The organism is Burkholderia sp. Bp8994 (assembly GCF_003853805.1).
In the GTDB taxonomy this organism is placed as follows: Bacteria; Pseudomonadota; Gammaproteobacteria; order Burkholderiales; family Burkholderiaceae; genus Burkholderia.
In genome coordinates this window covers 1-164,015 of sequence record NZ_QTQH01000017.1, presented here as the reverse complement: position 1 = coordinate 164,015, position 164,015 = coordinate 1, and the positions used below count along the sequence as shown (strand labels likewise).

Sequence of the window (164,015 nt, the reverse complement as noted above, 5' to 3'; positions counted from 1 at the left end):
GAGAAGATCGAAGCCGCGGCGGACGCAGGCAAGTCGCAGTTCGTGAGCCGTGAAGTGACGAAGCTGGACCGTCCGGAACTGACGTCGGCGAGCATCATCGTGTCGGGCGGCCGCGGCCTGGGCAGCGGCGAGAACTACACGAAGGTTCTCGAGCCGCTGGCCGACAAGCTGAGCGCCGCACTCGGCGCATCGCGCGCGGCAGTCGACGCCGGTTACGTGCCGAACGACTATCAAGTCGGCCAGACCGGCAAGATCGTCGCGCCGCAGCTGTACATCGCGGTCGGCATCTCGGGTGCGATCCAGCATCTGGCCGGCATGAAGGATTCGAAGGTGATCGTCGCGATCAACAAGGATCCGGAAGCGCCGATCTTCAGCGTGGCCGACTACGGCCTCGTCGGCGATCTGTTCGCGCTCGTGCCGGAGCTCGTGAACGAGCTGGGCTGACGCTGCGTGACTTGATGCTTCGGCAGCAAGTCGTACGACAAGGGGCGCGATGAGCGCCCCTTTTTTTGTGCAATGGCAGAAGGGGCGGGGACGCATCTGTCTTCGATGCAGCGCATCGCCATCGCACCATGCCGTACGGAACAGTTTTTGTGCGAGCAGATGGGACCGAAGCATCGATCGCCGGAGCGAAGGGGTAACGCGCGTGCGCGTTGACGCAAGCCCCTTTCCGAGCAGGTATCGCATGCGCTGAAACGAAAAAGGCGCCCTGACGGGCGCCTTCTCCACTGATACCGACCGGCCTGCGTCGCCGCGGGCCGTCCCGACTTATGCGTATGCCGGGCGCGTCTGGCCGGCCACGTCCTTCAGGTAGCGATGCACCGACAGGTCGTCGGCCTGGATCGCCGGCTTCTTGCCCGAGATCAGGTCGGCGAGCAACTGGCCCGATCCGCACGACATCGTCCAGCCGAGCGTGCCGTGGCCGGTGTTCAGGAACAGGTTCGAGACCGGCGTGCGGCCGACGATCGGCGTGCCGTCCGGCGTCATCGGGCGCAGGCCCGTCCAGAAGGTTGCCTTCGACGTGTCGCCGCCGCCCGGGAACAGGTCGTTCACGCACATTTCCAGCGTGTCGCGGCGCGCTGCGCGCAGGTTCTTGTCGAAACCGACGATCTCCGCCATGCCGCCGACACGGATGCGCTGGTCGAAACGCGTGATCGCGATCTTGTAGGTTTCGTCGAGCACCGTCGACACGGGTGCGGCCGCCTCATCGACGATCGGCGCGGTGATCGAATAGCCCTTCAGCGGATAGACCGGAATCTTCATCAGGTTCGAGACGAAGCGGGTCGAGTACGAGCCGAGCGCGACGACGTACGCATCCGCGCGCACCGTCTCGCTGCCGCACTGCACGCCGGCGATCTTGCCGCCCGCGATCGCGAGCGCGTCGATCGGCGTGTTGTAGCGGAACTTCACGCCGAGCGATTCCGCGAGCGCCGCGAGGCGCGTCGTGAACAGCTGGCAGTCGCCCGTTTCGTCGCCGGGCAGGCGCAGGCCGCCGGTCAGCTTGTGCGACACGGCGGCGAGCGCCGGTTCGGCATTTTTCAGTTCGGCCGGCGACAGCAGTTCGAACGGCACGTTCGCTTCCTGCAGCACCGCGATGTCCTTCGCCGCGCCGTCGAGTTGCTGTTGCGTGCGGAACAGTTGCAGCGTGCCGCCCGTGCGCCCTTCGTACTCGATGCCCGTGTCGGCGCGCAGCGCCTGCAGGCAATCGCGGCTGTATTCGGCGAGGCGGACCATGCGGCCCTTGTTGACCGCATAGCGCTCGGCCGTGCAGTTGCGCAGCATCTGCCACATCCACTGGAGCTGGAAGCGCGTGCCGTCGAGGCGGATCGCGAGCGGCGCGTGCTTCTCGAACATCCACTTGACGGCCTTCAGCGGCACGCCGGGCGCGGCCCACGGCGCCGCATAGCCGGGCGAGATCTGACCTGCGTTTGCGAAGCTCGTCTCGAGCGCCGGGCCGGCTTCCCGGTCGATCACCGTGACTTCATGACCGGCGCGCGCGAGGTAATACGCGCTTGCCACGCCCACCACACCGCTGCCCAGAATGACGACTCGCATAGCTGCTCCAGATGGAAGGGATCAGGTCGAGGCCGGGCGCACCTGCGTCTCCGTGTAACCTCTAGCTGATCTAGTTTTTTGCGCTATGGTATTGTCGAATGTGTAGGTTTTGTTATCGTATTTTTCAGGTTTTCAGCATAAACAAATGAGAACGCAACGCCAGCCAGTACGCTCGCTCGACAAGCTCGACCGGCGCATCCTGAAACTGCTCCAGGACGACGGCCGGATGGCGATGAAGGACCTCGCGGAACAGGTCGGACTGACCGTCACGCCGTGCATCGAGCGCGTGCGGCGCATGGAGCGCGACGGCGTGATCACCGGCTACCACGCACGCGTCGATCCTCACCAGCTGGATGCCGCGCTGCTGGTGTTCGTCGAGATCACACTCGGCCACAAGGGCGGCAACATGTTCGAGCAGTTCCGCCGCGAAGTGATGAAGATCGACGAGGTGCTCGAATGTCATCTCGTGTCCGGCGACTTCGACTACCTGATCAAGGCGCGGATCGGCGAAATGGCCGACTATCGCAAGCTGCTCGGCGACATCCTGCTGCAACTTCCCGGCGCGGTGCAGTCGAAGAGCTATGTCGTGATGGAGGAAATCAAGGAGACGCTGACGATTTCGGTCGGCGAATGAGCGCGGCGGGGGCCCGCTGCCGGCTCCGCTATCTCACCCTTGGCATGCTGCACCCAATACTGTATAAATATACAGTATTGGGTGCAGGCGAATGGGTGAGCACATGGACGGTCGGTCCGACAACGAATTTCCGATAGCGCCGCCGGCGCCCCGCAAGGGGCGCGGTGCGGTCGACAATCTCCAGGGGCGGTACGAAACGGCGCTGCGCGAAGCGGTCGACGACGGCTGGACGCACGAATCGGGCGACGCCGATCTGCCTGCTCCGCTGCGCACCCAGGTGTTCGAGGAGCGCGCAAAGAGCATCCTGACGCACAACCAGTCGCCGGACATTCCGTTCAGCGTGTCGCTCAATCCGTATCGCGGCTGCGAGCATGGCTGCATCTACTGCTTCGCACGGCCGACCCATAGCTATCTCGGCCTGTCGCCGGGGCTCGATTTCGAGAGTCGCATCTACGCGAAGGTCAACGCGGCCGAACTGCTCGAGCGCGAGATTTCGCGCAAGCGCTACGTGCCGGAGCCGATCGCGCTCGGCGTCAACACCGATGCATACCAGCCCGTCGAGCGCGATCTGCGCATCACGCGTAGCGTGATCCAGGTGATGCACGATTACGGGCTGCCGTTCGCCGCGATCACGAAATCGTCGCTGATCGAGCGCGATCTGGATCTGTTGGCCCCGATGGCCGAGCGCGGGCAGGTGATGGCCGCAGTCACGATCACGACGCTCGACGCCGATCTCGCGCGCACGCTCGAGCCGCGTGCGGCGACTCCGGCGCGCCGGCTGCGTACGATCCGCGCACTGCGCGACGCGGGCGTGCCCGTGGGTGTGAGCATTGCACCGATGATCCCGTTCGTCACCGAGCCGGACATGGAGCGTGTGCTGGAAGCCTGTGCGGAAGCCGGCGCGACGCACGCGAGCTACATCATCCTGCGGCTGCCGTGGGAGGTCGCGCCACTGTTCAAGAACTGGCTCTCCGCGCATTTCCCCGATCGAGCGGAGCGCGTGATGAATCGCGTGCGCGACATGCGCGGCGGGAAGGACTACGACTCGGATTTCTCGAAACGGATGAAGGGCGAGGGGATCTGGGCCGACCTGTTGCGGCAGCGTTTCCGTCAGGCCGTGAAGCGGCTTGGGTTGAACGAGCGCAGGAACGGCGTTCTGGATCTGTCGCAGTTTCGCGGTGCGCCGGCGGCCGGGGCGGCCGCGCAGCGCGCGTTGGCGGGCGCAACTGGCGCGAACTCGCGCGACGACGTGCAGTTGAGCCTGTTCTGACCGACCCGCGTCGGCAGCTTACTGCGAGATTTGCTTCGCCGCTTCGACTTGCGACTCGAAATACGTCTGGAACGACAGCGCGAGCGCGGTCATCAGCAGGAACGCGCCAATCAGCAGCGAGAAGATCACGATGAAGATCACCGTCCAGCCTGACCGGCTGTGCTTGCCCGTGTCGGCATTGAATTGCGCGTCCCATTTCTCGTCGGGGCGCAGGCCGTAGACGAGCGCGGCGAGGAACGCGGCCAGCAGCGAGATCGCACCCGGCACGGCGAGCCACCAGCCGAGGCCGGCACTGCGCTGGGTCGCGGCGAGCAGCAGGAAACCCGGGATCCCGACGATCGTCGCGAGCAGGTGCGCCCAGCCGTACACGTCGCGCAAGCCGTACAGGTAGAAGCGGTGCGCGCCGAGCGAACCGAACAGGAACGCGAGGGCGGCGGTGAGCGTCTTGGAGCGGAAGCGGCGGGGCGATGCGGTGCTGCTGGACATGGGTGGCGGCGGATTATCGGTGGCATGGGCGGCCGGCAGGCCGGCGCAGGGCGCTCGGGCCCGGCACGCATTCTACGATGCCCGGTCGGGCCCGGTCACCCCTCGGCTGCGTCAAGGTGCCGCATAGGTGACACGGTAGATGGCGCCCGCGTAGTCGTCGCTGACGAGCAGCGAGCCGTCCGGTAGCGGCAGTACGTCGGCCGGGCGTCCCCACACGCTGCCGTCCGCGCGCAGCCAGCCCGTGATGAACGGCGTCTGGCGCGTATGACTGCCGTCGGCCGACACGACAGCGCGCATCACGCGGTAGCCGACCTTCGTGCTGCGATTCCACGAACCGTGCTCGGCAATGAAGATGTTGTTGCGATACGACGCCGGAAACATCGGCCCCGTATAGAAGCGCATGCCGAGCGCCGCGACGTGCGCGCCGAGTTTCAGCGCGGGCGGCGCGTAGCGCCGGCACACGTCGGGACTCCCGAATTCGGGGTCGGGCGTGTCGCCGCCATGGCAGTACGGGAAGCCGAAATCGAGGCCCGCGCGCGGCGCACGGTTCAGCTTGTCGTCGGGCACGTCGTCGCCCATCATGTCGCGCCCGTTGTCGGTGAACCATAGCTCGCCCGAATCGGGGTGCCACGCGAAGCCGACGGTATTGCGCACGCCGCGGGCAAATACTTCGCGGTTGCTGCCGTCGGCGTGCATGCGTGCGATGATCGCGTATCGGCTGCGATCGGCGAGGCAGACGTTGCACGGTGCGCCGACCGGCACGTAGAGCTTGCCGTCGGGGCCGAACGCGATGAATTTCCAGCCGTGATGATGATCGGTCGGCAGCGCGTCCGTCACGACCGCCGGCGCGGGCGGCCCGGCGAGCCGGTCGTCGATGTGGTCGAGGCGCAGGATGCGCGACACGGCGGAGATATAGAGTGCGCCATCGCGATACGCGACGCCGACGGGCGTGTCGAGCCCCGACGCGATCACATGGCGGGCAGTGATCCGGCCCTCTTGCATCACGAAGGCATGCACGCGGCCTTCCCGCGAGCCGACATACAGGATGCCGCGCGGCGACCACGCCATTTCGCGGGCGGTCGGCACGGCATTGGTCAGCACGTCGACATGGAAGCCGGGCGGCACGACGAGTTCGTCCACCGGTGGCGCGGCGCAAGCCGCGGCGGATGCGAAACAGGTGACGAGGCCGGTCAGCAAGCCTGCGAGGCGGTGCTGCGCGCGGCGCGTCGGGGTGACGCGAAATAGCGGCATGGCGGCGGGAAGCGTCGTGGACGCGACGATTGTATGCCCGGCGAACAGGGCGTCTGCGGAATTTTTGCGCGTAAGTGTTTGTTGTGGCTTTGGTTTCCGGCTATAATCGCACGTTTCAGTAGTTTCGAACCCGGTTTTCCCGAAGGATTTCATATGGTTATCATCCGTCTGGCTCGCGGCGGCTCGAAGAAGCGCCCGTTCTACAACATCGTTGCTACCGATTCGCGCAACCGTCGTGACGGCCGCTTCATCGAGCGCGTCGGCTTCTACAACCCGGTCGCCACGAAGGGCGAATCGCTGCGTATCGCTCAGGACCGCCTGACGTACTGGCAAGGCGTTGGCGCGCAACTGTCGCCGACCGTCCAGCGTCTCGTGAAGGAAGCGCAAAAGGCGCAACCGGCTGCCTAACATGGCGCGGTGTGCCGGTCGTGCCGGCTGCAAGGAGCATTGATGTCCGGTCACGATTCCGGTAACGCAAGGCGCGGGCGAGCGTCGTTTGGCGCATTCGTCCGCAAGCCGGTCGAGCGCGACACTGTCGCGAGCGCCGGTACGGCTGCCGAGCAGGGCAGTCTCGAAGCGGTGCAAGCCTGGCCCGACGATGCTGTCGAGGTCGGGGCAGTGGTCGACGCCTACGGCCTGAAAGGCTGGGTCAAGGTGGCGACGCATGCCGACGCCGGTCGCGGCGGCGATGCGCTGCTCACGGCGCGCCGCTGGTGGCTGGAACGGGGTGGGGAGCGGTTGTCCGCCCGCATCCTGCAGTCGAAGACGCACGGCGACACGGTCGTCGCGCATACCGCGGGTGTCAGCGACCGCGATGCCGCACTGGCTTTGCGCGGCTTTCGCGTGTTCGTGCGCCGGGAAGATTTCCCGGCATTGGCCGCGGACGAATTCTATTGGGTCGACCTGATCGGCCTCGAGGTCGTCAACGAGCAATCGGTGGCGCTCGGGACGGTGAGCGGGATGATCGACAACGGCGTGCATTCGATCATGCGCGTCGAGTATCCGGCAGTCGGCAAGGATGGTCGGCCGACCACCGACGAGCGGCTGATTCCGTTCGTCGGCGTCTACGTCAAGACGGTGGATCAGGCGGCACGTCGCATCGTCGTCGACTGGGAAGCCGATTACTAATGAACCAGGTTACGGAGAGCGCGGTGCAGTTCGACGTCGTCACGCTCTTTCCCGAAATGTTCCGCGCGCTGACCGACTGGGGAATCACCAGCCGGGCCGTGAAGCAGGAGCGCTTCGGGCTGCGCACCTGGAATCCGCGTGATTTCACGACGGACAACTACCGCACGGTCGACGATCGTCCGTACGGCGGCGGTCCGGGCATGGTGATGCTGGCCAGGCCGCTCGAGGCCGCGATCGGTGCTGCGAAAGCCGCGCAGGCGGAGCAGGGCGTCGCGAGCACGCGGGTGGTGATGATGTCGCCACAAGGTGCGCCGTTCACGCATGAACGTGCGGTGCGGATGGCGCAGGAGCCTGGTGTCATCGTGCTGTGCGGTCGCTACGAGGCGATCGATCAGCGTCTGCTCGACCGTTGTGTCGACGAGGAAATCAGCCTCGGCGATTTCGTTCTGTCCGGCGGCGAACTGCCGGCGATGGCGATGATGGATGCCGTCGTGCGCCTGTTGCCCGGCGTGCTGAACGATGCGCAGTCGGCCGTGCAGGACAGCTTCGCCGACGGGCTGCTCGATTGCCCGCATTACACGCGCCCCGAGGAATACGAGGGAATGCGCGTGCCGGACGTGCTGCTCGGCGGGCATCATGCCGAGATCGAGAAGTGGCGGCGGCAGGAAGCATTGAAGAATACGTTGCGGAAGCGGCCGGACCTGATCGTCCGGGCGCGCCGCGAGAAGTTGCTGAGTCGTGCCGACGAGGCGTGGCTTGCGAACCTCGCACGCGAAGCGAAGAACGCCTCTTGAGGCGGCGTCGCGGACGGGAAATGGCGGTGCCGTGCATGTGTGTGCGGTGCCTGATGTGAATCCATCCTCTATCGGGGCCAGGCCTGGAAACGGGCGGGTGCAAACGCCGACAAGATGGCATAAGGAGTCAGTAATGAATCTGATCGCAAAACTTGAGCAGGAAGAGATCGAGCGCGCGCTCGCCGGCAAGACGATCCCCGATTTCGCCCCGGGCGACACGGTGATCGTGAACGTGAACGTGGTTGAAGGTAACCGCAAGCGCGTTCAGGCTTACGAAGGCGTCGTGATCGCGATTCGCAACCGCGGCCTGAACTCGAACTTCATCGTCCGCAAGATCTCGTCGGGCGAAGGCGTCGAGCGTACGTTCCAGACGTACTCGCCGCTGCTGGCGAGCATCGTCGTGAAGCGTCGCGGTGATGTGCGTCGTGCGAAGCTGTACTACCTGCGCGAGCGTTCGGGCAAGTCGGCTCGTATCAAGGAAAAGCTGGTGTCGAAGGATCGCGCCGCAGCAGCTTCCCAAGAGTAAGAGCTGTAAGGAAAAAGCACCCACCCGGGTGCTTTTTTCATTCTGGCGCGACAATATGCTCGTTATGTCACGAACACGAGAGCCCCATTGAATCGCCGCCCCATCATTGATCCCGAAGTGCTGCCGGTTGAAGGCACCGGCGCGGGCCTGCCGTCCATCGAGTCCCGCCTGATGACGCCGCCCGGGCTGCGCGCGCGTTTTGCGCGCACGCTCGAATGGAGCGTCGAGCCCGGCGAGGCGCGGCTGCAGGAGGGCGTCGACCCGCGCAGCGCCGCCGTCCTCATCCCGCTCGTCGTTCGCGAGAGCGGCCTCACCGTGCTGCTGACCCAGCGCGCCGATCACCTGAACGACCATGCCGGGCAGATCAGCTTCCCCGGCGGCCGTCGCGAGCCGTTCGATCGCGATGCGACGGCAACCGCGTTGCGCGAGGCGAAGGAAGAAATCGGACTGGCCGCCGAGCCGGTGGAGATTCTCGGTGCGCTGCCCGACTACCTGACGGGGACCGGTTTCTGCGTGACGCCCGTCGTGGCGCTCGTGCATCCGCCGTTCACCGTGCAGGCCGACACGTTCGAAGTCGCCGAGATTTTCGAGGTGCCGCTCGCGTTCCTGATGAGCCCCGCGAACCACCAGGTGCGCGTGTTCCGCTGGGAAGGCGGCGAGCGTCGTTTTTTTGCGATGCCCTATCCCAGTGGCGAATCAGCCGGGCATTACTTCATCTGGGGCGCAACTGCCGGCATGTTGCGCAATCTCTACCGCTTTTTGGCAGCCGGCTGACTTCCCGCGCTGTGCGGCGCGCGCGGCCGGCCGCCGGGCGATCGCATCGTCAGCCATGCGTCGCTTACGCTGTGCTATCGTTATGCAAAAAATGACATAACTCCGAAGACGGCGCACGCATGACTTTCTTTTCGGTTCTCCTCGCTCTCATCATCGAACAGGTCCGCGCGTTGTCGCCGAGCAATCCGGTGTTCGCGCTGTTCCAGTTTCACGCGGAAACCGTCGCGCATGGCCTCGACGCCGGCAAGCAAAAGCATGGCGTGCTCGCATGGCTCGCGGTCGTGCTGCCGTGGGTGTTGATCGTCGCGCTGATCTACTTCCTGCTGTACAAGGTGAGCTTCGTGCTGGCGTTCATCTGGAACGTCGCCGTCGTGTATTTCACGCTCGGTTTTCGCCAGTTCAGCCACTACTTCACCGATATCCATCTCGCGCTCAACAACGACGACGTGCCGCGCGCGCGTGAAATCCTGCACGAGTGGACGGGCCTCGACACGGTCGACATGCCGGTCGGCGAAATCGTCCGTCATACGCTGATTCATGCGGTCGTTGCGTCGCATCGTCACGTGTTCGGCGTGTTCTTCTGGTACGTGCTGCCGATCGGTCCGGCCGGCGCCGTGCTGTACCGCATCTCCGAATATCTCGCGCGCAGCTGGTCGACGCCGGGCGACGATCGCACGGCCGCGTTCTCGACGTTCGCGCAGCGCGCGTTCTTCGTGATCGACTGGATTCCGTCGCGGCTGACCGCGCTCGGTTTCGCGATCGTCGGCAACTTCGAGGACGCGATCTACGCGTGGCGCAATCACACGCGCCAGTGGCCCGACCCGAACGACGGCGTGCTGCTCGCGGCCGGTAGCGGCGCGCTCGGCGCGCGCCTCGCGGGGCCGCTCGCGGAACCATCGAGCCTCGACGCGCTGGCGGTTGGCGACAGCGGTCCGTTGACGGTCGGTGACGATTGCACGCCGCGCACGCTGCAGTCCGCAGTCGGCCTGGTGTGGCGCGCCGTGATCCTGTGGATGATCCTGCTGTTGATGCTGACGCTGGCCGTCTGGGTATCGTGACGCGGCAGCGCAGTGCGCGACGAAACGAAAAGGCCGGCTTCATGCCGGCCTTTTTGCTGTGTGTGACCCATTCGCTCAGTCGTCGAGCGGATCGCGTATGGCGCCACATTGCCAGCAGGCGGTGAACTGGGCCTCGAGCGCCTCGCCGCACTGACGGCAGCGCCACGGCGCGGCGCCGGCCGACGGGCCGTGCGACGCGGCATCGAGAAGCCGCCGCGCGAGCGCATCGTCGCGCTCGTCGTCGAGCCACAGCTCGGGCGTGCACGCGTCGGCGGGCAGGCCGCCGAGCGCACCGGTCGCGTAGCAGTTGTGCAACTCGCAGCCGATGCCGGCCACCTGCAGCACGTTCGCCCAATGCTGCGCGGTGGCGAGATCGGGGGCCTTGAAACGCATCGCGGCTCCTGTCGGTGAAGGCCGGGCGGGGCACCGGCCGTCTTCTGCCCGCCGCGGTCAGCGGACGATCTGGCTTGCCTCGTGCACGAGCTGTGCGTAAAGCGCATGCCGCGACGGTGCAATTCGGCCGTCGGCGACGGCCTCGAGAATCGCGCAGCCCGGCTCGTGCAGATGATGGCAATTATAGAAACGGCAGTCCGCGAGCAGCGGGCGGAATTCCGGGAACGCGCGCTCGAGGCGGCCTTCCGTCAGGTGGTAGAGGCCGAATTCCTGGAAACCCGGCGAATCGATCAGCGCGCCGCCGCCGTCGAGCGGGTAGAGGCGCGTGAACGTCGTCGTGTGGCGGCCGCTGTTGAGCGCGGCCGAGATTTCGCGGGTCGCGGCCTCGGCATCGGGCACGAGCAGGTTCACGAGCGTCGACTTGCCCATTCCGGACTGGCCGAGCAGGATGGTCGAATGGCCGGCCAGATGCGGCATCAGCTGCGCACGCGCATCGTCGGGCGCGCCCTTCACCGACAGCTCGAGCACGTCGTAGCCGAGCGCGCGGTAGGGCGCGAGGCGCTCGCGGGCGACCGGCAGCGCGGCCTCGACGTCGATCTTGTTCAGCACGACGAGCGGCTTCAGTTCGTTCGCTTCGGCTGCGATCAGTGCGCGACCGAGCAGGTCCTCGCTGAAATAGGGCTCGGTCGCGAGCACGATCAGCAGCTGGTCGAGGTTGGCCGCGAACAGCTTCGACTTGAACTGGTCGGAGCGGTACAGCAGGTTGCGCCGCTCGCCGATCTCGACGATCACGCCCTGGTCGGCCGACGCCTGCTCGTATACGACGCGGTCGCCGACCGCGATCTCGCTTTTCTTGCCGCGCGGGAAGCACTGCAGCATCGGGCCGCCGTCGTCGGGCGCGACGATGTAGTGGCGGCCGTGCGCCGCGATCACGCGGCCTTCGACACGCGGCGCGCCCGACGCGCGCGGGGCCGGCTTGCGGGAGGTCGGCCGGCTCATGCGTGCTGCATCAGGCGGTCGATCCGCTGCGACGCGGGCGGATGCGAGTAGTAGAAGGCCGTGTAGACGGGGTCCGGCGTGAGCGTCGACGCGTTGTCCTCATAAAGCTTCACGAGCGCGCTGACGAGATCGTGCGCGTCGGTCTGGCTGGCCGCGAACGCGTCGGCCTCGAATTCGTGCTTGCGCGACGTCAGGCTGCTGAACGGAGTTGCAAAGAACAGGAACACGGGGATCGCGAGGAAGAACAGCACGAGCGCGGCGCCCGCGTTGCTCGTGTCGAGCGACGGCGTGACGCCGAGCCCCGTATAGAACCAGGTGCGCTGCGCGAGCCAGCCGAGCAGCGCGAGCAGCACGAGGCTCAGCACGAACGACACGAGCATCCGCTTCATCACGTGGCGGCGCTTGAAGTGGCCGAGCTCGTGCGCGAGCACGGCCTCGATTTCCTGGCCCGTCAGCCGCGCGAGCAGCGTGTCGAAGAACACGATCCGCTTCGATGCGCCGAAGCCCGTGAAGTACGCGTTGCCGTGCGCGGAACGGCGGCTGCCGTCCATCACGAACAGGCCCTTCGCCGCGAAGCCGCACCGTTTCATCAGCAACTCGATGCGCGTGCGCAGCGCTTCGTCCTTCAGCGGTTCGAACTTGTTGAAGATCGGCGCGATGAAGGTCGGATAGATCAGCAGCACGAGCATCTGGAACGCGACCCAGACGATCCAGGTCCACAGCCACCACAGGCTGCCGGCCTGGTTCATCAGCCACAGCACGACGAACAGCAGCGGCAGGCCGAGCACGGCGCCGAGCAGCGTGTTCTTCAGCATGTCGGTGAAGAACAGGCGCTTGGTCATCCGGTTGAAGCCGAACCGCTGCTCGATCCCGAACTGGCGGTAATACTCGAACGGCACGTCGATCACGCTCGTGATCGCGAGCACGGCGGCGACGAGCGCGACCTGCTGCCCGTAGCCGCGGCCGAACCAGCCCGTCAGCAGCGTGTCGAGGGCGCCGACGCCACCCAGCAGCGTGAGGCCGACCAGCACGGCCGCGCTGACGACGATCTCGAACATCGCCAGCCGGGTGCGCTCGACCGTGTAGTCGGCCGCACGCTGATGGGCAGTCAATGGAATGGTGGCGCTGAACTGCGCGGGCACGCTGTTGCGATGTGCGGCGACGAAGCGGATCTGCCGCGACGCGAGCCACAGCTTGGTGACGACCATCGCGAGCACGGCGATCGCGAACAGCAGGGTGAACGAAAAGGGTGACATCGAAGGCGCCAAAGGGTTCTATGCGAGAATTATATGTTCTTGCGGACCGGGCCCGCTCACGCGATGCCGGCCGCCCGGGCGGCGCCATGCGCCGTCCGCCATTTTCCAGGATGACTCATGACCGATACCGCCGCTTCCGCCAGCCAGTCCGCGCTCGTGCGCAACGAGTTGAACCTCGTCTGGCTCGACATGGAGATGACCGGCCTCGACCCGGATAACGACCGCATCATCGAAATCGCGGTCGTCGTGACCAACTCGACGCTCGACATCGCGGTGGAAGGCCCCGTGTTCGCGATCCACCAGAGCGACGAAACGCTCGCGAAGATGGACGACTGGAACAAGTCGACGCACGGCCGTTCGGGGCTGATCGACCGCGTGCGCGCGTCGACCGTGACCGAGGCGGACGCCGCCGCGCAGTTGCAGGCGTTCCTCTCGCAGTACGTGTCGCCCGGCAAGTCGCCGATGTGCGGCAACTCGATCTGCCAGGATCGCCGCTTCATGGCGCGCTGGATGCCGGAATTCGAACGATTCTTCCACTACCGCAACCTGGACGTCAGCACGCTCAAGGAGCTGTGCCGCCGCTGGCAGCCGGCGATCTACAAGGGCTTCCAGAAGCGTGCGATGCACACGGCGCTCGCGGACATCCACGAGTCGATCGACGAACTGAAGTACTACCGCGAGCATTTCCTGATTCCGGCCGCGTCGGCGCCGGCAGGCGAGTCCGCGCCGGCCGCCTGAGCGGGCCGGCACGCGCTCAGCGTGGCGCGCGCTGCGCGCTCTTCGGCCGGAACGCCGCGACCACCGCGGCGTCGGTCTCGATGTACGGGCCGCCGATCAGGTCGATGCAGTAGGGCACCGCCGCGAAGATGCCGGGCACGGTCGACTTGCCGTCGGCGTCGCGCAGCCCTTCGAGCGTTTCCCGGATCGACTTCGGCTGGCCGGGCAGGTTGATGATCAGCGCCGCGTGGTCGGCCGTCTCGCGAATCACCGCGACCTGCCGCGACAGGATCGCGGTCGGCACGAAATTCAGGCTGATCTGCCGCATCTGTTCGCCGAATCCAGGCATTTCCTTCGTCGCCACGGCCAGCGTGGCTTCCGGCGTCACGTCGCGCCGCGCCGGGCCGGTGCCGCCCGTCGTCAGCACCAGATCGCAGCCGGCGACGTCGACGAGTTCGGCCAGCGTGGCGGAGATCGTCGGCGCGTCGTCCTGGATCAGCCGGGTTTCGGCGCGCCATGGCGAGCGCAGCGCGCCGGCGAGCCATTCCTGGAGTGCCGGGATGCCCTTGTCCTCGTAGATGCCCGTGCTGGCGCGGTCGCTGATTGACACGAGGCCGACCACGAGTTCGTCCGGGTGGTTACGCTTCGTCGTCATGGTCGTCTCCGGCGTCGTCCGGCGCTTCGTCTGCCTCCGCCTCGTCGGTGCCGCTCGCGGTCTTGATCCACTGGAACAGCTCGCGGAAATAGCGCGGCGGCTTGCCTTGCTGCGCTTCCTTGCGCGCGTTGCGGATCAGCGTGCGGCCTTCCTGGATGTCGGCTTCGGGGTGCTGGCGGAGGAACTCGGTCAGCGCGTCGTCGTTCGCGAGCAGCTGTTCGCGCGTGCGCTCGATCCAGTGCAGGCGGGCGGTCGCGGCCTTGTTCACGCCTCGCTGGGCGTCGAGCGCGGTGCGCAGCGCAGCCGTTTCGTCGTCGGTCAGCGAGCGCATCACGCGGCCGACGTACTGGAGCTGGCGGCGCTTGCCTTCGTGGTCGGTGATCCGGCGTGCCTCGCGCACGGCGTCCGCGAGGTCCTCGGGCATCGGCATGCGCTTGAGCGCGTCCTTCGGCAGGTCGACCAGGGCCTGGCCGAGCTCCTGCAGCGCGTGCATCTCGCGTTTCAACTGGGATTTGCTGGGGCGATCGTAGCCATTGCCGGCGTCGTCGTCGGCGTGCTCGATCGGCTGGATTCGGGTTTTGCGTGTCATGGGCGGCATTGTATCGCGGCGCGGACGCCCCAAGCTTGTCGGTATATGGCCCCGGACCTTGCTATGATCGCGGGATACGCAACATTTTGACCATGCGGGCGGATCGCCCGCCACCGGATATCACGACGATGGCAGCCAATCTCGACGTACAAGCGCGCTATTTCCCGCACACGCAGGACCAGCTCAAAGAAATTGCCTCGGACATCCTTCGCCATGCGAAGGCGCTCGGCGCGACGGACGCCGCGACCGAAATCTCCGAAGGCGACGGCCTGTCGGTGTCGGTACGCCGCGGCGAGGTCGAGACGATCGAACACAACCGCGACAAGATGGTCGGCGTGACGGTGTTCATCGGCAAGAAGCGCGGCAACGCGAGCACGTCGGATTTCTCGCCGGCCGCGATCAAGGATACCGTCGCCGCCGCGTACAACATCGCGCGCTTCACGGCCGAGGACGACGCGGCCGGCCTCGCCGAGGCCGAACTGCTCGAAACCGACCCGCGCGACCTCGACCTCTATCACCCGTGGGCGCTGACGGCCGACGAGGCCGTCGAGCTCGCCCGCCGCGCGGAGGACGCCGCGTTCGCGGTCAGCCCGCAGATCCGCAACTCGGAAGGCGCGAGCGTGTCGGCGCAGCATTCGCAGTTCGTGCTCGCGACGTCGCGCGGTTTCCTCGCCGGCTACCCGTACTCGCGCCACTACATCGCGTGCGCGCCGATCGCGGGCACCGGCCGCCACATGCAGCGCGACGACTGGTATTCGTCGAAGCGCAGCGCGGTCGATCTCGCGGCGCCGGAAGCCGTCGGGCGCTATGCAGCCGAGCGTGCGCTGGCGCGGATGGGCGCGCGCCGTCTCGACACCCGCAAGGTGCCCGTGCTGTTCGAGGCACCGCTCGCGGCCGGCCTGCTCGGCGCATTCGTGCAGGCCGTCAGCGGCGGCGCGCTGTACCGCAAGACGTCGTTCCTCGTCGACAGCCTCGGCAAGCCGGTGTTCGCACCGCACGTGCAGGTCGTCGAGGATCCGCACGTGCCGCGCGCGATGGGCAGCGCGCCGTTCGACGAGGAAGGCGTGCGCACGCGTGCGCGCAGCGTCGTCAACGACGGTGTCGTCGAAGGTTACTTCCTGTCGACCTATTCGGCGCGCAAGCTCGGCACGCAGACCACCGGCAACGCGGGCGGCTCGCACAACCTCGCGCTGCGCAGCTCGAACACGCAGCCGGGCGACGATTTCGACGCGATGCTGAAGAAGCTCGGCACGGGCCTGCTGCTGACCGAGCTGATGGGACAGGGCGTGAACTACGTGACCGGCGACTATTCACGCGGCGCGGCCGGCTTCTGGGTCGAGAACGGCGTGATCCAGTATCCGGTCGAGGAAATCACCGTCGCGAGCACGCTGCAGGAGATGTTCCGGCATATCGTCGCGATCGGCGCGGATTCGATCGTGCGCGGTACGAAGGAAACGGGCTCGGTGCTGATCGAGCAGATGACGATCGCCGGGCAGTAAGCGGCGCGGCATCGGCCGCCAGGAAACGAAAAGCCCGACCGGCGTTCATGAGCCGGTCGGGCTTTTTTGTCGCGTGCCGCGTGCCGAGTGTCAGCCGCGCTTGCGCTCGTACACGACGAACGCATAGCCGAACGTATTGGGCGTGGCGGCCTGGTGCGGGTCGCGCGAGACTTCGCGCCAGTGCGCGGGATCGGGCGCCGGGAACGACGCATCGCCGTCGAAGTCGGCATCGATCTCGGTGACGACCAGCTTGTCGGCGAGCGCGAGGCCTTCCGCATAGAGTTGTGCGCCGCCGATCAGGAATGCTTCGGGCGCGCCGTCGCGCGCGGCGAGCGCGAGCGCGTCGGCGAGCGACGTGACCGTGTCGCAGCCGTCGAAGCGGCGCGCTGCGTCGCGCGTGACGACGATATTGCGGCGGCCCGGCAACGGCCGGCCGATCGACTCGTGGGTCTTGCGGCCCATCACGATCGGCGCGCCCATCGTCGTGCGCTTGAAGAACGCGAGGTCCTCGGGAAGTTTCCAGGGCAACTGGTTGTCGCGGCCGATGATGCCGTTGCGGGCGCGCGCGACGATCAGGGTCAACGTCGTCATGAAGATCGGGGGAAGAGGAGAACCGGAATGGCGCCGATTCTACCGGAATGGCGGCGCGAGACCGCGCCGGGGCGGATGCGCGGGCGTAGGTGCGGCGTTTGCTCCGTGATGTCCTGAATAAAAAGAGTGCCCGCCGGGGGACGGACACAAAAAACGGTTCGCGTCGCGAAGTCGACGCTGCAGGAAACGACCTGCGCCGTTCATTTTATTCTGCAATCCTCATCGATTAGGCAGCATGATGGAGTCATGTGCGGATTATTGATGCATGCGGTTCCCTGCGGTTCCTTCCATCGCATGCTGCGCGTTGCCGGGGAGCGCCACAGGAATCGGTATCGGCAGCCGGGCCGGCGGGACGAGCTCGTCCCACAGCGTCACCGACGACTTGTCTGACGAACGCGCTCGCGGCGCGGCGACGGGCATGATGCGGAAGCGGTGGTCCTGTTGCATGCGCGGCGCGTTATCGGCAAGCGGCATCGCGCGTTCGGGCCTCGTGCTTTCTTCCGAGCGTGCCGGCATGAAGTGGCAGGCGAGTGCGAATGCAATCGTCATCTGCACACAAGACTGCAAAAAAACTGTTCGCATGGCCGCCTTCTCCCGATCCGTTACGCGTTCAGCGAAATGCATGCCATCGGGCGAAGCGCATTGCCGCGTCTGCGATTTGCGGGGAAGCGTCGTGACTTGCGATCGAAAACGCCGGGAAATGTTTCAGGCGTGAAACGAGGGGGCTCGGGAATACTGCGGATTCAATCGATACGCGTCAAGGATGAAAATTTGCGCGTGTGTCGATGCAGGTACGCGTCGCTGCGCGTTTCTATGTGCAGACGATTGATCAACGTCGACCACTGAGCGATTCGACCGTTCGCTCATCCGCGCTGCAATCGGTTTGTCGTATTCGGCGCCTATAACTAAGCTGTCTTGATCAAAAAAATAACTGGACGCGAGATGAGCGCCATCATGCGAGGCCTGTCGTCGCCGCGCATCGGCATGGCGAATCGAGCCGCTTCGGCTGACCCGGTTCGATCCTTTTGCACGCGACTTGGCGTGTACGGCAATCGTTAGACGGTTGATGAACGGGGTGAGCATATGGGAGCCGAGCAGCGGCATGTGATCTACTTCTCGCGCGAGCCGAACGACGCGTTGCGCGGGCATTTCGACGAATGCGGGTGGCGCGTCGATCTTGCGGAAAGCGCACGCGACGTGCGGCGTGTCGTGCAGCACGGCGTGGCAACGGCCGGCCTGCTCGATTTCTCGCCGGGTTTTCGGCCCGCGGATTTGCGCGAACTCGAAGCGTGTCTGAGCATCCAGCACATCGGCTGGATCGCGGCGACCCGGCGCGGCCAATTGCAGGACGCGACGCTGCGGCATCTCATTCGTGACTATTGCTTCGACTACGTCACGATGCCGTACGAGGCGGCGCGCATCGTCGAGACCATCGGCCACGCGCACGGCATGATCGCGCTGACCGAGCCGGTAGCCGCACCCGTCGGTGCCGGACGCGCCGAAGGCGAGATGGTCGGCACCTGCGACGCGATACTCGGGCTGTTCAGGACGATCCGGCGCGTGGCGACGACCGATGCGCCGGTGTTCATCTCCGGCGAATCGGGTACCGGCAAGGAACTGACGGCCGTGGCGATCCACGAGCGCTCGGCGCGCGCGCAAGCGCCGTTCGTCGCGATCAATTGCGGTGCGATTCCGTCGACGCTGCTCCAGGCCGAACTGTTCGGCTATGAGCGCGGCGCGTTTACGGGCGCGAACCAGCGCAAGATCGGCAGGGTCGAGGCCGCGAACGGCGGCACGCTGTTTCTCGACGAGATCGGCGACCTGCCGCTCGAGAGCCAGGCGAGCCTGCTGCGGTTCCTGCAGGAAGGCAAGATCGAACGGCTCGGCGCGCATGTATCGGTGCCGGTCGACGTGCGCGTGATCTGTGCGACGCACGTGGACATGGAAGCGGCGCTGCGCGAAGGGCGGTTCCGCGAGGACCTGTTTCATCGGCTGTGCGTGTTGAAGATCGAGGAGCCGCCGCTGCGCGCACGCGGCAAGGATATCGAACTGCTGGCGCGCCACATGCTCGAGCGTTTCAAGGGGGATGCGCATCGCCGCCTGCGCGGCTTCTCGCCGGACGCGATCGCCGCGCTGTACGGCTATTCGTGGCCGGGCAACGTGCGCGAGCTGATCAATCGCGTGCGCCGCGCGATCGTGATGTCGGAGGGCCGGATGATTACCGCGGCCGATCTCGAACTCAACGAATTCGCGGTACTGGCGCCCGTCTCGCTCACCGAGGCGCGCGAAGCGGCCGAACGGCAGGTGATCGAGCAGGCGCTGCTGCGTCACCGCGGCCGGTTTGCCGACGCGGCGCGCGAACTGGGCGTGTCGCGCGTCACGCTGTACCGGCTGATGTGCGCGCATGGCATGCGCGATCGCGGCGACCCGCTGGGCGGGTTTTCGGCACCGTTGCCGGAGGTTCAGCATCACGCTTGCTAGAATTGGCGGGTAACGGTCGCCCTCGCGGCCGAAGGAACCCGCATGAAACAGTACCTCGACCTCGTTCGCACCATCCTCGACACCGGCACCTGGCAGGAGAACCGCACGGGCATCCGCACCATCAGCATGCCCGGTGCGATGCTGCGGTTCGACCTGCAGCAAGGTTTCCCGGCGGTCACGACCAAGAAGCTCGCGTTCAAGTCCGCGATCGGCGAACTGGTCGGTTTCCTGCGCGCATCGCGCAGCGCGGCCGATTTCCGCGCGCTCGGCTGCAAGGTGTGGGACGCGAACGCGAACGACAACGCACAGTGGCTCGCGAACCCGTACCGCCAGGGCGTCGACGATCTGGGTGACGTGTACGGCGTGCAATGGCGCCAGTGGCCCGGCTACAAGGTGCTCGACGCGGGCGCCGAGGCGCAGATCGCCGACGCGACGCGCCGCGGTTTCCGGATCGTCACGCGCTTCGACGAGGACGGGGTGCCGAAGGTGCTGCTGTACAAGGCAATCGACCAGCTGCGCCAGTGTCTCGACACGATCATGGAGAACCCGGCCGACCGCCGCATCCTGTTTCACGCATGGAATCCGGCCGTACTCGACCAGATCGCGCTGCCCGCATGCCATCTGCTGTACCAGTTCCTGCCGAACGTCACGAAGCGCGAGATTTCGCTGTGCCTGTACATCCGCAGCAACGATGTCGGGCTCGGCACGCCGTTCAACCTGACGGAAGGGGCCGCGCTGCTGTCGCTCGTCGGCCGGCTGACGGGCTACACGCCGCGCTGGTTCACGTACTTCATCGGTGACGCGCACATCTACGAGAACCAGCTCGACATGCTGCAGCAGCAGCTCACGCGCGAGCCGTACGACAGCCCGCGGCTCGAAATTGCCGAGCGCGTGCCGGACTATGCGAAGACCGGTGTTTATGCGCCCGAATGGCTCGAGCAGATCGAGCCGTCGGATTTCTCGCTTGTCGGCTACCGTCACCATGAGCCGCTGACCGCGCCGATGGCGGTCTGAGCCCGGCCTGCGACGGCGGCGGGTGAGGCGACCCGCGCCAGGCAGCATGAAGAAGGCCCGACCGGCACTCGCCGGGTCGGGCCTTGCCGTTTCAGCGGTCGGGTTACTGGTGGCGCCGCTCGTCGTGGCCGCCGGGCGGCGGATTGCCCGGGTGCGGCGCCTCGACGTGCGGCGCCGGTTGCGGCCGCGGTTCCATGCGCGGCGCGGGCATGGACGGCCGCGGTTCCATGTGCGGCGCGGGCATCGACGGCCGCGGCTCCATGCGCGGGGCCTGCGGCTGCGGTCGCGGCATGTCATGCACGGCGGGCGCGGGCGGACGGTACTCGTTCACGTGCGCCGGCGCGACTTCGCGGCGCGGTGCCGGTTGCGCGAATTCGGGGCGCGGTTGCGGTGCCGGAGCGGTCCGCTCGGGCCGCGGCTGCGCATGCTGGGCCGGTGCCGCGAAATCGGGGCGCGGACTCTGCTGCGGAATCTGCGCGGTCATGTCGAGTCGCGGTTGCGGCAACGCGCGCGGCGTTTCCTGCCGACGGCCGGGCTGCGTACCGGGCGTGGCTTCCGGATGCGGGACCGGCGCCGCGCTGCGCACGGGCGGCAGCGCGTTCTGTCCGGCTGCGTGGAGTGCCGTCGGCGGCGTCGGGCGCTGACGCTCCATCGGCGTGTGCGGCTGCATCCACGCGGGCGCGGGCGCCGCGGCCGCATGCGTGTTGTCGCGCCCGGCCGGCTCGTTGGCGGCCGCCGGCGGATGCGGGACGCCATTTCCGGGACTCAACGCCTGATGCGGCGCCGGATGGCCCGGCGCCTGCGGCATCGCACCGTTGGCGAAGCGCGGCGCATTGGGGGCTTCGCCGTTCATCGGTCGTGCGCCGTTCGCCACGACCGGCATCGGCGCACCAGGCCGCGCGACCTGGGCCGGTGCCGGCTGGCCGTCGCGTGGTGCGTGCGCCGGTTGCACGACGGGACCGTGCGGATTCACGAGCTGCACGTTGCGCATCGCCCACGCACCGGCTTTCGGGTTGCCCGGAACGCGGACGGGGCGCGCCTGGTAGTCGGCCGGCACGCTCGTCCTCGCGACCGGTGCGCCTGCACCCGGCACGTGCTGGCCCTGCCGGGCGAGATGCGCGGCCGCCTGGTCACGATAGGCGGCCGGCACGGCCGGATTGCGCGTCGCGACGAACGTGTGCTGTCCGAGCGCCGCCGGCGGACGGTAGCTGGCCGTGCGCAGTCCGCCGGTCAAGCTCTGGCGTACCGGCGCAATGCCGGGCGTGCCCGGCATCACGTGCGCGTTGCGCCACTGCTGCGGATCGACGCGTTGCGCGAAGTGCGCGACCGGCTGGCCGTGCACGAACGCGGACGCCGGCACGGCCGTGATCGCATGCGGCGCGCGGAAATTCACGTACGTCTTGTTGATGTTCGTGATGTTCGTGATGTTGGTGATGTTCGTCACGTTCACGGTCTTGTTGACCGTCACGTTGTTGACCACGATGTTCCGGTTTACGCGATCGTAGTAATGCGGGCTCCAGCCGCCCCAGCCGGGATGCCAGGGTTCGCCCGGACCGAGTGCGAACCATGCGCAGCCGGCCGCCGCGACGCCGCCGACCGTCAGCGCGACGCTCCAGTCTGGACCGCCGCCGCCGCCCACGAAGGCGACGAGCGCCGGCGCGTAGACGGGCGGCTGGCTGACGACCATCGGGCCGGGCACCCACGCCCAGCTGTCGTCGACATAGGCCCAGCGGCCGTAGTGATACGGCGCGAAGCCCCACGGCGCATCGTCGACCCAGGTCCAGCCCCACGGCGCCTGCCAGATCCAGTGACCGTCGTGATACGGCGCCCAGTCGGCGGGCGTGTCGTTCGGCACCCAGACCTCGCCGTAATTCGGGGTTTCGCGCCACGTGCCGTTCGCGTCGAGATCCTGATAGCCGGGCACGTCGCGCGATACGTAGCGGGCCGACACCGAGCGCTGCTCGGCCGCATCGCGGCCGGCGGCCCACTGGTCGAGCGCATCGAGAGCCGGCGCGGCCGATTGCTGCGCGACCTGCAGGTCGGTGCCGGTGAACACGACCTGCTGTCCGGGCGACAGCGGATACTGCCCGTTGCTGCCGTAGACGGTCGCGCTGCCGCTGCGCACGGTGACCGTCGTGCTTGCGCCATTCGGCGCGACGTCGACGCGAAAGTCGCCCGGGCCCGAGATGCCGAGCGCGAGATTGGGCGTGTCGATTTCGTACGACCCGCCGGACGGCAGATCGCGCACGTGCGTCGATACGGTGCCGAGCCCGACCTTCAGCTGCGTCGTGGTGTCGTCGAGGTTGAGCACCGACAGGCTCGTCGATTCGCCGAGTCGCACCGCGGTCGAGCCGATGTGCAGTTCCGAGCGCGCGCCGGCATCGTTCCACAACTGGTCGCCGGTCGTCAGCGGCCGGTTCACGGCGGCGTACGACCACGTATCGGTGCCGGCGGGCTCCGTCGTCACGGCACCCGACTTGTAGTTGAGCCGCGCGACGCGGCTCGGCGGATCGCCGCCCGACTGCCGGGCGGCGGCCGCATACGCGGCGGCCTCGGTCGTTTGCGCGAATGCGGTGGGCACGGTCGCCAGCGCGGCGAACGCGAGCAGCGTGCAGCGGGCGGTTCGCTTGAGCGTGAACAGGGAAGCCATGATGAGCGTCTTCGTCGTTATCGCGGCGCGTCGATTCGTGCCGTTGAATTCACGATATCCGCTCGGCCTGTTTCAGTGCTCGGTGTTTTGTAAGTCGGATGGCACGCGATGTAACAAAACCTGTCCATCGCGCGCCGTTGTCGTCCCGTCGCAATGTACGCGTCAAGCGGACGTAAGCCAGTCGTCGAAAACCTGCTGTCCGGGCACGGTGACGCGCAGCACGCGCGGCCGTGCGGTGCGCTCGATCCAGCCGTGGGCGCAGAAGCTGTCGAGCAGTGCCGCGCCGAGCGCGCCGCCGAGATGGGGGCGGCGCTCGCTCCAGTCGAGGCAGCCGCATGCGAAGCGGCGGCGGCGCATGCGCTGCTGCGCGACGTCGATGCCCCAGTGCGCGAGCGCCCGGGTGCCGAGCTCGGTGGCTTCGATCGCGTCGCCGTCCGCCTGCAGCCAGCCGCGTGCGGTGAGCCCGTCGAAGATGCGGACCGCGAGTTCGCCGGCCATGTGGTCGTAGCAGGTGCGCGCGTAGCGCAGTTCGGCCGGCACCGCGCGCGACGGCGGCGGCACCGGACGGTTCGGCGCGGCCGCGCGGGCCACGTTCGCGAGCGCCTCGAGCGACGCCGCGATGTCGGCCGACGCGAGCCGGTAGTAGTGGTGCCGGCCGCGCACGTCGAGCGCGAGCAGGCCGCCTTCGGTCAGGCGCGCGAGGTGCGCGCTCGCCGCGGACGGCGACAGCCCCGCGATCATCGTCAGTTCGCCGGCCGGCCGCGCGCTGCCGTCCATCAGCACCCACAGCATCGCGGCGCGCCCCGGATCGGCGATCAGGGCTCCGATTCGGCTCAGGCCCGGAAAGTGGTGGTCGTCTTGATCGGTCATCGTCGTGTCTCGTCAGGCGGAATGACTGCAGTGTAGGTGCTGCGCACATTCGATGTTTCGTGTTCGGGTGAAATGTCGGATGCGGCGGGGCGGTGCGCGACCCGCGGTCGCCGGCCGCGCACGCGTAGAATGGCCGGACGCGGCGGCAGTGGGCCGCCGGATGCGACACGATGCAACGATGAAGACGATTTTCTGCCTGTTGGCCGCCGCGTTCCTTTGCGCGGCCTGTGCGCAGGGCGGTGCAGGCGCCGCCGGCGAGCGGGGCGGCAGCCTCGAGATGTACGGGACGATCGATCAGGGCATCACGGTGCGCCGCTGACGGACGTCGATCGCCAGTGCCGATGCCGGTTCGGCGCACGGCCGCGGCCGGCCGTGCGGCGGGCGCTGCGACGTGTTGCCGCAGTGCAACGTATAATGCGCCGAGTGCCGTACCCCCGCCGCCTGGAGCTACCACGATGTCCCAACCATCCCCCGTACCGGCCGCCCTCGACCGCACCGAAACCGTATTCCGCTTCCTCGCCGAGCCGTCGTCCGTGAACTTCGGCGGCAAGGTGCATGGCGGCGCGCTGATGAAGTGGATCGACGAGGTCGCGTACGCGTGCGCGGCGGTCTGGTCGAGCCGCTATTGCGTGACGGTCAGCGTCGGCAATATCCGCTTCCAGCGTCCGATCCTCGTCGGCAACCTGGTCGAGCTGAAGGCGCGCGTCGTCGCGACGGGCCGCACCAGCATGCACATCCATGTGTCCGTGCACGCCGGCGATCCGAAGGGCGGCGTGCTGCGCCAGACGACCGACTGCCTCGTCGTGTTCGTCGCGGTCGACGAGAACGGCAACCCGGTGCCGGTGCCGCCGTTCGTGCCCGAGACCGACGAGCAGAAGGTGCTCGCGAAGTATGCGGCCGACGTGCGCGCCGCGCTCGACAAGATCGTCGAGATGAAGCCCGAGGAAGTGGCGAAGGGCACCGTCTGACGACAACGGGCGCGGCGTTCGCGCCGCGCCCGTCGCATCATCGCGTCGCCCCCGCGATTACCGCGATCCGATCATTTCCTCGGGGCGCACCCACGCGTCGAATTCCGCCTCGGTCAGGTAGCCGAGCGCAAGCGCGGCGGCCTTCAGCGTCGTGCCTTCCTTGTGCGCCTTCTTCGCGATCTGCGCGGCCTTGTCGTAGCCGATATGCGGGTTGAGCGCCGTCACGAGCATCAGCGATTCGTTCAGCAGCAGATCGATGCGCGCGCGGTTCGGCTCGATGCCCGCCGCGCAGTGGTCGTTGAAGCTCTGCGCGCCGTCGGCGAGCAGCCGCACCGACTGCAGCACGTTGTGCGCGATCATCGGCCGGAACACGTTCAGCTCGAAGTTGCCGCTCGCGCCGCCGACGTTTACCGCGACGTCGTTGCCGAACACCTGGCAGCACAGCATCGTCACGGCTTCCGACTGCGTCGGGTTCACCTTGCCCGGCATGATCGAGCTGCCCGGCTCGTTTTCCGGAATCGACAGTTCGCCGAGCCCGCAGCGCGGCCCGCTCGCGAGCCAGCGGACGTCGTTGGCGATCTTCATCAGGCCGGCCGCGACCGTCTTCAGCGCGCCGTGCGCGAACACCAGCGCGTCGGCGGCCGCCATCACCTCGAACTTGCTCGGCGCGGTCACGAACGGCAGCGTCGTCAGCCGGCCGATCTCGTCGGCGACGCGCACCGCGAACTCCGGATGCGCGTTCAGCCCGGTGCCGACGGCAGTGCCGCCGAGCGCGAGTTCGTACAGGTGCGGCAGCGCCGATTCGACGTGCCGAATGCCCTGGTCGAGCTGCGCGACGTAACCGGAAAATTCCTGCCCGAGCGTGAGCGGCGTCGCGTCCTGCAGGTGCGTGCGGCCGATCTTCACGATATCGGCGAAGGCCTTCGACTTCGCGTCGAGCGTCGCGCGCAGCGTGCGCAGCGCGGGCAGCAGATGGTTGACGATCGCGTACGCGGCCGCGACGTGCATCGCGGTCGGGAACACGTCGTTCGACGACTGGCCGCGGTTCACGTCGTCGTTCGGGTGGACCTTGCGTGCTTCGCCGCGCTCGCCGCCGAGCAGTTCGCTCGCCCGGTTCGCGATCACCTCGTTGAGGTTCATGTTGGTCTGCGTGCCGGAGCCCGTCTGCCACACGGCGAGCGGGAATTCGCGCGGATGCTTGCCCGCGATGATCTCGTCGGCCGCGTCGATGATCGCGCGCGCCTTGTCGTCGGCCAGCACGCCGAGCGACTGGTTCACGGCGGCCGCGGCGCGCTTGACGATCGCGAGCGCGTGGATCAGCTCGGGCGACTGCTTCTCGGTCGAGATCCGGAAATTCTGCAGCGAGCGTTCCGTCTGCGCGCCCCAGAGCCGGTTGGCCGGCACGGCGATCTCGCCGAACGTGTCGCGTTCCATCCGAACTGCTTCGTTCATGATGCACTCCTCTTGGGAAGGGGAAAGGCCGCGCGTCGCGCGGCGTCTGGCGTATCGTGAGGCAGTCGCGCCGCTGGCGCGACGCGTTGGGTCTTCAACCGACAAGCATAGCGCCGGCCGCGATTTTGCGTCGTGTCGTCGCGCTCAGCGCGTCGATGCGACGAGCGATGCGCTCTTCAAATGGAAGCGCCAGGCCATCAGCGCGGCGACGCTCGCGAGGCCGGCCGCGAGCCCCCACCACAGGCCGCGTGCGCCAAGGCCTGCATGGAACGCCAGCCAGTAACCGGTCGGGAAGCCGATGCCCCAGTAGCCGAGGGTCGCCGCGAGCATCGGGATGCGCGTATCGCGCAGTCCGCGCAGCGCGCCCGAGCCGACGGTCTGCATGCCGTCGACGATCTGGAACACCGCGGCAATGCCGAGGAGCGACGCGGCCAGCGACACGGTCGCCGCGTTGGCCGGATCGTCGAGCTGGAGGTACAGGCCGACGATCGCATGCGGCACGACGATCAGCACGAGCCCCGACAGCGACATGAACGCGACGCCGAGGCCGAGCGCGACGAAGCCCGCATGCCGCGCGGCGACCGGCTGGCCGGCGCCGACCCAGTAGCCGACCCGCACGTTGGCGGCCTGGCCGATCGCGAGCGGCACCATGAACGCCACCGACGCGACGTTCAGTGCGATCTGGTGCGCGGCAAGCGACGTCGCGCCGAGCACGCCGATGGTCAGGCCCGTGGCGAGAAACAGCGTCGATTCGACCCCGTACGTGATCGCCACCGGCCAGCCGATGCCGATCAGCTCGCCCATCATCGGCAGTTTCGGGCGGGCGGCGGTCACGAAATGGCGGAACCGCTGGCGGCCGTGCAGCAGCCAGATCAGCGCGAGCGCGGTGAGCCAGATGGTGATGGTCGTCGCGACCGCCGAGCCGAGGAAGCCGAGCCGCGGCAAGCCGAAGGCGCCGTGGATCAGCCCGTAGTTCAGCACGCCGTTCACGCCGACGCCGCCGATCGACACCCACAGCAGCCGCCGTGCGGCGCCGATCGCCGGCAGGAAGGCGCGCATCAGCCCGACGCCGATCAGGCTGCCGAGCGCCGCGAACCGCAGGATGCCGGTGTACTCGCCGACGTGACGCGCGAGCGTGGGCGGCTCGTGGAACATCAGCAGGATCGGCTCGGACAGCGACAGCGCGACGATCGCCGGAATCGCGAGCAGCACGGACAGCACGAAGCCGGTCCAGTAGATGTGCGGCACGCGGTGTTCCGCCTGCGCGCCGCGCGCATGCGCGACGCTCACGCTGACCGACGACAGCACACCCTGCAGCACGGTCACGATGACGAAGAAGAAGTTCGCGCCGAGGCCGCCCGCCGCGAGCGAATCGGGGCCGAGCGAGCCGAGCAGCACCGTGTCGGTGACGCTCATCGCCATTTGCGAGAGTTGTGCGATCGCGAGCGGTGCGGCGAGGCGCGCGGTATCGGCGGCATGACTGGACAGCGACGGCGGCGCGGCGGCCGTCCGCGTAAGACCGGAATGCGACATGGAATGGGCGCTCGCGCGGGTGCGGGCCCGCGCTGTCTGTATTTATTTTGAGAGACGGCTAGCTTACGGCTTTATTCGAACGGTGTCGAACGCGCGCGCCGATGGCCATGTCACGGTGAGGGGGAACCGCTATGCGTCGTGAACCGCGATCCGCGTATCGCCGAACAGCACGACCTGGCCCGCGCGGATCTTGCAGGTCTTGCGCAGTTCGACCACGCCGTCGACTTTCACCGCGCCGGACGCGACGAACATCTTCGCGGTGCCGCCGCTGTCGGCGAGGCCGGTGATCTTGAGAAGGTTGTGCAGCTCGACGTACTCGCCGGTCAGCGTGAAATCCAGGTTGGGCATGACGAAGGAGGCGCGCGACGCGCGGGAGGAATCGCCCCGCATCATACGGCACTGCGGGCCCGCGCGCGAGTGCGGCCGCGCGCGCATGTTTGCGCCCCGTAGCTGTTAAGGACTGTGAGCGATTCGTCAGCAAATGAAACGGTGGGTAACAGTCTGAGAGATTCGAGAACCGGCCGTGCCGCCCGCGGGTCTTTCATCGTACCTGCTGCGTGTCGCGGCAGGGGACGCGACGGAGCGTATCGATGCGCTCCGCGCCCACAACTTCTTGAGGAGGATTGTCATGTCCAAGATTCGTACGATGCTGATTGGTGCCGCGCTGACGGCGTTCGCCACTTCGGCCGCATTCGCGCAGACCGGCGTCGCGGCGCAGGGCACCGCAGGCGCCGGCGTGCAGACGCAGGCGCCGGCAGCGGGGGCAGGCGCAGACGCGGGTATGCAGGGTGGTGCCGGCGCGAATGCGTCGGGCAACGCGGTCGGCGGCGCAACCGATGCGGTTGGCGCGGCAGCCGACGGCGCGAAGGATACGGCGGCGTCGTCGGTCCACTCGACCAAGAAGCACGCGAAGCATGCGGCGAAGTCGGCCAAGCATCACGCCGGCTCGGCGAAGTCGAAGGTGGGCGACGAAGCGGTCGAAGGCAGTGCGTCGGCCGGCGTGCAGGGCGGTGCATCGGCCTCGGGCGCCGCGCAGTAAGCGGCACCCCGACGTCGCACGACGCTCGCCCCGGACGGCGCGTCGTGACGGCGATCGACCGGCGGCCCGGTTCGCTTCGCGCGAACCGGGCCGTTCTTCATGCGTGGACGCGGGCCGTCACGGCCGGCGCTGCTCCGGCCCCGGTCCGTGTGCCGGTCTTGCCGCGGACGGGGTAAATACGCTGCGCAGCCACGCGGCGAGCCGCGTGAATACGTCGTATGGCTCGTCGACGAAGATCTCGGGCTTCAGCAGCCGCAGATATTCCATGATCTGCTGCGCTTCCTGTTTCTGGAACGAGCCGTGCGCGAGCCCGAGCCGCAGCAGGCCGCGCAGTTCGCCGAGCTTGTCGCGCGCGGCGCTGCCGACGCTCATCTCGCACGCGAGCTTCGCCTCGTAGATGCGCTGGCGCAGCGATTCCGCGAGCCGCCACGCGGGCGTCTGCATCGATTCCTCGAGCGCCTGGATGTCGTGGACCGCGCTCTTGATCTGCGCCGCGAGCGGATCGACCAGCGACGCATCGCCCTGCGCTTCGGCGACGATCGCCTTGGCCCAGTCGCGGCACGCCTTCGCTAGCTCGTCGGGCGTCCATTCGGAGCGCGACGCGAAGCCGAAGCCGAATTCGCCGGCCTGCCGCATCAGGATCGCGACGACGTCCGGGAATTCCTTGTCGAGCGTGCGCTTCGCCCACGCGTACTGGCCGCCCTCGAGCATCCGCTGCACGGCGTGCTCGGTCAGCGGCACCATGTTGTCGAGCAGCTTGGCGCGCAGGAAATCCTCGAACGACGGCGTCGCGAACTGCGGGTCGAGTTTCAGCGACACGCGCACGAACGCGTCGTAGTCCTTGCGCAGGGACGCAAGCGTGTCGTCCTTGAGGGAAAGGGTGATCTGGCCCATGAATCGTCTCGATGGCGGCCCGCGCGGGCCGGCGGCCGACATCGCGCACCGGTGCGGGCGCGGCGTCGACGGACCGGTTCGCGCCGAGGCCGATGGCGGGTCTTCACTTCCTATATCGGCGCGCCGGACGGAAACTTGAGCGCGGCCGGCGAGGTCCGCTCAGGCCGGCAGCCAGTGCGGCATCACGACCCCTTGCCAGAAGAAGAACACCGCGAGCCCGACCGCGATCGTCACGAGCGGCCGGCGTGTCGTCGCCGACACGAGCACGGCGGCGAGCGCGCCGACCAGCTGCGGATTGCGCCAGGTCAGCTCGGCCGTGCCGCCGTGCGGCGAGACGGTCATCGGCACGATGATCGCAGTCAGCACGGTGACGGGCACGAAGCCGAGCGCGGTCCGCACGAGCGGCGGGAAGGTCAGCCGCTCGCCGAACAGGAACAGCGTCGTCCGGATCGCATAGGTGATCACGGCCATCCCGAGGATCAGCAGCGCGTAGCTCACGATGCGGCCTCCGTGCGTGAAGCGGTGCGCGAACGCTCGTGCAGCAGCGTGAGCGCGACGCCGACCACGACGCCGGCGGCGACCGCGCCCAGCAGCCCGAGCTTGTACGGCCAGCCCTGCCAGAAGTACGCGAGCGTGCCGGCCGTCGCGGCGGCCGCCAGATAGCGCAGCGTGCCGAGCTGCGGGACGACGATCGCGATGAAGGTGGCCGCCATCGCGAAATCGAGGCCGAGCGACTGGAGGCCCGGGAAGGCCGCGCCGAAGCCGATGCCCGCGAGCGTCCAGACCTGCCAGTTCAGGTACATCGCGAGGCCCGAGCCGAAGAAGTAGTGCGGGCCGATCGCGCCGGGCGGGAAGTGGCGGTAGTGCGCGTAGGCGACCGCGAACACCTCGTCGGTCATCAGCGCGCCGAGCGTCGCGCGCCAGCGCAGTGGCAGGTGCGCGACGTACGGCGCGAGCGTCGCGCTGTACAGCAGGTGACGCAGGTTCACGATCAGCGTCGTCGCGAGCACGACGACGAAGCTCGCGCTGCCCGCGATCAGGCCGAGCGCGATGAATTGCGCGGAGCCCGCGAACACCGCGAGCGACATCAGCGCGCCGTGCCATGCGGCGAGCGGGCCGCCGCCGACGAGCGTGCCGAAGATCACGCCGAACGGTGCCGCGCCGATCATCATCGGGATCGTGTCGCGTGCGCCGTCGAGCCACTCGTTGAGCGGGGGGCGAGGCGGGGGCGTAGGTGTGGGTGTGGGGTTCAAGGGGCGCGTCTCCATGAAATGGAGGATAGCGGGGTGATGCAGCGGCGGCTTGTATGTTCTTGCGCCCGCGCGGGTGCCGATGGCGCTGCGTGCGTGCGGGTTGCCGTCCGTCGTCGAATGCAGGGAAGGGCGTCAGCGCGCCTGCCAGCGTCCGGGCGGTACGCCGAACATTCGTTTGAAATGCCGCGTGAAGTGACTCTGGTCGACGAAGCCGCTGGCCGCGGCGACATCGGCGATCGGCACGCCCGCGCGCAACGGCGCAAGCGCGCGCTGCAGCCGCAGCTGGTTGCGCCACGCATGTGGCGGCATCCCGGTCGTGCGCGTGAACAGGCGCGCCGCGTGAAACGGCGACAGGCCGGCGGCCTGCGCGACGTCGTCGAGCGTGACCGTGCCCGTGAGATCGGCGGCGAGCCGTTCGCGCATCGCGTCGACGCGCGGTTCGTCGGCCGCGAGCGCCGCCGGTTGCAGCCGCGCGTCGGCATGGCGCGCGATCAGTGTCGACAGCGCATCGAGCATCGCCGTTTCGGCGGCGAGCGGATCGTAGACGCGCGGTGCCGCGGCGGCCGGATCATTGGCGGCCGGCTGCTCGTGGGGGTGGAACGGCGGCATGCGTTCGCTGCCGGCCTCCATCATCCGGTGGGCCAGCGCGAGCCGTGCCGCGAGATCGGTGTCGCGGATCACGTCGGACGGGAACCATGGCGCATCCTGCGGCCGCCCCGCGATCGCGCTCGCGAGTGAGCGAATGTAGTCGACCGGCACGTAGCTCACGCGATAGCACCAGCCTTCGTCGGTCGCGCGCGAGCCGGTGTGCACTTCGCCGGGATTGATCACGGGCACGGTGCCCGTTTCGGCGACATGGCCGCTGCCGCGACAGGTGTAGCGCTCCGCCCCCTCGAGGATCACGGGGATCGTGTACGCGTCGTGCCAGTGCGGCGCGAACGTGTGGTCGCGATAGGTGGCGGTGAGCAGATCCGCGTCCGGCAGCAGCGGCGTGCGCCAGTAACGTGCGGAGTCCGGAAGAAGGCGGGGGGCGGACATGGTCGGGCGCGAGGGCGGTCGAATCGACAGTGTAGCGCTCGCGCGCCCGGCCGGCGCGGGCTTACTTGACCGGAATCGTCGTGCCGGCCGGCATCGGCACGGCGGTCACGGCGTTCTTCGGGCTGCCGCTGACGATGCGGTCGCTGTAGGTCAGGTAGACGAGCGTGTTGCGCTTCTTGTCGACCACGCGCACGACGTGCAGCGTCTTGAAGATGAACGACATCCGTTCGCTGAACACGTCGGTCTGCTGCTTGAGCGGCTCCTTGAAGCTGAGCGGGCCGACTTGCCGGCACGCGATCGACGCTTCGCTCGGATCCTCGGCGACGCCGAGCGTGCCCTTGATCCCGCCGGTGCGCGCCCGCGACACGTAGCAGGTGACGCCCGTCACGAGCGGATCGTCGTACGCTTCGACGACCACGCGGTCGGAGCCCGTCACGCGGAAATGGGTGTTGACGCTGCCGACTTCCTCCGCGTGCGCGAGCGGCGCGGTGGCAAAGGCGGAGAGCAGAAGGGCGAGCGACGCGGCGGAAAGGAGGCGGTGCTTCATCGACGGAACCGGATGCGAATGCGGGACAGAAACTCTAGCATGCGCGGCGGTGACCGGCGGGCGCCGGAAAAACAAAAGGCCCGTCGAATGACGGGCCTTTCGCTGTCTGGCTCCCCGACCTGGGCTCGAACCAGGGACCTACGGATTAACAGTCCGGCGCTCTACCGACTGAGCTATCGGGGAATAAATCGGTACATCTGCTTGCGTGTTCGGTAACCAACAAAAAACCCGTCCACTTTCAACGGGCCTTTGTTTTTTGGCTCCCCGACCTGGGCTCGAACCAGGGACCTACGGATTAACAGTCCGGCGCTCTACCGACTGAGCTATCGGGGAACAAACAACAACAGCAGAGAAACGAGATTGTATGGAGTGTTCGCTAACCTGTCAACACTTTTGAGCGGCGGCGCACCAAAAAATTTTTGCAGCGCCGCTGCGCGATCAACGCTCGAGCAGGTGCAGCTTGTCCTGCACGTCCTTCCACTCGTCCGCGTCGGCCGGTGCCGGCTTGGTCTTCGTGATCGACGGCCAGTCCTTCGCCAGCTCGGCGTTCAGCGCGGTGAACTGCTGCTGGTCGCCCGGAACGTCTTCTTCGGCATAGATCGCATTGGTCGGGCACTCGGCGACGCACACGGCGCAGTCGATGCACTCGTCCGGATCGATGGCGAGAAAGTTGGGACCTTCACGGAAGCAATCCACCGGGCACACATCCACGCAATCCGTGTATTTGCACTTGATGCAGCCTTCGGTCACAACGTGAGTCATTAAAACGCTCCTGCTTGGCGGTATATATGGGGTGGCGTGTGCGCCAAAAGCGGCATTGTAACTGAAGCGCAAAACCCGCATGGCGTGGTCGGCTTTCCGGCTTATATCGTTTCGTGATTAGTTTATGGGGCTGGCGGCGGGCGCGGCGCGTGCGGCCGCGCGCCCGGCGCGTCGGGCAGGGCGGTTTCACGATGGTCGGGCCCGCATTCGGGTAACATGGCCGACAGACCGGGCGGCGCGCGGTGCGCCGGGGCCCTGTCACGATATTGGCGGTGCCGTAAACATGATCATCACTTCGCTGCTCGACACGGATCTCTACAAGTTCACGATGATGCAGGTCGTCCTGCATCACTTTCCTGCCGCAAACGTCGAGTACCGGTTCCGGTGTCGCACGCCCGGCGTCGATCTCGTGCCGTACATCGACGAGATCCGCGACGAGGTGCGCGGCCTGTGTGCGCTGCGCTTCACCGACGACGAACTCGACTACCTGCGGCGCATGCGCTTCATCAAGAGCGACTTCGTCGACTTCCTCGCGCTGTTCCACCTGAACGAGAAGTACATCTCGATCACGCCTTCGCCGAAGGGCAACGGCGAGATCGACATCGTGATCGAAGGGCCGTGGCTGCACACGATCCTGTTCGAGATCCCGGTGCTCGCGATCGTCAACGAGGTCTATTTCCGCAACACGCAGCGCGAGCCCGACTATCGCGAAGGCCGCGAGCGGCTGGGCGAGAAGATCAAGCTGCTCGGCGCGAAGCCCGAGTTCGCCGACTGCAAGATCGCCGACTACGGCACGCGCCGGCGCTTCTCGAAGGTCTGGCACGAAGAGGTCGCGCTGACGCTGCGCGACGGGCTCGGACCGCAGTTCGCGGGCACGAGCAACGTGTTCTACGCGATGAAGCACGGCCTGACGCCGCTCGGCACGATGGCGCACGAATACCTGCAGGCCTGCCAGGCGCTCGGCCCGCGGCTGCGCGATTCGCAGACCTACGGTTTCGAGATGTGGGCGAAGGAGTATCGCGGCGACCTCGGGATCGCGCTGTCGGACGTCTACGGGATGGACGCGTTCCTGAACGACTTCGACATGTACTTCTGCAAGCTGTTCGACGGCGCGCGCCACGATTCAGGCGATCCGTTCGAGTGGGGCGAGCGCATGCTGCGCCACTACGAGGCGAACCGCTGCGATCCGCGCACCAAGGTGCTCGTGTTCTCCGACGCGCTCGACATTCCGAAGGTCATGCAGCTGTACGAACGGTTCCGCGGCCGCTGCAAGCTCGCGTTCGGCGTCGGCACCAACCTCACGAACGATCTCGGTTACGTGCCGCTGCAGATCGTGATCAAGATGGTCCGCTGCAATGGGCAGCCGGTCGCGAAGCTGTCGGATACGCCGGGCAAGAGCATGTGCGACGACAAGGCGTATCTCGCGTACCTGCGCCAGGTGTTCGGCATCGCGCAGCCGGCCGACGACGCCGCATCGTAGCAAGCGTCGGCCGTCCGGCGAGGTGCGTCGCGGCGGGGGCGGCCGGTATAATCCGACGGTATCGCACGCCAACGTCACGAGGACCGTTCATGGACACTTCCGCTGCCCGTCGCCAGATCCTCGCACGCATTCGCGCGGCGCAAGGACGCGCGCCCGAACCCGATGCAGCGGAGCGCGACGGCGTCGCCGACTATCTCGCCCGCCATCCCGAGGGGCCGCGGCCGCCGATGCCGGCCGACCTCGTCGCCGCATTCGTCGATGAAGCGGCGCGCCTGTCGACGACGGTCGACGAAGTCGCGACGCTGGCCGACGCGCCCGCCGCCGCTGCCCGCTATCTTTCCGCTCACGGCTTGCCGATGCAGGCCGTCGCATGGCGCACGCTGGCCGAGCTCGACTGGGCCGGCGCCGGCCTGTCGGTCGAATGCCGCAAGCCGCGCGACGGCGATCTCGTCGGCCTCACCGGCTGCTTTTGCGCCACCGCCGAAACGGGCTCGCTGGTGCTGCTGTCCGGCCCCGACACCTATGCATCGGCCGGGCTGCTGCCGGAAACCCACATCGCGATCGTGCCGGCGTCGCGGATCGTCGCGGGCCATGAAGACGCATTCGCGCTGATTCGCGCGGAGCGCGGCGAATTGCCGCGCGCGGTCAATTTCGTATCGGGCCCGTCGCGCACCGGCGATATCGAGCAGACCATCGTGCTGGGCGCACACGGCCCGTACCGCGTTCACGCGATCGTCGTGCGCGGTGCATGACGATCGCGTCCGCTCGATCCTCACTCGACTCACTCGCACAAGGAAGTTCTGCATGAAACGACATGCCGCCTGGGCGGGCATGGCGTCGGGAGCCGCGCTTGGCGCCGTTCCCGCGCTCGCATCGGCCGCCACGCTCGACGGTGCCGCGCTGTCCGCACTCTGGGGCATCCCGTTCGCCGGGATCCTGCTGTCCATCGCGGTGTTCCCGCTCGTCGCGCCGGTGTTCTGGCATCACCACTTCGGCAAGATCGCCGCGGCATGGGCGATCGCGTTTCTGGTCCCGTTCGCGGTCGCGTTCGGCGCGGGCACGGCGTTCGGAACGCTGGTGCACGCGCTGCTCGAGGAGTACATCCCGTTCATCGTGCTGCTGACCGCACTGTATACGGTCGCCGGCGGCATTTGCGTCAACGGCAATCTGCACGGCACGCCGAAGCTGAACACCGCGATCCTCGCGCTCGGCACGCTGCTCGCGAGCGTGATGGGCACGACGGGCGCCGCGATGCTGCTGATCCGGCCGCTGCTGCGCGCGAACGACAATCGCAAGCACGTCGTGCACGTCGTGATCTTCTTCATCTTCCTCGTCGCGAACGCGGGCGGCTCGCTGTCGCCGCTCGGCGATCCGCCGCTGTTCCTCGGCTTCCTGAACGGCGTGAGCTTCTTCTGGACGACCACGCATCTCGCGCTGCCGATGCTGTTCATCTGCGCGGTGCTGCTGACGCTGTTCTTCGTGCTCGATACGTACTTCTACCGGAAGGGCGGCGAGGAGCGGCCGGTCGTGCTCGACCCGACACCTGACGATGGCGCGCTGTCGATCGACGGCAAGGTCAACTTCGTGCTGCTCGCGGCCGTGATCGGCCTCGTGCTGATGAGCGGCATCTGGAAGCCGGGCATCACGTTCGACGTGTGGGGCACGCACGTCGCGCTGCAGAATCTCGTGCGCGACGTCGCGCTGGTTGTCGTGGCACTCGCGTCGCTTGCGCTGACGCCGCGCTCCGCGCGCGAAGGCAACGCGTTCAACTGGGCGCCGATCGAGGAGGTCGCGAAGCTGTTCGCGGGAATCTTCGTGACGATCGCGCCGGTGATCGTGATCCTGCGCGCGGGGGCGGACGGTGCGTTCGCGCAGATCGTCCATCTCGTGACGGGGTCGGACGGCAAGCCGATCGATGCGATGTACTTCTGGGCCACCGGCCTGTTGTCGTCGTTCCTCGACAACGCGCCGACCTACCTCGTGTTCTTCAACCTCGCGGGCGGCGACGCGCAAGCGCTGATGACGGCGGGCGCGACGACGCTCGCCGCGATCTCCGCGGGAGCGGTGTTCATGGGCGCGAACAGCTACATCGGCAACGCGCCGAACTTCATGGTGAAGGCGATCGCGGAATCGCGCGGCGTGAAGATGCCGAGCTTCTTCGCGTATCTCGGCTGGGCGTTCGCCATACTGGTACCTGTATTCCTGCTGACGTCGTGGATCTTCTTCACGGCGTAGGCTGACGATTTTCAACCAAGCGCGGACGGTTCGGGCGGCGCGCGATGCGCCGCGTTCCGGCCGCGGCATGCGGAGATGGCGATGCAGAAGATCCTGGTCGCACGTCCGATCTTTCCGGACGTGATCGAACGGCTCGAGCAGTATTTCGAAGTCGACTGGAACAACGGCGACGCGCTCGCCCCCGATGCGCTCGCCGCGCGTCTCGCGGACAAGGACGGTGCGCTGACGGCGGGCGACCCGGTCGGGGCGGCTGCGCTCGCGGCGGCGCCGCGCCTGCGCGTCGTGTCGAACATGGCGGTCGGCTACAACAACTTCGACATGACCGCATTCAACGCGGCGAACGTGCTCGGCACCAACACGCCCGACGTGCTGAACGAGTCGACCGCGGATTTCGGCTGGGCGCTGATGATGGCCGCCGCGCGCCGGATCGCCGAATCCGAGCACTGGCTGCGCGCCGGGCACTGGCAGAAGTGGGCGTACGACGGTTTCCTCGGCGGCGACATTTACGGCTCGACGCTGGGCGTCATCGGCATGGGGCGCATCGGCCAGGCGCTCGCACGCCGCGCGCGCGGCTTCGGGATGCAGGTGATCTATCACAACCGGTCGCGGGTCGCGCCCGAGATCGAGGCCGAGCTGAACGCCGAATACGTGTCGAAGGATGCGCTGCTCACGCGCGCCGATCACGTCGTGCTGGTGCTGCCGTACACGAAGGAGAACCATCATACGATCGGCGCGGCCGAACTCGCGAAGATGAAGCCCACCGCGACGCTGACCAACATCGCGCGCGGCGGCATCGTCGATGACGCGGCGCTGGCCGCCGCGCTGCGCGACGGGACGATCGCCGCGGCCGGCCTCGACGTGTTTGAAGGCGAGCCGAGCGTGCACCCGGCGCTGCTCGAGGTGCCGAACGTCGTGCTGACGCCGCATATCGCGAGCGCGACCGAAAAGACGCGCCGCGCGATGGCGAACCTCGCGGCCGACAACCTGATCGCCGCGCTGGGCGAAGGGCCGCGCGCGGGGCAGCCGCCGAATCCGATCAACCCTGACGTGATCGGGAAGCCGCGCGCATGACGACGATGTTGTTGCTGGCGGCGGTCGTCGTGCTGGCCGTCGCGCTGGCGGTGGCGATCGTCGCGATCGTGCGCGGCGGCGGCCGCCACGACGACGCGGCCGTGCTCGGCGACCAGATCGAGGACGCCGCGCACGCGCAGGCGCTTGCGGTCGAGCGGCTCGAACGCGAGCTGCGCGGCGAGATCGTCGAGAACGCGCGTGGTTCGCGCACCGAATTGGCCGGCAGTTTCTCGCAGCTTCAGCAGACGCTCGCGACGCAGCTGACGAGCATCGCGACCGTGCAGAACAACCAGATCGACGGTTTCGCGCAACAGCTCGGCAAGCTGGTCGCGGGCAACGCGCAGCAGTTCGACGCGATGCGCGAGAGCGTGCAGCGCCAGGCGCAGCAGGCGCGCGAAGAGCAGACGGTCGCGCTGCGTCTGTTCGGCGACACGCTGAACCGGCAGCTCACACAGCTGACCGAGGCCAACGATCGCCGGATCGGCGAAGTGCGTGCGACGCTCGAACAGCGATTGAAGGAAATCGAGACGAACAACGCGGCGAAGCTCGAGGAGATGCGCCGCACCGTCGACGAGAAGCTGCATGCGACGCTGGAGCAGCGGCTCGGCGAATCGTTCAAGCTCGTTTCGGACCGGCTCGAGCAGGTGCACCGCGGGCTCGGCGAGATGCAGACGCTCGCGGCCGGCGTCGGCGACCTGAAGAAGGTGCTGACCAACGTGAAGACGCGCGGCACCTGGGGCGAGGTGCAGCTCGAGGCGTTGCTCGAGCAGATGCTCACGCCCGACCAGTATGCGAAGAACGTCGCGACGGTGCCGAAGAGCAGCGAACGCGTCGAGTTCGCGATCCGGCTGCCGGGACGCGACGCGGGCACGCGCGACGCGCCGCCGGTGTGGCTGCCGATCGACGCGAAGTTTCCGCGTGAGGACTACGAGCGCCTGATCGATGCGCAGGAGCGTGCCGATTCGGTGGCGGTCGAGGAGGCGGCCCGTGCGCTCGAGGCGCGCGTGCGGATGGAGGCGCGCACGATCGCCGAGAAGTACGTCGCGCCCCCGCATACGACCGATTTCGCGCTGCTGTTCCTGCCGACCGAGGGGCTTTATGCGGAGATCCTGCGCCGCCCGGGGCTGACCGACCTGCTGCAGCGCGACTATCGCGTGACGGTGGCCGGGCCGACCACACTGACCGCGTTGCTGAACAGCCTGCAGATGGGCTTCCGCACGCTCGCGATCGAGCAGCGCTCGAGCGAGGTATGGCAGGTGCTCGGTGCGGTGAAGACCGAATTCGGCAAGTTTGGCGACGTGCTCGCACGCACGAAGGCGCAGCTCGAGACGGTCACGCGTTCGATCGAGGCCGCCGAGCAGCGCACCCGTGTGATGAACCGCAAGCTGAAACAGGTCGAGGCGTTGCCGGGCGAGACGGCGGCCGGGCTGCTCGGCGCGGAAGCCGCCGACGGCGCCGATGCGGACGACGCATGACGCATCCCGCATGATGCACGCAGCCGAAACCGGCTGGAACGAAGACGGGCGCCGCGGCGCCCGTTTTCCTTTGACACGGCGACCGGCGTAGCCGGCGCGCGTTCAGCGTGCGGCGAGCGCGTCCAGTGCGTCGCCGGTGACGCGCACGATGCGCCACTCCGGCAGCACGGTCGCGCCCATCTTCTCGTAGAAGTCGATCGCCGGCTGGTTCCAGTCGAGCACCGACCATTCGAAGCGAGCGCAGCGGCGCTCGACGGCGAGTGCCGCGAGGTGCTGCAGCATCGCGGTGCCGAGGCCGGTGCCTCGCTGCGACGGCTGCACGTACAGATCCTCGAGATACAGCCCGCGCCGGCCGAGGAACGTCGAATAGTTGTGGAAGAACAGCGCATACGCGACGATCGCGCCGTCGCGCTCGGCCACCAGCGCTTCGGCGGCGGGGCGTTCGCCGAACAGCGCGTCGGCCAGGTCGGCGTCGCTCGCGACGAACAGGTGCGTGAGCTTTTCGAACTCGGCCAGCTCGCGCATCAGCGCGAGGATCGCGCCAACGTCGCGCGTTTCGGCCGCGCGGATCAGCGGTGTGCCGCTCACGCTTCCTCCGGCGGATCGGACAGCACGATCTCGATGCCGCCGAAGCGCGACGCGACCCAGTTGTACGCGTGGCAGGCGATCCACAGCAGCACGAAACCGAGGATCGCGTTCAGCAGCAGCGCGCTCAGGATCGTGCTCAGTTCGACCATCCCGTAACGGATGTACGCGACCAGGATGCCGAGCAGCACGATCGGCACGCTGAACGTCAGGTAGACGAGGATCAGTGCCTTCGCGGTCTGCCCCGCGGCGATCGACGAGATTTGTTTCTTCATGTGCGGATTGCCCCCGTAGAAATATACCGATTGGAATTCAGATCAGGCCGTCGAGCGGCAGGATGTCGACCGGGGCGCCCGCGTCGACTGCCGCGGAATCGTGGCCCAGGACGATGAAACAGTTGGCGGCCGCAAGGCCGCTCAGCGATGCGGAACTCTGCGAACCGGCCGGCGCGACGTGCCACTGGCCGTCGGCGGCGCGCGTCGCGATCGCACGCAGGTATTCGGTACGGCCCGGACGCTTTTTCAGCGCCTGCGTGCTGCGTGCCGTGTACATCGTCGGCGGCGGCGTGTGCGCGCCGGCCAGCGTCAGCAGTGCGGGGCGCACGATCGCGTAGAACGTCACGGCGGAGGCGACCGGATTGCCGGGCAGCCCGAAGAACAGCACGCGGCCGTCGCCCGCACGCGCGAGCGTGCCGCACGCGAGCGGCCGGCCGGGCCTCAGCGCGAGGCTCGCGAAGGTCACGTCGCCGAGCCGCGCCATCACGTCGCGCGTGAAATCGGCTTCGCCGACCGATACGCCGCCGGACGTGATCACCGCGTCGGCCTGTGCGGCGATCGCATCGTGCAATGCGCGTTCGAGCGCGGCCGGATCGTCGCGGACGATCCCGAGATCGAGTGCGTCGATGTGCAGCCTTTCGAGCATCGCGACCAGCATCCCGCGATTGCTGTCGTACAGCGTGCCGCGGCCGAGCGGCTCGCCGGGTTCGCGCAGTTCGTCGCCGGTCGAGAACACGGCGACGCGCACGCGGCGGCGCACCGTGACTTCGCGCAATCCGAACGATGCGAGCAGGCCGAGATCGGACGGGCGCAGGATGCGGCCGGCGGCAAGCGCGCAGGCGCCGCGCGCGAGATCCTCCCCGGCCCGGCGGCAGTTCGCGCCGCGCGCGACCTCGTGTGCGGCGAAGCGGATGACGTCGCCGTCGACGCGCACGCGTTCCTGCAGAATGACCGTGTCGCATCCGGCCGGCATCGCCGCGCCGGTCATGATGCGGATGCACGTGCCGGGCACCACGGCCCCATCGAACGGATGGCCGGCGAGTGCCGTGCCGGCGACCGTCAGCGCGATGTCGGCGGCCGCTGCCAGCGCGACTGCGCTGCCGTCGAATGCGTAGCCGTCCATCGCCGAGTTGTCGTATGCGGGAATGTCGAACGGCGCATTCACGTCGGCCGCGAGCACGCGGTCGAGGGCGTCATGCAGCGGTACCGTTTCGCACGCGTCGACCGGCACCGCGAACCGACACGCGAGCGCCTGCGCATCGGCGAGCGACAGCGGGGCCGCGGAATCGGGTGCGGTTCGGGAGGCGGGCGAGGATTGCGTGATCATCAGTCGGACTGCGCCGCGAGGCGTATCGGGTTCGTGGCCGGTGGCGCGCGGAGGGCGCCGAAGCGCGAAGGCGCATGCGGCGGGCGGGAAGGGATGCCGGTGCCGTCAGCGGCGGGCAAGCGCGGCAAGTTCCTGCCAGGAATTGGCATTGTAAAACGCACGCTCGTCGCGAAACTCGACTTCGACCGTCTTGTGGCGTGCGTACCACGCACGCACCTTGCGCTCGCCGGCCGCGAGCCTGGCCGCGAGATCGTCGGCGAGCGACGCGCGCAGCAGCGCGAAGGTCGGCTGCGGCGAACGCGCGTGGTGCGCGTCGACGGTCACCGCCATCGCGATGTCGGCCTGCTGCGCGTCGAGCGCCGCGTGCAGCCGCGCGACGAGGTCGGCCGGCAAATAGGGCGTATCGCACGGCGAGCACACGACGAGCGGTGCGCGCGCCGCGCGCATGCCGGCGAGCAGGCCCGCGAGCGGGCCGGGGAAATCGGGGGTTTCGTCCGGTACGATGCGCGCATCGAACGGCGCACCGAGTTCGGCGTAGCGCGCGGCGTTGCGATTCGCGCTGATCAGCGTCTCGTCGACCTGCGGCGCGAGCCGGCGCAGCACGTGCAGCGCGAGCGGCGTACCGTCGAGCAGCTGCAGGCCCTTGTCTGCGCCGTCCATGCGCGTCGCGCGCCCGCCCGCGAGCAGCAGGCCGGTGATGGAAGGCGAGGCGGAAGCGGACATCGCGGGAAAGCGGGGCGGGCGGCGCGGGTCAGCCGCCGATGTACGACATTTCGACGCGCTTGCCGGCGCCGTCGGGCGCGGCGTCGGCGGCCGCGCTGCCGCGCAGCTGCGAGTAGCGGTCGGTGCGGGCCTGCCAGATCCGGGCGATCGCGGTCGCGATCTCGGCGTCTCTCGCGCCGCCGCGCACCAGTGCGCGCAGATCATGGCCGGTCGACGCGAACAGGCACAGGTACAGCTTGCCTTCGGTCGACAGCCGCGCGCGCGTGCAGTCGCCGCAGAATGCCTGCGTGACGCTCGAGATCACGCCGATTTCGCCGCTGCCGTCCGCATAGCCCCAGCGCTGCGCGGTTTCCGCCGCCGTGTGCGGCTCGAGCGGAACGAGCGGGAACTGCTCGGCGATCCGCGCGACGACGTCCGCGGACGGCAGCACTTCGGTCATGTTCCAGCCGTTCGACGTGCCGACGTCCATGTATTCGATGAAGCGCAGGATCACGCCGGTGCCGCGGAAGCGCTCGGCCATCGGCAGGATCTCGCCGTCGTTGGTGCCGCGCTTCACGACCATGTTGACCTTGACCGGCGCGAGGCCCGCGGCCTGCGCGGCGAAGATGCCGTCGAGCACGTCGGCGCTCGCGAAGTCGGCATCGTTCATGCGCTTGAACAGCGTGTCGTCGAGCGCGTCGAGGCTGACCGTCACGCGTGTGAGGCCGGCATCCTTCAGCGTGCGCGCCTTGCGCGCGAGCAGTGAGCCGTTGGTGGTCAGCGTCAGGTCGAGCGGGCGGCCGTCGTGGGTCGTCAGGCGCGCGAGGCGCTCGATCAGGAACTCGAGGTTCTTGCGCAGCAGCGGCTCGCCGCCGGTGATCCGGATCTTTTCGACGCCGTGTGCGACGAACAGCCGTGCCACGCGCTCGATCTCTTCGTGCGTGAGCAGGGCGCTGTGCGGCAGGAACGGGTAGTCCTTGTCGAACACGTCCCGCGGCATGCAGTACACGCAACGGAAGTTGCAGCGATCCGTCACCGAGATGCGCAGGTCGCGGAGCGGCCTGGCGAACGTGTCGGCCAGGGCGCCGTCAGGGGTATGCGCGACGCCGGAGATATCCGGCATCCCGCTGACGTCGGCGAGGGGAATGATGCGTCGGGACATGTTGAAAGAAGTGCGAGCCAGTCTTCTATTTTAGCCGCAAGCGGCCGGCCGGGCCGGTGGGCGGAAACCCGCAGCGCGGACATGAAAAAGCCCGCCGGAGGCGGGCTTTTCCTGGTCGGGCGATGCGCCGCTTAATGGTGCGACGTCTCGACCTGCTGCATCGGGGTCGTATCGACCGGCGGCAGCGCCTTGCGCTCGCGCGGCACGCGGGCCGGACGCGGCAGGCGCGACGCGGCTTCCTGGGCAGCGCGGAACTTGTCGGCATCCGTGTTCACCCACACGAGGCCGGCTTGTTCCAGCACGACGTCGAGGCTCGCCGAAGCGGGCGCAGCGGCCGGTTGAACCGGCGCCGGCGCGGGCGCGGCAACGGCTTCGACCGGAGCCGGTTGGACCTGAGCCGGTTCGACGGCTGCCGGCGCGACCGGTGCTGGGGCGACCGGTGCCGGAGCGACTTCAACCGCGGCGACCGGTGCCGGTGCGGCTTGCTCGACGGGCGCGAACTGCGGCGCTTCGACGGCAGCCGGCACTTCGAACGCATCGGTCGGCGACACCGCGACCGGTGCCGGGCCGGCTTCCGGAGCAGCGGCCGGCGCGACCGGTACCGATTCGGCGACCGGTGCGACCGGGGCGGGCTCGATCGGCGCGACCGGCGTCGCTTCGACGCGAACCGGTGCCGGTTGCGGCTCGACCACGGCCGGCTCGACCGCTTCGGCACGCTGTTCGGCTGCGGCCTCGGCTGCGGCCTCGGCTACCACGGCGCCCGCTGCGGCGACCGCTGCCACGGCGACCGGTGCGGCCGTATGGGCCGGCTCGAACGCGCTCGGGGCTTCCGTCGTCACAGCTTGCACGGCTTCGCCGTCCGCGCCTTGCTCGGCGTGGTCGACGACTGCGCCTTCGTCCTCGCGCTCGCGACGACCGCCGCGGCGACCGCGGCGGCGGCGACGACGTTCCTCGCCGTCACGTGCGCCGGCTTCCGCGTCGGCTGCGACATCGGCGCCCGGCAGGGCGACGGCTGCGGCCTGGTCGGCTTCCGCTTCCGGATGGTTCTCGCCACGGGTGACGGTTTCGAGCGTAGCAGCGTGTTGCGTCGGCTTGCGGCGCTCACCGCGCTCGCGACGTTCGCCGCGTTCCTGGCGCTCGCCGCGGCCGGCTGCCTCGACGGCTTCCGGCTGCTCGGTGCGCTCGCGCGGTTCGCGGTTCTCGCGCGGTTCGCGCGGCTCACGGCTTTCACGCGGCTCGCGCGGTTCGCGGCCTTCGCGCGGGCCACGGCCCTCGCGACCTTCGCGGCCCTCACGACCTTCACGGCTTTCGCGCGGCTCGCGGCCTTCACGCGGTTCGCGACCCTCGCGCGGTTCACGCGACTCGCGCGCTTCCTTGCCTTCGCGTTCCTGGCGTTGCGACTGGCCACGGCCTGCCGCTGCCTGGTCGCGACCACCCTGAGCCTGCTGGGCGCCGCCACGACGATTGCGGTTGCGATCGCCGCCGCGCTGCTCGGTCTTCTCGGTCCGCTCGCGGGCCGGACGGGCAGCCTGTTCCTTTGCCGGTGCCGGTGCAACCGGCGCGGGCGCCGGGGCCGGCGACATGCCGAACAGACCCTTCAGCCAGCCGATGAAGCCGCCGCTCGCCGCGGCGACCGGTGCGGGTGCCGCAACCGGCTCGACCGGGCGCTGCGGTGCCGGGCTCGGCGCCGGACGCTCGGGCGTGATGCCCTTGACCGCCGCTTCCTGCTTCGGCTTCACGTCGGCCGCGCGCTTGCTGTAGCCGGTTTCCGACTCCAGTTCGCGGGCGGCTTCCTCGGCCATCTTCCAGGACGCGCGCGGATCGTCGAGGCGCGCGTCGTCATGGCGCAGGCGCTCGAGCTTGTAATGCGGCGTATCGAGGTGCTTGTTCGGGATCAGCACGATGCCGACCTTGAAGCGCGACTCGATCTTGTTGATTTCCTGACGCTTTTCGTTGAGCAGGAAGGCGGTCACCTCGACCGGCACCTGGCAATGGATCGCCGCGGTGTTTTCCTTCATCGCTTCTTCCTGAATGATCCGCAGGACCTGCAGCGCGGACGATTCGGTATCGCGGATGTGGCCCGTGCCGTTACAGCGCGGGCACGTCACGTGGCTGCCTTCCGACAGGGCCGGGCGCAGGCGCTGGCGCGACAGTTCCATCAGGCCGAAGCGGGAGATCTTGCCCATCTGCACGCGCGCACGGTCGTGCTTGAGCGCGTCCTTCAGGCGTTGCTCGACCTCGCGCTGGCTCTTCGCCGACTCCATGTCGATGAAGTCGATGACGATCAGGCCGCCGAGGTCGCGCAGGCGCAGCTGGCGGGCCACTTCGTCGGCCGCCTCGAGGTTCGTGCGGGTCGCCGTTTCCTCGATGTCCGCGCCCTTGGTCGCACGCGCCGAGTTCACGTCGATCGCGACGAGCGCCTCGGTGTGGTCGATCACGATCGCGCCGCCCGACGGCAGCGGCACCGTGCGCGAGTACGCGGTCTCGATCTGGTGCTCGATCTGGAAGCGGGAGAAGAGCGGCACGTCGTCGTGGTAGCGCTTCACCTTCGACACGTTGTCCGGCATCACGATGTCCATGAACGCACGGGCCTGATCGTAGATCTCGGTCGTGTCGATCAGGATTTCGCCGATGTCGGGCTGGAAATAGTCCCGGATCGCGCGGATCACGAGGCTCGATTCCAGATAGATCAGCATCGGCTGGCCGGCATTGCCGCTTTGCGACGCCGCTTCGATCGCGCGCCACAGCTGCAGCAGGTAGTTCAGGTCCCACTGCAGTTCCTCGGCGCTGCGGCCGATGCCCGCGGTGCGGGCGATCATGCTCATGCCGTCCGGAATCTGCAGCTGCGCCATGGTTTCGCGCAGTTCCTGACGCTCGTCGCCTTCGATCCGGCGCGACACGCCGCCGCCGCGCGGATTGTTCGGCATCAGCACGAGGTAGCGGCCGGCGAGCGAGATGAAGGTCGTGAGGGCGGCGCCCTTGTTGCCGCGCTCTTCCTTCTCGACCTGGACGATCAACTCCTGGCCTTCGCGCAGGGCATCCTGGATGCGCGCGGAGCGCATGTCGATGCCTTCCTTGAAGTACTGGCGGGCGACTTCCTTGAACGGCAGGAAGCCGTGGCGGTCTTCGCCGTAGTTGACGAAGCACGCTTCGAGCGACGGCTCGATGCGCGTGATGACACCTTTGTAGATATTGCCTTTGCGCTGTTCGCGCCCGGCTGTCTCGATGTCGATGTCGATGAGCTTTTGCCCATCGACGATGGCGACGCGCAGCTCCTCCTGCTGCGTCGCATTGAACAGCATGCGTTTCATGAACGACTCCAGGCGGCTCTGCTGCCGGCGCCTCGCGGTTGTCAGTCGCGAGGGCGGGAACGACGGCAGGCCGCACCTTGTTGTGTTGTCACAAGCACGCTGGAGCGGGAAGGATGGCGGGGAGAATTGCCTGAAGAGGCGCTTGGGCCCGAAAGACGGGGCCGGCGGCCATAGGGCACCTGCGAACACGGCTTCAAAGCACGGCGTCCACACACCGCACGCTGCGAAAGCGCGCTAAGCCTGAGACCGGGGCACTGCCACGGGGCGCGCGCAATGCGTCGCGCGCGCCGACGGGCGGCAGATGCTGCGGCTTGGGCCGCAGCGGGGAGTATCGAATCCAGCCCGACTTTCCCGCCTGGGGTGTACTTCCCTGGTTTGACGTCGCCAAGCCCCGCACGCTTCGCGGGGCCAAATCGGGCGCAACGCCGTAATTTTCGCAACCGGCAGCCTGCGGACGCACCTCGCGCCGTCGGGCTGCCGATCAAATTCTTTTCAACCAACTTTCCGTTACCGCGGCGCCTGGTCGACCGAATCCGCCTGTGGGCGCGATCCTTGCCGACGGCCGGCGCCGTGCGTGCAACTTGCTGCATCTCTTTGATTAGGGGCGAGCAGCAGACCCCCGGCGCAAGTAAAATAACGGTTTGCGCTTGCGCCTTGCCCGATTCCGTCGGGACCGGCCTGTCAGGCCACCCTCAACGTCAGGCTGGGCAAAATTATATTCAGTATGAATGAGTTAGGCAAAATATCCCAGAATTCAGTCGCAAGCGGCCAGGTATCGATGATCCAGATCGACGAAAACTCGGCCGGTCAGCGGATCGACAACTTCCTGTTGCGCGTCTGTAAAGGCGTGCCCAAAAGCCATATTTACCGGATCCTGCGCAGCGGCGAAGTCCGCGTGAACAAGGGGCGGGTCGACGCCCAGTACCGTCTCGCGTTCGGCGACCTCGTCCGCGTGCCGCCCGTGCGGGTGGCGGCGGCCGACCTCGCGCGCGCCGACACGCCGATCGTGCCGCCCGCGCAGTTCGAGGTGCTGTACGAAGACGACGCGCTGCTCGTCATCAACAAGCCGGCCGGCGTCGCCGTGCACGGCGGCAGCGGCGTCGCGTTCGGCGTGATCGAGCAGATGCGCCAGGCCCGCCCGCGCGCGAAATTCCTCGAACTCGTGCACCGGCTCGACCGCGAGACCTCCGGGATCCTGATGCTCGCGAAGAAGCGCACGGCGCTCGTCGGCCTGCACGAGCAGATCCGCGAGAACCGGATGGACAAGCGCTACTTCGCGTGCGGATACGGCGAATGGCAGCCCGACTGGGGCCACCGTCGCGTGGTGAAGGCTCCGCTGTTCAAGTATTCGACCCCGGAAGGGGAGCGGCGCGTGCGCGTACAGGACGATGGCCTGCCGTCGCACACGGTGTTCAACCTGATCGAGCGCTGGCCGGACTACGCGCTGGTCGAGGCGGAACTCAAGACGGGTCGGACCCATCAGATCCGGGTGCACCTCGCGCATCTCGGCCTGCCGATCGCCGGCGACGCCAAGTATGGCGATTTCGCACTGAACAAGGCGCTGGCGCGCGCGAACGCGCAACCGTCGCTCAAGCGGATGTTCCTGCATGCGCACCGGCTCAAGCTCGCGCATCCGCTGACCGGCGAGGCGCTGCAGTTCGATGCGCCGCTGCCGGACGAATGCCGGCGCTTCCTCGATCAACTCCGCGCTCTGCGCGATACCGCCTGACTCGCATGGCCCGACAGCAATTTGATCTGATCGTCTTCGACTGGGACGGCACGCTGATGGATTCGACTGCGCACATCGCGCACAGCATCCAGGCCGCCTGCCGCGATCTCGGCCTGCCCACGCCGTCGGACGAGGCGTCCCGCTACGTCATCGGCCTCGGCCTGCGCGATGCACTGCAGATTACTGCTCCGACCCTCGATCCGTCCGACTATCCGCGGCTGGCCGAACGCTACCGCTATCACTACCTGCTGGACGATCAGCGCATCGAGCTGTTCGCCGGCGTGCGCGAACTGCTCGCGGAATTGCGCGATACCGGCTACCTGCTCGCGGTCGCGACCGGCAAGGGCAGGGTCGGGCTGAACCGCGTGCTCGACCAATCGAAGCTCACGAGCCTGTTCGATGCGACGCGCTGCGCCGACGAAACGTTCTCGAAGCCGCATCCGGCAATGCTGCACGAATTGACCCGTGAATTGGGGCAGGATCTCGCGCGTACCGTGATGATCGGCGACACCACGCACGACCTGCAGATGGCCGCGAGTGCGGGGGCGGCCGGCATCGGCGTCGCGTACGGCGCGCACACGGCCGATGCGCTGGCCGCGCTGACACCGCGCTTCGTCGCGCCGGACGTCGGCGCGCTGGCCGCGTGGCTGCGGGAGCACGCGTGAGCGCGGCGCCGGATGCCGTGCGCGTGTGCGCATCGGACGCGCTGGCCGACGGCGGTGCCGGCGTGCGCGTCGATGCGACGCTGCGCGGCGAGCAGGCGGTCGTGTTCTTCGTGCGCTACGAAGGCCGTGCATACGGCTACCTGAACCGCTGCGCGCACGTGCCGATGGAGCTCGACTGGGCCGAAGGGCAGTTCTTCGAGTCGTCGGGCCTGTACCTGATGTGCGCGACGCACGGCGCGATCTACGCGCCGGATACCGGCAAGTGCGTCGGCGGCCCGTGCCGCGGCGGCCGCCTGCGGCCGGTCGAGGTCGACGAGCGCGACACGCCGGACGGGCGTGCGGTATTCTGGCTACCGGATGCCGACCTGGGTCCCGCCGCTTCGCCCCCTCCCGCCACGACCGACTGACGACACCACTGCATGGCCGACCAACCGAACCTTCCTGATTCCTCGTCCCGTTCCGACAGCCGCGAACCGAACTGGGAGCGCGCGGCGCTCGAGCGGATCGCGCTCGCGGCCGTCAAGGAACAGCGCGCCGCGCGGCGGTGGAAGATCTTCTTCCGTTTCGCGTTCCTCGGCGTGTTCGTGCTGCTCGCGTTCGCGCTGATCGATTTCTCGAGCGACTCGAAATTCTCGGCGAGCGGGCGCCACACGGCGCTCGTGACGATCGACGGCGAGATCGCGGCGGGCACCAACGCGAACGCCGACGACATCAACACGGCGCTGGATACTGCTTTCGACGACAGCGGCACGGCCGGCGTCGTGCTGCGGATCAACAGCCCGGGCGGCAGCCCGGTGCAGGCCGGGATGGTCTACGACGAGATCCGCCGCCTGCGCAAGAAGTATCCGGACAAGCCGTTGTACGTCGTCGTGACCGACATGTGCGCATCGGGCGGTTATTACATTGCGTCCGCCGCCGACAAGATCTTCGTCGACAAGGCGAGCATCGTCGGCTCGATCGGCGTGCTGATGGACGGGTTCGGCTTCACGGGCCTGATGGGCAAGCTCGGCGTCGATCGCCGCCTGCATACGTCGGGCGAAAACAAGGGCTTCTACGACCCGTTCTCGCCCGAGACGCCGAAGATGGATGCCCACGCGCAGGCGCTGCTCGACCAGGTCCATGCGCAGTTCATCAAGGCCGTGAAGGACGGCCGCGGCAAGCGGCTGCACGAAACGCCCGACATGTTCTCGGGGCTGTTCTGGACCGGCGAAAAGAGCGTCGAGCTCGGGCTCGCCGACGGCTACGGCACGACCGACACGGTCGCGCGCGACGTGCTGAAGGCGCCGGATCTCGTCGACTATACGGTGAAGGAAAGCCTGACGAACCGCGTCGCGCGCAAGTTCGGCGCGGCGGTCGGCGGTGCCGCGATGAAGGCGCTCACCGCGGGCGGCACGTCGTTCAGCCTGCGCTGAGCGGCGGCCGGCCGGCGCCGCGGCGAACGGGGCAGGGCGCCCCGTGTCGCGCGGCCGCCGGCTTCAGTTCGCGAGCAGCAGGAAGATGGCGGGGCGCTTCTGCAGATTCGGCGCAGGCGTCTTTTTCCAGTCTGCCACGGAGCGGCTGGCGATCGTCTCGGTCTCGAGGGTCAGGTCGGCCGCGACGCAGATTTGCGTCGACGGCGCGCAGGTCGCGACCAGCGTATCCAGCATCGCCTGGTTCCGGTACGGCGTCTCGATGAAGATCTGCGTCTGGCGCGCCTTGCGTGACAGTTGCTCAAGTTCGCGCAAGCGCTTCGCACGTGCGGCCGCATCGACCGGCAGGTAGCCGTTGAACGCGAAACTCTGGCCGTTCAGGCCCGACGCCATCAACGCGAGCAGGATCGAACTCGGCCCGACGAGCGGCACGACCTTCACGCCGCGCTCGTGCGCGCGGCGCACCAGCAGCGCGCCCGGATCGGCGACGGCCGGGCAGCCGGCCTCCGACACGAGGCCGGCGTCCGCGCCGGCCAGTATGGGCGCGAGCAGCCGGTCGATGGCGCCGGCCGGCGTATTGACGTTCAGTTCGCTGATCTCGATTTCCTGGATCGGCCGCGTCGTGCCGATCTTCTTCAGGAACGCGCGGGTCGTTTTCGCGTTTTCGCCGATGTAATAGCCGAGTGTGCCGGCGCGCGCCTGCACGGCGGCCGGCAGTACGGCGGCGAGCATCGATGCGTCGCCCTCGCCGAGCGTGTTCGGGACGAGATAGAGCGTGCCGGCGGTCATGCGCGGTCTCCTTGGGGGGCGGCGAACAGTGGATAACCGACGGCGCGCAGCATCCGCGTGAGCGCGATCAGCGGCAGGCCGACGAGCGCCGTCGGGTCGTCGGAGTCGATGGCATCCAGCAGCGCGATGCCGAGCCCTTCGGACTTCGCGCTGCCGGCGACGTCGTACGGCGTTTCCGCGCGCAGGTACGCATCGAGTTCGGCTTCGGGCAGCGAGCGAAAGCGCACGTGCGTGACGACGTCCTCGCTCTGCGTTTCGCCGGTGCGGCTGTCGTAAAGGCTGAGCGCGCTGTGGAATTCGACGTCGCGGCCCTGCATCGACAGCAGCTGCGCGAGCGCGCGCTCGTGCGTGCCGGGCTTGCCGATCTGGTGGCCGTCGAACGTCGCGACCTGGTCCGACCCGATCACCAGCACGCCGTCCGGCGCGTCGATCGTCGCGGCGACCGCGCGCGCCTTCGCACCGGCGAGGCGCAGCGCGGTCGCGGCCGGCGCTTCGCCCGCGAGCGGGGTTTCGTCGAGGTCGGGCGACACGACGTCGAACGGCAGGCCGAGGCGCTCGAGGAGCGCGCGGCGGTAGCGGGAACTGGAGGCGAGAATCAGCCGCGGCGGGCGGCAAACGGTATCCGGCATGGTCGGTTGGGTCGGTGAGTCGTCGGGTGTGGCGCGGTGTTGCAAGGGCGCAAGCATAAGTGATTGACCGCAAAAGGTAAAACAGGTATGCTTTCCCGCTTTTCGTCGGCAGGCTTTCCGCAGTGGTGGCGCCTGCCGGGTCTTCGGAAGTAAAGTACGTAATCGTGCGAGGCGTACGCGGCGTGGATCGCGTACGTGCGCGGCGTCAAATGAGTGGCGCCAGCAAGCCGGATCCCGCAAGTCAGCCTGTAGGCAGGAGCGCAACATGAACACTTCTTCTGGCAAGCCTGCGGCAGCGCTTGATCCGCACGCGGTCGATCTGTTCGAATTCGCCCGCAGCGGGCGGCAGGCAGCGGGTGCCGTGCGCCTGTCGCAACTGCCGCGCATGCTGAACGAAGTGCCGGCGGACGCGCCCGATCGCGACACGGTCTTCACGTGGCAGGCCGAAGGGTTCACCCAGAAGGAGTTGCAGGACGACGGCGCCGATGGGCAGCAGCCGTATCTGCGCCTCGCGGTGCATGGCCATGCGTGGCTCACGTGTCAGCGCTGCATGACCCCGTACGACCAGACGTTCGACGTCGACATGACGTACCGGGTCGTTGCGACCGAAGAAGAAGCTGAAGAATTTCCGCTCGACGACGATGAAGCCGATGTGATCGTGGGCTCACGCCAGTTCGATCTCGTCGACTTGATCGAAGAGGAGTTGCTGCTTTCGTTGCCGCTCGTGCCCAAGCACGAGGTTTGCCCGGCAGTTCACGAAAGCCTCGTGTCGGGTGCGAGCGGTCCTTCGGAAGACGCGGACGACGAGTCCGCCGAAGACGAGGACGAAGGCAAACGGCCGAATCCGTTCGCAGCGCTGGAAGCGCTGAAGAAGGACGGGGACGGCAGCAAGAAACACTAAGCAGTTGTGGCGCGGGAAGGCGTAAGGGCTTTGGGCCAGGGTAGTTAAGCGCCGGATCGGGCTGTGTTAGAATCCGGAAAATTATTTAGGAGTTAGTCATGGCAGTCCAGCAAAACAAGAAGTCGCCGTCGAAGCGCGGCATGCATCGTTCGCACGATTTCCTGACGGCAGCGCCGCTGGCAGTCGAGCCGAGCACGGGTGAAGTGCACCTGCGTCACCACGTCAGCCCGAACGGCTACTATCGCGGCAAGAAAGTCGTCAAGACGAAGAACGACTAAGCGTCAAGTCACGCGTTGCGCGCTACGATCGCCGTTCGCGTGACAACTGGTTCGCTTGACACTTTCCTGGCTCAACAAAAAGGCGGCATTCAACTGCCGCTTTTTTGTGCCTGAAATTCGTCGCATTCCATGACCGTAAAGCTCACAATCGATTGCATGGGAGGCGACCACGGCCCGTCCGTGACCGTTCCCGCGGCAGTCAAGTTCGTCCGCGCGCATCCCGATGCGCACCTGATGCTCGTCGGCATCGAAAGCGCGATCCGCGCTCAGCTGAAAAAGCTGAAAGCCCTCGACGATCCCGCGCTGACCATCGTGCCCGCCACCGAAGTCGTGGCGATGGACGACCCTGTTGAAGTGGCGCTGCGCAAGAAGAAGGATTCTTCGATGCGTGTCGCGCTCAACCACGTCAAGGAAGGCGCGGCCCAGGCCTGTATTTCCGCCGGCAACACCGGCGCGCTGATGGCCGTTTCCCGTTATGTGCTCAAGACGCTGCCCGGCATCGAGCGGCCTGCGATCGCGTTCGCGCTGCCGAACCCGACCGGCTACACGATGATGCTGGACCTCGGCGCGAACGTCGACTGCGAGCCGCAGCACCTGCTGCAGTTCGCGGAGATGGGGCACGCGCTCGTCGCCGCGCTCGAAGGCAAGGAGCGTCCGACGATCGGCCTGCTGAACATCGGCGAAGAGGTCATCAAGGGCAACGAGACCATCAAGCGCGCCGGCGAACTGCTGCGCGCCAGCACGCTGAATTTCCGTGGCAACGTCGAAGGCAACGACATCTACAAAGGCACGGTCGACGTGATCGTCTGCGACGGCTTCGTCGGCAACGTCGCGCTGAAGACGTCCGAAGGGCTCGCGCAGATGCTGTCCGACATCATCCGCGAGGAGTTCGGCCGGTCGCTGATGTCGAAGCTGATGGCGCTGCTCGCGCTGCCGGTGCTGATGCGTTTCAAGAAGCGCGTCGATCACCGCCAGTACAACGGCGCGGCGCTGCTGGGGCTGAAGAGCCTCGTGATCAAAAGCCACGGTTCGGCCGACGCCTACGCGTTTGAGTGGGCGATCAAACGGGGTTATGATGCCGTCAAAAACGGCGTGCTGGAGCGCCTCACGCGTGCGATGGCGGACAATTCGGTGTCGCTCGGCGACGGCGAACACGACGCGGGCGGCGCAGGCCCGACGAGCCCGGCCGCAGGCCACCACGCCGAACCTTCCGCTGCGCAATCCTCTAAAGCATAAATGGCCCAATCGACTCTCTATTCCCGCGTGCTCGGCACGGGCAGCTACCTGCCGCCCGACCGGGTCACGAACCAGCAGCTCGCCGACCGTCTCGCGAAGGAAGGCATCGAGACGAGCGATGAGTGGATCGTTGCGCGCACGGGCATCCATGCGCGCCATTTCGCCGCACCGGACGTCACGACGAGCGATCTCGCGCTCGAAGCGGCGCGCCGTGCGATCGAGGCGGCCGATATCGATCCGCAGTCGATCGACCTGATCATCGTCGCGACTTCGACCCCCGATTTCGTGTTCCCCAGCACGGCTTGCCTGCTGCAGAACAAGCTCGGCATCAAGAACGGCGGCGCGGCATTCGACGTGCAGGCCGTGTGCTCGGGCTTCGCCTATGCGATGGCGACGGCCGACAGCTTCATCCGCAGCGGCCAGCACCGCACGGCGCTCATCGTCGGCGCGGAGACGTTCTCGCGCATTCTCGATTTCAAGGACCGCACGACCTGCGTGCTGTTCGGCGACGGCGCGGGCGCGGTGATCCTGTCCGCCTCGGAAGAGCCGGGCGTGCTCGGCAGCGCGCTGCACGCGGACGGCAGCTATTCGAACATCCTCTGCACGCCGGGCAACGTCAATCGCGGTGTGATCGACGGCAGCGCGTTCCTGTACATGGATGGGCAGGCCGTGTTCAAGCTCGCGGTCAACGTGCTCGAAAAGGTCGCGATCGAGGCGCTCGCCAAGGCGAATCTCGCGCCCGAGCAGGTCGACTGGCTGATTCCGCACCAGGCCAACATCCGCATCATGACCAGCACCTGCCGCAAGCTCGGCCTGCCGCAGGAGCGCATGGTCGTGACGGTCGACCAGCACGGCAACACGTCGGCTGCGTCGATCCCGCTGGCGCTCGACGCCGCGGTGCGTGACGGCCGCATCCAGCGCGGTCAGCACGTGCTGATCGAAGGCGTCGGCGGCGGCTTCACGTGGGGCGCGTCCGTCTTCCGCTACTGATCCGCGGCGCGCAATTGCTGCGCGCGGATCCCGAACCGGCGCGCCGTTCGTGCGCGCCGTCCGAATCGATTCAATTGGGGACGATATGAAATTCGCATTCGTTTTTCCGGGGCAGGGCTCGCAGTCGGTCGGCATGCTCAACGCATTCGCCGATCTCGCCGTCGTGCGCGAGACGCTCCAGGAAGCATCCGATGCACTCAATCAGGATCTCGGCAAGCTGATCGCCGCAGGTCCGGCCGAAGAGCTGAATCTGACCACCAACACGCAGCCCGTGATGCTGACGGCCGCCTACGCGTGCTATCGCGCATGGCAGCAGGCCGGCGGTCCGGCACCGTCGATCGTCGCGGGCCACAGCCTCGGCGAATACACGGCGCTCGTCGCCGCGGGCGCGATCGCGTTCAAGGACGCGGTGCCGCTCGTGCGCTTCCGCGCGCAGGCGATGCAGACGGCCGTGCCGGTCGGCCAGGGCGGCATGGCGGCGATCCTGGGTCTCGATGACGACACGGTGCGCGCCGTGTGCGCCGAAGCCGCGGAAGCGGGCATCGTCGAAGCGGTGAACTTCAACGCGCCGGCGCAGGTCGTGATCGCGGGCGCGAAGGCGGCCGTCGAGAAGGCCTGCGAGATCGCGAAGGCGAAGGGCGCGAAACGCGCGCTGCCGCTGCCGGTATCGGCGCCGTTCCATTCGTCGCTGCTCAAGCCGGCGTCGGACCAGTTGCGCGACTATCTGGCGAGCGTCGACGTGAAGGCGCCGCAGATTCCGGTCGTCAACAACATCGACGTCGCGGTGGTCAGCGATCCGGCCGCGATCAAGGACGCGCTGGTGCGCCAGGCCGCGGGCCCGGTGCGCTGGGTCGAATGCGTGCGGCACATCGCGGGCACGGGCGTCACGCACGTGATCGAATGCGGTCCGGGCAAGGTGCTGGCAGGCCTGACGAAGCGCATCGACGGCAACCTGGTCGGCGCATCGGTGTTCGATCCGGCTTCGCTCGACGAAGCACTGAAGCTGGCGACCGCCTGACGCGGCGCCTTTCCTCAAGAGACGGATATTCGATTCATGGAAAAGACTCTCGATAAACAGGTCGCGATCGTGACCGGCGCATCGCGCGGCATCGGCCGGGCGATCGCGCTCGAACTCGCGCGCCTGGGCGCGACGGTGATCGGCACGGCGACGAGCGAATCGGGCGCCGCCGCGATTACCGCCGGGTTCGCGGAAGCGGGCGTGACGGGCCGCGGCGCGGTGCTGAACGTCAACGACGCGGCGGCAGCCGAAGCGCTGATCGACGCGACCGTGAAGGAATTCGGCGCGCTCCACGTGCTCGTCAACAACGCGGGGATCACGCAGGACCAGCTCGCGATGCGGATGAAGGACGAGGACTGGGATGCGGTGATCGACACCAACCTGAAGTCGGTGTTCCGCCTGTCGCGCGCGGTGCTGCGCCCGATGATGAAGGCCCGCGGCGGCCGCATCATCAACATCACGTCGGTGGTCGGCTCGGCCGGCAACCCGGGCCAGGTCAACTACGCGGCCGCGAAGGCCGGCGTCGCGGGCATGACGCGTGCGCTTGCACGTGAAATCGGCAGCCGTGGCATCACGGTGAACTGCGTCGCGCCGGGCTTCATCGACACCGACATGACGAAGACGCTGCCGGAAGAACAGCAGGCCGCGCTCAAGACCCAGATTCCGCTCGGCCGCCTCGGCAGCCCGGCAGACATCGCCCATGCCGTCGCGTTCCTCGCATCGCCGCAGGCCGGTTATATCACCGGCACGACGCTGCACGTGAACGGCGGCATGTACATGTCGTAACGGTTTTCGTTTACCATCCGCGCCGTATCCCGTTTTTCAGGCGGATCGGTGCTTGATCGACCATCAAGCCAACGCGCGTTTTGCCGTCAGCAAACCTGATAAAATGCGCGCACTTGTAAATCTGAACTTTCCCTCGGAGGGGTAATGGATAACATCGAACAACGTGTCAAGAAGATCGTCGCTGAGCAACTGGGCGTCGCGGAAGCCGAGATCAAGAACGAAGCATCGTTCGTGAACGATCTGGGCGCGGATTCGCTCGACACGGTCGAACTGGTGATGGCTCTGGAAGACGAGTTCGGCATGGAAATCCCGGACGAAGAAGCAGAGAAGATCACGACCGTTCAGCAAGCGATCGACTACGCTCGCGCAAACGTCAAGGCGTAAGCGCCTTTCGCGCTTGTCCGCCACGTCGCCGCGATCTTCGCGATTGACGCGCCATCCTGCCGGCTTCGTGCCGGACGGACTAACAGCCACAGGGCTCGCAGGGCTGGTTCCTGTGGCCACTGTGGCTTTTGTTTTTGTCATCCAATAATGGAAAAGAGGTTACCGTGAGCCGCCGTCGTGTTGTTGTTACAGGCCTGGGGCTGATTTCGCCTGTTGGCAATAATGTTGCCGACGGCTGGGCCAATCTCGTCGCCGGCAAGTCCGGTATCGCCACCGTCACGAAGTTCGATGCGTCGAACCTCGCCTGCCATTTCGCGGGCGAAGTGAAGGGTTTCAGCGCCGAGGAGTACATCCCGGCGAAGGAAGCCCGCAACATGGATACGTTCATCCATTACGGCATCGCAGCCGGCGTCCAGGCGATCCGGGACAGCGGCCTCGAAGTGAACGAAGCCAATGCGGAACGCATCGGCGTGCTGGTCGGCTCCGGTATCGGCGGCCTGCCGATGATCGAAGACACGCACCAGACCTACGTCGATCGCGGCCCGCGCCGGATTTCGCCGTTCTTCGTGCCGGGTTCGATCATCAACATGATCTCGGGTCACCTGAGCATCATGTTCGGCCTGAAGGGCCCGAACCTCGCGGCCGTGACGGCCTGCACGACCGGTCTGCACAGCATCGGCCTCGCGGCGCGCCTGATTCAGGCCGGCGACGCCGACGTGATGGTCGCGGGCGGCGCCGAATCGACGGTGTCGCCGCTGGGCATCGGCGGTTTCGCGGCCGCGCGCGCGCTGTCGACCCGCAACGACGATCCGGCCACCGCGTCCCGTCCGTGGGACAAGGACCGTGACGGCTTCGTGCTGGGCGAGGGTGCAGGCGTGATGGTGCTCGAGGAATACGAGGCGGCGAAGGCACGCGGCGCGAAGATCTATGCGGAGGTCTCGGGCTTCGGCATGACGGGCGATGCGTACCACATGACCGCGCCGAACATGGACGGTCCTCGCCGCTGCATGGTCGCGGCACTGCGCGACGCCGGCGTGAACGCGGACGAGGTCCAGTACCTGAACGCGCACGGCACGTCGACGCAGCTCGGCGACAAGAACGAGTCCGATGCGGTGAAGGCGGCATTCGGCGAGCACGCGTACAAGCTCGTGGTGAACTCGACGAAGTCGATGACGGGTCACCTGCTGGGTGGCGCGGGCGGCCTCGAGTCGGTGTTCACGGTGCTGGCGCTGCACAACAACGTGTCGCCGCCGACCATCAACATCTTCAATCAGGACCCCGAGTGCGATCTCGACTACTGCGCGAACACCGCGCGTGACATGAAGATCGACGTGGCCGTGAAGAACAACTTCGGCTTCGGCGGTACCAACGGCACGCTGGTGTTCAAGCGCGTCTGACGCTGAAATCGCTTGACGAGTCCATTCGATGCTCCGGCCGGGCGTCCGCAATGCTTTGCATTGCGGGCCTCGGCCGTGTCGTATGTGGTGCTGGCCGCGTTCGTCGCGGCGGCGGCCGTCTCCGCGTACCTGTTCTGGGCGCCGCGGGCCGGTGCCGCTGCCGGCGCGTGCGTGTCGGCGGCGACGGCCGCGCTGCTTGCCGTGTGCGCCGCGCGAGCCTGTGCCCGCCGGCTGCCGGCCGAGTTGCGGATCGATGCATTCGGGGAGATTGCGGCGTTTGGCCGCACCGGGCGCTTGCTGGCCCGGGGCCGCGTGACGGGTCATGCACACTGGAGCAGCCTGCTGCTCGTGCTGTCGGTCGGGCAGGGCGCCCGGCGCGCGCGGCCGTTGCTGATTCCGGCCGATGCGCTCGACACCGCGTCGTTCAGCGCGCTGTCCGTGCTGGCGCGTACCGCGGGCACGGCGGGGCGGGCATGACGGCGGCGCGGTTACCAGCCGTAACCAGCGGCCGGCGCCGGAACGCTACAATAACGCTCCGCGTTGCATCCCTAGTTAACGGATTTGTCAGGTGAGTGAAAAAGAAATCGATCAGGCTCTGGTCGAGCGCGTACAGAAAGGCGACAAGGCAGCGTTCGAACTCCTGGTCTCCAAATACCACCGCAAGATCATTCGGCTGATCTCGCGCCTCGTGCGGGATCCCGCCGAGGTCGAGGATGTGGCCCAGGACGCGTTCATCAAGGCGTATCGTGCGCTGCCGCAATTTCGCGGCGAGTCGGCGTTCTACACGTGGTTGTACCGGATTGCCGTCAATACGGCGAAGAACTACCTTGCGACGCAGGGCCGGCGGGCACCGACCTCCACCGAGGCCGATGCCGAGGAAGCGGAAACTTTCTCCGACGCAGACCAACTAAGGGATATCAACACGCCTGAGTCGATGTTGATGAGCAAGCAGATTGCCGAGACGGTCAACGCTGCAATGGCCGTCCTGCCCGAAGAGCTGCGCCAGGCGATTACGCTGCGCGAGATCGAAGGCTTGAGCTACGAAGAGATCGCGGAAATGATGGATTGTCCGATCGGGACGGTCCGGTCGCGGATCTTCCGGGCGCGCGAGGCAATCGCTGCGAAATTGCGTCCGCTGCTCGATACGCCCGAAGGCAAGCGCTGGTAAGCGCGACGGGCGCAACGACGCGGGTCGGGGTCTATTACGGATAGAGTCGTGAAATCACGACGGGGTGTGTGCAAGATGGGGAGCATCATGGGGTCGGTCAATACGCAGTCGCAAGCGTGCTCGCGCGGCGAGCGCCTTTCCGCTCTGGTCGACGGTGAACTGTTCGACGGCCCGGATCACGGGCAGTTTCTGGCTGAGCTCGACCGCGCGGATCGCGCTGCGTGGGCCCATTACCACCTGATCGGCGATGCGCTGCGCTCGGACGAGCTCGCGCTGTCGCCTGCGCTGAGCGTCGCGTTCACCGCGCGCATGTCCGCCGCGCTCGAAAGCGAGCCGCACCTGCTCGCGCCGGCCGCCGCGCCGGTCGCGCGCAAGCTGCTGTCGCTGCGCCGGCGTGTCGTGCCCGCGTTCGCGGTGGCCGCCGCGGCAGCCACGCTGACGTGGATCGTCGTCCCGCAGATGCAGACGGCGGGTGTGCCGGGCGCCGTCCAGGTCGCATCGGCAGGCGCGCCGCAGAGCGGCAACCTGCAGCGCGTGACGGTTGCACAGGCATCCGCGCAGCCGGGCCTGCAGGACGTCAACATCATCCGCGACGCAAGTCTCGACCAATACCTTGAAGCGCATCAGCAATTCGCGCAGCAGCCCGTCGTCACGGGCTCGATGCCGCTGATCCGCGCTGCCGTGACCACCACGCCAGGCCAATAAACCCGATGCGGACATTGCAGTTGAATCACGCCATCTCCGGATGGAAGCGGCTGCCGGCTCTCCTGCTTTGCGCAGCCGCCCTGTTGTCCGTTCAATCCCTGCCTGCCAGCGCCCAGCAACCGGACGATCCCGTCGCGACCCGCAAGGGTGCGGCGGACTGGCTCGACCGCATCCAGCAGGCGGCGCAGCAGCAGAGCTACGAGGGTACGTTCGTCTACCAGCGCGGCGGGTATGTCCAGTCGTCGCGCATCGCGCATGTGGCGTCCCGCGACGGCGAGTTCGAGCGGATCGAGTCGCTCGACGGCAAGCCGCGCAAGGTGCTGCGGCATAACGACGAGCTGTACACGTTCGTGCCCGAGCGCAAGCTGTGCGTGGTCGAGCGCCGCCAGACGCGCGATTCGTTCCCCGCGCTGCTCGGTGCCGGCGGCGAGCACGTGATGTCCGTCTACGACGCGAAGCTGCTCGGCAAGGACCGTGTGGCCGGGATCGACGCGCAGGTGGTCGAGCTCGTGCCGAAGGACGCGTACCGCTTCACCTACAAGCTGTGGGCCGACACCCGCACCGGGCTGCTGCTGCGTTCACAGACGCTCGATGCGAGCGATCACGTGCTCGAGCAGGTCGCGTTTTCGCAGCTGCAGACGGGCGGCGCGACCGGTGACAAATCCGCGATCGCGGCCGGCATGCGCAACCTGAGCGGCTGGACGGTGGTCCGCCCGCCGGTCGCGGCGGTCGACATGGAGGCGCAGGGCTGGCAGATCGCGCCGACCATCGCCGGCTTCCGGAAGATTCGCGAGGTGCGCCGGCCGATGGCCGCGCGTGACGCCGGTGATCCGCCGATTCCGGTCGACCAGGCCGTCTTCACGGACGGCCTCGCGACGATCTCCGTCTTCATCGAGCCGGCCGAAAAGAATACGCGCAAGGAAGGCGCGGGCAGCACCGGCGCGACCCACGTGCTCGTGAAGCGTCGCGGCGACTACTGGATCACCGTGCTCGGCGAAGTGCCGCCGGCCACGTTGCAGCAGTTCGCGTCTGCCATAGAATACAAGGCTTCCAAGTAACGCTACGGCTTCCGACATGACGAAACTCACGCTGCGCAAAGTGTTCGCGGCGGCGGTGCTGTGTGCCTGCCTGCCGCTCGCCCCGCATACCGCGGCCGCGGTCACGCCTCCCGCTGCCAGCCTTCCCGATTTCGCCGATCTGGTCGAAAAGGTCGGGCCGGCTGTCGTGAACATCCGGACCACCGCGAACGTGCCGACGCCCGGCCCGCGCGGCGTGCTCCCGCCAGGCTTCGATAATGGCGACATGTCGGAATTCTTCCGGCGCTTCTTCGGCATTCCGCTGCCGCAGGCGCCCGGCAACGGTGGTGGCGGCGGTAATGGCAATCCGAAGAACGCGCCGGCGCCGGACAATCCGCCCGACACCGAACAGAACCGCGGTGTCGGTTCGGGCTTCATCGTGTCGGCAGACGGCTACGTGATGACCAACGCGCACGTCGTCGACGACGCGGACACCATCTACGTGACGCTGACCGACAAGCGCGAATTCAAGGCGAAGCTGATCGGCGTCGACGACCGCACGGACGTCGCGGTCGTCAAGATCCAGGCGTCGAACCTGCCGGTCGTCGCGATCGGCGATTCGAACAAGGTGCGCGTCGGCGAGTGGGTCGTCGCGATCGGTTCGCCGTTCGGCCTCGACAACACCGTGACGGCCGGCATCGTGAGTTCGAAGAGCCGCAACACGGGCGATTACCTGCCGTTCATCCAGACCGACGTCGCGGTGAACCCCGGCAACTCGGGCGGCCCGCTGATCAACATGCAGGGCGAGGTGATCGGCATCAACTCGCAGATCTACAGCCGCACCGGCGGTTTCATGGGCATTTCGTTCGCGATCCCGATCGACGAGGCGATGCGCGTGGCCGACCAGCTGAAGGCGACCGGCAAGGTCACGCGCGGCCGCATCGCGGTGGCGATCGGCGAGGTGACGAAGGACGTGGCCGACTCGATCGGGCTGCCGAAGGCGGAAGGCGCGCTCGTCAGCAGCGTCGAACCGGGCGGTCCGGCCGACAAGGCCGGTATCCAGCCGGGCGACATCATCCTGAAGTTCAACGGCCGGCCGGTCGATGCGGCGTCGGATCTGCCGCGCATGGTCGGCGACACGAAGCCGGGCACCAAGGCGACCGTCAGCGTATGGCGCAAGGGTCAGGCGCGCGATCTGCCGATCACGATCGCCGAGACGCCGGCCGAGACGACGGCGAAGGCCGAGCAGCGCAAGAGCGCGCCGCAGAAGCCGCGCCAGGCGAATTCGCTCGGCTTGACGGTCAGCGACCTTTCCGCGGATCAGCTGAAGTCGCTGAAGCTGAAGAACGGCGTGCAGATCGACGGCGTCGACGGCCCGGCGGCCCGAGCGGGGCTGCAGCGCGGCGACATCGTGCTGCGCGTCGGCGACACCGACATCACGAGCGCGAAGCAGTTCGCCGACGTGACCGCGCAGCTCGATCCGCAGAAGGCGGTCGCGGTGCTGGTGCGGCGCGGCGACAACACGCAGTTCGTGCCGGTGCGCCCGCGCGCGGTTCAGAAGTAACGCGCCGATGTTCACGCTCTACGGCCGCGGCTGGTGCCATCTGTGCGACGACCTGCGCGATGCGCTGGCGCCGCTGGCGGCCGAATTCGGCGTCGCGGTCGACTACGTCGACATCGATGCGGATCCGGCACTCGTTGCGCGTTACGACGAGGACGTGCCGGTGCTGTTGCTGGATGGCACGGAAGTGTGCCGCCACCGGTTCGACGAGGCGAGGGTGCGCGGCGCGCTCGCGGCTCGGCGCTGAACCCGGCTCTGCTGCCGGCCGGCCGCGCGTTGCGCGGGGCTTCCGGCGGCGGACGCGCCGGCCAGGGCCTCCGGCGGGGCGTCCCTGGCCGGGCGTCCCTGACCGGGCGTCCCTGACCGGGCGTCCCAAATTACCGCCCGGCAAAGGCCTTTTCGGCTAAAATAAGCCGTTTTTTCACCGACTTACAAGGCGTGCTCCGCAGTCGTCGAGCGCGCCTTTTTCGCTTGATCGGCACTGAATGGATCATATTCGCAATTTCTCGATCATCGCGCACATCGACCATGGCAAGTCGACGCTCGCGGATCGCATCATCCAGGTATGCGGCGGCCTCGCCGACCGTGAAATGGAAGCGCAGGTGCTCGACTCGATGGATATCGAGCGCGAGCGCGGCATCACGATCAAGGCGCAGACGGCTGCACTGTCCTATCGCGCTCGCGACGGGAAGGTCTACAACCTCAACCTGATCGATACGCCGGGGCACGTCGACTTCTCGTACGAAGTCAGCCGTTCGCTGTCCGCGTGCGAAGGGGCGCTGCTCGTGGTCGACGCGAGCCAGGGCGTCGAGGCGCAGACGGTCGCGAACTGCTACACGGCGATCGAGCTCGGCGTCGAGGTCGTGCCGGTGCTGAACAAGATCGACCTGCCGGCCGCGAACCCCGAGAATGCGATCGAGGAGATCGAGGACGTGATCGGCATCGACGCGACCGACGCGACGCGCTGCAGCGCGAAGACGGGTCTCGGCGTCGAGGACGTGCTCGAAGCGCTGATCGCGAAGGTGCCGCCGCCGAAGGGCGATCCGGCCGCGCCGCTGCAGGCGCTGATCATCGACTCGTGGTTCGACAACTACGTCGGCGTCGTGATGCTCGTGCGGATCGTCAACGGCACGCTGCGTCCGAAGGACAAGATCAAGATGATGGCGACCGGCGCGCAGTATCCGGTCGAGCACGTCGGCGTGTTCACGCCGAAGTCGCGCAATCTCGACTCGCTGTCGGCGGGGCAGGTGGGTTTCATCATCGCCGGCATCAAGGAACTGACGGCCGCGAAGGTCGGCGACACCGTCACGCACGCGACCAAGGCGGCCGCCGAACCGCTGCCGGGCTTCAAGGAAGTGAAGCCGCAGGTGTTCGCGGGCCTCTATCCGGTCGAGGCGAACCAGTACGACGCGCTGCGCGAATCGCTCGAGAAGCTGAAGCTCAACGATGCATCGCTGCAGTACGAGCCGGAAGTGTCGCAGGCACTCGGCTTCGGTTTCCGCTGCGGCTTCCTTGGGCTGCTGCACATGGAAATCGTGCAGGAGCGACTCGAGCGCGAGTTCGACATGGACCTCATCACGACCGCACCGACGGTCGTCTACGAGGTCGTGCAGAGCGACGGCTCGACGATCATGGTCGAGAACCCGGCGAAGATGCCGGAGCCCGGCCGCATCGCCGAAGTGCGCGAGCCGATCGTCACCGTGAACCTGTACATGCCGCAGGACTACGTCGGTTCCGTGATCACGCTGTGCGAGCAGAAGCGCGGCTCGCAGATCAACATGCAGTATCACGGCCGCCAGGTGCAGCTCACGTACGAAATCCCGATGGCCGAGATCGTGCTCGACTTCTTCGATCGCCTGAAGTCGGTGTCGCGCGGCTATGCGTCGATGGACTACGAGTTCAAGGAATACCGTTCGTCGGACGTCGTGAAGGTCGACATGCTGATCAACGGCGACAAGGTCGACGCGCTGTCGATCATCGTGCACCGGTCGCAGTCGCAATACCGCGGTCGCGAGGTTGCCGCGAAGATGCGCGAGATCATTCCGCGCCAGATGTACGACGTGGCGATCCAGGCCGCGATCGGCGCGCACATCGTCGCACGCGAGAACATCAAGGCACTGCGCAAGAACGTGCTCGCGAAGTGCTACGGCGGCGACATCACGCGAAAGAAGAAACTGCTCGAGAAGCAGAAAGAAGGTAAGAAACGCATGAAGCAGGTGGGTTCGGTCGAGATCCCGCAGGAGGCGTTCCTCGCGATCTTGCGCGTCGAAGACAAATAACAGGACTGATCCTTTTATGAATTTTGCGTTGATTCTTTTTGTGCTCGTCGTCGTGACGGGCGTAGCGTGGGTGTTGGACAAACTGGTGTTCCTGCCGCAGCGGCGCAAGGCGGCCGACGCGGCGATCGAGGAGTTCGATCGTCAGCAGTCGCGTATCGACAAGCGTTTCGCGGACGAAAACGCGGGGCAGACGCGTTCGAAGCTGCGCGACGAAAAACTGCGCCAGCCGTGGTGGCTCGAGTACACCGCGAGCTTCTTCCCGGTGATCCTGGCCGTGTTCGTCGTGCGTTCGTTCATCGTCGAGCCGTTCAAGATCCCGTCGGGCTCGATGGTGCCGACGCTGCTGGTCGGCGACTTCATCCTCGTCAACAAGTTCGAATACGGCCTGCGCATGCCGATCACGAACACGAAGATCACGCAGGGCAGCCCGCTGTCGCGCGGCGACGTCGTCGTGTTCCGTTATCCGAAGGACGAGTCGGTCGACTACATCAAGCGCGTGATCGGCCTGCCGGGCGACACGGTCGCTTACCAGGACAAGCAACTGACGATCAACGGCCAGCCGGTGCCCGAAACGCCGCTGCCGGATTTCTTCGACGACGAGCGCCAGAACTACGCGAAGCAGTTCGAGGAAACGATCGGCACGAAGAAGAACGCGATCCTCAACAATCCCGCCGTGCCGCCGTTCGTGATGGGCGCCTACGACTATCCGTATCGCGACAATTGCACGTACAACAGCCGCGGCGTGATCTGCAAGGTGCCGCCCGGTCACTACTTCATGATGGGCGACAACCGCGACAACAGCGCGGACAGCCGCTACTGGGGTTTCGTGCCGGACAACAACATCGTCGGCCGTGCGTTCTTCATCTGGATGAACTTCGGCGACCTGAAGCGCATCGGTTCCTTCAACTGACCGTATTCGATTCACACGCAATACGCGACGCACGGGCCGCGTCGCGTATTGCCGAACTACTTTAAGAACCGGCGGCAACACCGCCTCGTCACGCCTTTTCGCGTCCGGCCGTGCCGTTTCGGCCCGACCGGCGCCCGCGTTATACTCCTGCACATGCCCCTATCCCAGTTGGAAAGCCGGCTGCGCTACGAATTTCGCAATGCGGAATTGTTGCGCCAGGCTTTGACCCATCGCAGTCACAGTGCCACGCACAACGAACGGCTCGAGTTTCTCGGCGATTCCGTTCTGAATTGCGCGGTGGCCGCCCTTTTGTTCCAGCGTTTCAGCAAGCTGGACGAAGGCGACCTGTCGCGCGTGCGCGCCAATCTCGTCAAGCAGCAGTCGCTGTATGAAATCGCTCAGGCCCTGAATATTTCCGAAGGGTTGCGGCTGGGCGAGGGCGAGTTGCGCAGCGGCGGCTTCCGTCGCCCGTCGATCCTCGCGGACGCGTTCGAAGCCATCATCGGGGCGGTATTCCTCGATGGCGGCTTCGAAGCCGCCCAAGGGGTCATCAAGCGCCTCTATATCCCGATTCTCGACCACATCGATCCGCGCACGCTCGGCAAGGACGCGAAGACGCTGCTGCAGGAATACCTGCAGGGGCACAAGATCGCGCTGCCGACCTACACGGTCGTCGCGACCCATGGTGCGGCGCACAATCAGCAGTTCGAGGTCGAATGCACGGTGCCGAAGCTCGACGTGAAGGTGTCGGGCTCCGGCGCGAGCCGGCGGGCGGCCGAGCAGGCCGCCGCGAAGAAGGCGCTCGACGAGGTGCTGGCAGCCGCGCCGATGCTGGCCGCGAAGCCGAAGCGTTCGAAGAACGCACGCGGGTCGAAGCATGTCGAGCCTGAAATCGTGCCCGGCGTGAAGGGGGTGCAGGAAGCGCTCGACCTGCGTTCTCCGGAGCGCAAGGAGCGTGCGGCGGCGCGCGACGCGAAGGCGGCCGCCGCCGCGTCCGCAGCGGCCGATGCCGGCGCACAGCCGGGCGATCGGCCGGCGCAGGCGCCGATGGCCGCGATTCGCGCGGCGCATGTCGATACAGCCGCGGACAAGGCCGACCGGCCCGCGAAACCGACGGCCGACAAGCCTGGCGAGAAACCTGCCGACAAGGCGACCGACAAACCGTCAGACAAGCCGGCGGATCGCAGCGAACCCGGCGCGCGCGCGGCGGACAAGCCAGCCGAACGCACTGACAAGCCAGCCGAAGGCGCGCCCCGTGCAGCCGACAAGCCGGCGGGCCAGGCGACCGATCCGGCCGTGTCGTCCGCCGACAAGCCTGCTGCCGGTTCCGACGCCGCTTCGCGTGCGACGCCGCGCGCCCGCGACGCCGCGGCGCCCGGCCCCGAGGCGCCGCAGGGCGGCGCAAGCCTCGCTGCCGCGCAGGCGCGCGTGGCCGATGCCGATCACTGAATTGCCCATCGATCGTGCCGCGCGTCGCGCGGCCGTTTCCGAACCTGTCTCCCAAACGATATGAACACTCCCGCTCCTACCGGTTTCCGTTGCGGCATGATCGCGATCGTGGGCCGCCCGAACGTCGGCAAGTCGACGTTGATGAACGCACTCGTCGGCCAGAAGATCAGCATCACGTCGCGCAAGGCGCAAACCACGCGCCATCGCATCACCGGCATTAACACGTTCGACGACGCGCAATTCGTGTTCGTCGACACGCCGGGCTTCCAGACCCGTCACAGCACCGCGCTGAACCGCTCGCTGAACCGCGCGGTCACGTCGACGCTCACGTCGGTCGACGTGATCCTGTTCGTGATCGAGGCCGGCCGCTTCGGGCCCGACGACCAGAAGGTGCTCGACCTGATCCCGCCCGGCATGCCGACGCTGCTGATCGCGAACAAGATCGACCGCGTGAACGACAAGGCTACGCTGTTCCCGTTCATGCAGAAGGTGAGCGAGCTGCGCGAATTCACCGAGCTCGTGCCGCTGTCGGCGCAGAAGCCGGAAGACATCAAGCGCCTGCTGGACACGATCAAGCCGTACTTGCCGGAAGGCGAGCCGATCTACGGCGAGGACGAGCTGACCGACCGCAGCTCGCGCTTTCTCGCGGCCGAAATCCTGCGCGAGAAGGTGTTCCGCTGGACCGGCGACGAACTGCCGTACACGAGCACCGTCCTGATCGACAAATTCGAGGAGGAAGGGCGCCTGAAGCGCATCTTCGCGACGATCCTCGTCGAACGCGATTCGCACAAGGCGATGGTGATCGGCAAGAAGGGCGAGAAGCTCAAGCAGATCAGCACCGAGGCGCGGATGGACATGGAGAAGCTGTTCGACGGCCCCGTGTACCTCGAGACCTTCGTGAAGGTGAAGAGCGGCTGGGCCGACAACGAGGCGGGGCTGCGCGCCTATGGGTACGAATGACGCGCTGACGTCGACCGAAGATGCGGTGACCGCCGGCGCGAACGACGCGCCATTGCCGGCACCGCCCGAACCGCCGCGTCGCAAGGCGCGGCGCGCGACCTCTCGCACGTCCGATTTCCGCGTCGCCGAGCAGCCGGCGTTCGTGCTGCACAGCTATCCGTACCGGGAAACGAGCCTGATCATCGACGTGCTGACGCGCGATCACGGCCGGCTCGCGCTCGTCGCGAAGGGCGCGAAGCGCCCGCACTCCGCGCTGCGCGGCGTGCTGCAGACGTTCCAGCCGCTGCTGCTGTCCTGGTCGGGCAAATCCGAAGTGCGCACGCTGACGGGCGCCGAGTGGGTCGGCGGGATGCTGCCGCTCGGCGGCGACGGGCTGCTGTGCGGCTTCTACGCGAACGAGCTGCTCGTGAAATTCTGCGCGCGCGAGGATCCGCAGCCGCCGCTCTTCAATCATTACGTGCTGACCTTGACGCGTCTCGCGCACGGCGAGCCCGCGGTGCAGGTGCTGCGCTCGTTCGAGCGCGTGCTGCTGCGCGAGACCGGCTATGCGATGGCGCTGAACCGCACGGTCGCGCGCCGGGCGGTCGAGCCCGATCGCCGCTACGTGTTCGATCCCGAGCGCGGCGTGCGCAATGCGGACGACGACGTGCCGTCGCACTGGCCGGTGATTACCGGACAGACGTTGCTCGACATGGAGCAGGACGATTACCATCGAGCCCAGACGGTCGCGCAAAGCAAGACGCTGATGCGCTTCCTGCTGAACACCTATCTCGGCGGTACGCCGCTTGCCACGCGTCAGATCCTGATCGACCTGCAAAACCTATGAGCTTCTTCCTGACAACGCCCACCGTCATCGACCTCGGCGTGAACATCGACCACGTCGCGACGCTGCGCAACGCGCGCGGCACGGCCTATCCCGATCCGATCCGCGCGGCGCTCGCGGCCGAAGAGGCCGGTGCTGACGCGATCACGCTGCACCTGCGCGAGGACCGCCGCCACATCGTCGACGCCGACGTGCGCACGCTGCGCCCGCAGCTGAAGACGCGGATGAACCTCGAATGCGCGGTGACGGCCGAGATGCTCGACATCGCATGCGAAGTGCGTCCGCACGACGCGTGCCTCGTGCCCGAGAAGCGCGAGGAACTGACGACCGAAGGCGGTCTCGACGTCGCCGGCCGCTTCGAGGCCGTGCGTGCGGCATGCCGGCAGCTCGCCGACGCCGGCGTGCGCGTGTCGCTGTTCATCGATCCGGACGAAACGCAGATCCGCGCCGCGCACGAAGCCGGCGCGCCGGTGGTCGAGCTGCATACCGGCCGCTACGCCGATGCGCACGACGAAGCCGAGCAGCAGCGCGAATACGAACGCATCGTCGCGGGCGTGCAGGCCGGCGCGCAACTGGGCCTGAAGGTCAACGCCGGTCACGGACTGCATTACACGAACGTGCAGCAGATCGCCGCGATCGACGGCATCGTCGAGCTGAACATCGGCCACGCGATCGTCGCGCACGCGATCTTCGCGGGCTGGGACAACGCGGTGCGCGAGATGAAGGCGATCATGGTCGCCGCGCGTGTGGCCGCGCTGCACGGCGGCGCGCGCTGACGATGCATTGCGTGCGCGCGCGCTTCGCTCGTCACCCGGCGTCGTCCGTGCGTCACGGCGGGCGCTGACATGGCGATCTACGGCATCGGTACCGACATCGTCCAGGTGAGCCGCATCGCGGCCGTGCTCGAGCGCACGGGCGGCCGGTTTGCCGAGAAGGTGCTGGGCCCCGACGAACTGCGCGTGTTCCATGCGCGCCGCGCGCGCTCCGAGGCGCGCGGCATCGCGTTTCTCGCGACGCGCTTTTCCGCGAAGGAAGCGTTCTCGAAGGCGATCGGGCTCGGCATGCACTGGCCGATGACGTGGCGCGCGCTGCAGACCCTCAACCAGCGCAGCGGCGAGCCGTACGTCGTCGCGTCGGGTGAGCTGGCCGACTGGCTCGCCGCGCGCGGCATCACGGCGCGCGTGACGGTCAGCGACGAACGCGACTACGCGGTGTCGTTCGTGGTCGCCGAGACCGACGCAGCGCCGCCTGCACCCGCACCTGTTTCCCGAACCACTCCCTGACGGACTTTCCGATTCGATGAAAACGACTCCCGGCCCGGTCATGCTCGACGTCGTCGGCACGGCCCTGTCGCGCGACGATGCGCGGCGCCTTGCGCATCCGAACACCGGCGGCGTGATCCTGTTCGCGCGGCATTTCCAGAACCGTGCGCAGCTCACCGCGCTGACCGACTCGATCCGCGCGGTGCGCGAGGACATCCTGATCGCCGTCGATCACGAAGGCGGCCGCGTGCAGCGGTTCCGCACCGACGGCTTCACGGTGTTGCCGGCGATGCGCCGCCTCGGCGAACTGTGGGACCGCGACGTGCTGCTCGCGACGAAGGTCGCGACCGCGGTCGGCTACATCCTGGCGGCCGAGCTGCGCGCATGCGGCATCGACATGAGCTTCACGCCGGTGCTCGATCTCGACTACGGGCACTCGAAGGTGATCGGCGATCGTGCGTTCCATCGCGACCCGCGCGTCGTCACGCTGCTCGCGAAGAGCCTCAACCACGGGCTGTCGCTCGCGGGCATGGCGAACTGCGGCAAGCATTTCCCGGGGCACGGCTTCGCGGAAGCCGATTCGCACGTCGCGCTGCCGACCGACGACCGGCCGCTCGACGCGATCCTCAAGCAGGACGTTGCGCCGTACGACTGGCTCGGCCTGGCGCTGACCGCGGTGATTCCCGCACACGTGATCTACACGCAGGTCGACAAGCGGCCGGCCGGCTTCTCGCGCGTGTGGCTGCAGGACATCCTGCGCGGGCAGCTCGGCTTCACGGGCGCGATCTTCAGCGACGACCTGTCGATGGAGGCGGCACGCGAGGGCGGCACGCTCACGCAGGCGGCCGACGCGGCGCTCGCCGCTGGTTGCGACATGGTGCTCGTCTGCAACCAGCCGGATGCGGCCGAAGTCGTGCTGAACGGCCTGAAGGCGCAGGCGTCGGCCGAGTCGGTGCGGCGCATCAAGCGGATGCGGGCGCGCGGCAAGCCGCTCAAGTGGGACAAGCTGATCGCGCAGCCTGAGTATCTGCAGGCGCAGGCGCTGCTGAGCAGCGCACTGGCGTAAGCGGGAAGGGCGGTGCGAGGCCGCCTGTTCCGTTGCCGAAAGCAAAAAAGCCGCGCTTTTGCGCGGCTTTTTTGCTTTGACGGCGAAGCATGGGGCCACACGCCTTTGCGCAACTAACCGTCAGCTCCGGCCGGCGCCCCGAACAACGGCCGCCCGGTCAGTTGACCTTCATCCGCTGCAACTTGTTGTACAGCGTCTTGGGGCTGATGCCGAGCAGCGTCGCTGCGCGATGGCGCGTGCCGCCGACCGCGTCGAGCGTCGCGCGGATCAGCAGATCCTCGACGTCGGACAGCGGGGTGCCGACCTTGATCTGAACGCTGCTGCCGTTCAGCGCGGCGCCGGCCGCGAAGCTTGCTTCGCCCGCGCGCAGCGTTTCGATGAAATCGCCGGATGCGTCATAGGCGAAGCGCACGCGCTCCTGCAGTTCGCGCACGTTGCCGGGCCATTCGTAGGACACGCATTCGCGCACGAAGCCCGGCGCTGCGCGCTTATCGGTCGTGCTGCGGCCGGTGCCGCGCGCTTCGCGGTTGAGGTCGTCGATCAGCGCGTCCGCGATGGCGAGGACATCGCCGTCGCGTTCGCGCAGCGGCGGCATCGTGATCGACGCCGCATCGAGACGCAGCCACAGATCCTCGCGCAGCATGCCGTTCGCGACCGCCTCGCGGGCCGGGCGGCGCGTGGTCGCGATCAGCCGGAAGTCGCTCGCGATCGAGCTCGTGCCGCCGATCCGCATGAAGTTCTGCGAGTCGAGCGCATGCAGCAGCGCCTCCTGCAGCACGAGCGGCAGTGCGGTGATCTCGTCGAGGAACAGCGTGCCGCCGCCGGCCTGTTCGAACAGGCCCGACTCGCGCCGCTCGGCACCGTCGAACGCGCCGCGTTCATGGCCGAACAGCACGCTGTCGAGCGACGCGCCGTGGCGTCCGGCCTGGGCGATCGTGCGGCAGTCGAACGACACGAACGGCCCTTTGCGGCGCCGGCTCAGGTCGTGCAGCGTGCGCGCGGCCAGCTTCTTGCCGGTGCCGGCTTCGCCGGTGAACAGCACGGCCGTTTCGGTGCCCGCGTTGTGCTCGATCATGTCGTACACGTGCTGCATCGCCTCGCTGCGGCCGACCAGCGCGCCGAAGCGGCCGAGGTGGCGCAGCGACGCGCGCAGCGTCCGCACTTCGTCGATCAGTTCGTAGGGGCGCGGAATCCGGGCCAGCAGGCTGCGCAGGCGCGGAATGTTGATCGGTTTCAGCAGGTAGTCCCAGATGCCGTGACGCAGGCCTTCGATCGCGCTCTCGACCGTCGCGTTGCCCGTCAGCACGATCACCGGCAGCGAGCCGTTCGGTTGCTGCTGCGGCAGGTGCTGGAGCAGATCGAACCCGCTGCCGTCCGGCAGGTTCAGGTCGACCAGGACGACATCGGGAATCGAGCGGCCGAGCGCCGTGCGTGCCTCGGCGAGCGACGTGGCCGTGTCGACCGAGAAGCCGTCTGCGGCGAGCAGCGCGGTCAGGCCGGACAGACTGTTGGGATCGTCTTCGACAATCAGGGCGTGTGGCATGGTGGACGCGAGTCGAGTCAAGAGAGGCGGGCTGTCGGCCATCGAGCCGGCCGCAGCCGCATGTCAGATTAAAAACTGATTTTATGCCCCGCTGAACGCCTGACGTGCATTATTTCTTTCACGCTATAAAACAGTTACCGATGATACAAATTGAATACCTTTAATGCTGGATTTCGTGCTGTCCATGGTGCCCACGCCCGCTGCTGTTGACGCCAGACAAACAAAAAGCGCCCCGCAGGGCGCTTTGTTCGATCCGGAAATCGCAGGCGATTACGCGCGGCTGCGATATTCGTTCGTACGCGTATCGATTTCGATCTTGTCGCCGGTATTGCAGAACAGCGGCACTTGCAGTTCGAAGCCCGTTGCGAGCTTGGCGTTCTTCAGCACCTTGCCCGACGACGTGTCGCCCTTGACGGCCGGTTCCGTGTAGGTGATCTCGCGAACCAGGATCGTCGGCAGTTCGACCGAGATCGCCTTCTCGTTGTAGAACACGACTTCGCACGCCATGCCGTCTTCGAGGTAGTTCAGCGCTTCGCCCATCATTTCCGCTTCGACTTCGTACTGGTTGTAGTCGGCGTCCATGAACACGTACATCGGATCGGCGAAGTACGAGTACGTCACTTCCTTGCGGTCGAGCACGACGACGTCGAACTTGTCGTCAGCCTTGTAGACCGATTCCTGGCCTGCGTTCGTCAGCAGGTTCTTCATCTTCATCTTGACGACGGCGGAGTTGCGGCCCGACTTGTTGTATTCCGCCTTTGCGATGACCCATGCTTCGCTGCCGATCTGCACGACGTTGCCTACGCGGAGTTCCTGTGCGGTCTTCATAAAAACTGTCCTGATCCAATCAAATAAATAGGTGCCTGAGCGTTGCGCAACGGCTGACGGCGCAAGCGGCGGTGCGTTCCGGTAGGTGCCAAGAGCCCCAAACGCGAGCGCTTGCGTGGTCAGCCGTCGGATAACCGCTTATTTTAACTGAGATTTTACGTATTCCGCCAGCTTTCCGGCGAGATCGCCGACGCTCGCCAGCGCGTCGGCCCAGCACGCCGCGTTGGCATCCAGTGCGGCACGGTGTTGCAGCAAATCGGCCCAGTCGGGCGTGCCGGCGCCGTTCCATGCATGCCAGAAGCGCCCGAGTGCCGCGCGCGGTGCGTCGGCGAGGCCGGCCGACAGGTGCGCGAGCGCGGCGTCGAGCTTCGGCAGGTGCGCATCGTCGGCCTGCGGGTAGATGTGCCATACGAACGGCTTGCGCGCCCACTGCGCGCGGACGAACGAGTCCTCGCCGCGCACGAAGTTGACGTCGGCCACCCACAGGAGCGGGTCGTAGTCGGCCTGCGGGACGAACGCGAGCCCGTACGCGGTCAGATTGCCGCGGCTTGCGCGCGCGCCGGCGCCGAACGATTCGACCCCGAAGAAGCGGGCGACGGCCGGCGACACGCGGCCGGCGGGCACGAGCGCGACGACGGGCGACGCGCCGTCGCGCCACTGCGCGAGCAGTGCGTCGACGCCCGGATTCTCATACGCGAACAGGCTGACGACGGTCGTGCCCGGCGCCGGTGGCGCGTCGCCCGTCGCATGCCGCCACCAGGCGGTGCGCGCCGCCGCGTCGGCTTCGAAGGCGGTCCGGCGCGCGTCGAGGTCGCGTTCCTTCAGCACGCCGCCCGTGCCGGCCGACAGTCCCGGGAAGAAGAACGTCTTCAGCAGCGGATAGCGCGGATGCGGCGACGGCCGCAAATGGAAATCGGCGACCCAGTCCTCGGCGCTCAGGTATTCGAGATTGATCCACACCGGGCGGCGCGCGCGGCGCGCCATCGCGGCGAGATAGGCGCCGGGCAGCTCGCACGCGAAGGCCTCGATCACGACGTCGGCGATCTCCAGTGCGTCGCCGACTTCCGCATGCCAGTGCTCGATCACGATGCCGTCGAGCGTCTGCCGCCCGGCATCGGGATCGACCCCCGGCAGCAGCCGCGCGAACGTGCGCAGGTCGTCGATGAACAGGCGCACCTGCCAGCCGTGCTCGTGCGCGAGCTGGCGGGCGAGGCGCCAGCACACGCCGATGTCGCCGAAGTTGTCGATCACGGTGCAGAAGAGGTCGCACGCGATCGGTTCGTCGGGCGCGAGCGGCGCAGCGGAGGCAGGGGAGGCGGGGGCGGTGCGGGGCATCGAAGCGGACCGGTGAATGCTCTAAACTGGCGATTCTAATGGACCCGTTCCGCGCCACAAGGCACCCGAATCGCGCATGACATCCCCAGAAGCCGCCGACACCCCGTTCGAACCGAAGAAGATCCTCGTGCAACTGCCGCACATGCCGGGCGTCTACCGCTACTACGATGCGGCGGGCGCCGTGCTTTACGTCGGCAAGGCGCGCGACCTGAAGAAGCGCGTCTCGAGCTATTTCACGAAGACGCAGCTGTCGCCGCGCATCGCGATGATGGTCACGCGCATCGCGCGCATCGAGACGACCGTCACGCGCTCGGAGGCGGAAGCGCTGCTGCTCGAGAACAACCTGATCAAGGCGCTCGCGCCGCGCTACAACATCCTGTTTCGCGACGACAAGTCGTATCCGTACCTGAAGCTCACCGCGCACCGCTTTCCGCGCATGGCGTACTACCGCGGCTCGGTCGACAAGCAGAACCAGTATTTCGGGCCGTTCCCGAGCGCGTGGGCCGTGCGCGAGAGCATCCAGATCCTGCAGCGCGTATTCCAGTTGCGCACCTGCGAGGATTCGGTCTTCAACAATCGCACGCGGCCGTGCCTGCTGCATCAGATCGGGCGCTGCACGGCGCCGTGCGTCGGCGCGATTTCCGAGGACGACTACGCGATCGACGTGTCGAACGCCGCGCGCTTCCTGCTCGGCCGGCAATCGGAAGTGATGAAGGAACTCGAGCAAAAGATGCACGCGTTCGCGGCCGAGCTGAAGTTCGAGCAGGCAGCCGCCGTGCGCAACCAGATGAGCTCGCTCGCGACGGTGCTGCACCAGCAGGCGATCGAGGTCGGCAGCGACAGCGACGTCGACATCCTCGCGGTGGTCGCGCAGGGCGGACGCGTGTGCGTGAACCTGGCGATGGTGCGCGGCGGCCGGCATCTCGGCGACAAGGCCTATTTCCCGGCGCACGTCGAAAGTGCGCTGACGCTGGCCGAAGGCGGGCTCGGCGACGAGGCCGAGGGCGAGGGCGAGGGCGAGGCAGCGGAGGCTGCCGACGACACCGCTGCGGCGTTGCCCGAGCGGCCCGCGGAAGATGCTGCCGCCGCGCGTGACGCGGGCGCGTCGGTGGAGGCCGAGGTGCTCGATGCGTTCATCGCGCAGCACTATCTCGGCAATCGCGTGCCGCCCGTGCTGGTCGTGAGCCATGCGCCCGCGAGCCGCGACCTGCTCGAGCTGCTGTCCGAGCAGGCCGGTCACAAGGTCTCGCTGGTGCGGCAGCCGCAGGGGCAGCGGCGCGCGTGGCTGTCGATGGCCGAGCAGAACGCGCAGATCGCGCTCGCGCGGCTGCTGTCCGAGCAGGGTTCGCAGCAGGCGCGCACGCGCGCGCTCGCGGAAACGCTCGGCTTCGAAAGCGACGATCTCGCGACGCTGCGGATCGAATGTTTCGACATCAGCCATACGATGGGCGAGGCGACGCAGGCGTCGTGCGTCGTCTATCACCATCACAAGATGCAGTCGGGCGAGTACCGTCGCTACAACATCACCGGCATCACGCCGGGCGACGATTACGCGGCCATGCGGCAGGTGCTGACGCGCCGCTACGAGAAGATGGTCGAGCAGGCCGCGCAGGCGGCGGCCGCCGACGATGCGGCCGGCATCGACGGCGAATCGACGCGCCAGGCCGAGGCATCGAGCCTGCTGCCGAACATCGTGCTGATCGACGGCGGCAAGGGGCAGGTCGAGATCGCGCGCCAGGTGTTCACCGAGCTCGGGCTCGATACGTCGATGCTGGTCGGCGTCGCGAAGGGCGAGGGGCGCAAGGTCGGCCTCGAGACGCTCGTGTTCGCGGACGGCCGCACGCCGCTCGAACTCGGCAAGGAGAGCGCCGCGCTGATGCTCGTCGCGCAGATCCGCGACGAGGCGCACCGCTTCGCGATCACCGGGATGCGCGCGAAACGGGCGAAGGCGCGCCAGACCTCGCGGCTCGAGGAGCTCGAAGGGGTCGGTGCGAAACGCCGGCAGCGGCTGCTTGCGCGGTTCGGCGGGCTGCGCGGTGTCGTCGCGGCGAGCGTCGAGGAGCTGGCGAGCGTCGACGGCATCTCGCACGCGCTCGCCGAGCAGATCTACAAGCAGCTTCACTGATCCGGCCGTGCGACCGGCCGCGCCTGAGCGCGATCTCGCGTTCTTGTGGCAGGCCGGTCGACACGGCACAATTGCGAATCCTTTACTGACCCGCATGCCATGCCGTTCAATTTCCCGATTTTCCTGACGTGGGTACGGATCGTGCTGATCCCGCTCGTCGTCGGCGTGTTCTATCTGCCGGACACGGTGATGGGCGGCGCGCACCGCAACCTCGCGGCGGCGGCGATCTTCATCCTCGCCGCGCTGACCGACTGGTTCGACGGGTTTCTCGCCCGCAAGTGGAACCAGACGTCGTCGTTCGGCGCGTTCCTCGATCCGGTCGCGGACAAGCTGATGGTGACGGCCGCGCTGCTGATCCTCGTGCAGATTTCGCGGGTCGATGCGGCGATCGCGCTCGTGATCGTCGGCCGCGAGATCGCGATTTCGGCGCTGCGCGAATGGATGGCACAGATCGGTGCGTCGAAGAGCGTCGCGGTGAACCAGCTCGGCAAGTTCAAGACCGCGTGCCAGATGGTCGCGATTCCGATGCTGCTGTACTACGGCCCGCTGCCGCTCGGCATCGCGACGATCGACACGCGCGCGTGGGGCGAGTGGCTGATGTACCTCGCCGCGGTGCTGACGATCTGGTCGATGCTGTACTACATGAAGCTCGCATGGCCGCAGATTCGCGAGCGCGGCGGCGCGTGACCGGCCCCTGCACGGTCGTTTCCCAGTTTTTTGGAAAAAGGGCTGGAAAAGCCCTTGACACACGAATGTGCCTTCGACATAATCTCGCTTCTCCGCTGCACGACGAAGTAAGTGTGTGACGGGGAAGCAGTAGCGCAGCAATACGCGGGAGTAGCTCAGTTGGTAGAGCGCAACCTTGCCAAGGTTGAGGTCGCGAGTTCGAGACTCGTCTCCCGCTCCAGATTTTTTCTGGCAGCGTGTTGTACGGCAAAGCGCTGCAGATGCAGGACACATGCGGGAGTAGCTCAGTTGGTAGAGCGCAACCTTGCCAAGGTTGAGGTCGCGAGTTCGAGACTCGTCTCCCGCTCCAGATTTTTCTGGCAGCGTGTTGTAAGGCAAAGCGCTGCAGGTGCAGGACAATGCGGGAGTAGCTCAGTTGGTAGAGCGCAACCTTGCCAAGGTTGAGGTCGCGAGTTCGAGACTCGTCTCCCGCTCCAAGTCATGGGGAAGCCACGCTTCCCTTTTTATTTGATGGACTGTTGGTCCTCGAATAAAAAATCTGTCGCTTGCCTCAACGGCATCCGGACAGTCCGCTTTTGGCGCGATAGCAAAGCGGTTATGCAGCGGCCTGCAAAGCCGTTTAGGCCGGTTCGACTCCGGCTCGCGCCTCCAGCAAGAAAAGAAAAGCCCCGCTTCGGCGGGGCTTTTCTTTTTTCTGCGCTCGATCCGCCCGGCTACTCCGCCGGATACGTCAGCGTCACCCGCTCGCACTTCGACGTGCTCTTGCCGCCATAGTCGTAAATCGCGAGCAGATGCCGGCCCTTGCTGTTCAGGATCGGCAGCATGATCGTCCTGCGATTCGGATTGTTGCCGTCGGCCGGTTCGTCTAAAACCTGTTTGCGAATTTCCGATTCGAGATCCGACGGGGTGTCGATGCCGTTTTCCGGACCGCGGCAGCGGCCGCCCGCGTCATCATGAGCGTGCCAAACATTCGGCGATGCCGATCAGCCATCGACCGGCCGAGCCGGCGTGTCGAGCCTCAGCTGATAGAACGCCGCATCGAGCCAGCGGCCGAACTTGAAGCCCGCTTCGGTGATCGTGCCCGAGTGCACGAAGCCGAGGCGCGTGTGCAGCGCGACGCTGCCGCCGTTGGTCGCATCGATGCAGCCGACCAGCACATGCACTTCGGCTTCGCGCGCCCGCCGGATCAACTCGCGCAGCAGCAGCTCGCCGAGCCCGCGGCCGCGATGGTCGCGGTGGACGTACACGCTGTGTTCGACCGTGTACTTGAACGCGGGGAATGCGCGGAACGTGCCCCAGCTCGCGAAGCCGACCAGCGTGCCCGATTCATCCACCGCGCCGACGACCGGAAAACCGCCGGCGCGCTTCGTCGCGAACCACGTGACCATCGCTTCCGGCGGGCGCGGCCGGTAGTCGTACAGCGCGGTCGAATTCACGATCGCGTCGTTCAGGATGTCGAGGATGGCCGCGGCATGCTCGGCCTCGCTGCAATCGATCAGGCGCACGTCTTCGCGCGGTTTCGGGGAATTCATGCGGGCTCCTGCGCCTGTCGGCCTTGAACGGATGAAACACTCCGCGCGCCGGCGGCGGCGGGGACATCGCAGATCGCGACGACATAGCGCGCGACGTGCGACGACGGGTTGCTGAAAATCAGCGGCTGATCGACGCGCATGGCCAGACAGTCGCCTTCGTGAAGTTCGTGAAGCTGGTCGCCGTACGTGACGTCGACGCGCCCGTGGATGACCCATATTTGTTGATGCAGCGCGCTTTCGCGCCCGCCGGAGTCGTACGCGACGCGCGCGCCGGGCGGGAAATCGACTTCGACGAGCTGGATCGGCGACGGCCAGCCGGGTGGCGACAGGTTGCGCCGCACGTAACCGGACGCCGGATCGCGCCATTCCGCCTGCTGCGCGCGCCGCACCAGCGGTTGCGCGGGCGCGTCGTCGCGATCGCCGCCGAACAGCCCGGCCAGCGACACGCCGAGACCGGCCGCGAGCTTGTCGAGCACGACGGCCGTCGGGCTCGCCGACGCGCGCTCGATGAGCGAGATCATCGAACGGCTGACGCCGGAACGCGCGGCGAGCGCATCGAGCGTGTAGCCTCGTAGCGTGCGCAGCTCGCGCACGCGCCGGGCGATGCGTTCGTTGATGCCGGTGTCGTCGCCAGGGGCGTCGGTTGATTCTTTCATGATGGATTTATTTTCCAGCAAGTTGGAATTCGATGTCAACGGGATCCCGGATCGGCGATTCGCCGGCAGCCGGGCGCTTGCCGGGCGACCGGGGTGAGCGTAATATACGAAACGACTATATTTCGTTTAATTAGAGACATATGGGAATCATCAAGATATCCGAGCACATGCACGAACGGCTGCGCTCGACCAGTACCGCGCTGAGCCGTTCGATCAATGCACAGGCGGAGCACTGGCTGCGCGTCGGGATGCTGGCGGAACTCAACCCGTCGCTGTCCTACGGCGATATCTGCCGGCTGCTGATCGAGACCGAAGCGCGCGGCGGCGATGCCGGCCGCACGGAATCGGTCGTCGCCCACGGCATCGAGCAGGTGGCGTAATGGCGAGGCGCGAAATCCCGATCCGCGGTGCCGCGGAAATCGCCAAGTCGCGCGAGGCCGCGAAGCTCGCGTCCCAGGTGCTGACGATGATCACCGAACACGTGAAACCGGGCGTCACCACCGACGAGCTCGACGTGCGCTGCCGCGAATATATCGTCAACGTGCTCGGCGCGATCCCGGCGAACATCGGCTATCACGGTTATCCGAAAACCCTGTGCACGTCGGTCAATCACGTGGTCTGTCACGGCATTCCGTCGTCGCGGCCGATGCGCGACGGCGACATCGTGAATCTCGACATCGCGGTGATCAAGGACGGCTGGTTCGGCGACACGAGCCGCATGTACTTCGTCGGCGAGCCGGGCGAACTCGCGCGGCGCCTCGTCGCGACGACCTATGAGGCGATGCATGCGGGCATCCGCGCGGTGCGTCCCGGCGCGACGCTCGGCGACGTCGGCTATGCGATCCAGCAGGTCGCGCATCGTGAGGGATTCAGCGTGGTCCGCGAGTACTGCGGGCACGGGATCGGCGACGTGTACCACGACGAGCCGCAGGTGCTGCACTATGGTCGCCCGGGCACCGGCGTGCCGCTGCGGCCGGGGATGATCTTCACGATCGAGCCGATGCTGAATGCGGGCAAGCGCGATACGCGCGTGCTGGCGGACGGCTGGACGGTCGTCACGAAGGATCATTCGCTGTCCGCGCAGTGGGAGCACATGGTCGTCGTGACGGAGCAGGGCTTCGAGATCCTGTCGGACGACGTGAAGCCGCCGGCGTTCGCGGCGCTTTCCGGCACGCACGCGGCCTGACACGCGGCGCGCTGCGCGCCGCGACGCAACGAAAACGGGCCCCGCGTGAATGAGCGGGGCCCGTTTTCGTTGGCGGCCAAGCGGCGCGATCAGCAGGCTGCGGCCTCCGCAGCCGCCGCTGGCAGCGTCACGCGGCTCGACCGCGCGCCTTCTGCCACGCGTGTTCGACGAACACGCGGCACAGCGCTTCCATTCCGTTGCGGTCCTCGTCGTCGAAACGCGCGGCGACGGGGCTGTCGACGTCCCACACACCGATCAGCGTGCCGTCGGCAGCGACCAGCGGCACGACGATTTCCGATTCCGACGCGGCATCGCAGGCGATATGGCCGGGGAATGCATGCACGTCGCGCACGACCTGCGTCTCGCGGGTCTGCGCAGCCGTGCCGCACACGCCCTTGCCGAGCGCGATCCGCACGCACGCGGGCTTGCCCTGGAACGGCCCGACCACGAGTTCCGAACCGTCGAAGAAATAGAAGCCGGCCCAGTTCAGGCGGTCGAGCGAGTGATAGACGAGCGCGGAGAAGTTCGCGGCGTTCGCGGTCAGGTCGCGTTCCGATTCGACGAGCGCGCGTGCCTGCTCGACGAGCGTCGCATAGAGTTCGGCCTTGGAGGCGTGAGGGTCGGTGGACAGCGTGAACATGGCTGAAAGGCGAAAAGAGGTTGTGAACAGCGGGGTTGTGAAAACGGCGTGAAAAGCGCGATGCGCGTCCCGCAGTCTACGGCACGCGCGGCCGGTCTGCAGCGTCCGGTTCGCGACGCACACGCCGAACGCCGAACGCGGGGTGACCGCCGTGGCGATGCCGCTCAATCGGGCTCGAGTTCGGCGAACCGCTCGGCCAGGAAATCGAGCAGCGCGCGCACCGCGGGCAGCAGCCCGCGCCGCGACGCGAACACCGCATGCACGATCTCGCGGCGCGGCGCCCAGTCCGGCAGCACGGTCGCCAGTTCGCCGCGCGCGACTTCGTCGCGCACCATCATCGTCGGCAGCTGCACGACGCCGACCCCCGCGACGGCGGCCGCGCGCAGCGCGAGCATGCCGCCCGTGACGAGCCGCGGCTGATGGTGGATTTCCGCATGCGCGCCGTCGGGGCCGCGCAGCCGCCACACGTGCGTGGCCTGCGGCACGCCGTGATCGAGGCTTGGCAGGCGGGTCAGGTCGGCGGGGACGGCCGGCACGCCGCGCTCGCGCAGCAACGCGGGGCTCGCGACGAGGCACTGGCCGCGTTCGGCCAGCACGCGCAGCGCGAGGTCGCTGTCCTCGAGCGGCGGCGGGCGCACGCGGATCGCGACGTCGATCCCTTCGCCGACCACGTCGACGCGCCGGTTGGTCGCTTCCAGGTGAATCTCGACGCGCGGGCACGCGACCATGAACGCGGCGATCATCGTGCCGACCAGCGAATCGAGCAGCACGACCGGGCAACTGAGCCGCACGATGCCGCGCGGCTCCTCGTGCAGCAGCGCGATCGCCTCGTCGGCGGCGTCCGCCTCGACGAGCATCGCGCGACAATGCGCGTAGTAGGTCTGGCCGACGTCGGTGACGGTGAAACGGCGCGTCGAACGCTGGATCAGCCGCATCCCGAGCCGCGCCTCGAGCAGCGCGATGCGGCGGCTCAGCTTCGACTTCGGCATGTTCAGCGCGCGCCCGGCCGGCGCGAAGCCGCCGTGCTCGACCACCTGCACGAAGTAATAGAGATCGTTCAGATCCCGTTCGTTATCGTTCATGAAATAGAACGCTGAGTGCGATTTTGGCAGTCTACCGGATCGATCGTTCCACCTCTATATTCCTACTCAGGTTGCGAAACACGTGTTTCGCCGCAATTCGGAGAAGGCAAATGAAGAAGATCCAGGGTGTGTACAGTGCGCCGCGCGGTCATTGGGTCGGCGACGGTTTCCCGGTGCGTTCGATGTTCAGCTACCAGTCTCACGGGACGCACCTGAGCCCGTTCCTGCTGCTCGACTACGCGGGTCCCGCGAACTTCGAGCCGGCTTCGGCACCGCGCGGGGTGGGCCAGCACCCGCACCGCGGGTTCGAAACGGTGACGATCGTCTATGACGGCGAAGTCGCGCACCGCGACTCGACCGGTGCGGGCGGCGTGATCGGCCCGGGCGACGTGCAGTGGATGACGGCCGCGAGCGGGATCCTGCACGAGGAATTCCACTCGGAAGCGTTCACGAAGCGGGGCGGCCCGCTCGAGATGGTGCAGCTGTGGGTGAACCTGCCCGCCGCCGACAAGATGGGTGCGCCCGGCTATCAGACGATTCTGGACGCGGACATCCCGGTGGTCGAACTGCCGGACGGCGCAGGTCGCGCGCGGATCATCGCGGGCGAATTCGACGGCCGGCGCGGCCCGGCCCGCACGCACACGCCGATCGACGTGTGGGACGTGCGGCTCGCAGCCGGCGGCCGTGCGCGGTTCCCGATCGCCGAAGGGCGCACGCTCGCGGTGGTCGTGCTGAGCGGTACGCTGCTGGTGAACGGCGAGACGGTCGCCCGTGAAGCGCAGTTCGTGCAGTTGAGCCGCGACGGCCGCGACGTCGAGATCGAAGCGAACGGCGACGCCAAGCTGCTGATCCTGAGCGGCGAGCCGATCGATGAGCCGGTCGTCGGTTACGGCCCGTTCGTGATGAACTCGCAAGAGGAAATCCGGACCGCGATCGAGGATTTCAACAACGGCCGCTTCGGCCAGATGCCGGCATGACGGACAGGCCCCGCGCAATGCGGGGCCTTTTTTTCGCGCGCGGAAGGGCGGCACGCGTGCCGCGTGCGCTTCGAGGCATAATCGACGGTTGCCGCGCGCCGGCCGGCGCGCCCGAATCAGGACCGACCATGAATGCTTCCGCACCCGCCGCATCCCTGCATGCCGACGATCTCGACTGGCACTGGAAATTCTTCGACGCGCTGACGGCGCGCGAAGTCTATTCGATCCTCGACGCGCGCAGCGCCGTGTTCGTCGTCGAGCAGAACTGCGTCTATCGCGACATCGACGGTGCGGACCAGGCTGCGTGGCACCTGGCCGCATACGATCCCGCGGGCCGTCTCGCCGGTTACCTGCGCGTGCTGCTGCCGGATGCGCAGCACCCTGACGTGCGCATCGGCCGCGTGCTGACGACCGCCGCGTTTCGCGGCGCCGGCCTCGGTAACGCGCTGCTCTCTCGCGCGATCGGGCACATCCGCGCGCAGTGGCCGGATGCGCAGGTGAGCCTGCATGCGCAGGCGCACCTGCAGCGCTTCTACGGGGCATTCGGCTTCACGCCGAGTTCGGACGTGCACGACGAGGACGGCATCCCGCACGTGTGGATGACCAGCGCGCGCGGCTGACGCGCGGCGCGCCGTCAGTGGGCGGCGCGCGTCACCGGCGGGCGTGCCGCGTGCAGGGCGGCAGCCCGCTCTTCGATCAAGCGGCCGCGCGCGGACAACCGCAACCAGTGCCGCAGCGCGATCAGCGCGCCGATCACGCTCATCATCGAACCCGGAATCCACAGCAGCAGGCCGCCGATCTGCTGGTCGCGCAGCGGGCTGAGCCACGTGAACGCGCGTCCGCAGATCGAGTAGATCGGATACAGCTCGTGCGGCGTGAAGAAGATCAGCGCGCCGAGCGCGATCTGCGGCGGAATCGCCGCGACGACGATCAGGATCCGGCGGCCCGGCGACAGCCGCGCGGGCGGCGCGGGACGCGGATCGACGACGAGCCACCAGAACAGCAGCCCGTCGATCACCATGCTCCAGTTCATCACGCGATACAGGCGCCAGTCGAGCATCGCGACGAAGTGGATCGGCGACAGCAGCCAGAAATAGATCAGCCCGACGAACAGCACGACCGCGACGACCGGATGGAACACCACGTCGAGCGTCGCGCGCACGGGTGCCCACGCGAGCGCGGGGCGCACGAAGCGCTGCCGCCAGCGAAACGGAATGCCCGCGCGGATCGCGGCGCCCGGGTAGGCCAGTGCGATGAAGAACGGCCCGAGGTGATGCAGCACCAGGTGCTGTGCGCGGTGCAGGAAGAATTCGTGCTCGAAGAAGTAGTCGAGCCGCGTATGCAGCGCGATGTAGAGCGCCGTCAGCCCGAGCCAGAACGAGAACTGCCGCAGCGGCGACACCTTCGCCTTCTTCACGCCGCGCGCGAACAGCACGGCGGCCGTCAGCACCGCGATGACCACGGTCGGCGACGGTTCCCACGGATCGAGCCAGTACAGGACGTTCATCGCGCGCGCATCACTTCGCCTGGGCCGGCGACTTCACGGCGAACGGCGTGTCGACCGTTTCGCCGTCGGAGAAATTCAGGCGCAGGCGCACGGTGTCGCCGGGCTTGATCGCGTGCTTCGGTTCCTCGAGCATGAAGTGATAGCTGCCCGGCGCGATGTCGACCTTGCCGCGCGCGGGGATCGTCAGCTTGTCGACCATTTCCATCTTCTGCGTCGAGCCGTTCGACACGGTCTGGTGCAGCATCGCCATCCCGTAGTCGGGGCTGTCGACGTCGACCAGATCGACCGGCTTGTCGCCCGTGTTGACGAGCGTCACGTAGCCGCCCGCGGGCAGCCGGTTCGGCAGCCAGCGCACCCATGCATTCTGCGCGGTGATCGCGCCCGCGGCACAGGCTTGCGCAGCGGTGCACAGCGCGGCGAGGAGGGCGAGCGTCTTGAGGGTCGTCTTCATGTCGGAGATGTCGGAGTTCGGAATTCAGGAGGAGGTGGAGGCAGTGTCGATGATCCGGCGTACATCGGCGGCGATCGCGTCGGGCGAATCGCGGTCGGTCGCGAGCAGGCGCGCGCGGCCGTTCGCGTCGAAGATGTACACGGCCGAGCTGTGCGTGACTTCGTAGCCGCCGGACGGGTCGCGTTTTTCCATCTGGTACGCCACCCGATAGCGTTTCGCGAGCGATTCGATCTGGCCGTCGGTGCCGGTCAGGCCGCGCGCGTGCGCGGCATCGAACGCGGCGACGTACGACTGCATCGCCTGCGGCGTGTCGCGCGCGGGATCGACCGAGACGAACAGGATGCGCACGCCGTTCGCCTGCGGGCCGAGCTTCGCGAGCACTTCCATCAGCCGCGCCATCGTTTCGGGGCAGACGTCGGGACAGTGCGTGTAGCCGAAGTAGACGAGCGCGATGCGGCCGCGAAACGCGTTCGCGTCGACCGTGCGGCCGTCGCCGCCGGTGAGCGTGAACGACAGGTCGGGCAGGTGGCCCGTGACGTTGGTCAGGCGCCAGCCCGGCTCGTCGTGCGTGCAGGCCGCGAGCGCGACGGCGGCGGTCAGCGCCGCGGCCGCGCGGACGAGGCGGGTCAGGCTGAGGAAGCGCCAGTGCGGCGCGGGACGGGCAGACGACATCCTGGGGCTCGATCGGACGGAACGGTCGTCGGCCGGCGCGGCGCCATGCGTCGCGCGGCCGGCGGTTGCCGACTGTAGCGCAATTCCCGCGCCCGCGTCCTTTCGAAACCCGTACGGCACGGGCGAGCGGGGCAATATGTCGCAGTTGACGCGGACGGCGGCGCGAGGCAAGCCCCGCACCGGTTTCGCCCATCTCGGTACGCAGGCGCGGTAAGATGCGCACAATTCCATTCTCGCAGCGGCGGCCCCCGCGTTGGCAGGCCGCTCTCAGACCATCGAATCGATGCAATCCGTTCCGGCTTCCCTGTCCCTGACCGATACCGCGTTCTTTTTCGACTTCGACGGCACGCTCGTCGAGCTGGCGCCGACGCCCGACAGCATTCACGTGCCGGCGTCGCTGCTGACGCTGCTCGATGAACTGCGGCGCCGTTCGCACGGTGCAGTCGCCATCGTGTCGGGTCGCGGCATCGACAACCTCGACACGTTCCTGAACATGCCGGACCTGCCGATCGCCGGCCTGCACGGCGCCGAGCGGCGCGACGCGAACGGCGACACGCAGCGCATCGGCTTCAACGACGAACGGCTGCTGCGCATCGAGCGCGAGCTCGCGGCCGTCGTCGACCGTCATCCGGGCATGCTGCTCGAAATCAAGGGGGCGGCCGTCGCGCTGCACTACCGCAACGCGCCCGAGCGTGAGCCGGCCGCGCGCGCGGCGGCCGAGCGCCTCGTCGCCGAATATGCGGATGCGTACGTGCTGCAGCCCGGCAAGATGGTGTTCGAGATCAAGCCGAAGGGTGTCGACAAGGGGCGCGCGCTGGCCGCGTTCCTCGACGAGCCGCCGTTCGCAGGCCGCGTGCCGCTGTTCGCGGGCGACGACCTGACCGACGAGAAGGGATTCGCGGTGGTCAACGCGCGCGGCGGCCTGTCGATCAAGGTCGGCGCGGGCGAGACGTCGGCCCGCACGCGGCTCGACTCGGTCGACGCGCTGCACGCGCAGATCGCCCGCTGGCTTGGCGCGGAGCTGCAGGGCGCATGAGTCGACTCATCATCGTTTCGAACCGCGTCGCCCCGATTTCGGAAGGCGAGCCGGCGGCGGGCGGTCTCGCGATCGGCGTCTACGATGCGCTGAAGGAGACGGGCGGCATGTGGTTCGGCTGGAGCGGCGAGGTGGTCGCGTCCGGTGCGCCGCAGATCCGCATCGAGGAGCGCGGCCCCGTGACGTTCGCGACCGTCGGGCTGTCGCGCCGCGATTACGACCAGTATTACCGCGGTTTCTCGAACGCGACGCTGTGGCCCGCGTTCCATTACCGCGCGGACCTGATCCAGTACGACCGCCACGAGTTCGACGGCTACGGCCGAGTGAACGTCTGGCTCGCGCAGCAGCTCGTGCCGCTGCTGCGGGACGACGACGTGATCTGGGTGCACGACTATCACTTGATCCCGTTCGCGCGTGCGCTGCGTGCGGCCGGCGTGAAGAACCGCATCGGCTTTTTCCTGCACATTCCGTTTCCGGCCGCGCAGGTGCTCGTCAACGTGCCGCCGCATCGCGAGCTCGTCGAGTCGCTGTGCGCGTTCGATCTGCTCGGCTTCCAGACCGAGCCGGACCTGCGCGCGTTCTGCGACTACATCGAGTTCGAGGCCGGCGGCGAAGTGGCGCGCGAAGGGCACACGGTGCGCGTGAGCGCGTTCGGCAACACGCTGCGCGCGGCCGCCTATCCGATCGGCGTGTATCCGGACGAGATCGCGTCGCTCGCGCAGGCGGGCGAGCACGGCAAGGCCGCGCGCATGGCCACGTCGCTGCGCGGGCGCCAACTGATCATGAGCGTCGACCGGCTCGATTATTCGAAGGGGCTCGTCGAGCGGTTCCGCGCGTTCGAGAAGCTGCTGGAGCACCAGACCTCGATCCGCAACCGCGTGTCGTTCCTGCAGATCGCACCGTCGACGCGCGCCGATCTGCGCGCGTACCAGGACATCCGCCTGCAGCTCGAAGCGGAGTCGGGGCGCATCAACGGCCGCTATGCGGAGCTCGACTGGGCGCCGATCCTCTACATTCACCGCCAGTACGATCGGCAGGTGCTGGCCGCACTGTATCGCCTCGCCCGCGTGGGCTTCGTGACGCCGCTGCGCGACGGGATGAACCTGGTCGCGAAGGAGTACGTGTCCGCGCAGAATCCGGACGATCCGGGCGTGCTGGTGTTGTCGCGCTTCGCGGGCGCCGCGCGCGAGCTGACGGGCGCGTTGATCGTCAATCCGATCGACATCGACGGGATGGCCGATGCGCTGTCGCAGGCGCTGACGATGCCGCTCGCGGAGCGGCGCGCGCGTTATGCGGACATGATCGCGCAGCTGCGCGAAAACAACGTGTCGGTGTGGCGCGACAACTTCCTGCGCGACCTGCAGCGCGCGTAATCCGCGTGCAGCGCGGCGACGGTCGCGCTGCGCCATGAAAAAACCGCCGTGCTTCGCGCACGGCGGTTTTTTTATCGGCTGCCAGGACGGGATGCTGCCTGGGCGGCGTCAGGCCACGCGTTCGCCGGTCGGCGCGGTGCCGTCGGGGGCGTGATGGCGGCCGTGCTGCTTTGCGAGCAGGTCGCGGTACAGGCCCGGACGATTGCGCAGCACGTCGGGGCTGCCGTCGTCGATCACCTTGCCGTTGCTCATCACGATGATCCGGTCGAAGTTGCGCAGCGTCGACAGCCGGTGCGCGATCGCGATCACCGTGCGGCCGACCATCAGGCGGTCGAGCGCACTCTGGATCGCTTCCTCGGATGCGCTGTCGAGTGCGGACGTCGCTTCGTCGAGCAGCAGGATCGGCGCGTCCTTCAGGATCGCGCGCGCGATCGCGATGCGCTGGCGCTGGCCGCCCGACAGTTTCACGCCGCGGTCGCCGACGATCGTGTCATAGCCTTCCGGCATCGCCTCGATGAACTCCGAGCAGCGGGCGTCGCGCGCGGCGGCGAGCACTTCCTCGCGGGTCGCCTCGGGGCGGCCGTACGCGATGTTGTCGTAGATGGTCCGGTGCAGCAGCGAGATGTCCTGCGGCACGAGCGCGATCGCATGGCGCAGGCTGTCCTGCGTGATCGCCTTCACGTCCTGGCCGTCGACCATCACGGCGCCGTCCTGCGTGTCGTAGAAGCGCTGCAGCAGCGCGAGCACGGTCGACTTGCCGGCGCCCGACTTGCCGATCAGGCCGACGCGCTGGCCCGGTTCGATATGGAGATCGAAGTGGTCGAGGATTGCGCGGCGATGCGGATACGCGAACGTCACGCGTTCGAAATCGACGCGGCCGCCCTTGGCCGACAGCGGCTGCGCGTCGGAGCGGTCCGGCATCCCGTGCGGCTCGAGCAGCGTCTTCACGGCTTCGGACAGGCGTGCAACGTGCTGCGTGACGTCGACGAGCGCGACGGCGAGGTCGCGGGTGCCGTGCAGGATCGTGAAGCCGAGCGAGCTGACGAGCACGATGTCGCCCGAGGTCGCGCGGCCCTGGTCCCACAGCCACAGCGCCCAGCCGAGCAGGCCGGCGGACAGCATCGCGGTGATCACCGCGTGCAGCAGGCGCAGCTTCTCGAGGTAGAACAGGCTTTGCTGGCGCGCGTCCATCTCGGCCTTCACCGTCGCGCCGAAGCGCTTCTGTTCGCGCAGCGTCATCCCGAATGCGCGCACGAGGCCCATGTTGCCGATCACGTCGACGAGCTCGCCGTCGACCGCGGCGGCCTTCGACGCGAACGCGTGATGGCGCGCGGAGCCGCGCCCGGCGAGCTTGAACAGCACGACGGAGAGCACGGCCGAACAGCCGAGCAGGCCGGCGGCCATCAGCGGGTTCACGACGATGATCATCAGGATCGCGCCCATCACCGCGATGCACGGCGGCAGCACGTTCCACGCCATCGTGTTCTCCGACGTATAGACGGCGTTCGACGTGGCGGTGATGCGGCTCGCGAGCGTGCCCGGCTGCTTTTCCGAGTAGTAGGTCGGCGAATGGCCGATCAGGTACTGGAACAGGTCGCGCCGCAGGTCGCCGGTGACCGCGACGAACGTGTGCGCGGCGGCCCAGCCGCCGACGCGCCACAGCAGGTTGTCGGCCGCGATCAGGCCGACGAGCAGCGCGAACGCGCTCCACAGCGGGCCCGGATGATGGCGCCCGGTCGCGAGCACGTCGATCAGGTGCTTGATCGCGTATTGCGAGCCGAGCGCGCAGCCGACGGCGGCCAGCACGCTGCAGAGCACGACCAGGTGCGCGACCGGATGCAGGCGGATGTAGCGGAACAGGAACGCGATCGGCCGATGCGCGTAGCTCGACAGCTTCGCGTTGTGGGCGTTGCGCTGGGCAGGGGTGAGAGATTCCAAAATATGCGTGCGGTGATTCGGTGGTTGAGCGGATCGTCAGGATCGCAGCCCACGGCCGCCCGGACTGAATAATCCGGCATTGTAAACAAGGCCGTGCATTGCGCAGCGCGAATCTTGCCTTGGTCAGGGGCGCGCGATCAATTTTGAGATAAAATCCGGCATCCGTCCTGCCGCGTGCACCGGAATCACGATGCCGGCCGTGGCGGATGACTCGGAACGCCAAAAAGAGCCTTCCACTCTAGAACGGACACCCAAGTCCGCGGGTTGCAAAGTGTTGCGCCTTTGTAACAAAGCAAAGAGTTTGAAATGTTGTGCGCCGTATCGGGATTAACCCTAGATAATCGGCTCCGGGTTCGATTCCAGGTTTTTACGAACCCCTGTCAACGGGTCTTCGTTTCAAACGTTCTATGCCTGTCGCGTCGCCGACGCTCCTTGAGCAGCGCGGGTTCGACGCCCCCGGCAGGCTGATTCGTCCGATTTTTCGGATGAAATGCATCCAGCCCGGACCGCCGGCAGGTTGCCGACCCATACCTGGTTTTTAGCCGATTTTTTAGGAGTTACGCATGCGAATCGCCCAAATCGCTCCGTTGCACGAAGCGGTGCCCCCGAAACTGTACGGTGGTACCGAGCGAGTGGTGTCCTACCTCACCGAAGCACTTGTCGAGATGGGGCATGACGTCACGCTCTTCGCGAGCGGCGATTCGCAAACGTCGGCGAAGCTCGAAGCGTGCTGGCCGCAGGCACTGCGCCTCGACCCGACGATCCGCGACGTGATGGCTCCGCATATGCTGCTCCTCGAGCAGGTGCGCCGCCGCGCGGAAGAGTTCGACGTCCTGCACTGCCACATCGACTACTACCCGTTCTCGCTGTTCTCGCGCCAGCCGGTCCCGCATCTGACGACGATGCACGGCCGTCTCGACCTGCCGGAACTGCAGCCGATCTTCAATGCGTTCAGCGACGTGCCGGTCGTGTCGATCTCCGATAACCAGCGTATCCCGCTGCCGCAGGCGAACTGGCTGTCGACCGTGTACCACGGCCTGCCGGAAAACCTGCTGACGCCGATCCCGAACGTGAAGCCGAGCTACCTCGCGTTCCTCGGCCGCATCTCGCCGGAAAAGCGCGTCGACACCGCGATCCGCATCGCCGAGCAGGCCGGCCTGCCGATCAAGATCGCCGCGAAGCTCGACAAGGCTGACCGCGCGTACTACGAAGAGAAGATCAAGCCGCTGTTCGCGCTGCCGCACGTCGAGTACATCGGCGAAATCAGCGAGTCGGAAAAGACCGAATTCCTGGGCAATGCGCACGCGCTGCTGTTCCCGATCGACTGGCCGGAGCCCTTCGGCCTGGTGATGATCGAGGCGATGGCGTGCGGCACGCCGGTGATCGCGTTCAAGCGCGGCTCGGTGCCGGAAGTGATCGAGAACGGCGTGTCGGGCTTCGTCGTCGAAGACGAACTGTCGGCCGTCGCGGCGCTCAAGCGCCTCGATACGCTGCCGCGCGAGAAGGTGCGCGCCGCGTTCGAAGCCCGTTTCTCGTCGAAGGTGATGGCGCAGAACTATGTGAAGGGCTACGAGGAACTGCTGCGCCAGAAGCGCCGCACCGTCCTGCGCGAAGTCAACGCAGGCTGATGCCGGGCCGCCGGCCGCACCGCGGCTGAGGCCCCGTCATCGACGCCCCGTCCGGGTCTCCGGCGGGGCGTTGTCACATCTGCGGCGCGGATCTGTTGTATTCTCGCCGCGCCCGGCGCCACGAACGGCCGCGGAAGCGGTCCGGCACGCCATCCGGCCGTCTGTCCAGACGGTAATGTCCCTATAATGGCCGTGCCGTGAAATCCGGCCCCGCACGAACATCGAGAGGAGAGCAGTCTTGGCGAGAACGAAAACCACGCGCGCAGCACCGGCCCCCGGCGCCGGCGTGATCTTCGCGTTGCGCGCGATCGGTCTCGTGCTGCTCGCGCGCTGGCTGTTCTCGATGTCCCAGATGGGCTATCGCGCGTCGCTGTCGGCGATGGTGTCGTCGCCCTGGGCGTTCGTCTATCTCGTCCTGATCTTCCTGCTGCTCGCGCTGCCGGGCGCCGTCGCGCGCGCCGAGCGGCCGTTCCATCCGCTGCCGCAGTGGCTGCGCCAGGCGCTGCGGGTCTTCGCGCTGATCGGTTTCCTGTTCGCCGTGTGGTCGATCGGCGCATTCGCGTGGGCGGCCGGCTGGCGCCGCGCGCTGCACGCGGTGACGGCGACCAACGGCTGGCTCGTCGCCGCGCCGGCGCTGTATGCGGCGATCGTCTGGATGTGCCGCCCGCGGCCGCTGTGGCGCACCAACGTGGCCGCGCGCCGCTTCGCGGTCGGCCGCTACGCGATCTCGCTCGACACGCTCACGCGTACCGCGATCGTCTGGATGGAGAGCCGCAAGGTCGGTCAGTACGACGCGCGCGAACTGTCGGTGCGCTGGCCCGGCCGGGTCGCGCCCGCCGCGGGCGAGCAGGGTGCGCAGCCGGCCGCCGTGCCGCCGCGTCGCGGCAGCCTGTTCCGGCGGCCGAAGGTGGAGCTGCTGTGGGATTCGCCGGCGGCCGTCGGCCATAACCGGCAGATCGTGATGCGCGCGCCGCTCGCGACCGAGGGCGACCGCGTCGCGGTGCTCGCGCTCGACGCGGCGCTCAAACAGATCGTCTGACAAGGCCTGCGCGGCGCGCGGGCGACAAGGAGGCGCAATGATCGTCCGCTGGTTGCTGGCAGCCGTTCACCTGATGGCATTCGGCGTCGCGTTCGCCGCGATCGCGGGACGCAACCGTGCGCTGCGCCGGGTCATCGCGTCGGCGCAGGCCGCCGACCTGCCCGGCGTGTTCAAGGCCGACGCGGCTTGGGGATTGTCCGCGCTGGTACTGATCGCGACCGGGCTCACGCGCGCATTCGGCGGCTTCGAGAAGGGCTCGGCGTACTACCTTCATGAGCCGCTCTTTCACCTCAAGATGACCGCGCTCGTGCTGATCCTCCTGCTCGAGATCGTGCCGATGCTCGGGCTGATCCGCTGGCGCATCGCCGCGCGGCAGCAGCAGATGCCCGATCTGGGCCGCGCACGGACCTATGTGCGGATCGGCCACTGGCAGGCCGTGCTCGTGATGGTGATCGTGCTCGCCGCGTCGGGGATGGCGCGGGGGATTGGGGCGGCCGGCTAGGTCTGGCCGACTAGGCCCGGCCGGCCGCGCATGCCGACCGGGCGGACCCGCCGCCCGTTTCGTCCCGCGCTCAGCGCACGAGGCAGGGGCGCTTGTTGTTGAACGTCCACCCCGGAATCAGATACTGCATCGCGGCCGCGTCGTCGCGCGCGCCGAGCCCGTGCTGCTTGTACAGTTCGTGCGCGACCGCGACCGCCTCCATGTCGATGTCGATGCCGAGGCCCGGACGCTTCGGCACTTCCACGAGCCCGTTCTCGATCTTCAGCGGCTCGCGCGTCAGCCGTTCGCCGTCCTGCCAGATCCAGTGCGTGTCGATCGCGGTGACATGGCCGGGCGCGGCGGCCGCGACGTGCGTGAACATCGCGAGCGATACGTCGAAGTGGTTGTTCGAATGCGAGCCCCACGTGAGGCCCCAGTCGCGGCACATCTGCGCGACGCGCACCGAGCCCTGCATCGTCCAGAAGTGCGGATCGGCGAGCGGGATGTCGACCGCCTGCAACTGCACCGCGTGGCCCATCTGGCGCCAGTCGGTCGCGATCATGTTGGTGGCCGTCGGCAGCCCGGTCGAGCGGCGGAATTCGGCCATCACCTCGCGGCCCGAATAACCGTTCTCCGCGCCGCACGGATCTTCCGCATACGCGAGCACGTGATGCAGGTCGCGGCACAGCCGCACGGCCTCGTCGAGCGACCATGCGCCGTTCGGATCGAGCGTCACGCGCGCTTCGGGGAAGCGCTCGGCAAGCGCCGTCACGGCGTCGACCTCGCGCGCGCCTTCGAACACGCCGCCCTTCAGCTTGAAGTCGTTGAACCCGTAGCGCGCATGCGCGGCTTCGGCGAGGCGCACGACCGCCTCGGGCGTCAGCGCGGCTTCGTCGCGCACGCGGGTCCAGTCGTCCGTCGCGCAGCGGCCGTCGCGATAGGGCAGCGCAGTTTGCGTGCGATCGCCGATGTAGAACAGATAGCCGAGCATCTCGACGCGCTCGCGCTGCTGCCCTTCGCCGAGGAGGGCAGCCACGGGCACGCCGAGATGCTGGCCGAGCAGGTCGAGCAGCGCGGCTTCGAGCGCGGTGACCGCGTGGATCGTGGTGCGCAGGTCGAAGGTCTGCAGGCCGCGGCCGCTCGCATCGCGGTCGGCGAAGGTGCACCGCACGTCGTTGAGCACCGCATGGTAGTTGCCGACCGGCTGACCGACGACGAGCGCGCGCGCGTCCTCCAGCGTGCGGCGGATGCTTTCGCCGCCCGGCACCTCGCCGACGCCGGTCCGGCCCGCGCTGTCCTTCAGGATCACGAGGTTGCGGGTGAAGAACGGGCCGTGCGCGCCGCTCAGGTTGAGCAGCATGCTGTCGTGGCCGGCGACCGGAATGGCTTGCAGGTCGACGATGCGCGGCGTGTCATGGGAAGGCGAGGCAGTGACGGCGTTCATGGCGGCGGTGGCAAAAGAGTGGGCAATGCCGTGCGGCAAAATCTTTGCTGCGCGCGGCGGGAGGTGCGATCATTCGACAACCGACGTGCGCGGTGCGCAAGCCCCGCATGTCGACAGCAACCCGAAAGGATGGGGGCGACCCGCTCGATGCCGGTGTCGCGACAGGCCGGAGCACGCGCGCAAGCGCGCTTCGATCGGTCCCGAAACCGGGCGCCGGCAGCCGCGCAGAAGCGCGAATGCCGGCCGATCGCGAACCACGGGACCGGGCAGTGCTGGAGCGCCAGCCTCGGTCGACAGGAGATCCGTGTCGCGATCATCAGTCGTCGGATGACTTGTGACGCAGTATAATGAATCATCGGCGTTCGCTCAAACCCCGCGTAAACCCTCGGCTCACATTACGATCATTCAAAAAGGAACCGGCCTCATGTCCGTGCCCACGCTTCCCGCAGCGCCGCGCCGTCGCGCACGCAGCCTCGCACAAGATGTCGTCGACGCGCTGACCGCGCAGATCGAAAACGGCACGCTGCGTCCCGGCGACAAGCTGCCGACCGAAACCGAAGTCATGGCGGCGCAGGGCGTCAGCCGCACGGTCGTGCGCGAAGCGATCTCGCGGATGCAGGCGAGCGGCCTCGTCGAGACGCGCCACGGCATCGGCAGCTTCGTGCTCGAGCCGGCGCGCCGGCAGACGCTCGGCATCGATCCCGCGACCATCACGACGCTGCGCGACGTGCTGGCGGTGCTCGAGCTGCGCATCAGCCTCGAAAGCGAATGCGCGAGCCTCGCCGCGCAGCGCGCGAACGATACCGACCTCGCCGCGTTGCGGCGCGCGCTCGACGCGATTGCGTCGGGGGCGGGCGGCGGCCGTGACACGGCACCACTCGATTTCCAGTTCCACCTGCAGATCGCGCAGTCCACCGGCAACCGCTATTTCGTCGACATCATGACGCAGCTCGGCGCGTCGATCATTCCGCGCACGCGCGTGAATTCGGCGCGCTTCGCCGGCGACGACCTCGAGCGCTATGTCGGCCGGCTCAATCACGAGCATGAAGACATTTACGAGGCGATCGCGCGTCACGACCCGGAAGCCGCGCGCGCCGCGATGCGCACGCACCTGACCAACAGCCGCGAGCGGCTGCGCCGTGCGCACGAAGCGGCCGAGGCGGAACGCGACACGCAGGCCAGCTGACGCGTGGCCGCTGACACGGCCTGCGCGGTGGCGCAGGTCATGACGAATATCGCCATAACATCAGTCATCGTATGAGATCGGTGCGATTGCGCCGATCGTTTTAGTGCCGGCGGCAGATCGTCCGGTCACCTGCATCGTGCGAGGGGCGGCGGGGCAGCGTTCCCGCCGCCGCCCGCGCCCCGGGGCGGCCCGGCTACCCGGACCGCCGGTCCTGCCCGATCAGCCCCCCTTCGTCACGATGGTCTTCCACGCGCCGCTCTTCACCTGGTACAGCGTCGACATCCCGCTCTTCAGCGAGCCGTCGTTCGCGAACGAGATGCGGCCGGTGACGCCTTCGAAGTCGACCTTCTTCAGCGCCGGGCGATAGACCTTCGGGTCGGTCGAGTTGGCCGCCTGCATCGCCTTGATCGCCGCCCACGCCGCGTCGTAGCCGAACTGCGCGTACGACAGCACGTCGACGCCGAAGCGCTTCTTGAAGCGCTGCTCGAAATCCTTGCCCTGCGGCAGCTCGTCGAGCGGCCGCCCGTATTCCCACGCCATCGCGCCTTCCGCGGCCGGGCCGGCGATCTTGATGAACTCGTTGTCCTTCACACCGCCGCCGCCGACGAACTGCGCGTTCAGCCCGAGCTGGCGCATCTGCTTGATGAAGTTCGCGGCGAGCGAGTCGAGACCGCCGAAGAAGATCAGGTCGGGGTTCTTGCCCTTCAGGCTCGTGATCTGCGCGCGGAAGTCGACCGCCTGGTTGCTGGTGAACTCGCGGCCGATGATGTTGCCGCCGGCCGCCTTCACGGCCTTCTCGAACTCGTCGGCCTCACCCTGGCCGAACGCGGTGCGGTCGTCGATGATCGCGATGCGCTTCGCCTTGGTCACGTCGACCGCGTACTTGCCCGCGTTGCCGGCGTTCTGGCCGTCGGTCGCGATCACCATGAACATGTTCGCGAGCCCGCGCGACGTGAGCGTCGGGTTGGTCGCGGCCGGGTCGATCACCGGAATGCCGGCCTTGTCGTAGACCACCGACGCCGGAATCGTCGTGCCCGAGTTGAAGTGGCCGACCACCACCGACACGTTCTGGTCGACGAGCGCCTGCGCGGCCTGCACGCCGATGCGCGGGTCGGCCTGGTCGTCCTGCACGACCAGGTCGAAATGCACGGGCTTGCCGGCGATCTGCACCTTCTGCGCGGCGGCGTCGTCGAGCGCGAGCTGCACGCCGTTCTGGAGATCCTTGCCGTAGCCGGCGTTCACGCCGGTGAGCGGCGCGGCAAAGCCGACCTTCACGTCGGACGCGTCGGCGGCCTGGGCGGCGTGTTGCGAGAGAAGGGCTACCGCGGATACGACCGATACCGACAACAGGGAATGACGGAATGTCATGTTCGTTCCTCTTGTTCTAACACCAGCGGGTGGGTACCGCACGCAGCCGGCGGGCCGGGCGCGTGCGACGGGCGGGCGGTTCGACCGCTTCTCGGAATCGGACGTGGAGGTCGGCTTGCTGATGCTTCCCGGAAAGGACCTCCCGTCAGGCTCTGCGAGGAGCCCCGATCGTCTCGATATATAGGTCGCCGATATGCGCGGGTCTTGGCAATTTGCCGCGCATTCGATGCGGATTTGCGCACAGCTTCCGCGCGAGCGCGGGCGGCTGGTATCGGGAGTTTCCCGTCACGAATGAACGGGAGGCGGGTGCGGGCGGGCGGCGCAACCCCCAGAGGGGGCCGCGCCGCGTTCGCCGTCGTCAGTCGGACAGGGCGTCCGACGCGGCTTCGGCGTCGTCATGCGACGCGTTCGTGCGGATCGCCGGGTCGCTCGTGCTCGGGCGGCCGGTCTCCACGTGGCCCGCGAAACGGCGCAGGAAGCCGAGCGGGCGGCCGTCGCTGACGGTCAGGTCGTACCAGCCGTGGCTGCCGCGCAGATCCCAGTAGTCGTCGACGTGCATACCCGGCTTGAGGTCGAACTCGCGCGCATGGCCGTGGCCGTAGGCGCTCGTCACCCTGAGCCGCACGGCCTGGTGGCCGCGGTTCATCAGGCGCAGCGTGATGTTGCCGTTCGCGACGTCGTAGCCGTAGATCACCTCGGGGTTGATGCTCGCGGGGCCGACCGCCATCGCCGCGGGACTGCGGAAGTGGCAGTAGAAGCCGTTCGGGCCGTACACGTCGAGGTCGTACAGGCCGAGCGACGGCGCCGGGCTCCACAGGTCGGAGAGCCGCTTGCCGGCGTCGACCGTGTAGGTCCACGGGCCGTCGACACGATTGCGCGCCTGGACCTGGAACGCCGCGCCCGCGGTGCCGGTGTTCGCGAAGGTCAGCCGGAACTGGCCGCTCGCATTGTCGATCCGGCCGTGCACGAACAGTTCGTACGGCAGCGCGCGCGCCGGACGCAGGCCTGCCTCCTGCTTCGGCAGATGCTGGACGACCGGCGGCACCGGGATGTAGTCGGGGTGACGGTTGCGGTCGGGCGGCGCGTAGCCGCTCGTGTCCGGGAGCTGCGGCCAGCTTGCGTCGGGCGTCGCGAAGTCGAACGCGGACGTCAGGTTGCCGCACACCGTGCGGCGCCACGGCGACACGTTCGCCGCGGTGACCGCGTACTGCGCGCCGAAGCGTGCTTCGATGAATTGCAGCAGCGACGTGTGATCGAAGGTCTGCGAGCAGACCCAGCCGCCCTTGGTCCACGGCGACACCACCAGCATCGGCACGCGCGGCCCGAGCCCGTACGGGCCGGCCATGTGCGACGCGTCGCCGGCGAATGCCTCGTTGGTCGTCGCGACCGTCGACAGCCCGTTCTCGCGCGACTGCGGTGCGAACGGCGGCGGCACGTGGTCGAAGAAGCCGTCGTTCTCGTCGTAGGTGATGAAGAGCGCGGTCTTGCTCCACACGTCCGGATTCGATACGAGCACCTTCAGCACCTGCTCGATGTACCACGCGCCGTAGTTCGCCGGCCAGTTCGGGTGCTCCGAGTACGCTTCCGGCGCGCAGATCCACGACACCTGCGGCAGCGTGCCGTTCTTCACATCCTGCTGCAGCACGTCGAACAGCGTGCCGCCGGCGCTGATGTTGGTGCCGGTGCGCGCCTTGTCGTACAGCGGCGTGCCGGGCAGCGCGCTGCGGTACTGGTTGAAGTAGAGCAGCGCGTTGTCGCCGTAGTTGCCGATGTACGGGTTCTGCGTCCAGCCCCACGAGCCGTTCGCGTCGAGCCCCGTGCCGACGTCCTGGTAGATCTTCCACGACACGCCGGCCTGCTCGAGCACTTCCGGATAGGTCGTCCAGCCGTAGCCCTTTTCCTCGTTGCCGAGCACCGGGCCGCCGCCCGTGCCGTCATTGCCGACGTAGCCGGTCCACATGTAGTAGCGGTTCGGGTCGGTCGAGCTCGGGATCGCGCAGTGGTACGCGTCGCAGATCGTGAACGCGTCGGCGAGCTGGTAGTGGAACGGGATGTCGTCGCGCTTCAGGTACGCCATCGTCGTGGTGCCCTTGTTCGGCACCCACTGGTCGTAGCGGCCCTTGTTCCATGCGGCGTGCATGTCCTGCCAGCCGTGCGGCAAGTCCTGCAGGAACTGCAGGCCGAGCTTGTCGGCGCCCGGGTGGAACGGCAGCAGCTCGGCCGGGCCGACCGGCTGATGGAACACCGACTTGCCGCTCGCGAGGCGCAGCGGGCGCGGGTCGCCGAATCCGCGGACACCACGCATCGTGCCGAAGTAATGGTCGAACGAACGGTTCTCCTGCATCAGGATCACGATGTGTTCGATATCGCGGATCGTGCCGGTACGGCGGTTCGCGGGGATGGCGAGCGCATCGCGGATCACGGGCGGGAACAGGTTCAGTGCGGCTGCGCCGGCGGTGCCGGCGGCGACGCGCAGGAAGTCACGACGGTTCGATCGGGTCATGGTCGTTATCGTGCGTTAAAGGGGGGAGCCGGTTGGCGGGACATGCGGAAAATGGACGCGCCCCGTGGCGCAGGATGCGGCTGCGCCGGGTCGTGCCGCCGCGAGCATAGCGAGAAATCGGTGTCATTCATGTGAAGTCCGGAAACGTTTGCAGGCGCGGCGTTGAACGGACAACGGCCGACGGTCGCGGTGCAACGGGCAGCGGGGACGCGGATAGCGGGAAAGCGGGAAAGCGGGAAAGCGGGAAAGCGGGAAAGCGGGAAAGCGGGACAGCGGGACAGCGGACAGCAGGACAGCAGGACAGCAGGACAGCAGGACAGCAGGCAGCAGATGGCGCTTGACGCGCGCCGGCGATGCGGATGCAGCGGCGTCAGGCGTCCGTCACCCACGCGCCGAACCATTCGCTCGGGCGCGCGATTTCGTCCTGCGCGGCGACGAGTTCGAGCTCGTAGCGGCGTGCGTCGTAGGTTGCCTTCACGACCGCGTGCACCGCCGCGAGCGTGTGCTCGAACGCGGCGCGCACCGAGTCGCCGCGCAACCGGCGCGCGACGAAAATGGCGCTGGTGAGGTCGCCGACACCGACCGGATGGCGCGGAAACGCATACAGCGGGCGCTGGCCGATCCACGCTTCGGTCTCGGTGACGGCGAGCATGTTGAAGCGGTCGGCCGGGCTGCTGCGGTCGTGCAGGTGCTTGACGAGGATGATTTTCGGCCCGCGGCGGATCAGCGCGCGGCACGCGTCGACGGCTTCGGCGACGGTCTCGATGCGCCGCCCGGCGAGCTTCTGGAGCTCGGTGTGGTTCGGCGACATGCCGTCCGCGAGCGCCGGCATCTCCGCGACGATGAATTCCTCGACGCCGGGTTCGGGGCGGATGCCGCCCGTCTGGCCCATCGCCGGATCGCAGAAGTACCACGCGTTCGGGTTCATCGCCTTCACCGAGCGCACGATCTCGACCGTCGCGCGCGCCTGCGCCGGCGAGCCGAGGAAGCCGGACAGTACCGCGTCGCAGCGCTTGAGCGCGCCGATCGCGGCGACGCCGTCGACCAGCTGCTCCATCTTCGCGGCGTCGATCGCGCTACCGGCCCAGTGGCCGTACTGCATGTGATTCGACAGCTGGACGGTGTTGAGCGGCCAGACGTTGACGCCGAGGCGCTGCATCGGGAACACGGCCGCGCTGTTGCCGGCGTGTCCGTAGATGACGTGCGACTGAATGCTGAGGACGTTTTTCATGAGCGTTCGCCTGCAGGCGTTTCAGGGTCTCGTCACACGATACCCGAGTTCGTCGCGTGCGCGGAAGTCGCTCGGCCGACGAGTGTTGCGCGCCGTCGTCAGCCCGACCGCGTAGAATCGCGGGGCGTGAAGCCGCCCGGCTGACCGCGTGCATTTCCCATTACCGTGAGCGCCATGCCTTCGAATTGCAAGATGTTCTCCCTCGCGCGCGCGGCCGTGCTCGGCGCGGGCGTCGCCGCCGCATGCGCGACGTCGGTCGCGGTCGCCGTCCCGGCACCGGCCGGCAACGACGGGCCCGCGTACGGCCCTCGCCTGGAAGGCTTCGCCTATCCGGAGCCGGTGCATCGCTACGCGTTCGTGTCGCAGCGCGACACCCTCGAGATGATGTACATGGACGTGCAGCCGGCGCACCCGAACGGCCGCACCGTCGTGCTGCTGCACGGGAAGAACTTTTGCGCGGCGACCTGGGAAGACACGATCGGCGTGCTGAGCCGCGCCGGCTATCGCGTGATCGCGCCGGACCAGATCGGCTTCTGCAAGTCGTCGAAGCCCGAGCGCTACCAGTACAGCTTCCAGCAGCTCGCGCGCAACACGCATGCGCTGCTCGAGTCGGTCGGCGTGAAATCGGCGACGATCGTCGGCCATTCGACGGGCGGGATGCTCGCGATGCGTTACGCGCTGATGTACCCGAAGGCGACCGAGCAGCTCGTGCTGGTGAACCCGATCGGCCTCGAGGACTGGAAGGCGCTCGGCGTGCCGCCGCTGTCGGTCGACTACTGGTACGCACGCGAGCAGAAGACGACGGCGGACGGCATCCGCCGTTACGAGCAGGCGACCTACTACGCGGGCAAGTGGGCGCCGTCCTACGAGCGCTGGGTGCAGATGCTCGCCGGCATGTATCGCGGCCCGGGCCGCGACGCGGTCGCGTGGAACTCGGCGCTGATCTACGACATGATCCTCACGCAGCCGGTGGTCTACGAACTCGGCGCGATACGCGTGCCGACGCTGCTGCTGATCGGCGACAAGGACACGACCGCGATCGGCAAGGACGTGGCGCCGCCGGACGTGCACGCGAAGCTCGGCCGTTACCCGGAACTCGCGAAACGCACGCAGGCGGCGATTCCCGGCGCGCAGCTCGTCGAATTCCCGGCGCTCGGGCACGCGCCGCAGATCCAGGATCCGGACGCGTTCCACAAGGCGCTGCTCGACGGGATGGGGGCGGTGCACCCGCAGTGACGCGCAGGCGGGCGCACCCGCCTGGGTGGGCCGCCCGCCGGGTCAGCGGGTTTCGTTCGCGAGTTCGTCGCGGATCTGCGCGGCCAGCTCGAACGAGCGCACGCGCGCGGCGTGATCGTAGATCTGCGCGGTGATGATCACCTCGTTAGCGCCGGTTTGCGCGATCCGGTCGCGCAGCTTGTCGCGCACCGTGTCGCGCGAGCCGACGGCCGCGAACGACAGCGCATGCGCGACGTTCGCGAGTTCGAACTCGCTCGCCTCGAGCGCGTCGACGGGCGGCGGCAGCTTGCCGGGCGTGCCGCGGCGCAGGTTGATGAACTGCTGCTGCAGCGACGTGAAGAGGCGCCGCGCCTCGTCGTCGGTATCGGCCGCGAACACGTTGACGCCGACCATCGCATGCGGCTTCGGCCACGCGGCCGACGGCCGGTACTGCGCGCGATAGACTTCGAGCGCGCGCATCAGGTAGTCCGGCGCGAAGTGCGACGCGAACGCGAACGGCAGCCCGAGCATCGCGGCGAGTTGCGCGCTGAAGAGGCTCGAACCGAGCAGCCACACGGGCACGTCCAGCCCCGCGCCGGGCACCGCGCGCACGCGCTGGCCGGGCACCGGTTCCGCGAAGTAGCGCTGCAGCTCGGCGACGTCGTCCGGAAACGAGTCGGCGCTGCCGATCAGGTCGCGGCGCAGCGCGCGCGACGTGGTCTGGTCGGTGCCGGGCGCGCGACCGAGCCCGAGGTCGATGCGCCCCGGATACAGCGACGCGAGCGTGCCGAACTGCTCGGCGATCACGAGCGGCGCATGGTTCGGCAGCATGATCCCGCCCGAGCCGACGCGGATCGTCTTCGTCGCTCCCGCCACGTGGCCGATCACGACGGCCGTCGCCGCGCTCGCGATGCCGGGCATGTTGTGATGTTCGGCGAGCCAGTAGCGGCGATAACCGAGGCGCTCCGCGTGCTGCGCGAGATCGACGGTGTTGCGGAACGCCTGCGCGGCGTCTGCGCCGGCGGGAATGGGGGCGAGATCGAGTACGGAAAACGGAATCATCGGGTGGCCTTCGGAAGGGAGGGGCGCGGTGATGCGGATGCGCAACAGTTGGCGATGATTTTGCCAAAGGGTTCCGGAACGCGCTGGCGACGCGCGGATACCCATGCGCCTTTCAGGGGCGCAAGGTGGCGCGGGCAACTGTTGCAAAAATCAATCTAATCACCGAATAATTACCGATCTTTACGGCGATTGGGCATGTCTTCGCATCGACATACAAATTTCCACGAAACGTTTGATTTTCAAGACTGCAATCCGCCTGCAAAGTGCTTACGCTAACGTGAACGAGGTGGCACCGGAATGGTTCCCCGGCCGCACAGCTTTGCCGAAATCGCAGTAGTCCGTTTCGCGTGGTGCCAAGCGCGGGGTGGCGCGGGCTGCTAAAATCCGGCGCCTGTCCATGTTGTGCCGACGGTAGCCATTAGAATCTTCCCGCATCCCGTCCGGGCATCGCGCGAGGATGTGCCACGCGATGCCGGGCATGGCCGCTTTCGGGGAAATGGGCCGTGCCTCCCCATTACACAGACGCTGCTGGAACAAGGAGTCGGGTCGTGCCCGCGTTCGTTGCTGTCGGAATACCCAATCACGTTCAACCCGGTTCGATCGGTCGGCAGGGCGCCCGCGTCGCCGGAGGGCGTCGCGCATGACGCCGACCGTCACGCTGCTCGACTGGCTCCTGACCGTGTTCACGCTGGCTGCGGCCGGCTATGCGTTCGTCGCGGCGTTCGCGCCGCGCCCGCGCACGCCGCGCACCGCCGCACGCGACGGTTTCGAGCCCGTCAGCGTGCTCAAGCCGCTGTGCGGCGCCGAGCCGCACCTGTACGAGAACCTCGCGACGTTCTGCGAACAGCGCCACCCGCGCCATGAAGTGCTGTTCGGGGTCGCGTCGGCCTCCGATCCGGCGGTCGCCGTGGTCGAGCGGCTGCGCGCCGATTATCCGGAATGCGACATCACGCTCGTGATCGACGCGCGCGTGCACGGCAAGAACCTGAAGGTCAGCAACCTGATCAATCTCGCCGAACGCGCGAAGTACGGCCGCATCGTGATCGCGGACAGCGACATCGCGGTGAAGCCGGACTATCTGGAGCGCGTGACGGCGCCGCTCGCCGACGCGTCGGTCGGGGTCGTCACGTGCCTGTATCATGCGCGCAGCGTCGGCGGGTTCTGGACGCGGATCGGCGCGCAGTTCGTCGATGCGTGGTTCGCGCCGTCGGTACGGATCACGCACCTCGGCCGCTCGAGCCGCTTCGGTTTCGGCGCGACGCTCGCGCTCACGCGCGACACGCTCGAGCGGATCGGCGGTTTTCTCGCGTTGAAGGACGAGCTGGCCGACGACTTCTGGCTGGCCGAGCTGCCGCGCCGCCTCGGGCGGCGCACCGTGCTGTCCGAGGTCGAGGTCGCGACCGACGTGATCGAGCCGTCGTTCGGGCCGCTCTGGCACCGCGAGACGCGCTGGCTGCGCACGATCCGTTCGCTGAACCCGGCCGGCTTCGCGTTCCTGTTCATCACGTTTACCGCGCCGTGGCTCGCGATCGGCGCGGCGCTCGCGCTGCGTCTCGACGGCACCATCGCCGGCACGCTGGCGGGTGGCGCGGCCGTGGTGGGCGCGTTCGGGCGGCTGGTGCTGCACGCGCGCGGCGAGGACGGCTGGCGCGCGTTCTGGCGCGACCTGCCGCTCGTCGCGGTGCGCGACACGCTGCTCGCGCTCGAATGGCTCGCGGCCGTGTTCGGCACGCACGTCGTGTGGCGCGGCGCGCGGATGACGGTCGTCGGCGGCGAACGCGCGACGGTGATCGTGGAGGGCGGGGACGGCCGCTGACGTACGTTCCCCGAAGGGAACCGGCGATGCGCCCGGTCCCGATCGAATCCGGCCCGAAGGCCGAGACGCGTTGCGCGGCCACGTCGCGCGACGCGACATGACAGAGAGGCGGGCGCCGGCAGGGCGGCCCGCGGTTGATTGACTGAATCGTTGAAACGAATCGAACTATGCAGGCTACCGGAGCATTCATGAAAACGCTGTTCTTGCAGGCCCCTTCGTATGACGGCTTCGACGGCGGAGCCGGCTCGCGCTATCAGGCGAAGCGCGAAATCCGTTCCTTCTGGTACCCGACGTGGCTCGCGCAGCCGGCCGCGCTCGTGCCGGGCAGCCGCGTCGTCGACGCGCCGGCCGACGGCCTGTCGGTCGAGGAAACGCTGAAGATCGCCAACGACTACGATCTCGTGATCATCCACACGAGCACGCCGTCGTTCCCGACCGACGCGATGTTCGCGCAGGATCTGAAGAAGATGAAGCCGTCGATGCTGGTCGGCATGGTGGGCGCGAAGGTGATGGTCGATCCGCACAACTCGCTCACGGCGAGCGACGCGATCGACTTCGTGTGCCGCGAGGAATTCGACTACACCTGCAAGGAAATCGCCGAAGGCAAGCCGTTCCCCGAGATCAAGGGCTTGAGCTGGCGCGCGAAGGACGGCTCGATCGAGCACAACGAAGCGCGTCCGATCCTCGAGAACATGGACGAACTGCCGTTCGTCGCGCCCGTCTACAAGCGCGACCTGAAGATCGACAACTACTTCATCGGCTACCTGAACTACCCGTACGTGTCGATCTACACGGGCCGCGGCTGCAAGTCGCGCTGCACGTTCTGCCTGTGGCCGCAGACGGTCAGCGGCCACCGCTACCGCACGCGCTCGGTCGAGAACGTGCTCGCGGAAGCGAAGTGGATCCGCGACAACATGCCGGAAGTGAAGGAGCTGATGTTCGACGACGACACCTTCACCGACGACCTGCCGCGCGCCGAAGCGATCGCCATCGGCCTGGGCAAGCTCGGCATGACGTGGTCGTGCAACGCGAAGGCGAACGTGCCGTACAAGTCGCTGAAGATCATGAAGGAAAACGGCCTGCGCCTGCTGCTGGTCGGCTTCGAATCCGGCGACGACCAGATCCTCGTGAACATCAAGAAGGGCGTGCGCACCGATTTCGCGCGCCGCTTCAGCGCGGACTGCAAGAAGCTCGGGATCAAGATCCACGGCACCTTCATCCTCGGCCTGCCGGGCGAGACGCAGGACACCATCAAGAAGACGATCGAGTACGCGAAGGAAATCAATCCGCACACGATCCAGGTGTCGCTCGCCGCGCCGTATCCGGGCACGACGCTTTACAAGCAGGCCGTCGAGAACGGCTGGATGGAAGAGAACAAGACCATCAACCTGGTCAGCAAGGAAGGCGTGCAGCTCGCGGCGATCGGCTATCCGCACCTGTCGCGCGACGAGATCTATCACCATCTCGAGCAGTTCTATCGCCAGTTCTACTTCCGCCCGTCGAAGATCTGGGAGATCGTCCGCGAGATGCTGACGAGCTGGGACATGATGAAGCGTCGCTTGCGCGAAGGCGTCGAGTTCTTCCGCTTCCTGCGCGCGCACGAGGCCTGATTCGTGGCGACGCAGCGGGCGGCGCGGGCGCTGATCTTCACCGCGGACGACTTCGGGCTGCATCCGCGCGTCAACGCGGCGGTCGAGCGCGCGCATCGCGACGGCGTGCTGAACGCCGCGAGCCTGATGGTCGGTGCGCCCGCGGCGCAGGACGCGATCGAACGCGCGCGGCGCCTGCCGTCGCTCGCGGTCGGCCTGCATCTCGTCCTCGCGGACGGGCCGGCCACGCTGCCCGCGCATGACATTCCCGCGCTCGTCGGCCGCGACGGGCGCTTCGGCGATGCGATGGCGAAGGACGGCTGCCGCTTCTTCTTCCTGCCGCACGTGCGTGCGCAGCTGCGCCGCGAGATCCGCGCGCAGTTCGACGCGTTCGCGGCGAGCGGCCTGCCGCTCGACCACGTGAACGCGCACAAGCATTTCCACCTGCATCCGACCGTGCTGTCGATGATCATCGAGATCGGCCGCGACTACGGGCTGCGTGCGGTGCGGCTGCCGTACGAAACGCGCGCGCCCGCGCTGCTCAAGCCGTGGATCGCGCTGGTGCGCGCGCGGCTCGACCGTGCGGGGCTCGCGCACAACGACTACGTGGTCGGCATCGAGCATACGGGCGCGATGGACGAGCGCGTGCTGCTCGACGCGCTCGCGGCGCTGCCGCCCGGGGTCGGCGAGATCTACTGTCATCCGGCGGAAGCCGGGGACGGCCCGATCACGCCGACGATGGCCGCTTACCGGCCGGTCGACGAACTGGATGCGCTGCTGTCGCCGCGCGTCGCGGCCGCGCTGAAGGCCGCGGGCGTCGCGACCGGCGGTTTTGCCGACGTGTTCGGCCAGCCGGCGGCGCGGCGCGGCACGCACGCGTCGCGCGAAGCGGGGGCGCAGCCGTCATGACCAAGTGGATCAAATGGCTCGGCTGGCCGATCGGCATCGGGATCCTGCTCGCGCTCGGGCTGCACGAAGGCATCGGCGACGTGACGCGGATGCTCGAGCGCGCCGGCTTCGCGCTGCTGTGGCTCGTGCCGTTCCATGCGCTGCCGCTGCTGCTCGACGCGTATGCGTGGCACCAGCTGCTCGACCGGCGCGCGTCGCTGTCGTTCCTGTGGTGGGTCGCGACCGTGCGTGAAGCGGTGAACCGGCTGCTGCCGGTCGTCGGGATCGGCGGCGAGCTGGTCGGGATCCGGATGGCGCGCTGGCAGGTGCCCGACGCGAGCCGCGTGACCGCGTCGGTGATCGTCGAGGTGCTGGTGACGATCGTCGTCCAGTATGCGTTCGCGGCGCTCGGCCTCGTGCTGCTGCTCGCGACGACGCACGACATGGGCGGCGGCACGATCGGCCTCGCGCTGCTGCTGACCCTGCCGCTGCCGGTGCTCGGCGTCGTGCTGATGCGGCGCGGCGGGATCTTCCATGCGATCGAGCGGTTCGCGGGGCGTCTGCTCGGCGATTCGCACCGGTTGCTGCAGGGCGTCGACGGCCGCCGCCTCGACGGCGACATCGACGCGCTGATGTCGCGCACGCCGCTGCTGTTCAGTGCGTTCTTCTGGCAGCTGTCCGGCTACGTGCTCGGCGCGCTCGAAATCTACTGGGCGCTCGCGCTGCTCGGTCATCCGGTCTCGATCGGCGGCGCGATCGCGATCGAGGCGATGACGCAGGCCGTGCGGCATGCGGCGTTCATGGTGCCGGGCGGTCTCGGCGTGCAGGAGGCGACCGTCGTGCTGCTCGCGCAGATGTTCGGCGTCGATCGCGAGACGGCGCTGTCGCTCGCGCTGGTCAAGCGCGGCCGCGAGGTGCTGTTCGGCTGTCTCGCGCTCGGGTCGTGGCAACTGGCCGAGCTGGTGCGCACGCGCCACCGGATCAAGGCGGTGCCGGCCGGGCCGCGCACCCCGCAAGCGGGCCGCGAGGCCCAGGTGCAAACCGAAACGACGCATTGATCACGAGACGGGCCGCGCGGTCCGTCTCGCGCTTTTGGCGTTGCGCGGGTATCCTTGCCGCGTGTTTTCTCGACGCGCATTTCTTCCGATGATCTTCCGTTTCCGGCTGCTTCCCGTCACGATGCTGGCCGCCGCGCTGGCGCTGACCGGCTGCGACGACAAGCAAGGCAATCTCGACGTGCAACGTATCAGGGACTTCTTCAACGCGATCAAGCCGGCGCCGCTGCTGCTCAAGGGGCTGAAGGCCGGCGTCTCGACCGAAGCCGACGTGCGCGCCACGATGGGCAAGCCCGAGACCGAGCGCGCGTTCACCGACGGCTCGAAGCGCCTCGAATACCCGCGCGGCCCGATGGGCAACCAGACCTGGTTCGTCGACCTCGACCCGGGCGGGTATTACACGGGCGCGACGCAGGTGCTGACCGCCGAGAACTTCGCGAAGGTGCGCCCGGGGATGACCGAGGACGAGGTGCGCCGCCTGCTCGGCAAGCCGGGCGACGTCGCGCAGTATCCGCTGAAGCCCGAGACCGTATGGAGCTGGCGCTGGCTCGAGGACGGCGTCAACACCGACGCGTTCTTCAACGTCCATTTCGGCCCGGACGGGCTTGTCTATACGACTTCGCGCTCCGACATCCTGAAAGGGCGCTGAACCCGCGTCCGGCGCTATATCGAAAAAGCGACCGGAAAATTGCAAAAAGTCCGCTTCCCTGCGTGTCATCCGACTGTCAGGAAGCGGCTTTTTTCCTTTTGAAACAGCGCGATAGGCCGTGCCTGCAAATGGTAGGGTGAATTGCTGCGACGCAGCAATCGCGCGCACGGTGATTTGAGGCAAACAATTTCGCTTGCGACTATCCGCGTCAGCCCGGCGCCGGACAGTGAGCGCGCCGGTGTTCACATCAACACTGGAGACGCGCGTGTTCCTTTACGGCTTTGGTCCTGTCCTCTGGGCCGGCACCGTGCAGACCATCGAGCTGTCGGTGCTGTCGCTCGCCGCTGCGGTGGCGCTGGGGCTGATCGGCGCGGTGGCGAAGCTGTCGCACAACCGGGTGCTGCGAGCGGTCGCGACCGGTTATACGACGCTGATCCGCTCGGTGCCCGATCTCGTCCTGATGCTGCTGTTGTTCTACAGCATCCAGATCTGGCTGAACCAGTTCACCGACCTCGTCGGCTGGGACCAGATCGACATCGACCCGTTCGTCGCCGGCGTGCTGACGCTCGGCTTCATCTACGGCGCGTACTTCACCGAGACGTTCCGCGGTGCGTTCCTGTCGGTGCCGCGCGGCCAGCTCGAGGCCGGCTCGGCGTACGGGATGAGCGGGCTGCGCGTGTTCGTGCGGATCATGTTTCCGCAGATGATGCGCTTCGCGCTGCCTGGCATCGGCAACAACTGGCAGGTGCTCGTGAAGGCGACCGCGCTGGTGTCGATCATCGGTCTCGCGGACGTCGTGAAGGCGGCGCAGGACGCCGGCAAGAGCACGTTCAACATGTTCTTCTTCATCCTCGTTGCGGCGCTGATCTACCTCGCGATCACGACCGTTTCCAACCTCGTGCTGATCCAGCTCGAGAAACGTTATTCCACGGGCGTGCGCCACGCAGAACTATGATCGAGATCCTCCAGGAATTCGGCCAGGCGTTCCTTTACTGGGACGGCCAGCGCCTCTCCGGCCTTGCGGTGACGCTGTGGCTGCTCGTCGCGTCGATTTCGCTCGGCTTCGTGTGCGCGGTGCCGCTCGCGGTCGCACGCGTGTCGAAGAAGAAGTGGCTGTCGATGCCGGTGCGGTTCTACACGTACGTGTTCCGCGGCACGCCGCTCTACGTGCAGCTGCTGTTGCTGTACACGGGCATGTACAGCCTCGAGTTCGTGCGCTCGCACTCGCTGCTCGACGCGTTCTTCCGCAGCGGCTTCAACTGCGCGATCCTCGCGTTCGCGCTGAACACCTGCGCGTACACGACCGAGATCTTCGCGGGTGCGATTCGTGCGATTCCGCACGGCGAGGTCGAGGCGGCGCGTGCGTACGGGATGTCGCCGTTCACGATGTACCGCCGGGTGATCCTGCCGTCGGCGCTGCGCCGTGCGCTGCCGCTGTACAGCAACGAGGTGATCCTGATGCTGCACGCGACCACCGTTGCGTTCACGGCGACCGTGCCCGACATCCTGAAGGTCGCGCGTGACGCCAATTCCGCGACCTACATGGCGTTCCAGTCGTTCGGGATCGCCGCACTGATCTATCTTGCGGTATCGTTCGCACTCGTCGCGGCATTTCGCCGGGCGGAGCGCCACTGGCTCGCGTATCTCGCGGCCGGCCGTCATTGATTTCATTCGAGGAGAGCCAGATGGCCGAGATCACTCAAACGAGCGCGTCCGCTTCCACCAAGCTTGCCGCGGTCGACATTCACAAGCGCTATGGCGACAACGAGGTGCTCAAGGGCGTGTCGCTGAACGCGAAGGCCGGCGACGTCATCAGCATCATCGGCGCCAGCGGTTCCGGCAAGAGCACGTTCCTGCGCTGCATCAATTTTCTCGAGCGGCCGAATGCGGGGCAGATCGTCGTCGACGGCGAGGCCGTGCGCACCAGGACCGACCGCGCCGGTGCGCTCGAGGTGGCCGATCACAAGCAGCTGCAGCGCATCCGCACCAAGCTCGCGATGGTGTTCCAGCACTTCAATCTGTGGGCGCACATGAACGTGCTCGAGAACGTGATGGAAGCGCCGGTGCACGTGCTCGGCATTGCGAAGAAGGAAGCCGAGGAGCGTGCGCGCGAGTACCTGGAGAAGGTCGGTTTGCCGCCGCGCGTCGAGAAGCAGTATCCGTCGCATTTGTCGGGTGGCCAGCAGCAGCGTGTCGCGATCGCGCGGGCGCTGGCGATGCATCCGGACGTGATGCTGTTCGACGAGCCGACGTCGGCGCTCGACCCGGAACTGGTCGGCGAAGTGCTGAAGGTGATGCAGAAGCTGGCCGAGGAAGGCCGCACGATGATCGTCGTCACGCACGAGATGGGTTTCGCGCGCAACGTGTCGAATCACGTGATGTTCCTGCATCAGGGGCGGACCGAGGAAGAGGGTGATCCGAAGGAGGTGCTGGTGCGTCCGCAGAGCGAGCGTCTGAAGCAGTTCCTGTCGGGTAGCCTCAAGTAACGCGAAGGGCGTTTCATACGTGGTACCGGTGTCTCGTCCCGCAGGCGCCACCCGCACGACGCAGGTGGCGATCGTTGCATTGCCGCCCGTGTCGATGTCGGGTGTGGGTCCGATCGTCGATGCGTTGCATCTCGCGAACGAGATCGACGGGCGCTTGCTGTATCGCTGGCAGGTGTGTTCGTGGGACGGGCGGCCGGTGCCGCTCGCCGGCGGCGCGCAGTGGCATGCCGATGCGGCGTTCAACGATGCGATCGCGTGCGACTGGCTGATCGTCGTGTCGGAGCGGTTTCAGCAGTTTGCCGACTATCGGTTGTTTCTTGCGAGTCTCGCGCGGGTGGGGCAGCGCACGCCGGTCGTCACGGGGATTCACCACGGCGTGTGGTGGCTCGCGATGGCCGGGCAGCTTTCCGGATATCGCGTGAGCGTGAACTGGGAGACGTATCAGCAGTTTGCCGAACAGTTCGAGCGCTCGATCGTCACGCAGCAGATCTTCGAGATCGATCGCGATCGGGCGACCTGTGCGGGCGGGCAGGCGACCGTCGATTTCATGCTGGCCATGATCGGCCGGGAACACGGGGCGGACCTGGGTGAGCGCATTGCCGACGCGCTCGGGGCCGGCACGCTGCGCAGCGGCGAGGAGCGGCAGCGGATTCCTTTTGTGACCGCGCCCGGTGAGCGGCATCCTCGGCTGAACGATGCGTTGCTTTTGATGGAAGCCAATGTCGAGGATCCTTTGACGACCGATGAGATCGCCGGGCTCGTCGGCGTGTCGCGGCGGCAGCTGGAGCGGCTCTTCCGGCAGTATCTCGGGGCGATGCCCTCCAAGTATTACCTCAATCTCCGGTTGCTCAAGGCTCGCACGCAGTTGCAGCGGACCAGCAAGTCGGTCGTTCAGGTGAGCCTCGCCTGTGGGTTTTCTTCTGCTGCGCACTTTTCTAATGCGTACCGCGAAAGGTTTGGGGTCACGCCTCGGGAGGATCGGAGAGCCTGGCTCGAGAAGCAGACCGGCGGTGGGGGGGAGCCTCGCGGGGGCGCGCTTGTTGAGCGGGGGGCTAAGGATTGATTCTGTTTTTTTGATGGTGCGCTTGCGTTTGACGTGAAGCACCTGCGATCGTGTCGGTCTATTAGCGTCGCCCCTGCGCGGGGCGGCGGTTACTTTTCTTTGTCTTGCCAAAGAAAAGTAACCAAAAGAAAGGCGCCCGGATAACGCATGACTTCCCGGTGCCGTAGTCCACCAAGTGGCCCTCGCCTAAGTGTCCGCGCCAGTCGGGAACCCGGAGTGGTTCGAGCAATGGTTCCGACACCACTCACCACCCCGCGGAGTGGTATACCGCCCGCTAGCTCCGCCCTCGCTTCGCTCGGTCGACAGGTCCACACGTCCCGCTTCGCAAAGCTGTCGGTCGATTGATTTGCACAATTGCGGCAAGCGACGCATGAATTGAATAAATTGAAATCGTCGTTGTGGTACAGCGGCCCCTCACTGATTTGGGGAACTGATCAGTGGGTGTCCATGCGTGGCGCGGGCGCATGAATGCGGCCGAAGAACCTTGCAGCCGAGCATAGCGAGGATGGAGCTAGCGGGCGGTATACCGCTCCGTTGCGTAGGGAGTGGTGTCAGAACCATTGCTCGAACCACTCCGGGTTCCCGACTGGCGCGGACACTTAGGCGAGGGCCACTTGGTGGACTACGGCACCGGGAAGTCATGCGTTATCCGGGCGCCTTTCTTTTGGTTACTTTTCTTTGGCAAGACAAAGAAAAGTAACCGCCGCCCCGCGCAGGGGCGACGCTAATAGACCGACACGATCGCAGGTGCTTCACGCCAAACGGCGAGCGCACCGCCAAAAAACCGCGAAACAGCAACCAAGCACAAAACGCCACGCCCCCCGCCGGGGAGAGGCAAAATAAAGCGCCCTATCCGCTTCCGATAGAACCCGTCGCAATTCCGCAAGACGCTTGCGTCACCCTTACCTAAACTTGATCCTGTTGAACCCTCTTACGAAACCGAAAGGAACGACCATGACGACCTCGACCGTGACCCGCCAGACATTCGACGAAGTGATGGTGCCGGTATTCTCCCCCGCGCCGTTCGTGCCGGACCGTGCAGAGGGCTCGCGCGTGTGGGACACGGCCGGCCGCGAATACGTGGATTTCGCCTGCGGCATCGCCGTCACGTCGCTCGGCCACGGCCACCCGGAACTGCTGAAGGTCCTGGACGAACAAGGCCGCAAGCTCTGGCACATCGGCAACGGCTACACGAACGAGCCGGTGCTGCGCCTCGCGAAGCGCCTCGAAGCGCTGACCTTCGCCGACCGCGCATTCTTCGCGAACTCGGGCGCGGAAGCGAACGAAGCCGCGCTGAAACTCGCGCGCCGCGTCGCATTCGACCGCCACGGCGCCGACAAGTACGAAATCGTGTCGTTCGTCCAGTCGTTCCACGGCCGCACGTTCTTCACGGTCAGCGTCGGCGGCCAGCCGAAATACTCGGAAGGCTTCGGCCCGGTGCCGGAAGGCATCAAGCACCTGCCGTTCAACGACATCGAAGCGGCCAAGGCCGCGATCGGCCCGCAAACCTGCGCGGTGATCGTCGAGCCGGTGCAGGGCGAAGGCGGCGTGATCCCGGCCGATCCGGCCTTCCTGAAGGCACTGCGCGAAGCGTGCGACGCCAACGACGCAGTGCTGATCTTCGACGAAGTGCAGACGGGCGTTGGCCGCACGGGCCAGTTCTACGCATACATGGACACGGGCGTCACGCCGGACATCCTCACGACCGCGAAGGCACTCGGCAACGGTTTCCCGATCGGCGCGATGCTGACGACGAACGAACTGGCCGCCCACTTCAAGGTCGGCGTGCACGGCACGACGTACGGCGGCAACCCGCTCGCGTCGGCGATCGCGGACAAGGTCGTCGAGCTGATCGGCGACCCGGCGCTGCTCGAAGGCGTGCGCGAACGCAGCGTGCGCCTGAAGGGCGCGCTGGAACGCATCAACGCACGCTTCGGCATCTTCAAGGACATCCGCGGCAAGGGCCTCCTGGTCGGCGCGGAACTCACCGCCGCATTCGACGGCCGCGCGAAGGACTTCGTCACCGCCGCCGCCGAGAACGGCCTGATCATGCTGATCGCGGGCCCGAACGTGCTGCGCTTCGTGCCGTCGCTCGTGATCCCGTTCGACCTGCTCGACGAAGGCGTGAAGCGCTTCGAGAAGGCAGTCGAGCAGGTGCTCGCGGCCCAGGAAGCCACCGCGCGCTGAGCGGCGCGCCCATCGCAGACAGGAACGACGATGCTATTTGTTCGCCCCGGCAAACTCACGGATCTCGATGCGCTCGCGCACATGGCGCGCACCGCGCAGCCGGTCCTGCACTCGCTGCCGCACGATCGCGCGGCGCTCGAAGCGCGCGTGGCGCTCTCCGAGGATTCGTTTCGCGCGGACGTCGACTTCGCCGGCGAGGAGTTCTATCTCTTCGTGCTCGAGGATTCGTCGACGGGCAAGCTGCTCGGCACGGCGAGCATCGTGGCCGCGGCCGGCTACTCGGAACCGTTCTACGCATTCCGCAACGATGCACTGATCCACGCGTCGCGCGAGCTGCACGTGAACCGCAAGATCCACGCGCTCACGATGTCGCACGAGCTGACCGGCAAGAGCCGGCTGGCGGGCTTCTACGTCGATCCGTCGCTGCGCGGCGACGCGGCCGCGCACCTGATCTCGCGTGCGCGGATGATGTACATCGCCGCGAACCGCCGCCGCTTCACGCCGGAAGTGTTCACGCTGCTGCTCGGCGTGAGCGACAGCACGGGCGCATCGCCGTTCTGGGAAGCGGTGGGCCGCAAGTTCTTCGGCCGCAACTTCACCGACGTCGACATCGCGTCGGGCGGCCGCAGCCGCACGTTCATCGCGGAAGTGATGCCGGCGTATCCGCTCTACGTGCCGCTGCTGCCGGAAGCCGCGCAGCGCGTGCTCGGCGAGCCGAACGAAACGGCGCTGCTCGCGTACGACATCCATCTCGAGGAAGGCTTCGAGCCGGACCGCTTCGTCGACATCTTCGACGCGGGCCCCGTGCTGACCGCGCAGGTCGACCGCACCGCATGCGTGAAGCACGGCGCGGAGCGCACGGTGCGCGAAGCCGCGCATCAGCAGGGCGACGTCGCGTACATAGTGTCGACCGGCAGCGGCGAATCGTTCCGCTGCGTGCTGGCCGACCTGCCGGGCGATACGGCCGACGCGCCGCTCGCCGGCGACGTGCGCGCGGCGCTCGATGTGAAGGATGGTGATGTCGTGCGCTGCGTGCCGCTGCACCGCCGCGACGATGAAGACATGAAGGGAGACGCAGCATGATCGTCGTTCGGGTCGTACAAACGGGCGACGTCGACGCGCTCGTGTCGCTCGCTAAGGAAACCGGGCCGGGCCTGACCACGTTCAAGCCCGATCGCGACGCGCTCGCCGCGCGCATCGAACGCACGCGCCGCACGCTCGACGGCGAGGCCGCGCCGGGCGAGGCCGGCTACTTCTTCGTGATGGAAGAATCGAAGACGGGCGACATCGCGGGCGTGTGCGGGATCGAGACGCAGGTCGGCCTCGAACAGCCGTTCTACAACTATCGCGTGAGCACGGTCGTGCACGCGAGCCAGGAGCTCGGTGTGTGGACGCGGATGTCCGCGCTCAACATCTCGCACGACCTGACGGGCTACGCGGAAGTGTGCTCGCTGTTCCTGAGCCCGCGTTACCGCACGGGCGGCGTCGGCGGCCTGCTGTCGCGCTCGCGCTTCATGTTCATCGCGCAGTTCCGCGAACGCTTCCCGGAACGCATCTGCGCGGAACTGCGCGGCCACTTCGACGAGGACGGAACGTCGCCGTTCTGGCGCGCGGTCGGTTCGCACTTCTACCAGATCGATTTCAACGCGGCCGACTACCTCAGCTCGCACGGCCGCAAGTCGTTCCTCGCGGAACTGATGCCGCGCTATCCGGTGTACGTCGACCTGCTGCCGCAGGACGCGCAGGACGCGGTCGGCCTCACGCACCGCGACACGCTGCCGGCCCGCAAGATGCTCGAGGCCGAAGGGCTGCGCTACCAGAACCACGTCGACATCTTCGACGCGGGCCCGGTGCTCGAATGCCACATCAACGACCTGCGCACGGTGCGCGAGAGCGTCGTCGTGCCGGTCGCGATCGGCGTGCCCGACGTGCGGGAAGATATGCCGAAGTCGCTCGTATCGAACACGTCGCTCGGCGATTTCCGCGTCGGCGTCGCGCCGGGCGTGGTCGTGAACGGGTCATTCGTGCTGTCGGCCGACGATGCCGCCGCGCTCGACGTGAAGGCCGGCGATCCGGTCCGCGTGCTGCCGCTCAAAGTCAAACAGGGATAAACGAATCATGACGGAACTCTTCATCGACGGCGCCTGGGTCGCAGGCTCGGGCCCCGTCTTCGCTTCGCGCAACCCGGGCACGGACGCGATCGCATGGCAGGGCGAAAGCGCGTCGGCGGCCGACGTCGACCGCGCGGTCGCGAGCGCGCGCCGCGCGTTCGCCGGCTGGTCGGCGCTCGACTTCGAAGCGCGCTGCGAAATCGTCAAGCGCTTCGCCGCGCTGCTCACCGAACGCAAGGAAGCGATCGCGACCGCGATCGGTCGCGAGACCGGCAAGCCGCTGTGGGAAGCCCGCACCGAAGTCGCGGCGATGGCCGCGAAGGTCGGCATCTCGATCCAGGCCTACCAGGAACGCACCGGCGAGAAGCGCCAGGACATGGCCGACGGCGTCGCGGTGCTGCGCCATCGCCCGCACGGCGTCGTCGCGGTGTTCGGTCCGTACAACTTTCCCGGCCATTTGCCGAACGGTCATATCGTGCCGGCGCTGATCGCGGGCAACGCGGTCGTGTTCAAGCCGTCGGAGCTCGCCCCGGGCGTCGCGCGCGCGACGGTCGAGGTGTGGCAGGAAGCCGGTCTGCCGGCCGGCGTGCTGAACCTCGTGCAGGGCGAGAAGGACACGGGCATCGCGCTCGCGAATCACCGGCAGATCGACGGGCTGTTCTTCACCGGCAGCTCTGATACCGGCACGCTGCTGCACAAGCAGTTCGGCGGCCGTCCGGAAATCGTGCTCGCGCTCGAGATGGGCGGCAACAACCCGCTCGTGATCGGCGAAGTCGAGGACGTCGACGCGGCCGTGCATCACACGATCCAGTCGGCGTTCCTGTCTGCCGGCCAGCGCTGCACGTGCGCACGCCGCATCTTCGTGCCGCACGGCGCGTTCGGCGACCGCTTCCTCGCACGCTTCGCCGACGTCACGTCGAAGATCACGGCCGACGTGTTCGACGCCGATCCGCAGCCGTTCATGGGCGCGGTGATCTCGGCACGCGCGGCCGCCAAGCTCGTCGACGCGCAGTCGCGCCTGATCGAGCAGGGTGCGCAGCCGATCATCGCGATGACGCAGCGCGATCCGCGCTTGGGCTTCGTGAACGCGTCGATCATCGACGTGACCGGCGTGGCGAACCTGCCCGACGAAGAGCACTTCGGCCCGCTCGCGCAGATCGTCCGCTACGCGACGTTCGACGAAGCGATCGAGCGCGCGAACGACACGGCGTTCGGCCTGTCGGCCGGCCTGCTCGCCGACGACGCCAACGCATGGGACCACTTCCGCCGCACGATTCGTGCGGGGATCGTCAACTGGAACCGCCCGACCAACGGCGCATCGTCGGCCGCGCCGTTCGGCGGCACGGGCCGCTCGGGCAACCATCGGCCGAGCGCGTACTACGCGGCCGACTATTGCGCGTATCCGATGGCGTCGGTGGAAAGCACCCAACTGACCTTGCCCGCGAGCCTGTCGCCGGGCCTGCATTTCTGATCGAGGGAACGACGATGAACGCACAAGAAGCCAATTTCGACGGACTCGTCGGCCCGACCCACAACTACGCCGGGCTGTCGTTCGGCAACGTGGCGTCGCTCAACAACGAGAAGTCGGCCGCGAATCCGAAGGCCGCCGCGAAGCAGGGGCTGCGCAAGATGAAGCAGCTCGCGGACCTCGGCTTCGCGCAAGGCGTGCTGCCGCCGCAGGAGCGTCCGTCGCTGCGCCTGCTGCGCGAGCTCGGCTTCTCCGGCAAGGATGCGGACGTGATCGCGAAGGCCGCGAAGCAGGCACCGGAGCTGCTCGCCGCGGCGAGCTCGGCGTCGGCGATGTGGACCGCGAATGCGGCGACCGTCAGCCCGTCGGCCGACACGAGCGACGGCCGCGTGCACTTCACGCCGGCCAACCTGTGCAGCAAGCTGCATCGCGCGATCGAGCACGAAGCGACGCGCCGCACGCTGTCGACGCTGTTCGCCGATCCCGCGCACTTCGCGGTGCACGAGGCGCTGACGGGCACGCCGGCACTCGGCGACGAGGGCGCGGCCAACCACACGCGCTTTTGCGCCGAATACGGCCTGCCGGGCGTCGAGTTCTTCGTGTACGGCCGCGCGGAATACCGCCGCGGCGTGGAGCCGAAGCGCTTCCCGGCGCGCCAGACCTTCGAGGCGAGCCGCGCGGTTGCGCATCGCCACGGTCTCGCCGAAACGGCGACGGTCTATGCGCAGCAGGATCCGGACGTGATCGATGCAGGCGTGTTCCACAACGACGTGATCTCGGTCGGCAACCGCGACACGCTGTTCACGCACGAGCGCGCGTTCGTCAACAAGCAGGCGATCTACGACACGCTGACGGCCGCGCTCGACGCGCGCGGCGCGCGGCTGAACGTGATCGAGGTGCCCGATGCGGCCGTGAGCGTGAACGATGCGGTCACGTCGTACCTGTTCAACAGCCAGCTGCTGTCGCGCGCGGACGGCTCGCAGGTGCTCGTCGTGCCGCAGGAATGCCGCGAGAACGCGAACGTTGCCGCCTATCTCGACCAGCTCGCGGCCGGCAACGGCCCGATCCGCGACGTGCTCGTGTTCGACCTGCGCGAAAGCATGAAGAACGGCGGCGGCCCGGCTTGCCTGCGCCTGCGCGTCGTGCTGAACGACGCCGAGCGTGCGGCCGTCACGTCGAACGTGTGGATCAACGACACGCTGTTCGCGTCGCTCGACGCGTGGATCGAAAAGCACTACCGCGACCGTCTCGCACCGGAAGACCTCGCCGATCCGACGCTGCTCGACGAATCGCGCACGGCGCTCGACGAGCTCACGCAGATCCTGCGCGTCGGGTCGCTGTATGACTTCCAGCGCTGAGTCCCGCGTGCCGGCCGCCGTGCTGCTCGACGACTTCCTCGCGTTCACGCTCGCGGGCGACGCGCCGGCCGTGAAGGTCGGCGCGTGCGCGAACGGCGCGGTGCGCTGGCATTGGCTCGGCGACGGGCTGCTCGCGCTCGAGCCGGCAGCGAATGAAGCGGGCGCTGCGGCGCGTGCGAGCGTGCTGGTGTCGGCCGGCGTGCATGGCGACGAGACCGCGCCGATCGAGCTGCTGTCGATGCTCGTGCGCGATCTCGCGGCGGGCACGTTGCCGCTCGCGTGCCGCCTGCTCGTCGTGCTCGGCAACGTGCCGGCGATGCGCGCGGGCGCACGCTATCTCGACGACGACCTGAACCGCCTGTTCAGCGGCCGTCACGCACAAGTGCCCGCGAGCCGCGAAGCGCCGCGCGCGGTGCAGCTCGAAGCGGCGGCCGCCGCGTTCTTCGCGGACGCGCCGGCCGGCAGCGCGCGCTGGCACGTCGACATGCACACGGCGATCCGCGCATCGGTGTTCGAACAGTTCGCGCTGCTGCCCCACACGGGCACGCCGCCGGCCCGCAAGATGGTCGAATGGCTCGGCGATGCGCGCATCGCGGCCGTGCTGCTGCATACCGCGAAGGGCAACACGTATTCGCATTACACGGCCGAGCACTGCGGCGCGCTCGCGTGCACGCTCGAACTCGGCAAGGTGCGGCCGTTCGGCCAGAACGACCTGTCGCGCTTCGCGCCGGCGGACCGTGCGGTGCGCAAGCTCGTGTCCGGTGCGCCGCGCGACGTCGACGCCGCGTTGCCGCGCGTGTTCACCGTGATCGACCAGATCACGAAGCAGAGCGATGCGCTCGAGCTGTTCGTCGCGGCCGACGTCGCGAATTTCACCGCGTTCGCGCGCGGCACGGTACTCGCGCAGGACGGCGACTACCGCTACACGGTGCAGCACGACGAGGAGCGCATCGTGTTTCCGAATCCGGCCGTGAAGCCGGGCCTGCGCGCGGGGCTGCTGGTGGTCGATACGACGCGCGAGACGCTGGCCGCACTCGTCTGATCCAAGGCCGGTGGCGCGTGGCTGCGGGGGCCGCGGCACGCGCATCGTCCGGCCGCATTTCCTTTTTTGCGATCGACGCCCGCATGCCGCGCGGATGGCCCGTGCGTCGCGCTTGCGTATTTGCGACATCGTCTTGCAAGTTCGACGGCGCATCCTGCCGTCATCGTGCACGCAGCGCAGCATCGCGGGCCGGCGGCCGCTTTGCCGTGCCGGGCCCCGCGGATTGGTACAATCGCGGCCTTGCGGCTGTTGCGCCGCATCAAGGCGCGGCATCGGCATTGGCGTCGTCATCCGACCCTGCGATGATGCATGCGCCCGTAGTTCCGGAACATTCGAGTATCGAGGAGAACACCTGATGAAGTTGGATTGGCGTAAAGTGGCCGCGCACGCGGTAGTGGCGGCATCGGCCGTGGCGGCAGGCAGCGCGATGGCAGCGGATCTGAAGGAGATCCGGTTCGGCGTCGAGGCCTCGTACGCGCCGTTCGAATACAAGACGCCCGACGGCAAGCTGACCGGCTTCGACATCGACATCGGCAACGCGGTGTGCGCGAAGCTGAAGACGAAGTGCGTGTGGGTCGAGAACGACTTCGACGGCCTGATCCCCGCGCTGCAGGCGCGCAAGTTCGACGCGATCAACTCGGACATGACGATCACCGACCAGCGCAAGCACGCGATCGCGTTCACCGATTCGATCTACACGATCCCGAACCAGCTGATCGCGAAGCAGGGCAGCGGCCTGCAGCCGACCCCGCAAGCACTGAAGGGCAAGCGCGTCGGCGTGCTGCAGGGCACGATCCAGGAAGCGTACGCGAAGAAGAAGTGGGCGCCGGCCGGCGTCGAAGTCGTGCCGTACCAGACGCAGGACCTCGCCTACGCCGACCTGAAGTCGGGCCGTCTCGACGCGGCGTTCCAGGATTCGGAGGCGGGCTCGAAGGGCTTCCTGTCGAAGCCGCAAGGCCAGGGCTTCGGCTTCGCCGGCGGCACGGTCAGCGATGCCGAGATCCTCGGTTCGGGCGTCGGCTTCGGTCTGCGCAAGAACGACGCGGCGCTGAAGACCGCGCTCGATCAGGCGCTGAAGGAACTGAAGGCCGACGGCACGATCGACAACCTCGCGAAGAAGTACTTCAGCGTGCCGGTCACGCTCAAGTAAGCATTTCGATCCGTCGTACCTGCAGCCGGCCGCTTTTGCGGCCGGTTTGCTTTTGGGGCGCCGCCCGCATCACGCCGATTACGCGGGAAAGAACCGCCCCAGTTCGCGCGCGAGTTCGTTGAGCACGCTCATCTCCTGCTGCGTGATCTTGCGCGCCGGCTGCGCGCCGGCCCAGTCGCCGTACAGCAGGCCGACCGTTTTCGCGCCGACGCGCACCGGCAGAAGCACGAACGCGCGCGTGTCCGGAAGCGCGTCGAGATACCACGCGGGCAGGCGCTTCACCATCTTCGGGTCCTGCGCCTGCTCGATGAAGATGCCGACCGAGTTCGTGATCGCGAGATGGAATACGTCCGGCTCGAAGCGCTCGTCGAAGCACAGCCGGTCGAGCGCCGCATCGACGCCCGGGCCGAAGCCGAGACGCGCGGCGAACGCGCCGTCTTCCCGGCGCACGAACATCACGGTGCGCGTGAACGCGAGGCCCGCGAGCAGGCTTTCCGACGCGAGCGCGAGCACCGGCGTCAGCACGTGCTCGGACGGCAGCGCGCGCAGGTCCGCGAGACCGGCCTCGAGGCATGCCTCGGGATCGGGCTGCGCCCGCGCGATCGCGTCGGCGTTCGCGCGCAACTCGACGATCTCGCGCATCACGGTGTCGCTCGCTTCCTCGGATGCGAGCCGGTCGGCGATCGCCACCAGCGCGTCGGCGTCGATGTCCAGCTCCTGGCTGTAGTGCTGCGCGAGCACCGCGATGTGCGCGTCGCGCTGCGGCCCCGCGGGCATCGCGAGCGCACCGGCGACATCGGTCGAGCAGCGGCTCACCGCGCGCAGCCAGCGTACGCGGCCGGGGCTGTCGTCGGCGCACGCGTCGCGGGAGCGCTGGCGATCGGCGTCGTCATCGTCCTCGTCGAGGCTCGCGGCATGCGCGGTACTGCCGTCGCCGTCGGCCATCCCGGCGCGGATCACGTCGGGCAGCCGCCAGTTCGCGGCGGCCTCGATACCGATCTCGTCGAAGCCGACGCCGAGCACGTCGATGCACGCGGCCGCATCGTCGCCGTCCAGCTCGGCGGCGCGACGGCGGATCCGGTCCCATTCGCTGTCGAGGTAGCAGACCACCAGCAGCTTGCCGACCTGGCGCATCAGCGTGCAGACGACGGCTTCCTCGCCGCCGCGCAGCTCCGCATGCTCGGTGAGCTTGCGCGCGACGCAGCCGGACAGCAGCGCGCGGTTCAGCTCGAGCTTCGCGTCGATGCGGCGCGGCGTGCTGTGGTGGAAGTGGTCCACGAGCTTCAGCCCGACGACCAGATGGCCGACCGTGTCCATGCCGAGCACCATCAGCGCCCGCGTGACGGTCGTGATGTTGCCGCCGAACGCCATGTACATCGCGGAATTGGCGAGCCGCAGGACTTTCTGCGTGAGCGCGAAATCCGACAGCACGACGCGCACGAGCGCGGTGAAGTCGAGGTCGTCGTTCTTCATCGCGGCCATCGTCGCGCGCAGCGACTCCGACAGCAGCGGGAAGTCGCCCCGTTCGTTCATCCGGGCCCACAGCTTGTCGAGCAGCGCCGTGCGGGGCAGGTGTGCGGTGATTGACATACGGATCTATCCGGTTCGCCGCGCGCGTCAGGCGGCGTGCAGGCGCAGCTGCTGCGCCTCGAAGCGCCGTGCGAGTTCCTCGGACGGCAGCGCCTGGCACACGAGCCAGCCCTGGATGTGGTTGCAGCCCATCTCGGTCAGCAGTTCGCGCTGTGCCTCGGTCTCGACGCCTTCCGCGACGAGTTCGAGATCGAGCGTCTGCGCGAGGCCGACCACCGCCGACACGATCGCGCGGTCGTTGCGCGACGTCAGCAGGTTCTCGACGAAGCTGCGGTCGATCTTCAGCTTCGCGAGCGGGAAGCGCTGCAGGTAGGCGAGGCTCGAATAGCCGGTGCCGAAATCGTCGATCGCGAAGCGGATGCCGAGCTCGGTCAGCTCCTCGAGCAGCCCCTTTGCCTGCACGGGGTCGTGCATCAGCAGGCTTTCGGTGATTTCCAGCACGATGCGGCGCGGATCGATGCCCGTCAGCGCGATCGCCTCGCGCACGCTCTGCGTGAAGCGCGGGTCGCGGAACTGCTGCGGCGACACGTTGACCGCCACGTACTGCAGCGCGAGCCCCTGGCGATCCCAGGCGACGAGCTGCATGCACGCGGCCTTGAGCACCCAGTTGCCGAGATAGTTGATCAGGCCGATCGATTCGGCGAGCGGAATGAAGGTCGCCGGCGGCACGAGGCCGTGCACCGGATGACGCCAGCGGATCAGCGCCTCGACGCCGTCCACCGCCCCCGACTGGCTGCGCGTGATCGGCTGGAAGTGGAGCGAGAACTCGCCGTTGCGCACGCCGTCGTACAGGTCGGCTTCGAGCTTGAGCCGCTCGGCGTCGGCCGGATCGTCGACCGGCGCGTGAAACGCGAGCGCGTTGCCGCCCGAGGCCTTCGCCTGCGCGAGGGCGTGGTCGGCGCGGCGCAGCAGCGGGCTGTGGTGCTGCGCGCGATGGGGCGCAGCCCGTTCGTCCGGGTACACGGCGATGCCGATGCTCGCGGACAGGTGGACGGTCTGCCCCTGGTACGCGTAAGGTTCGCGCACCGCGGCCTGCAGGCGGCGCGCGAGCGCGTCCGCGGCATTGCTCGCGTGTGCGCGGTCCGGTGCGGTGAGCACGACCGCGAACTTGTCGCTCGCGACACGCGCGAGCTGCTCGCCGGGCGCGACGAGCGCCTGCAGCCGCTGCGCGGTGTCGCGCAACAGCGTGTCGCCGGCGTCGTAGCCGAGCGCACGGTTGATGCGCTGGTAGTCGTCGAGGTCGAGCAGCAGCAGGGCGGCACAGGTGCCGCTTTCGTCGGCGGCCTGCTGGGCGCGCATCAGCGCCGGCACGAGTGCGGACAGGTTGCCGAGCCCCGTCATCGGGTCGTGGTGCATCTCGTACGTCAGGCGGGCCTCGAGCGCACGCCAGGCCGACACGTCGAACGCCGCGATCGCGAAGCCGTCGACGCCGTGGTGGCGGCTCTTGAACGCGCGGACCTCGACGTCGAGCGGATAGGTGAGCGACTTGACGATGCACATCGTCGCCTTCTCGACCTGGCCGGAGCGCGCGGCGCGTGCAAGCAGGCCTTCGAGCGTCGCGGTATCCTGTTCCGCGATCAGGTCGCGCAGCGTCAGCGTGTGCAGGTAGTCGCGGTGATAGCCGATGAAGCGCAGGCTCGCATCGGACACGTACAGGAAACGCAGCTCGCGGTCGACATGGGCGAGGAAGTCCACCGTGCCGACCGTCTGTTCCAGCCAGTTGCGCACGGTGTCGTCGCGGCGCGGCGCGCCGGCGCGCGCAGGCATCAGCGCGCCGCCCGACCAGGCGAAGCGGCGCAGCGTATGCAAGGCATTGCGCCAGGAGCCCTTGCGTGGCGTCTGTTTCCTGTTGGCTTCCATGTGTCTCGCTGACGTGAAGGGCTGGAACTGGTTGTCCGGAAGAAATAACGGCAGGCTGCGCAAAATCTTTAACCGGCCGGCCGCGGCTGGCACGGCCGCTGGACCGGGTCGCGCACATCGGCGTTCGACAGGCGAACGCCGATACGGCCTACATCGAGGCTGACTTTATAAGAAATGAGGACGCAGATGAAGCGAAAACTATGGGTGGGCGCCGCGGCGGCGCTGCTGGTGGCCGGCCATGCGCGGGTCGCGCAGGCGGAACTGAAGCCGGGCGCCGCGGCGCCCCCTTTCACGACGCAGGCGTCGCTGGGCGGCAAGACTTACACGTACTCGCTGGCCGATGCGCTGAAGCACGGGCCGGTCGTGCTGTACTTCTACCCGGCCGCGTTCACGAAGGGCTGCACCATCGAGGCGCATGCGTTCGCGGATGCGGTCGATCGTTACAAGGCTTACGGCGCGACGGTGATCGGCGTATCCGCGGACAACATCGACACGCTGACGAAGTTCTCGGTGAGCGAGTGCCGCAGCAAGTTCCCGGTCGCGGCCGATCCGGACGCGAAGATCATCCGCGAATACGACGCGAAGCTGCCCGCGCTCGATCGCGCGAACCGCGTGTCCTACGTGATTTCGCCGGAAGGGAAGGTGTTGTACCAATATACGAGCCTGTCGCCCGACAAGCATGTCGAGAACACGCTCGGCGCGGTGAAGGCGTGGGCCGACGCGCATCCGAAGCCGTAAGCAGCCATCCGCAGGCGGTCAGCCCGCCGTAAAGCGGCCCGCTTCGCGGGCCGCAGGCGCGATGACACGCGGCCGCCCCGTGGCGGCGCGGGCAGGCCGGGCAAGCGTCAGGCGCGCAATGCCTGTTCGATCGGCACGCTGCCGCCGACGAAGCCGATGACCTTGCGCGAAATGCCCAGCTTGATCGCCTCGATCGCGGCCCACGCGACATCCTGGCGCGACACCGGCGGCGCTGCGTCGAGCGGCTCCTCGGTCAGCGCGATCTTGCCGACGCCCGGGCCGTCCGCGAGCGGGCCGGGGCGCAGGATCACGTAATCGATGCCCGACGCGATCACGCGGTCGTCGCCTTCGCGCTTCATCTGCGAGTAGTGGCGCAGCGCGTCGCCGCTGCGCTCCGGCCAGTACGCGGTCAGCGAACTGATCACGACCAGCTTCTGCACGTTGTAGGCGAGCGCATGCTCGGCCGCGCGCGCGACCGCGTCGCGGTCGATCTGCTCCTCTTCGGCGGCGCCTTCCGATTCCGCCGAGCCGGCCGCGTAGATCACGTGCGTGATGCCCTGGAACGCGTGCGAGAAATCGCCCGTCAGATCGGCCTCGACGACCTTCGCGCCCGGCAGCGCATAGCCGTGCCGGCGCACCAGCGCAGTCACCTCGAATTCCGGCTGCTCCAGCAGCAGATCCGCGCAGGCCCGGCCGGTGCGGCCGGTCGCGCCAATCAGCAATACCTTCGTCGTCATGAAACCGCTCCTTGCTCGATGCGTCGTCCTTCCAGATAGGGACGGACGACCGATACTCAAGTGTATGTCGATCGGGGCGGCGGCGCTCGGGTAATTGGGGCTGTACCGCACCGAAACGGCCGGCGCGGCGCCCCGTCTCCGCGCGCTCGCGCGCACGGATCGCGGAATCGCCCCGCCGACCGGCTATCATGTGCGCGATGCATTTTTCGCCGCCAGGCAATACAACGCGGCGACCAACCGGTTGGAGTACACATGGCATTACCCCTGGACAACGTCAGCATGGCCGTATTCTGCGACTTCGAGAACGTCGCGCTCGGCGTGCGCGACGCGAAGTACGAGAAATTCGACATCAAGCCCGTCCTGGAGCGGCTGCTGCTGAAGGGCAGCATCGTCGTGAAGAAGGCGTATTGCGACTGGGAGCGCTACAAGGGCTTCAAGGCCTCGATGCACGAGGCGAGCTTCGAGCTGATCGAGATTCCGCACGTGCGCCAGTCGGGCAAGAATTCGGCCGACATCCGGCTCGTCGTGGACGCGCTCGATCTCTGCTACACGAAGTCGCACGTCGATACGTTCGTGATCATCAGCGGCGACTCGGATTTCTCGCCGCTCGTGTCGAAGCTGCGCGAGAACGCGAAGAAGGTGATCGGGGTCGGCGTGAAGAAGTCGACGTCGGACCTGCTGGTCGCGAACTGCGACGAATTCATTTTCTACGACGACCTGGTGCGCGAGCAGCAGCGCGCGCTGGCGAAGCGCGAACAGCAGCGCACCGGCAACGGCGGCGCGAAGCGCGCCGACGAGCCGTCGCGCAAGCCGGAACTGGAAGTGCGCCGCAGCGAGGCGATCGCGCTCGCGGTCGAGACGTTCGATGCGCTGGCGTCGGAGCGCGACGACGTCGGCAAGATCTGGGCGTCGGTGCTCAAGAGCGCGATCAAGCGCCGCAAGCCGGACTTCAACGAGTCGTATTACGGTTTCCGCGCATTCGGCAACCTGCTCGACGAAGCGCAGGCGCGCGGCCTGCTCGAGGTGGGACGCGACGACAAGTCGGGCGCGTTCGTGTCGCGGCCGCGCCAGTCCGCGGCGGCGGCCGAGCCGGTGGCGGCGGCGCGCGATACGGGCGGCGCCCAGCACGGTCACGGCGGGCGCCACGGGGAAGCCGCAACGGCCGAGCGCGAGCCGCGGCGCCGCGGGCAGCGGGCGGAAGCGGCTGTCGGCGAAAGCGTGCGGGCCGATGTCGACGAGGCGGACGTCGTCGACTTCGTGAACGAAGCGGCGCTCGTGCCGGCCGCGACGGCCGACGCGAATGAGGCGGCCGACACGCACGGTGACGCGAAGGATGGCCGCAAGCGCGCGCGCAAGACCGCGGCGAAGAAGGCAGGGGCGAAGAAGGCCGGCGTGAAGCAGGCGGGCGATGCGAAGGGGGCCGGCCGTCACACGGCGGCGAATCCGGACGAGGCCGCGCACGGCGGTGCGAAGCACGGTGGCGACAAGCATGCGGAAGGCAAGCATGCAGAAGCGACACATCGCGACGCGGAGCACGGCGAGGACCGGCACGTCGCGGCGCAGCACGCGGCGCCGACGGCCGGCGAGTACGGTGCCTCGGCGGCTGCCGCGCAGCCGTCGCACGAAGCCGCACCGACCGCCGAATCGACCGTTGAAGCGGCCGCCGACGCAGCAGCCGGCGCCAAGCCGAAGAAGCCGGCCCGCAAGACGGCGACCCGCGCGCGCCGTCCGCGCAAGACGGCTGCCGCCGCCGAGTAACGGAGTCAGCGGGCGTCAGAGGGCGTCCGGGCGGGACGGCGTCCGACCGAGGGCGCTGCCCGCGCCGCCGCGTCGGCCGGTGCAACACCGGCCGACGCGCTTCGTTATCCGTTCAGCACGTACGGCCGCGTCATCACCTCGAGGAAGTGACCGTCCGGATCGTCGAAATACACACCACGCCCGCCGTCATGGCGGTAGATCTCACCGGGCTGCCGCTTCGCCGGATCGGCCCAGTGCGGCAGGCCACGCGCGCGAATGCGCGCGAACACGCGGTCGAAGCCGGTCTCGTCGGTCAGGAACGCGTAGTGCTGGGCCGTGATCTCTCCCTCTTTTTCATAAAAATCGAGCGACACGCCGTTGTCGAGCCGGACGACCAGCATCGCGCCGAACGGCGTCGGCGCCGGCAGTTCCAGAAGTTCGGTGAGGAAGCGGCTCGATGCGTGCTTGTCGCGGCACCAGACGATCGTATGGTTCAGCTGGACGTTCATGGCGGGTCCCCGGGACGGGGCGCGAGGGTGGGCATGGACACACGATAGTCGATCACCGCCGGCGTGCAAGCCGGATGGGCGGCGAGCGCGGCGGCCACGACGGCGGCTGGTGCGGCGGCCATCAGCGAATCGTCGTCTGCAACGATCTGGACGATCGGCTACTTTTTCGGGAGCAAAGGTCATTGGCGTGGCTTTTTGCGCCGCCAAGAATCCCTGTCAACCATCGCCGCCATCCGCCGGATGACGAACCGGCGATGCGCAACAGGGAGACAGACGATGCGCTTCACGCTGAACGGCCAGCCGTTCGATTTCGACGGCGATCCCGATACGCCGCTGCTGTGGGTCATACGCGACACGGCCCGGCTCACCGGCACCAAATACGGCTGCGGCATCGGCGCGTGCGGTGCCTGCACCGTGCATCTCGACGGCGAGGCCGCACGCTCGTGCGTGCTGCCGGCCGCGAGCGTCGCGGGTCGCGCGGTCACGACGATCGAGGGGCTGTCGCACGATCGCTCACACCCGGTGCAGCGCGCGTGGATCGAGAAGGACGTGCCGCAGTGTGGCTACTGCCAGTCGGGGATGGTGATGGCCACCGCCGCGCTGCTCGCGCGGCATCGCAAGCCGACCGACGCGCAGATCGACCAGGCCGTCACGAACCTGTGCCGCTGCGCGACCTATCAACGCATTCGCGAGGCCATCCATGTCGCGGCCGGCTGACGCGCTGCGGGTGCGGCACACGCCGAATGCATCGCGGCGCGTATTCCTGAAGGGCGGCGTCGCGCTGGCGGGCAGCCTGCTGCTGCCGCTCGCGATCGGCGACGTCGTGCAGGCGGCCGGCGACGGCGCACGCTTTCGCGAGATCAACGACTGGGTGCGCGTCGACGCTGACGGCACGACGATCATCGGCCTGTCGCAAGCCGAAGTCGGGCAGGGCGTCTACACGGGGCTGCCGCAGGTGCTCGCCGACGAGATGGATGCTGACTGGCGCAGCGTGACGATCGAATTCGTCACGGGGCGCGACGCGTACCGGATCGACGCCGCGAACGAGGCGCCGCAGCAGTTCGTCGGCGCATCGATGTCGGCGACGATGTTCTACACGCGGCTGCGCATCGCGGGCGCGCAGGCGCGCTCGGCGTTCCTGCGGGCCGGTGCCGCGCGGCTCGGCGTGCGCGACACGCAGTGCGTGACGCGCGACGGCCGTGTCATCCATGCGCCGAGCGGCCGGTCGCTGTCATATGGCGAACTCGTCGATGCCGCCGCGAAGCTGCCGCACGACCCGCAGCCGCGCCTGAAGCCGGAATCCGCGCACACGCTGATCGGTCGTCCGCTGCACAAGCTCGACGTGCCCGCGAAAGTCGACGGCAGCGCGATCTACGGCATCGACGTGCAGGTGCCCGATATGCTGGTCGGCGCGCTGGCGATGGCGCCGACGCTGAACGGCCGGCCGACGGCCGTGAACAATCGCGATGCGTTGCGTGCGATGCCCGGCGTCGCGGACGTCGTGCTCGCGAAGGACGCGGTGATCGTTGTCGCGCATACCTACTGGCAGGCGAAGAAGGCGTGCGATGCGGCGGACATCGTGTGGGATGCGGGCCCGACGCCGGCGTTCGACAGCGCGACGATTCTCGCGCAGTGCAAGGGCGCGCTGCAGGCGGAGCACGCGGCGGTCGCGACGACGATCGGCGAGCCCGCTCGCCGGCTCGCCGAGGCCGGCACGCTCGTCGAAGCCGACTACCACACGCCGTACATCGTTCACGCGACGATGGAGCCCGTCAACGCGACCGTGCACGTGCGGGCGGACGAGATCGTGGTGTGGGGGCCGATCCAGGGGCAGGACAAGGTGCGCTGGGCGCTGTCGGCGCTGTTCGGCATGCCGGCCGAGCGCATCATCGTCAACACGACGTTTCTCGGCGGCAGCTTCGGCCGCAAGTACGTGCCCGATTTCGTCGTGCATGCGGCCGTCGCGTCGAAAGCGGTGGGGCGGCCGGTGAAGGTGATCCGCTCGCGCGAGGACGATATCCGTCACGGCTTCTATCGGCCGTGCGCGTCTGCGCGGTTGCGCGCCGCGCTCGGTAGCGACGGGCTGCCGGTCGCGCTGCATGCGCGCGTCGCCGGCCACTCGCTGTATGCGGCGATCAAGCGCGACCGCTACGAGAAGGCGGGTGGCTGGGACGAGACGATGCTCGACGGCTTGTACGACCTTTGCTACGACGTGCCGAACCTGCTGGTCGACTCGGTCACGGTGATGCAGCCGATTCCGGTCAGCTTCATGCGCAGCGTCGGCAGCACGTCGACGGTGTTTTTCCTCGAGAGCTTTGTAAACGAACTCGCGCACACGGCGCGGGCCGACCCCGTGCGATACCGGCGCGCGTTGCTCAAGCACGACCCGCTCGCGCTGCGCGTGCTCGACGCGACGGCCGCGCGCGCGAACTGGTTCGGCCGCGCGCCGGCCGGCCTGTCGCGCGGCGTCGCGTATTCGTTGTACACGGGGCGCGGCGGCGCGTTCCGCACGTACGTCGCGACGATCGCCGAGGTGCGCGTGACGGGCGGCAACGTGAAGCTCGAGCGGATCGTGTGCGGGATCGACTGCGGCCGCGCGATCAATCCGCTGCTGATTCGCGAGATGGTCGAAGGCGGCGTCGGCTTCGCGCTGACCAATACGTTCCGAAGCGAGATCACGTTCGCGCACGGCGCGGTCGTGCAGCGCAATTTCGCGGACTACCCGCTGCTCGGTCTGGCCGCGATGCCGAAGATCGACGTCGTGATCGTCGACAGCGATCGCGACCCGCAAGGCTGCGGCGAAGTCGCGTTGCCGCCGGTCGCACCGGCCGTCGCCGACGCGATCTGGCATGCGACCGGCGAGCGGCCGCGCTCGATGCCGTTCGCCACGCCGCTCGTGACCTGAGCTTTCCGGTGTTCCCCCAAGGCCGGCGGCGTGCGATGCGACGCCGGTCAATATCAAGCATAACTACACGACTGGTCTGGAGAATTCCATGAAAACCTTCCGCACGGCCGCGACGGCCGTTTCGTTCGCGGCGGCCGCCGCTGCCGTGTCGCCGGGCGCGCATGCGCAGAGCAGCGTGACGCTGTACGGCATCGTCGATACCGGCGTCCAGTACTACAACAACGCGGCGGGCGGCGGCTCGGTCGCCGGCATGCCGTCGCTGACCGGCGAGGTGCCGTCGCGCTTCGGGTTGCGCGGCGTCGAGGATCTCGGCGGCGGCTATCGCGTGTTCTTCGTGCTCGAGAACGGCTTCGCGCTGAACTCGGGCGCGCTGAACTACGGCGGCCGGCTCTTCGGCCGGCAGGCGAACGTCGGCATCGAATCGCCGTACGGGGCGCTCACCCTCGGGCGGCAGATGAACATGTCGATGCTGGTGCTGCTGAACGCCGACGTGATCGGCCCGTCGATTCATTCGATGGCGAGCTTCGACAGCTATCTGCCGAACGCGCGCAGCGACAACGCGGTCGGCTATCTCGGCCACTTCGGCGGCCTGACGCTCGGCGGCACCTACAGCACCGGGCGCGACGGCGCGGGCCCGGCCGGCCCGTCGGCCACGAACTGCGCGGGCAACGTGGCGGGCGATCCGGTCGCCTGCCGCCAGTACACGATGATGGTCGCGTACGACGCGCCGCAGTTCGGCGCGGCCGCTTCGTACGACGTGATGCACGGCGGCGCGGGTGCGTCGGCGCCGCTGTCGAGCCCCGGCTATACGGACACGCGCACGATCGTCGACGCGTACGTGAAATTCGGCATCGCGAAACTCGGCGCGGGCTGGATCCGCCGTAACACGGCGGCCGCGACGCACAGCCAGTCGGACATCTTCTTCGCGGGCGGCACGGTCTACGCGACGCCGGCGCTATCGTTCGACGCACAGGCGGTGCGCTACCTGCTGCGCGGCCGCTACGACTCGAACCTGTTCGTCGCGCGCGCCAATTACAGCCTGTCGAAGCGTACGATGCTCTATACGTCGGTCGGCTATATGACGAACAGCGCACTCGGCACGTCGGCGGTGGCGGCCGGCGGCACCGTCGGCGCCGGCCGGAACCAGGTCGGCGTGATGGCGGGCATCCAGCAGCGCTTTTGAGCCGGCGGCACGCACCACGGAGACTCCGACGATGACGACTGATCTTCTCAGCGACGTGCTGGCCGATCTGCGGGCCGATGCGGTCGTCACCGGGCGCTTCACGTTGAGCGCACCGTGGGCGATCCGCAAGCCGGCCGTCGCGGGCGCACCGTTTCGCACCTGCGCGGGCAGCCCGTTCTTCCTCTCGGTCGCCGGTGCCGCGCCCGTGCACGTGGGGCCGGGCGACTTCGTGCTGCTGCCGCACGGCGACGAGCACGTGATGGCGTCGTCGCTCGACGAGCCACCGGTGCCGTTCGATACGTTGATGGCGGACAAGGGCATCCGGCCGCGCTTCGACACGCCGCTCGAATTTGCCGCGGGCGGCGGCGGCGCGACCAGCGACCTCTATACCGGGATCGTCATTTATCGCGACCTCGTGCGCAGCCCGCTGTTATCCGTGCTGCCGCCACTGATCCACGTCCGCGCGAACGACGCGGCCGTCGCGCCCTGGCTCGCGAGCACGCTGCAGAGCTTCATCGAGGAGTCGATGGCGTGCCAGCCCGGCTGGGCCGTCGCCGCGACGCGTCTCGCCGACGTGCTGTTCGTGCAGCTGTTGCGCGCGCACCTGCAGTCGTCGGCAAATCATACGGGCTGGCTGCGCGGCCTGACCGATCCGCAGATCGGCCGTGCGATGGCGCTGATGCACCGCGACCCGCGCCGCAACTGGCAGCTCGCGAGTCTCGCGGCCGAGGCCGGCATGTCGCGCTCGCGCTTTTGCGCGCGTTTTGCGGAACTGGTCGGCGAGACGCCGATCGTCCACCTGACCGCCTACCGGATGTATCTGGCGAGCGGCGAGCTCGCGCACGGCAAGCTGCGGCTGATCGAGGTCGCCGAGCGGGTCGGCTACACGTCGGAGAAGGCATTTGCGCGCGCGTTTCATCGCTGGTCGGGAATGGCGCCGCGCCGCTATGCGCGCAACGCAAAGGATCTGTATGACCTCGCGCGACATGGATGACGGCTCGTCGCGCTATCGCGAGCCCGCGCTTGCGCGCAGGCTCGCGATTCTCGAAGCGGCCGCGTGCCGTTACTCCCCGGCCACCGCCGGTCCGCCCGAATTGCCGCGGCGGTTGCGGCGCTTTTCGCCCCACACGCGGAACCGGTCCATGTACAGATAGACGACCGGCGTCGTATAGAGCGTCAGCACCTGCGACATGATCAGGCCGCCGGCGATCGCGATCCCGAGCGGCGCGCGCAGCTCGGCGCCGTCGCCGTGGCCGAACGCGAGCGGCAGCGCGCCGAGGAGTGCCGCCATCGTGGTCATCATGATCGGCCGGAAGCGCAGCAGGCACGCCTCGTGGATCGCATCGAACGACGATTTGTTGCCGTTGCGCGTCTGGTCGATCGCGAAGTCGACCATCATGATCGCGTTCTTCTTCACGATACCGATCAGCAGGATCACGCCGATCAGCGCGATGATGCTGAACTCGGTCTTGAACAGCAGCAGCGCGAGGAGGGCGCCGACGCCGGCCGACGGCAGCGTCGACAGGATCGTGATCGGGTGGATGTAGCTCTCGTACAGGATCCCGAGCACGATGTAGACGGCCAGCAGCGCCGCGAGAATCAGGATCGGCTGGTTGTTCAGCGACTGCTGGAACGCCTGCGCGGTGCCCTGGAAGCTGCCGACGATCGTCGGCGGCACGCCGATCTGCGCCATCGTCTGGTAGATCACCTGGGTCGCCTGCGACAGCGACACGCCCGGCGGCAGGTTGAACGAGATCGTCGTCGCGACGAACAGCCCCTGGTGGTTGATCGACAGCGGCGTCGTGCTCGGGCCGAAGGTCGCGATCGCGGACAGCGGAATCATCGTCGACTTCGACGTCGACACCGCCGCGCCCGACGACGCGCTCGACTTGCCGCTCGACGCGATCGAGTTCAGCGCCTGGTTGCGCGCGGAATCGGACGCGATCGCCGCGGCGCTCGTCGCGGCCGTGCCGGCGCTCGACGTGCCGGCCGAGGTCGCGACGAAGGTGCCGGCCGCGGCGTTGGTGGTCTGCGAGCCGTTCGCGCTGCCGCCCGACGTGCTGATCCACACCTGGTTCAGCATCTCCGGGCTCTGCCAGTATTTCGGCGCGACCTCCATCACCACGTGGTACTGGTTCAGCGGGTTGTAGATCGTCGAGACCTGGCGCTGGCCGAACGCGTCGTACAGCGTGTTGTCGATCTGCGCGGGCTTGATGCCGAGCCGCGCGGCGCTCGCGCGGTCGATCGTCACCATCGCCTCGAGGCCGCCTTGCTGCTGGTCGGAGTTCACGTCGGTCAGCTCGGCGCGCTTTTGCAGCGCCTCGGTCAGGAGCGGCGCCCACTTGTACAGCTCGGCGCTCGAATCGCCGAGCAGCGTGAACTGGTACTGCGCGCTGCTTTGCCGGCCGCCGACGCGGATGTCCTGCGCGGCCTGCAGGAACGTGCGCGCGCCCGCGACGTCCGACAGCGGCCTGCGCAGCTGCTGGATCACCTGGTCGGCCGACAGCTTGCGCTCGGCGCGGTCCTTCAGCGTGACGAACATGAAGCCCGAGTTGGTCTGCGTGCCGCCGGTGAAGCCCGCGACGCTCTTCACGTTCGGGTTCGCCTGCACGATCCGCATCATCTCGGCGAACTTCAGCTTCATCGCCTGGAACGAGGTCGACTGGTCGGCCTGGATGCCGCCGATCATCAGCCCGGTGTCCTGCTGCGGGAAGAAGCCCTTCGGCACGATGATGTACAGGTAGACGTTCAGCCCGATCGTCGCGAACAGGATCAGCAGCACCAGCAGCGGGCGGCGCAGCGCCCACGACAGCGAGCGTTCGTAGCCGCGCTGCATCCGCGTGAAGAAGCGCTCGAGGAAGCGGCCGAGGCGGCCTTCCTCCTGCACCTCGTGAGATTCGCGCAGCAGCCGCGCGCACATCATCGGCGTGACGGTGAGCGACACCGCGAGCGACACGCCGATCGCAAGCGACAGCGTCAGCGCGAACTCGCGGAACAGCCGCCCGACGATGCCGCCCATCAGCAGGATCGGCAGGAACACCGCGACGAGCGAGATGCTCATCGACAGCACCGTGAAGCCGACCTCGCGCGCGCCGTCGAACGCAGCCTGCAACCTCGGCTTGCCGTTCTCGATGTGGCGCGTGATGTTCTCGAGCACGACGATCGCATCGTCGACGACGAAGCCGGTCGCGACGATCAGCGCCATCAGCGACAGGTTGTCGATCGAGAAGCCGAGCAGGTACATCGCGCCGAACGTGCCGATGATCGAGATCGGCACCGCGACGCTCGGGATCAGCGTCGCGCGCCAGTTGCGCAGGAACAGGAACACGACCATCACGACCAGGCTGACCGCGATCAGGAGCGTGTGCTCGGTGTCCTTCAGCGACGCGCGGATCGTCGTCGAACGGTCGAGCACCGGCGTGACCGTGATGTCGGCCGGCAGCGACGCGGTGAGCTGCGGCAGCGCCGCGCGCACGCGGTCGATCGTCTCGATGATGTTCGCGCCGGGCGAGCGGTAGAGGATCACGAGCACCGCGCGCTTGCCGTTCGACAAACCGAGGTTGCGCAGGTCCTCGACGCCGTCCACGACCTCGGACAGGTCGGACAGCCGCACGGCCGCGCCTTTGCGGTAAGCGACGACGAGGTCGCTGTACTGCGACGCCTGCGACGCCTGGTCGTTCGTATAGAGCTGGTAGTGCTTCGGGCCGAACTCGATCGCGCCCTTCGGGCTGTTGGCGTTTGCGGACGCGAGCGCGGCCCGCACGTCCTCGAGGCCGATGCCGTAGTGGAACAGCGCGTGCGGCTCGAGCTCGACGCGCACGGCCGGGTTCGCGGAGCCGCTCACCGACACCTGGCCGATCCCGTCGATCTGCGACAGCGACTGCTGCAGCACCGTCGACGCGGCGTCGTACAGTTTCGCGGGCGACGACGTTTCCGACGTGAGCGACACGATCATGATCGGCGAGTCGGCCGGGTTGACCTTGCGGTACGTCGGGTTGCTCCTGAGCGACGCGGGCAGGTCGGCGCGCGCCGCGTTGATCGCGGCCTGCACGTCGCGCGCGGCGCCGTCGATGTCGCGGTTCAGCCCGAACTGCAGGGTAATCCGCGCGTTGCCGACGGTACTGGTCGACGTCATTTCGCTGACGTCGGCGATCGAGCCGAGGTGCCGCTCGAGCGGGCTCGTCACGCTGGTCGCGACCGTCTCGGGGCTCGCGCCGGGCAGCGACGCCTGCACCGAGATGGTCGGGAAGTCGACCTGCGGCAGCGGCGACACCGGCAGCCTGATGAACGCGAACAGGCCCGCGAGCGCGACGCCGAGCGCGAGCAGCGTCGTCGCGACGGGGCGGGTGATGAAGGGGCGCGACAGGTTCATGTTGGCACTCGCTGGGCGGCCGCGTGTTCCGACGGATGCGTTTTCGGGAGATGGGGGGGCTGCGCCCCCCCACGCGAACGAAGTGAGCGTGGGGGGCGGTTCATTTACGCACCCGTGTGCTTGCCGGCATCGGCGCCGGGGCCGTGCCGCTCGAACCAGCCGCGCACGCGGCGCGCGAGGCTGTCGAAGCCGAGGTAGATCACCGGCGTCGTGAACAGCGTCAGCACCTGCGACACGATCAGGCCGCCCGCGATCGCGATCCCGAGCGGCTGGCGCAGCTCGGAGCCCGCACCCGCGCCGACGATCAGCGGCACCGCGCCGAGCAGCGCGGCGAGCGTCGTCATCAGGATCGGCCGGAAGCGCAGCAGGCACGCCTGGTAGATCGCCTCGCGCGGCGGCTTGCCTTCGACCCGCTCGGCTTCGAGCGCGAAGTCGATCATCATGATCGCGTTCTTCTTCACGATGCCGATCAGCAGCACGATCCCGATGATCCCGATGATGTCGAGGTCGTGCCCGGTGATCATCAGCGCAAGCAGCGCGCCGACGCCGGCCGACGGCAGCGTCGACAGGATCGTGATCGGATGGATGTAGCTCTCGTAGAGCACGCCGAGCACGATGTACATCGTGACGACCGCCGCGAGGATCAGGAACAGCTGGTTCGACAGCGACGCCTGGAACGCGAGCGCGGCGCCCTGGAAGCGCGTCTGGAACGAGCCGGGCAGGCCGATGTCCTGCTCGGCGGCGCCGATCGCCTTCACGGCCTCGCCGAGCGACGCGCCCGGCGCGAGGTTGAACGAGATCGTCGTCGACGGGAACTGCGACAGGTGCGCGACGAGCAGCGGCGACGGCCGCTCGTGGAACGACGCGATCGACGACAGCGGCACCTGGCCGCCGCCCGCGGACGGCAGGTAGATGTCGCTCAGCGATTCGGCGTAATGCTGCTCCTTCGGCTCCGACTCGAGAATCACGCGATACTGGTTCGACTGCGTGAAGATGGTCGACACGATGCGCTGGCCGAACGCGTCGTACAGCGCGTTGTCGACGGTCGCCGGCGTGATGCCGAAGCGCGCGGCGCTCGCGCGGTCGATCTCGATGTAGACCGACTGGCCGTTGCTCTGCAGGTCGGTCGCGACGTCGGCGAGCGACGGCTCCTTCTGCAGCCGCGTGACGAGCTTCGGCACCCAGGTCGCGAACTCGTCCGGGTTCGGGCTCGTCAGCATGAACTGGTACTGCGTCGGGCTCACGGTCGAGTCGATCGTCAGGTCCTGCACCGACTGCATGAACAGCGAGATGCCGGTCACGTTCGCGACACGCTGCTGCAGGTCGCGGATGATCTGCGCGGACGATTCGGAGCGGGCGTCGCGCGCCTTCAGGTTGATCAGCATCCGGCCGCTGTTCAGCGTGATGTTGCTGCCGTCGACGCCGATGAACGACGTGAGGCTCGCGACGTTCGGATCCTTCAGGATCTCGGCCGCGAGCGCCTGCTGGCGTTCGGCCATCGCGCCGTACGAGATCGACTGCGGCGCCTGCGTGATCGCCTGGATCACGCCGGTATCCTGCGCGGGGAAGAAGCCCTTCGGTATGAACACGTAGAGCAGGCCGGTCAGCACGAGCGTCAGCACCGCGACGACGAGCGTCGAGCGCTGGCGGTTCAGCACCCATTCGAGCGCGACCCCGTAGCGTGCGATCACCCAGTCGATCGCGCGGTGCACGCGCGCCTCGAAGCGGTGGCTCTCCGGCGGCGGCGAATGGCGCAGCAGCTTCGCGCACATCATCGGCACGAGCGTGAGCGACACGATCGCCGAGATCACGATCGTCACCGCGAGCGTGATCGCGAACTCGTGGAACAGGCGGCCGACCACGTCGCCCATGAACAGCAGCGGGATCAGCACCGCGATCAGCGACACCGTCAGCGAGATGATCGTGAAGCCGATCTGTCTCGAGCCCTTCAGCGCGGCCTCGAGGCCCGTGTCGCCTTCCTCGACGTAGCGCGCGATGTTCTCGATCATCACGATCGCGTCGTCGACGACGAAGCCGGTCGCGATGGTGAGCGCCATCAGCGACAGGTTGTTCAGCGAGAAGCCGGCCATGTACATCACCGCGAGCGTGCCGATCAGCGACAGCGGCACCGACAGGCTCGGGATGATGGTCGCGTAGACGTTCGCGAGGAACAGGTACATCACCAGCACGACCAGCGCGACCGCGAGCAGCAGCTCGAACTGCACGTCGCGCACGGCGGCGCGGATCATCGTCGTGCGGTCGGTGACGATCTGCACGTCGAGCGCTGCGGGCAGCGTCTCCTGCAGCTTCGGCAGCTGCGCCTTGATCGCGTCGACGGTCGCGATCACGTTCGCGCCCGGCTGGCGCTGCACGTTCAGGATGATCGCGGGCTCCGCATTGACCCACGCGCCCAGCTTGGTGTTCTCGGAGCCGGCGACGATCTTCGCGACGTCGGTCAGCATCACCGGGCGGCCGCTCTTGTAGGCGACGACCGCGTCGTTGTATTGATCGGCGCTGGTGAGCTGGTCGTTCGCGTTGATCGTGTACGCGCGCGTCGGGCCGTCGAAGTTGCCCTTCGGCGTGTTCACGTTCAGGTTCGAGATCGTCGTGCGCAGGTCGTCGAGGTTCATCCCGTACTGCGCGAGCGCGGTCGGGTTCGCCTGGATCCGCACGGCCGGCCGGTTGCCGCCCGACAGGCTGACGAGGCCGACGCCCGCGATCTGCGAGATCTTCATCGCGAGACGCGTGTCGGTCAGGTCCTGCACCTGGGTGAGCGGCAGGGTCTTCGACGTGATCGCGAGGGTCAGCACCGGCGCGTCGGCCGGGTTGACCTTCGCGTAGATCGGCGGGGCAGGGAGGTCGGACGGCAGCAGGTTGCCGGCCGCGTTGATCGCGGCCTGCACTTCCTGTTCGGCGATGTCGAGCGGCAGGTCGAGCGAGAACTGCAGCGTGATCACCGACGCGCCGGCCGAGCTTTGCGACGACATCTGGTTCAGCGACGGCATCTGGCCGAACTGCCGCTCCAGCGGCGCGGTGACCGCCGACGTCATCACCTCCGGGCTCGCGCCCGGATAGAAGGTCTGGACCTGGATCGTCGGGTAGTCGACCTCGGGCAGGGCGGCGAGCGGCAGGAAGCGCAGCGCGACGAGACCGGCCAGCATGATCGCCGCCATCAGGAGGGCGGTGCCGACCGGCCGGAGAATGAAGAGGCGGGAGGGATTCATCGAGCGGCCCGCGCGTTACTGGGCCGCGGGGGCCGCTGCCTGCGACGCGCCGTGCTTGTGTCCGCCGCGGCGGGCGGCCGCGCCCGATGCGCCGGACGCCGCGCCGGCGCCGTGCGCGCCCGACGCGCCTTTCGGCTTGTCGGCCGGGATCGTGATCTTCGCGCCTTCGCGCAGCCGGTCGGAGCCGTCGGTGACCACGCGCTCGCCGAGCGCGACGCCGCTGACGATGCTCGTGCGCTCGCCGTCGACCGGGCCGATCGTGACCTTGCGCACCGTCACCGTGTTGTCGGGCTTCACGATGTACACGAACTGGCCGATCGAGCCCGTCAGCACGGCGGCCGTCGGCACGATCGTCGCATCGCGCATCACGTCGACCAGCAGCCGCGCGTTCACGAACTGATTCGGGAACAGCAGCCCTTCCTTGTTATCGAAGGTCGCGCGCAGCTTGACCGTGCCGGTGCTGGTGTCGATCTGGTTGTCGAGCGTGGCGAGCGAACCCGTCTCGAGCGGCACCGTGTTGTTGCGGTTGTACGCGGTGACCGACAGTTTCCGGCCCGCGTTCACCTGCTTGACGATCTGCGGCAGGTTGTCTTCCGAAGTCGTGAAGATCACGCTCATCGGCTGCAGCTGCGTGATCACGACGATCCCGTTCGTGTCGCCCGGCGTCACGTAGTTGCCGGGGTCGACCTGGCGCAGGCCGACGCGGCCCGACACCGGCGCCGTGATGCGCGCGTACGCGAGGTTCAGCTTCGCGGAATCGATCGCCGCCTGGTCGGTCTTCACCGTTCCTTCATATTGCTTGACGAGCGATGCCTGGGTGTCGACCGTCTGCGACGCGATCGAATCCTGCGACAGCAGCGTCTGGTAGCGCTTCAGGTCGAGGCGGGCCGTCGCGAGCAGTGCCGAGTCGCGCGCGTGCGTGCCTTCGGCGTTCTCGAGCGCGACCTGGTACGGGCGCGGGTCGATCTGCGCGAGCAGGTCGCCCTTCCTGACGATCTGGCCTTCCTGGAACGCGACCGACTGCAGGTAGCCCGACAACTGCGTCTTGACCGTCACGCTCGCGAGCGGCGTCACGGTGCCGAGCGCGGACAGCACGATCGGCATCTCGCCCTGCGTCGCGGTCGCGACCGATACCGGTTGCGGAACGTTCGCCATCGCGGCGGGGCCGCCGCGGCCGCGATGGCCGCCGCCTGCGCTCGCGCCGGAGGCCGCGCTGGCCGCCGCCTGCGCGTCGGCCTGCGTGCGGTTCCACGGGTGCCACCACAGCAGGCCGCCGATGACGACGACCGCGAGCGTCCCGATCACCAGCGTGCGGCGCGGTCGGCGCGCGGCGGGGGAGGCGGGATCCTTCGAAGGGGGCGTGGGCTTTTGTTGATTGTCCATCGGGTTCTGTCAGGAAGACGGCTCGGCAGGCCGGGAAACGGGCTCGAAACCGGGCTGGAAAACGGGCCTGGGCGGCGCAGGGGCATGCGGTGCCGGAAGGCCGGCTCGGTCCGGGCCCTTCCGGTCTGCGCGGAAAAAGAAAAGAGCGGTGCGCGCCGCGAATGCGGCGCGACGATGGGCATGATCCTACGTCCCGTCCCCGTTACAGTCCAGTCGTCTATCTTTCAACGGGTTACGGTCGTTACAGAACGCGACGGGGCGATGACGGATCGATTACACGGCGCTGCGCCGGGCCGGCGCGCCGCCGATCTCGCGGGTGATTTTCGCGATGCACTCGTGCAGCGCGGGCACCACGTGTTCCTGCAGCCATTCGGGCGGGCACTGACTCGATGCGCCGCCGCAGTTCACCGAATAGCGCTGGCCCGACGGGCCGACGAACCCGGCCGCGACCGCATTCAGCCCTTCGCGCCATTCGCCGATGGCGATCGCGTGGCCGGCGCGCATCGCGTCCTCGAGGCCGGGGGTCAGGCGCGCCGATACGTGCGGCCAGTCGTCGCCGGCCGTCGCGCGCAGCGCGTCGAGCAGCGTGCGGCGCTCGTCGTCCTCCAGCGCCGCAAGATACGCGCGGCCGACCGCGGTGCGCGCGATGTCCATCCGCGAGCCGATCTCGAGGCGCGTGACGAGCACGGCCGAGCGCGGCCGGATCACGTCGATCGCGACCATGTCGAGCCGGTCGCGCACCGCGAGGTGCACCGACAGCGACGTGCGCTCGGCGAGTTCGATCATGAACGGCCGCGAGCGCGCGCGGATGTCGAAGTTGCGCAGGAAGCCGTGGCTCAGCTCCAGCACCGACGCGGTCAGCACGAAGCGCTCGCTGTCGGGCAGCTGGAACAGGAAGCCGGCGCTGACGAGCGTCGCCGTGATGCGCGACACGGTCGGCTTCGGGATGCCCGTCAATTCGGTCAGCTCGCGGTTGCTGACCGGGGCGTCGGCGGCCGCGATGCGGCGCAGCACGGCGAGGCCGCGCGCGAGCGCGGTGATCTCGTCCGGCGACGATTCGCGGTCTCGGGGCGCGGGAGGCGTTACAGATGTCGACACGAGGGATTCTCTCTATTTCCGAAACTCGATTTCATTTTGTTGGTATTGTAGGATGATTGTCAAAAGATGCATGTTCCATGGGTGAATCGTTCATTCGATGCGATTTTACGGGTTCACCCTTGGTTTATTAGGAAAGTGCTCAAACGAGCATTGCCGGAAAGTGAACAAACCGGTGCAAATACCGCTTGACTTGTCGGGCGGAAACGGAAAGAATGTCTCACGTTTTCGAAACATCGTTTCAGGAGTTTAACCGGCAACGGTGTTTCGCGCAGTCTCTCAGGTTCTAGCACGGCCCTCGGAATGGCTAGAACTTTTTTAGCGCCACGGTCTCCGTGGCGCTTTTTTTTGCCCGTCGTTTTCCTGTCGCAGGCCGGCAAGCCCGCCACCAGGGCCCGAACGCCGCGGTTGCGCCACAGCGAAGTCTACCGCGTCGCCAGCCATCCTCCCCCGAATCGCCGCGTCGTTCGGCGCCGGACCCTCGTTTCCGTCATTTCGATTTTCGGCTGGCCGCGCCGCCGGCATGCCCGCGCGGTGTGCGCCGATCGTGCGGCAAATGATGCTCCCCGTTCGCCGGGGACCCCCTATGCAAAAGTAGGAGGGTGACCCATCCCGACCTTGCGCGCGCGTCCGCAGAATGCCGGTACGGGCCGTGAAAGCTTCGCGGCCCGCGTCTGCAGCAGAGCATGACGTCCAGCGCGTGTCGCTGGCGGACCCCTTGGATGGAGGTCATATGTTCAGTACCCGCGCGTGTTGCAGCAGTGTGGCGGCACTGTTGCTCCTGATGTGCGCCGTTCCCTCGTTTGCCCAAACGTTTCGCGTTCAATGTCCGTTCACCACGCCGTCCCATCCGACGGCGCTGCCGGCCGGCGGTGCGGAACCCGCCTACACCGGACCGTCCTTCACCGGGCTGAACTCCACGCCGACCGGTATCGTCAACGGCGCCATCAAGTGTCAGCAGATCTCGGGCGGTGACGGGTACGCCACCATGGCCGACGGCACGCAGACGTACCTGTTTGCCTTCGGCCCGTTGTCCGGCATTGCCGACATCCAGGCCGGCCGCGCCGGTACGGAATTCGCATCGGTGTTCAACACGGTCGGCGATCCGAGAACCGACCCGACCTACAACGGCGCGGTCGGCCTCGTGCCCGACCCGGAATCGTCGCCGCCGGGCCAGTTGACCGGCCATGTGGATCCGCGCCCGATCATGGACATCGGCGTGATGAACGGCAACATGCCGGCGCCCGAGATGGCGATCGACGAGGACGACGAGTTCTTCCTGACGCTCACGAACGTCGGCATGATCATGCGCCCCGACCTGTTCGAGCAGCACACGGTGCACTTCCACGGTTATCCGAATGCGTCGTCGTTCTATGACGGCGTGCCGGATGCGTCGGTGGCGATCAACATCGGCGCCAGCTTCACCTATTACTATCTCGCGCCCGATGCCGGCACCTACTTCTGGCACTGCCACATCACGCCGCCGGAGCACCTCCAGATGGGGATGGTCGGCCAGATCTTCGTGCGGCCGCGCCAGAACCGGGTGCCGTCCGGCCATTCGCTGTACGCCGCGCTGGTGGCGCAGCAAGGCGATCTTCGTACGCGGTGCGGCAACGACATTCTGTGCTCGACGCCGCTGCCGCCTTCGAATGGCGTGCTGCACGTCAACGACAAGAGCGGCAAGCCGACGCTCTACGCGTACAACGACGGCGACGGTTCGACTGCATACGACGTCGAGTATCCGGTGCAGATCCACGGCTTCGATCCGAACTTCCATTTCGTGGGGATGACGTTCAACCCGGAACCGTTCACCGACATGAAGGACAAGTACTTCATGCTGAACGGGCGCAGCTATCCGGACACGGTGACCCAGGGGCCGATGCAGACCCCGGTGGCCGACGGCACGGCCCATGTTTCCCAGCCGCTGCCGACCATCATCAATATCCCGGCCGGCGGCCGCGCGCTGCTCAGGATTTCCGATCTCGACGTCACCGAATTCCAGACGCTCGCGTCGCTGGGCGTGAGGATGCACGTGATCGGCGTCAACGCCCGGTTGCTGCGCGACATGGCCGGCAACGACATGACCTACTACACGAACTCGATCACGCTCGGCGGCGGCGAATCCATCGACGTGATTCTCGATGCGAGCGACACGACGAAGTACGCGCCGGGGTCGGTCTACTACCTCTACACGCCGAATCTCGATCACCTGTCGAACGACGCCGAGAACTTCGGGGGGCTGATGACGGAGGTCCGCATCTGCCCGGCCGCGCTCAACCCGGCTACGAAGTCCTGCATCTAGGAGAAATATCGTGGGCCACTTCACTCATGACATCCGGACCGCTATGTGCACGGGTGCCGGACGGCTCGTACGGCTCGCCGTGGCAATGCTTGCCGCATTGCTCTGCGGGCCGGTTCTGGCCGCCGCGCCGGGCATCACCGGCACGCATTTCGACCTGAGCGCGGAAGCGAGCCGCATCAGCCAGCCGGACGGCACGAGCGTCTATTCGTGGGGTTACGGCTGCCGCACGGCGCCGGCGGGATTCTCGCCGGCGGGCATCACGGGGGCGAACTGCCCGAGCATGCAGATTCCCGGGCCGACGCTGATCGTGCGGCAGGGCGACGTGATCACGGTGACGCTCACGAACAACCTGCCCGCGGCCGCGGGCAACACGTCGATCCTGTTTCAGGGATTCCAGGTGTGCGCGGCGGCGCTCAATCCCGACGGCTCGTGTCCGGCCGCGCTCACCGGCGTGCCCGGGCTGCTCACGCGCGAGGCGTCGCACGGCAACACGGTCACCTACAGTTTCGTCGCGGCGACGCCCGGCACGCATGCCTACTACAGCGGCACACGGGGCGACCTGCAGATCGAGATGGGCCTCTATGGCGCGATCATCGTATTGCCGACCTCGGCGCCGGGCGTGCTGGCCGTGCCGGCCGGATGCCGCGCAGTCGCCGCGACGCTGCCCGACGGCCAGCCGGACTACCGCAACGCGGCGGCGGCATACAACCATGTTTCGGCGTGCTACGACCGTGAGTATCTTTTTCAGTTCTCCGAAATGGATCCGCGCATCCATACGCAGGCCGAGCAGGAGGCCGCGAAGACGTGCACGCTGCCGACGGGCTGCATGACCGTCGAGACCGAGCCTTATCATCCCGCGTACTTCATGATCAACGGCCGCTCGATGCCGGACGACATGGATCCGAACTATGCGATGCAGTATCCGCATCAGCCCTACAACGGCAATCCGCACATGCACCCCGGCGAGCTGGTGCTGTTGCGGATCATCGGCACGGGCCGCTGGCAGCATCCGTTCCACGAGCACGGCAACCACGTCCGCGTGCTCGCGCGTGACGGCAACCTGCTGCTTGCCAAGACGGACGCGACCAAGGTCGCGGGCCCGCTGCTGTTCACCACGACCACGACGCCGGGCGAAACCCTGGACGGCATCTTCTACTGGACCGGCAAGGGGCTCAACTGGGACGTCTACGGGCACAAGCCCGGCGACGGCAGCGTCTGCATTCCCGATGCGAACGGCTACTACACCGCGGACCCGACGGCGCCGAACTACTACGAATGGTGCGCGGACCACAACAAGGCGCTCGAAGCGCATCCGTTCGGCAACGTCGGCAGCGGCGGACCGGTCACGCTGCCCGACTCGCACATCCTGACGAACGGTGCGTGGTATGGCGGCAGTCCCTATCTCGGACCGGATGCGACGATTCGCGCGACCTCGCCGACCGGCACGACGCCGCCGAGCGGCACGATCGCGAATCCGCCGGGAAGCGAAGCGGGCTTTGCATTCATGTGGCATTCGCACAATGAACGCGAGATCACCACGAACAACATCTTCCCGGGCGGAATGATGATGATGATGCTCGTCGATCCACAAGTCTTCGTGATCAACGAAGGCAACTAGAGGCGGGGAGAACGGAAATGCGATTCATCCAGTTCAAGGCGACGTTTCTCCGCCTGGCCAAGGCGAGCCTCGCCGCGTCGATGCTGCTGGCAGCGAGCGAGGCATCGCTCGCCCAGACCGTGAACCTGACGGCGAAGGCCGTGACTGCCACGATGCCCGACGGCGAGATCGTGCCGATGTGGGGCTACACGTGCTCGGCCGCCGCCGTGGCGCCGGCAACCTGTGCGGCGGCCAATCCCGGCGCCGGATCGGGCTGGTCGCCGGTGGTGATCACCGTGCCGTCCGGCGCGTCGCTGACGATCAACCTCACGAACAGTCTGCCGGCCTCCGTGCCGACGTCGCTCGTGATCGTCGGCCAGCTGGGCGGCGGTCTCGGCAAGACGGCGACGTCGACCCCGAGCCCCGTGCATCCGACCCAGACCTCGACGACCTGGCCGATCGCCGGCACCGGCAGCGGTGCGACGTTTACGCCGCCCGCGCAAGGGCCGCGGGTTCAGTCGTTCTCGACCGAAGTGGCGCACGGCGCGACGACGGCGTTGACGTGGAACAACCTGCGCCCCGGCACCTACCTGATCGAATCGGGCTCCCATCCGTCGATCCAGGGGCCGATGGGCCTTTACGGCGTGCTGGTGGTGCGCACGCCGCCGGCGTCCGCAACGTCGCGACCGGTCGCATATCCGGGCGTGCCATACGATGCCGACATCCCGCTCGTGCTGAGCGAAATCGATCCGGTGCAGAACGCCGCGGTCGCCGCGGCCGTGGCGACGACCGGCTTCAGCGAAACCAAGGTATGGTCCGGCCTTTCCGGTGGCTGCGGGGATTCGCACTCCTCATCGTTCGGTACCTGCTATCCGCCGGCCGTGAACTACGATCCGCGTTATTACCTGATCAACGGCGTCGCTTTCGATCGTACGCATCCTGACCGCTCGTCGTTCCCCGCAAGGGCTTCCGTGTCGACCGGCCAGGTGCTCCTGCGCTTCGTCAACGCGGGCCTGCGGATGCACGTGCCGTCGGTGGTCGGCGCGCAAACCGGCACCCCGCAGGTCTCCGGCTTCACGCTCGTCGCCGAGGACGGCAATCCGCTGCCCGGCAATCCGCGCGTGCAGTCGTCCGTGTTCCTGGCGGCCGGCAAGACTTACGACGTGATGATGACCGCGCCGGGCCTGAATGCGCCCGCGCTGCCGGTGTTCGACCGGCAACTGAGCCTGTCCACCAACAACCAGCGCGACGGCGGCATGCAGGCATATCTCAGCATCAACAACGGCGCGCTTCCGTCGGCAGGCGGAGGCGGCCAGAACGTCGTCGCCAATCCCGACAAGTACTTCCTCGTGGCGGGCAACACGCTGACCGTGGCGGACCCCGGGAAAGGGGTGATCGCCAATGACGTCGGCGTCTATGGCGTGCAGCTCGTGACCAAGCCGGCCAACGGCACGGTGACGCTGAACCCGGACGGCACGTTCAGCTACGTGCCCAATGCCGGTGCGACGTCGGACAGCTTCGTGTATCAGGCGAACGGTAATCCCGCGGTCACCGCGATGGTGACGCTGGCCGCGTGCACGCAAGCCGCCGGCTGCCTGTCCGGGCCGCCGGTCGCTCACGACGACAGCTACACGAGCAACATCGCGTCGCGGCTGCAGATCGGCGCGCCGGGCGTGCTCGTCAACGACACGGACCCGAGCGGGCTGCCGCTCACCGCGGCAGTGGTGCCGGGCAGCGTCAGCGGCGGCACCGTCACGCTGAATGCGGACGGTTCGTTCTCCGTGACGCCGAGCGCGCCGCCCGTCGGCGCCGCGACCGCGGGCGTGACCTTCAAGTATACGGCGGTCAACTCGCAGAACACGGCGAGCGCCCCGGCGAACGTTGCCGTCACGTTCAAGGGCGGCAGCGGGCTCGCCGTGAAGGTGCTGGACGGGCCGAGCACGGCACCGGGCAAGACGCCCGTGCAGCTCACCGACTACCGCTGGATCATCGAGGAAGACCGCACGTTCCAGATCGACCCGGCCTGCCAGGTGAACACGACACCGCGCCCCGCGAACTGTCCGCCGCTGCCGGTGCCGAGTCTCGGCACCAGCTTCCATACGAGCTACATGCCGGTGGTCGCGGCGGGTTGCGTCGGCACGGTTGCGTGCGAGTCGGGGCAGACGGTGTTCGATCCCGCCACCAACACGCACGTGCCCGCGGTGTGCGACATCGGCGACGGCGCATGCCGCACGAGTGCCGCGCAGCAGGTGCCGGTCGATCCGAGCCAGGTGTCGCTCGATCCAACCAAGCACTACTACATCTCGATCCTGCCGGGCGATGCCGGTAACAGTTTCTCGAATGGCGGGGGCGCCCCGAAACCCGTCGATCCGAACAACCCCACCGGCGCGATGCGGCAGTTCGACATTTCAAAGGATTGCCCGTCGGGCCCCGGCGGCGCGGATTTCGCGCCGGGCACGGGCACCTGCGGTCATACGATGGGCGGCGCGCCGATCGCACCGGCCCAGAAGAACGTCAACGTGCTCGTGCAGGAGACGCCGTTGCAGACCGCGAAGATCTCGGTATTCGTGTTCGAGGACGACGCGCCCGTCAACGGCGAAGTGGACGTGAGCGGCGGCAACGATGCCTTCGGCAGCGCGCATGAGCCGGGTCTCGGCGGGTTCGAGATCAAGCTGTTCGACGATGCCGGCGGCACCGGCGACGCCACCGGGCAGATGACCTACGACATGTTCAACATGCCGCTGTCGAACTCGCTGCAGGGCACCCGCGATCCCGCCACGGGCCTGAACGCCTGCCCGATTTCGACGACGTCGACCGACGGCCTCGTCGGCATGATCCCGACCTGCCCGAAGTACGAGTCCGACGGCAAGACGCTGTCGCCGCTGGTCGGCCAGGCGGTCATCGCGAACCTGATGCCGGGACGCTATGGCGTCGTCGCGACGCCGGGCGCCGACCGGACCGGCCGCGGCGAGGAATGGCTGCAGACCAACACGCTGGACGGACAGAAGGCGCACGACGCGTTCATCAAGGTCGGCGGCCCGTCGTACTTCCAGGAGTTCGGGCCCGCGGGCTTCCACGTGTCGATCGGCTTCGCGAATCCGAAGATCATCAACGACCGGCTGCCGGTGGTATGCGCCGGCGCGATCTGCAACAACTCGGTCGCCGGCCGGATCACGAATCTGCACTACAGCCGTCCGCCGAACGAGAACCTGTACGGCTCGGGCTCGCGCGATTCGCTCGGCTTCACGCAGTGCTACGTGAGCGTCGGCGATACCGACGGCGAGGACATCGCCTTTACCAAGTGCAATCCCGACGGCACGTTCAAGATCAGCGGCCTGCCCGACGGCACGTTCCGCATCACGGTCTTCGATCAGTGGAACGACCAGATCGTCGACGGGCTGGCGACGGCGACGCAATTGAAGGGCGGACAGTCCAAGGACCTCGGCGATATCCCCGTGCTGCAGTGGCACACGAATCTGTACACGCGGACCTTCTTCGACCAGAACGGCGACGGCGTGTCGCAGGACAGCGAGCCCGGGCTCACGCTCGTGCCGACCAACATCCGTTTCCGCGACGGGAGCTATTCGAATTTCAACAACACGGACCTGAACGGCTTCGCCGGATTCAACGAAGTGTTCCCGCTGTTCAACTGGTACGTGGCCGAAGCCGACACGACGCGCTACAAACAGACGGGCGTGCACGTGGTGTATGACGCGGGCGGCCCGGTCGACGGCACGCCTGGCGGCGGCAACTCGAACATCGCGGCGAATTTCGCCAACACGATCGAATCCTCGACCGCGCATCTGCCGACGAACCTGCGCGTGCCGGGCGCCAAGTATTGCAACGACGCGGATTGCACCGACCAGTCCGGCACGAACCCGTCGACCGCGCGGATCGACCCGCCGTGGGTGACGACCGAAGGCTGGCAGGGCTTCTCCGGCCAGAATTCGTTCATCGAGTTCGGCAAGAAGCCGTACGGGCCGACCGAGAACGGCGGCATCAAGGGCGAGGTGATCTACGCGTCGACGCGGCCGTTCGACGACCCGGCGCTGCTGATTCACACGAGCTGGACGCCGAACATTCCGAACGTGACGGTCAACCTGTACCGGGAGGATACGGCGACGGACGGTACGACGACGCTCGCGCTCGTCGACACGACGAAGACGAGCAGCTGGGACGACTGGGCGCAGGGCTTCCGCTCCGACGGCATTCCGAACATGAACTGCCCGGGGCAGGAGGCGAGCGACCCGTTCTTCTATACGTTGAAGAACAGCCCTCAGTGGCTCGACCCGACGCATCGCGCGTTGCCTGCGAATTCGCAGTTCAAGTGCTATGACGGCATGCATGCGTTCAACCAGGTGCAGCCGGCGCCCTACGACGGGATGTACCAGTTCCCGAGCGTGACGTCGCGCGATCCGTCGACGGGCCTGCCGACGGGCACGAACTGCACGATCTGCGTGGCGAATCCGTCGGGCGACGGAACCAAGATGCTGCCGACCGGGAAATACGTCGTCGAGGTGGTGGTGCCGCCGGGCTACGAGCTCGTGAAGGAGGAGGACAAGAACATCCTGATCGGCGACAACTACATCGCCCCGGTGACGCAGCAGTTCGGCGGCCTCGGCAACATCTTCATCCTGCCCGACCAGGCGGCGATGAATTCGACCTTCAACCCGAACAATGCGCAGAACCCGACGTCCGATCTCGGTTCGACACCGCGGCACGAAGGCGACACGGGCAGTGTCGAGACCTTCTGGCCGTGCGTCGGCGCGCTGCGCATCGTGCCGGACTACATCAGCCTGTTCCCGGGCTCGAAGGAGGTCGCGCCGTTCGCGGGTGCCTCGCGGCACCTGTGCGACCGCAAGGAAGTCACGCTCACGAACGAGATGTCGGTGCTCGCGAAGTTCTGGCTGTTCAGCTCGACGCATGTCGCCGCGCACTACACCGGCTTCATGCTCGACGACTTCTCGTCCGAGTTCGATCCGTACTCGCCGCAGTTCGGCGAGAAGTTCGCGGTGCCGAACGTGCCGATCTCGATGAAGGACTTCGCCGGCAATGAAGTGGCGCGTACGTATTCGGATTCGTGGGGCATCTTCAACGGGCTGAACTATTCGACGTGGCAGGTCAACCCGCCGAACCCGACCGGCTACGCGCCGACGATGATGGTCGCGTGCATGAACGATCCGGACATGCCCGACCCGGCGCATCCGGGGAAGACGATCCGCGATCCGATGTTCAACCCGGCATACAGCCAGTTCTGCTACGAGATCCCGTTCATGCCCGGACAGACCCAGTACATGGACACGCCGGTGGTGCCGGTGCAGGCGTTTGCGTCCGGCTACAACCCGCCTGACTGTGCGTACCCGGACGGCACGCCCGCGATCGCCAGCGTGACCGGCGACTCGAGCGGCGGAGGGGCGGGCCCGTGGGTCAGCACGGTCGGTCACCAGCTGACGATCAAGGCGCTCGGCGACCAGGTCGTGCCGAACAACGCGTACAACGGGCCAGCCGCGACCGCCGCGCCGTTCAACCAGAAATTCGTCAAGCGCCACTATGGCTTCGGTGCGACGCAAGGGAAGGTCACGATCGGCGGCCACGTAGCTTCAGTGCAGTCGTGGACCGACTCGGAGATCCATGTCGTCGTCACGCCGCTGATCGGCTCGAGTTGCACCGTCGACCAGCGCGGCGTGCTGACGCCGGCGTCGTGCGGCGAACTGGTCGTCACGACCGCCAGCGGCAAGAACACGATCGATACGGTCACCGTGACGGTGGGCGGCAAGGCGCCGACTTACGTGAACGGCGAGAACGCGACCAACGACGCGATCCAGACCGCGATCGACAACGCGACCCCGGGCGACCTGATCATCGTCGGTCCGGGCACCTACAACGAAATGGTCGTGATGTGGAAGCCGGTGCGGCTGCAGGGCGTCGGCGCCCCGTCGGTCGTGATCAACGCGAACACGCATCCGTCGGGCAAGATGGACGCGTGGCGCAGGAAGGTCGACTGCCTGTTCGGTGTCGCAATGAACGGCGCGATGATCTCGGCATCGAACCCGTTCGATCCGACCGGCACGTACACGTGCCCGACGGCGATGCAGCGCAAGGTGGACCCGATCCCGTTCGAGCCGACCGTGGGGTGGGACTCGAACCTGAACGGCAACCTTGGCGAAATGCTGCTCGAGCCGACGCTGATGGGCGCGTACGAAGGCGCGGGCATCACGGTGCTCGGCAAGGGCGTGCGGGACGTGCTGGTGGGCGGCGTGCCGCAACCCGACCCGAACTGCACCGCGAACGGCATTTGCGTGCCGCTCACGGGCCCGACGCGGTTCCAGCCGAACCCGCCGGATTGCCGGAATAACCCGAGCAACTTCCTGTGCAATCCGTCGCGCATCGACGGCATCACGGTCACGAACAGCTCGCAAGGCGGCGGCGGGATTTTCCTGCACGGCTGGAACCATCTGATGGAGGTGTCGAACAACCGGGTGTTCGCGAACGCGGGCACGCTTTCCGGCGGCATCTCGGTCGGCCAGGTCGAGGTCCCGGACGGCACGATCGCGGCCGACGGCATCACGCAGCTTCCGTTCGGCTTCAACAAGGCCGTGAACGTGCATCACAACTCGGTGACGTCGAACGCGGCGTACGGCGACGAAATCAATTCGAGCACGCCGTCGTCGGCCGGAGGCGTGGTGTTCTGCTCGGGCGCCGACAACTATCACTTCAACTACAACTGGGTGTGCGGCAACATGAGCAGCGGCGACGGCGGAGGCGTCGCGCACTTCGGCTTCAGCTATGCCGGCGACATCTCGCACAACTGGGTGCTGTTCAACCAGAGCAACAACCCGACACTGCCCACCTACGGCGGCGGCATCATCGCCCAGGGCGTACCGCCGGATGGCACCTTCTGCGAAAACTCGACGGTCGACGTGGACTGCGCACCGCAACTGTCCGACGGTATCGGGCCGCGGCTCGTGATCGACGGCAACCTGATCATGGGTAACACGGCGGAGAGCGGCAAGGGCGGCGGGTTGCGGCTGCAGCAGGTGAACGGCACGGACGTGGAGCGCAGCCCCGACAATGCGGCGAATTGGTACACGGTTCGCGTCATCAACAACATCATTGCGAACAACGTGGCGGGCTGGGGCGGCGGCGGCGTGTCGCTGCAGGACGCGGTGCGCGTGAGCTTCGTCAACAACACCGTGATGTCGAACGACGCGACGGCGTCCGCCGGCGTGCTGTTCAACACGGATGCGGCCACCCAGGCGAACGTCGGGCCGCCGAACTGCACCACGGTCGGCGCGCAAACGACGTGCAATCCGATCACGACGTCGACGTACCAGCCGGCCGGACTCGAGACCGCGCGGCATACGGCGAACTTCATCGCCGCGTTCACCGCGCCCGGCGTCGCGTGTCCGGCGGGTCTGCCGAACTGCACGACGTTCTCGAACCCGATCCTGACCAACAACGTGTTCTGGCAGAACCGTACGTTCTTCATCACGGTGTCCGGAGTGAATCCGAACATACCCGGGCTGCAGAACACGGTTGCGCTGAACCCGACGTTGAACCAGGCCGGGCATGCGACGGGCTATTGCGATCCGAACGCGGTTTATTGGGACATCGGTGCGTATGGCGACACGGGCCCGGGCAACCATCAGTCGGGTCTCAAGCTGAGCCCGCAGTACTCGATCCTGACCGATGCGGGCGACTACCCGGGCGCGAACAACAGCGGGGCCAACCCGTCGGTCGTGAGCCAGTACTGCAATGGCGCGCGCGTGCCGCCGGAAGGAGGCGGAAACGGCTTCGCGGTGCCGCCCGGCATCTCGGACACGGTGCTTCCGAACCCGCTGTTCAGCCTGCTGCCATCGGCGGTGCCGGACGAGGGCAATCAGTGGATCAACATGTCGTACGGCCCGCTGTCGCTGTTCAACATGTCGATCGCGTCAGGTAGCGCCGGGTATGGCGTGCTGCTCGGCAACTACTCGCCGCGCGCAGGTTCGCCCGCGATCAACGCGGGAACGCAGGCGGGTGCGCCGAATCATGATTTCTTCGGCACGACGCGTCCGCAACAGGGGAAGTACGACATCGGTGCGGTCGAGTTCCTGCCGTCCGGCATCGTGGGCGGTCTGCCGATCGATCCGCTGGCGCTCGGCACGGTGCTGACCGACGTGGTGGGCGGCCTGCCGATCCCTCCGCTCGCGGTGCCGAACGTGCCGGCCGGCGCCGTGGGCGGCCTGCCGATCGCTCCGCTGGCGGCGCCGACCGCGCCGGCCGGTGTCGTGGGCGGCTTGCCAAACAATCCGCTTGGGTTCGGCGCGGCGCTGAATCGACCTTGAAGGGGAGGGGGCCATGATCCGTTCACGTTTGCCGTGCAGGCGAGCGGCGCTTTACGCCGTCGCCGCCTGCCTCGCCGCCGCAGCCGTCGCAGAGCCGGCCGCGGCGCAGCAGGGCGCGCCCGCTACGCCCGGCGCCGGTGCGAAGCATTCGCCATACCGGCCGGACCTTCCGCGGCGCGCGAGAACCTACTACATGATGACGAGGGGGATCGACAACCTGAAGGTGCACCGCATCACATCGGACAACCTGATTCGTTTCAGCTACCGCGTGACCGATCCGGCCGCGGCGAAGCGGCTAGCCGACAGGAGCGCGACACCGTATCTGTACGGGCAGACGAGTCACGCGCTGCTCGAGGTGCCGGTGATGGACAAGATTGGCCAGTTGCGGCAAAGCGGCCGGCTCGAAGCCGGCCGGGAATACTGGATGGTGTTTTCGAACAAGGGCAACGTCGTCAAGGTCGGCGAACGCGTGAACGTGATCATCGGATCGTTGCATATCGACGGGCTGCTGGTCGAATGACGATGCGGCCGCGATGCGCGGCACGGGAACAGGAGAAGACTCATGACCCGGTTTCTTTCGGTAGCAATGGGGGCGGTCTCATTGGCGGGTTTGCTTGCGCTGGCGCCCGACTCGATCGCGGCCTCGGCGGCAGGCACCGCCCAGGCCAAGGCAGCATCGGCGGGGCAAGCGAGCGCCGCGCAGATCGTCGAGCGCAACGTGGCGGCGCGCGGCGGGCTGCAAGCGTGGCGCACGGTCAACACGCTGACGATGTCGGGGCTGATGGAGGCCGGCGGCAAGAAGAACACCGCGCTGCCGTTCGTGATGACGATGAAGCGTCCGCACAAGAGTCGCTTCGAAGTCCGCTTCAACGGGCAGACGGCGTTCCAGGTCTATGACGGTGCGCAGGGCTGGAAAGTCCGGCCGTTCCTCGGCCGTGACGAAGTCGAGCCCTATACGCCGGCCGAGGCGAAGTCGGCGGCGCAGTCCGCGGAACTGGACGGGCCGCTCGTCGATTACGCGAGCAAGGGCAGCACGGTTCAGTTGATCGGCTCGGAAACGGTGGAAGGGCATCGCGCCTACGTGTTGAAAGTGACGACGAAAGAGCGCGCGGAGCGTCGCGTGTGGATCGATGCGGCCACGTTCCTCGAGCTGAAGATCGACGGCGAGCCGCGCGTGCTCGACGGCAGGACGCACGGCGTCTCCGTGTTCTTCCGCGACTTCCGCAAGGAGGGGGGAATCGTCGTGCCGCACACGCTCGAGACGGCCGTTGCCGGCGTGAAGGGCACGCACAAGTTGACGATCGATCACGTGGCGGTGAATCAGCCGGTGGACGATGCGTCGTTCGGCAAGCCGCAGCTCGGGGCGGCCAGGGTGTCGAGCCGCTAGCCGGACGATTGGGCGAGGACCGAGGCCATGAAGCGAATCGAATCGTGGGTGCTCGCCGCCTGCATGGCGGCAGCCTTGTGCGCGTGCAAGCAGGTACCGGGGCAGGGTCTCACCGCGGACCAGATCGTCGAGAAGAATGTCGCCGCGCGGGGCGGGCTCGACGCATGGCGCAAGGTCCGGACGATGGTCTGGTTCGGCCATGTCGACAGCGCGAACGCCCCCGTGCGGGACATGCCGTTCGTCCTCGCGATGAAGCGGCCAAACAAGACGCGCTTCGAGCTGACGGTATTGAACGAGAAGAGTGTGCGCGTCTTCGACGGCCGGGAAGGCTGGAAGCTGGGCGCGAGTCCGCGGCCGTATTCGGGCGACGAGATCAGGTCGGCGCGTGACGAGCAGGTGATCGACGGGCCGCTGATCGATCACGACGCGAAGGGCGTCGGCGTGGCGCTGGAAGGGGTCGACCAGATCGGCGGCCACGATGCATACCGCCTCGCGGTGACGCTGCCTTCCGGCGCGGTTCGCCATGTGTGGATCGATGGCCGCACGTTCCTGGACGTGAAGATCGACCGTCAGTTGCGCGGCCCGCGCGGCCTGGTCACCGTCGAAGTGAGCTACAGCGATTTCAAGGGCGTCGACGGCCTGCAGATCCCGTTCAGGATCGAAAGCCGTACGGCGGCTTCCCCGAACAGGGACACGCTGGTCATCGACAAGGTGTCGCTGAATCCGCCGCTCGACGATGCGATCTTCACGCGGCCCGCGTCGCCGGGCGGACGCCGTTCGGTCGCGATCGATGCGAGCGTGTCGCCGGCGCCGCCGCGTGCCGGCCTGCCGACGGCACGGCCATGAACGGCATCCGGCGGCGGCTGCGCGTCCTCGTGGCGGCGCGTCCGCTTGCCGTGAGCCGCCGGCTGGCGCGCTGGATGTTGCTGGCCGCGCTGTGCGCGCCCGCCGGTTACGCGCGCTGCGACGAGGTGGCGCCCGCCGAGCCCGTCGCGCCGGTCGCGCCCGTGCCCGTGCCCGTCGCGCGGGCGGACGCGGGCGAGGCGATCTACCAGCGCGGCATCCTCGGTTCGGGCGCGCCGCTCGAAGCCGTGCATCCGGACGGCGTGCGCCTGCGCGGCGCGGCGGCCGCCTGCATCAATTGCCACCGGCGCAGCGGCCTCGGTTCGAAGGAAGGCAACAACACGGTCCCGCCGATCACGTGGCGCTATCTGGCGCATCCGCGCGCGCAAACCGACGAGGATCTCGACATCCCGTACGTTGCCGGCATGCGCACCGATCGCGAACCGTACACGGAGGAACGGCTCGCGCGGGCCGTGCGCGACGGGACCGCCCCGGATGGCCAGCCGCTCGGCAGGCTGATGCCGCAGTACGCGCTCGGCGATGCCGACATGGCTGCGCTGACGGCCTATCTGAAGCGCCTCGATCGCCGCCGGCCGTCGGGCGTGACCGACACGGTGCTGCATTTCGCGACGATCGTCACGTCCGATGCGGACCCGGTGAAGCGGGCGGGCATGCTCGACGTCCTGCAGCACTACTTCGCGGACAAGAACGCGTTTCCGATCGGCGCGACGCCGCCGCTGCGCTCGACGCGAAAAATGATGTTCATGGTCAATCGGCGCTGGGAGCTGCACGTCTGGTCGCTCACCGGCCCGCCCGACACGTGGCATGAGCAGCTCAGGCAGTATTTCGCGCGACAGCCGGTCCTGGCCGTCGTGTCGGGGCTCGGCGGCAGGAACTGGGCGCCCGTTCACGACTTCTGCGAACAGCAGGCCGTGCCGTGCCTGTTTCCGAACGTCGAGGTGCCCGTCGAGACCGATCACGATTTCTATTCCGTGTACTTCTCGCGCGGCGTGCTGCTCGAGTCGGACCTGATCGCGAAGCGCATCCTGGACGAAGCCGGTGCACGGCCGGTGAAGACGGTCAGGCAGGTCTATCGCGCGGGCGACAACGGCGAGCGGGGCGCACAGGCGCTGGCCGCCGCGCTGAAGGCGCACGGCATCGCGGTGTCGAACCGTGCGCTTGCGCCTCACGAGGATGTCGCACATGCGTTGCACGGGATGCCGCGCGACGATGCACTCGTGCTGTGGCTGCGGCCACCCGACCTCGCGGCGCTCGAGCATGTGCCGCCCGCGTCGGACACGGTGTTCATGTCGGGGCTGCTCGGCGGGCTCGACAGCACGCCGCTGCCGACGCGCTGGCGCGGCGTGACGCGCGTCGCCTATCCGTTCGACTTGCCCGAAGGGCGGCGCGTGCGCGTCGACTACGCGTTCGGCTGGTTCACGATCCGGCACATCCCGATGGTCGCGCCGCAGGTGCAGGCCGACACGTATCTCGCATGCGGCCTGCTCGCCGAGACGCTGAAGCATCTGGTCGATGCGTTCGTGGGCGAGTATCTCGTCGAGCGCATCGAGGACATGCTCGAACGTCGCATCCTGACCGGCTACTACCCGCGCCTGACGCTCGCGCCCGGGCAGCGCTTCGCGTCGAAGGGCGGCTATATCGCGCGGTTCGCCGGGCCGGATCGCGCGAAGCTTGCCGCCGACGGAGGCTGGATCGTTCCCTGAGCGGCCGCGCGCGTCGAGATGGAGTAGGAATCAGACCGCGAATGGAGGAAATCTCCCCATGCCGGGTCTCGCGGACGCTTCGCACAATGAAGGCATCGCGCGACGTTCCGGCGCAGCGCGGGCCACACGGCGTGAGGAGGGAAACCGCCATGACAACGTTTCTTGTCGGGCATGACACGCGTCATCGCCGGGCGCATCGCGGCTGGATGATCGTGATCGTGGCGCTCGCGTTGCTGCACGCGTCCGTCGGGCAGGCGCTGCCGATCTTCGCGCGCCAGACCGGGCAAAGTTGCGTCGCGTGTCACGCCGGCGGCCAGTTTCCCGAACTGACGCCGTACGGGCGCATGTTCAAGCTGAACGGTTATACGTTGGGCGAGCGCACGATTCCGCTCGCGGCGATGGCCGTCGCCGACATGAGCAAGACGCGAGCCAACAGCGACGCCAGCGGCAATCCGGTCACGCCGAAGAACGGCCTGCCGATCTTCGACTTCGCGAGCGTGTTCCTCGCCGGGAAGATCACCGACCATCTCGGCGGGTTCGCACAGTTCACCTATGCGAACTACGATCATCAGGATGCCAACGGAAAATGGAAAGGCTGGTGGGCATCGGACAACACCGACTTTCGCTTCGTCGACCGGATCATGTCTCCGGCCAACGATCTGATCCTCGGCCTGACGCTCCACAACAACCCGACCGTGCAGGATGTATTCAATACCGCGCCGGCCTGGAGCTATCCGTACATCGGCTCGGCGATCAGCCCGGTGGCCGGCGTTCCGGTCACGCCGATCATCGAGGGCGGTCTCGCGATGCAGGTCGTCGGCATGGGCGGGTACCTGTACTGGAACAAGACGGTCTATGCGGAGCTGACCGCCTACAGCACCGCCGACGGCATCTGGTCGTTCCTGAGCAAGGGTAACCACGCGGGCAACCCGGACCACCCGCAGGTCTATCTGCGCGGCTACAACCCGTATGCGCGCATCGCGCTGACGCGCGAATGGGGGCCGCACAGCCTGATGGTCGGCGCGTTCGGGCTGAGCGTCAACGTCTATCCGAACGACCCGAACAGTTTCCCGATCTTCGGCACGGGCGTGACGCGCTATCGCGACTACGGTTTCGACACGCAGTACCAGTACCTGCTGGAGCCGCACACGATCACCGCGCAGGCGCGCTACGTGCGCGAGAACATTCACGATCCGAACAACTTCGTCGTGAGCGACAACACGGCGGCGAACCTGAATTCGTTGCGGCTCAAGGCGTCGTACATCTACCAGTCGAAGTACGGCGTCAGCCTGTCGTTCTTCAATACGACGGGGACTGCGGACAGCGCCGCCTATGCGGCGAGCGCGAACTTCCATCCGAATACGCAGGGGTGGACGCCGGAAATATTCTGGATACCTGATCAGCACGTGCGAATCGGTATCCAGTACACGCACTTCACCAAGTTCCTCGGCGCGACGACCAACTACGACGGCAACGGACGCAATGCAAGGGACAACGACACGCTGTTCATCTATCTATGGCTGGCTTCATTCTGACACCCGGCGGGGCGACGGACATTGCGGCAGGGAGAGCGCTGACATGAACAAGGTGACCCATTTCGCTTGGCTTGCGCTGGTGCTGGCGGCATCGGGTTGTCACGACCTGGAGCGGTCGCGGGAAGTCGACAATCCGGCCGTGTCGGGCAAGACCATTGCATTGCAGGTGTGCTCGAACTGCCATGGCGCGACCGGCGTGTCGGTATCGCCGATGTTTCCGAAGCTCGCCGGGCAACGCAAGGAATACCTCGTCGACCAGTTGACCGACTTCAAGCATCACGCGCGCGCCGATCCGAATGCGAAGCGCTACATGTGGGGCTTCACGCATCTGACCGATGCGCAGATCGACCAGCTCGCGGATTATTTCTCGAGCCAGCCGGCGGTGCTCGGCGAGGTCGGCGATCGGCTGCTGCTCGACGCGGGGAAGGCGATCTTCGTATCGGGACTGCCGGACAAGGGCGTGTCGGCCTGTGTCGGCTGTCATGGCCAGCATGGCGAGGGCATGACCGGGTTTCCCCGGCTCGCCGGCCAGCACGCGGACTACGTGCTGAAGCAGCTGAGGGTTTTCCGGGAAACCGACACGCGCCCACGCGGTGCGGTGATGAAGGGGGTGTGCGCGAACATGACCGAGCAGGAAATGCGCGCGGTCGCGGCCTATGTCGAGGCCTTTCCGCCGGAAGCCGACGCTCCGGCGAGCCCGGCGAGCCCGTCGGTCGAGCAATGAGCCGCCGGCGCCGAACCGGCGTCACATGCGGCAGGTGCCGCGGGGCGGGCAGACGAGCGGCGCCGGCGGCGATCGTTTAGGTGTCTCGTCTCCCCCGGGGCGGGGCGCCTCTTTTTATTTGCATCCGATGGTTCCATCCTGGTGACGCTCATGAAAGCCATTCAATCGTCACGCGGCGGCATGATGTCCGTTGCCGCGTCACTGTATCGGCTGCCTCGACGACTTCGCGCGCCGGCCGCGGTTCGCGCGTGCGGGCCGGGCGACGACCGTCCGTTCCTCGCACGCCGGTCGGTCATCGACTGGCTGTTCGCCCTGGCACTCGTGGCGGGCGCAGGCCATGCGTTCGTGCATTACAACGAACACATGAATGACTACGACAAGGCGGTGATGATCGGCACCGTGCCGGCGCTCGTCGTGCTCGGCTGGCGCTGGAAGCCCGCGCGGCTG

Annotated in this window: 145 protein-coding genes, 6 tRNA genes and 1 pseudogene; 96 read left to right on the top strand and 56 right to left on the bottom strand. The window is 67.5% G+C overall.

Translation table 11 applies throughout. From position 1 onward, the window contains the following. On the top strand, positions 1–444 hold a 444-nt coding region (locus DIE04_RS20205), incomplete at its 5' end, for an electron transfer flavoprotein subunit alpha/FixB family protein (protein ID WP_221621950.1). Between the two features lie 324 nt (positions 445–768). On the opposite strand, the gene DIE04_RS20200 is transcribed toward DIE04_RS20205, so the two are convergent. Next, a complete protein-coding gene (locus tag DIE04_RS20200) occupies positions 769–2,055 on the bottom strand; it encodes a D-amino acid dehydrogenase (protein WP_124487492.1) in 1,287 nt (428 codons plus the stop codon). 145 nt (positions 2,056–2,200) lie between these two features. Here DIE04_RS20200 and DIE04_RS20195 point away from each other — a divergent pair, with 145 nt between their 5' ends. After that, positions 2,201–2,689, top strand: coding sequence for an Lrp/AsnC ligand binding domain-containing protein (locus DIE04_RS20195; protein WP_044844820.1), 489 nt, complete (start codon positions 2,201–2,203; stop codon positions 2,687–2,689). 91 nt (positions 2,690–2,780) lie between these two features. Then, positions 2,781–3,959 (top strand): PA0069 family radical SAM protein, encoded by a 1,179-nt coding sequence (locus DIE04_RS20190; RefSeq protein ID WP_124487491.1) that lies wholly within the window; start codon positions 2,781–2,783, stop codon positions 3,957–3,959. Between the two features lie 18 nt (positions 3,960–3,977). On the opposite strand, the gene DIE04_RS20185 is transcribed toward DIE04_RS20190, so the two are convergent. Next, positions 3,978–4,445, bottom strand: coding sequence for an NINE protein (locus DIE04_RS20185; protein ID WP_044844818.1), 468 nt, complete (start codon positions 4,443–4,445; stop codon positions 3,978–3,980). Positions 4,446–4,556: 111 nt separating this feature from the next. Next, complete coding sequence (locus tag DIE04_RS20180; RefSeq protein WP_124487490.1) at positions 4,557–5,696, bottom strand: sorbosone dehydrogenase family protein; 1,140 nt, start codon at positions 5,694–5,696, stop codon at positions 4,557–4,559. A gap of 153 nt (positions 5,697–5,849) precedes the next feature. On the opposite strand from DIE04_RS20180, the gene rpsP reads away from it, so the two are divergent. The 6 genes from rpsP to DIE04_RS20150 all read left to right on the top strand — a co-directional run bounded on the left by rpsP (position 5,850) and on the right by DIE04_RS20150 (position 9,976). Next, a complete protein-coding gene (gene rpsP, locus DIE04_RS20175; RefSeq protein ID WP_006476550.1) occupies positions 5,850–6,104 on the top strand; it encodes a 30S ribosomal protein S16 in 255 nt (84 codons plus the stop codon). 42 nt (positions 6,105–6,146) lie between these two features. Next, positions 6,147–6,824: a ribosome maturation factor RimM gene (gene rimM / locus DIE04_RS20170; protein WP_124487489.1), complete on the top strand. Its 678-nt coding sequence runs from the start codon at positions 6,147–6,149 to the stop codon at positions 6,822–6,824. Beyond that, on the top strand, positions 6,824–7,618 hold the full coding sequence (gene trmD / locus DIE04_RS20165) for a tRNA (guanosine(37)-N1)-methyltransferase TrmD (protein WP_124487488.1): 795 nt from the start codon (positions 6,824–6,826) through the stop codon (positions 7,616–7,618). The genes rimM and trmD overlap by 1 nt, the downstream gene beginning before the upstream one ends. 133 nt (positions 7,619–7,751) lie before the next feature. After that, the gene (rplS, locus tag DIE04_RS20160; protein WP_006486838.1) at positions 7,752–8,144 is read left to right on the top strand and encodes a 50S ribosomal protein L19; all 393 of its coding nucleotides are present in this window, start codon (positions 7,752–7,754) and stop codon (positions 8,142–8,144) included. 87 nt (positions 8,145–8,231) lie between these two features. Continuing rightward, complete coding sequence (locus DIE04_RS20155; protein ID WP_124487487.1) at positions 8,232–8,918, top strand: CoA pyrophosphatase; 687 nt, start codon at positions 8,232–8,234, stop codon at positions 8,916–8,918. Positions 8,919–9,037: 119 nt separating this feature from the next. Beyond that, the gene (locus DIE04_RS20150; RefSeq protein WP_044844813.1) at positions 9,038–9,976 is read left to right on the top strand and encodes a CobD/CbiB family protein; all 939 of its coding nucleotides are present in this window, start codon (positions 9,038–9,040) and stop codon (positions 9,974–9,976) included. Between the two features lie 75 nt (positions 9,977–10,051). Here the strand turns inward: DIE04_RS20150 and DIE04_RS20145 are convergent, their stop codons facing one another. Genes DIE04_RS20145 through DIE04_RS20135 form a run of 3 tightly spaced genes read right to left on the bottom strand, consistent with a single transcriptional unit; the run spans position 10,052 to position 12,624 of the window. Beyond that, positions 10,052–10,369 (bottom strand): putative signal transducing protein, encoded by a 318-nt coding sequence (locus tag DIE04_RS20145; RefSeq protein ID WP_044844812.1) that lies wholly within the window; start codon positions 10,367–10,369, stop codon positions 10,052–10,054. Positions 10,370–10,426: 57 nt separating this feature from the next. After that, complete coding sequence (gene rsgA, locus DIE04_RS20140) at positions 10,427–11,368, bottom strand: ribosome small subunit-dependent GTPase A (protein ID WP_040143718.1); 942 nt, start codon at positions 11,366–11,368, stop codon at positions 10,427–10,429. Further along, complete coding sequence (locus DIE04_RS20135; RefSeq protein ID WP_124487485.1) at positions 11,365–12,624, bottom strand: M48 family metallopeptidase; 1,260 nt, start codon at positions 12,622–12,624, stop codon at positions 11,365–11,367. Before DIE04_RS20135 ends, rsgA begins: the two co-directional genes overlap by 4 nt. 117 nt (positions 12,625–12,741) lie before the next feature. Here DIE04_RS20135 and orn point away from each other — a divergent pair, with 117 nt between their 5' ends. After that, positions 12,742–13,362, top strand: coding sequence for an oligoribonuclease (gene orn / locus DIE04_RS20130; RefSeq protein ID WP_124487484.1), 621 nt, complete (start codon positions 12,742–12,744; stop codon positions 13,360–13,362). A gap of 16 nt (positions 13,363–13,378) precedes the next feature. Here orn and mog read toward each other — a convergent pair whose 3' ends face one another. Beyond that, on the bottom strand, positions 13,379–13,996 hold the full coding sequence (gene mog / locus DIE04_RS20125; protein WP_124487483.1) for a molybdopterin adenylyltransferase: 618 nt from the start codon (positions 13,994–13,996) through the stop codon (positions 13,379–13,381). Then, the gene (gene yjgA / locus DIE04_RS20120; protein WP_311766332.1) at positions 13,980–14,585 is read right to left on the bottom strand and encodes a ribosome biogenesis factor YjgA; all 606 of its coding nucleotides are present in this window, start codon (positions 14,583–14,585) and stop codon (positions 13,980–13,982) included. Before yjgA ends, mog begins: the two co-directional genes overlap by 17 nt. Positions 14,586–14,713: 128 nt before the next feature. Here yjgA and pmbA point away from each other — a divergent pair, with 128 nt between their 5' ends. Further along, entirely contained in the window at positions 14,714–16,084 is a 1,371-nt protein-coding gene (gene pmbA, locus DIE04_RS20115; protein WP_044844808.1) for a metalloprotease PmbA, read from the top strand. Between the two features lie 90 nt (positions 16,085–16,174). Here pmbA and DIE04_RS20110 read toward each other — a convergent pair whose 3' ends face one another. The 3 genes from DIE04_RS20110 to DIE04_RS29825 all read right to left on the bottom strand — a co-directional run bounded on the left by DIE04_RS20110 (position 16,175) and on the right by DIE04_RS29825 (position 17,779). Further along, on the bottom strand, positions 16,175–16,675 hold the full coding sequence (locus DIE04_RS20110; RefSeq protein ID WP_044844807.1) for a dihydrofolate reductase: 501 nt from the start codon (positions 16,673–16,675) through the stop codon (positions 16,175–16,177). Between the two features lie 255 nt (positions 16,676–16,930). Then, complete coding sequence (locus DIE04_RS20105) at positions 16,931–17,257, bottom strand: hypothetical protein (RefSeq protein WP_124487482.1); 327 nt, start codon at positions 17,255–17,257, stop codon at positions 16,931–16,933. 123 nt (positions 17,258–17,380) lie between these two features. After that, positions 17,381–17,779, bottom strand: coding sequence for a hypothetical protein (locus DIE04_RS29825; protein WP_185500389.1), 399 nt, complete (start codon positions 17,777–17,779; stop codon positions 17,381–17,383). On the opposite strand from DIE04_RS29825, the gene DIE04_RS20100 reads away from it, so the two are divergent. Both DIE04_RS20100 and DIE04_RS20095 read left to right on the top strand, forming a co-directional pair. Beyond that, the gene (locus DIE04_RS20100) at positions 17,759–19,156 is read left to right on the top strand and encodes a sigma-54 dependent transcriptional regulator (RefSeq protein WP_124487481.1); all 1,398 of its coding nucleotides are present in this window, start codon (positions 17,759–17,761) and stop codon (positions 19,154–19,156) included. The two genes, DIE04_RS29825 and DIE04_RS20100, sit on opposite strands and share 21 nt — an antisense overlap. Positions 19,157–19,198: 42 nt before the next feature. Next, positions 19,199–20,170 carry a thymidylate synthase gene (locus DIE04_RS20095; RefSeq protein ID WP_044844804.1) on the top strand — a complete coding sequence of 324 codons (972 nt, stop codon included), beginning with the start codon at positions 19,199–19,201 and terminating at the stop codon, positions 20,168–20,170. 103 nt (positions 20,171–20,273) lie between these two features. On the opposite strand, the gene DIE04_RS20090 is transcribed toward DIE04_RS20095, so the two are convergent. Next, complete coding sequence (locus DIE04_RS20090) at positions 20,274–22,820, bottom strand: DUF6600 domain-containing protein (RefSeq protein WP_124487480.1); 2,547 nt, start codon at positions 22,818–22,820, stop codon at positions 20,274–20,276. Between the two features lie 162 nt (positions 22,821–22,982). Beyond that, a complete protein-coding gene (locus DIE04_RS20085) occupies positions 22,983–23,690 on the bottom strand; it encodes a helix-turn-helix transcriptional regulator (RefSeq protein WP_124487479.1) in 708 nt (235 codons plus the stop codon). 178 nt (positions 23,691–23,868) lie between these two features. Here DIE04_RS20085 and DIE04_RS29820 point away from each other — a divergent pair, with 178 nt between their 5' ends. Together DIE04_RS29820 and DIE04_RS20080 are read left to right on the top strand one after the other, a co-directional pair. Then, positions 23,869–24,009 (top strand): hypothetical protein, encoded by a 141-nt coding sequence (locus DIE04_RS29820; protein WP_185500387.1) that lies wholly within the window; start codon positions 23,869–23,871, stop codon positions 24,007–24,009. A gap of 136 nt (positions 24,010–24,145) precedes the next feature. Then, positions 24,146–24,658: an acyl-CoA thioesterase gene (locus DIE04_RS20080; protein ID WP_014897688.1), complete on the top strand. Its 513-nt coding sequence runs from the start codon at positions 24,146–24,148 to the stop codon at positions 24,656–24,658. Positions 24,659–24,715: 57 nt separating this feature from the next. Here the strand turns inward: DIE04_RS20080 and fumC are convergent, their stop codons facing one another. From fumC to DIE04_RS20065, 3 genes are all read right to left on the bottom strand, one after another. Then, on the bottom strand, positions 24,716–26,110 hold the full coding sequence (gene fumC, locus DIE04_RS20075) for a class II fumarate hydratase (RefSeq protein ID WP_044844800.1): 1,395 nt from the start codon (positions 26,108–26,110) through the stop codon (positions 24,716–24,718). Between the two features lie 144 nt (positions 26,111–26,254). Next, positions 26,255–27,643 (bottom strand): multidrug efflux MATE transporter NorM, encoded by a 1,389-nt coding sequence (gene norM, locus DIE04_RS20070; protein ID WP_124487478.1) that lies wholly within the window; start codon positions 27,641–27,643, stop codon positions 26,255–26,257. Positions 27,644–27,772: 129 nt separating this feature from the next. Continuing rightward, positions 27,773–27,991 (bottom strand): RNA-binding S4 domain-containing protein, encoded by a 219-nt coding sequence (locus tag DIE04_RS20065; RefSeq protein ID WP_006753074.1) that lies wholly within the window; start codon positions 27,989–27,991, stop codon positions 27,773–27,775. A 280-nt stretch (positions 27,992–28,271) separates the two neighbouring features. On the opposite strand from DIE04_RS20065, the gene DIE04_RS20060 reads away from it, so the two are divergent. Then, positions 28,272–28,682, top strand: a complete 411-nt coding sequence (locus DIE04_RS20060) for a hypothetical protein (RefSeq protein WP_124487477.1) — start codon at positions 28,272–28,274, stop codon at positions 28,680–28,682. A 117-nt stretch (positions 28,683–28,799) separates the two neighbouring features. Here the strand turns inward: DIE04_RS20060 and DIE04_RS20055 are convergent, their stop codons facing one another. From DIE04_RS20055 to fdxA, 8 genes are all read right to left on the bottom strand, one after another. Continuing rightward, the gene (locus tag DIE04_RS20055; RefSeq protein WP_044844797.1) at positions 28,800–29,576 is read right to left on the bottom strand and encodes a DUF4088 family protein; all 777 of its coding nucleotides are present in this window, start codon (positions 29,574–29,576) and stop codon (positions 28,800–28,802) included. Between the two features lie 159 nt (positions 29,577–29,735). Further along, a complete protein-coding gene (locus DIE04_RS20050; RefSeq protein WP_044844796.1) occupies positions 29,736–30,074 on the bottom strand; it encodes an AzlD domain-containing protein in 339 nt (112 codons plus the stop codon). After that, positions 30,071–30,844, bottom strand: coding sequence for an AzlC family ABC transporter permease (locus DIE04_RS20045; RefSeq protein WP_124521385.1), 774 nt, complete (start codon positions 30,842–30,844; stop codon positions 30,071–30,073). Before DIE04_RS20045 ends, DIE04_RS20050 begins: the two co-directional genes overlap by 4 nt. Positions 30,845–30,961: 117 nt before the next feature. Further along, positions 30,962–31,867: an AraC family transcriptional regulator gene (locus tag DIE04_RS20040; RefSeq protein ID WP_124521383.1), complete on the bottom strand. Its 906-nt coding sequence runs from the start codon at positions 31,865–31,867 to the stop codon at positions 30,962–30,964. Between the two features lie 61 nt (positions 31,868–31,928). Beyond that, positions 31,929–32,414 carry a CreA family protein gene (locus tag DIE04_RS20035; protein ID WP_044844793.1) on the bottom strand — a complete coding sequence of 162 codons (486 nt, stop codon included), beginning with the start codon at positions 32,412–32,414 and terminating at the stop codon, positions 31,929–31,931. 107 nt (positions 32,415–32,521) lie between these two features. Further along, positions 32,522–32,597: transfer RNA gene (locus DIE04_RS20030), tRNA-Asn, on the bottom strand. Positions 32,598–32,671: 74 nt separating this feature from the next. Further along, positions 32,672–32,747, bottom strand: a tRNA-Asn gene (locus DIE04_RS20025). A 105-nt stretch (positions 32,748–32,852) separates the two neighbouring features. Then, the gene (fdxA, locus tag DIE04_RS20020) at positions 32,853–33,176 is read right to left on the bottom strand and encodes a ferredoxin FdxA (RefSeq protein ID WP_011351384.1); all 324 of its coding nucleotides are present in this window, start codon (positions 33,174–33,176) and stop codon (positions 32,853–32,855) included. Positions 33,177–33,459: 283 nt separating this feature from the next. Between fdxA and pncB the strand changes: the two genes are divergently transcribed. The 5 genes from pncB (at position 33,460) to DIE04_RS19990 (ending at position 39,437) form a co-directional block, all read left to right on the top strand. After that, positions 33,460–34,656 (top strand): nicotinate phosphoribosyltransferase, encoded by a 1,197-nt coding sequence (pncB, locus tag DIE04_RS20010; RefSeq protein ID WP_124521381.1) that lies wholly within the window; start codon positions 33,460–33,462, stop codon positions 34,654–34,656. Positions 34,657–34,745: 89 nt separating this feature from the next. Then, complete coding sequence (locus DIE04_RS20005; RefSeq protein WP_059523763.1) at positions 34,746–35,408, top strand: lactate utilization protein C; 663 nt, start codon at positions 34,746–34,748, stop codon at positions 35,406–35,408. 52 nt (positions 35,409–35,460) lie between these two features. Further along, positions 35,461–36,891: a sodium:proton antiporter gene (locus DIE04_RS20000; RefSeq protein WP_124487471.1), complete on the top strand. Its 1,431-nt coding sequence runs from the start codon at positions 35,461–35,463 to the stop codon at positions 36,889–36,891. 81 nt (positions 36,892–36,972) lie between these two features. After that, the gene (locus DIE04_RS19995) at positions 36,973–37,962 is read left to right on the top strand and encodes a D-glycerate dehydrogenase (protein WP_124487470.1); all 990 of its coding nucleotides are present in this window, start codon (positions 36,973–36,975) and stop codon (positions 37,960–37,962) included. After that, a complete protein-coding gene (locus DIE04_RS19990; protein WP_124487469.1) occupies positions 37,959–39,437 on the top strand; it encodes a DNA recombination protein RmuC in 1,479 nt (492 codons plus the stop codon). Before DIE04_RS19995 ends, DIE04_RS19990 begins: the two co-directional genes overlap by 4 nt. A 102-nt stretch (positions 39,438–39,539) precedes the next feature. Here DIE04_RS19990 and DIE04_RS19985 read toward each other — a convergent pair whose 3' ends face one another. The 6 genes from DIE04_RS19985 to DIE04_RS19960 all read right to left on the bottom strand — a co-directional run bounded on the left by DIE04_RS19985 (position 39,540) and on the right by DIE04_RS19960 (position 46,799). Next, a complete protein-coding gene (locus tag DIE04_RS19985) occupies positions 39,540–40,025 on the bottom strand; it encodes a GNAT family N-acetyltransferase (RefSeq protein ID WP_124487468.1) in 486 nt (161 codons plus the stop codon). Then, on the bottom strand, positions 40,022–40,297 hold the full coding sequence (locus tag DIE04_RS19980; protein WP_006476519.1) for a hypothetical protein: 276 nt from the start codon (positions 40,295–40,297) through the stop codon (positions 40,022–40,024). The genes DIE04_RS19985 and DIE04_RS19980 overlap by 4 nt, the downstream gene beginning before the upstream one ends. A gap of 37 nt (positions 40,298–40,334) precedes the next feature. Beyond that, positions 40,335–41,624: a gephyrin-like molybdotransferase Glp gene (gene glp / locus DIE04_RS19975; protein ID WP_124521379.1), complete on the bottom strand. Its 1,290-nt coding sequence runs from the start codon at positions 41,622–41,624 to the stop codon at positions 40,335–40,337. Between the two features lie 105 nt (positions 41,625–41,729). Further along, positions 41,730–42,347, bottom strand: coding sequence for a molybdenum cofactor guanylyltransferase MobA (gene mobA / locus DIE04_RS19970; protein ID WP_124487466.1), 618 nt, complete (start codon positions 42,345–42,347; stop codon positions 41,730–41,732). A 28-nt stretch (positions 42,348–42,375) separates the two neighbouring features. Then, a complete protein-coding gene (gene moaA, locus DIE04_RS19965) occupies positions 42,376–43,488 on the bottom strand; it encodes a GTP 3',8-cyclase MoaA (protein WP_124573259.1) in 1,113 nt (370 codons plus the stop codon). A 131-nt stretch (positions 43,489–43,619) separates the two neighbouring features. Beyond that, the gene (locus DIE04_RS19960) at positions 43,620–46,799 is read right to left on the bottom strand and encodes an Rne/Rng family ribonuclease (RefSeq protein WP_124521376.1); all 3,180 of its coding nucleotides are present in this window, start codon (positions 46,797–46,799) and stop codon (positions 43,620–43,622) included. 724 nt (positions 46,800–47,523) lie between these two features. On the opposite strand from DIE04_RS19960, the gene DIE04_RS19950 reads away from it, so the two are divergent. The 4 genes from DIE04_RS19950 to DIE04_RS19935 are packed head-to-tail and all read left to right on the top strand — an operon-like array spanning position 47,524 to position 50,605. Then, on the top strand, positions 47,524–48,528 hold the full coding sequence (locus tag DIE04_RS19950) for an RluA family pseudouridine synthase (protein ID WP_124487463.1): 1,005 nt from the start codon (positions 47,524–47,526) through the stop codon (positions 48,526–48,528). 5 nt (positions 48,529–48,533) lie between these two features. Continuing rightward, positions 48,534–49,193 (top strand): HAD-IA family hydrolase, encoded by a 660-nt coding sequence (locus DIE04_RS19945; RefSeq protein WP_044844782.1) that lies wholly within the window; start codon positions 48,534–48,536, stop codon positions 49,191–49,193. Then, the gene (locus DIE04_RS19940; RefSeq protein ID WP_124487462.1) at positions 49,190–49,600 is read left to right on the top strand and encodes a Rieske 2Fe-2S domain-containing protein; all 411 of its coding nucleotides are present in this window, start codon (positions 49,190–49,192) and stop codon (positions 49,598–49,600) included. Before DIE04_RS19945 ends, DIE04_RS19940 begins: the two co-directional genes overlap by 4 nt. A 12-nt stretch (positions 49,601–49,612) precedes the next feature. Further along, positions 49,613–50,605, top strand: a complete 993-nt coding sequence (locus DIE04_RS19935) for a S49 family peptidase (protein ID WP_124487461.1) — start codon at positions 49,613–49,615, stop codon at positions 50,603–50,605. 63 nt (positions 50,606–50,668) lie between these two features. On the opposite strand, the gene DIE04_RS19930 is transcribed toward DIE04_RS19935, so the two are convergent. Both DIE04_RS19930 and DIE04_RS19925 read right to left on the bottom strand, forming a co-directional pair. Beyond that, a complete protein-coding gene (locus DIE04_RS19930; RefSeq protein ID WP_124487460.1) occupies positions 50,669–51,391 on the bottom strand; it encodes an SAM-dependent methyltransferase in 723 nt (240 codons plus the stop codon). After that, complete coding sequence (locus tag DIE04_RS19925) at positions 51,388–52,020, bottom strand: Maf-like protein (protein WP_124487459.1); 633 nt, start codon at positions 52,018–52,020, stop codon at positions 51,388–51,390. Before DIE04_RS19925 ends, DIE04_RS19930 begins: the two co-directional genes overlap by 4 nt. 265 nt (positions 52,021–52,285) lie before the next feature. Here DIE04_RS19925 and DIE04_RS19920 point away from each other — a divergent pair, with 265 nt between their 5' ends. The 22 genes from DIE04_RS19920 (at position 52,286) to nagZ (ending at position 72,209) form a co-directional block, all read left to right on the top strand. Next, positions 52,286–52,921 (top strand): DUF177 domain-containing protein, encoded by a 636-nt coding sequence (locus tag DIE04_RS19920; RefSeq protein WP_044844777.1) that lies wholly within the window; start codon positions 52,286–52,288, stop codon positions 52,919–52,921. Between the two features lie 98 nt (positions 52,922–53,019). Continuing rightward, a complete protein-coding gene (gene rpmF / locus DIE04_RS19915) occupies positions 53,020–53,199 on the top strand; it encodes a 50S ribosomal protein L32 (RefSeq protein ID WP_006051932.1) in 180 nt (59 codons plus the stop codon). A gap of 129 nt (positions 53,200–53,328) precedes the next feature. Further along, the gene (gene plsX, locus DIE04_RS19910) at positions 53,329–54,435 is read left to right on the top strand and encodes a phosphate acyltransferase PlsX (RefSeq protein WP_044844776.1); all 1,107 of its coding nucleotides are present in this window, start codon (positions 53,329–53,331) and stop codon (positions 54,433–54,435) included. Continuing rightward, complete coding sequence (locus DIE04_RS19905) at positions 54,436–55,425, top strand: beta-ketoacyl-ACP synthase III (RefSeq protein ID WP_044844775.1); 990 nt, start codon at positions 54,436–54,438, stop codon at positions 55,423–55,425. 85 nt (positions 55,426–55,510) lie between these two features. Continuing rightward, positions 55,511–56,443 (top strand): ACP S-malonyltransferase, encoded by a 933-nt coding sequence (fabD, locus tag DIE04_RS19900; RefSeq protein WP_124487458.1) that lies wholly within the window; start codon positions 55,511–55,513, stop codon positions 56,441–56,443. Between the two features lie 36 nt (positions 56,444–56,479). After that, entirely contained in the window at positions 56,480–57,229 is a 750-nt protein-coding gene (gene fabG / locus DIE04_RS19895; RefSeq protein WP_044844773.1) for a 3-oxoacyl-ACP reductase FabG, read from the top strand. A 144-nt stretch (positions 57,230–57,373) separates the two neighbouring features. Continuing rightward, entirely contained in the window at positions 57,374–57,613 is a 240-nt protein-coding gene (gene acpP / locus DIE04_RS19890; protein ID WP_004197638.1) for an acyl carrier protein, read from the top strand. Positions 57,614–57,777: 164 nt separating this feature from the next. Next, a complete protein-coding gene (fabF, locus tag DIE04_RS19885; protein WP_044844772.1) occupies positions 57,778–59,010 on the top strand; it encodes a beta-ketoacyl-ACP synthase II in 1,233 nt (410 codons plus the stop codon). Between the two features lie 12 nt (positions 59,011–59,022). Beyond that, entirely contained in the window at positions 59,023–59,487 is a 465-nt protein-coding gene (locus DIE04_RS19880) for a hypothetical protein (protein WP_124487457.1), read from the top strand. 91 nt (positions 59,488–59,578) lie between these two features. Beyond that, on the top strand, positions 59,579–60,178 hold the full coding sequence (gene rpoE / locus DIE04_RS19875) for an RNA polymerase sigma factor RpoE (protein WP_006752490.1): 600 nt from the start codon (positions 59,579–59,581) through the stop codon (positions 60,176–60,178). 87 nt (positions 60,179–60,265) lie between these two features. Beyond that, complete coding sequence (locus DIE04_RS19870; protein WP_124487502.1) at positions 60,266–60,883, top strand: sigma-E factor negative regulatory protein; 618 nt, start codon at positions 60,266–60,268, stop codon at positions 60,881–60,883. A 5-nt stretch (positions 60,884–60,888) separates the two neighbouring features. Beyond that, positions 60,889–61,941 carry a MucB/RseB C-terminal domain-containing protein gene (locus DIE04_RS19865; RefSeq protein ID WP_124487456.1) on the top strand — a complete coding sequence of 351 codons (1,053 nt, stop codon included), beginning with the start codon at positions 60,889–60,891 and terminating at the stop codon, positions 61,939–61,941. A gap of 16 nt (positions 61,942–61,957) precedes the next feature. Then, complete coding sequence (locus DIE04_RS19860) at positions 61,958–63,463, top strand: DegQ family serine endoprotease (RefSeq protein ID WP_124487455.1); 1,506 nt, start codon at positions 61,958–61,960, stop codon at positions 63,461–63,463. Between the two features lie 7 nt (positions 63,464–63,470). Beyond that, positions 63,471–63,707, top strand: coding sequence for a glutaredoxin family protein (locus DIE04_RS19855; protein ID WP_124487454.1), 237 nt, complete (start codon positions 63,471–63,473; stop codon positions 63,705–63,707). A gap of 238 nt (positions 63,708–63,945) precedes the next feature. After that, positions 63,946–65,739: a translation elongation factor 4 gene (gene lepA / locus DIE04_RS19850; RefSeq protein ID WP_044844766.1), complete on the top strand. Its 1,794-nt coding sequence runs from the start codon at positions 63,946–63,948 to the stop codon at positions 65,737–65,739. Between the two features lie 16 nt (positions 65,740–65,755). Continuing rightward, positions 65,756–66,649, top strand: a complete 894-nt coding sequence (lepB, locus tag DIE04_RS19845) for a signal peptidase I (RefSeq protein WP_124487453.1) — start codon at positions 65,756–65,758, stop codon at positions 66,647–66,649. Positions 66,650–66,802: 153 nt separating this feature from the next. Continuing rightward, positions 66,803–68,098: a ribonuclease III gene (rnc, locus tag DIE04_RS19840; protein ID WP_124487452.1), complete on the top strand. Its 1,296-nt coding sequence runs from the start codon at positions 66,803–66,805 to the stop codon at positions 68,096–68,098. Between the two features lie 60 nt (positions 68,099–68,158). Then, on the top strand, positions 68,159–69,058 hold the full coding sequence (era, locus tag DIE04_RS19835; RefSeq protein WP_006476493.1) for a GTPase Era: 900 nt from the start codon (positions 68,159–68,161) through the stop codon (positions 69,056–69,058). Then, the gene (gene recO / locus DIE04_RS19830; protein WP_014897645.1) at positions 69,045–69,884 is read left to right on the top strand and encodes a DNA repair protein RecO; all 840 of its coding nucleotides are present in this window, start codon (positions 69,045–69,047) and stop codon (positions 69,882–69,884) included. The genes era and recO overlap by 14 nt, the downstream gene beginning before the upstream one ends. Then, positions 69,881–70,657 (top strand): pyridoxine 5'-phosphate synthase, encoded by a 777-nt coding sequence (gene pdxJ / locus DIE04_RS19825; protein WP_124521374.1) that lies wholly within the window; start codon positions 69,881–69,883, stop codon positions 70,655–70,657. The genes recO and pdxJ overlap by 4 nt, the downstream gene beginning before the upstream one ends. Positions 70,658–70,726: 69 nt before the next feature. After that, complete coding sequence (acpS, locus tag DIE04_RS19820; protein WP_044844762.1) at positions 70,727–71,164, top strand: holo-ACP synthase; 438 nt, start codon at positions 70,727–70,729, stop codon at positions 71,162–71,164. A gap of 16 nt (positions 71,165–71,180) precedes the next feature. Beyond that, entirely contained in the window at positions 71,181–72,209 is a 1,029-nt protein-coding gene (gene nagZ, locus DIE04_RS19815) for a beta-N-acetylhexosaminidase (protein ID WP_124521372.1), read from the top strand. Positions 72,210–72,366: 157 nt separating this feature from the next. Here the strand turns inward: nagZ and DIE04_RS19810 are convergent, their stop codons facing one another. The 3 genes from DIE04_RS19810 to earP form a co-directional block, all read right to left on the bottom strand. Next, a complete protein-coding gene (locus DIE04_RS19810; RefSeq protein WP_044844760.1) occupies positions 72,367–73,752 on the bottom strand; it encodes a sigma-54 dependent transcriptional regulator in 1,386 nt (461 codons plus the stop codon). A 270-nt stretch (positions 73,753–74,022) separates the two neighbouring features. Further along, complete coding sequence (efp, locus tag DIE04_RS19805) at positions 74,023–74,580, bottom strand: elongation factor P (RefSeq protein WP_044844759.1); 558 nt, start codon at positions 74,578–74,580, stop codon at positions 74,023–74,025. A gap of 138 nt (positions 74,581–74,718) precedes the next feature. Further along, the gene (gene earP, locus DIE04_RS19800; RefSeq protein WP_124521370.1) at positions 74,719–75,915 is read right to left on the bottom strand and encodes an elongation factor P maturation arginine rhamnosyltransferase EarP; all 1,197 of its coding nucleotides are present in this window, start codon (positions 75,913–75,915) and stop codon (positions 74,719–74,721) included. Positions 75,916–75,991: 76 nt separating this feature from the next. Between earP and uvrC the strand changes: the two genes are divergently transcribed. The 6 genes from uvrC (at position 75,992) to DIE04_RS19770 (ending at position 79,378) form a co-directional block, all read left to right on the top strand. Further along, positions 75,992–78,040 carry an excinuclease ABC subunit UvrC gene (gene uvrC, locus DIE04_RS19795; RefSeq protein ID WP_124521368.1) on the top strand — a complete coding sequence of 683 codons (2,049 nt, stop codon included), beginning with the start codon at positions 75,992–75,994 and terminating at the stop codon, positions 78,038–78,040. A 99-nt stretch (positions 78,041–78,139) separates the two neighbouring features. Beyond that, positions 78,140–78,727, top strand: coding sequence for a CDP-diacylglycerol--glycerol-3-phosphate 3-phosphatidyltransferase (gene pgsA, locus DIE04_RS19790; RefSeq protein ID WP_124487447.1), 588 nt, complete (start codon positions 78,140–78,142; stop codon positions 78,725–78,727). Positions 78,728–78,871: 144 nt separating this feature from the next. Further along, positions 78,872–78,947, top strand: a tRNA-Gly gene (locus tag DIE04_RS19785). Positions 78,948–79,000: 53 nt separating this feature from the next. After that, positions 79,001–79,076: transfer RNA gene (locus DIE04_RS19780), tRNA-Gly, on the top strand. A 51-nt stretch (positions 79,077–79,127) separates the two neighbouring features. Then, a tRNA-Gly gene (locus tag DIE04_RS19775) sits at positions 79,128–79,203 on the top strand. Positions 79,204–79,304: 101 nt separating this feature from the next. After that, a tRNA-Cys gene (locus DIE04_RS19770) sits at positions 79,305–79,378 on the top strand. A gap of 332 nt (positions 79,379–79,710) precedes the next feature. Here DIE04_RS19770 and DIE04_RS19760 read toward each other — a convergent pair. Next, complete coding sequence (locus DIE04_RS19760; protein ID WP_044844756.1) at positions 79,711–80,259, bottom strand: GNAT family N-acetyltransferase; 549 nt, start codon at positions 80,257–80,259, stop codon at positions 79,711–79,713. After that, on the bottom strand, positions 80,256–80,915 hold the full coding sequence (locus tag DIE04_RS19755) for a helix-turn-helix domain-containing protein (RefSeq protein WP_124521366.1): 660 nt from the start codon (positions 80,913–80,915) through the stop codon (positions 80,256–80,258). Before DIE04_RS19755 ends, DIE04_RS19760 begins: the two co-directional genes overlap by 4 nt. Positions 80,916–81,055: 140 nt before the next feature. Here DIE04_RS19755 and DIE04_RS19750 point away from each other — a divergent pair, with 140 nt between their 5' ends. After that, positions 81,056–81,295 carry a ParD-like family protein gene (locus tag DIE04_RS19750; RefSeq protein ID WP_124521364.1) on the top strand — a complete coding sequence of 80 codons (240 nt, stop codon included), beginning with the start codon at positions 81,056–81,058 and terminating at the stop codon, positions 81,293–81,295. Continuing rightward, the gene (gene map, locus DIE04_RS19745; RefSeq protein ID WP_124521362.1) at positions 81,295–82,101 is read left to right on the top strand and encodes a type I methionyl aminopeptidase; all 807 of its coding nucleotides are present in this window, start codon (positions 81,295–81,297) and stop codon (positions 82,099–82,101) included. The genes DIE04_RS19750 and map overlap by 1 nt, the downstream gene beginning before the upstream one ends. 127 nt (positions 82,102–82,228) lie before the next feature. On the opposite strand, the gene DIE04_RS19740 is transcribed toward map, so the two are convergent. Both DIE04_RS19740 and DIE04_RS19735 read right to left on the bottom strand, forming a co-directional pair. Further along, positions 82,229–82,741, bottom strand: a complete 513-nt coding sequence (locus DIE04_RS19740; protein ID WP_124487423.1) for a GAF domain-containing protein — start codon at positions 82,739–82,741, stop codon at positions 82,229–82,231. A 164-nt stretch (positions 82,742–82,905) separates the two neighbouring features. Next, a complete protein-coding gene (locus DIE04_RS19735) occupies positions 82,906–83,823 on the bottom strand; it encodes a LysR family transcriptional regulator (RefSeq protein WP_124521360.1) in 918 nt (305 codons plus the stop codon). 110 nt (positions 83,824–83,933) lie between these two features. On the opposite strand from DIE04_RS19735, the gene DIE04_RS19730 reads away from it, so the two are divergent. Then, complete coding sequence (locus DIE04_RS19730) at positions 83,934–84,800, top strand: pirin family protein (RefSeq protein WP_124521359.1); 867 nt, start codon at positions 83,934–83,936, stop codon at positions 84,798–84,800. A gap of 128 nt (positions 84,801–84,928) precedes the next feature. Next, positions 84,929–85,420, top strand: a complete 492-nt coding sequence (locus DIE04_RS19725; protein WP_124487421.1) for a GNAT family N-acetyltransferase — start codon at positions 84,929–84,931, stop codon at positions 85,418–85,420. A gap of 14 nt (positions 85,421–85,434) precedes the next feature. Here the strand turns inward: DIE04_RS19725 and DIE04_RS19720 are convergent, their stop codons facing one another. The 3 genes from DIE04_RS19720 to DIE04_RS19710 are packed head-to-tail and all read right to left on the bottom strand — an operon-like array spanning position 85,435 to position 87,430. Continuing rightward, positions 85,435–86,307 carry a cytochrome c oxidase assembly protein gene (locus tag DIE04_RS19720; RefSeq protein ID WP_124521357.1) on the bottom strand — a complete coding sequence of 291 codons (873 nt, stop codon included), beginning with the start codon at positions 86,305–86,307 and terminating at the stop codon, positions 85,435–85,437. 10 nt (positions 86,308–86,317) lie between these two features. Continuing rightward, positions 86,318–86,758 (bottom strand): copper chaperone PCu(A)C, encoded by a 441-nt coding sequence (locus DIE04_RS19715; protein ID WP_124573257.1) that lies wholly within the window; start codon positions 86,756–86,758, stop codon positions 86,318–86,320. Between the two features lie 24 nt (positions 86,759–86,782). Continuing rightward, positions 86,783–87,430 (bottom strand): SCO family protein, encoded by a 648-nt coding sequence (locus DIE04_RS19710; protein ID WP_124521353.1) that lies wholly within the window; start codon positions 87,428–87,430, stop codon positions 86,783–86,785. Between the two features lie 283 nt (positions 87,431–87,713). Here DIE04_RS19710 and otsB point away from each other — a divergent pair, with 283 nt between their 5' ends. Together otsB and otsA are read left to right on the top strand one after the other, a co-directional pair. Continuing rightward, a complete protein-coding gene (gene otsB / locus DIE04_RS19705) occupies positions 87,714–88,466 on the top strand; it encodes a trehalose-phosphatase (RefSeq protein ID WP_124487418.1) in 753 nt (250 codons plus the stop codon). Next, positions 88,463–89,839: an alpha,alpha-trehalose-phosphate synthase (UDP-forming) gene (gene otsA, locus DIE04_RS19700; RefSeq protein WP_124521351.1), complete on the top strand. Its 1,377-nt coding sequence runs from the start codon at positions 88,463–88,465 to the stop codon at positions 89,837–89,839. The genes otsB and otsA overlap by 4 nt, the downstream gene beginning before the upstream one ends. Before the next feature lie 108 nt (positions 89,840–89,947). Here the strand turns inward: otsA and DIE04_RS19695 are convergent, their stop codons facing one another. Next, the gene (locus DIE04_RS19695; protein ID WP_044844743.1) at positions 89,948–91,777 is read right to left on the bottom strand and encodes an ABC transporter ATP-binding protein; all 1,830 of its coding nucleotides are present in this window, start codon (positions 91,775–91,777) and stop codon (positions 89,948–89,950) included. 563 nt (positions 91,778–92,340) lie between these two features. On the opposite strand from DIE04_RS19695, the gene DIE04_RS19690 reads away from it, so the two are divergent. The 3 genes from DIE04_RS19690 (at position 92,341) to DIE04_RS19675 (ending at position 94,946) form a co-directional block, all read left to right on the top strand. Next, complete coding sequence (locus tag DIE04_RS19690) at positions 92,341–93,405, top strand: glycosyltransferase family 4 protein (RefSeq protein WP_044844742.1); 1,065 nt, start codon at positions 92,341–92,343, stop codon at positions 93,403–93,405. Positions 93,406–93,643: 238 nt separating this feature from the next. Further along, positions 93,644–94,444 (top strand): hypothetical protein, encoded by an 801-nt coding sequence (locus tag DIE04_RS19680; RefSeq protein WP_124487414.1) that lies wholly within the window; start codon positions 93,644–93,646, stop codon positions 94,442–94,444. Positions 94,445–94,481: 37 nt separating this feature from the next. Further along, positions 94,482–94,946 carry a DUF2214 family protein gene (locus DIE04_RS19675; protein ID WP_124521349.1) on the top strand — a complete coding sequence of 155 codons (465 nt, stop codon included), beginning with the start codon at positions 94,482–94,484 and terminating at the stop codon, positions 94,944–94,946. A gap of 70 nt (positions 94,947–95,016) precedes the next feature. Here DIE04_RS19675 and gudD read toward each other — a convergent pair whose 3' ends face one another. Then, positions 95,017–96,369, bottom strand: a complete 1,353-nt coding sequence (gudD, locus tag DIE04_RS19670) for a glucarate dehydratase (RefSeq protein WP_124521347.1) — start codon at positions 96,367–96,369, stop codon at positions 95,017–95,019. Positions 96,370–96,793: 424 nt separating this feature from the next. Here gudD and DIE04_RS19660 point away from each other — a divergent pair, with 424 nt between their 5' ends. Beyond that, positions 96,794–97,555 (top strand): FadR/GntR family transcriptional regulator, encoded by a 762-nt coding sequence (locus DIE04_RS19660; RefSeq protein WP_124487410.1) that lies wholly within the window; start codon positions 96,794–96,796, stop codon positions 97,553–97,555. Positions 97,556–97,774: 219 nt separating this feature from the next. Here DIE04_RS19660 and DIE04_RS19655 read toward each other — a convergent pair whose 3' ends face one another. The 3 genes from DIE04_RS19655 to pdxY all read right to left on the bottom strand — a co-directional run bounded on the left by DIE04_RS19655 (position 97,775) and on the right by pdxY (position 102,657). Next, positions 97,775–98,923, bottom strand: coding sequence for a branched-chain amino acid ABC transporter substrate-binding protein (locus DIE04_RS19655; protein WP_044844737.1), 1,149 nt, complete (start codon positions 98,921–98,923; stop codon positions 97,775–97,777). A gap of 358 nt (positions 98,924–99,281) precedes the next feature. Continuing rightward, positions 99,282–101,426, bottom strand: coding sequence for a phosphocholine-specific phospholipase C (locus DIE04_RS19645; protein ID WP_124521345.1), 2,145 nt, complete (start codon positions 101,424–101,426; stop codon positions 99,282–99,284). A gap of 370 nt (positions 101,427–101,796) precedes the next feature. Continuing rightward, a complete protein-coding gene (pdxY, locus tag DIE04_RS19640; protein WP_124487408.1) occupies positions 101,797–102,657 on the bottom strand; it encodes a pyridoxal kinase PdxY in 861 nt (286 codons plus the stop codon). Between the two features lie 174 nt (positions 102,658–102,831). Between pdxY and DIE04_RS19635 the strand changes: the two genes are divergently transcribed. Beyond that, positions 102,832–103,893 carry an alpha/beta fold hydrolase gene (locus DIE04_RS19635; protein WP_124487407.1) on the top strand — a complete coding sequence of 354 codons (1,062 nt, stop codon included), beginning with the start codon at positions 102,832–102,834 and terminating at the stop codon, positions 103,891–103,893. Positions 103,894–103,935: 42 nt separating this feature from the next. On the opposite strand, the gene DIE04_RS19630 is transcribed toward DIE04_RS19635, so the two are convergent. Then, positions 103,936–104,934 (bottom strand): LLM class flavin-dependent oxidoreductase, encoded by a 999-nt coding sequence (locus DIE04_RS19630; RefSeq protein WP_124487406.1) that lies wholly within the window; start codon positions 104,932–104,934, stop codon positions 103,936–103,938. 640 nt (positions 104,935–105,574) lie between these two features. Here DIE04_RS19630 and hpnI point away from each other — a divergent pair. The 16 genes from hpnI to DIE04_RS19540 all read left to right on the top strand — a co-directional run bounded on the left by hpnI (position 105,575) and on the right by DIE04_RS19540 (position 123,796). Further along, positions 105,575–106,750: a bacteriohopanetetrol glucosamine biosynthesis glycosyltransferase HpnI gene (gene hpnI / locus DIE04_RS19625; RefSeq protein WP_124521343.1), complete on the top strand. Its 1,176-nt coding sequence runs from the start codon at positions 105,575–105,577 to the stop codon at positions 106,748–106,750. Positions 106,751–106,917: 167 nt separating this feature from the next. Continuing rightward, positions 106,918–108,360 (top strand): hopanoid biosynthesis associated radical SAM protein HpnJ, encoded by a 1,443-nt coding sequence (gene hpnJ / locus DIE04_RS19620; protein WP_308234889.1) that lies wholly within the window; start codon positions 106,918–106,920, stop codon positions 108,358–108,360. A gap of 3 nt (positions 108,361–108,363) precedes the next feature. Then, positions 108,364–109,248: a hopanoid biosynthesis-associated protein HpnK gene (gene hpnK / locus DIE04_RS19615; protein WP_124487405.1), complete on the top strand. Its 885-nt coding sequence runs from the start codon at positions 108,364–108,366 to the stop codon at positions 109,246–109,248. After that, positions 109,245–110,285: an HpnL family protein gene (locus DIE04_RS19610; protein ID WP_124521341.1), complete on the top strand. Its 1,041-nt coding sequence runs from the start codon at positions 109,245–109,247 to the stop codon at positions 110,283–110,285. Before hpnK ends, DIE04_RS19610 begins: the two co-directional genes overlap by 4 nt. Before the next feature lie 88 nt (positions 110,286–110,373). Continuing rightward, a complete protein-coding gene (locus DIE04_RS19605; protein ID WP_044849120.1) occupies positions 110,374–110,931 on the top strand; it encodes a lipoprotein in 558 nt (185 codons plus the stop codon). A 265-nt stretch (positions 110,932–111,196) separates the two neighbouring features. Further along, entirely contained in the window at positions 111,197–111,886 is a 690-nt protein-coding gene (locus DIE04_RS19600; RefSeq protein ID WP_044849121.1) for an ABC transporter permease, read from the top strand. Beyond that, entirely contained in the window at positions 111,883–112,596 is a 714-nt protein-coding gene (locus DIE04_RS19595) for an ABC transporter permease (protein WP_044849122.1), read from the top strand. The genes DIE04_RS19600 and DIE04_RS19595 overlap by 4 nt, the downstream gene beginning before the upstream one ends. A 20-nt stretch (positions 112,597–112,616) precedes the next feature. After that, complete coding sequence (locus DIE04_RS19590; protein ID WP_124487404.1) at positions 112,617–113,417, top strand: ABC transporter ATP-binding protein; 801 nt, start codon at positions 112,617–112,619, stop codon at positions 113,415–113,417. 19 nt (positions 113,418–113,436) lie between these two features. Then, entirely contained in the window at positions 113,437–114,480 is a 1,044-nt protein-coding gene (locus DIE04_RS19585) for a GlxA family transcriptional regulator (RefSeq protein WP_124487403.1), read from the top strand. 954 nt (positions 114,481–115,434) lie between these two features. Beyond that, the gene (locus tag DIE04_RS19575; protein WP_044849125.1) at positions 115,435–116,667 is read left to right on the top strand and encodes an aspartate aminotransferase family protein; all 1,233 of its coding nucleotides are present in this window, start codon (positions 115,435–115,437) and stop codon (positions 116,665–116,667) included. A 30-nt stretch (positions 116,668–116,697) separates the two neighbouring features. After that, positions 116,698–117,750: an arginine/ornithine succinyltransferase subunit alpha gene (gene aruF, locus DIE04_RS19570; protein WP_124521339.1), complete on the top strand. Its 1,053-nt coding sequence runs from the start codon at positions 116,698–116,700 to the stop codon at positions 117,748–117,750. Further along, entirely contained in the window at positions 117,747–118,778 is a 1,032-nt protein-coding gene (gene astA / locus DIE04_RS19565) for an arginine N-succinyltransferase (RefSeq protein ID WP_124521337.1), read from the top strand. Before aruF ends, astA begins: the two co-directional genes overlap by 4 nt. A gap of 7 nt (positions 118,779–118,785) precedes the next feature. Next, complete coding sequence (astD, locus tag DIE04_RS19560) at positions 118,786–120,249, top strand: succinylglutamate-semialdehyde dehydrogenase (protein ID WP_124521335.1); 1,464 nt, start codon at positions 118,786–118,788, stop codon at positions 120,247–120,249. Positions 120,250–120,263: 14 nt separating this feature from the next. Further along, on the top strand, positions 120,264–121,604 hold the full coding sequence (astB, locus tag DIE04_RS19555; protein WP_124487399.1) for an N-succinylarginine dihydrolase: 1,341 nt from the start codon (positions 120,264–120,266) through the stop codon (positions 121,602–121,604). Further along, entirely contained in the window at positions 121,588–122,646 is a 1,059-nt protein-coding gene (gene astE / locus DIE04_RS19550) for a succinylglutamate desuccinylase (protein WP_124521333.1), read from the top strand. The genes astB and astE overlap by 17 nt, the downstream gene beginning before the upstream one ends. A gap of 355 nt (positions 122,647–123,001) precedes the next feature. Further along, a complete protein-coding gene (locus DIE04_RS19540) occupies positions 123,002–123,796 on the top strand; it encodes an ABC transporter substrate-binding protein (RefSeq protein WP_124573255.1) in 795 nt (264 codons plus the stop codon). A gap of 78 nt (positions 123,797–123,874) precedes the next feature. Here DIE04_RS19540 and DIE04_RS19535 read toward each other — a convergent pair whose 3' ends face one another. Together DIE04_RS19535 and cdpA are read right to left on the bottom strand one after the other, a co-directional pair. Next, entirely contained in the window at positions 123,875–125,386 is a 1,512-nt protein-coding gene (locus DIE04_RS19535; protein WP_124521331.1) for an HDOD domain-containing protein, read from the bottom strand. 27 nt (positions 125,387–125,413) lie between these two features. Then, a complete protein-coding gene (cdpA, locus tag DIE04_RS19530) occupies positions 125,414–127,153 on the bottom strand; it encodes a cyclic di-GMP phosphodiesterase CdpA (RefSeq protein ID WP_193759872.1) in 1,740 nt (579 codons plus the stop codon). 279 nt (positions 127,154–127,432) lie between these two features. Here cdpA and DIE04_RS19525 point away from each other — a divergent pair, with 279 nt between their 5' ends. Beyond that, the gene (locus tag DIE04_RS19525; protein WP_124521329.1) at positions 127,433–127,984 is read left to right on the top strand and encodes a peroxiredoxin; all 552 of its coding nucleotides are present in this window, start codon (positions 127,433–127,435) and stop codon (positions 127,982–127,984) included. A gap of 107 nt (positions 127,985–128,091) precedes the next feature. Here DIE04_RS19525 and DIE04_RS19520 read toward each other — a convergent pair whose 3' ends face one another. Then, positions 128,092–128,721: an SDR family oxidoreductase gene (locus DIE04_RS19520; protein WP_124487395.1), complete on the bottom strand. Its 630-nt coding sequence runs from the start codon at positions 128,719–128,721 to the stop codon at positions 128,092–128,094. A 252-nt stretch (positions 128,722–128,973) separates the two neighbouring features. Here DIE04_RS19520 and DIE04_RS19515 point away from each other — a divergent pair, with 252 nt between their 5' ends. Beyond that, positions 128,974–130,479 (top strand): NYN domain-containing protein, encoded by a 1,506-nt coding sequence (locus DIE04_RS19515; RefSeq protein WP_124487394.1) that lies wholly within the window; start codon positions 128,974–128,976, stop codon positions 130,477–130,479. A 104-nt stretch (positions 130,480–130,583) separates the two neighbouring features. Here DIE04_RS19515 and DIE04_RS19510 read toward each other — a convergent pair whose 3' ends face one another. Further along, complete coding sequence (locus tag DIE04_RS19510; protein WP_409333458.1) at positions 130,584–130,967, bottom strand: VOC family protein; 384 nt, start codon at positions 130,965–130,967, stop codon at positions 130,584–130,586. 276 nt (positions 130,968–131,243) lie between these two features. Here DIE04_RS19510 and DIE04_RS19505 point away from each other — a divergent pair, with 276 nt between their 5' ends. The 4 genes from DIE04_RS19505 (at position 131,244) to DIE04_RS19490 (ending at position 136,049) form a co-directional block, all read left to right on the top strand. Then, entirely contained in the window at positions 131,244–131,684 is a 441-nt protein-coding gene (locus tag DIE04_RS19505) for a (2Fe-2S)-binding protein (RefSeq protein WP_124487393.1), read from the top strand. Then, positions 131,668–133,872: a molybdopterin cofactor-binding domain-containing protein gene (locus DIE04_RS19500; protein WP_124521327.1), complete on the top strand. Its 2,205-nt coding sequence runs from the start codon at positions 131,668–131,670 to the stop codon at positions 133,870–133,872. The genes DIE04_RS19505 and DIE04_RS19500 overlap by 17 nt, the downstream gene beginning before the upstream one ends. An 88-nt stretch (positions 133,873–133,960) precedes the next feature. Further along, entirely contained in the window at positions 133,961–135,055 is a 1,095-nt protein-coding gene (locus tag DIE04_RS19495; protein ID WP_124487391.1) for a porin, read from the top strand. A gap of 31 nt (positions 135,056–135,086) precedes the next feature. Further along, positions 135,087–136,049, top strand: a complete 963-nt coding sequence (locus DIE04_RS19490; protein WP_124487390.1) for an AraC family transcriptional regulator — start codon at positions 135,087–135,089, stop codon at positions 136,047–136,049. Positions 136,050–136,118: 69 nt separating this feature from the next. Here DIE04_RS19490 and DIE04_RS19485 read toward each other — a convergent pair whose 3' ends face one another. The 4 genes from DIE04_RS19485 to DIE04_RS19470 form a co-directional block, all read right to left on the bottom strand. Further along, entirely contained in the window at positions 136,119–139,427 is a 3,309-nt protein-coding gene (locus DIE04_RS19485) for an efflux RND transporter permease subunit (protein WP_124521325.1), read from the bottom strand. A 104-nt stretch (positions 139,428–139,531) separates the two neighbouring features. Continuing rightward, on the bottom strand, positions 139,532–142,651 hold the full coding sequence (locus DIE04_RS19480; RefSeq protein ID WP_044848932.1) for an MdtB/MuxB family multidrug efflux RND transporter permease subunit: 3,120 nt from the start codon (positions 142,649–142,651) through the stop codon (positions 139,532–139,534). A gap of 15 nt (positions 142,652–142,666) precedes the next feature. Continuing rightward, positions 142,667–144,034: an MdtA/MuxA family multidrug efflux RND transporter periplasmic adaptor subunit gene (locus tag DIE04_RS19475; protein WP_124487388.1), complete on the bottom strand. Its 1,368-nt coding sequence runs from the start codon at positions 144,032–144,034 to the stop codon at positions 142,667–142,669. A gap of 273 nt (positions 144,035–144,307) precedes the next feature. Further along, positions 144,308–145,132, bottom strand: coding sequence for an IclR family transcriptional regulator (locus DIE04_RS19470; RefSeq protein ID WP_124487387.1), 825 nt, complete (start codon positions 145,130–145,132; stop codon positions 144,308–144,310). Between the two features lie 730 nt (positions 145,133–145,862). Here DIE04_RS19470 and DIE04_RS19465 point away from each other — a divergent pair. From DIE04_RS19465 to DIE04_RS19420, 10 genes and pseudogenes are all read left to right on the top strand, one after another. Continuing rightward, on the top strand, positions 145,863–147,431 hold the full coding sequence (locus DIE04_RS19465) for a multicopper oxidase family protein (RefSeq protein WP_124487386.1): 1,569 nt from the start codon (positions 145,863–145,865) through the stop codon (positions 147,429–147,431). 85 nt (positions 147,432–147,516) lie between these two features. Further along, positions 147,517–149,049, top strand: coding sequence for a multicopper oxidase family protein (locus tag DIE04_RS19460; protein ID WP_260426259.1), 1,533 nt, complete (start codon positions 147,517–147,519; stop codon positions 149,047–149,049). Between the two features lie 17 nt (positions 149,050–149,066). Then, complete coding sequence (locus DIE04_RS19455) at positions 149,067–157,355, top strand: Ig-like domain-containing protein (RefSeq protein ID WP_185500386.1); 8,289 nt, start codon at positions 149,067–149,069, stop codon at positions 157,353–157,355. A 193-nt stretch (positions 157,356–157,548) separates the two neighbouring features. Then, a complete protein-coding gene (locus tag DIE04_RS30400; RefSeq protein WP_409333457.1) occupies positions 157,549–157,875 on the top strand; it encodes a hypothetical protein in 327 nt (108 codons plus the stop codon). A 42-nt stretch (positions 157,876–157,917) separates the two neighbouring features. Next, entirely contained in the window at positions 157,918–158,742 is an 825-nt protein-coding gene (locus tag DIE04_RS19445) for an outer membrane lipoprotein-sorting protein (RefSeq protein WP_409333456.1), read from the top strand. Positions 158,743–158,769: 27 nt separating this feature from the next. Beyond that, complete coding sequence (locus tag DIE04_RS19440; RefSeq protein ID WP_124487384.1) at positions 158,770–159,588, top strand: hypothetical protein; 819 nt, start codon at positions 158,770–158,772, stop codon at positions 159,586–159,588. Further along, on the top strand, positions 159,585–161,309 hold the full coding sequence (locus DIE04_RS19435; protein WP_185500385.1) for a c-type cytochrome: 1,725 nt from the start codon (positions 159,585–159,587) through the stop codon (positions 161,307–161,309). The genes DIE04_RS19440 and DIE04_RS19435 overlap by 4 nt, the downstream gene beginning before the upstream one ends. 149 nt (positions 161,310–161,458) lie before the next feature. Then, positions 161,459–162,844: a cytochrome C gene (locus DIE04_RS19430; RefSeq protein WP_185500384.1), complete on the top strand. Its 1,386-nt coding sequence runs from the start codon at positions 161,459–161,461 to the stop codon at positions 162,842–162,844. A gap of 43 nt (positions 162,845–162,887) precedes the next feature. Beyond that, complete coding sequence (locus tag DIE04_RS19425; RefSeq protein WP_124487383.1) at positions 162,888–163,568, top strand: cytochrome c; 681 nt, start codon at positions 162,888–162,890, stop codon at positions 163,566–163,568. Between the two features lie 183 nt (positions 163,569–163,751). Further along, positions 163,752–164,015 (top strand): annotated as a pseudogene (locus DIE04_RS19420) (c-type cytochrome biogenesis protein CcsB); the annotation flags it as partial.

Coding starts and splice junctions, on each gene's coding strand:
- DIE04_RS19945 (WP_044844782.1), top strand. CDS start 48,534: ATGGCCCGACAGCAATTTGATCTGATCGTCTTCGACTGGGACGGCACG.
- DIE04_RS19905 (WP_044844775.1), top strand. CDS start 54,436: ATGGCCCAATCGACTCTCTATTCCCGCGTGCTCGGCACGGGCAGCTAC.
- DIE04_RS20110 (WP_044844807.1), bottom strand. CDS start 16,675: ATGACGACGTTGACCCTGATCGTCGCGCGCGCCCGCAACGGCATCATC.
- DIE04_RS19490 (WP_124487390.1), top strand. CDS start 135,087: ATGACGACTGATCTTCTCAGCGACGTGCTGGCCGATCTGCGGGCCGAT.
- DIE04_RS19540 (WP_124573255.1), top strand. CDS start 123,002: ATGAAGTTGGATTGGCGTAAAGTGGCCGCGCACGCGGTAGTGGCGGCA.
- fumC (WP_044844800.1), bottom strand. CDS start 26,110: ATGAACGAAGCAGTTCGGATGGAACGCGACACGTTCGGCGAGATCGCC.
- DIE04_RS19750 (WP_124521364.1), top strand. CDS start 81,056: ATGGGAATCATCAAGATATCCGAGCACATGCACGAACGGCTGCGCTCG.
- DIE04_RS19755 (WP_124521366.1), bottom strand. CDS start 80,915: ATGAAAGAATCAACCGACGCCCCTGGCGACGACACCGGCATCAACGAA.
- DIE04_RS19730 (WP_124521359.1), top strand. CDS start 83,934: ATGAAGAAGATCCAGGGTGTGTACAGTGCGCCGCGCGGTCATTGGGTC.
- DIE04_RS20000 (WP_124487471.1), top strand. CDS start 35,461: ATGAAACGACATGCCGCCTGGGCGGGCATGGCGTCGGGAGCCGCGCTT.
- DIE04_RS20095 (WP_044844804.1), top strand. CDS start 19,199: ATGAAACAGTACCTCGACCTCGTTCGCACCATCCTCGACACCGGCACC.
- DIE04_RS19495 (WP_124487391.1), top strand. CDS start 133,961: ATGAAAACCTTCCGCACGGCCGCGACGGCCGTTTCGTTCGCGGCGGCC.
- pmbA (WP_044844808.1), top strand. CDS start 14,714: ATGGCAGCCAATCTCGACGTACAAGCGCGCTATTTCCCGCACACGCAG.
- DIE04_RS20060 (WP_124487477.1), top strand. CDS start 28,272: ATGTCCAAGATTCGTACGATGCTGATTGGTGCCGCGCTGACGGCGTTC.
- DIE04_RS19525 (WP_124521329.1), top strand. CDS start 127,433: ATGAAGCGAAAACTATGGGTGGGCGCCGCGGCGGCGCTGCTGGTGGCC.
- DIE04_RS20045 (WP_124521385.1), bottom strand. CDS start 30,844: ATGGAGACGCGCCCCTTGAACCCCACACCCACACCTACGCCCCCGCCT.
- fabD (WP_124487458.1), top strand. CDS start 55,511: ATGAAATTCGCATTCGTTTTTCCGGGGCAGGGCTCGCAGTCGGTCGGC.
- DIE04_RS19690 (WP_044844742.1), top strand. CDS start 92,341: ATGCGAATCGCCCAAATCGCTCCGTTGCACGAAGCGGTGCCCCCGAAA.
- DIE04_RS19870 (WP_124487502.1), top strand. CDS start 60,266: ATGGGGTCGGTCAATACGCAGTCGCAAGCGTGCTCGCGCGGCGAGCGC.
- DIE04_RS20105 (WP_124487482.1), bottom strand. CDS start 17,257: ATGCGAACAGTTTTTTTGCAGTCTTGTGTGCAGATGACGATTGCATTC.
- DIE04_RS19855 (WP_124487454.1), top strand. CDS start 63,471: ATGTTCACGCTCTACGGCCGCGGCTGGTGCCATCTGTGCGACGACCTG.
- rnc (WP_124487452.1), top strand. CDS start 66,803: ATGCCCCTATCCCAGTTGGAAAGCCGGCTGCGCTACGAATTTCGCAAT.
- DIE04_RS20090 (WP_124487480.1), bottom strand. CDS start 22,820: ATGGCTTCCCTGTTCACGCTCAAGCGAACCGCCCGCTGCACGCTGCTC.
- DIE04_RS19935 (WP_124487461.1), top strand. CDS start 49,613: ATGGCCGACCAACCGAACCTTCCTGATTCCTCGTCCCGTTCCGACAGC.
- DIE04_RS19655 (WP_044844737.1), bottom strand. CDS start 98,923: ATGACATTCCGTCATTCCCTGTTGTCGGTATCGGTCGTATCCGCGGTA.
- DIE04_RS19595 (WP_044849122.1), top strand. CDS start 111,883: ATGATCGAGATCCTCCAGGAATTCGGCCAGGCGTTCCTTTACTGGGAC.
- DIE04_RS20035 (WP_044844793.1), bottom strand. CDS start 32,414: ATGAAGCACCGCCTCCTTTCCGCCGCGTCGCTCGCCCTTCTGCTCTCC.
- astB (WP_124487399.1), top strand. CDS start 120,264: ATGAACGCACAAGAAGCCAATTTCGACGGACTCGTCGGCCCGACCCAC.
- DIE04_RS20190 (WP_124487491.1), top strand. CDS start 2,781: ATGGGTGAGCACATGGACGGTCGGTCCGACAACGAATTTCCGATAGCG.
- DIE04_RS19440 (WP_124487384.1), top strand. CDS start 158,770: ATGAAGCGAATCGAATCGTGGGTGCTCGCCGCCTGCATGGCGGCAGCC.
- DIE04_RS30400 (WP_409333457.1), top strand. CDS start 157,549: ATGATGACGAGGGGGATCGACAACCTGAAGGTGCACCGCATCACATCG.
- hpnJ (WP_308234889.1), top strand. CDS start 106,918: ATGCAGGCTACCGGAGCATTCATGAAAACGCTGTTCTTGCAGGCCCCT.
- DIE04_RS20145 (WP_044844812.1), bottom strand. CDS start 10,369: ATGCGTTTCAAGGCCCCCGATCTCGCCACCGCGCAGCATTGGGCGAAC.
- DIE04_RS19995 (WP_124487470.1), top strand. CDS start 36,973: ATGCAGAAGATCCTGGTCGCACGTCCGATCTTTCCGGACGTGATCGAA.
- rpsP (WP_006476550.1), top strand. CDS start 5,850: ATGGTTATCATCCGTCTGGCTCGCGGCGGCTCGAAGAAGCGCCCGTTC.
- DIE04_RS20195 (WP_044844820.1), top strand. CDS start 2,201: ATGAGAACGCAACGCCAGCCAGTACGCTCGCTCGACAAGCTCGACCGG.
- DIE04_RS19505 (WP_124487393.1), top strand. CDS start 131,244: ATGCGCTTCACGCTGAACGGCCAGCCGTTCGATTTCGACGGCGATCCC.
- DIE04_RS20040 (WP_124521383.1), bottom strand. CDS start 31,867: ATGTCCGCCCCCCGCCTTCTTCCGGACTCCGCACGTTACTGGCGCACG.
- DIE04_RS19630 (WP_124487406.1), bottom strand. CDS start 104,934: ATGATTCCGTTTTCCGTACTCGATCTCGCCCCCATTCCCGCCGGCGCA.
- DIE04_RS19465 (WP_124487386.1), top strand. CDS start 145,863: ATGTTCAGTACCCGCGCGTGTTGCAGCAGTGTGGCGGCACTGTTGCTC.
- DIE04_RS19485 (WP_124521325.1), bottom strand. CDS start 139,427: ATGAACCTGTCGCGCCCCTTCATCACCCGCCCCGTCGCGACGACGCTG.
- DIE04_RS19435 (WP_185500385.1), top strand. CDS start 159,585: ATGAACGGCATCCGGCGGCGGCTGCGCGTCCTCGTGGCGGCGCGTCCG.
- otsA (WP_124521351.1), top strand. CDS start 88,463: ATGAGTCGACTCATCATCGTTTCGAACCGCGTCGCCCCGATTTCGGAA.
- uvrC (WP_124521368.1), top strand. CDS start 75,992: ATGACATCCCCAGAAGCCGCCGACACCCCGTTCGAACCGAAGAAGATC.
- aruF (WP_124521339.1), top strand. CDS start 116,698: ATGCTATTTGTTCGCCCCGGCAAACTCACGGATCTCGATGCGCTCGCG.
- map (WP_124521362.1), top strand. CDS start 81,295: ATGGCGAGGCGCGAAATCCCGATCCGCGGTGCCGCGGAAATCGCCAAG.
- acpP (WP_004197638.1), top strand. CDS start 57,374: ATGGATAACATCGAACAACGTGTCAAGAAGATCGTCGCTGAGCAACTG.
- otsB (WP_124487418.1), top strand. CDS start 87,714: ATGCAATCCGTTCCGGCTTCCCTGTCCCTGACCGATACCGCGTTCTTT.
- gudD (WP_124521347.1), bottom strand. CDS start 96,369: ATGAACGCCGTCACTGCCTCGCCTTCCCATGACACGCCGCGCATCGTC.
- DIE04_RS19500 (WP_124521327.1), top strand. CDS start 131,668: ATGTCGCGGCCGGCTGACGCGCTGCGGGTGCGGCACACGCCGAATGCA.
- recO (WP_014897645.1), top strand. CDS start 69,045: ATGGGTACGAATGACGCGCTGACGTCGACCGAAGATGCGGTGACCGCC.
- trmD (WP_124487488.1), top strand. CDS start 6,824: ATGAACCAGGTTACGGAGAGCGCGGTGCAGTTCGACGTCGTCACGCTC.
- DIE04_RS19520 (WP_124487395.1), bottom strand. CDS start 128,721: ATGACGACGAAGGTATTGCTGATTGGCGCGACCGGCCGCACCGGCCGG.
- DIE04_RS19990 (WP_124487469.1), top strand. CDS start 37,959: ATGACGACGATGTTGTTGCTGGCGGCGGTCGTCGTGCTGGCCGTCGCG.
- DIE04_RS20200 (WP_124487492.1), bottom strand. CDS start 2,055: ATGCGAGTCGTCATTCTGGGCAGCGGTGTGGTGGGCGTGGCAAGCGCG.
- mobA (WP_124487466.1), bottom strand. CDS start 42,347: ATGTCCGCTTCCGCCTCGCCTTCCATCACCGGCCTGCTGCTCGCGGGC.
- fdxA (WP_011351384.1), bottom strand. CDS start 33,176: ATGACTCACGTTGTGACCGAAGGCTGCATCAAGTGCAAATACACGGAT.
- rimM (WP_124487489.1), top strand. CDS start 6,147: ATGTCCGGTCACGATTCCGGTAACGCAAGGCGCGGGCGAGCGTCGTTT.
- DIE04_RS19865 (WP_124487456.1), top strand. CDS start 60,889: ATGCGGACATTGCAGTTGAATCACGCCATCTCCGGATGGAAGCGGCTG.
- rsgA (WP_040143718.1), bottom strand. CDS start 11,368: ATGAGCCGGCCGACCTCCCGCAAGCCGGCCCCGCGCGCGTCGGGCGCG.
- DIE04_RS20100 (WP_124487481.1), top strand. CDS start 17,759: ATGGGAGCCGAGCAGCGGCATGTGATCTACTTCTCGCGCGAGCCGAAC.
- DIE04_RS19430 (WP_185500384.1), top strand. CDS start 161,459: ATGACAACGTTTCTTGTCGGGCATGACACGCGTCATCGCCGGGCGCAT.
- pdxY (WP_124487408.1), bottom strand. CDS start 102,657: ATGAAAAACGTCCTCAGCATTCAGTCGCACGTCATCTACGGACACGCC.
- DIE04_RS19445 (WP_409333456.1), top strand. CDS start 157,918: ATGACCCGGTTTCTTTCGGTAGCAATGGGGGCGGTCTCATTGGCGGGT.
- DIE04_RS19535 (WP_124521331.1), bottom strand. CDS start 125,386: ATGTCAATCACCGCACACCTGCCCCGCACGGCGCTGCTCGACAAGCTG.
- DIE04_RS19660 (WP_124487410.1), top strand. CDS start 96,794: ATGTCCGTGCCCACGCTTCCCGCAGCGCCGCGCCGTCGCGCACGCAGC.
- DIE04_RS19460 (WP_260426259.1), top strand. CDS start 147,517: ATGCTTGCCGCATTGCTCTGCGGGCCGGTTCTGGCCGCCGCGCCGGGC.
- era (WP_006476493.1), top strand. CDS start 68,159: ATGAACACTCCCGCTCCTACCGGTTTCCGTTGCGGCATGATCGCGATC.
- DIE04_RS19475 (WP_124487388.1), bottom strand. CDS start 144,034: ATGGACAATCAACAAAAGCCCACGCCCCCTTCGAAGGATCCCGCCTCC.
- yjgA (WP_311766332.1), bottom strand. CDS start 14,585: ATGACACGCAAAACCCGAATCCAGCCGATCGAGCACGCCGACGACGAC.
- acpS (WP_044844762.1), top strand. CDS start 70,727: ATGGCGATCTACGGCATCGGTACCGACATCGTCCAGGTGAGCCGCATC.
- mog (WP_124487483.1), bottom strand. CDS start 13,996: ATGACGACGAAGCGTAACCACCCGGACGAACTCGTGGTCGGCCTCGTG.
- rpmF (WP_006051932.1), top strand. CDS start 53,020: ATGGCAGTCCAGCAAAACAAGAAGTCGCCGTCGAAGCGCGGCATGCAT.
- DIE04_RS19635 (WP_124487407.1), top strand. CDS start 102,832: ATGCCTTCGAATTGCAAGATGTTCTCCCTCGCGCGCGCGGCCGTGCTC.
- DIE04_RS19455 (WP_185500386.1), top strand. CDS start 149,067: ATGCGATTCATCCAGTTCAAGGCGACGTTTCTCCGCCTGGCCAAGGCG.
- DIE04_RS19480 (WP_044848932.1), bottom strand. CDS start 142,651: ATGAATCCCTCCCGCCTCTTCATTCTCCGGCCGGTCGGCACCGCCCTC.
- DIE04_RS19425 (WP_124487383.1), top strand. CDS start 162,888: ATGAACAAGGTGACCCATTTCGCTTGGCTTGCGCTGGTGCTGGCGGCA.
- moaA (WP_124573259.1), bottom strand. CDS start 43,488: ATGTCCCGACGCATCATTCCCCTCGCCGACGTCAGCGGGATGCCGGAT.
- pgsA (WP_124487447.1), top strand. CDS start 78,140: ATGCCGTTCAATTTCCCGATTTTCCTGACGTGGGTACGGATCGTGCTG.
- norM (WP_124487478.1), bottom strand. CDS start 27,643: ATGTCGCATTCCGGTCTTACGCGGACGGCCGCCGCGCCGCCGTCGCTG.
- DIE04_RS19860 (WP_124487455.1), top strand. CDS start 61,958: ATGACGAAACTCACGCTGCGCAAAGTGTTCGCGGCGGCGGTGCTGTGT.
- orn (WP_124487484.1), top strand. CDS start 12,742: ATGACCGATACCGCCGCTTCCGCCAGCCAGTCCGCGCTCGTGCGCAAC.
- glp (WP_124521379.1), bottom strand. CDS start 41,624: ATGATCACGCAATCCTCGCCCGCCTCCCGAACCGCACCCGATTCCGCG.
- cdpA (WP_193759872.1), bottom strand. CDS start 127,153: ATGCCTGCGCGCGCCGGCGCGCCGCGCCGCGACGACACCGTGCGCAAC.
- pdxJ (WP_124521374.1), top strand. CDS start 69,881: ATGAGCTTCTTCCTGACAACGCCCACCGTCATCGACCTCGGCGTGAAC.
- DIE04_RS19960 (WP_124521376.1), bottom strand. CDS start 46,799: ATGAAACGCATGCTGTTCAATGCGACGCAGCAGGAGGAGCTGCGCGTC.
- DIE04_RS19515 (WP_124487394.1), top strand. CDS start 128,974: ATGGCATTACCCCTGGACAACGTCAGCATGGCCGTATTCTGCGACTTC.
- DIE04_RS19920 (WP_044844777.1), top strand. CDS start 52,286: ATGAACACTTCTTCTGGCAAGCCTGCGGCAGCGCTTGATCCGCACGCG.
- DIE04_RS20085 (WP_124487479.1), bottom strand. CDS start 23,690: ATGACCGATCAAGACGACCACCACTTTCCGGGCCTGAGCCGAATCGGA.
- DIE04_RS29820 (WP_185500387.1), top strand. CDS start 23,869: ATGAAGACGATTTTCTGCCTGTTGGCCGCCGCGTTCCTTTGCGCGGCC.
- DIE04_RS20185 (WP_044844818.1), bottom strand. CDS start 4,445: ATGTCCAGCAGCACCGCATCGCCCCGCCGCTTCCGCTCCAAGACGCTC.
- DIE04_RS19925 (WP_124487459.1), bottom strand. CDS start 52,020: ATGCCGGATACCGTTTGCCGCCCGCCGCGGCTGATTCTCGCCTCCAGT.
- DIE04_RS19740 (WP_124487423.1), bottom strand. CDS start 82,741: ATGTTCACGCTGTCCACCGACCCTCACGCCTCCAAGGCCGAACTCTAT.
- DIE04_RS19675 (WP_124521349.1), top strand. CDS start 94,482: ATGATCGTCCGCTGGTTGCTGGCAGCCGTTCACCTGATGGCATTCGGC.
- DIE04_RS19610 (WP_124521341.1), top strand. CDS start 109,245: ATGACCAAGTGGATCAAATGGCTCGGCTGGCCGATCGGCATCGGGATC.
- astE (WP_124521333.1), top strand. CDS start 121,588: ATGACTTCCAGCGCTGAGTCCCGCGTGCCGGCCGCCGTGCTGCTCGAC.
- DIE04_RS19720 (WP_124521357.1), bottom strand. CDS start 86,307: ATGAACGTCCTGTACTGGCTCGATCCGTGGGAACCGTCGCCGACCGTG.
- DIE04_RS19725 (WP_124487421.1), top strand. CDS start 84,929: ATGAATGCTTCCGCACCCGCCGCATCCCTGCATGCCGACGATCTCGAC.
- astD (WP_124521335.1), top strand. CDS start 118,786: ATGACGGAACTCTTCATCGACGGCGCCTGGGTCGCAGGCTCGGGCCCC.
- hpnI (WP_124521343.1), top strand. CDS start 105,575: ATGACGCCGACCGTCACGCTGCTCGACTGGCTCCTGACCGTGTTCACG.
- DIE04_RS19605 (WP_044849120.1), top strand. CDS start 110,374: ATGATCTTCCGTTTCCGGCTGCTTCCCGTCACGATGCTGGCCGCCGCG.
- DIE04_RS20150 (WP_044844813.1), top strand. CDS start 9,038: ATGACTTTCTTTTCGGTTCTCCTCGCTCTCATCATCGAACAGGTCCGC.
- DIE04_RS19715 (WP_124573257.1), bottom strand. CDS start 86,758: ATGAAGACGACCCTCAAGACGCTCGCCCTCCTCGCCGCGCTGTGCACC.
- nagZ (WP_124521372.1), top strand. CDS start 71,181: ATGAAAACGACTCCCGGCCCGGTCATGCTCGACGTCGTCGGCACGGCC.
- pncB (WP_124521381.1), top strand. CDS start 33,460: ATGATCATCACTTCGCTGCTCGACACGGATCTCTACAAGTTCACGATG.
- DIE04_RS20055 (WP_044844797.1), bottom strand. CDS start 29,576: ATGGGCCAGATCACCCTTTCCCTCAAGGACGACACGCTTGCGTCCCTG.
- plsX (WP_044844776.1), top strand. CDS start 53,329: ATGACCGTAAAGCTCACAATCGATTGCATGGGAGGCGACCACGGCCCG.
- DIE04_RS29825 (WP_185500389.1), bottom strand. CDS start 17,779: ATGCCGCTGCTCGGCTCCCATATGCTCACCCCGTTCATCAACCGTCTA.
- lepB (WP_124487453.1), top strand. CDS start 65,756: ATGAATTTTGCGTTGATTCTTTTTGTGCTCGTCGTCGTGACGGGCGTA.
- DIE04_RS19575 (WP_044849125.1), top strand. CDS start 115,435: ATGACGACCTCGACCGTGACCCGCCAGACATTCGACGAAGTGATGGTG.
- DIE04_RS19645 (WP_124521345.1), bottom strand. CDS start 101,426: ATGACCCGATCGAACCGTCGTGACTTCCTGCGCGTCGCCGCCGGCACC.
- DIE04_RS19735 (WP_124521360.1), bottom strand. CDS start 83,823: ATGAACGATAACGAACGGGATCTGAACGATCTCTATTACTTCGTGCAG.
- DIE04_RS19810 (WP_044844760.1), bottom strand. CDS start 73,752: ATGCCACACGCCCTGATTGTCGAAGACGATCCCAACAGTCTGTCCGGC.
- DIE04_RS19980 (WP_006476519.1), bottom strand. CDS start 40,297: ATGAAGAAACAAATCTCGTCGATCGCCGCGGGGCAGACCGCGAAGGCA.
- DIE04_RS20080 (WP_014897688.1), top strand. CDS start 24,146: ATGTCCCAACCATCCCCCGTACCGGCCGCCCTCGACCGCACCGAAACC.
- DIE04_RS20180 (WP_124487490.1), bottom strand. CDS start 5,696: ATGCCGCTATTTCGCGTCACCCCGACGCGCCGCGCGCAGCACCGCCTC.
- DIE04_RS19590 (WP_124487404.1), top strand. CDS start 112,617: ATGGCCGAGATCACTCAAACGAGCGCGTCCGCTTCCACCAAGCTTGCC.
- astA (WP_124521337.1), top strand. CDS start 117,747: ATGATCGTCGTTCGGGTCGTACAAACGGGCGACGTCGACGCGCTCGTG.
- DIE04_RS19760 (WP_044844756.1), bottom strand. CDS start 80,259: ATGAATTCCCCGAAACCGCGCGAAGACGTGCGCCTGATCGATTGCAGC.
- rplS (WP_006486838.1), top strand. CDS start 7,752: ATGAATCTGATCGCAAAACTTGAGCAGGAAGAGATCGAGCGCGCGCTC.
- DIE04_RS20135 (WP_124487485.1), bottom strand. CDS start 12,624: ATGTCACCCTTTTCGTTCACCCTGCTGTTCGCGATCGCCGTGCTCGCG.
- DIE04_RS19930 (WP_124487460.1), bottom strand. CDS start 51,391: ATGACCGCCGGCACGCTCTATCTCGTCCCGAACACGCTCGGCGAGGGC.
- efp (WP_044844759.1), bottom strand. CDS start 74,580: ATGAAGACCGCACAGGAACTCCGCGTAGGCAACGTCGTGCAGATCGGC.
- DIE04_RS19710 (WP_124521353.1), bottom strand. CDS start 87,430: ATGTCGTCTGCCCGTCCCGCGCCGCACTGGCGCTTCCTCAGCCTGACC.
- lepA (WP_044844766.1), top strand. CDS start 63,946: ATGGATCATATTCGCAATTTCTCGATCATCGCGCACATCGACCATGGC.
- DIE04_RS20005 (WP_059523763.1), top strand. CDS start 34,746: ATGGACACTTCCGCTGCCCGTCGCCAGATCCTCGCACGCATTCGCGCG.
- fabG (WP_044844773.1), top strand. CDS start 56,480: ATGGAAAAGACTCTCGATAAACAGGTCGCGATCGTGACCGGCGCATCG.
- DIE04_RS20065 (WP_006753074.1), bottom strand. CDS start 27,991: ATGCCCAACCTGGATTTCACGCTGACCGGCGAGTACGTCGAGCTGCAC.
- DIE04_RS19510 (WP_409333458.1), bottom strand. CDS start 130,967: ATGAACGTCCAGCTGAACCATACGATCGTCTGGTGCCGCGACAAGCAC.
- earP (WP_124521370.1), bottom strand. CDS start 75,915: ATGCCCCGCACCGCCCCCGCCTCCCCTGCCTCCGCTGCGCCGCTCGCG.
- DIE04_RS19950 (WP_124487463.1), top strand. CDS start 47,524: ATGAATGAGTTAGGCAAAATATCCCAGAATTCAGTCGCAAGCGGCCAG.